A 180,346-nucleotide genomic window follows, 5' to 3' on the forward strand; every position below is an offset into this window, starting at 1 on the left:
GGGTCGATCGCGATGCTGGGGACCCGGGACAGGCGCAGGCTGCGGCCGTCGTTGACGCCGATCTCCAGGTAGTTGCGGTTGGCGCTGACCTTGTGCAGTTCCCGCAGGAACTCGTGGCGTTTCAACTGGACTCCTTGCGGATTCGGGGAAGAGCCTCGTGCAGGGCGGAACGCCAGTCGCGGGGCGCGGGCAGGCCGGTCTCCTGCCAGCGGCCGTGCGCGAGGGCGCTGTACGCGGGGCGGGGCGCGGGCCGGGTGAAGGCCGCGCTGTCGGTGGGGCGGACCCGGTCCGGGTCGGCGCCGAGGAGGGAGAAGATCTCCCGGGCCAGGCCGTACCAGGTCGTCTCGCCGGAACTCGTGGCGTGGTAGACGCCGCTCGCGCCACGGCCGACCAGTGGGCCGAGGTCGGCCGCGCGGGCGGCGACGTCCGCGCTCCAGGTGGGCTGCCCGCGCTGGTCGTCGACGACGTCCACGGTGTCCCGGCGGCCCTCCAGCTCGATCATGGTGCGTACGAAGCTGCGGCCGTGGACGCCGTAGAGCCAGGCGGTGCGCAGCACGGCGCTCGCTTCGGGGAGTTCCTCCAGCACGGCCCGCTCGCCGGCCAGTTTGGTGCGGCCGTAGGCGGTGCGCGGGGCGGGGGGATGGTCCTCCGGGTAGGGGGCGTCGCGGCCGGCGCCGTCGAAGACGTAGTCGGTGGAGATGTGGACCAGGCGGGCGCCGTACGCGGAGCAGGTCCGGGCGAGCAGACGGGGGCCCTCGCCGTTGATCTCCAGGGCGCGGGCCTCGTCGGTCTCGGCGTCGTCGACGGCGGTGTAGGCGGCGCAGTTGACCACCAGGTCGGGGCGGTGCTCGGTGAACGCCTGCTCCAGGGCGGCCGGTTCGGTGATGTCCAGGGCCGTGCGGTCCAGCCCGGTCACGTCGGCGCCGCGCCGGGTGAGTTCGGCGACGACGTCCCGGCCGAGCATGCCGCCCGCGCCGGTGACCAGCCACCTCACGCGGGCCCCCGGGCGGCGCGCCGCTTCAGCGGCTCCCACCAGGCGCGGTTGTCGCGGTACCAGGCGACGGTCTCGGCGAGGCCGGTGGTGAAGTCGTGTTCGGGGCGGTAGCCGAGTTCGTCGCGGGCCTTGCTCCAGTCGACCGAGTAGCGCAGGTCGTGGCCCTTGCGGTCCTCGACGTACTCGACCCGGTCCCAGTCGGCGCCGCAGGCGGTCAGGAGCAGGCCGGTCAGCTCCTTGTTGGTCAGCTCGGTGCCGCCGCCGATGTTGTAGACCTCCCCGGCCCGGCCCCGGGCGCGGACCAGTTCGACGCCGCGGCAGTGGTCGTCGACGTACAGCCAGTCGCGGACGTTGAGGCCCTCGCCGTAGAGCGGCACCCGCTTGCCGTCGAGGAGGTGGGTGACGAACAGCGGGATGACCTTCTCGGGGAACTGGTGCGGGCCGTAGTTGTTGGAGCAGCGGGTGACCCGCACGTCCAGGCCGTGGGTGTGGTGGTAGGCCAGGGCGATCAGGTCGGAGGAGGCCTTGGAGGCGGAGTACGGGGAGCTGGGCCGCAGCGGCCACTCCTCCGCCGCCGACCCCTCGGCGATCGAGCCGTACACCTCGTCGGTGGAGACGTGCACGAACGTCTCCAGGCCGTGCCTGAGGGCGGCGTCGAGCAGGGTCTGGGTGCCGACGACGTTGGTGAGGACGAAGTCGTCGGCGCCGAGGATGGACCGGTCGACGTGCGACTCGGCGGCGAAGTGCACCACCTGGTCGGCCTCGGCGACCAGCTTGCCGACCAGTTCGGCGTCGCGGATGTCGCCCTGGACGAACTCCAGCCGGGGGTGGTCGAGTTCGAGGTTGTCGAGGGTGCCCGCGTAGGTGAGCTTGTCCAGCACCGTGACGTGCGGCGCGTCGGGCGCGTCGTCGGCGAGCAGTCTGCGGACGTAGCGGGAGCCGATGAACCCGGCGGCGCCGGTGACGAGGAGGTTCATGAGTGGATCTGCACCTTGCTGTGGTCTCCGAGGACGAGTCGGTGGGCGCTGGGCACACTGGGTGCCGGTGTCACTTCCACGTGCCGGCCGATGAGCGAGGCCTCGATCCGGCCCACCCCGTGGATCGAGGAGTCGCGCAGCACGATGGAGAACTCCACCTCGCTGTCGGTGATCCGGCAGTTCTCCGCGACGGAGGTGAACGGGCCGACGTAGGAGTCGCTGACCACGGTGCCCGCGCCGATGACGGCGGGGCCGACGATGCGCGAGTTCACTATCCGTGCCCCCTCCTCCACCACGACCCGGCCGATGGTCTCGGACACGTCGTCCACCTCGCCGTCGATGCGGCGCTCCATGCCTTCCAGGACCATCCGGTTGACCTCCAGCATGTCGCCGACGTTGCCGGTGTCCTTCCAGTAGCCCTCGATGACCGTGCAGCGTACGTCGGCCCGGGTGTCGAGGAGGTGCTGGAGGGCGTGGGTGATCTCCAACTCCCCGCGCCAGGACGGCTTGACGGCACGTACCGCCTCATGGATGGCCGGGGTGAAAAGGTACACGCCGACCAGGGCGAGGTCGCTCTTGGGCCGCTCCGGTTTCTCCTCCAGGCCGATCACCCTGCCGTCCGGGCCGAGTTCGGCGACGCCGAAGGAGCGCGGGTCGGCGACCCGGGTGAGGAGGATCTGGGCGTCCGGCCGGTGGGTGCGGAACTCCTCGACGAGGCCGGTGATCCCGCCCACGATGAAGTTGTCCCCGAGGTACATGACGAAGTCGTCGTCGCCCAGGTACTCGCGGGCGATCAGCACCGCGTGGGCCAGCCCCAGCGGGCGTTCCTGCGGGATGTAGGTGACCTGCAGGCCGAATCTCGATCCGTCGCCGACCGCTTCCTCGATCTCCGCGGCGGTGTCGCCGACGATCATGCCGACGTCGGTGATCCCGGCCTCGGCCAGGGACTCCAGTCCGTAGAACAGGACAGCTTTGTTGGCGACCGGGACGAGTTGCTTGGCCGAGGTGTGTGTGATGGGCCTCAGCCGGGTGCCCGCGCCGCCGGACAGCACCAGTGCCTTCATCTGGTTCACCCTACTGTCGATCCGGGTGAACGGAACGTTAGTTGATCGACCTGGTGATGGCGAAGCCGTGATGACGAGGGCGCGGCGACCGGGTCAGGTCGCCGCGCCCTCGTCGTGTCGTTCGGCCGTCGTCGCCGCGCGGGCCGGTCCGGGCGTCAGTCCTCGCCCCGGACGATGTGCGGTTCCGGCTCCCGTCCCGGCGGCGCCGCGCGCGGGGCGCCGGGGTCCTCGACGGCGGGCACCCAGGTGCGCACCGGGCCCGTGCCGCGCCGGCGGCGGGCCTCGGACCAGCCGGTGGCCGGGTGCCGGTCGGCGGGTTTCTCACTGGTCTCCGTGACCACGGAACATCCACTTCCTTCTGCTCTCCATGACCACGGCCGGGTTCCCGGGCTCCGGGACGGCCAAACCCGCTCAGGTGTTGGGCCGGGCCACGCTGATGTCGCCCAGCGCCGACTCCGGGTCGCGTTCCATGGCCAGGTCGCCGAGCGAGACGATGCCGACGGGGTGTCCCTCGTCGACCACCGGGACGCGGCGTACAGCGTGCTCGCGCATCACCTCCACCGCGTGGTCCAGTTCCTCGTCGGGGCGGACGGTCACCAGGTCGTCACTGCACGCGCCGGCCACGGTGGTCCGGTCCGGGTCACCGCCCTCGGCGAGGGTACGGATCACCAGGTCCCGGTCGGTGACCAGGCCGCGCAGGTCGTCGCCGTCGGTGACCAGGACTGCGCCGAGGTCCTGGTCGCGCATGATGCGGGCCACCGCGGTCACCGAGGTCTGCGGTTCGACGGTCACCGGGTCGCCGGTCATGATGTCGCGGACGTACTGGGTCATGACTGCTGCCTCTTCTTCGTCGCGCCTGTGTGCGGTCGTAGGCCGGGTAACCCGATGGCGGGCGCCGTCACCGGCCGACCGGGAGTTCGCTCCAGACCTGTTTGCCGCCGCTGACCGGCAGCGTCCCCCAGGCCGCGGAGACCGCCTCGACGAGGAGGATGCCGCGCCCGCCGGTGGCCTCCCAGCCGACGCCGGTGGGCCTGGCCGGGGTGCGGGGCGAGGAGTCGGCGACCGCGACGCGCAGCCGGCCGCCGACCAGGGTGAGGTCGAGGCGGACCGGTCCTTCGGTGTGCACCAGGGCGTTGGTGACCAGTTCGGAGACGACCAGCAGGACCGCGTCGACGCCGGTGTCCGGTACGTCCCAGGCGCGCAGGGTGCGCCGGGTGAAGCGGCGGGCGTGCCGGACCGCCTCGGGGACCCGCCACACCGTCCAGCTCTCGCGCAGCGGGCGCAGCGCCATCCCGTCGTAGCGGACCAGCAGCAGGGCGACGTCGTCGCTGCGGCGGGCGCCTTCGAGCAGGGCGTCCGCGACGAGGCCGAGGTGGCCGGGGTCGGCCGCGGCGAGCCCGCGGGCCAGCCGGTCCATGCCCTGGTCGAGGTCGGCGTCGGCCGACTCCACCAGGCCGTCGGTGGTCAGGGCGAGCAGGGTGCCGGGGCTCAGGCCGAGCGGGCTCATCGGGAAGTCGGCCCCGGCCACCACGCCGAGCGGCGGGCCGCCCTCCGCCTCGGCGATCTCGGTCCGGCCGTCCGGGTGGCGCAGCACCGGGGGCAGATGACCGGCCCGTACGCACCAGGCGGCGCCCTCCTCCATGTCGAGGTCGACGTAGGCGCAGGTGGCGAAGAGATCGGTCTCCATCTCGGCCAGCAGCCGGTTGGCGCGGGCGACCACCACGTCCGGCGGGTGTCCCTCGACGGCGTAGGCGCGCAGGGCGGTGCGCATCTGGCCCATGAGGGTGGCGGCACCGGCGCTGTGGCCCTGGACGTCGCCGATGACGAGGGCCACGTGGTGGTCGGGCAGCGGGATCACGTCGTACCAGTCGCCGCCCAGTTCGAGGCCGGCGGTGCTGGGCAGGTAGCGGGCGACGGCGACCGCGCCGGGCAGCTTCGGCAGGCGGCGGGGCAGCAGCTGGCGCTGGAGCGTGCCGACGAGTTCGTGCTCGGCGTCGAAGGCGTGGGCTCGGTTCAGGGCCTGGCCGGCGAGGCCGGCGGAGGCGGTGAGCAGGGCGCGTTCGTCGGGGCCGACGTCGTGCGGGCCGTCCCAGCCGATGAGGCAGACGCCCACGGCGCGGTCGCCGGCCGGCAGCGGCAGTACGGCGAGCCCGCCGGGGCCGACATCGGCGAGGGCGGGTTCCAGGGAGCCGGTGCCGGCCGGCCAGACCTGGGCGCGGCGGTCGCGCAGGGCCGCGGCGAGGGTGGGCATGGCGCGCAGCGGGGCGTCGGGCCACTCGGAGCGCCATTCGGTACGCCACACCCCGGGCCACGCCTCGGGGTCGGGCGGGTCGAGGACGGTGACGACGAGGCGGTCGTTCTCCAGTCCGGCGAGGGCGATGCGGTCGGCCCGCAGCGGTCCGCGCAGGGCGGTGACCACGGCCCGGCCGACCTCGCGGACGGTGCCCGCGGTGGCCAGCGCGGCGGCCAGGCGCTGGACGCGGGCGACGTCGGTGACGTCGGAGCGGAGGGTGGCGGCGTCGGCGACGGTGCCGACGAGGCGGGCGGGCCGGCCCGCACCGCCGGGCCGCATGCGTCCGCGCAGTCTGAGCCACCTCGGTGCCCCGCCGGGGCGCAGCACGCGGAACTCCAGTTCCCGCTCGCCCAGGGACATGTGGCCGGCCTCGACCGCCGACATCAGGGAGGGCAGGTCCTCCGGCACGGTCAGCCGGAGCAGCGTCTCGATCCGGCCGTCGAACTCCCGGGGGTCCAGGCCGAACAGGTCCAGGATGTCGTCGCCGACCTCGGCCCGGCCGGTGTCCACGGCGAGGGAGAACATGTCCGGCGGCAGTTCGTCACCCGGGGCGGCCGGGGGCGGGGCGGGCCGGACGACGGCCCCGGCGATCAGCTCCAGGTGGGCGCGCTCGCCGGTGCCGAAACCGGCCGGGCGCTCGGTGACCGCGAGGAGGCAGCCGCCGTTCCCGGGCACGGGCAGCGCCGCCAGCCGGAAGCCGTCCGGCGGTACCCGGCGGGCCGCGGCGTGACCGGCCGGTTCCTCCGGGCCGGGCCACACCGGGCGCCCGCCGCGGTGGGCCTCGGCGACCGGGGAGCCGCCGGACGCGGGGTACGTGTCGCGCAGCCCGTACAGCGTCCGGGGCACCCCGGCCGACTCCGCCAGGCACAGCAGGCCGGGGTCCTCGCCGGGGGTGTAGAGGCCGGCGAAGGAGGCGCCGGCGAAGACGAGGGCCAGTTCCAGGGTGCGGCGCGGCCGGTCGCCCGGACCGGCGGCGGAGGCGAGCGCCGCGAGGGCCCGCGCGGCCCGCGCCGTTCCCGCTCCGCGCTCCACGTCACCCTCACTGGTCACGCCGCTATTACAGCGCTTGTACGGGGCCCGCGCAGCCCCTGTGCGCGGACCGCGCCGACGCCGCCACGGGCCAGGGGGGCGCGGCGCGTACGGGACGTCAGTGGGTCGGGGCCGACGCGGCGGGCTCGTCGGCGGCGGCGCCCTCACCGGCGCCGGGCTCCTCCCCGGCACCGATGCCGTCACTGGAGCCGTCTCCGATACCGTCACCGGCGCCGTCTCCGGCACCCGCGCCCGCGCCCGCGCCCGCACCCGCGCCCGCGCCGTCACCGAGTGTCGCCCCGACCGCCTCCAACGCGGTCGTCACCGGCTGGAAGAACGTCTCGCCGCCCACCGTGCAGTCGCCGCTGCCGCCGGAGGTGAGGCCGACCGCCAGGCCGTCCTGGGTGAACAGCGGGCCGCCGCTGTCCCCGGGTTCGGCGCACACGTCGGTTTGGACGAGCCCGGTGACGGTGCCCTCCGGGTAGTTCACCGTGGCGTCGAGGCCGAGCACCTGTCCGTCGGCCAGTCCGGTCGTGCTGCCCATCCGGAAGACCCGCGCGCCGACGGTGGCCTCCGCGGCCTCGCCGATGGCGACCGTCTGCTCGCCGACGTTCACCTCGCTCGGCGCCCCGGTGCCCGGATCGTCGTAGCGGACGAGCGCGAAGTCGCCGTCGCCGGGGAAGACCGCCTCCTCCACGGTGGCGACCGGCGCCCCGTCCTGCGCGTCGGACCACTGCTCGGCGGCGACCCCGCAGTGCCCGGCGGTCAGGAAGGCGGGCGCGCCGTCGGCGGCGGTGACGTTGAAGCCGAGCGAGCAGCGCGCGCCGCCGCCGAAGATCGCGTCGCCGCCCGAGGCGAACGTCTCGAAGGTGCCGGCGGACTTCCTGAGCGTCGCCATGCCGGCGCCCAGTTCCCGGACGGTGGAGTCGACCTGGTCCCACCGGTCGCCGGTGACGGTGCTGTCGGCGGTGACCAGGATCTTGTTGGTGCGCGGGTCGACGGCCCACGCGGTGCCGGGGACGGCCGCCTCGGACGTCAGGGTCCGGGCCCCGGCCGCCAGTTCGGCGAGGGTGTTGTCGACCTCGCGGACCTCCGCGCCGGCGCTCTTCGCCCGCACGAGCAGGTCGTCGTCGCCGCCCGTGACGACGTTGACGACGAGTCGCTGGTCGTCGGCGTCGTAGTACGCGCCGGCGAAGGCGTCGCCGAGGGTGCCGGCGAGCCGCGAGGCGAGGCCGGAGGCGTCCGTCGCCTTCAGGGTGCGGGGCGCCGCCGCGGTGTCCGGCCCACCGCTCGGCGCGGCGCCCGCCTGCGGCAGCAGGATCGCGGCGGCTCCCAGCGCGACGACGCCGCCCGCGGCCAGCGCGGCCTTGCGCTTCGGCATTCGCTTGTGACTCAACCTTCTCGACCTCCTGGGGACGGGGTTCGGGGCGCCTGGCTGGCAGGAGGTACGGGAGGTCCGTGCGAGCCGTTCAAAATCCGCCGACCGCCACCAGGAGCGATCGGCCGATTACGTTCCGTCGTGACCCCGGAACGGAACCACCGCTTCAGGGAATCTGCACATCGAATGCCCACCCCGGTCACGGCCTTTGGGGGTTCTGCACAAACACGCGCCCCCGCGCACGCCATTGGAGAGGAGTGCCCGGTTCACCGGCGGTGGGACAAGGGGGGCCCGTGGGGCGATGCTGCGCCGCGTGTGAAGAAGTGGCCGCGAAGGCGTGCGGGCGCCTGCACGGTTGCCCCCGCCTGTGACGCAAGTTGCCTGGTGAGACGGGTGATTGAGTGGAAGCGCAGAGGGACGTCGTGCTTTGATCCATCGCACCGCGGGGGCCGCGCAGGGCTCCGGACCCAAGTGCCCGGCGCCCGTGGCCGCGGCCGTCGTCTGTCCCCAGAGGGGGCCGCTCCCCCCTTGTGAAATGGCTATACGAAGGGAAGTTCCATCATGAACTCCACCCCCCAGGTCGAGACCGTCGAGATCTCGGACGCCGAGCTGGACAACGTCTCCGGCGGCCTGAGCGTCAACGCCCTGGGCACCGTCACCGGTGCCGTGGACGAGATCGCCCCGGTCTCCGGCGTGGTCGGCACGGTCGTCGGCACGGTCGAGGGTGTCACCGGTCTGAACACCGCCCCGGTCACCGGCCTGGTCGCCGGTCTCTGACCGCACCCACGTGCCGCTGAGTCCCGGAGCCGCATCCCCGGCTCCGGGACTCTTCGGCGTCCCCTCCCCCCGGAAGCCCTCCCCCGGGAAACCCGGAAACCGGAAACCTGGACATCTCCCGTGCAGTTCCGCCAACAGGCCCTCGCCAAGCTCCAGTCGCCGGAGGAGCTTGACCTCCCCGTGCGCTTCGCCCGTCCCCAGGGCTGGCTGGTGCTGTCCGTCACCGTGCTCGCGATGGCGGCCGCCTCCGTATGGGCCGTGACCGGCTCGGTGGCCTCCACGGTCGACGCGCCGGCCGTCCTCACGCACAACCAGGGCAGTTATCTGCTCCAGAGCCCGGTCGCCGGGCAGGTCACCGCCGTCATGGCGAAGCAGGGGCAGCGGCTGGGCGCCGGCGCGCCCGTCCTCAGGGTCCGTACCGCCCAGGGCGAGACCGTCGTGCGCACCGTGGACGCGGGCCGGGTCAGCGCGCTCGCCGCCACCGTCGGCCAGATCATCCGGACCGGCGCGGACGTGGCCGCCGTGGAGAAGGTCGCGCACGCCGACGACCCTCTCTACGCCACGGTGTACGTGCCCGCCGAGAGCGCCGCCGCCATCCCCGCGCACGCCGCCGTCGACCTGACCGTGCAGTCGGTGCCGACCCAGGAGTACGGCGTCCTGCGCGGGCATGTCACCTCCGTGGACCGGGCCGCCCAGTCCGCGTCGCAGATCGCCGCCTTCCTCGGCGACGGCCAGCTCGGCGAGCAGTTCACCGAGGACGGCAGGCCGGTCGCCGTCACCGTCAGCCTCGACACGTCCTCGGCGACGAAGAGCGGTTACGCCTGGTCGTCCGCCGAGGGGCCGCCGTTTCGCCTGTCCTCGATGACCCTGGCCACCGGTTCGGTGCGGCTGGCCGACCAGCACCCCGTCGACTGGCTGCTGCCATGAGCGCCACCACCGAACGCCGGGGCCGCCGCCGCGCCGCCCCGCCCGGGCGCAAGGTGCCCAGGAGCCGGACGAAGACGGTCCGTACGCCCACGGTGCTCCAGATGGAGGCCGTGGAGTGCGGCGCCGCCTCGCTCGCGATGGTCCTCGGCCACTACGGCCGGTACGTCCCGCTGGAGGAGCTGCGCATCGCCTGCGGCGTCTCCCGCGACGGCTCGCGCGCCAGCAACCTCCTGAAGGCGGCGCGGAGTTACGGCCTGACCGCCAAGGGCATGCAGATGGACCTGGCCGCCCTCGCCGAGGTCGCGGCCCCCGCCGTGCTGTTCTGGGAGTTCAACCACTACGTCGTCTACGACGGCATGGGCCGCCGCTTCGGCCGCCGGGGCGTCTTCGTCAACGACCCCGGCAAGGGACGCCGGTTCGTCACCCTGGAGGAGTTCGACGGCTCCTTCACCGGCGTCGTCCTGACCATGGAGCCCGGCCCCGGCTTCAGCACGGGCGGACGCAGGCCCGGCGTGCTCGGCGCGATGCCGGCCCGGCTGCGCGGCACCGCCGGCACCCTGCCGGCGGCGGTGCTGGCGAGCCTGCTGCTGGTGCTGGTCGGCGCGGCGGTGCCCGCGCTCAGCCGTACCTACATCGACATGTTCCTGATCGGCGGGCAGACCTCGCTGCTGGGCGTGCTGTTCGCCTCCATGGCGGCGTGCGTGCTGCTCACCCTGGTACTGACCTGGTTGCAGCAGGGCAACCTGCTGCGCGGCCGGCTGATCTCCTCCACCCTCTCCAGCGCCCGCTTCCTGCGGCACCTGCTGCGGCTGCCGGTGACGTTCTTCGCGCAGCGCAGCCCGGCCGACCTGGTGCAGCGGCTGCAGTCCAACGACGCGGTGGCCGAGACCCTCTCCCGGGACCTCGCGGCGGCCGGCGTGGACGCGGTGGTCGTCGTCCTGTACGCGCTGCTGCTGTACACCTACGACCCGCAGCTCACCTTCGTCGGCATCGGGGTGGCGCTGCTGAACATCGTGGCGATGCGGGTCGTGGTCAAGCTGCGGGCGACCCGCACGGCGAAGCTGCGCGCGGACTCGGCGCGGCTGACCAACACCGCGTACACCGGCCTCCAGCTCGTCGAGACGATGAAGGCGACCGGCGGCGAGGACGGCTACTTCCGCAAGTGGGCCGGGCAGCACGCCACCACGCTGGAGGAGCAGCAGCGCCTGGGGGTGCCCAGTGCCTGGCTGGGCGTGGTCGCGCCGGCCCTGGCCACCTTCAACAGCGCGCTGATCCTGTGGATCGGCGGTCTGCGCGCGGTGGAGGGCCACCTCTCGGTCGGCCTGCTGGTCGCCTTCCAGGCGCTGGTCACCCGCTTCACCGCGCCACTGACCCGGCTCAACGGCGTCGCCGGCCGCATCCAGGACTTCGCGGCCGACGTGGCCCGGCTGAAGGACGTGGAGAACTTCGACGCCGATCCGCTCCACGGCCGGCCCGGCGCGGACGAGTCGACGCGCCGCCTGCGCGGTCACGTCGAGCTGGAGAACGTCTCCTTCGGCTACAACCCCCTCGACAAGCCGCTGCTCACCGGCTTCGACCTGACCGTCCGCCCGGGGCAGCAGGTGGCGCTGGTCGGCGGCTCGGGCAGCGGCAAGTCCACGGTGTCCCGGCTGATCTCGGGCCTGTACGCCCCGTGGGACGGCGTGATCCGCATCGACGGGCAGCGCCTGGAGGACATCCCGCGCGGGGCGCTGGCGGCCTCCGTCTCCTTCGTCGACCAGGAGGTGTTCCTCTTCGAGGGCACCGTCCGGGACAACGTGGCGCTGTGGGACCCGTCCGTGCCCGACGACGCGGTGGTTCAGGCGCTGAAGGACGCGGCGCTGTACGACGTCGTGATGCGCCGGCCGGGCGGCGTCCGCAGCCGGGTCGAGCAGGACGGCCGGAACTTCTCCGGCGGGCAGCGCCAGCGCCTGGAGATCGCGCGGGCCCTGGTGCGCCGCCCCAGCGTCCTGGTCCTGGACGAGGTGACCAGCGCGCTGGACGCGGAGACCGAGCAGGTCGTCATGGACAACCTGCGCCGGCGGGGCTGCGCCTGCGTGGTGATCGCGCACCGGCTGAGCACGGTGCGCGACAGCGACGAGATCGTCGTCCTGACGCGGGGCACGGTCGTCGAACGCGGACGGCACGAGGAACTGGTGGCGCGCGGCGGCGCCTACGCGGCGCTGGTCAGGGAGCGATGAGATGACCTCCGTACACCCCGGACCGCCCGGACTCCCCGAGGGCGACGTCGTCCTGGGCGCGCTGGGCGCGCTGGGCACACCGGTCGACTGCGCCGGGCTCGGCCGACTGGACCTGGAAGGGCCGCAGGTGCTGTGGCTGGTCGCGGCGGGCGCCGTCGACCTGTTCGCCGTGGACGCGCGGCAGCAGGGCACCTGGCACCACCTGGGCCGCCTCGAGGCGGGCGCGCTGCTGCTCGGCCCGGTCGCGGGCCCCGCGCACACCCTGGTCGCCCGCCCGCTGCGGGACTGCGTGGTGCGCAGGGTCGGACTGCGTGAGCTGTACCAGCCGGCGAGCACCCAGACCTGGTCGTACGACGAGTACGGCAACCCCCAGTACGTACCGCCGACGACGAGCCCGCTGGAGTACGCCCTCGCCCTCGGCGTCGGCCGGGGCCTGTCCGTCCTCTTCCAGGCGCCGGTGGCCGGCGACCAGGCGGGGGCGGTCGGTGACGACGACGTGTTCTGGATGCAGGTCCCGCCGGGCAGCGTCCAGTACGGCGCGGTCTACGGCGACCAGGCGGCGGCCGACCTGCTGATGGACCCGGCGCTGTGGCAGTCCATGGTCGACCAGCAGTACCGGCTGCTGACCACCCTGGACCGCTGGATCGAGCAGCTGGAGCGCACCCACGAGACCCGCGCCGCCGCCGGCATCAAGGCCGGCGAGGCGGTGCGCGCCCGGGCGGACCGCACCCTGCTCGCCTCCCTCGGCAAGCGGGACCACCCGCGTGCCACGGCCGCCGACGCCGACGCCACGTACGCGGCCTGCGAGCTGGTCGCCCGGGCCGCCGGGATCGCGCTCGCCGAGCCCGCGCGCGGCGTCGCCGAGAGCGACCGCCTCGACGAGGTGGAGCGGATCGCGCTGGCCTCGCGGGTACGGACCCGGGCGGTGCGTCTGGAGGGGCGCTGGTGGCGGGAGGACGTCGGGCCGCTGGTGGGGCACCGGGCGCTGTCCGGGGCGCCGGTGGCACTGTTGTGGCGGCGCGGCGGGTATGTGGCCGTGCATCCGGCGACCGGCCGGCGCACGCCGGTGGAGAAGGCGAACGCCGGGGAGTTCGAGCCGCGCGCGGTGATGTTCTACCGTCCGCTGCCGGAGCGCCGGCCCAGTCCGCTGCGGCTGCTGCGGTTCTGCCTCCGGGGCACCCGCGGCGATCTGGCACGTCTCCTGCTCGCCGGCCTGGTCACGGTGGCGATCGGGGCGCTGGTGCCGGTCGCCACCGGCACGGTGCTCGGCGAGTACGTGCCGAAGGCGCGGACCGATCTGATCGCGCAGGTCTGTCTGGCGGTGATGCTGAGCGGTGTCGTGGCGGCGGCCTTCACGCTGCTGCAGAACCTGACCATCCTGCGCCTGGAGGGCCGGATCGAGGCCACCCTCCAGCCCGCTGTCTGGGACCGGCTGCTGCGGCTGCCGACGAAGTTCTTCACCGAGCGCTCCACCGGGGAGCTGGCCAGTGCCGCCATGGGCATCAGCCAGATCCGCCGGCTGCTGGCCGGGGTCGGCCCGACGGTGGCCCAGTCGGTGACCGTCGGGGTGATGAACCTGGCGCTGCTGCTCTGGTACAGCGTGCCGATGGCGCTGGCGGCGGTCGGCATGCTGGCCGTCGTCGCGGCGGTGTTCCTGGGGCTGGGGCTGTGGCAGGTGCGCTGGCAGCGGCGGCTCGTGGTGCTCGGCAACAAGCTGAACAACCAGGCGTTCCAGACCCTGCGCGGCCTGCCCAAGCTGCGGGTGGCGGCGGCCGAGAACTACGCCTACGCGGCGTGGGCCGGGCAGTTCGCGCGCAGCCGGGAACTCCAGCGTGAGGCCGGGCGCATCAAGAACCTCAACGCGGTGCTCGGCGCGGTCTACCTGCCGCTGTGCACACTGCTGATGTTCATGCTGCTGGCGGGCCCGGCGCGCGGCTCGATGTCGGCGGCCCAGTTCCTGACCTTCAACACCTCGGTGACCATGCTGCTGACCTCGGTCACCCAGCTGACCGGCGCGTTCGTGTCGGCGGTGGCCGCGCTGCCGCTGTTCGAGGAGATCAAGCCGGTGCTGGAGGCGACCCCGGAGGTGCGCACCGGAAGCACCCGGCCGGGCCCGCTGACGGGGGCGATCGAGGCGCGGCGGCTGTCGTTCCGGTACACCGACGACGGTCCGCTGGTGCTGGACGACGTGTCCTTCGAGGTGCGGCCGGGCGAGTTCACGGCGATCGTCGGCCCCAGCGGCTGCGGCAAGTCCACGCTGCTCAGACTGCTCATCGGCTTCGACCGCCCGCTCTCCGGCAGCGTCCTCTACGACGGTCAGGACCTGGCCGCCCTCGACCAGTCGGCGGTGCGGCGGCAGTGCGGGGTGGTGCTCCAGCACGCGCAGCCGTTCACCGGGTCGATCCTGGACGTCATCTGCGGCACCCAGCCGTACACGCCCGAGGAGGCGATGGCGGCGGCCGAGATGGCCGGGCTCGCCGACGACATCCGGCGGATGCCGATGGGCCTGCACACCATCGTCTCGGGCGCCGGATCGATCTCCGGGGGCCAGCGGCAGCGGCTGATGATCGCGCAGGCGCTGATCCGCCGGCCGCGGGTGCTCTTCTTCGACGAGGCGACCAGCGCCCTGGACAACGCGACGCAGCGCACCGTGATCGAGTCCACCAAGGCGCTCGACGCCACCCGGATCGTCATCGCGCACCGCCTGTCCACCGTGCTGGACGCCGACCGCGTGATCGTCATGGAGGACGGCAAGGTCGTCCAGCAGGGGCCGCCGGCCGCCCTGCTCGCGGACACCGGCGGCCGGCTGCGCGAACTGGTGCGGCGGCAGTTGGCCTGACCGGCCGTAAAAGGGCCCCGACAGGCCAACTCTCGGTGAACGACGTTGATCCGCCCGGTAAATGGGTACCTGCGGCAGCATGCGAATCAGCGTGGTGGACGTGGGGTCGAAGACGGTCCGGCTGGTGGTGGCCGACGCCGAGGGCGGGATACCGCTGCCGGTGCACACCGCCAAATGGCGGCTGCGGCTGTCGGAGCAGGTCAGACCAGGAGGGCCGGTTCCCGAGGAGGCGGTCGAGCGACTGGTCGAGGCGGTCGCCGCCGCCAGCCGGACCGCGACCCGCTGGGGCGCGTCCGGGCCGCTGGCGTTCGCGACCGCGGTGGTACGGTCCGCGCCCAACCGGCAGGAGGTGCTGCGCGCCGTGCGCGCCCGCACGGGCGTCGCCCTGTGCACCCTGCCGGGCGAGGTGGAGGGCGAGCTGACCTTCCTCGGCGCGCGGCGCTGGATGGGCTGGCGGTCCGGTCCGCTGGCGCTGCTCGACATCGGCGGCGGCTCCCTGGAGGTCGCCTTCGGCCGCGGCCGGCTGCCCGACTTCGTGGCCTCGCTGCCGCTGGGCGCGAACCGGCTGACCCACGAGTTCTTCGGGGACCAGGACCCGCCGGCGCCGGAGGCGGTCCGGGCGCTGCGCCGCCGGGTACGCCACCAGCTGCGGGACGCGGCGGCCCGGATCCGCTGGGAGGGGCCGCGCACCGCCGTGGCCACCTCACGGACCTTCCAGCAGCTGGGGCGGCTGTGCGGTGCCGCGCCCGGCCGCCAGGGTCCGTTCGTGGAGCGGGAGTTGCACTGCGACGACCTGAGGACGGCGATCGACCGGCTGGCCGCGCTGCCCGCCGCCGAACGGGCCCGGCTGCCCGGCATCTCCGCGCCGCGCGCCGCCCAGAGCCTGGCCGGCGCGGTGATCGGGCACACCGCGATGAAACTGACCGGCCTGGACACGGTGACCGTCTGCCCCTGGGCGATCCGCGAGGGGGTGCTGCTGCGCCACATCGAGGACGGCCCCTCCTGGTGGGCGGAGATCATCCGGCAGAACGAGCGGGACGAGCAGAGCGGAGGGAACGACGAGTCCGCCGGTCCGGGCGGCCCGGTGCCGCTGCGGATCGCGGCGGCCCTGCACTGACCACCACCCGCACGTGTCGAGTTTTCGAGGCAAGGAGCTTTCATGACCCAGAACGGCGAGAACGGCGGCGAGAAGCCCGAGACGGCCCTGGAAGAGGTCATGCGCGAGATCGAGGAGGCGGAGACCCGCGACCCCGAGGCGGAACGGGAGCGGCGGCACCGCGGCGAGGCGGGGGACGCGATCTCGCCCAACACGGGGGCGCAGGAGCAGTCCGAGCGCGACTGAGGGGCCCGACCGTGGCGGGGCGGCCGCGAGTCGCCGTGGCCGGTCGCGCGGCTCTCCTTCGCCCCTGAGGCGCTGAACCGGTGAACGCCCGGGCCGCGGTGCCGTACGGGGGCGGGGAACGGCGCGACAAGCCCCCCACCGCGTCCGCAGCCGCCCCACGACGATCAGACCCCCGCCCCCGGCGGGGATGCCGGCCGCCCTCCCGGGTACCCGGCACCCCATGCACACCGACCGCGAAGAACCATTGCTGCCGTCCCCCCGGGGTCCCCTCTCCGCGGCCGTCCGGGATCACCTGCGGGGCACCGGCCCCCTCCCCCGGGCCGAGACCGTGGAGTCCGTCCCGGCCTGGGGCGACGACCTCCAGCTCGCCCTCTACCAGTGCTACGAGCTGCACTACCGCGGCTTCGCCGGAGTGGACGCCGAGAAGGAGTGGGACCCCGCCCTGCTCCGCTTCCGCGCCGCGCTGGAGGGCCGCTTCCTGGCCGCCCTGCGGGCCGGCACCCGCGTCCACGACACCGTCGAGGACGCGATCGGCGACCTGCTGGTCGAGCCGGTGGACGGCACCGGAGTCACCCACTTCCTGCGCGACAAGGGCGAGCTGTGGCACCTGCGCGAGTACGCCGCCCAGCGCTCCCTGTACCACCTGAAGGAGGCCGACCCGCACGCCTGGGTGCTGCCCCGGCTGTGGGGACGAGCCAAGGCGGGGATGGCGGCCGTGGAGTACGACGAGTACGGCGGCGGACGCGCCGACCGCGTGCACGCCCGGCTGTTCGCCGACCTGATGACCGACCTGGGCCTGGACACCGCGTACGGGCGCTATCTGGACGCGGCGTCCGCGGAGACGCTGGCCACCGTGAACATGATGTCCCTGTTCGGACTGCACCGGTCCCTGCGCGGCGCCCTCGTGGGCCACTTCGCGGCCGTCGAGATCACCTCCTCGCCCGGCTCCCGGCGGCTGGCCGAGGCGATGCGCCGCACCGGCGCCGGACCGGCCGCCGAGCACTTCTACGACGAGCACGTCGAGGCCGACGCGGTCCATGAGCAGGTCGTCCGCCACGAGGTGATCGGCGGTCTGCTGGAGCAGGAGCCGCACCTCGCCCCCGACGTGGTGTTCGGCATCGACGCCACCGGACACGTCGAGGACCTCCTCGCCGCCCGGCTGCTCACCGAGTGGCGGGCGGGCCGCTCGTCCCTGCGCACTCCGCTGACGGCGGCCGTGGCCCATACTTCCTGACCCGTGGGGTACCCGGGACGCGTGAGTCCCTTGGTGCTGCCGGGTGTGTACGCCCCGCAAGAAGACACGGCACTGCTGTCCGACGCCCTGAACGACGAGCCGCTCACCGCCGGCGCGGACGTCCTCGACGTGTGCACCGGGAGCGGGGCGCTGGCGCTGGCCGCCGCCCGCCGGGGCGCCCGGGTCACCGCGGTGGACGTGTCCTGGCGGGCGGTGTGCACGGCCCGGCTGAACGCCGCGCGGGCCGGGCTGCCGGTCCGGGTGCGGCACGGCAACCTGTTCACCCCCGTGCTGGGCGAGACCTTCGACCTGATCCTGGCCAACCCGCCGTACGTGCCCTCGCCCGCCGGGCCGCGACGGCCGCGGGGCGCGGCCCGCGCCTGGGAGGCGGGCCACGACGGCCGGCTGCACCTGGACCGGATCTGCCGGCAGGCGCCCGCGCGGCTGCGGCCCGGCGGCGTGCTGCTGCTGGTGCAGTCGGCGTTCAGCGACCCCGACGGCACCGTCGGACACCTGCGGGCCGCCGGCCTCAAGGCCGCGGTCACCCGGCGGCGCCGGATCGCCTTCGGGCCGGTGCTGCGCGGCCGGGAGGCCTGGCTGCGGCGGCGGGGTCTGCTGTCCGCGACCGACAACGAGGAAGAGCTGGTGGTCGTCCGTGCCGAACTCCCCGTCTGACACCCCCCGCCGGATCACGGTCCAGCGCCGGGGTCCCCTGCTGGTGGAGGGCCCGGTGGAGATCGAGCTGGAGGACGGCACGACGGTCTCCTCCGACCGCTTCCGCGTCGCCCTGTGCACCTGCCGCCGCAGCCGCCGCTTTCCGTGGTGCGACACCAGCCACCGCGCCCGCCGGCAGCCCGCCGAGGCCCCGGCCGACGGCGCGGCACGGCGGGACTGAACCGGGAGCGCGGCGGCTCCTCCCGGCCCGCCTCGCACGCCACCGCGTCGGGTCTCCCGGCGTGCCCGCTCCCGGGTCCCGGGAGGCCCCCGCACGACGCGTCACACCAGTACGGCCGGGACGACGGGGGACCGGGTGATCAGCTGCCGGCCAGTCCGACGGAACGCGCCGCCGGGTCCCCCCGCCGGGCGGCCGACGCCGCCCCGGAGCGCGTCGGGGAGGTCGGGGCCGGGTCGGTCCGCCAGCGCTGTCCGGTGGAGTTGTCGCGCACCTTGACCACGAGGTCGGCGCCCGGCTCGGCGGCGGTGACGGCGAGGGCGAGCTGCGGGTCCCGGCGGAGCACCAGTTCGTCGTCCGTGGTCAGGGCGTAGCGCACGTCGTGGCCCCGCGCGGTGCCCTCGTCGGCGCAGGTGCCCAGGACGACGACGCCGGCGTCCGCCCGCGAGTCCAGGCACAGCCCGGGGTCGGCCACCGACCGCAGCAGCCCGTCGTCCTCGTACGTCCACTGCTGGGTCCACCGCGACGAGCAGGCCGTCAGCCGGGCGCCCGCCCCGGCCCTCGGCACGCCGGGGACGTCCAGGCACAGCCCGGCGGCCTCGTTGCGCAGCCGGGTGCCGACCGGTGCGGAGGGCGGTCCGGCGGCCTCGGTGGGCGCGGGCGCGGCGGGCGCCGAGGCGGAGGGCTCGTGGCCGGCGACGCCGGTGGAGGCGGCCGGTCCCGCGCTGCTGCCGTCGTAGCTCCAGGAGTTGATGACCAGCGCGGTCATCAGGACACCGGCCGAGGCGGCGCCGACGCCGCGCAGCACCGACCCGGCCGAGCGCGGGCGGCGCACGGGCATCCGGGCCAGCAGGCCGGTGCGGGCGCCGCGGTGCCGGGCGGTGTCCCCGGGGCGGGGGCCGGAGGCGGCGCGGCCGGGCCGGGAGTCCAGGTAGCGGCGGGCGCCCCAGCCCAGTACGGCTTCGGCGATGAGGGTCGCCGGTCCGGTCTCGGCCAGGGCGAGCTGTTCGGCCGCGTGCCGGCAGTGCCGGCACCGGTCCAGGTGTTCGCGGACGTCCGGGAGCAGTTCGGTGCCCCGGCGGATCGGGACGTCGAGGAGGCGGTTGTGGAACCGGCAGTCCCGGGTGGGCGCGAACTGCTGGTGGGCGCGCACACACGCCTCGCGGAAGTGTTCCCGCGCCTGTGCCAGCGCCGCCGACGCCGTGTCGTGGTCCAGGCCCAGCAGGCCGGCCGGGACGCTGACGGGCTCGGCCTCGACCTCCGTGTGCCACAGCAGACAGCGGGCGGTCGCCGGGAGCGACTCGAAGGCCCGCGCGGCCAGCGTCCGGTTCTCCGGGATCAGCGACCTGGCGGTGCGCATGCCGCGTCCGCCCGCCGGTTTGAGCAGTTCCGGCAGGGTCGCGGATATCCGGTCGTCGGCGGACCACTGCCGGACCGTGTCGCGCACGGCCACCAGGAGCCGGGGGCGCAGGGCCGCGGCGGGGTCGCCCTGGGCGAGCCGGTCCAGGATCTTGCGGAAGGCGGCGGCGGTGACCATGGCGGCGACGTCCGCCGGGGTGGCGAGGCAGATGGCGGCGTAGTCGTGCGCCGGCCGCCAGTGCCGTGCGGTGAGCAGCGCGGCGGCGGAGGCGGCCAGGTTCTCCGGACGCTCCCGCAGTCTGGCGGCGAGGACGTCGTCGGACTCCCCCGGGTCTCCGCCGGACGGGGGCCGGAGCGGACGAGGGGTACGAGGGGTGGGCACTGAGGGGTTTTCCTTCCCACGCGCAGGCGAATGCCGACAGCGGGGGAGCGCGCACCGACGGTGAAGCGGACCCGGTCCATCAGGGCGCGTGCGTCACCCGGCCGTCACCCCCCGCACGGGGGCATCACTCTGGCACGAACACAGAATGCCAACAAGGCACTTGGAAAACCTGCACACTTGAAAGAAAGTCAGCCCCGACGCCGGCCCCGACGCCGTCCGGGATTCAGCCCCGATCCCGGCCCCGGCGTCATATCTGCCAGGAGCGCAGCCGGTCGGCCGCGCGGTAGATGTCGGCCTTGCCGGACATCAGATCGCGGGCCAGGTCGACCAGCGCGCCGTAGGGCGGATCGATGCCGGCGCCGCTGACGAACATGTAGGCCACGGCGGTCGCGCAGGCGAACCGGGCGTTGGCCGAGGGCAGCGGCTTGAGCACGGCGAGGGTGTGCAGCAGGGCGGCGGCCCGCCAGGCCGGGTCGGAGTCCACGCCGAGGCGGGGCGGGTCGACCCGGTGCCGGGCGACGGCGGCGACCAGGGCGGAGAAGTCGTTGACGACGGGCTGGTCCGGGAGCACTTCCTCGTGGCGCTGGAGCAGCCAGGGCACGTCGATGTGGAGAACGGAGGCCATGCGTCAGGCGGCCCGTCCCTCGCCCCGGGCGGGCGGCGGCTCGTCGTCGGGGAAGGCGGCGGCGAACTCCTCGGCGTGCCCCTGGAAGAACCGGCGGAACGCCTCCGCGCCTTCCTGGAGCGCCCGGTGCCGCGCGATGTCGGCGGCGGCGGCTTCTCGGACCAGGGCCTTCATCGACGTACCGCGCTCCTTGGCGATCTGACGCAGGTCCTCGAGTTCGCGGTCACTGAACTCCACGTTCAAGGCTGGCATGCCCCCACGGTACCGCTCGGGTACTGACCCGTAAATACTGCCAGGTCAGAATGGGCTCCGGGCGGTACCGCCGGGGGTGGGAGACCGGTTCAGCCCTGGTCGGCCACGAAGGCCGCCATGCGGGCCAGCGCGGCGTTCCAGTTGATGGTGGTCTCGTTGGTCGACCAGGACTGGATGTCGTCGATGTAGCAGAACTGGCCGACGCAGCCCTGGAGTTTCGCCTGGGCCACGGGGTCCTGGATGCTGGAGTTCGGACCGCCGGAGAGCGTGCCGGCCGGCGGGTCGGGGAGCGCCGGGTCGAGCTGGCGGGCGTACCAGCGGCTGTGCTGGTGGTGTGCGCTGACCTCTCCGTAGCCGGTGACGTAGGAGATGTTCAGCGCGTTGCGGCCCAGGATGTAGTCCATGCTCTGCAGGGCGCCGTCCCGGTACTTCGCGGCGCCGGTGAGGTCGTGGGCCGTGGCGAGCACGACCGCGTTGTTGAGGACCTGGTGGCTGGAGCCCCAGTCGTAGACGTTGTTCCCGGGGGCGTACGGCATCCCGTAGGGGTGGGCGTCCAGGGTGGCCAGATAGCGGTCGGCGCCCTGGACGACGGAGCGGCGGACGGCGTCCCGGCCGGGGAGCCGGCTCGGCACAGTCGCCAGGTCCAGGCGGGCCGCGGCGGCGGTGCGGGCCCAGTCGAAGCCGATCGGGCCGAAGATGTCGGCGGTGTGGACCGGTGAGGCGAGCACGTGGTCCCGGAAGTCCTTCTCGCCGGTGGTGAGGTACAGCTCGGCCGCCGCCCAGTAGAACTCGTCCCGCACGTCCCGGTCGGGGTAGGCGCCGCCGCCGACGCCGTCGTTCTCGTCGGCGTACACCTCGGGGTGGGCGAGCGCCGCCGCCCACGCCGTGCGGGCGGCCGCCAGGGCCCGCGCGGCGAAGGCGCGGTCGTACGGCTTGTAGAGGCGGGCCGCCTGGGCGGCGGTGGCGGCGAGGTTGAGGGTGGCCGCGGTGGTCGGCGGGTGGAGTTCGCGCTGCTGCGGGTCGTCGCTGGGCAGCAGGGGCAGGCCCGTCCACTGCTCGTCGTGGACCTTGTGGTGGGCCATGCCCGCCAGCGGCTGCCCCTCGGGGACCTGCATCCTCAGCAGGAAGTCCAGCTCCCAGCGGACCTCGTCGAGCAGGTCGGGCACGTTGTTGCCGCTCTCCGGAATGGCGAGGGTGCCGTCACGGAAGCGTTCGGCTCCCCGCGTGTGCAGCGCGCGCTCGTAGGTGCTCAGCAGCTCCCACACCGAGATGCCGCCGTTGACGACGTACTTGCCGTGGTCGCCGGCGTCGTACCAGCCGCCGGAGACGTCGAGGCGGTAGTCGCAGACACCCGGCTGGCAGGGCACGTCGGTGTCGCCCTGGTTGGGCGCGACGCCCACGTGCCCGGCGGGGCGGGCGTAGCCGGGACGCAGGTCGTCGCGGATCGCGAGGCCGCTGCGCTGGGTGTAGTAGAACTTCGCGGCGTCGGTGCGCAGCCGCTCGTAGGCGGCCGTGCCGATGTCGAAGGGGCGGCTGGTCTCGCCGTCGGCGACCAGGGTGAGGCCGGTGCCGCGCTTGCCGTAGCGGCCGAAGTCGATGGAGTGGACGTTCTGCCCGGAGGAGGCGTCGGTGCCGCGCGGCACGGTCCGGCCGCGGGCGACCACCGCGCCGCCGGCGTCCGTGAGCCGCCAGGGCAGCGCGCCGGTCGCGTCGGTGACGAGGGTGGCGTTCTTCGGCCCGTCCGGCAGGTAGGCGACCTGGTTGACCCGGACCCGCGGCCCGGTGTCGGGCTCGTACGGCTCCGGGGGCACCCCGCCCAGCAGGGACACGTCGTCCACGCAGAACCGCCACGGCTCGGCGCTCCCGCCGACCTGGAAGGCGACCTGGCCCTGGGCGGTGCCGGCGGGCGCGGTGAAGGTGTAGGAGTAGCTGTCGCCGGAGACGCTCGGCTGCGGGCTGACCTCGTAGTAGGCGTCGTACGGCTCGACCGCGAGCCCGACCAGGGCCCGGACCGCGTGCCCGCCGGGCGTGCCGCTCGCACGGAAGGAGAAACGATACGTCTCCCCCGCCACGAGCGGGATGGCGTTCTGGCCGACGATCGCGTCCCAGCGGTTGGCGGTGCCGCCGGGGACGTCGGCGCACAGCCGCCCGTCGTCCACGGCGGCGGTCAGGTTGCCGGTCGTCCACCAGGGCTCGGTGCCGTCGTCGAACGTGCCGTTCCTGACCTGCTCGGTCTCCTCGGCGCCCGCCGGGCCCGCGGGCAGCGCGGTGAGGGCCGCCGCCAGCAGGGCGGTCAGGGGCACGAGGACGGTGCTGCGTCTTCTCACGTCTGGGCTCCTCGGGGGGAGGTACGGGCGACACTCCCCGCGCGACGGCGTGGGAGCGCTCCCAAGGACGGACGCCGACCATGTTTGTTGGAGCCATGACACCGCGTCAACGGTCCGGACGGAACACGTTCCCTCCGGACCGTCGCCTCCCCCGCCGCAGCGGCCTCAGCGGGGCCGTCCCGGCGGTCCCTCAGCGGATGCGGCGTACGTACGCGTCCGCGCCCGCGCTCCGCGGGCCCCGGGCCAGGCGCTCGGCCTCGGAGGAGAAGGCGACCGTGCGCGCGCGGGCGTCCAGCGGCTGGTCGCCGACGAGCGCCTCGGCCGGCCGGCCCGAGACGTCGGTGACGGCGGGCGTGGTGCGGCCGGTGCGCAGGTCCCGCAGGTACCAGGAGCCGTCCGACCAGTTGGTCGCGGCCCGGAAGAGCAGGTACCGGCCGTCGCGGCTCAGCCTTCCGTCCAGGGTCCACAGGGACGGGTCGGGTGCCTCGACGATCCGCAGCGCACCGGTGCGCAGGTCACGGACGAAGACGTTGTACCCAGCGCCGTTGGCGTCCTCGGGACCGAGGTCGGTGGCGGCCGAACTGAACGAGACGTAACGGCCGTTGCCGCTGACCCGGCCGTCGCTCACGTCGCCGTTGCCGCGGACGCCCTCGGGAGTCAGGTACGCCGACCGGTACTCCCCCGTGCGGGCGTCGGCCACCTTGACGTCGTTGAACGGGCGGTAGTACTGGCCGTTCGTGTACACCAGCACACGCCCGTCGTCGCTGAGGGAGGGCCCGTACGACAGGACCCCGAGGTACGGATGGACCGTCAGCTCCCCGGTGCGCATGTCGCGGACGGCGACGCCCCGGCCCGGTTTGGGCACCGCGTCGCTCGACTCGTAGGCGACGTACCGGCCGTCCGCGCTGACGGAGGCGTCCCGCGCGTGCGCCGTGTTGCCCGTGATCTCGTTGCCGACGTACCTGAGCTTCCCGGTGCGCAGGTCACGCCAGTAGACCGACCGTTTGTCGTGCGTCTCGCCCGGGATCAGGTCGGGCGCGGCCGAGATGAAGACGACGTGCCGGCCACCGGCGCTGATGGCCCCGTAGGTGGCGCCGTGCGCGGACTGCCTGCCCTCGGCGTCCGTGCTGACGCGCTGGGTGCGGCCGGTCCTCAGGTCCCGCAGGAAGACGTCGGCGACGCCGTTGGTGTCCCCGCGGACCAGGTTGGACGCCTCCGACACGAACACGGCGTACCGTCCGTCGGCGCTCAGGGACGGGGCCCCGGACTCGGCGTCCGCGCCCTGGGTGAGTCTGACGTTGTGGGTCTTCGGGTGGTGGCCGTGCTTGCCCTGCCACGGCGCGGTGTGCGCCGTCGCGGGTGCCGGCAGTACCGCGACGGACGCGGCGGCCGCGACGGTCAGGGCTGCGGCGGCCGTTCCCCATCTGCTGCGCATGAGCGGGTTCCCCCTCGCGAGTCGGTGTCCCGGGCCGGTGACGGCCGTGGGCCCGGACCGGGAGCCGCGTGAAGGGATGGTCGGCCCCCTCGTACGACCCGTGCGCCCCGTGCGTCCCCCGGCGCACACCCGCCCTGCCCCCACCGGGCATCCTCCAGTCAAGGCGCACCATCCGCACCGCGGCAATCCGCAGAACGCCGTACAACCCGCCGGCGAGATCGACGGTCCGCGTGGGCCGGGAAGGGCGCGAGGGCCGGGCGTGCGCCCTCCCCGGCGCCGGTCAGGCGGCCGGCGCCGCCAGCCGGCTGATCCGCACCGCGCCCCGGGCCTCACCGGGGTGGCCGCTGGTCAGGGTTAGGCGGATCCGGGAGCCGCGGACCGGGTCGAAGGTGACGACCGTGGGCTGGTCGGACGCGGTGGCCCAGTCGGTACGGGCGCCCTCGACGGCCCGCCACGCCCGGCCGTTCCACACCTCGGCCTCGACGGCGGCGGGCAGGGTGTGCGTGGCGTCGGTGGTGAAGGAGACCTCGATCCGGTCGAAGCGGCGGGCGCGTCCGTAGTCGACGCTCACCCAGTCCTCCGCGCGGGCGCCGTCGAAGGCGGGCAGCAGGGCGGTGGCCGCCTTGACGAAGCCGTTGGACCAGCCGGTCGCCGGGTCGCCGTCGAGCATGGCGGCCGGGAGGGTGTCGGGGCGGCCGGAGTAGCTCGCGTCCGCGTGCGGGGTCTCCACGGGCGCCGGATACGCCGCCCGGAACCCGGGCGCGGGCGTGGTGCCGCGGTCCGCCGCCCGCTCGGTGCGCACGGTGGCCGTGCCCGTGCGCAGACCCTCCGCTCGGGCGGTCACCTTCAGGGTCCCGGCCCGGGTGCCGGAGCGGACGATGGCGAGGGCCTTGCCGTGGAAGGCGGTGCGGGTGGTCGCCTGGTAGGGCTCGGCGCTCTCCTGGCGGCCGTTGTCCAGCCCGGCGAGACTGCCTCCGGCCACGTCGAAGGTGATCAGGTGCTCGGCGCCGGGCACCACCGTGCCGTGCCGGTCGACGACGTCGGCGGTGACGAAGACCAGGGAACGGCCGTCCGCGGCGAGCCGCTTCCGGTCGGGCGTCAGCCGGATCGCGTACGGCGCACCGGCCGTGCGCAGCACGTCGGTGGCGACCGTTTTCCCGTCCCGCCGGGCGACGGCCCTCAGCTCGCCCGGCGCGTAGGGCACCTTCCAGGTCAGGTGCAGCTTGCCCGCGCTGCCGTTGGGGCTGGTGTAACTGCCCGGGAACGGGCCGTCGGTGAAGGTCTTGTCGTCGCCGGTGGCCTCGGTGGTCTCCAGGTAGGTCCGCCCGTCGGCGGTCTTCTTGGTGTCGAACCTCCGCACGCCCAGCGACGCCCCGTCGAGGAACAGTTCCACGGTGTCCACGTTGGAGTAGGCCCACACCTCGACCGTGTCGCCCGCCGCGTGGTTCCAGGTCGTCGGCAGCAGGTGGACCATCGGCTCGTCGGTCCACTGGCTGCGGAAGAGGTGGTACATGTCCTTGGGGAAGCCCGCGGTGTCCACGGCGCCGAAGAAGGAAGCCTTCACCGGGAAGACGTCGTACGGCGTCGGCTCCCCGATGTAGTCGATGCCCGACCACAGGAACTGCCCGGCGAACCACCTGCGGTCGCGGTCCTTCTTGTGGCCGTACTCGCCGCTCATGGTCCAGGAGGCGAGGTTGTTGTCGTAGGAGGAGGTCGCCCGCCTGCCGGGGGTGTGGTTCTCCCCGGTGTTGAGGTGCTCGGGCTCCTGGTACGTGCCACGCGTGGAGGTCTCCGAGGACGACTCCGACTCGAACAGGAACAGGTGGGGATAGGCGGCGTGCAGCGCGTCGACCGACTTGGCGGTGTTGTAGTTGAGGCCGAGTCCGTCGAGCTTGGCCAGCATGAGGTCGGCCGCCGAGCCCTTGGCGGGCATACCGCGGTACTTGTCGGAGCCGATGACCAGGGGGCGGGTGTCGTCGGCGGCCTTGATCGCGCCGATGATCCGGTCGGCCATGGCGAGACCGGCGGTGGAGGTGGAGTCGGGGACCTCGTTGCCGATCGACCACATCACGACGGCGGGCGAGTTGCGGGCGGCCAGGACCATCTCGCCGGCGTCCGTCTCGCACCACTGGTCGAAGAACCGGCCGTAGTCCCAGCGGTTCTTGCCGGTGCGCCAGCAGTCGAACGCCTCGACCAGCATGACGATCCCGAGTTCCTCGCAGACCCGGATCACCGCCGGGTCGGGCGGGTTGTGCGAGGTGCGCAGGGCGTTGACGCCCATCGACTTCATGATCTCCAGTTGCCTGCGGACCGCGTCGGCGCTGACGGCGGCGCCGAGCGCGCCGAGGTCGTGGTGGAGGTCGACGCCCTTGAGCTTGGCGTGGACGCCGTTGAGGTGGAAGCCCTCCTCGGGGTCGATCCGGAAGGTGCGTATGCCGAACACGGTGTCGTACGTGTCCACCGTCCGGCCGCCGACGCGCAGTTCGGTGCGCAGGGTGTACCGGTCGGGGGTGGCGAAGTCCCAGCGGCGGGGCCGGGCGACGGCCAGCTCGTGGGTCTCGCTCCGGTCGTCGGCGCCGACGGTGACCGTGGAGGAGGCGCGGGCCACGGTGCGGCCGTCGGGGTCCCGGACCGTCGAGCGGATCTCGACCTCGCGCGAGGCGCCGGAGGCGTTCACCACCGTGGTCGCCACCCGCACGACGGCCCGCTCGTCGGTCACCTCCGGGGTGGTGACGTACGTGCCCCAGCGCCCCACGTGCACGGGCTCGGTGACGACCAGGCGGGCCTCGCGGTAGATGCCGCTGCCGGAGTACCAGCGGCTGCTCGGCAGCCGGTTGCGGACCCGGACCGCGAGCACGTTCTGGGTCCGGCCGTCGGTGTGCACCAGGTCGGTGAGGTCGAGGGCGAAACCCGTGTAGCCGTAGGGGTGGCGGCCCACCTCGGTGCCGTTGCACCAGACGTAGGCGTCCATGTAGACGCCGTCGAACTCCACCGCGATCCGCTTGCCCGCGAGCGCGGCCGGCAGTGCGAAGGAGAGGCGGTACCAGCCGAGGCCGCCCGGCAGGAAGCCGGTGCCGCTGGTGGTGCCGTGCTCGGTGGTGGGCGCCTGTTCGATGCTCCAGTCGTGCGGGACGGCGACCTCGCGCCAGGCGGAGTCGTCGTACCCGGGGTCAGCGGCGTCCGCGTCGGGTTCGTCGGCACCCACGGGATCGGCGAGAGTGAAGCGCCAGCCGTCCCGCAGGGCGACGGTACGACGGCCGGAGAAACCTTCCTGCTCATCCGCCGCCCACACCCCCGGGGCGACCGGCAGCACCCCGGCCACCGGGGTGGCCGCGGAGGCGATCAGGACGGATCTGCGCGTGACTGTCATGGCTCTCCCTCATCAGGGCCCAGAAGTACTCACAAGTGATCGCGAACAAACAGATTCTGTCGACGCGTCACAGCGGTCCGTCAAGGGGGCGGAGGCGCACTTCTCCCGCACGCGCCACCCCCGTCGCGCCTGTTGAAGACCCCGTGCGCCCACCAAGTGCCGTACAGACCGCGTTCGGGTCCGCGCGACCCCTGTGACGCACTACGCTGTGCCCCAAGTGACACACCGTTCACTGTGAGTGTGCGCGATGGAGTGGCGACGATGAGCCCGGTCAACCCGTACGACGATGCCGCCACGGCCCGGGCTGTCATCGACGACACCGGCGTGGTACTGCACTGGAACGAGGGGGCGAGCAGACTGCTCGGCCACCCCCCGGAAGGAGTCGTGGGCCGGCCCGCCGCCGACCTGCTGGCCGGCGCCGGCCAGGACGAGTTCCCGAAACCCGGCGACGCACGCTGGCACGGCGTGCTGAAGCTGCGGCACCGCGACGGACACGTGGTGTCCGCCCGGGTGCTCGCCCACCGCCGGGGCCCCGACGTCGGCCGCCCGGCCGGCTGGCTGGCGGTCGCGGCGCTGGACAGCGTCCCCGACCCGGCGGACGACCCCCTGGTCAACCTGGCGCTGACCCAGTCGCCCTGCGCCATGCTGATCTTCGACGAACAGCTGCGGCTGTGCGGTGTCAACGACGCCATGGCCCGTCTGACGATGGTGCCGTCCGAGCACCTGCTCGGCCTGCGGCTCACCGACATCGACAGCCACCCGGAGTACGCCAAGTACGAGGAGAACCTCCGGCGGGTCCTCGTCACCGGGAAGACGCACGAGGTGGAGACGTTCCAGCCGGTCCCCGGCGAGACGCACCCCCAGGCGTGGCTGGCCCGCGTCGCGCGGCTGACCGGCCCCGACGGCCGGATCCGCGGTGTCTGCGCGAGCGTCCACGACTTCACCGAGCAGCACCGGGCCCGGGAGCGGCTCCAGCTGGTCAACGAGGCCAGCGTGCGCATCGGCACCACGCTCGACGTCACCCGTACCGCCCAGGAACTGGCCCAGGTCTGCGTTCCGGTCCTCGCCGACTTCGTCAGCGTCGACCTGCTCGACCCGGGGGAGCACGGCGGCGAGCACCCGGACCGGCCCCTGCCCCCGGTGGCCCTGCGCCGGGCCGCCCATACGTCGGTCACCCCGGGCTGCCCCGAGGCGGTGGCCGAACCGGGCCGGCTCGACGACTACCCGGCCGGTTCCCCGCAGGCCGAGTGCCTGGTCACCGGACGCGCGATCGTGACCACGGTGCCCTCCGGGGACGGCGAGGGGTGGCGGAACCGGGACGAGGTCCCCTTCCGGGGGGTGCGGGAGGACGGCGTCCACTCCATGCTGTGCGTCCCGCTCCAGGCCCGGGGCGCCACCCTCGGGGTCGCGGTCTTCGCCCGCTTCCGGCGCCCGGCGCCGTTCACCCACGAGGACGTGCTGCTGGCCGAGGAGGTCACCGCGCGGGCCGCCGTCTGCATCGACAACGCCCGCCGCTACTCCCGGGAGCGGGAGACCACACTGACCCTCCAGCGCAGCCTGCTCCCCCGCCAGCTGCCGCCCACGGCGGCGGTGCAGGCCGCCTCCCGCTACCTCCCGGCGGCCCGCGCCGGAGTGGGCGGCGACTGGTTCGACGTCATCCCGCTGTCCGGGATGCGGGTCGCGATGGTCGTGGGGGACGTGGTCGGCCACGGCATCCAGGCGTCGGCCACGATGGGCCGGCTGCGTACCGCCGTGCGCACCCTCGCCGACATCGACCTGGCCCCCGACGAACTCCTCACCCACCTCGACGACCTGGTCGTCCGGCTCTCCGACGAGTCCGGCGGCGACGGCACCGGCGAGGTCGGCGCCACCTGTCTGTACGCGGTCTACGACCCGGTCTCCCGGCGCTGCACCCTGGCCCGGGCCGGTCATCCGCCGCCCGTCCTGGTTCCGCCGGACGGATCGCCCCACCATGTCGAACTGCCCTCCGGACCGCCGCTGGGCGTGGGCGGGCTGCCGTTCGAGTCGGCCGAACTGGACCTCAGCGAGGGCTCCGTACTGGCGTTCTACACCGACGGGTTGATCGAGAGCCGGGAGCGGGACGGCGACACCGGTATCGCCCTGCTGTGCGAGGCCCTGGCGGCAGCCCCGCCCGGCTCCACATCCGCGGCCCTGGACCAGACCTGCGACCGGGTGCTGCGCACCCTGCTGCCGCCGGGGGGCGCCGCCGACGACGTGGCCCTGCTGCTGTCCCGCGCCCGGGGCCTGCCCCCGTCCCGGGTGGCGACCTGGGACATCCCCGCCGACCCGGCTCTGGTCGCGCCCGTCCGCAAGCAGGTCCTGGACCAGCTGGCCACCTGGTCGCTGACGGAGGCGTCCTTCACCACCGAACTGGTGGTGAGCGAACTGGTCACCAACGCCATCCGCTACGGCGCACCGCCGATCCGGCTGCGGCTGATCCACGACGCGACCACGCTGATCTGCGAGGTGTCCGACACCAGCCACACCGCCCCGCACCTGCGCCGCGCCAAGACCTGGGACGAGGGCGGACGCGGTCTGCTGCTGGTCGCCCAGCTCACCCAGCGCTGGGGCAGCCGGCACACCACCGAGGGCAAGACGATCTGGGCGGAGCTGACGCTGCTGGACCAGGGCTGAACGCCGGTTTCCCGGCCTCGCGACGGGACATCCGGACAGACAGGACGTAGGGAATGAACCCCGGTCCGGTCGTGACGAATCCCCAGGAGGGTAGGCAGCGATGGTGAACACATACCGGCCGGTGCGCCGGACGGCGCTGCTCGCGGGCGCGGTCGCGCTGCTCGGCGCCCTGACCGCCTGCGGCGACGGCGGCGGTACGGCGACGGCACCGGGCCGCTCCCCGACGACCGCGGGGACGGCAACGGACGGGAACACTGACGGGAACACTGACGGGAACACGGCCGGGACCACGGCCGCGCCCGGCTCGGGCTCCCCCAGCGCCCCGGCGTCCAGCGCCGTACCGAGCACCGCCCCGACCGACACGGCCGGGTCCGCGTCGGCCTCGGCCCGCACCGACGGCCGCTGCCGCACCACCGAGCTGCGGGCCTCCGTCGGCCGCGTCGACCCGGGCGCCGGCCAGCGCAACTTCCCCGTGATCCTGACCAACGCCTCGTCCCGTACCTGCACCCTGTACGGCTATCCGGGCGCCGCGTTCGTCGACGCGTCCGGCAGGCAGCTGGGCCCGGACCCGGTGCGCGACCCCGCCTCGCCCCGGACCGTCACCCTCACCCCGGGCAAGAGCGCCTGGTCGGCGCTGTCGTTCGCCAGCCCGGACGTCAGCGGGGCGCGCACCGCCGCCCCGGCGACCCTGCTCGTCACCCCGCCGGACGAGCGGGACGCCCTGGAGGTGACCTGGAAGGCCGGCGAGGTGCCGGTGGGCGGCAACGAGTCCGAGGTCTCGCTCACCGCCCTGACCCCCGGCACGGGCCCCTGAGCCGCCCGGCTCAGTGCCCGGCGACCGGATGCGGCGCGTAGGGCCGCTCCAGTTCCTCGGCCTCCTTGTCGCTCAGCTCCAGTCCGACCGCCGCCACCGCGTCCTCCAGGTGCCCGGACCTGGCCGCTCCGACGATCGGCGCGGTCACCGCGGACCGGCGCAGCAGCCAGGCCAGCGCCACCTGGGCGCGCGGGACGCCGCGCTCGCCGGCGATGCGGGTGACGGCCTCGACGATGGCGCGGTCGCCCTCCTGGTAGAGGGTGCCGCCGAAGCGGTCGGTCTCGCTGCGCCGGGTGGCGGTCCCCCAGTCACGGGTGAGGCGCCCGCGGGCCAGCGGGCTCCACGGCAGCACTCCGACGCCCTGGTCCGCGCAGAGCGGCAGCATCTCCCGCTCCTCCTCGCGGTAGATCAGGTTGTAGTGGTTCTGCATGCTGACGAACTTGGTCCAGCCGTGCCGCTCGGCGGTGTACTGGGCCTTGGAGAACTGCCAGGCGTACATCGAGCTGGCCCCGATGTACCGCACCTTGCCCGCCTTGACCAGGTCGTGCAGGGCTTCCATCGTCTCCTCGACGGGCGTGTGCGGGTCCCAGCGGTGGATCTGGTACAGGTCCACGTAGTCGGTGCCCAGCCGCCGGAGGCTGTGGTCGATCTCGGTCATGATCGCCTTGCGGGACAGGCCGCCGCCGTTGGGGCCGGGCCGCATCCGGCCGTGCACCTTGGTGGCGAGCACGATCTCGTCCCGGCGGGCGAAGTCGGCCAGGGCCCGTCCGACGATCTCCTCGCTGGTGCCGTCGGAGTAGACGTTGGCCGTGTCGAAGAAGGTGATCCCGGCCTCCACCGCCTGCCGGATCAGGGGCCGCGCGGCGTCCTCGTCGAGGGTCCACTCGTGCGGACCCCGCTCGGGCACACCGTAGGTCATGCACCCCAGACAGATCCGCGAGACGTCCAGGCCCGTCGAACCGAGCTTCACGTACTGCATCGTTGCCGCTCCCGCCTTCAGGACGAGTGATCTCCAGGTCGAGTGATCTTTTATGACGAGCCTACGGCCTTGAGGTGACCGTACGGCGTGGGAGCGGCCCGGGGGCGGGCGGGCTCGCGCATCCTCGGCGCAGACGGCGGGCGCCGGGCCGTCCGGTCCGCGCCGTTCCCGTCAGCGTTTCCACCAGCGTTCCCGTCAGCGTTTCCCTCACTGTTTCCGGAGGAAGATGTGCCGATCCGTCCGAGAAGTGTCCCGGTCCTGGCCGGTGCCGCCGTGCTGTGCCTGGCCCTCGTCCCGTCCGCCTGGGGCCGTCCGGGTCCCGTGCCGAAGCCGGCGGAGGGGACGGCGTCGACGCTGTGCGCCCCGGCCGGCACCCTGCGCGGCGCGGCCGGTGAGCGGGCCGCGGTCAGCCTGTGCGCGAGCGGCGGCGCCCGCGGCCTGTCCGTCTCGGCGCCCGCCACCTGTACCACCGGCTCCCGGGCGGCCGTCCGGTACGCCTGTGCGACCTCCGGAAGCTGGACCGCGCGGCGCGACGGCGCGGCCGTCGCCTCCGGGACGCTGCCCGGCGCGGACGCCGCCTACCCGGGCCCGGGGACGTACGAGATCACCGCGACCGTGCGCGCGCGTTCGGAGCCCGGAGGCGTGGACCTGCGCGGCACGGTGCGCGCGACGCTCCGGCTGAGCGCGCCCAGGCCCGTCCCCACCCACCGCGTCGAGGTCGACCGTCGCGTGCTGCGGCCGGACACCGTCACCACCCTCACCTACACCGTCCACCGGGACAGCGACGCGGGGGACGGCAGTGCCCGCTTCGGGCTCATCGGCGAGGAGGGGTCGGGGGTGGAGCTGGCCACGGACGACGCCCGCTGCGTCAATCCGCTGGTGGGCCGTCACCCGTCGACCGACCGGCTCGAGCACTCGCTGGACTGCGCGTTCACCGACCTCCAGCCGGGCCGGCCGGCCACCGTGCGGGTCCGCGTCGCCCTGAAGGCGGCCTGCTCCACGGTGGTGTCGAAGCTGGGGTACTGGATGCCGCGCGGTCAGGAAGTGTTCACCGGCGGCATGCTGGTGGGGCCGACGGTGGGGTGCGACCGGTCCTGACCCGGACGTTCGACGAGGTCCAGCGCGCGCTCCCAGGGGAATGCGGCCGCGTCCGGCGTGCCGAAGCGGACGCCCATCGCGCGCAGCCGGGCGAGACTCTCCCGGTGGGCCGGGTGGGCGGCCAGCGCGTCGCCCACGCAGGGCAGCACACCGATGGGCACACCGAGGCCGTGCGCCTCGCACAGGGTGCCCAGGGCGAGGGTGTCGGCGATGCCGGCGGCCCATTTGTTGAGGGTGTTGAAGGTGGCGGGCGCGACGATCACGGCGTCCGGCGCGGGGAACGGGCGGGGTTCGCCGGGGCGGCGTGAGCGGGCCCGCACCGGGCGGCCGGTCAGCGTCTCGACAGCCACGACGTCGAAGAAGCCGTCGGTCGCGGCGGTCGGGGTGGCGATCACCCCGACCGCCCAGCCGCGCCGCTGCGCCGCTTCGATCAGCTCGCCGACGTCCGCGGCGACGCCGGCGGCGCAGACGACCACGTAGAGGAAGGGTTTCCGGTCCCGTTCGGTCACCCGGGAAGCCTACTCAGCGGGCGGCCGGGGTGACCGGTGCGGGGTGACCGGATGCCGCGCCGGGTGTCAGCCCGCCGGATGGTCCGTCACCAGGACGGCGCCCACCGGGCAGGCCCGGGCCGCCTCCCGGACCAGGGGGCTGCCCCCGCCGTCCTCGCGGCCGGGCAGGACGGCGCCGTAGCCGTCGTCGTCCTGGGTGAACACGTCGGGGGCGGTCAGGGCGCACTGGCCGGCGCCGATGCAGACGTCTTTGTCGATGTCGATGCGCATGGTCCGTCAGCTTCCTACCAGGTCACGGGGAGTTCCAGCACTCCCTGGATCGTGTCGCCGGGTTTGTGGGGGATCCGCTCGGCCGGGACGGCCAGGCGCAGGCCGGGCAGCCGGCGCAGGAGGGCGCCGAGGGCTATCTCCATCTCGGCGCGGGCCAGGTGCTGGCCGAGGCACTGGTGGATGCCGGAGCCGAAGGAGAGGTGGAGGCGGGTCGGGCGGTGCCAGTCGAGGGCGTCCGGCTCCGGGCACAGGGCCTGGTCCCGGTTGATGAGGGAGAGGGCGAAGACGACGCCGTCGCCGGCCCGGATGGTCTCTCCGTCCGTCTCGATGTCCTCGACGGCCACCCGCAGCAGACCGTCGGTGATCGCCAGGGTCCGTGTCAGTTCCTCGACGGCGGCGGGCAGCAGGGCGGGGTCGGCCCGCAGTTCGGCGAGGCGCTCGGGGTGGCGCAGCAGGGTGTAGGTGCCCAGGGAGATCATGTTGGCGGTCGTCTCGTGGCCCGCGACCAGCAGGATGACCGCCAGGGCGACGAGTTCCTCGCGGCCGGGGGTGTCCGGGCCGGGGCGGTGGACCAGGTCGTCCAGCAGGCCGGTGCCGGGGTCCGCGCGCTTGCGGTCGACCAGGTCACCGAGGTACGCGGCGAGGCGGTCGCGGGCGTCCAGGGCGTCGGCGGCGGTGGGGCCGCGCAGCAGCCGGCGGGACTGTTCCTGGAAGAAGGCGTGGTCGGCGTAGGGGACGCCGAGCAGCGCGCAGATCACCCGCGACGGCACCGGGAGCGCGAAGGCGGTCACCAGGTCGGCGGGCGGGCCCTGGGCGATCAGCGCGTCGAGGTGCTCGTCGACGATCTCCTGGATGCGCGGGCGCAGGGCCGTCGCCCGCCGCAGGGTGAACTCGGGGAGCACCAGGTGGCGTTGGGTCCGGTGTTCGGGGTCGTCGACGCCGAGCAGCGCGGCCTTGCGGCCGGCCGTGGCGGCCAGCCGTGGCGAGGTGGCGGGAAATCCGGGGCGGGTGCGGTCGGTGGACAGCCGCTGGTCGGCCAGGAGCCGGCGGGCGGTGGCGTGCCCCGTGACCAGCCAGGCCGGGCGGCCGTCGTAGAGGGTGACGCGGGCCAGTGGCCTGGTGGCGCGCAGCCGGTCGTAGCCGGCGGGCGGCCGGTAGGGGCAGGTCCGGTCCTGGGGGAAGGCGACGGGTTCGGTCGTGTCCGGCATGACAGTCCATTAGATGCCGCTCGCTACCGGGCGGCGACGCGAAGTTCGGCCAGATCGGCGCACCGGGGCAGCAGCCGGGGATCGCGGTCGGGAGGCGGTAGAAATGGAACACGACCGGGTGGTGTTGACCTCGGTGCCAGTGAGCCGTACGACCGACGATGGGACGGATGCAGATGCCTCTTGAGGGCGAGTACGAACCCAGCCCGACGCAGTGGGTGCGGGAGCAGGTGGAGCTGTACGAAAGGTCCGGCGGCACCGAGGGCACGACCCTGCTGGACACCGGTCTGCCGGTGATCCTGCTGACGACCAGGGGCGCGAAGAGCGGGAAGCTGCGCAAGACGCCGCTGATGCGCGTCGAGCACGACGGCCGCTACGCGGTGGTCGCCTCGCTGGGCGGAGCGCCGCAGCACCCGGTGTGGTACTTCAACGTCAAGGCCGACCCGCGGGTGGAGCTCCAGGACGGGCCGGTGAAGCGGGACTTCACGGCCCGTGAGGTCACGGGCGCGGAGAAGGCCGAGTGGTGGGAGCGCGCCGTCGCGGCGTTCCCGGACTACGCCGACTACCAGCAGAAGACGGACCGGGAGATCCCGGTCTTCGTGCTGGAGCCGGCCGGCGGTTCCTGAGCGCGGGCTGGGAGTCCGCTGAGAATTTTTCCCTCCGGCCGTGCATGGACCGGCCGCCGCCGGGCACCTGAAGGTCAGGCCCCGTCGCGTTCCCCCGTCGCGGCGGGGCTTTCGCGTGCCTCCCGGGCGAGCCGGTCCGTCACGTCCAGGAAGATCTGCCCCGCCTCGGGCACGGTGTTGGCGAGGGACCGCTTGATGCGTACGGCCACCTCCTCGACCCGTTCGCTGTCCAGGCCGGGCACCAGGTCGATGCGGGCGGCCACCAGGGTGGAGTCGAGGCCGGTCTTCATCGTGAACAGGGCCTCGACGCTGTCGATCTCCGGCTGGGCCTCCAGCAGGGCCCGGATCCGGCCGGTGGCCTCCGGGTCGGCGGCCTCGCCGATCAGCTGGTCGCGGGCCTCGCGGCCGAGCCGGTAGGCGACGTAGACGAGCAGGGCGCCGATGGCGAGCGAGGCGGACGCCTCCCAGACCACCTGTCCGGTGACCATGTGCAGCGCCATGCCGATCATGGCGAGCGTCACGCCGAGCACCGCGGTGCCGTCCTCGGCGACGACCGTGCGCAGGGCCGGGTCGCTCAGACCGCCGCCCTGCCGGCGCACCTGGTGCAGGGCCCGCAGCAGCGAGGCGCCCTCGGCGAGGAAGGCGACACCGAGCACGACCAGACCGGCGACGTAGCCGCTCAGTTCTTCCTCGGCGCCCGTGCGCAGGGCCTCGACGCCCTGGTAGAAGGAGAAGCAGCCGCCCATCACGAAGATGCCGACGGCCGCCAGCAGTGACCAGAAGTAGCGCTCCTTGCCGTAGCCGAAGGGGTGCCGGCGGTCGGCCGGGCGGCGGCTGCGGCGCAGCGCGGCCAGGAGGAAGACCTCGTTGAGGCTGTCGGCCACGGAGTGCGCCGCCTCCGACAGCAGCGCGGGTGATCCGGCGACGAAGCCGCCGGCCGCCTTGGCGACGGCGATCACCAGGTTGGCGGCCAGCGCCACCAGCACGGTGACGCGGGTACGCCGGTCGGTCGCCCCGTTCTCCGGTGTCTTCGATCCGCTCTCCGGTGTGTCGGGTCCATTGTCCTCGCCCGTCCGGGGCGTCGTCTGCCGCGTAGTCGTTCCGCTCACCTTTCGCCGGATGCCCCCGGCCTGCCCGGATCACACCCTCTTGTGGGTGGCCGCCCCGTGCCGGGGGCCGAAAACTGGGAACGCGTCAACCAGGGCATCCGTGCGGCAGGGAGGAGAGGGCCATGAGCGAGGGCGCCGGGGAGGCCGGCAACAGCGCGTACGGCAGGAAGGCGTTCAAACGGTCCCGGAGCCATTTCGCGGACCGCGTCACCGCCGACGGCCGGGACGGCTGGCCGGTGGCGGCCGGGCGGTACCGGCTGGTGGTCAGCCGGGCCTGCCCGTGGGCGAGCCGGGCACTGGTCTCCCGGCGGCTGCTCGGCCTGGAGCAGGCTCTGTCCCTGGCGGTCGCCGACCCGATCCAGGACGACCGCAGCTGGCGGTTCACCCTCGATCCGGACGGCCGCGACCCGGTGCTCGGCATCCGCTACCTCAGCGAGGCGTACGACCGGCGGGAGACCGGGTATCCGGGCGGGGTGAGCGTGCCGGCGATCGTGGACGTGCCGAGCGGCGCACTGGTCACCAACGACTTCCAGCAGATCACCCTGGACCTGGCGACCGAGTGGACGGCCCTGCACCGGCCGGGAGCGCCCGACCTGTACCCCGAGAAGCTGCGGGACGAGATCGACGAGGTGATGGCGGGCATCTACCACGACGTCAACAACGGGGTGTACCGGGCGGGCTTCGCCACCGGCCAGGAGGAGTACGAGGAGGCGTGCGCGGGCGTGTTCCGGCGGCTGGAGCTGCTGACGCCCCGGCTGGAGCGGCAGCGCTATCTGGTCGGCGACACCATCACGGAGGCGGACATCCGGCTGTTCACCACGCTGGTCCGGTTCGACGCCGTCTACCACGGCCACTTCAAGTGCAACCGCTGGAAGCTGACGGAGAGTCCGGTGCTGTGGGGTTACGTCCGCGATCTGTTCCAGACGCCGGGGTTCGGCGACACCGTCGACTTCGACCACATCAAGCGTCACTACTACCAGGTGCATACGGGCGTGAATCCGACCCGCATCGTGCCGCTGGGCCCCGACCTGTCCGGCTGGCTCACCCCGCACCACCGCGAGGAGCTGGGCGGCCGGCCGTTCGGCGACGGCACCCCACCCGGCCCGGTCCCCGCCGGCGAGGAGGTCCCGGCGCGGGGCAGGCCCTGATCCGGTCCTCTTCGTTCGAGGTACCGGCCCGTTCGGCGTACGGATGCGTTCGGCATACCAATTCGTTCGGCGTGCCGATTCATTCGTACCGATTCATTCGGCGTACCGATTCATTCGCCGTACCAAGGAGGAATTTCGTGGGAAAGAAGAAGAAGCAGAAGCTTCCGATGGCCTACAAGCCGGTCGGTTTCGTGATGGGCTGGGCGGGCGGCGCGCTGGCCGGAATGGCGTTCCAGAAGACGTGGAAGCTGATCCGCCACGAGGACGACGCGCCCGACGCCCTGGACCCGGACCGCGGCTGGGGCGAGATCCTGCTGGCCGCCGCGATCCAGGGTGCCATCTTCGCCGTGGTGCGCAGTGCCGTGGACCGCTCGGGCGCCAAGGTCATCGAGCGTTCCACCGGGGTGTGGCCGGCCGCGGGTTCGGGCGGCCGGGACTGACCACCGCCCCGGCACGCCGCCGACGCCCCGCGAGCGGACCGTCCGCCGCGGGGCTCAGCCCTGTTTGGGCGCGGTCGAGGGATTGCGGCGCAGGGTGAAGGAGTGGCCGGCCGGGTCGGAGAAGCCGCGCTCCTCGTAGGGGCCGGGCGTGTCCTTCGCCTCCACCGGGCGCCCACCGAGCCCCACGATGCCGCGCTCGGCCTCGTCGAGGTCGTCCACCACGAAGTCCAGATGGACCTGGAGGGAGTTCTCGGGGCGGGGCCAGCTCGGCGGGGTGGCGTTGACGTCCCGGCGGAACGCCATGCGGAAGCCGTCGGCTCCCCTGATCTCGATCCGGTTGGCGGCCACGTCGGTCTCCCGCGCGCCGAGCAGTTCCTTGTAGAACTCCGCGAGCATCTCGGGCTCGGCACAGTCGAGCACCACGACGCCCGCATTCACCAGTGCCATCTCTTCTCCTCCGAAGGTCCGGGGCGCGGGGCGGCCTGCCCCGTGCCCTGTACCTAGCTGATATCCGCGCCCGGCGGAATCAGTCGGGTGGCGCGGCGACGCCGGGTTCGTCGGTTCGCGTCGGGGCGGGCGGAGGCGGGCGGCGGTGTGCGCGGCGTCGGCGGGGCGCGCGGCCGGTCAGCGGGGCGCGCGGAACGTGCGGCGGTAGGCCTGGGGGGAGACGCCGATCGCCGCGTGCAGGTGCTGGCGCAGTGAGGCGCCCGTGGCGAAGCCGACCCGGCCGGCGATCTGATCGACCGACAGGTCGCTGGACTCCAGCAGGTGCCGGGCCCGGGCGACGCGCTGCTGGATCAGCCAGCGGCCTGGGCTGAGGCCCACCTCGTCGTCGAAGCGGCGGGCGAAGGTGCGCAGGCTCATCCCGGCGTGCGCCGCGAGGTCCGCGAGGGTCAACGACTCGTCGAGCCGTTCCAGCGCCCAGACCCGGGTGGCGGCGGTGCTCGCCGCTCCCGCCCGCGGAACCGGCTGCTCGATGTACTGCGCCTGGCCGCCGTCCCGGAACGGCGGGACGACGCAGCGCCGGGCGACGGCGTTGGCCAGTGCGCTGCCGTGGTCCTCACGGATCAGATGCAGGCAGACGTCGACACCGGAGGCGGCCCCGGCCGAGGTCAGGAAGCGGCCGTCGTGGACGAAGAGCACGTCCGGGTCGAGGGTGACGCGCGGGAACATCCGGCGGAAGACGTCAGTGAGCTGCCAGTGGGTGGTCGCCCGGCGGCCGTCAAGGAGTCCGGCCGCGGCCAGCACGAAGGCACCGGTGCAGATGGACAGCAGGCGGGCGCCCGGCGGGACACGCCTGAGGGCGGCGGTGGCCTCACCGGTGAGGCTCTCGGTGATCCGGGACGGCGTCACGGCGGCGACCACCACCGTGTCGGCCGTGGCCAGTGCCTCGGGTCCGTGCTCGGCGGTGACGGTGAAGTCCGCCTCGGTGCGCACCGGACGTCCGTCGACGGTGCAGGTCAGCACCTCGTACCGGCCGTCGGCCGCGCCGAGGACACGGCTGGGGATGCCGAGCTCGAAGGGGTAGACGCCGTCGAGGGCGAGGACCACGACCCGTTCCGGGCGTTCCGTGTGCGACATGGCACGATCTTATCGGGTCATGACCATCATGCCATTTCCCGGACGAGCGGGGAGCGGCAGGCTGGGTGACCATGAGTGATGTGAACACCATGCGAGCGATCCGCCAGGACACCCTGGGCGGACCCGAGGTTCTGAAGGAAGTACGGCTGGAGCGCCCGGCGCCCCGCCCCAACGAGGTGCTGGTGCGGGTACGCGCCGCCGGCGTCAATCCCACCGACTGGAAGCACCGCGCGAACGGCGGCTTCCTCGGCGAGCCGCCGTTCGTCCTGGGCTGGGACGTCTCCGGCACGGTCGAGGCGGTGGGCATCGGCGTCGCCGAGTTCCGGCCGGGTGACGAGGTCTTCGGCATGCTGTCGTACCCCTACGGCCACGGCTCCCACGCCGAGTACGTCGCCGCTCCGGCGCGCGGCTTCTGGCACAAGCCGGCCGGGATCGACCATGTACAGGCCGGAGCGCTGCCCCTGGTGTCGCTGACCGCGTGGCAGGCTCTGGTGGAGCGGGCCGACGTCCAGCCGGGGCAGCGGGTGCTGGTGCACGCGGCGGCCGGCGGCGTGGGGCACGTGGCGGTGCAGATCGCCAAGGCCCGGGGCGCCCGTGTGATCGGTACGGCCAGCGCCGCCAAGCACGGTTTCCTGCGGTCGATCGGCGTGGACGAGCCGCTGGACTACCGGGAGACCGACTTCGCCGAGGCGGTGAAGGACGTGGATGTCGTCCTGGACACGATCGGCGGGGACACGCTGACCCGTTCGCTGCGCGTGCTGCGGCCGGGCGGGATCGTGGTCTCGATCCTGCCGACCGGGTCGGACGAGCTGCACCGGGAGGCGGAGCGGCTCGGGGTGCGGGCGGCGCAGATGCTCGTCGACGCCGACCGGGGCGGAATGCGGGAGATCGCCGCGCTGGCCGAGTCGGGCAGGCTGCGGGCCGCCGTGGAGCGGAGCTTCCCGCTGGCCGACGCGGCCGAGGCGCACGCGCTCGGCGAGACCGGCCGCACCACGGGCAAGCTGGTCCTGGTCGTGGACTGAGCGGCGTCCGTCACACCCCCACCCCCCCTGACGCCCCATCGCGCCTCCCGCCCCACCGCGCCTCCACGCCCGACGGGCGATGAGCATGAGAAACCGATGACATATGTCGATCGAACATGCTCAAGTTCCTCCGGCGGGGGAAACTATGGAGGGCAGGCGGGAGGTGATGTGGCCGTGCGGCAGAACCCCGCACCGCTCAGCCGGCATCTGCGTGTCCACGACGACCGGGGACACACGGTGCTGGCGTTCCGCGGCGAGATCGACCTCGCCGTGGCCGAAGAGATCACCCCGCTCCTGGACCGGGCCACCGGCACCCCGGGCCCCCGGGTCGTGCTCGACCTCAGCGGGGTCGAGTTCTTCGACTGCTCGGGGCTGCGGCTGCTGGTCCGGGCCAGGCAGCGGGTGCTCGACCGCGGCGGCGAACTGCACCTGGTGTGCACCCACGCCCTGACGCTGCGCGTCCTGCGGGTCACCGGTCTGGCCCGGCTGCTGCCGCCGCGGCGGACGGTGGACGAGGTGGTGGGCCGGTCTTCCGACCCCCCGTCGAGCCTTGCCCCGCCGCCGCGGTAGCTCCTCCTCCCCCACCCCCACTCCTCCCGACTGCTCCGGACTCCTCCCCGTCCTCCGGACTTCTCCCGACTTCCCCTGGCCCTCCCCACTTCCCCTGATCCTCCGGGCTTCCCCCGATCCTCCGGGCTTCCCCGGACGCCGATCGGCAGGTCGGCCAGGTCGGCGTCCGGCGCGCGCCGCCCATGCCCCCGCTGCTTCCCCCCTGTCCCTCAACTCGCCCGTCTGGCACGGGAACTGGGGGGCATGCGGTGAGTAGGAAGGAGGGCCGCAGCCATGACGACTCCCCACAGGCGCCGCCCCGGACGCGTACCCGGCTGGGCCAAGGCGGTCGGTGCCGTCGCGATGGTGCTCGTCGTGCTGTTCGCCGGGCTCCGGCTGAGCGTGATCCCGGGCCTGAAGGACCTGTTCGGCACGGAGACCCGCGACCGCTCGGGCCCCGCGCTGCTGGAGTCCATCCAGGACATCAGCCGGTACGAGGCCGCCTCCGGGAACTTCCAGGTCGTCGTCGATCTGGAGAAGGACACCAAGTTCCTGCCGGACGCGGTCCGCGGCTCCCGCACCCTGTACGTCGGCGCGGGCTCGGTGGACGCCTACGTCGACCTCGGCAAGGTCGGCCGCGACGATGTCACGGTCGACAAGGACCGCACCTCGGCCACCCTCCGGCTGCCGCACGCCGCCCTCGGCAAGCCGGCCCTCGACCCCGAGCGCTCCTACGCCGTGTCCAAGCAGCGCGGCCTGCTCGACCGCCTCGGCGACCTGTTCTCGGACAACCCCAACAGCGAGCAGGCCGTCCAGAAGCTCGCGGTGCGGCACATCGGTGACGCCGCGAAGGAGAGCGGTCTGACCTCGCGCGCCGAGACCAACACCACGCAGATGCTTCAGAACCTGCTGCGCTCGCTCGGCTTCAAGGAGGTCCGGGTCACCTACCCCGACTGAACGGCCGCACGTCCCCGTCCCCGGCCCCGCTGAGAAACTGGAGGATCCCCCATGTCCCGCGCCGCCACCTCACGGCCGCGTTCCCTGCTCCGCTCCCGAGCCGCTCGGAGCGAGGAACCGGAACCCGCTCCGCGCGAACGGCACGTGGTCCCCTGGCCGTTGCGCCTGCTGGCCACGGCGTGCGCCTTCGTCTTCATGGTGGCGTTCGCCGTCGTACTGGCCCGGCTCACCCTGCATCCCTCGCCCGCCTCGGAGGCGCTGACCCACACCAACCTGCATCCCGGCCGCTCCCTGCGCGAGTATCTCGGCCAGCCCGCGCTGCGCGACGCGGTCAAGCAGGTCGGCGGCAACATTCTGCTCGGTGTGCCGTTCGGGATGCTGGTGCCGGTCGTCGCGCCGCGCACCCGCGGGCTCCTGCGGGTGCTGCTGCTGACCGCCGTCGTCATGCTGCTGGTGGAGTTGGCGCAGGGCTCGATGGTGACCGGCCGGGCCTTCGACATCGACGACGTCATTCTCAACACCGGCGGCGCGCTGCTGGGTTACCTGTTGCTGGGGCGGCGGATGAGCCGCGCGGTGCACGCCCGCCGCTCACAGGCGTGAGGCGAGCGTGAGGCGAGGAGGTGCTCCGCCGACGTCAGCGGGTCGTCCAGGTGAACTTGTCCCCGCCGACCCAGCGGACCACCTCCGGGTCGTCCAGGTCGTGGACCGTGATGCCGTACGCGGCGGCGGCCTCCAGGACGTCGATGACGGTCCTCGCCTCACCGACGACCTGGCCGTCGATCTCCACGATCCGGAACGGGGGAACGGCCGGCTGGACTCCCAGGACCAGGATGCGCGGCCGGGCGATGTGCGGGCTCACGATTTCGGTCATGTATCGAGCCTAGAACGAACGGGCGGCCGGGGCCGTCTCCAGACCTCTCCCCCGCCGTCACCTCAGCCGCCGTTCCCGGTTCGTTCCTGGTCAGGGCCGCCGCCAGTCGTCGTTCCGCAGGTGCGATCCGGCCATCGGGCCCATCCGGAGCATGCCGCCGTCCACGCTCCAGGAGGCGCCGGTGACGTACGAGGCGTCGGGCCCGGCGAGGAAGGCGATCACGGCGGCGGCCTCACGGGCGTCGCCGGGACGTCCCAGGGGTACGCCGGGGCGGCGCTCGGTGTGCGGGTCGGTGTCCTCCTGGCCGGTCATCGGCGTGGCGATCTCGCCGGGGGCGACGGCGTTGACGGTGATGCCGTGCTCGGCGAGTTCCAGGGCCATCACCTGGGTGAGCAGACCGAGGCCGCCCTTGGCCGCGCAGTACGGCGCGGCACCCACCCGCGGCTGGTGTTCGTGCACGGACGTCACGTTGACGATCCGGCCGCCGTCGCCCTGCCGGATCATGCGCCGGGCCGCCCGCTGCCCGCACAGGAACGGCCCGGCGAGATCGACGTCCAGGACGTGCCGCAGGTCGTCCAGGCCCAGGTCGAGGAAGGGCGTGGCCGTTCCCGTGCCCGCGTTGTTGACCAGGACGTCCACCCGGCCGAGGCGTTCGCACAGCCCGTCGACGGTGTCCGCGGCCTCCGGCAGCCGGGTGAGGTCGACCCGGGCGGTCTCGGCCCGCCGCCCCCGTGCCCGTACCTCCTCGGCGGTGCGCTCGGCGCCCCGCTCGTCGGTGTGCCAGGTGATGCCGATGTCCAGTCCGGTCTCGGCCAGACGTACGGCGGTGGCCCGGCCGATGCCGGAGTCGGAGCCGGTGATCACGGCGACGCGGGCGGTGGGGGACATGGCGGCCTCCTCGGTGGCAGCGTGTGACGGGCCGACGCAGTACCCGGGCGCAGGGGGGACAAACCGTCGGCGCCGTCGTGCGGACCGCCCGTCGCTGGGGAACCCTGGTGGGGCGAGGAGGTGGATGGTCCGATGGACCCCGTGGACCCCGTGGACCCCGTGGACCCCGTAGGGGCGCTGGAGCGGATCGCTTTCCTGCTGGAGCGGTCCCAGGCACCTACCTACCGTGTCCGCGCCTTCCGCACGGCGGCCCAGGTGCTGTCCGCCCTGCCCGCGGACGAGGTGCGGCAGCGGGCGGACGCCGGTTCGCTGGAGTCGCTCAAGGGCGTCGGCCCGAAGACGGCACAGGTGGTGCGGGAGGCGCTGGCCGGTCAGGTCCCCGGTTACCTGGAGAAACTGTCCGGCGAGGCGGACGCCCCGCTCGCCGGGGGCGGTGAACGGCTGCGGGCGCGGCTGCGCGGCGACTGTCATCTGCACTCCGACTGGTCGGACGGCGGCAGCCCGATCGAGGAAATGGGCCGGACCGCGGCGGCCCTGGGGCACGAGTGGGCGGCGCTCACCGACCATTCCCCCCGGCTGACGGTGGCGCGCGGCCTGTCCGCGGACCGGCTGCGCGAACAGCTGGACGTGGTGGCTCGGCTCAACGAGACCTGGGCGCCGTTCCGGCTGCTGACCGGCATCGAGTGCGACATCCTGGACGACGGCTCGCTCGACCAGGAGCCGGAACTGCTGGAGCGGCTCGACGTGGTGGTCGTCTCCGTCCACTCCAAGCTGCGGATGGACGCCCGGTCGATGACCCGCCGCATGATCACCGCCGTACGCGATCCGCACGCCGACATCCTGGGCCACTGCACCGGACGGCTGCTGAGCGGGCGGGGACGGCCTGAGTCGCGGTTCGACGCGGACGCGGTGTTCGCGGCCTGCGCCGAGAGCGGCACCGCGGTGGAGATCAACAGCCGGCCCGAGCGGCTCGACCCGCCCAAGCGACTGCTGCGCCGGGCGGTGGCGGCCGGGGTGCTGTTCTCCGTCGACACCGACGCCCATGCCCCCGGTCAGCTGGACTGGCAGATCCACGGGTGCGCGCGGGCCGAGGAGTGCGGTGTGCCGCCGGAGCGCGTGGTGACCACCTGGTCCCTGGACGACCTGCTCGCCTGGACCCGCGAGGGCCGCACACCGTCCGGCGTGACGAGCGGCTGACGTGGTACCCGCCCGCCCGACCCAGACACCCCGACCCAGACACCCCAACCAAGACACCCCAACCAAGACACCTCGATCAAGACACCGATCGAGCACCCGGATCGAGTACATGGATCAAGACACCCCGATCAAGACAGACCTATCGGGACACACCGATCGAGACATACCGATCGAGACACATCGAGACACGAGGAAGGGACCGGTGCATGGAGCGCGCGGCCGTGTTCGACGTGGACGGCACCCTCGCCGACACCAATCACCTGCATGTCGTGACCTGGTGGGAGGCGTTCCGGCAGGCGGGCCACCGGGTTCCCATGCACGCCGTCCACCGCGCCGTGGGCCTGCCCTCCACCGACCTGATCGCCCACCTGCTGGGCGAGGACCGGGACACCGACCAGGACGCCGAGCTGAGCGCCGCGCACAAGGCGCTGTACGGGCAGTACTTCGACCGGCTGCCCGCGCTGCCGGGCGCGGGGGAACTGCTGCGGCGGCTGGCCGGGGACGGCTGGCAGGTGGTGCTGGCCACCTCGGCGGGCGGCGCGGAACTGAGCGCGCTGCGCCGGGCGATCGACGCCGACGAGGCGATCACCGCCACCGCGAGTTCCGACGACGTCGACGCGGGCAAGCCCGCGCCCGAACCCGTGCGGCACGCCCTGGAACTGGCCGGTGTGCCCGCCGAGCGGGCCGTCTTCGTCGGCGACACCGTCTGGGACATGGCCGCGGGCCGCAGGGCCGGGGTCCGCTGCGTCGGTGTGCTCAGCGGCGGCATCCCGCGCGCCGACCTGGTGGAGGCCGGCGCGGACGCGGTCTATGACGACCCCGCCGACCTGCTGGCCGAGCTGGCCGACAGCCCCCTGAGGTGAGCGTGCCGATCACGCGGATACTCGACGGATCATGATGGGGCTGAGCGAGGGGGCCGTACGGCTCGCGGACACGGTACGGCGGGAGGTGTCCACCGCGGGCCGGGCGATCGTGGCCGTGGTGCGCGGACCGGGACGTGAGCGTGACCTGGTCAAACAGTCGCTGAAGGCGGCCGGGGCGGGACTGCTCGCCTGGCTCGTGGCGGGCGTGTGGATGGACGACCCGATGGCGCTGATGGCGCCCTGGGTGGCCGTGGTGCTGGTGCAGGCCACCGTCTACAGCTCGGTACGGCAGGCCGCGCAGCAGTTCGCGGCCATCTGCATCGGCACGCTGCTGGCCTCCGGGGCCCAGGAACTCACCGACAACACCACCGTCGCGCTGGCGGTGTCCCTGCCGCTGCTGATGCTGCTCGCCAACTGGCCGCGCTTCGGGGCGCAGGGCATCTACACCGCCACGACGGCCGTGTTCATCCTGGCCTCCGGGACCGTCTCGGAGTACGCCGTCGCCCACCGGCTGGGGCAGGCGGCGCTCGGCGCGGTCATCGGCGTCGCCGTCAACGCGCTGGTGCTGCCCCCGGTTCATCTGCGGGACGTCCGGGAGAACCTCTCACTGCTCGCCCGGGAGACGGGCGACGTCCTGCGCACCGTCGCGGAGGGTCTGCGGGAGGACTGGGACGAGCAGAGCGCCGCCGACTGGTCGAGCGAGGCGGCGCGGCTGCGGTACCGCGTCGAGGCTCTGCGCTCCGCCCGCGCGTGGAGCCGGGAGAGCCTGCGCCTGACCTACGGGCCGCTGCGGGCCCTGCACCGGGTGCCGCCGGCGTCGACCGTGCCGTCCGAGGAGGAGGACCGGCGGTGGGGCCACATCGCCGACAACGTCACGGCGCTGACCCGGACGCTGGCGGTGACGGCCGACGAGCACCGGACCCCCACTCCGCCCGAGGGGCCGGTACTGCGGCTGTACGCCCGTCTGCTGGAGCTGATCGGCGACGCCTGCCGGGTGGAGGCCGAGCGGCTGCGGGGCGGCGACGGGAGCGGCGGCCCGGAACTTCCGACCCGGGAGGCGATGGAGGACCTGCACCGACGGCTCCAGGAAGGGCTGCGGGAGCACGCCCAGCGGGGGTCGGAGACGGCGGCGGTCCTGGGCACCCTGCTGCTCCAGGCCGAGAACCTCTGGGCCGGGACACTGCCGGACGGTGAACCGGCCCGGGAGGCCGGGACGGCACCGGACGGTGAGACGGCGCAGGGCGCCGGGGCGATCACGGACGGCGAACGGCAGTGACGCACATCACCCCAAAGCGGCGCAGAACGCGGAACACCCGAGGGGCCCGCACCGTTGGAGAAGACGTGGGTACGGATGGGACAGTGTCCCCGGGCCTCACCTATCGCCCACAGGGAAGATCGTTCGGCTGAAGCCCTGTGGAGCCCCTCGCCGAGAGGCGACCGCCATCCGTGCCCACACCTGAGCCGCCCCGACCGTGATCCCCCCGTCCGGTCGGGGCCTTCTTCTGCCCGGCGCCGGTCACGACCGGCCGCGCCGATCGGCGCGGCTTGACTTCGAGAGCGCTCCAATTCGTACCGTTCCGGGCATGAGCACTGCACAGCACAAGATCGGCTCGGGCTTCGGGCGCCGCAGCACCGCCGACGACGTTCTCGCCGGCCTCGACCTGACCGGACGGCTCGCGGTCGTCACCGGCGGCTACTCGGGCATCGGTCTGGAGACGACGCGCGCTCTCGCCGGGGCCGGGGCGCGGGTCGTGGTTCCCGCCCGCCGCCCCGCCGCCGCCCGGGAGTCGCTGGGCGGACTGGCCGGGGCGGAGGTGGACGAGATGGACCTGGGGGACCTGGACAGCGTGCGCGCGTTCGCCGAGCGGTTCCTCGACTCCGGGCGGACGGTCGACATGGTCATCGACAGCGCCGGGATCATGGCGTGCCCCGAGACCCGGGTCGGGCCGGGCTGGGAGGCGCAGTTCGCCACCAACCATCTCGGGCATTTCGCGCTGGTCAACCGTCTGTGGCCGGCCCTCGAACCGGGCGGCGCCCGCGTCGTCTCGGTCTCCTCCCGGGGCCACCACGCCTCGGGGATCCGCTGGGACGACGTGCACTGGCGCACCGGCTACGACAAGTGGCAGGCCTACGGGCAGGCGAAGACCGCCAACGTCCTGTTCGCCGTGCACCTCGACCGGCTCGCCCGGGACCGCGGGGTACGCGCCTTCGCGCTGCACCCCGGCGGCATCCTCACCCCGCTCCAGCGTCATCTCTCCACGGCGGAGATGGTGGACCGCGGCTGGATCGACGAGAGCGGCCGTCTCCTCGATCCGGACGCCTTCAAGACACCGCAGCAGGGCGCGGCGACCCAGGTGTGGGCCGCGACGTCACCGCTGCTGGACGGGATCGGCGGCGTCTACCTGGAGGACTGCGACATCGCCGAACCCGCCCCGGCCGACGGGTCGGGTTCCGGCGTCAAGGACTGGGCCGTGGACCCGGACCAGGCCGCCCGGCTGTGGCGGCTCTCGGCGGAACTGACCGGCGTCGACGCGTTCGCCGCCTGAACCGGCAGCGGGGCCCGGCCCCAGGGCGGGCCCGGCCCCGGGTCCTGTCCGGGTCCTGTCCGGGTCCGGTCCGGGTCCGGGACCCGTCCTCTTCGAGTCCGGCCCGGGGCCGGTCCGGGTCCGGGGCCGGGGCCGGTCCGGGTCCGGGGCCGGGGACGGTCCGGGTCCGATATCGCTCCGGGGTCGGTATCGCGTGCATCCCCCGTGTACGGGTACCCGGTCGCCTCCGTCCGGACATGCGGCCGAGAGGAGCGCGAAGTGAGCGGCGCAACGGGCAGCAGGATCGTGGTCACCGGGGCCACCGGCAACGTGGGCACGAGTGTGGTGCGGCTCCTCTCGGAGGATCCGCAGACCGGTTCGGTGCTGGGCCTGGCCCGGCGGATCCCCGACTGGTCACCGGCGAAGACCGAGTGGGCCGCGGTCGACCTCGCCGCCGAGCGGGCCGACCTGACCGGCTTGTTCGCGGGAGCGGACGCGGTGGTCCATCTGGCCTGGGCGTTCCAGCCGACGCACGACCCGGCCACGACTTGGCGCACGAACGTACTCGGCTCCATCCGGGTGTTCGAGGCGGTGGCCGCGGCCGGGGTGCCGGCCCTGGTGCACGCCTCGTCGGTCGGGGCGTACTCGCCGGGCCCGAAGGACCGGGCGGTGGACGAGTCCTGGCCCACGCACGGCTGGCCCGACGCGGCGTACTGCCGGGAGAAGGCCTACCTGGAGCGCACCCTGGACGTCTTCGAACGCGACCACCCCGGAATCCGGGTCGTCCGGATGCGTCCCGCCTTTCTGTTCAAACGGCAGTCGGCGAGCGAGCAGCGCCGGATCTTCGGCGGCAAGTACCTGCCCGGTCCGCTGGCCCGCCCGGATCTGCTGCCCTTCCTGCCGGACATCCCGGGGCTGCGGATGCAGGCGCTGCACACCGATGACGCCGCCGACGCCTACCGGCTCGCGGTGCGCTCCGCCGACGCCCGGGGCCCGTTCAACCTCGCGGCCGACCCGCCGGTCGACGCGGAACTGCTCGGCGAGCTGGTCGGCACGCCGCGGCGGGTCCGGCTGCCCCGGTCCGCCGCACGCTCGGCGATCGCCGCCGCCTGGGGGCTGCGTCTGCTGCCGGCCTCGCCGCACCTGTTCGACGCGGTACTGCGGCTGCCGCTGCTGGACTGCGGCCGGGCCCATACGGAGCTGGGCTGGCGCCCGGAGCACACGGCCACCGAGGTGCTGGCGGAGTTCCTCCAGGGGTTCCGGGAGGGCGCCGGCGGTCCGACGGAACCGCTGCGGGGACGCAAGGCCGGCTGACCTCGCCCGACGGCCGGACCGACGGACGGGTCGACGGACGGACCGGCCGGCCGCGCGCCTTCGCCGCGCCCCGCCTCAGCCGGACGACTCGTCCGGTACGGGGTGCTCGGGGTGGACCGCTCCCGAGTGCGGCGCTCCCTGCCGCCCCGTCCCCGCCTCGTCGGTGTCCGGTACGTCGGTGACCGCGGCCGGCCCGGTGGCCCCGTCCTCGGCGTCGTCGCCGTTCTCGGTGTCGTCCGCGTCGGTGCCGGTCTCGCGCGCCGCGAGACCGGGGGCGACGTCCCAGGGGTCCTCCCCCGCGTCGGCCTGCTGGTCCGGCATGTCACGAGGCACCGGAGCGCCGTTCTCCCCGGGGCCTTCGGCACGGTGGTCGGTCACGGCGCTCTCCCTCCGGGCCGTCCGTGCTCCCGGACGCCCCATGTCGTGCTGGTACTCGTGGTCACTCGCGCTCGTACGAGCGATGCCGGGGTACCTCCGCGCCGCCCGGCGAAACCTCGACGCGGCGTCCTCGGCTCCGAATCCAGTCCGCTCCGGAATATTCGGTGGCCTCGCCCAGGCAGGGCTGCCTACGGTGGGCCGGTTCCTAGACCTCCTAGGTTTGAGACCCCTGGGCGCAGACCCCAGGTTTTCCGGAGACCTCCATGAGACCACTCGACGAACGGGACATCCGCTCGTCCTTCGTCAACTGCTCGAAGGGCGAGGCCAAGCGGCTGCCCCTGCCCCGCGATCTGGGCGACCGCCCCTGGGACGACCTGGACTTCCTGGGGTGGCGGGACCCGGGCGCGCCCGACCGAAGTTATCTGGTCGCCGAGCGCGAGGACCGCCCCGTCGGCGTGGCGCTGCGCTTCCAGCAGGGCCGGCGCGGCGTCCTGCAGCGCAGCCTGTGCTCGCTGTGCCTGACGACCCATCCGCGCGGCGGGGTCTCGCTGATGACCGCCCGCAAGGCGGGGCCGGCCGGGCGCGAGGGGAACTCGGTCGGGCTGTACATGTGCGCCGACCTCGCCTGTTCCCTGTACCTGCGGGGCAAGAAGGTCCCGGAGAGCGGGACCCGGTTCGAGGAGAGCCTCAGCCTGGAGGAGCAGGTCGCCCGGACGCTGGGCAACCTGGACGCGTTCCTCGGCAAACTGACGGTCTAGCGGTCGCGCAGCCGGGCCGCCTCGACGTCGTGGAGGTGGATCAGCACGTCGTGAGCACGGGCGAGCGCGACGTCGTAGGGGCCGTCCGGGTAGTCGGTGCCTATGCTGCGGGTCGGCCGGGCCTCGCGGAGCCAGGCCGCCGCCGGGGGGCCGAGAGTCCGCAGGTCGACGAGGAAGTCGCGGTGGCGGACCCGGTCCAGGGTGTGCTCGTTGCTGCCGGGGTTCGCCGGTCCGAGCGTCCAGCGGTGAATGGCACCGTCTTGTCCGGTGGCGTTGAACGAGCCCCGGTCGAAGGTGAGGCCGACGCTGACGTAGTCGTCGCCGAGACGGTCGCGCAGGAAGGCGCCCTGCATCCTCGGGTAGTGCTCCGGGTCCATGGTCTCGTAGGAGACGTGGGCGTTGTGCGCGGACAGCAGCACCTTGGTGCCGGTGCGGCGCTGCCACCACAGGACGTTGTCGGCCATCGCCTCGTCCCGGTAGCGCATCGCCGCGGCGGTCTGCGCCGGGTCGTCGAAGTCGAAGGCGTACTGCCGGGCGGTCCGGTCGACGGCGGTGGCCTGCTGGACGGCCCGGTCGTACCCCGCGCGGTCGCCGTCGGGGCCCTGCCGCTCCAGCAGCCGCAGGGCCTCACCGGTGCGGTCGGCGCGCTCGCGGCGCTCGGCGTACGGCTTGCCGAGGTACTCCTCGATGTAGGTCCCCGTCGGCACGGCGGGCCGCAGCCCTCGGTACAGCTCGGTGACACGCGCGCTCAGCTCGGGATGATGTCCGGCGACGTACTCCATGACCTCGTCGTAGACCTCCGGGCCGGTCCAGGCGATGTCGTCGCCCAGGAAGCGCACGGGGTCGTCGGGATGCCGCTCGTTGTACGCCCGCATCCACTCCACGAGTCTCAGGTAGTCGGTGTTGTTCCACCACAGGTAGTCGCGCTGGAACTCGTCCCGCATGATGCGCCGGGGGTCGCCCCTGCCGTGCACCACGTAGTCGTCGAGCCGCAGGCCGGTGCTCCAGCTCGCCTCCAGGGCGAAGGTGCGGAAGCCCCGCTCCGTCACCAGGTGGCGGAAGACGCGGTCCTTGAGGGCGAAGAAGTCGTGGGAGCTGTGCGTGGCCTCGCCCAGTCCGACCACCCGGGCGTCACCGGTCATCTCGCTCAGTGGGCGCAGGTCACGTGTGTCACCGCCTGGTTCCACGGTGCGTAATGGGTGGGCGGCCCGCTCGAGTGCCGTCACGACCGCCGGTCCCGGCTGTGTCGCCGGCCGGGAGAGGGACGGTGGGACCGCTGCCACGGCCGGGGTGCCGAGGGTGAACGTGCCGAGGACGATGGGCAGCGTCAGGGCCCTTGCCAGGTGTCGCGTCATGCCTTGCTTCTTCATGATCCAAGGCTGCCGCGCAGCGGACGGGCGGCGCCATGAGGTCGGCCCCCGTCTTCGACTGCGGAGAACCACGGGCGGGCACTGAGGTTTTCCACAGGTTCCGGCACCTGGATCCGCGCCACACGTCCGGCCCCGCGTGGCGCGTGGGAGCGGGGTGAGTCCTCCGCCTCCGGTTACGGTCCGTTCTGTCCATAGACGTTCGTTGCACCTGGGGAAGGGGAACAGACCCGAGGATGCTGGATGTACGTGAGAGGTCAGTGTCCCTGGCACGGTCGTTGAAGACGGCGCACCGTGATCCCGTGGTGGTGCAGGCGTTCCGCTCGGCCGCCGCGGCGTCGATCGCCTACGTGATCGCGGTGCGGCTGAGTCCCGAACCCGCGCCGCTCACCGCTCCGCTCACCGCGCTGCTGGTCGTGCAGGTCACCCTGTACGCGACGCTGAAGATGAGCATCCGCCGTGTGAACGCCGTGGTGGCGGGCGTCCTGGTGGCCATCGTCTTCAGCTCGGTGGTGGGACTGAGCTGGTGGAGTCTGGCCCTGATCATCGTGGCCGCCCTGGGTGTCGGACATCTGGTGCGGGCGCACGAGTTCACGGCCGAGGTGGCGATCAGCGCCATGCTGGTGCTCGGTGTGACCGCGCACGGGGCGCTGGCGTGGGCCCGGGTGGTGGAGACACTGATCGGGGCGATCGTCGGACTGGCGTTCAACCTGGTCCTCGCTCCCCCGGTGTGGGTGGAACAGGCCGGCGCGTCGATCGAGAACCTGGCGCGGCGGCTGAGGCAGCTGATGCTGCGGGTGGGTGAGGAGGCCGCCGACAACACCCCGTTCCTGCAGGCGGCGGCGCGGCTGCACGAGGCCCGCGCGCTGGACCACGACATCGCCGAGGTGGACGAGGACCTGCGGCAGGCGGAGGACAGCCTGCGGTTCAACCCGCGAGTGCGCGAGGGGCTGCTGCACCGGGTGGTACTGCGCACGGGCCTGGACACGCTGGAGATCTGCACGGTCGTCCTGCGGGTGCTGGCGCGCACGCTGACCGACCTGGCCAAGGAGCGCGAGCCCGAGCCGCTGTTCCCGGCGGAGACGGGCGCCACCGTGGAACAGCTGCTGTCCGAGATCGGGGACGCGGTGGTCAGTTTCGCGGTACTGGTCACCACCAGCGCCAGCGAGAACGCCGAGTCCGCGGAGGAGCGGCTGACCGCCGAACTGCGGCAGGCCGCGGTGACCCGGGACAAGCTCGCCCAACTGCTCCTGGAGGAGGTGCAGCGCGACGCCCGGCTGTGGCAGCTCCAGGGCGCGGTGCTGACCGAGGTCAACCGCATCATCGACGAGATGGACACCGAGCACCGTTCGCGCCGGCTGCTGGAGGAACTGGACCGCCACACCCGGGAGCAGCGCGAACGCCGGCCCCGGCTGGCCCGGCTGCGGGACTGGTTGCGCGGCCTGCGCCCGCTGCGGCGTAAGCGGGGGGCCTCCGGCGGATGATCGGCCTGAGGGGGCGAGGTGCAGGGCGACGCGAGGGAGTACGGCCCCGCTGTCACGCCTGGCGACTCGGTCACGGACCACGGCCGTCAACCCGTACGACCACCGGCCTCGCACGGCCGTCGGTCCCACCCGCCACCGTCCCCGGCCCGCCCCCCGTCGACCACCACTGTGAACCGACCGCCTCACCCGTCGACCACCGCCGGTGAACCGCCCACCTCCCCTGTCGCCCACCGCCGGTAAACCGCCCGTCTCATCCATCGACCACCGTCGGCGAACCGGCCGTCTCACCCATCGCTCTCCGTGCGCTGCCGTTGCAGCGCGCGTGGGCAGGACGCGCCGCTCGCCTGGGTGAGCAGTACGTGCATGCGCTCGGTGAGCTGGGCGAGGTCGTCGGCGGGCCGGTGGAACGGCAGGCGTACGTCACCGTGGGCACCGGCGCGTTCGATGCGCAGCGTCAGTCCGTGCCGGTCGACGGCGAGCGGCCGGACCCGGACGACGCCGTGCACGCTGTCGGGGTCGACGAGCCGGGTGAGCCGCTCCACCGCGTCACTGTGGCAGTCGGCGAGGTGGGTCAGCAGCCGGGCCTCGGCCGTGGCCAGCGGGTCGGGTTTCGCGGCGCTGAACTCGTCCCGGTCGACCACCACGGAACCGGACTGGCGACGCAGCACCACGCGGGTGGGATGGAAGGCCAGGTGCCCCTCCTCGACGGCCATCCAGCCCGCCATCCAGAGCCGGGCCCGGATCCTGCCGCGCACCGGGACGGGCGCGACGTCGGCGAACTCCAGGACGGCGGAAGGCTCCCCTCTGGGCGCGCAGATCGCCGCCCCGAGCAGGGCACTGTCCTCGGGTACGTGCAGCAGCACCCGGCCGTCGTCCGCCACGGAGTGCGCGCCGACGAACTCCTCGCGCCCGCCCTCCGCGGTCACCGCGCAGGACCACGCGGCGGCGAGCACGGACCGGGCACGCTCCGCCGCCGCGGGCGCGGCAGTCCAGGTCTGGCTGTCTGCCATCCCAACCTCCTTAGGTAAGCCTTGCCTAAGCTACCGAAGATCGGAGTGTGCGCCAACCAGGACGCGTGATCTTTACGAGACCTTCAGGGTGCGAGACGCGCCGCGTCAGGGCGCGAGCGCGCCGAACAGCGCGCGGGCGCACAGGTCGCGCACCTCTTCCCGGGCCGGCTCCCCCTCGCGCAGCCACTCCAGACAGATGGCGGTGGCGAAGGCCAGCCAGCCCCGTACCGCCAGCCGGACATCGGCCCGCCCCGCGAACTCCGCGCCGAAGCCGGGGTCGGCGGCCAGCGCGGCCAGGATCTGCCGCTGCTGGGCGGCCAGTGCCTGCCCGTAGACACGGCGCACGGCCGGATCCCCCGCGGTGTCGGCGCGGTGAAAAGCCCGGTAGCCGTGCGCGTGCGCCTCGACGTACCGCAGATACGCGTCCAGGCCGGCGGCGAGCTGTTCGCGCACCGGGACGCCGGGCACGGCCGCCGTCATCCGCAGCATCCGCTCGCTCTCGCGCTCGACGACCGCCGCGAAGAAGTCCCGTTTGGTCGGGAAGTAGTGGTAGAGCAGCCCCCGGGAGACGCCCGCGATCTCGGCGACCCGCTCGATCCACACCTCGTCGTAGGGGCTCTCCGAGAACAGCCGCGCCCCCACCGACAGCAGTTGCTCCCTGCGTTCCCCGGTGCTGAGCCGGCGGCGGACGCGCGCACCCTGGTTGGCGGCCATGCCCGCACCTTACTTGACGTGAATTCAACAATGGACCGAGACTGAGGCGGCGCGCTATTGAACCCACGTACAACATTTCCGCGTGCCACTTTCCCGTGCACCACACCCCCACCCAACCCCCACCTACAGACGGAGACAGCGTCATGGCGGAGACGAGGGACGGACTGCCCAAAGGGTTCCGCAGTGCCGAGCTGGGCTGGCCCGAGCTGGGGCGAATACCCCGTCCGCCGCACCGGCTCCCGCTGCTCGGGGACGTGCTCGGCGCGAGCCGGCGCACTCCCCTCCAGGGCACGATGCGCCAGGCGGAGCGGCTGGGGCCGATCTTCCGGCGGCGGGCCTTCGGCAAGGAGTTCGTGTTCGTGTGGGGCGCGGCCCTCGCGGCCGAGCTGGCGGACGAGGCGCGGTTCGCCAAGCACGTCGGCCTGGGCGTGGCCAATCTGCGTCCGGTCGCCGGGGACGGGCTGTTCACGGCGTACAACCAAGAGCCCAACTGGCAGCTCGCGCACGACGTCCTCGCCCCGGGGTTCAGCCGTGAGGCGATGGCGGGCTACCACCCGATGATGCTGGACGTGGCGGACCGGCTCCTCGCCCACTGGGACCGCGCGGGGGCGGCGGGCCGGGCGGTCGACGTGCCCGGGGACATGACCAAGCTGACGCTGGAGACGATCGCGCGCACCGGGTTCGGGCACGACTTCGGGTCGTTCGAACGGTCCCGGCCGCATCCCTTCGTGACCGCGATGGTCGGCGCGCTCACCTTCGCGCAGCGCCGCAACACCGTGCCCGGTCCGCTCGCCCCGTTGCTGCTGCGCCGCGCGAGCCGCCGCAACGCGGCCGACATCGCCTTCCTGAACCGCGCCGTCGACGACCTGGTCCGCGCCCGCCGCACCGGACAGGGCAACGGGGATCTGCTCGACCGGATGCTGGAGACCGCCCATCCCGGCACCGGGGAGCGGCTGTCCGCTCGGAACGTGCGCCACCAGGTCATCACCTTCCTGGTGGCCGGGCACGAGACGACCTCGGGCGCGCTCTCCTTCGCCCTGCACTACCTCTCCCGCCATCCAGAAGTGGCCGACCGGGCCCGCGCCGAGGTGGACCGGGTGTGGGGCGGCACGGCGGCCCCGGCCTACGAACAGGTGGCCAAGCTGCGGTACGTCCGCCGGGTCCTGGACGAGTCGCTGCGGCTGTGGCCGACCGCGCCCGCCTTCGCCCGGGAGGCCCACGCGGACACGGTGCTCGGCGGCGTCCATCCGATGCGGCGCGGCGCGTGGGCCCTGGTGCTCACGCCGATGCTGCACCGCGACCCCGAGGTGTGGGGGCCGGACGCCGAGCGGTTCGACCCGGACCGGTTCGAGGCGGCGGCCGTACGGGCCCGCGCCCCGCACACCTACAAGCCGTTCGGCACGGGCGCGCGGGCCTGCATCGGGCGGCAGTTCGCGCTGCACGAGGCCACGCTGGTCCTCGGACTGCTGCTGCGCCGCTACGATCTGCGTCCGGACCCGCGGTACCGGCTGCGGGTGACCGAGCGGCTGACGCTGATGCCGGAGGGACTGCGGCTGCGCCCCGAGCGGCGGCGGACCGGCGCGTCCGGCGCGCCCGTCGCATCCCTCGCGGCCGAGGCGCCGAGGGTGCCCGCACCGGGCCGGGAGCCGGAGCCGGAGCCGGAGCCGGAGCCGTCAGAGTCCCGCTGTCCAGTGCACCGGGCGGGTGACTGACCCCGGCAGCCGGGTGCCGGAACTCCCCCGGGCCGCGTTCACCTGGGGCTGGGTCAGGAAGAACGCCCCCGTCAGGTCCGCGTCCGTCAGGTCGGTGTCCCTGAGATCCGCTCCGATGAGGTCCGCGCCGCGCAGGTCGGCGCCGGTCAGGTCGGCCGCGATGAGACAGGCCCCGCGCAGGTCGGCGCCCCGCAGATCGGCCCCGCGCAGCCGGGCGCCCAGCAGGTCGGCACGCCGGCGGCTCTTCCCGCGGCCGCCGGACCGGGCCCGCGCCAGCTCGCTGACGCGCAGCAGGAGTACGTCGACCTGCCGGCGGTGCGCCGCCACGTCGAGCGCGGCCAGTTCCTCCGGGGTGCCGCCCGCCAGCCGCTCGGTCCGCTCCCGCATCCGGCGCAGGTCGCCGTGGACGGGACGGGCGGCCGGCAGGGTCAGCGCCTCGGTGAGGTACCAGAGCAGTTCGTGCAACTGCCGCACCAGCGGGAACACCTCGTTCATGGCGCCGGTGCGCCGGCCCGCCCCGCCGAAGGTGACCCGCGAGACCCGCTGCCCCGCGCCGAAGCAGTCGTAGACCGTGCAGCCGGTGAAGCCGCGCTGCCGCAGCCGGTCGTGGATGCCGCAGCGGTGGTCCTCGCCGAGGTTCGGGCAGGGCCGGCCGGCCTCCTTGTCGATGGCGAAGTCCGCCGAGGCGGCGAACGGCAGGGCGACGCAGCACAGGCCGAAGCACCGGGCGCAGTCGCCTCGCAGGTCCCCGAGGGACGGCCGCTCGGCCGTGTCGTTCCGCATGGCAACCAGCATACGGAACGTCCGTTCGACGCTTGTCGGATTTATGCGTCGGGCAGCTCCAGGCGGTCGAGGCGGTCGGTGTCGGCCAGGATGTACAGCTCGGTGATCCGGCCGTCGACGACGGTGACGGTCAGCACGGACAGGGGCTGCCCGGCGCGCCGGGCCACCACTCCGACCGCGCCGTTGACCAGTACGAACCGTGTCTGGACGGCGTCCTGACGGAAGAGCCTGGCCTGTTCGGCCACCGTGCGGGCGCCGCGCACCAGCCGGGACAGGGCACTGCCGGCGTCCGCCCGCAGCACCACGTCCGGATGGAGGACGGCGACCAGCGCTGCGAGGTCGCCGGCGCGGCTGGCGGCCAGGAACGCCTCCAGTGCCTTGCGCTGCCGGCCCAGGTCGGGGTCGGCGCCCGGGGCCGCGTCCCGTGCCCGGCGCCGGGCACGGCTGGCGAGCTGCCGGGTGGCGGCCGGGGAGCGTTCCACGACCGGGGCGATGTCGTCGAACGGCACGGCGAACATGTCGTGCAGGACGAACGCCAGCCGCTCGGCGGGCTCCAGGGTCTCCAGCACCACCAGCAGGGCCGTGCCCACCGAGTCGGCGTGCAGCGCCTCCTGCTCCGGGTCGCCGGACGGCAACGGCGTGAGCAGCGGGTCCGGGACGAACGTACCGGCGTCCTCGGCCATCGGCTCCTCGCGGCGGGTGGCGCGGGAGCGCAGCATGTCGAGGCAGATCCGGCCGGTGACGGTGGTCAGCCAGCCGCCGAGGTTGTCGATGCCGTCGGCGCCCGTGCGGGCCAGCCGTATCCATGCCTCCTGTACGGCGTCCTCCGCCTCGGTCAGGGAGCCGAGCATGCGGTAGGCCACCGCGCCGAGGCGGCCGCGGTGCTCCTCGAACCGGTCGGCCAGCCGCTCCGCGGCGTCCACGCCGGTCACCGGCCGAACACCTGGAAGGCGACCGCCGGCCGGCCGCCGAACCGCTCACCGGTGGTCCGCGCGTACGGCAGGACGATGTCGCGGACGTACGCTTCCGGGTCCTGGTCGGTCAGCGCCTCGATGTAGGTGCGGTGTTCGAGCAGGGAGCGGACCGCGCGCTCCAGGCCGTCCGTGGCGTCCACGGCGTGGGTGGGTGTGTCGGAACCGGCGACGGCGACCCAGCGGACGCCGTCCCACGGCTGGAGGCCCTGGTCGGTCAGCTCGGGGAAGATCCAGCGGTTGCCGGCGTCCGCCACCGCGTCCAGCGCGGCCCGGCCGACGGCCACGTGGTCCGGGGTGTTCCAGTACGTCCCGCCCCAGACCTCCTCCCGGTGGGTGAGGGTGATGACGAGTTCGGGGCGGTGCCGGCGGATCGCGGCGGCGATGTCCCGGCGCAGCGCGGTGCCGTACTCGACGACGCCGTCCGGGTGGTCGAGGAACTCGACCTCCGTCACGCCGACCACGGCGGCGCTCGCCCGCTGCTCGCGCTCGCGCAGCGGGGCGCACTCGGCGGGCGGGAGGGTGTCGATGCCCGCCTCCCCGCGGGTGGCGAGGACGTAGGCCACCTCATGGCCCGCGTCGGTCCACACGGCGATCGCCGCCGAGCAGCCGTACTCCAGGTCGTCCGGGTGGGCCACGACGGCGAGGGCGCGCCGCCAGTCGTCGGGCATGGGCTCCAGGGGTGAAGCAGACGTCGTCGGCTCGGTCATGCTCCGCAGACTAGCCCGGCCCACTGACAGCGCGCCCCGGGATCACAACGCGGCGGACCAGCACGCCTCCCCCGGATCACGGCACCCGCGCTTCACGCCTCGTCGCGGGCGAGGGCGAGGAGCCGGTCCAGGACGCGGGGGCCGCCGGCCCGGACGCCGTCGTGCTCGAACTCGTCGGTGACCCAGGTGCGCAGGCCACGGACGGCGCGGGCGGTGGCCAGGGCGTGGCCGGTGTCGACGTACATGTCGTCGTGGTAGACGGCGGCGGCGACGGGTACCTCGTTGGCCGCGAGGCGGGCCGGGTCGTACAGGGGCGTCCAGTCGGTGCGGGCGGCGAGCAGGCCGGCGGTCTCGCGCAGCGGGCGCAGGGCCGGGTCGCAGTCGAACATCCAGGGGTGGATGGTCTCGCCGGTGAACAGCAGCGGTTCGTCGCCCGCGAGGGCCTTGGCGGCGTCGAAGCGCGGGAACTCGGCGCGGACGCGCTCGGCCGACCAGTTCGTCGGGCGGGCGTCCTGGGCGTAGATCGCCTCGTGGATCACCGCGTACAGCGGGTTGGCCGCGAACGACAGCAGGCCCTGGACCTGTTCCTGGAAGGCGTCGGACAGTTCGTGGCCGCCGGGGGTGCGGACGAAGGCGTCCTCCAGCACGAAGTGCAGGCGGTGGCTGCCCTCGCCGGCGCCGAGCATGATGCCCAGCGACTGGAACGCCTCCACCGTGAACCGGTAGCCGTTCGGCAGGACCACGTCGTGGGTGAGGAGGTGGTCGGCGATGCGGCGGGCGCGTTCGACGTCCTGGGGGTAGCGGGCGTAGTGGGCGGCGACCTTGCGTTCGATCCGCGGGTAGGCGGCCCGGTAGACGTCGTCGGCGTGGGCGTCGAGGGAGGGCAGGCCGCCGGTGATCAGGGCGGTGGCGAGGCCCTCGGGGGCCAGGGAGAGGTAGGCGACGGTGCAGAAGCCGCCGAAGCTCTGGCCGAGTACGGTCCAGGGGGCGCCGCCGGTGACCTGGGGGCGGATCGCCTCGCAGTCCAGGACGATGGAGTCGGCGCGGAAGCGGGTGAGGTGGTCGGCCTGCCGGGCGGGGCCGCCGCGCAGCGGGAGGGTCTGCCGGTTGGCGGGGGTGGAGGCGCCGGTTCCGCGCTGGTCGAGCAGGAGGACGCGGTACTCCTTGAGGGCGCGGCCCAGCCAGGCCGGCTTGCCGATGAAGCGGTTGGCTCCGAAGCCGGGGCCGCCCTGGAGGTAGAGCAGCCACGGCAGGTCCCGGTCCGCCTTGTCGCCGGCGACGGCCTCGCGGGCGTACAGCTCGATCGTCTCCCCGCCGGGGTCGGCGTGGTCGAGCGGGACGGTGAAGCGGCGGTCGGTGAGGACGACGCCGGGCTGGCGGTAGCTGACGCTCAACGAGGACTCCCGGTCTCCTGGGGCGGACGGTTTTCCGGCCGTGCCCCAGTTCAGCACAGGGTCGTCCGGTCGCCGCCCCCGGGACCGGGAGATCCTGCGCGGCGGGCGGTCAGCGGGCGGCGAGACTGGAGCGCCGCACCACCAGTTCGGGCTGGAGCACGACCTTGCGGTGCTCGTGCGGTGCCCCCGTCGCCTCCGCCTCGGTCTCCTCCAGGAGCAGGTCGGCGGCGAGCGCGCCCATGGTCTGGGCGGGCTGCCGTACGGAGGTGAGGGGGACGGCCGCGGCGGCGGCGAACTCGATGTCGTCGTAGCCGACGATGGCGAGGTCGTCGGGGACGCCGACCCCGGCCGCGTACATGGCCTGCAGGACGCCGAGGGCGAGCAGGTCGTTGGCGCAGAACACGGCGGTGGGCCGGTCGGCGAGGCCGAGGAGGCGGGCGCCGGCGTCCCGGCCCGCGGCGACGTCGAGCCGTTCGGTGGGCAGTTCGCGCAGCGCGTCGGGGCCCAGGCCGGCCTCGGTGAGGGCGCGCAGGGCGCCGGTGCGGCGGTCGTGGACCTGGTTGAGACCGGGCGGGCCGCTGACGTAGGCGATGGAGCGGTGTCCGGCGTCCACGAGGTGGCGCACGGCCAGCGCGCCGCCCGCGATGTCGTCGACGGAGACCGAGCACTCGGTGGTGCCCTCGGCGACCCGGTCGACCAGTACGAAGGGGATGTTGTGCCGCCGGAAGACGTCGATGTTGCGGCCGGTGGCGTCGGCCGGGGTGAGCAGGACGCCGCGCACCCGCTGTTCGGCGAAGAGGGAGAGGTACTCGGCCTCCTCGCCGGGGTTCTGGGCGCTGTTGCAGACCATCACGCCCAGGCCGGCGTCCCGGGCGGCGCGCTCGGCGCCGCGGGCCACGTCGACGAAGAAGGGGTTGCCCATGTCGAGGACGAGCAGGCCCATGATCCGGCTGCGGCCGGCGCGCAGCTGGCGCGCGGACTCGCTGCGGACGTAGCCGAGCCGGTCGATCGCCGAGAGCACCCGCGCCCGGGTCTCGGTGGCGACGGTGTCCGGGCGGTTGATGACGTTCGAGACCGTGCCCACGGAGACTCCGGCGGCACGGGCGACGTCCTTGATACCCACCGACTGGGCCATCGGGGAGGGACCTCCAGGGTCGAGCTAGGGGAATGCCTGGGCGACGCGGGGCGGCGGCCGGGAGACCTTCACACTACCGTCGCCGCCCCGGGAGGGCCGCCGTCACGCGGGCAGCCGGAAGTCCACGACGCGCAGCGGTGAGGGCGTGGTGCCGGTGGACCGCTCCTGGTACAGGACCGAGAGCACCCCGTCCTGGGGCACGCGTGTCTCGTCCACGAGGACCTCGCCGAAGGCGTTCAGGTCCGCGCCGTCGTACAGCAGCCGCCAGTCGGTGTACCCGGACGCCCCCGAGGCGGCGGCGATCCTGCCGTAGGGCAGCACCGCGTAGGCGTTGTCGTACCGGTCCAGGACCAGCCGGGTGCGCTGGCTGGAGTCGAGCGGGACGGGGATCTCGGTCTTCTGCCAGCTTCCGGCGGCGTTCTTGCGCAGGTGGAAGGCGCGGCCGTGCGCGGTGCGGTCGGCGACGTAGTCGGTGGTGCACTGGCCGAAGCGGCCGGGGACGTACGAGATGACCGCGTGCGGGCGGCCGGCGGAGTCGGTGGCCTGGCTCTCCTGGTTCATCAGGGAGTGGTCGGGGCCCAGCGGGTCCACCACCAGGCCGGGGTCGGTGACGGAGACCAGGTCGGAGCCACCGGTGGTGGCCACCGCCGTCCCGGCGTCGTCGCGCCAGGTGCGGCCCCGGTCGTCGGAGTACACGTAGCCGGTGTCGTGGTTGGTGATGCCGCCCGGGGAGCACATCACGGCGGCGTTCTGCTCGCGCCAGGTGAAGAAGGCGTGCAGCCGGCCGCGCCGGTCGTAGTCGATGCCGTGCAGGTACATGTTGCGGGCGGTGGAGCTGCCGTGCTCGCTGGTGTAGGTGCCGGTGGAGGCGCTCCACTCCCCCAGCGCCGTCCAGCGGGTGCCGTCGTACTCGGCCAGCGCGTTGCGGCCGTTGCCGGAGACGCCGGCGCGGTAGCTGAGCTGGAGGCGGCCCTCGGGGGTGGCGACGAACTGCGGGTAGGTGAACCGGGTGGTGAGGGGGAGGCCGTCGAGCGTGGCCTGCGGGGTGCCGAAGCCGGCGGCGGTCCAGCTCTTGCGGGTCGGGCGGTCCAGGAGTCCGGCGGCGGACTTGACGTAGGTGAAGCCGTCGCTGTGGGAGTCCAGGTTGAGATGGAGGCGGCCGTCGGTGCGGGAGACGCCCATGGAGATGACGTTGTGGGAGTCGTCGTAGCGCAGGGTGTGGCCGATGCGGAGGGTCTGCCAGGTGGTGTCCCCCAGCGCGCGGCGGGCGACGACCGCGTTGCGGTCGGCGGTGTACCAGGCGGCGTACTGGTGGCCCTTGTAGGTGAGCAGGCCGTTCTTCTGGAAGGAGTTGTTGTTGACCAGGCCGTCGTAGGACACGAAGTAGATGGCCCGGGTGTCGAGCGTGGTGGTGCCCGTCCGGGTGACGGAGGGGCCGGGGGTGGCGGCGGCGCGGGCGGTGCCGCTGGTGAGGACGGGGGCGGCGAGGGCGCCGGCCAGCAGGGTGCGTCGTCTCATGCGGGGCTCCGTGGGTGTTCAGGCGAGGTGGAACACTTCGGTGAGCGGCTTCATCGCCTCGTCCGGGCGGTCGCCGTCGAGGGACTCGAAGAAGGGGGCCATCTCCGCCTGCCACCGGGCGTTGACCTCGGTGGCCGCCATGCCCGCCTGGGCGGCCTCGAAGTCCTCGGTCTCCAGGTAGCCGACGAGCAGGCCGTCGTCTCTCAGGAAGAGGGAGTAGTTGTGCCAGCCGGTGGCCGAGAGCGCCTGCCGCATCTCCGGCCACACGGCGGCGTGGCGTTCGCGGTACTCGGCGAGCTTGTCCTGGCGGACCTTGAGCAGGAAACAGACGCGCTGCATGAAGTACCGCTCCTCCCTCAGTGGCTGACGGGGCGTCAGAAGTCGTACTGGTCGATGTTCTCGGCGTCGAAGACGGTGGGCTTGCCGAGGTTGATCACGCCGTCCGCGCCGATGGTGTACTCGCCCATGTCACCGGCCTCGAAGGTTTCGCCCTCCTTGCCGGTGATCTGACCGGAGGCCAGGGCGACGGCGGTGCGGGCGGCCAGTTCGCCGAGCTTGGCCGGGTCCCACAGCTCGAACTCGTCGACGGTGCCGTTCTTGACGTACTTGCGCATGTCGTTGGGGGTGCCGAGGCCGGTCAGCTTGACCTTGCCCTTGTACTTGGAGCCCGACAGGTACTGGGCGGCGGCCTTGATGCCGACGGTGGTCGGGGAGATGATCCCCTTCAGGTCCGGGTGCTCCTGGAGCAGGCCCTGGGTCTGCTGGAACGACTTCTGGGCGTCGTCGTCGCCGTAGGCGACCTTGACCAGCTTGATGTCCTTGTACTTCGGGTCCTTCAGCTCGTCCTTCATGATCTCGATCCAGGCGTTCTGGTTCGTCGCGGTCTGCGTGGCGGAGAGGATCGCGATCTCGCCCTTGCCCCCGATCTGCTCGGCGAGCAGCTGGACCTGGGTGCGGCCGAGGTCGTCGGCGGAGGCCTGGGAGATGAAGGCGTTGCGGCACTCGGGGTTGGCGTCCGAGTCGTAGGTGACGACCTTGATGTCGTTCTTCATGGCCTGCTTGAGCGCGGTGCACAGGGCGCCGGGGTCCTGCGCGGAGACGGCCATCGCGTCGACCTGCTGCTGGGTGAGCGTGTTGACGTAGGAGACCTGGCCGGCGGTGTCGGTGCCGCTGGAGGTGCCGACCTCCTTGTAGGTGGAGCCCAGTTCCTTCAGGGCCTTCTCGCCGCCCTTGTCGGCGACGGTGAAGTACGGGTTGTTGACCTGCTTCGGCAGGAAGCCGACGGTCAGGCCCTTCTTGGTCGCGGCGTTCGGGTCGGCCTTGCCGGCCGCGGCGGCGGAGCCGCCCTCGTTCTCGACGTCCTTCTTGGTGGTGCCGCCGCAGGCGGTGACCGCGAGGGCGAGGGAGGTGACGGCGGCCAGGGCCGCACAGGTACGGCGGATCGACGACTTGCGCATGGCGGAGTCCTTAGGGAGACGTTGACGAGGTGGGTGCGGGCGTCTTCGGCAGGGGTGGCGCCGACGCCGCCCGGCGGCCCGCCCTCGCGACGGAGATCTGGCGCGCGACCCTCGGGCCGAGCACGGAGAGGACGAGCAGGACGCCGGTGACGACGATCTGCGACTGGGCGGAGACGTCCTGGAGGCTCATCACGTTCTGCAGCGCGCCGAGCAGGAAGACTCCGGCGATGGCGCCGCCGAGGGTGCCCCTGCCGCCGTCGAAGTCGATGCCGCCGAGCAGGACGGCGGCGACGACGGAGAGTTCGAGGCCGGTGGCGTTGTCGTAGCGGGCGCTGGCGTAGTGCAGGGCCCAGAAGACGCCGGTGAGGGAGGAGAGCAGGCCGGTGAGGACGAACAGCAGCAGTTTCTGCCGCTTGACCCGGATGCCGGCAAACCGGGCGGCCTCCTCGCCGGCGCCGATCGCGAACAGCGCCCGGCCGAACGGGGTGGCGTGCAGCGCGACCACGGCGATGGCCAGCAGGACCAGGAAGGGCAGCAGGGCGTACGGGACGAAGGTGTCCCCGATCCGTCCGGCGGCGAAGTCCAGGTACTGCGAGGGGAAGTCGGTGACCGCGTCGGAGCCGAGCACGATCTGGGCGATGCCCCGGTAGGCGGCCATGGTGCCGATGGTGACGGCGAGCGAGGGCAGGCCGAGCCTTGTCACCAGCAGGCCGTTGACGAGCCCGCAGACGACGCCGAGGACGAGGCAGAGCGGGATGATCGTCTCGATGGTCATGCCCTGGTTCCACAGGGCGCCCATCACCGCGCCGGACAGACCGGCCGTGGAGGCGACGGAGAGGTCGATCTCGCCGGCCACCACGAGCAGCGTCATCGGCAGGGCGATCAGCGCGATCGGCAGGGTGTTGCCGATCAGGAACGACAGGTTCAGGGAGTTGCCGAAGCCGTCGACGAAACCGAAGGACAGCAGTACGACCACGATGAGCAGGGCGCCGACGACGGTGTCCCAGCGGACGGCGCGCGAGAGGCGTGAGGCCGGGGCGTCAGCCATGGCGGGCGTTCCTCTTCTTCAGGGCGGTGGCCACGCGCAGGGCGACGATCCGGTCGACCGCGATGGCGAGGATGAGCAGGATGCCGTTGATCGCCATCACCCAGACCGAGCTGACGCCGAGGGCGGGCAGCACGCTGTTGATGCTGGTCAGCAGCAGTGCGCCGAGGGCGGCGCCGTAGACGCTGCCGGAGCCGCCGGTGAAGACGACGCCGCCGACGACGACCGCGCTGACGACGGTGAGTTCGTAGCCGTTGCCGGTGCCGGAGTCGACGTTGCCGAACCGGGCCAGGTACAGCGCGCCGGCCAGACCCGCGAGGGCGCCGCAGAAGGTGTAGGCGGCCAGGACGCGCTTGCGCACCGGGATGCCGGCGAGGCGGGCGGCCTCGGGGTTGGAGCCGAGCGCGTACAGCTCGCGTCCGCCGCGGAACTGCTTGAGGTAGTACGCCGTCGCCACCACGACCGCCAGGGCGATCAGCGCGAGGTACGGCACCGCCGAGACGCCGCCGGCGCCGAAGTCGACGAAGCCGCCGGGCAGGTCGGCCGCGGTGATCTGGCGGGAGCCGACCCAGATGGAGTCGATGCCGCGGATGATGTACAGCGTGCCGAGGGTGACGACGAGCGCGGGCACCTGGCCGAGGCTGACCAGCAGGCCGTTGAGCAGGCCGAAGCCGACGCCCATGAGGACGGCGAGGGCGATGGCGACGACGGAGCTGCCGCCGCCCTGGAGGTAGGTGCCGGCGGCGAAGGCGCTGATGCCGAGCGTGGAGCCGACCGACAGGTCGACGTTGCGGGTGATGACGACCAGGGACTGGCCGGTGGCGACCAGGACCAGGATGGTCGCGTTGAGCAGCAGGTCCTTGATGCCCTGTTCGGACAGGAACTCGCTGTTGCCCGCCTGGGTGACGGCGATCATCACCAGGAAGACGACCAGGATGGCCAGTTCACGCATCTTGAAGACGCGGTCGGCCAGCCGGGTGGCGCCGGCCTTGGGCAGCTCGGCGACGGGGGCCTTGTCGGGGGCGGTGACCGTCATGCGGCGGCCCTCCCCATGGAACACGGGGACACGGGGGCGGCCCTTCCGGTCGAGGACGTACGGTGAGCCTGCGGGGCGGTCGTCGCGGTCGGGGACGTACGGCGAGCCTCCGGGGCATCCGTCACCATCGGAGACGTACGGCGACCCCCCGGGACAGCCGCCGCGGCAGAGAACGTACGCCGGCCCTCCGGAACGGCCATCACCATCGAAGACGTACGGCGAGCGTCCGGGACAGCCGCCGCGGCAGAGGACACAAGACGGCCGGCCGGCGTGTTCGTTGCGGTCGGGGTCATGCCGCGGCCCTCCCCGTGGCCGCCGCCATCACGGTCTCCTCGGTGGCCTCGTCGCGGGAGATCTCGGCGGTCAGCCGGCCCTCGTGCATCACGAGGACCCGGTCGGCCATGCCGAGCACCTCCGGCAGGTCGGAGGAGATCATCAGGACGGCGACGCCGTCGGCGGCCAACTGGCTCAGCAGCCGGTGCACCTCGGCCTTGGTGCCGACGTCGATGCCGCGGGTGGGCTCGTCGACGATCAGTACCTTGGGGCCGGTGGCGAGCCACTTGGCGAGGACGACCTTCTGCTGGTTGCCGCCGGACAGGGTGCCGACGGCGTCCGCGATCCGGGCGTACTTCACCTGGAGCTTGACGGCCCAGTCGAGGCTGCGGCTGCGCTCGGCGCCGCGGTCCATCAGTCCGGCCCTGACGGTGGTACGGAGACCGGTGAGCCCGATGTTCCGCTCGATGGACATGTCCATCACCAGACCCTGGGCGCGCCGGTCCTCGGGGACCAGGGCGAGCCCCGCGGCCATGGCCGTCGACGGCGCGCCGTTGACCAGCGCGCGGCCGTCCACCTCGACCTCCCCGGCGTCCCAGCGGTCCACGCCGAACACCGCGCGGGCGACCTCGGTGCGCCCGGCGCCGACCAGTCCGGCCAGCCCCACGATCTCGCCGCGCCGCACCTCGAAGGAGACGTCGGTGAAGACGCCCTCGCGGGTCAGCCGGCGCACGCTGAGGGCGACCTCGCCGGGGGTGACCTCCTGCTTCGGGTACAGCTCGTCGAGGTCGCGGCCGACCATGCGGCGCACCAGGTCGTCCTCGGTCATGCCGTCGAGCGGCTCACTGGAGATCCAGGCGCCGTCGCGCAGGGTGGTGACCCGCTTGCAGATCTGGAAGATCTCCTCCAGCCGGTGGGAGATGAACAGCACCGCGGCGCCCTCTTCGCGCAGGGTGCGCACGACGCCGAAGAGGCGGGCCACCTCGCTGCCGGTGAGGGCGGCGGTCGGCTCGTCCATGATCAGGACGCGGGCGTCGAAGGAGAGCGCCTTGGCGATCTCCACGATCTGCTGGTCGGCGATGGACAGACCGCGCGCCGGGCGGTCGGGGTCGAGGTCGACGCCGAGGCGGCGCATCAGGTCGGCGGTGGTGGCGTGGGTGGCCTTGTGGTCGATCCGGCCGAGGGCGCGCCGCGGCTGACGGCCCATGAAGATGTTCTCGGCGATCGACAGGTCGGGGAAGAGGGTCGGCTCCTGGTAGATGACGGCGATGCCGGCGTCGCGGGCGTCGCCGGGGCCGTGGAAGACGACGGGTTCACCGTCGAGCAGCACCTGGCCGGCGTCGGGACGGTGCACTCCGGCGAGCGTCTTGATGAGGGTCGACTTGCCCGCGCCGTTCTCACCGGCGAGGGCGTGCACCTCCCCGGGGAACAGCTCCAGGGAGACGTCCCGCAGGGCACGGACCGCGCCGAAGGACTTGGACACGTCCTTCAACGCGAGAACCGGGGCCGGACCCGTATCGGACGGGTGGGTCATGGGGGCTCCTCGACGACGCCGGCGGGACGGCCCTCACGGCGTCGTGAAAGGTTTCAACTGGGTTGCCGGGACGTTAGGCAGGTGGGGCATGTCACGTCAATGGGTCCGCCTCGAAAAACTTTCGATAGCCGAAGGTCACGACAGGATTACGGCAAGCCCGGCCTCTCACAAGGGTTGACACCCCTTCGGGAGCCTCATAGCTTCGCGTTCTGAATCGTTTCACCCATGGTCGTACGCATCGACGGTGCGACCCGACGTCAGGAGCCGACGTGACCGAGCTCGCCGCGGTGAAGGCCGCGCTGAAGACCCAGGCTGTCGAGACGCCGTCGTGGGCGTACGGGAACTCGGGCACCCGGTTCAAGGTGTTCGCGCAGGCCGGTGTGCCGCGCTCCCCGTTCGAGAAGCTCGACGACGCCGCGAAGGTGCATGAGTTCACGGGCGTGGCACCGACCGTCGCCCTGCACATCCCGTGGGACAAGGTCGACGACTACGCCGCGCTGGCCGAGTACGCCGAGAAGCGGGGCGTGAAGGTCGGGGCGATCAACTCCAACACCTTCCAGGACGACGCCTACAAGCTGGGCAGCGTCTGCCACCCGGACGCGGCGGTGCGCCGCAAGGCGGTGGACCACCTGCTGGAGTGCGTCGACATCATGGACGCCACCGGCTCCAAGGACCTGAAGCTGTGGTTCGCCGACGGGACCAACTACCCTGGACAGGACGACATCCGCGGGCGGCAGGACCGGCTGGCCGAGGCGCTGGCCGAGGTGTACGGGCGGCTCGGGGACGACCAGCGGATGCTGCTTGAGTACAAGTTCTTCGAGCCGGCCTTCTACTCGACGGACGTCCCGGACTGGGGCACGGCGTACGCGCACTGCCTGAAGCTCGGCGAGAAGGCACAGGTCGTCGTGGACACCGGGCACCACGCGCCGGGCACCAACATCGAGTTCATCGTGGCGACGCTGCTGCGGGAGGGGAAGCTCGGCGGGTTCGACTTCAACTCCCGGTTCTACGCGGACGACGACCTGATGGTCGGGGCGGCCGACCCGTTCCAGCTCTTCCGGATCATGTACGAGGTGGTGCGCGGGGGCGGGTTCTCGTCGGACGTGGCGTTCATGCTGGACCAGTGCCACAACATCGAGGCGAAGATCCCGGCGATCATCCGGTCCGTGATGAACGTCCAGGAGGCCACGGCCAAGGCGCTGCTCGTCGACCGGGACGCGCTGGTCGCGGCGCAGGCTTCGGGCGATGTGCTGGAGGCCAACGCGGTGCTGATGGACGCGTACGACACGGATGTGCGGCCGCTGCTTCGTGAGGTGCGCGAGGAGATGGGGCTGGACCCCGAGCCGTTGAAGGCGTACCGGGCGTCCGGGTGGGCGGAGAAGGTTGTCGCTGAGCGGGTCGGCGGGGAGCAGGCGGGGTGGGGGGCGTGAGCGTCTGCCGAGTTCTGTAGTTCGCGGCTGCGGGCCGGACGTGGCTGGTCGCGCCCGCGCGGCGGAGCCGCACATAAATGCAGCCCCGCGCCCCTTCGATACTCATCCCTCGTTTGAAAAGGACTGGAAGACATGGCATCCCACCCCGCAGCCGATGCGCTGATCGCTCGTTCCCATCGGCTCGGTTCCGACCCCCGGAACACCAACTACGCGGGAGGCAACGCATCCGCGAAAGGCACCGAGACCGACCCCGTCACCGGGGGTGATGTGGAGCTGATGTGGGTCAAGGGGTCCGGTGGTGACCTCGGGACGCTGACCGAGGCGGGGCTCGCCGTGCTGCGGCTGGACCGGATGCGGGCGCTCAAGGACGTCTACCCCGGTGTCGAGCGCGAGGACGAGATGGTCGCCGCGTTCGACTACTGCCTGCACGGCAAGGGCGGGGCGGCCCCGTCCATCGACACCGCCATGCACGGGCTCGTCGAGGCCGCGCACGTCGACCATCTGCACCCCGACTCCGGTATCGCGCTGGCCTGCGCGGCCGACGGCGAGAAGCTGACCGCCGAGTGCTTCGGCGACACCGTGGTGTGGGTGCCGTGGCGGCGGCCCGGCTTCCAGCTCGGCCTGGACATCGCGGCGGTGAAGGAGGCCAACCCGCAGGCGATCGGCTGTGTGCTCGGCGGGCACGGCATCACCGCCTGGGGCGACACGTCCGAGGAGTGCGAGCGCAACTCGCTGCACATCATCCGCACCGCCGAGACCTTCTTGGAGGAGCGGGGCGAGGCGGAGCCGTTCGGACCCGTGCTCGACGGGTACGAGCCGCTGCCCGAGGCCGAGCGCCGTCAGCGGGCCGCGGCGCTGGCGCCGTACGTCCGGGCGATCGCCTCCCGGGACCGGCCGCAGGTCGGCCACTTCACCGACTCCGACGTGGTGCTGGACTTCGTCTCCCGCGCCGAGCACCCGCGGCTGGCGGCGCTGGGCACCTCCTGCCCGGACCACTTCCTGCGCACCAAGGTCCGCCCGCTGGTCCTGGACGTCGCGCCGGGGGCGCCGCTGGAGGAGGCGATCGCACGGCTCAAGGAACTGCACACCGCCTACCGCGAGGAGTACGCCGCCTACTACCAGCGGCACGCCGAGCCCGGCTCCCCCGCGATGCGCGGCGCCGACCCGGCGATCGTGCTGGTGCCGGGCGTGGGCATGTTCTCCTTCGGCAAGGACAAGCAGACGGCGCGGGTGGCCGGCGAGTTCTACGTCAACGCGATCAACGTGATGCGGGGGGCCGAGGCGGTGTCGGCGTACGCGCCGATCGAGGAGTCGGAGAAGTTCCGCATCGAGTACTGGGCCCTCGAGGAGGCCAAGCTCCAGCGGATGCCGAAGCCCAAGCCCCTCGCCACGCGCGTCGCGCTGGTGACCGGCGCGGGCAGCGGCATCGGCAAGGCGATCGCGCACCGGCTGGTGGCCGAGGGCGCGTGTGTCGTGGTCGCCGACCTCGACGGGGACAACGCGGCGCAGGTGGCCGAGGAACTGGGCGGTGCGGACAAGGCCGTCGCCGTCACGGTCGACGTGACGGACGAGGAGCAGATCACCGCCGCGTTCCGGGACGCCGTGCTGGCGTTCGGCGGGGTCGACCTGGTGGTCAACAACGCCGGCATCTCCATCTCGAAGCCGCTCCTGGAGACCTCGGTCAAGGACTGGGACCTCCAGCACGACATCATGGCGCGCGGGTCGTTCCTGGTGTCGCGGGAGGCGGCCCGGGTGATGACCGCCCAGGAGCTGGGCGGCGACATCGTCTACATCGCGTCGAAGAACGCCGTCTTCGCCGGCCCGAACAACATCGCCTACTCCGCCACCAAGGCCGACCAGGCCCACCAGGTGCGGCTGCTCGCGGCCGAGCTGGGCGAGCACGGCATCCGCGTCAACGGGGTCAACCCCGACGGTGTGGTGCGCGGTTCGGGCATCTTCGCGGGCGGCTGGGGCGCCCAGCGGGCCGCGGTCTACGGGGTTCCGGAGGAGAAGCTCGGCGAGTTCTACGCCCAGCGCACGCTGCTCAAGCGCGAGGTGCTCCCGGAGCACGTGGCGAACGCCGTGTTCGCGCTGACCGGCGGTGACCTCACGCACACCACCGGCCTGCACGTCCCGGTCGACGCCGGCGTCGCCGCCGCGTTCCTGCGATGAGCACGTCCACGACCTCGTACGCCGCGGTCGACCTCGGCGCGTCCAGTGGGCGCGTCATGGTCGGCCGCGTCGGCCCCGACACCCTGGAGCTGACCGAGGCGCACCGCTTCCCCAACCGGCCGGTGCGGGTGCCCGAGGGGCTGCGCTGGGACGTGCTGGGGCTGTACGCCGGGGTGCTGGACGGGCTGCGGGCGGCCGGGCAGGTCGCCTCCGTCGGCGTGGACAGCTGGGCCGTGGACTACGGTCTGCTGGACGCGGACGGGGCGCTGCTCGGCAACCCGGTGCACTACCGCGACGCCCGCACCGAGGGTGTCGCGGAGAAGGTGTGGGCGAGTGTGCCGGCCGCCGAGCTGTACGCGGCGACCGGGTTGCAGTACGCGCCGTTCAACACGCTGTACCAGCTGACGGCGGCCCGCGCCGGCGGGCACCTGGCGTACGCCGCAAGGTTGTTGCTGATCCCCGATCTGCTGACGTACTGGCTGACCGGTGAGCAGGGCACGGAGCTGACCAACGCCTCCACCACCCAGCTGATCGACCCGCGCACCCGCGACTGGGCGTACGGCCTCGCCGAACGGCTCGGCATCGACCTCGGGCTGTTCCCGCCGCTGCGCCTGCCCGGTGATCCGGCGGGCGTGCTGCGGCCGGAGGTGCTGGAGGAGACCGGGCTGAGCGGGCCGGTGCCGGTGACGGCGGTCGGCTCGCACGACACCGCCTCGGCGGTGGCCGCCGTACCGGCGACGGACGAGCGGTTCGCCTACATCTGCACCGGCACCTGGTCGCTGGCCGGTCTGGAGCTGACCGCGCCGGTGCTGACGGAGGAGAGCCGCGCCGCCAACTTCACCAACGAGCTGGGGCTCGACGGCACGGTCCGCTACCTGCGCAACATCATGGGGCTGTGGCTGCTCCAGGAGTGCCTGCGCTCCTGGGGCGGGACGGACCTGGGCGAGCTGCTGCGGGCGGCGGGCGAGGTGCCCGAGCTGCGGTCGGTGGTGGACGCCGGGGACGCGGCGTTCCTGGCGCCGGGCCGGATGCCGGAGCGGATCGCCGAGGCGTGCCGGGTGTCCGGGCAGCCGGTGCCGGTCACGCCCGCCGAGATCACCCGGTGCATCCTGGACTCCCTCGCCCTGGCCCACCGCAAGGCGGTCGAGGACGCGCAGCGGCTCGCCGGGCACCCGGTGGACGTCGTGCACATCGTCGGGGGCGGGGCGCGCAACGCCCTGCTGTGCCGGCTGACCGCCGACGCCTGCGGGCTGCCGGTGGTGGCCGGTCCGGCGGAGGCCGCCGCGCTCGGCAACGTCCTCGTCCAGGCCCGGGCCGGCGGTCTGGTCGGTGACCTGGCCGGCATGCGCGACCTGCTGGCGCGCACCCAGCGGCCGGTCCGCTACGAGCCGCGCGGGGACGCCGCCCGGTGGCGGGCCGCCGAGGCCCGGCTCGCCGGCCGGTGACCGGGGCCTGTCCCGGGTCCCGGCCCGCGCACTACCCTTTTTCCGTCCGATGATCAACAGCGAGGAGCCGCGATGCGTGTCGCCCTGTTCCTGACCTGCGTCAACGACACGCTCTATCCCGATACCGGGCGCGCGGTGGTGAGACTGCTGACCCGGCTGGGCGTCGACGTCGACTTCCCGGCCGGGCAGACCTGCTGCGGGCAGGCGCACTACAACACCGGTTACCGGCACGAGGCGGAGCCGCTGGCCCGGCACTTCTCCGAGGTCTTCCAGGAGTACGAGGCGATCGTGACGCCCTCGGGGTCCTGCGGGGCGATGGTGCGGGAGCTGTACCCGCGGATGGGCGAGCGGGCGCGGGCCGAGGGGCGCGGGGACACCCTCGCGGCCACGCTGGCGCCGGTGGTGCCGAAGACGTACGAGCTGACGGAGTTCCTGGTGGACGTGCTGGGCGTGACGGACGTCGGGGCGTACTACCCGCACACGGTGACGTACCACCCGACCTGTCACGGGCTGCGCTCCCTCGGGCTCGGCGAGCGGCCGCTGACGCTGCTGCGCGCCGTGAAGGGCCTTGACCTGGTCGAACTGCCGGGCGCGGAGGAGTGCTGCGGGTTCGGCGGCACGTTCGCCGTGAAGAACGCGGACGTGTCGCTGGCGATGGGCACCGACAAGGTGCGCAACGCCGAGTCGACCGGCGCCGAGGTGCTGTGCGCGGCCGACAACTCCTGTCTGATGCACATCGGCGGCACGATGACCCGGCTGCGGACCGGCATGCGGCCGGTGCACATCGCGGAGATCCTGGCGAGCACGGAGGAGGAACCCGCGGCATGAGCGGCACGTTCGTAGGGATGCCGGCCTTCCCGGAGGCCGCGCACGAGGCGGTGCGGAACACGACGCTGCGGGGCAACCTGCGCCACGCCACGCACACCATCCGCGCCAAGCGGGCCAAGGCCGTCGCCGAGGTCGAGGACTGGGCCGAGCTGCGCGAGGCCGGGAAGCGGATCAAGGACCACACGCTGCGCCACCTCGACCGCTACCTGGAGCAGCTGGAGGCGTCGGTGACGGCGGCGGGCGGCACCGTCCACTGGGCCGCCGACGCCGCCGAGGCCAACCGGATCGTCGCCGGTCTGGTCAAGGCGACCGGCGAGACGGAGGTCGTCAAGGTCAAGTCGATGGCCACGCAGGAGATCGGTCTCAACGAGGCCCTCGAAGCGGAGGGCATCCGCGCCTACGAGACCGATCTCGCGGAGCTGATCGTGCAGTTGGGCAAGGACCGCCCCTCGCACATCCTGGTTCCGGCGATCCACCGCAACCGGGGTGAGATCCGGGAGATCTTCGAGCGGGAGATGAGCGAGTGGGGCCGCCCGGCCCCCGAGGGCCTGACCGACACCCCCGCCGAACTGGCGGAGGCGGCCCGGCTGCACCTGCGGGAGAAGTTCCTGCGCGCCAAGGTCGGGATCTCCGGCGCCAACTTCATGATCGCCGAGACCGGCACCCTGGTCGTCGTGGAGTCCGAGGGCAACGGCCGGATGTGCCTGACCCTGCCGGAGACGCTGATCTCGGTGGTCGGCATCGAGAAGATCCTGCCGGCCTGGCAGGACCTGGAGGTCTTCCTCCAGACCCTGCCCCGCTCCTCCACCGCCGAGCGGATGAACCCGTACACCTCGACCTGGACCGGCACCACGGACGGCGACGGCCCGAGCACCTTCCACCTGGTGCTCCTCGACAACGGCCGCACCGACACCCTCGCCGACGAGGTCGGCCGCCAGGCTCTGCGCTGCATCCGCTGCTCGGCCTGCCTGAACGTCTGCCCGGTGTACGAGCGGGCCGGCGGCCACGCCTACGGGTCGGTGTACCCGGGCCCGATCGGCGCCATCCTCAGCCCCCAGCTGCGGGGCACCGGCAGCGAGATCGACGCCTCCCTGCCGTACGCCTCCTCGCTGTGCGGGGCCTGCTACGAGGTGTGCCCGGTCGCCATCGACATCCCCGAGGTGCTGGTGCACCTGCGGGAACGGGTGGTGCGGGGCGGTCCCGCGGTCCGCGAGGGCAACAAGGTCGTCCTGAGACCGGCCAAGGGACACGCCGCCGAGCGGGCGGCGATGCGGGCCGCGCGGTGGGCGTTCAGCCATCCGGGCGCGCTGCGCGCCGGGCAGCGGCTGGCGTCGCGCACCCGCCGTTTCCATCCGCGCGCGCTGCCCGGTCCGGGCCGGGCGTGGACCGGGGGCCGGGATCTGCCGGCGGTGCCGGCGGAGCCGTTCCGGGACTGGTGGCAGCGCACGCACGGCGGCGAGAAGGGCGGGGCCAAGTGAGCAGCAGGGAACGGATCCTGGGCCGGGTGCGGCGCGCACTGGCGGACGTACCGGAGGAGGAGACGGCTTACGCGCGGGGCTATCTGCGCGAGCACGGCGCCCGGAGCGTCGCTCAGACGGTGGAGCTGCTCGCGGAGAACCTGGCGGACTACCGGGCGGTCGTGCACCGGTGCGCGGACGCCGAACTGCCGTCGGTGATCGCCGGGGTGCTGGCCGCGCGCGGATCGGCGTCGGTGGTCGTGCCGCCGGGGCTGGACGGGGCGTGGCTCGCGGACACGGACGTCACCCGGGTCCCGGACCGGGCCGAGGGCAGCGCGCCCGACCTCGACCGGGTCGACAGCGTGGTGACGGGGTGCGCGGTCGCCATCGCCGAGACCGGCACCCTCGTGCTGGACGGCTCGCCCGACCAGGGCCGCCGTCGCATCACCCTCGTGCCGGACCACCACATCTGTGTCGTCCGGGTCCCGGACCAGGTCGTCTCCTCCGTGCCCCAGGGCCTCGAACGACTCGACCCCGCCCGCCCGTTGACCTGGATCTCCGGTCCGTCGGCGACCAGCGACATCGAGCTGGACCGGGTGGAGGGGGTGCACGGGCCGCGCACGCTGGAGGTGGTGCTGGTCACGTCCGCGTGAGCAGCACCGTGGGCAGGACCCGCCGGCTGATCTCCCGCCGGGGCAGCGAGAGACCGAAGCACTTCTCCAGTACCTGGAGGCAGTCCCGGTGCACGGTGCGGGGATCACGCGTGGGGTCGGGCAGCCCGGCGGCGGCCAGCGCCTCCCGCACCCGGGCGACGGTCTCCGGGTCGCCGACGGGCGGCCAGGAGGCCCACGAGCCGTCCAGGTAGAGGTTGAGGGAGCACATGGGCCGGCCGTCGTGCCCGTACGCGAACCCCGGTGCCTTCCGGTAGTTGTCCGGGTCGTGGTCCAGTACGAAGACATGGGCGCCCTCGCGGGAGAGCGCGGCGAGGTCGTCGAACGCGCCGTACCAGCCGCCGTAGGCACAGGCGAAGGACCACTCCCCCGCCTCCCCGTGGCGCAGGGCGAGCCCGTCGCGCGCCTGCCCGTACAGGCCCTCCAGCAGGTCGTGGACCTGGGCGGCGGACAGGCTGCCGATGGCCCGCGCCGTGCGCCCCGGGTCCCGCACCGCGGCGGTGATCCTCGACACCAGTTCGCCGGAGGCGAGTTCGCGGGACATCACGATGCTGTGGCCGCCCGAGCCGGCGGGCTGGGGGACGGCGAGCCAGGCTGTTCCGTCGGTCATGGCCGTCATCCTGTCCGAACCGGTCCACAGGTGTCACTGGGTACACCCCCCGATACGGGCCCCGCCCCCACTGTGTCCGGACCGCCGCGCTCGTAGCGTCGTCGGTGAGGCACAGGGTGTGCCGGCGGGGAGGGGGATGACGATGTCCCGTGAGGCTTTGCGGCTGGTGAAGGTCAGCAAGACGTACGGCACCGGCGACGGTGCGGTGACGGCGCTGGACGGGGTGACGCTGGGCCTGGAGCAGGGCACGTTCACCGCGGTGATGGGGCCGTCCGGGTCGGGCAAGTCGACGCTGTTGCAGTGCGCGGCGGGGCTGGACCGGCCGGACACCGGGATCGTGTGCGTGGACGGCACGGAGCTGACGGGCGGCACGGAGACGGAGCTGACACGGTTCCGGCGCGGGCGGGTGGGGTTCGTGTTCCAGCAGTACAACCTGCTGGAGACGCTGACCGTCGCGCAGAACACGGTGCTGCCGCTGAAGCTGGCCGGGCGGCGCGTGGACCGGCGGCGGGCCCGGGAGGTGCTCACCTCGGTCGGGCTCGGCGACCGGCTCGGGCACCGGCCCCACCAGCTCTCCGGCGGTCAGCGGCAGCGGGTGGCGATCGCGCGGGCGCTGGTCACCGAGCCCCGGGTGATCTTCGCGGACGAGCCGACGGGCGCGCTGGACACGCGCAGCGCGCGGCAGGTGCTGCGGCTGCTCCAGGACGCGGTGCGGGTGCACGGGCGGACGGTGGTGATGGTGACGCACGACCCGGTGGCCGCGTCGTACGCCGACGCGGTGGTGTTCCTCGCCGACGGCCGGGTGGCCGGAGGGATGCGGGCACCGACGCCGGACGCGGTGGCCGAGCGGCTGGCGCACCTGGGCGACGATGTGCCGGCGGGGGTGTGAGCCGTGGGGACACTCACCATGGGCGGCCTGGCGGCGCGGTCGGTCCGGCACCGGCCGGGACGGTTCCTGGCGACACTGCTGTCCGCCTTCCTGGGCGCGGGGGTCGTCATGACGTTCAACTCGCTGCACGACACGGCGGCGGGCGACGGCGTCGACGCGGTGAGCGCCGAGACCCTCGGTCTGTCGGCGGGAGTGGTGGGCGGCTACGGCACGCTCCTGGTGTTCTTCGCCATCGCCTCGACACTGACGGTCAATGCGCGCGGGCGCACCGCCGAACTGGAACTGCTGCGCTGCTCGGGGGCGACCCCGGCGCAGCTGCGCCGGATGGTGGTGGGCGAGGCGGTGGCCGTCGCCCTGGCGGGGGCGGTACTGGCGACCGGGCCGGCGATGCTCGGCGGGCGGGCGCTGCTCGGGGTGTTCCAGGACAGCGGGCAGGTGGCGGAGTCGGTGGAGTACTCCTTCGGCCCGGTCGCCCTGGTGTCCGGGGTGACCGTGACCCCGCTCGCGGCCGCGGGCGCCGCGCTCCTCGCCGTGCGGCGGGTGACCCGGCCGGGCGGGCGGCGGGCCGGGGCACGGCGGTCGCTCGCGTACGGCGCGCTGGTGGCCGGGGCGGCGAGCACCTGCTCGACGCTCGCCTTCTCCGCGACGGACGAGGCGCTGATGGCACCGGCCGCCTACGGGGCGATCCTGCTGTCGGTCGGTTTCGCGCTGCTGGCGGCACGGCTGCTGACGGTGGTGACGGCGCGGCTGCCGCTGGGCGGGGCGAGCGGCTGGCTGGCGGTGCGCAATCTGCGGGAGCGCGCCGGTGACCTGGCCGGCATCCTGATGTCCCTGATCCTGTTCACGGCGGTGTCCACGGCGACGCTCACCCTGCAGGCCGTGGAGAGCGACGCCGTCGCGGCGTCGGGCCGGGTGAAGTCGGTCGACGCCAAGAACCTGGAGACGCTCAACTTCACGGTGGTCGGCATCATCGCGGTGTTCGTCTGCGTGCTGCTGGTCAACTCGCTCTACGCGGCGACGGCCTACCGCTCCCGCGAGTTCGGGCAGCAGCGGCTTGCGGGCGCGGCGCCCGGGCAGGTGCTCGGCACGGTCGCGGTGGAGGGGGCGCTGCTCACCGTGACGGGCGTGGTGTTCGGCACGGCGGCGGCCCTGGCCGGGATCGTCCCGTTCACGGTGGTCCGCACCGACGCGGTGCTGCCGGACGCGTTCTGGGGCACCTGGCCGGCGGTGACGGCGGTGGCGGCGGCCGTGACGCTGGGGACGAGCCTGGCGACGGCCCGCCGGGTGCTGCGCGTCCCGGCGGTGGCGGCGGCCGCCGAGGCGGCGTGAGGTACGGGGCCGCACCGTGCGCGGCAGGCGGTCGGGGTCAGCGCCCGCGCCGACCGCCTGCCGCAGTCCCGTACGCCGCCGGTGTGCGCCCAGGGCCCGTCAGTCCGCCTTGGCGTACTCCTGGGCCATGCCGCCGGCGAAGTCATGGACGACGACCTGCTCGTCCCCCACGACCCAGGCGTCGTGTCCGGGCGGGCAGACGAAGACGTCGCCGGGGCCCACCTCGCTCTCGGCGCCGTCGTCCATGCGCAGGCGCATGCGTCCCTGGAGCACGTAGCCGTTGTGGTGGATCATGCAGCTCTCGGTGCCCGCGAGCGGGGCCACCGACTCCGACCAGCGCCAGCCCGGTTCGAAGGTGGCGACGGCGAAGTCGAGTCCGGTCATGTGGACGGCCTCGATGTGCCCCCGGGGGAAATCGCGTCGTTCATCGGGCTTGTCGAGCGTCTTGATCTCCAGCATGACGCTCCTCCTTTCCGGCCGCGTTCACGCGGCCGGGGCCGGCCTCCGGCTGGCCCGCGCTGCCCACGGATGACACCGGCGGGGACCCGCCCCACTCCTCCATCGTCCGCCCGTCAAGCGGGGTGCGCCATCCGGGTGACGTCCCGCCTCCTCACCGGGGCGGCGGCAGGGTGATCACGGTGGCGGTGCCCAGCGGGCCGCCGGTCGGGATCGTGGTGCGGTGGCCGGGCGGCAGGGCGGCCTGGTCGGGCTGGAGACGCCCGTGGGTGAACCAGAGCAGCCGGACCGTGGTGCCCGGGGGCGGGGTGAGGCGGCGGTACTGGGCGTAGGTGACCGCGTCGCAGCCGGAGTACCAGCCCACCTCGGGTTCGTAGCCGGTGACCAGGAGGCAGGGGCGGCCGGTGCGGGCGGCGGCGAGCCGTTCGGCGACGGGGACCGTGGACCGGGCCTGGGCGGTGGGACCGGGCATCGCGCCGTGTGCCACGACCTGGGTGGTGCCGAGGACGGTCAGCGCGGCGAGCGCGCCGGCCGCCGCGAGCAGCGGGGCGCCCCAGCGGCCGGTGCCGCGCGGGAGCGCCTCGACACCGAGCAGGGTGAGCAGCACGACCGGCAGGTAGACGAAGCGGGGCTCGCCGTCGGTGACCAGGCCGAGGACGACGAGGACCAGCACGGCCGTCGTCCCGAGGAACACCCGGCGCGCGGCCAGGAGGTCCCCCTGGTCACGCCGGCCGCGCAGGGCCGACACCGCGAGCAGCAGGCCGCCCGCCATGACCACGGCGCCCAGGTCACCGGCCAGGCGGTACGGGAGGATCGCCGCGTAGTAGACGAGGCCGTCGCCGACGTAGGAGCGGTTGGCCTGCGAGGTCGCCCACAGGATCAGGCCGAGGGGGGAGCCGGTGACCCGCTCGGCGTGGACGAGGTGCGGGAGCAGGCCCGCGGCGAACACCCCGGCCGCGAGGGCGAGCCCGCGGCCCCGGGCGAGCCAGGCGCGCGGGCCGTACGCGAAGAGCGCGGCCAGGGCGATCGCCAGGAGGTTGCCGAGACTGCCGTAGCGCAGGTAGAACGCGGCGAGCGCGACGAGGGCCGTGGCCGGCGGGGTCCAGCGGGAGCGCGGGCGCTCCTGTACGCGGACCAGCAGGGCGACGACCAGCAGGAGCAGGCCGGTGGCGCCGATGTCGTTGAGGAACTCCGGTGTACGGCGCAGGAATCCGAGCCCGCCGAGGACCAGCAGCGCCACCAGCGCGCCCCGGCGCGGGGTGGTCCAGCGGGCGGCGACCAAGTGGACGACGGCGAGGGTGAACAGGGTCAGCAGCAGCGCGACCGCGCGCAGCGCGCCGACACCGTCGTGGACGGCGAGGGCCAGCCGGCCCAGGGCGGGCAGGCCGACCGGGCGGTAGGGGCCCCAGCCCGCGGCGGGCGTGCCGTCGGCCCAGGAGCGGGCCTTGTTGGCGTACACGGCCTCCTCGTGACCGAGGTAGGGCTCGTGGTCCTGGAGCACGGCCCACACGCCGGCGGCCGTCAGCAGGACACCCGCCGCGTACGCCGGTCCGGGGACGCGGCGCAGCAGGCGGACGGCGAGGGTCCAGGCGCGGGGTGTCTCCGTCCGGCTCCACCGGGCGCGGGCCGCCCACCAGGCCGGGGCCGCGCCCAGCAGGAAGGGCCACGGCTGCCGTCCGGGCAGCAGGCCGCCTCCGCCGGCCACCAGCAGGAGCTGCTGGGCGACGGCCGCGGCGGTCAGGACGACGGCCAGGACGAGTGCCGCTCGTCTCCACGGGCCCGTACCGGCGGCGGTGTTTGACATCCACGTACTCCCCGATCATGCTTGTACTAATGAATTAATGAAAGCATGGAAGGTGACGTGGTCGAGTACCGGATCGACCGGCAGAGCGGCATCCCGGCCTATGTGCAGATCGTTCGGCAGACCGAACAGGCACTGCGGATGGGTGTGCTGCGGGTCGGGGACAAGCTGCCGACGGCCAAAGAGGTCGTCGCCGCCACCGCCATCAACCCGAACACCGTCTTCCGGGCCTACCGCGACCTGGAGCAGGCCGGCCTGGTCCGGTCCCGGCGCGGCCTCGGCACCTTCGTGACACGGTCGCTGGCGCGGCCGGGCGCGGAGGACGACTCGCCCCTGCGCGCGGAACTCGCCGAGTGGGTCGGCCGGGCCAGGGCGGCGGGGCTCGAACGGGACGACGTACTGGCGTTGGTGACGGCGGCTCTGGACACCTACGAGGAACAGCACAACCAGGAGGACACATGACCGGGCCTGACGAGCCCGCCGCACTGCGCGTGACCGGACTCGGTTTCCGGTACCGGGCACGCGGCGGCCGGGCGCTGGCGGACTGCGGGTTCGCGGTGGACCGGGGCCGTATCACCGCGCTGGTGGGGCGCAACGGCGCGGGCAAGAGCACACTGCTGCATCTGGCCGGCAGGCTGCTGCGCCCCACCGAAGGGGAGATACGGGTCCTGGGCACCGCCCCCGGGACGGCCGAGGCACGCGCCCGGGTCGCCCTGGTCACCCAGGACAAGCCGCTCTACCCGCGTTTCACCGTGGCGGACACGCTGCGCCTGGGCGCCCGTCTCAACTCCGTCTGGGACCGGTCCGTCGCCGAACGGGTCGTGCGCGACGGGCACATCGCCGGCGACGCCCGCGTGGGCGAACTGTCGCCGGGTCAGCGCACCCGTGTGGCGCTCGCCCTCGCCCTCGGCAAGCGGCCCGAACTGCTGCTGCTGGACGAGCCCCTCGCCGATCTGGACCCCGTGGTGCGCGGCGAGGTGATGGCCACGCTGATGGCGGAGGCGGCCGAGCGGGAGCTGACCATCGTGCTCTCCTCGCACGTGCTGCCCGAACTGGAGGAGACCTGCGACTGGGTGGTGCTGCTGCGGGACGGGCGGATCGGACTGAGCGAGGACGCGGACACGCTCCGCGAGGACCATCTGCTGGTCACCGGGCACCTCGACGGGGCGCCCGCGCTGGCCGGCCACGACGTGGTGCACCGTCGCGCGCACGGCCGGCAGCTCACCGCCCTGCTGCGGCCGCGCGGCCCGCTCGACGGTGACTGGCACGTCGAGCGGCCGGGCCTGGAGGAGATCCTGCTCGGCCACCTGCGCACCGGCTCCGAGGAGCCGGCCGGCCGGACGGAGGAGGCGGCGTGAAGGGCTCGTTGTGGCTGGCCTGGCGCCAGCAGCGGCTGCTGGTCGCCTGCGGCGGACTCGTCCTGGCCGTCGCCGCCGCGCTCGCCGTCCACTACCGCTCCGGCATGGTGGACGCCCTGGCCGGCGGCGCGTTCGACCACTGCGACCCGGGCCCGCTGTACTGCACCCGCCCCGGCGACGGACTGCCGCTGTTCCTGGACGTCGCACCGCTCCAGTTCCTCGGCGCGCTCAACATCGCGCTGCCGGTGCTGATCGGCATGTTCTGGGGCGCGCCGCTGCTGGGCCGCGACCGCGAACTGGGCACCCACCGCATGGTCCTCGCCCAGGGCGTCGGCCGCGCCCAGTGGTTCACCGCCCGCCTCGCCCTCGCCGCGCTGTCCACGGTGACCCTCTCCGGCGTCCTGGTCTGGCTGTTCCACTGGTGGTGGGAGCCGGCCGCCGACCACAGCTACGGCCTGTTCTGGTACGAGACGACCGCGCTGAGCGGCTCCGGACCGTCCGCCGTCGCCGCCGCCCTGTTCGGCCTGGCCACCGGCACCCTTGCCGGACTGCTGACCCGCCGCGTCCTGTCCGCGATGGCCTGGACCCTGTCGGTGACGGCCGCGGCGACGCTCCTGACGCAGTGGCTGCACCACACCCGCCTCCTCGTCCCGCCGCACACCTACGTCAGCCGGGGCACCGCGCCCAAGCCGCCCATGGGCGAGAAGTGGTCCACCGGGAACTACGGCCTGATCACCGCCTCCGGCCACCGCGACTCCGTGCTCAGCTGCCCCTACCCGTCGGGCGCCGAGCTGAAGGAATGCATGACGCGGCACGGGTACGTCGCCCGCTTCTACGAGGCCAACCCGGCCGGTGACTACTGGGCCTTCCAGTGGTACGACACCGCCCTGTTCGGCGTTCTCGCGCTCGCGCTCACCGCCGTCACGGTGCTGCTGCGCCGCCGCCTCTGACCCGGCGCGCCCCGCCCCTTCCCTTCCCTGCCCTGCCTTCTCCTCCCGCACGTGAAAGGCCCCTCCGTCATGCCCAAGGACGCCAGGAAGCTGCGCAGCAACCGCGCCGCGCTCACCCACAAGGCCGCCTACGCCCTGCGCCACCCCGGCCGCGTCGGCCCCTACCTCCGCCGCGCCGGACGCGACACCTGGCTGCGGCTCAAGCACCCCGACCACATCGGCTACTACCGCGCCGTGATGGCCTCCGACACCCGCCGCGACCCCGAGGCCGCCGTCGGCAGCCGCACCCACGACCGCTGGCTGGCGCTCGGGCAGATGCAGTACGACTACCTGGTCGAACACGGGCTGCGGCCCGGCCACCGGATGCTGGACATAGGCTGCGGCAACCTGCGCGGCGGCTGGCGCTTCATCGACCACCTCGACACCGGTCACTACTACGGCATCGACATCTCCCCCGACATCCTGATCGCCGCCAAGGAGACCCTCGCCGAGCGCGGACTCCAGGACAAGCTGCCGCACCTGACCATCACCGGCGACCTCACCCTGGACTTCCTGCCCGACGGCCACTTCGACGTCGTGCACGCGCACAGCGTCTTCTCGCACTCGCCGCTCGACGTCATCGAGGAATGCCTCGCCCACGTCGGCCGGGTGCTGACCGGCACCGGGTTCTTCGACTTCACCTTCGACCGGACCGAGGGCACCGAGCACCAGGTGCTGCGGGAGGACTTCTACTACCGCACCGACACACTGCTGGAACTGGCCCGGCGGCACGGGCTGCACGCCCGGTTCATGGCGGACTGGGAGACCCGCCCGCACGGCCAGTCGAAGATCCGCGTCAGCCGCGCGCCGCTGCCCGCGTAGGCTCCTTCACGGCCGCGGGTTCGTCCGCCGCCAGCCGGGGCGGGCACCCGCCCCGCGGCGGCCCGCCGCGGCCGCGCAGCGCGGACACACCCGGCGCACCTCGTCGGCCGCGCCACCGGACTCCGGCAGCACGTCGGCCCAGGTGACCGAGGGAAAACGGGACAGCTGCGACCGGTGCAGGGACAGACCGCACACCGTCTGGTTCAGACCCTGTTCCCACGCGTGCACCTCGCCGGCCGGCAGCCAGCGGTTGTCCTCCTCGTCCCACCAGCGGCCCGAGGCCGCCACGTCGTACCGCCTCGCCCTGGGCACCGGCACGCTCACCGCCTTCCTCGTCCCCGTCCGGGTGCCCCCGGCGGACCGCGGACACACGCGCGTACCGCCTCCTGTGTGATCAGCCCCCACACCTCGCCCGTTTACGCCGTTTTCGCGTTTTTTGTCTGCTTAGCATGCAGGGTCCGCCGCTCCCTACGAGAGGACCCCAGATGGCGTTCCCGGGCCGTCCCAGAGCACTGGCCGCGCATGCCTTCTCCCCGCACGACGCCGTGCTGGGCGCCGCCGTCCGCTACCTCGGCCGCCGGCGCTTCCTCACCGTCACCGCGGCCGCCGCGGCGCTCGCCTTCTCCACCAACCTGCCGGCCCGCGGCGCCGCCGCCGCACCCGGACGGGGCGCCGCCCGTCTCACCGACGACCCCTTCACCCTCGGCGTCGCCTCCGGTGACCCGCTGCCCGACTCGGTGCTGCTGTGGACGCGGCTGGCGCCGGAGCCGTTCGCGGCCGACGGCGGACTGGGGGAACAGCGCGTGGCGGTGGAGTGGGAGGTGGCCCTGGACGAGTCCTTCGCCGTCCGCGTACGGACGGGCACGGCGACGGCGTACCCGGAGTACGGCCACAGCCTGCACGTCGAGGTCCAGGGCCTGGACCCCGCCACCGTGTACTACTACCGGTTCCGGACCGGCGGGTTCATCAGCCCCGCCGGCCGCACCCGCACCGCGCCCGCCGCGGACACCGCCGCGGCCTCCCTCCGGCTGGCCGCCGTCGCCTGCCAGGCCTACCAGGACGGTTACTACACGGTGCACAGGCACCTCGCCGAAGACGACGTCGACGTGGTGTTCCACCTCGGCGACTACCTCTACGAGTACGCGGTGAACGCGGCGGGCGGCGAGCGCCGGTACACCGACGTCACCCTGCCCGACGTGTTCGACCGGGAGACGATGACCCTCGCGGACTACCGGCTGCGGTACGCGCTGTACAAGAGCGACAAGGACCTCCAGGCGGCGCACGCCGCCCACCCGTTCGTCGTCGCCTGGGACGACCACGAGACGGAGAACAACTACGCGGGGGCCGTCCCCGAGAACGACGTCCCGCAGTCGGAGTTCCTGGTCCGCCGGGCCGCCGCCTACCGCGCCTACTGGGAGAACCAGCCGCTGCGCTCCGCCCAGCTCCCCCAGGGCCCCGACGCCCAGCTGTACCGGCGGCTGCACTGGGGCACGCTCGCCCAGTTCGACATCCTCGACACCCGCCAGTACCGCTCCGACCAGGCCTACGACGACCGGCCGCACGCGCCCGGCGCCGAGTCCGACGACCCGGCGCGCACCATCACCGGCGCCGCGCAGGAGCGGTGGCTGCTGGACGGCTGGAAGTCCTCCGGCGCGCTGTGGAACGTGATGCCGCAGCAGGTCACGTTCTCCCAGCGCAAGTTCGACCTGACCGCCGAGGCCCGGATGTCCATGGACGCCTGGGACGGCTACCGCGCCTCCCGCAACCGGATCGTCGCCGGCGCCAAGGCGGCCGGGGTCGACAACTGGCTGGTGCTCACCGGCGACGTGCACGTCGCCTACGCCTTCGACATCAAGGAGAACTTCGACGACCCGGACTCCAGGACCCTGGGCACCGAGCTGACCTGCACCTCGATCGCCAGCGGCAAGGACGGCGCGGAGAAGCCCGACAACTGGGACACGTACATGAAGGCCAACCCGCATCTGCGGTTCTACAACGGCAAGCGGGGCTTCGCCCGGGTGGAGCTCGGCCGGCAGGCCGCCCGGGTCGACTTCAAGACCGTCTCCGCCGTCACCCGGCCGGGCGCCGCGCTGACCACCGCCGCGTCCTTCGTCACCGAGGCGGGCGCGCCGGGGCTGGAACCGGCCTGAGCCGCCGGCCGGGCCCGGGTACTGCACTTGGCACCCGTGAGCGTCCCCCAAAGCGCGAACCACGCGCCCGTCGGGCATCACCGGGGGCGAATCCGGCTAGGGCTAGCACCTCCCCACCCCTTCGCTTCCTCCCTTCCACCCCTTCGCTTCCTCGCCCTTTCATTTCCTCACCCTTCTCCGGAACGCTTCAGGAGGCACATCGCATGGTCGGCAGACACGTCACGGGCCGCCGCCGCGCCGCGCTCACCGCGCTCGGCGCCCTCGTCCTGACCGCCGTCCCCTCGGCCGCGTCGGCCGGGCCGCCGCCCGCGCCGGGCCCACTGCCCACCGCCGCCCAGACGCTCGGCGCCGACCGGCCGTCGGCCCAGGTGCTGCGCGCCCTCGAACGCGACCTGGGACTGACGGCGGGCCAGGCGACGGCCCGGCTGGTCAACGAGGCGGAGGCGGGCACCCGCGCCGGCCGGCTCCGCACCACCCTGGGCACGCACTTCGCCGGTGCCTGGGTGAGCGGCACGACCTCGGCCCGGCTCACCGTCGCCACCACCGACGCCTCGCGGGTGGCCGTCATCCGGGCCCAGGGCGCGGAGGCCACGGTGGTCAAGCGGACCCTGGCCGACCTGCGGGCCGTCAAGGAACGGCTGGACACCGCCGCCCGGCGGGTGGGCACCGCCGACACGCCGGTCTGGTACGTCGACGTGCCGGCCAACCGGGTCGTCGTCCAGGCCACCGGCAAGCAGGCCGCCGCGGACTTCGTGCGGGCCGCCGGGGTGAAGGCCCAGGACGTGGGCGTACGGATCTCGGAGAACCGGCCGCGGGTGCTGGCGGACCTGGTGGGCGGCGAGGCGTACTTCATCGACGACAAGGCGCGCTGTTCCATCGCCTTCTCCGTCACCAAGGGCCAGGAGCACGGCTTCACGTCGGCCGGGCACTGCGGCAAGCCGGGCGCGAAGACCACCGGCGCCGACCAGAGCGCGCAGGGCGAGTTCAAGGCGTCCACGTTCCCCGGCAAGGACATGTCCTGGGTCGGCGTCAACGACAACTGGACCCCGACCCCCGATGTGAAGGCCGGCGACGGCCGGACGGTGCAGGTGGCCGGCTCCGTCCAGGCGCTGGTCGGGGCGGCGGTGTGCCGCTCGGGCTCCACCACCGGCTGGCACTGCGGCACCATCGAGCAGCACGACGCCAGCGTCACCTACCCGCAGGGCACCGTCGACGGTCTCACCCAGACCACGGTGTGCGCCGAACCCGGCGACTCCGGCGGACCGTTCGTCGCGGGCGTCCAGGCGCAGGGCATCACCTCGGGCGGCTCGGGCGACTGCGCCAACGGCGGGACGACCTTCTACCAGCCGGTCAACCCCGTCCTCAAGGAGTACGGCCTCACCCTGAAGACGCAGGCGATCCAGACCACCCTGCCCGCGCCGGCGGACGAGGGGGCGGCCGACGGATGGCGGTCCGGCCGGGTCTACGAGGCCGGGGCCACGGTCGCCTACGGGCGGGTGCGGTACACGTGTCTGCAGGACCACCAGGCGCAGGTCGCCTGGTCGCCGGAGGGCACCCCGGCACTGTGGCAGCGGACCTGACGGGCGGACGGCACCGGCGGCGCCCGGCGCGGGGAGCGTTCCCGGGCCGGGCGCCGTCAGCTGTCGGCGAGCAGGGCGTAGGCGGTGGCGACGAACGGGTCGCGGGCGCGGAAGCGGCGGGTGCAGACGGCGGCCAGGGCGGTGCCGGTGTCCGGCCGGAAGCCCAGGAACGCCTGCTGGCCGAGGGTCGCGCCGCTGTGGAAGTACAGGGGCCCGCCGTCTACGGGGTGCCGGAACCACGCCACCGTGTGCACATGGCGGTGGCCCCGGCCGCGGCGCAGTACGGGCACCCGCACCGCCCGCAGCGCCCCGGCGAGCGGGGAGCCGTCCGGGTCGAGGTGGGCCTCCAGGAAGGTGAGCAGGTCGTGCGGGGTGGCGCGGACGGCGCCCGCCGCCCGGAAGCCGCCGGCGTCGAAGGGGGGCAGGGGGGTGCGGCCGTCCTTGGCGCGGCCGACGGCGTCGGTGGCGGGGCCCTCGGGGGCGAGGCCGGTGCCGGCCAGGCCGAGCGGGCGCAGGACGTGTCCGGTGAGCAGGTCGTCCCAGCTTCGGCCGGTGGCCTCGGCGAGGGCGTGGCCCAGTACGGCGACGCCGAAGTTGGAGTAGCGCCAGCGCGTCCCGGGGCGGTGCCGGGGGTGGTGGCGCAGGAAGGCGTCGACGACCCGGTCGGCGGGGTAGCGGCCGTAAGGGTTGGTGCGCCAGGCCGGCAGCGCCCGGGTGCGGAAACCGGGCGGCAGGACGGGCAGTCCCGCGGTGTGCGTGATCAGGTGGGCGAGGGTCACCGGGTCGGGTTCCGCGGGCCGGCCGGGGTCCAGGCAGGCGGCGGCCGGTTCGCCGCCGGTGAGCCGGCCTTCGCGGATCAGGTGGGCCAGCAGCAGCCCGGTGAACGTCTTGGTGGCCGACCCGGTCTCGTAGCGCAGGTCCTCGCGGGGGACGTCGGGGGGCGGTGCGGTGCCGCCGGCGCGGACGGTGCGGCGGCCGTGCCGGGAGAGCGCGAAGACGGCGTCGGGCGCGTCGCACGCCTCGACGGCGGCGGCCAGCCGTTCGGCGAGGCCGCGGTCGCCGGCCGGGGCGGGGGCCGGGGCGGGGTCGTCGAGGGGGGCGTCCGGCCAGAACGCGGCGGGGGCGGTCATGAGGCGCTGTGCGCGAGGGCGGTGAGGGAGCGTGAGGTCGCCAGGGCGGAGGCGAAGGCGGCGACCAGCGTCGGGTGGTAGACGATGTCGAACACCTCGTCCGGGTCGCCCTCGGGCATCTCGCGGATCGCGGGCATGGCGCCGTCGGGCTGCTGGGCGGCGGCGAACGCCTCCCAGGCCCGCTGGTCGAGGGTGGGTTCGGGCAGGCAGGCGTCGACGACGAGGAGTTCGCCGAGCAGGTCCCAGCGCTCCAGGTCGAGCCAGTCGTCGATCCAGACCGGCAGCCAGGCGGTGAGGTAGCCGGCGACGCGGGGCGGCAGCCCGGCGGGGTTCTCGCCCCAGTCGGTGAGGTGGAACACCGCGTGGGTGATGTCGTAGGCGATGTGTCCCTCGACCGTCCAGGGTTCGGGGGTGCGGGCCAGCCAGGTGCCGGTCAGGGCCTCCGCCTCGGGCGGGTGGGGGGTCAGGCCGAAGCGGCGCTGGAAGGCGGCCAGGCCCAGCCTGCGGGTGGGCGTCCGCTCGAAGGACCGCCAGCCGTCCAGGCGGTGGTTGAGGACGACGGCCCGCTCCAGCTCGGGCTGGCTGTAGCCGAGTTCCTTGAAGGGCAGGTACACCTCGAAGGGGATGGAGGAGATCGGTTCGGTGCGCTGGCCGCGCACCAGCATGCGGCCGCCGTCCAGGGTCTCGCGCCAGGCGTGGTCGAGGAGCCGGTGGGCCAGCCGCTCCTGCCGGGAGCCGGCCACGCCCTCGCGGAAGAGCACCTTGCAGATCAGGGCCAGTTCGCCGATGGGCTGGAACCGCTGGAGGAAGCCCACCTCCGGGTCGACGTCGGGCTCCAGCCGGAAGCCGTCCCGGTGGGCCCACAGCCATTCCAGGGCGCGGGCCCCGACGGTGTGCGTCAGGCGCGTGTCGGTCATCCGAGCGCTCCTTGTGCGCCGAGGTGTACGTGGGTGAGGGTCGCGGCGAACGCGGCCATCAGCGTGGAGTGGTAGCAGTGGGCGAAGTCGTCGTCGGGGGCCGCGGCCGTCTCGGGCAGCGCGCCCGAGGGGTGCCGGGCCGCCGCGAGCCGCTGCCACGCCTCCTGGAACCCGGCCGGGTCGAGGAGGCCGGGCACGCTCGCCGCGACGGCGAGGAGTTCGCAGCCGAGGTCCCACAGGCCGGCGTCCAGGCAGGTGTCCAGCCAGGGCGGCAGCCACTGCGTCAGGTACTCCGCGAGGCGGGCGGGGACGCCGTCCGGTCCGGCGCGGCCCCAGTCGGTGAGGTGGAAGACGACGTGGGTGAGCGCGTAGCCGGAGGGTGCCTCGAAGGTCCACGGTTCGGGCAGGCCGCCGAGCCAGGTGGCGTCCCGTACGGCGTCGGCCGGCCCGGGCCGGGTGATGCCGCTGTGCCGTTCGGCCGCGAGGACACCGAGCCGGCGGGTCGGGTCCTGCTCGGTGCGCCGCCAGCCCCGGGTGCGGGCCACCGTGGCGGCGGCCGTCTCGTAGTCCCGGTGGCGCAGCCCGGCCGCGGCGAAGGCGGCGTAGACCTCCAGCGGGTACGTCGCGAAGGGCTCCCGCCGTTGCAGGGCGAGGAAGAGGCCGCCCTGCCCGGTCTGCCGCCAGGCGTGGGCCAGCAGGGCGCGGGCGCGGGTGTGCAGCGGGTCGGCGGGGGCGGTGCGCCGGGTCACGGTGGCGCACACCTGGGCGAGTTCGCCGAGCGGTTTCCAGGTGCGGTTGACCTCGCCGGACGCGGCGAGGGCGTCGTCGCCGAGGGTGAAGGTGTCGCGGTGCGCGGCTGCCCAGTCCAGTGCCGACTCCGCCACGTCCCGTACGCCCCGGGCCGCTTCCCGGACGGCAGCGGCGCTCACACGAGCGCTCCGGCCCGCAGCCGCCGGGCCGCCCGTACCTGGAGGTCGACCTGCGGGTCGCCGTCGGCCATCAGTTCCACGAAGTCCAGCCCGGAGGCCAGGCCGAGGGTGTCGGGGACGCCGTCCAGCAGGGTCAGCCAGCGTCCCGCGCCGGCCGCCTGGAGCCAGTCCCGGCGGCGGACCGCGCGGACGAAGCCGCGGGCGAGGTCGAGGGGGCGCTGCCGGGCCGCACGGGCCACGGCGCACTCCTCGCCGGGCAGCGCGAGCGGGGCGAGGACCGCCAGTTGGTGGGTCAGGGTCCGCCAGTCGGCGACGTCGAGCCAGCCGGTGCCGGGTTCGGGGCCGGCCGGGCCGGAGCCCGTCAGCCGGTGCAGGGTCCGGGTCATCGCCCAGTGGCTCCACACCACGGTGGGCGCGGCGTCGGCGCGCGGCGGGTAGGTGTCCACGGCCTGCCGGAACAGGGCGAGTTCCGGCTCGCCCGGGCGGGTGCCGAAGAGGAGGTGCGGCAGCAGGAAGTCGGCTCCCAGGACCCGGACGGCGGCCGGTGCGAAGCCGTCGGCCCCGGTGGCCGGGGACGGGTCCCCGGAGACCGGGCGGTGGCCCCCGCTGCTCAGAGCGGAGGCCACGCCGGCAGCCAACTCCCGCACCGCGCCCTTCAGGAGGGACGAGGTGCCTGGCTGGTGCATTCACTGCTCCTGTCGGTCAGGTCAGCCCTTCTTCGGGCGCGGGGTCGGGGGCGACAGCAGCAGTCCGTACTTGCCACCGGACAGAGCCAGCGCCGCGCACTCGCGGCTGTCGCGGAATACGCCTTCCGCCTCGGCCGGGTCGAGCGCCGCGTCGATGTCGATGTCCTGGGTGCGGATGACCTCTTCGATCATCTTTTCCTTGGAAGGCATGTCACCATCTCCCTCTGGTTGGCCGTGACCTTCACACCACAAGTGTCCCTCTAGTCACAAAACATGCCTACCTCACAAAAAACACATGAGGTAACTTTTTCAACAAACCGGACACGGCTGGCTCACCTGCCGCGCCGCAGCCGCCACACATGGTCCTCGCGGTGGCCGTCGGCACCGTCGGGGGAGGTGCTCGCGCGCCGGACCGTCTCCCGGGTCTCGACAGTCCACTCGGCGGCCGGCAGGTCCAGGTCGTTCAGGAGGCCGTCCAGGGTGGGGAACTCGGCGTCGAACGGGGGCTCGGTCTGCCAGGACGGCCAGCCGGCGTGCAGGACGAGCAGGAGGGTGCCGCCGGGTGCGACGGCGTCCGCCGCCCGGCGCAGTACGCCCCGCTGGTCGAGGGCGACCGGGGACTGCAGGTAGTGCGCGCTCACCAGGTCGAAGGAACCCTCGGGGAACGACTCGCCCAACTCGTGCCGCTCCCACGCGACACGGTCCCCGACACCGGCCTCGGCGGCGTGCGCGGCGGCACGCTCCAGGGCCGTGGCCGCGATGTCCACGCCGGTGACCCGCCATCCGCGCGAGGCCAGCCACACGGCGTCACCGCCCTCGCCGCAGCCGAGGTCCAGGGCGGTGCCCGGGGTCAGGCCGGACACCTCCCGTACGAGCAGTTCGTTCGGGCGCCCGCTCCAGACGCGGCCGGAGTCACGGTAGCGGGACTCCCAGAACTCGGCGGGCCGGGCAGGCGGGGGGACGCTGGTCATGGGGTGCCTCCAGGGCGCTTCGGCCGGCGCCGCGGAAGTGCGGCGCCTCACCGGCGACCCTGCACCGGACACCGCGCCGACGGCGAACGACTTTGCGGTTTCGGCAAATGGGCGGCGGCGCACCCGCCCACCGACCGGCATACCGGTCTCCGCCATCGGGACCCCGATGGCAGGGGCAGCTACGCTGGCGCCATGAAGCACCGCACGCCGGCCCGGGAGGAACCGCCGGGCACCGGCGGCCGGGGGCTCCCACCGCACGCGGACCTGAATCTGCTGCGCACCTTCCTGGCCGTGTACCGCGCGGGTTCGTTCACGGCGGCGGCACCCGGGCTCGGCCTGTCCCAGCCGACGGTGACCGCCCAGATCCGCACCCTGGAGCAGCAGACCGGACGCGCCCTCTTCACGCGGCTGCCGCGCGGGGTGGAGCCGACCCCGTACGCGCGTGAACTGGCCGGGCAGGTCGCCGCCCCGCTCGACGCGCTGGCCGTGCTGGGGGACGCCGGTGCCACGGCCGCGCCCGTGCACCTGGCCGGGCCGTCCGAGCTGCTGTGCGTGCGCGTGCTGCCCTCGCTCGCCCCGCTGGTCGCCGACGGGGTGCGGCTGCGGGTGGCACAGGGGCTGCCCGAACCGCTGATGGAGGAGATGCGCGCCGGACGCCACGACCTGGTGATCACCACCCGCCGGCCGCGCGGCCGTGCCTTCGCCTCGGTCCCGCTGGCCGACGAGGAGTACGTCCTGGTCGCCGCACCCGCCTGGGCCGACCGGGTCGCCGGCGCCGGCGACCCGGTCGCGGCCCTGCGCGCGGTGCCGATGGTGACGTACGCCGAGGACCTGCCGATCCTGCGCCGCTACTGGCGCACGGTCTTCGGCCGGCAGCTCGCCACCGACGCCGCCGTGACCGTGCCCAACCTCTACGCCGTCCTGGCGGCGGTGAACTCAGGCGCCGGCTACAGCGTGCTGCCCCGCTCGCTGTGCCGGGAGCACCTGGACAGCGGCCGGCTGGTGCCGCTGCACTCCCCCGCGGAGCCGCCGCTGAACACCCTCTTCTTGGTGCAGCGTCCGGGCGCCGACGCCAACCCCGACGTGCGCCGCGTCCGGGACCACCTCAGGCGGGCCGCCGGCACCTGGTAGCCGGTGGGCCACGCGAAGGCCCCGGCCGAGTCCGGGGCCCGAGGGGGTGGCGGAGCGGTCAGTGGTCGGTCGCCAGGTGGAGCTTGAGCAGGTCCACGCCGTAGTCGTTGCCGTTGGGCGTGCGGATGACGGTGTGGATGTGCTGCTGGGTGGGGTCGCCCTGCTGGCCGGGGCCGCCCGCGCCGGGGCCCGTGGAGGCGGAGGCCGAGGCGGACGCGGAGGGGGAGGCCGAGCTGCCGTCCGCGTCCTCGTGGTAGGCGAGCGGGGACTGGGCGTCGTACTCGATCAGCACGACGGGGCTGTGGATCCGGTAGTAGAACGCGGAGTCGTCCTCGTACTCGCCGATCCAGTAGAAGTACGTGTCGTCGAGGTGCTTCTCGATCTCCCGCAGCCTCACCCGCGCGTGGCCCTCGTCCTGGTGGCCGACGTACACCTCGGCCAGGTCGAGCAGGAGCTGCTGCTGGCGGTAGTCCAGGGCGGAGCCCTTGACGCCGGCGTACGGGATCCGGGCGTTGTCCTGGCCGGCGCCGGCGATCAGGTCGGTGCCGGCCTTCTCGTCGGCGGAGAGGGCGGCGGCGCGCTGGGTGGCGTTCAGGGAGCGGAAGAACTTCAGGCCGGCGACGGTCTCCTGACGGAAGAGGTCGTAGTCCACACCGTCGTAGGTGATCTTCGTCGGCTCGGAGCCCATGAAGGTCGGGGTCATCACGACCTGGTCGCCGAGGACGAAGCAGTTGACGACGAGGTGGTGGCCCTCGAACTGGAAGCCCCAGGCGTCGGTGGCCGACGGGGTGCCCATGACGGTGAACCAGTAGGCGTCCTCGTTCAGCGCCTTGGACGTGTCGCCCGAGTACTCGCCGAGGAAGTGGTTGAGCTTGCGGATGCCGTTGGCCTGCTTGAGGCCGCGGGCCGACAGCGCCTGCTTCAGCAGCTTCATGCCGAGCGCGTACTGCTTCTCCGTCAGGTCGCGCAGGGCCACGCCCTCGCGGTCGTCGGAGTCGACGTTGGTCCAGTCGAGCCACTGGTCGGCGTCGATGTCGAAGAGGGTGGCCGACTTCTGGTCGTCGGTCAGCGAGTCGACGAAGGCCGCGGCGGCGCGCACGACCGGGGTGGTGGAGACGCCGGTGGAGTGGATCGCGTAGAGGTCCTCGACGACCGTGCCGTCGGTGGTGACGCCGACGAAGTCGTCGTAGGCGATCGTCTGGCCGAAGCCGCCGCCGGCCGGCGGGCCGGAGGGGCCGGCACTGGCCGTCGCGTCGGCCGTGGCCGTCGTCTCGGCGCCGGCCTGGGTGGCGGCGTACCCGCCCATGGCCGCGACGGCGGAGACGCCGCCCGCGAGCAGGGCCTTGTTCATGAACCATCGGCGGGAGCGGTGCGCCGCCCGCGTGCGGGGCTTGTGCTCGTGCGTTCGATTGACCATGTGCCGAACAATTTCGTCAACAATTAGCGAGACGGTAGCAGGAAGCTGTGCGCGGCTTAGGAATACTTGCCTCATCCGGCGTCAACTGCCCTGTTCTCACCCCGGGTCGGACTCGCGTCCGTCATGCCGCGCGGGCCCACTGCCGGCGGGCGCGGGCGGCGGCGGTGTGGGCGGGGACGGGCCGGACCCGGCAGGTGGTCTTGGCGGGGTCGACGATGGGGTCGTCGAGGGCGATCCGGCCGGCGGAGCGCAGTTCCTCGCAGACGGCGGTGGGCAGGGCGACGTAACAGCCGCCCGTCGGCGCTCCGGGCACCAAGGGCCGCCAGTAGCCGTACCTGCGCCGCCCGCCCGGATGTTCGGTGACGAAGACGGGGGTGCGCGGGTCGGAGACGACACGCAGGACCTGGGCGGCGTCCGGGCTGGACTGGCCGGCGGTGGTGGACGGCATCGACGAGGGCCTTTCTGCGGGGCGGGTCCCGAGACCGCCTACCCGGTCCGGCCGGAGTTGATCTCGCTGACGCGCATTCTGCGGCAAGGCACTGACATCGCCCCGGTGCTCCGGGTCCGGCGGGCACGCACCCTCACAGGTCGTGGAATGTTCAACCACCTCGCGTGGTTGACCGGTGTGAAGGAGGCCACCCGTGAACACGACCCACTCGACGCACCCGACCCGCCCGGCCTACCCGGCGTACTACGACCACGGAACGCCCGCCGAGCGCTGGGAGCGCGCCCGGAGGTTCTTCGACGCCAGGAACTACGCGGCGGCGGCCCTGGTCCTCGGCCGGCTGGTCGAGGAGTGCCGGAGCAGACCGGGCCGCGGCTGCTGCTGGCCCGCGCCTACTACCACTCCGCCCAGCTGAGCCGCGCCGAGGCCGAGTTGCGGGTCATCGTCGAGCGTGACCCGGTGGAGCACTACGCCCGGCTGATGCTGGGCCGGACGCTGGAGCGGCAGGGCCGGCAGGACGAGGCCGACTCCCAGCTGCGGATCGCCGCGGCCCTCGGGGGCGACTTCGCGGAGGCCTGAGCCCGCCGCCCGGTCCGGACGGCCCGGCCGCGGGGCTCAGCGCCTCGCCGCCGGGCCGCTCGCGTACGTCCGGCGGCCCCGGCGGTACGCGATCTCGCCGAGGACGACGTCGGCCGCGAGGAACGCCGCGAGCGGGATGCCGAGCAGCGGCACGAAGTAGCCGAGGACCGCGACGCAGGCCAGCAGCGGCACGAGGAGGTAGGCCGGCACCTGCTGCCAGGCGCCGCGCGGGATCGGGCGGCCGAAGGAGGAGCCGCGTCCGCGCTGCCACCACATGCGGTACCCCCACACGATGAGCAGGACGAGCGCGAGCGCCAGCGCCATCAGGGCGAGCTGGTTGACGAGGCCGAACAGGTTGCCGGTGTGCAGGTCGATGCCCCAGCGGGTGAGCTTGGCCAGCACCGGGTAGTCCGCGAACCGCAGCACGTCGGTGACCTCACCGGTGGCCGGGTCGACGGCGACCGAGTCCTGCTTCTCCGGCCAGCTGCGCTGCACCTGCCGCACGACGTACGCGGTGGACGCGTCGGCGGGCGGGACGATCTCGACCGGGTCACCGAGGCCCTCGGCGCGGGCGGCGGCCAGCACCTTGTCGAGGCCGACCCCGTGGGCCGCGTCCCCGCCGGCGCCCGCCGCAGCGCCGTGGCCCGCGTGCTCGCCGCCCGCCGCGGCCGAGGACACGGTGGGGGTGGTCTGGCCGAGCGAGACGCGCAGCTTCTCGACATTGGCCCCGGCGTACGTGGACCAGGTCAGGCCGGTCGCCGACAGGAAGACGAGCCCGGCCGCGATCCAGGCGCCGGTCGCGCCGTGCAGGCCGAGGGTGCGGCGGCGTCCGCTGGTGCCGCGCACCTTTCTGCGGGCCCGGCGCCGGGAGAACCACAGCACCAGTCCCCCGCCCGCGATCACCCACAGCCAGCTCGCCGCGAACTCGCTGTAGAGCCGGCCGGTCTGACCGAGGTGCAGGTCGCGGTGGAACTCGTCGATCCAGGTGCGCAGCGGGAGCGCCCCGGTGGAGCCGTACTGTTCGAGGGCACCGCGCACCTCGGCGGTGTAGGGGTCGACGAAGACGGCGAGCGTGTGGGCGGGGTCGACGCCCGCGACGCCGGAGAGCATCACCCTGGTGGTGGCGTCGTCGGCGGGCGAGGGGCGCACGGCCGAGACGGTGCCCTCGGGGTGGGCCTCGCGGGCGGCGGCGACCTGCTCGGAGACCGGCAGCTTGGCCCCGCCCGCCTCGGGAACGGTCAGCTCGTCGGCGTAGAGAAGCTCCTCGGCCTGGAAGGAGGCGGCGTACAGCAGGCCGGTGACGGCCGCGACCAGGAGGAAGGGGGCGACGAACACCCCGGCGTAGAAGTGCAGGCGCAGCACGAGGGGGCGCAGCGGGGACCATCTGCCGGGCGCCGGCTGCGCGGTGGCCGGGTGCGGGGCCTCGTCCGTGGTGGTCGAGGAAGCGGTGGTCATGGGCGTCTCTCCGGGGCGTCGGCGTCGTCGGGCGTGACGGTCCAGTGGTCGGCTCCGGGGGGCGTCGAGTTCCCGGCGATTCGTGTGATGTACATCACTCGCGTGCCGGGCGGTGTCAGGGGGCCGTGGCATCCTGGCGTGATGGGAACTTGGGCCGGGCGTACGCCGATCGCCGAGCGTGTCGAGGAACTCCTGGCCCCTGGCGGCCCGTTGCCGATCGTCGAGGCCGGCGATCCGGTGCTGCGGCGCGCGGCCGAGCCGTTCGACGGGCAGTTGGAGCCCGCGCTGCTGGCCCGGTTCGTCGAGGCGCTGCGGGTGACCATGCGGGCGGCGCCGGGGGTCGGCCTGGCGGCCGTGCAGGTGGGGGTGGGGCTGCGGATCGCGGTGATCGAGGACCCGGCCCCGGTGCCGCCTCAGGTGCGCCGGGCGCGCGGGCGGGTGCCGCAGCCGTTCCGGGTCCTGGTCAATCCGGCGTACGAGCCGGCCGGTGACGGCCGGGCCGCGTTCTACGAGGGCTGTCTGAGCGTGCCGGGCTGGCAGGCGGTGGTCGCCCGGCCGGCGGCGGTACGGCTGACGGGGGCGGACGAGCACGGCCGCGCGCTGGACGAGGTGTTCACCGGGTGGCCCGCCCGGATCGTGCAGCACGAGACGGACCACCTGGACGGGACGCTCTATCTGGACCGCGCGCAGCCGCGTTCGCTGGCGTCGGCCCGGGCGATGAGGGAACGCTGGGCACAGCCCACACCGCACGAGGCGGCGGCCGCGCTCGGCTTCGGCCTGGACTGACCGCCGGGCGGGCCGCACCCGTACGACGACGGCGGCGGTCCCGCTGCCCGCCCCCGGGCCGGCCGGACGGGCGGCGGCGCCCCGGGACGGCGGTCAGCTGTCGCGGTAGGACTCCAGCAGCCGCAGCCACACCTCGCTGATCGTCGGGTAGGACGGCACCGCGTGCCAGAGGCGGCCGACCGGGACCTGGCCGGCGACGGCGACGGTCGCCGAGTGGATCATCTCGCCCACCCCGGGGCCGACGAAGGTCACGCCCCGCACGATCTCGTCCTCCAGGTCGACGACCATCCGGGCCCGGCCCCGGTAGCCGTCGGCGTAGAGACCGGCGCCGGCCACCGTGGAGAGGTCGACGTCGACGGCGCGGACACGGTGGCCCGCCTGTTCGGCCTCGGCCAGGGTCAGGCCGACGGAGGCCGCCTCGGGGTCGGTGAAGACCACCTGGGGGACGGCGGCGTGGTCGGCGGTCGCGGCGTGCGCGCCCCACGGTCCGGAGTCGAGGGCGCCCTCGCCCGCGGCGCGGGCGGCGATGGCGGCGCCCGCGATCCGCGCCTGGTACTTGCCCTGGTGGGTGAGGAGGGCCCGGTGGTTGACGTCCCCGACGGCGTACAGCCAGTCGTGGCCGGTGACGCGCAGGCTGTCGTCGGTCTCCAGCCAGGAGCCCGGCTCCAGTCCGACGGTCTCCAGCCCGAGGTCGTCGGTGCGCGGCGCGCGCCCGGTGGCGAAGAGGATCTCGTCGGCCTCGATCCGGTCGCCGGTGTCGGTGACGGCGACGACGGTGCCGTTCTCCCGGCTGACGGACTTCACCGACGTGCCGGTGCGCAGGTCGGCGCCGGCCTCGGTGAGCGCCTCGGCGACCAGTTCCCCGGCGAACGGCTCCATGCGCTCCAGCAGTCCCCCGCCCCGGACCAGCACGGTGACGCGCGAGCCGAGGGCCTGCCAGGCGGTGGCCATCTCCACGGCCACGACTCCGCCGCCGACCACGATCAGCCGCCCCGGCGCCCGCTGGGCGCTGGTCGCCTCGCGGCTGGTCCAGGGGCGGACGTCGGCCAGGCCCGGCAGCGGGGGCAGGGCGGCGCGGCTGCCGGTGCAGACGGCGACGGCGTGCCGGGCGGTGAGGACGCGCCGCTCCCCGCCGGGCCCGGTCACCTCCACGGTGCGCGGTCCGGCGAGGCGCCCCTGTCCGCGGTACAGGTCGGCGCCGATGCCCTCGATCCACTCGACCTGGCCGTCGTCCTTCCAGCCGGAGGTGTAGTAGTCGCGGTGGGCGAGGACCGCGGAGGTGTCGAGGGGGCCCTGGACCGCCTGGCCCAGTCCGGGGGTGCGGCGGGCGTCGGCCCGGGCGATGACCGGGCGCAGCAGGGCCTTGCTGGGCATGCACGCCCAGTAGGAGCATTCGCCGCCGACCAGTTCGCTCTCCACGATCGCGGTGGTCAGTCCGGCCGCCCGGGTGCGGTCGGCGACGTTCTCGCCGACCGGGCCGGCGCCGATCACCACGACGTCGTACACGTTGGATTCCGTTTCCGTCATGGGGTCAGTCTGGTGGGTGGTGTGCGCCGGGGCCACATGGGTACGTGCGCGGAATACCCGCTCGGTCTTCGCTGTTTGCGCCGACGGCACCCGCCCCCGACCAGGAAGAGGCATCAGCCATGAGCAGCACCGTGGAACTCACCAAGGACAACTTCGACCAGACGGTCACGGACAACGAGTTCGTGCTGATCGACTTCTGGGCGTCCTGGTGCGGGCCGTGCCATCGGTTCGCCCCGGTCTACGAGAAGGCGGCGGAGGAGAACCCCGACCTGGTCTTCGGCAAGGTGGACACCGAGGCGCAGCCGGAACTGGCCGCGGCCTTCGGCATCCAGTCCATTCCGACCCTGATGATCGTCCGGGACCAGGTGGCCGTGTTCGCGCAGCCGGGCGCGCTGCCCGAGGCGGCGCTGACGGACGTCATCGGGCAGGCCCGGAAGCTGGACATGGACGAGGTCCGCAGGGCGGTCGCCGAGCAGCAGGCGCAGGAGGTCCGGAACGGGCAGTAGTTCCGCCGCCGGCGCGGTCCTCGCGCGGGGCCGGGCTCAGCTGGAGTCGCGGTGCACCACGCACGCGCCGAGGACCGCGCGGTGCTCGGGGACGGCGCCGGGTTCGCGTACGGCACGGTCGACGAGCGCGGCGAGTTCGCGGCCGGCGGGCAGTTCGAGGCGTACGGTGCTCAGCCGCGGCCTCAGCAGCCGGCCCAGCACGAGGTCGTCGGCGCCGAGCACGGCCGTCCGCCCGGGGATGGGGACACCGGCGTCCTGGAGGGCGCGGCAGAGCAGCATGGCGTACTCGTCGTTGTAGGCGAACACGGCGTCCAGGCCCAGGGTGTCCCAGCGGGCGGCGAGCCGGGCGGCGGCCTCCTCGTCGTAGGGCAGGGGCAGTTCGGTCAGGGTCGCGTCGGTGCCGTGCAGGGCGCGGCGGACGCCCGCCAGGCGGGGTACGGAGAAGAGCCGCAGGCCGGGTTCGGCCGGCATCACCACACCGACGCGGCGGCGCCCGCGCTCGTACAGGTGCCGGCCCGCGGCGTGACCGACGGCCCGGTGGTCCATGATCAGGGCGTGGGCGCCGTCGACGGCCTCGGGTCCCAAGGTCACCACCGCGCGGGCGCCCGAGCGCTTCAGCACCGCCACGCCGCGCGGGCCGAGGCCGGGTCCGGGGACCAGGACGGCGATCGGCCGCAGCTCCGCCCAGGCACGGGCGCTGTCGTCGCCGTACGGGCCGCCGGCGCCGTACTGCACGACGGTGTAGTCGAGGTGGGCGAGGGCTTTCTGGAGTTCGCCGACGAAGCGGATGTAGAGCGGGCCGGCGGGGAACGCGGGCGCCGGCATCACGACCGTGCGGCTGTGGCCGGCGCGCAGGGTGCGGGCCGCCGCGTGCGGGACGTAGCCGAGTTGTTCGGCCGCCTCGTGGACCCGGCGGCGGGTGGGTTCGCTGATGCGGACGGCGTGGGTGTTGTTCAGGACGTAGGAGACGGTCGCGCGGGAGACGCCGGCCAGACGGGCCACATCGGCGCTCGTGGGCACGGGCGGGTTCGGTATCTGCACCATGACGTACGGCATCCTGGCAGAGCCGCGGGGCGGGGCCGCGGCCGGGGGAGGGTAGTCCGGATCGGACCAACTACGGGGCGCCGTACGGTATCTGACGGAGTGTGAGCGGTGCTCCGGTCAGTGGGGCGGCGGCGTCCCGGTCGTCCGGGCCACCAGGTCCACCCAGGCCCGCTCCAGCCGGGCCAGGGGCATCCCGCACTGCACGGTCAGGTGGTGGACCAGCACCGGGTCGAGCGAGGACATCAGGGTGTGCGCGAGCAGCTCGCCGTCGGCGTCCGGGACCACCTGGCGCAGCAGCAGGGCGACGTGGGCGTTGTGGAAGCGGCGGGCCGGTACGGTGTAGCGGCGTCCGGGGCCGGGTTCGGCGGCCAGTTGCAGGTCCAGTTCCTCGCTCGCGCGGCGCAGCAGCGCGCACCCGAAGGCGCGCAGCCGTTCCACGGGCGGTGCCCCGGGTCCCAGCGGCGGCGGGCCGCTGAGCAGCGCGGCCTGGAACTTCCTCTCCGAGTGGTCCATCAGGGCCATCAGCAGTCCGGTGCGGTCGCCGAAGCGGCGGAACACCGTGCCCTTGCCCACCTGGGCCGCCGCGGCCACCGCCTCCATGGTGACCCCGGCCGCGCCGTGCTCCGCGACCAGGCGCGCGGCGGCCTCCAGCAGCCGGGCGCGGTTGCGCGCGGCGTCCGCGCGCAGGCACGGCTCCTTCTCCAGCGGGCCGGCGCCGAGCCGCAGCAGTTCGGGCGGGTCGACGGGAACCGGGGACGCGGGACGGGGCGGAAGGGCGGCGGACATGTCGTCAGCGTAAAGCATCGGGAAGAAAACTGGACCGCGGTCCGCTTAGGGTGCTACAACATTAAACGGACCTCGGTCCGGATTCGTGTCCGCAGTGTTCTGCGGCGTCGTGCAGTGTTCTCAGCGCCTGGAGTCATCACCATGTCTGTTCGTATCCTCGCCCTCGTCGGCAGCCTTCGCGCCGGTTCGCACAACCGCCAGCTCGCCGAGGCGGCCCGCAAGCTCGCCCCGGCCGGCGCCGAGGTGGAGCTCTTCGAGGGGCTGGCCGAGATCCCCTTCTACAACGAGGACATCGACGTCGAGGGCAGCGTCCCGGCCGCCGCCGCCCGGCTGCGTGAGGCCGCCCAGGCGTCCGACGCCTTCCTGATCCTGTCGCCGGAGTACAACGGCACCATGCCGGCCGTGCTGAAGAACGCCATCGACTGGCTGTCCCGCCCGTTCGGCGCCGGCGCCTTCGGCGGCAAGCCCGTGGCCGTGATCGGCACCGCCTTCGGCCAGTACGGCGGTGTGTGGGCGCAGGACGACGCCCGCAAGGCCGTGGGCATCGCGGGCGGCAAGGTGATCGAGGAGCTGAAGCTGTCCATCCCCGGCTCGGTGACCCGTTTCGCCGAGACCCACCCGGCGGACGACTCCGAGGTCGCCGCCCAGCTGACCGAGGTCGTCTCGCGTCTGCACGGCCACGCCGGGGAGATCACCGCCGCCTGAGTGCGCGGCACCGCACGGCGCGGGGCCGGGGTCCTTCGGGACTCCGGCCCCGCGGGCGGTTCAGGAGGTGCGGTGTCAGGCCACCGCCGTCGGCGCCAGGGCGCGCAGTTCCGCCAGCGCCGCGGCGACCGCCGGCCGCCGGTGCCCGCCGCGCCGGGTGCAGGTCAGCAGCGTGCGGTGCGGGCGGTCGGCGCAGCGCAGCCGGGTGACGGGCAGGTGCGGGTCCAGATGGGCCAGGCGCGGGATCAGGGCGACGCCCAGGCCGTGCGCGACGAGGTGGGCGGTCACGTTCCAGTCCCGCGCGTGGTGGACCACGTCGGGGGTGAAACCGGCGGCGCCGCACGCCGACATCACGTGCAGTCGGCAGGGGCTCTCGGGCACCGGTGCGATCCAGGGCTCGTGCGCCGCGTCCGCCAGGCCGACCCGGTCCCGCCCGGCCAGCGGATGCCCCTCGGGGACGACCAGGTCGAACGGGTCGTCCAGCAGGGGCCGCTGGTCGAAGCGGGCGTCGCCCGGCGGCGGGTTGCGCGGGGTCGCCTCCACCACGGCGAGATCGGTCTCCCCCTCGAAGAGCAGGTCGAAGCTCTCGGGTACGTCCGTCTCCCGGATGCGGACGGTGAGGCGGGGATGGCGTTCGCGCAGCCGGGCGGTCATCGGCGCCAGCAGCACCGAGACGGCCACCGGGAACCCGGCCACGTGCAGCGGACCGGCGGGCTCGGCCCGGCCCGCGCGCAGTTCCAGCTCCGCCTCCTCCCAGCGGGCCTGGATGGCGTCGGCGTGCGTGAGCAGGCTCTCGGCGGCGGGCGTGAGCCGTACGCCGCGGCCCTGCGGCTCCAGCAGGTCGACGCCCAGTTCCCGGGCGAGCTGGCGGATCTGCTGCGAGGCGGCGGACGGTGTGAAGTGCAGGGCGCGGGCGGCGGCGGTGACCGTGCCGTAGTGGGCGACCGCCCGCAGGACGTGCAGCCGACGCAGGTCAATCATGAAGTCCACGCTTCACGGTGAGGTCCGGTAAGTCAACCTGGACGTGTACGGACCTCTCGTCGCACCCTTGGCTGTGTCGCGACGATCAGCCGGCCGAGCAGGACACCGACCGCACCCGCACGGACAAGGAGACGCCATGACCAGCACGACCGGCACGACCGGTACCGCCTGCCCGCACTGCGGGTGGCCGGACGCCGCCGAGCCCTGCCAGGTGGTGTCCCGGCACCCCACGGCCACCGGCCACACGGTGTGGTCCCGGTGCGCCTGCGGCTCGCTCCAGATGCGGGTCGTCGACGCGACGGGCGTCCGCGTGGTCTCCCGCAGCCGTCCCGCGCCGGGACGCTGAGGACCCCCGGGCGCCGACCGTGCCGGTCTCCCGGTGGACCGCGCCGCGCGGACGGCTCGGCCGCGCCGCCTCCTGTGCGCCACGGCCGCGTCCGTTCCGGTTCCGGGTCCGGGTTCGCTGCCTGGGACCAGCGGTACCAGGTACGCGGGCGCCCGGCGGTGTTCACTGGAGGCCATGACGACGACCGAGTTCGGACGGACCGTACGCCGGTGGCGCGACCGCGTCTCCCCCGAGTCGGCCGGGCTGCCGGCCCGCGGTCAGCGGCGCGCGGCCGGGCTGCGCCGGGAGGAACTGGCCCTGCTGGCCGGCATCTCGGCCGACTACGTCACCCGGCTGGAACAGGGCCGGGCGGCCAACCCCTCACCGCAGGTCGTCGAGGCGCTCGCCCGCGCGCTGCGCCTGCCGCTTCAGGAGCGGGCCTATCTGTACCGGCAGGCCGGGCTGGCGCCGCCGGGTCCGGACACGGTGCCCACGTACATCCCGCCCAGCGTCCACCGGCTGCTGGACCGGCTGGCCGGCACCCCCGTCGCCGTCTTCGACGCCGCGTGGACGCTGCTGCTGGCCAACCAGCCGTACGCCGCGCTGATGGGCGATCCGTCCGACTGGCGCGGGCACGAGCGCAACAGCGTGTGGCGCGCCTTCGCCGGCCCGCGCGGCCGGGCGCGGCAGAGCCCGTCGGAGCGGCGGGCGTTCGAGGAGGCACTCGTCGCCGATCTGCGCCACACGGTGGGCCGGTACCCCGCCGACCGGCGGCTGCGGCGGCTGGTCGAGGACCTGTGCGCGCACAGCGAGCGGTTCGCCGAGCTGTGGGAGTCGGGGATCGTGGGCCGGCACGAGGTGGCCCGCAAGACGATCGACCACCCCGCGGTGGGGCCGCTGGACCTGGACTGCGACGTGCTCGGTGTGGCGGGCGGCGACCTGCGCGTCCTGGTGTACTCCGCCGAGCCGGGCACCCCGGACGCCGAGCGGCTGGCCCTGGTCACCGTCCTGGGCACCCAGTCGCTGGTGGAGTAGCCCGCGCACCGGCCCCGGGCGGTGCGGCGGGCCGCGGTGCGGGCCGGTGCCGGTGCGGCGGGGGCGTGGGCGTGGGCGGACGAGACGAGGGGTTTCCGGGGAGCGACGCAGGCAACCCGGGTCCCTGCGCAGGCCCCGCCCGCCTGAGCACCACCCCGGCCGGCGGCCCGCCCGGCCCGACCCGACGGGAGTACCCGGATGACCACCGCACCTTCGCATCCGCCCGCCGCCCGGTCCGGCCCGCGCATCGGCGTGCTCGGCTCCTACGGCGGTTTCAACACCGGCGACGAGGCGATCCTCACCTGCGTCCTGGGCTGTCTGCGCGCCCACCGGCCGGACGCCCACCTCGTCGTCCTCAGCCGGAACGCCGAGCACACCCGCGCCCATCACTCCGAGGCCGACGAGGTCGTCGACTGGGAGGGTGTCAGCCGCAATCACGTCCTGGACGTACTGCCCCGCCTGGACCTGCTCGTCCTGGGCGGCGGCGGCCTCCTCTTCGACGGCGAGGCCCGGCGCTACCTGCGGCTGGTGCGCGCCGCGCAGGACCGGGACGTGCCCACCTTCGCCTACGCCATCGGCGCCGGGCCGCTGCGGGAGGCCGAGGACCGGGAAGCGGTACGGACCGTGCTGGCCGACATGGACGACGTGGTGGTACGGGACGAGGAGTCCCGGCTGGTGCTCGAGGAGGTCGGTCTGGAACGCGAGGTCACCGTCACCGCCGACCCGGCCCTGCTGCTGCGCCCGGAGCCCTTCACCGACGCCATGATGCGCGACGAGGGCGTGCCCACCGACGCCCGGCTGGTGGGGATGTCGGTGCGGGAACCGGGCCGGGCGGCCGAGGCGCTGGACGAGAGCGACTACCACGCCCTGCTCGCCACCGTCGCGGACTTCCTGGTGCGGCGCCTGGACGCGCATGTGGTGTTCCTGCCGATGGAGCGGCACGACGTACGGCACGCGCACGCCGTGCTGTCCCACATGACCGCGCCGGACAAGGGCCGCATCCTGCACGGCGCCTACAGTCCGGGCCAGGTCCTCGGCCTGATGCGCCACCTGGACCTGGCCGTCGGCATGCGGCTGCACTTCGTCATCTTCGCGGCGCTGACCGGCGTACCGGTGCTTCCGCTGCCCTACTCCGGCAAGGTGTTCGACTTCGCGCGGCGGCTCGGGGCCCCGGCGCTGGTGGGGGTGGCGCGGGAGCAGGCCGGGCTGCTGCTGGCGGAGGTCGACCGGCTGTGGGACGAGTATCCGCGGCGCGAGGAGGACCTCAGGTCGCGGATGCGGGAGCTGACGACGGCCGCCCGGGAGACCTGTGCGCGCTGCGGCTCGCTGCTGGACGCGGTCGGCGGGCGGGCGGACGGGGCGCTGTCCGGCGCGGCCGAGCCGTGGCCCCTGGAGGTGTGATGCCGGTTCTGCGCGAACCCGCCGAGCCGCGCACGGTCACCCTGCCGCCGCGGTCCGCGCAGCACGGGGGCGGCTGCGACGTACTGGTGGTGGGCGGCGGTCCGGCCGGGTTCGCCGCGGCGCTGGCGGCGGCCGACGCCGGGGCCGACGTGGTGCTGGTGGAGCGGTACGGGTTCCTCGGCGGCAACGCGACGGCGGCGCTGGTGATGCCGCTGATGTCGTTCCACAACGAGCACAAGCAGGCGGCGTTCACCGAGGCCGGGGACGCCTCCCGGCTGCTGCCCACCGACCACGGCGAGGGCGAGCCGGTGGTCGCGGGCGTGCTGTGGCGGCTGCTGGAGCGGCTGATGGAACGCGGCGGCTGTCTGCGCCCTACTCCGAAGACCGGCTACACCGTCCCGTTCGACCCCGAGCTGTTCAAACTGACCCTGCTGGAGATGATGGACGAGTCCGGCGTGCGGATGCTGTTCCACGCGTTCGCGTCGACGGCGCTGAAACTCGACGACGGCTGGCGGGTGGTGTTCGAGACGAAGTCCGGGCCCGTGGTGATCGACGCCGGGGTGGTCGTGGACGGCACCGGGGACGGGGACGTCGCGGCGGCCTGCGGGGCGCCGTACGAGATCGGCCGGCCGGAGGACGGGCTGGTGCAGCCGATGACGCTGATGTTCCGGATGGCGGACTTCTCGCGGCCGGACTTCGCGGAGTACGTGCGCGAGCACCCGGACCAGTGGCGCGGGGTGCACGGGCTGTGGGACCTGGTGGAGCAGGCGCGGGCCGACGGGGACCTGCGGCTGGCGCGCGAGGACATCCTGTTCTTCGCGACGCCGCACCCGCACGAGGTGAGCGTCAACTGCACCCGGGTGACCCGGGTGCTCGGCACCAGCGTGTGGGACCTGACCCGGGCCGAGTACACCGCCCGCCGCCAGCTCGCCCAGATCGACCGGTTCCTGCGCGCGAGGGTCCCCGGCTTCGAGGACGCCTACGCCGTGCAGAGCGGTGTGCAGGTCGGCGTCCGGGAGAGCCGGCGCGTCCTCGGCGACTACCAGCTGACGGGCCACGACATCCTGGCCGCCCGCCCCTTCGCGGACGTCGTCGCGCACGGCGCGTACCCGGTCGACATCCACAACCCGCGCGGCTCCGGAACGGTATTGAAGCGGGTGCCCAGGGGCAGCTTCTACGACATCCCGCTGCGCTGCCTGCTGCCGCGCGGCACCGACCGGCTGCTGGTCGCCGGGCGCTGCATCTCGGGGACGCACGTCGCCCACTCGTCGTACCGGGTCATGCCGATCGCCATGGCCACCGGCCAGGCGGCCGGGGTGTGCGCCGCGCTGACCGTCCGGCACGGGCAGGGCCCGCGGGGGCTGCCGTACCGGCTGGTCCAGCGGGAGCTGCTGCGGCAGGGGGCGCGGCTGCGGATCGGCCAGGCGGAGGGCGACTGATACGGATCGGCCAGGTGAACGGCGTCGAGGCTGGCGGGCGCCCGGGGCCGGTCCGCGCGTCAGTGGCCGGGGGCCGCCGTGCTGATGCCGCCCAGGGCCGAGCGGGGGTCCTCGGCGGCGGCGAGGTCACCGAGGCTGACGATGCCGACCAGGTCGCCGCCGTGCTCGACGACCGGGAGGCGGCGCACGGCGTACCGGCGCATCAGCTCGGCCGCCCGGTCGGTGGTGTCCTCCGGGGTCAGCGTCACCACGGGCGGCGGCGTGCACACGGAGCCGACCCGGGTGTCGTCGGGGTCGCGGCCGTCGGCGACGGCCCGCAGGACGATGTCGCGGTCGGTCAGCACGCCGAACAGGTCGCGGTCGTAGGCGACGAGGACGTCCCCGACGTTCCGTTCGCGCATCAGCTCGGCGGCGTGGGTCACGGTGGTCATGGGCTCGACGGTCGCCGTGGCGGGCGACATCACGTCCCGGACGCGGTGGGTCATGGCGGGCGCCTCCCGGGCGCTGTGGCGGTGCCTGTCTCCGACCGCGTTGCCGAGATCGGCCCGGTCAAACCGCCCGGCCGGCGGGGAAACGGCTGGAACGGCTCCAGGACCCGCCCGTCAGGGCCGGCCGAGCGCCCGGCCGAGGGCGGTGAGCCAGTCGTCGACCGGACCGAACGTGAGCACCCCGCTGCCCGCGCCGGCCAGTTCGCCGGACGCGGGCAGCAGCCTGTCGTACGTCCGCCGCAGCGCCGCCCGGTCACCGAGGGCGAGGGCGAGCGCGGCCTCGGCGCAGCACAGGGCCTCGTAGAGGAGGTCGGGCGGTGGTTCGGGCAGGTTCCGCAGGGCGCTTGCGGCGGCCGTCCGTTCGCCCTCGGCCAGCAGGGCGAACGGCTGTGCCCAGGGGCGGTAGGGGCCCCAGTCCGCCCGCCGGTCGACCCGGGGCGGCAGGCCCCGGGACAGGCGCAGGCCGAGCAGGGCGAGGGGCAGCAGGCCGCGTTCCAGGCCCGGCATCCCGGCGCCGTCCAGGCGCGCGGCGGCGGCCCGGTATCCGGCCTCGGCGCGGTCGTACGGGGCTGTGCGGGCGGCCTGGCGCAGGGCGCGGTACCAGTCGGTGAAGACGGCCACCAGCGGCCGTTCGTGCCGGGCGGCCAGCCGGTCCGCGGCGGCGGCGTGCTCGTCGGCGCCCGTGAAGTCGGCCAGGGCGGAACGCGCCTGAAGGCGGATCAGGTGGCCGAGGACCTCGTAGGTGACCAGGGCGTGGCGGGCGGCGAGGGCGACGAGTTCGGCGCCGATCGCGTCGCGGCGCCGGGCCGTCCCGGCGGTGGTGCAGGACTGCATGTAGGTGCCGTTGAGGGCGAACGCCAGCAGCGCGGGGTCGTCCAGCTTCCGGGCGATCTCCTCGGCCTCGCGTGCCGCCCGGGGGCCGCGCGCCGAGCGTACGCCGCGGCTCTCCAGGGCGACGGTGGCGAGCAGGCGGCAGCGGGCGGGGGCGGCCGACGGGGTGTCCGGGAGGGCGGCGAGGGTGCGTTCGGCGGCCTCGACGATCCGGCGGGCCGCCTCGGGGTCGTCGCTGCGGGTCCAGTTGGCGGGGACGTCGTAGGCGCCGATGACCCGGGCGGTCAGTTCGGCGTCGCCGGTCTCCTCGGCCGCGGCGACGGCCGCCGGACGCTGGAGCCGGGCGGCCTCCAGACCGCCGCCGCCGGTGACGGCGAGGGCGCGCAGCAGGCCGACGGTGGATTCCAGGCGGGCCCCGGAGCCGGCGGCGACCGCGCGGTCGTACGCCCGCGTCGCGCGGGTCCACAGCCGGGCCGCCGCCTCGGCCGGTTCGCCGGACGGGTCCAGGGCCGGGTCCTGGGCGAGAACAGCGGCCTCCAGGCGGCGCAGCCGCGGCCCCGGCTCGATGCCCAGTTCCCCGGCGAGCCGGGCCCGGGCCCGGCGCAGTACCGCGAGGGCGTCCGCCTGCCGTCCGGTGCGGTACAGGGCGAGGGCGAGCAGCCGCCACGCCTCCTCGCGCCAGGGGTGGCCGTCCAGGTGGGCGTCGAGGTCGGGGACGGCCTCGGCGGCGCGGCCCAGCTCCACCAGGAGTTCCGCCCGGCGTTCGACGGCGCCGAGGCGCAGTTCGGTCAGCCGGGAGCGCTCGCCCCGCGTCCACTCCTCCCCGGCGAACTCCGCGTACGCCGGCCCCCGCCACTCCCCCAGGGCCGCCGCGAGCCGGTCCGGCGCCTGCGCGGCGGGCAGCCGGCCGGCCGCCGTGACGGCCTCCTCGAAGCGCCAGGCGTCCACCGCGTCCGCCGCCGCGCGCAGCGCGTATCCCGGGCCCTCGGTGACCAGCAGCCGGGCCGGGGCGCGGCGCGGCCGGTCCGGTTCCAGGGCCCGGCGCAGATCACCGACGAAGGTGCGCACCGCTCCCACGGCCCGCGCGGGCGGTACGTCCCACAGGTCCTCGACCAGCCGGGCCACCGGGACGACCCGCCGCCGGGCCAGCACCAGCCGGGCCAGCACGGCGCGGTGCCGGGGTCCCCGCAGGGCGAGCGCCCGGCCGTCGCGCTCGGCCGTGACGGGCCCGAGCACCCCGAAGGTGACCGTCTCCATATTCCGTCCGACCTGTTCCGTTCGCTTCCGACCAGATCACCACGGTACGCGCGCTGATCGGTTGCTGATTCGCGCCCGGCAGGGTCAGGGGTGCGCGAAGGACCGATGAAAGGAACGCACCCCTCATGACACCGACCCTCCCCGGCTTCTCCTACGACCGGGTCACCGTCGCCGACGGCGTGGCGCTGAACGTCGCCGTCGGCGGCTCCGGCAGCCCCGTCGTCCTGCTGCACGGCTTCCCGCAGACCCACCTGATGTGGCGGCACGTCGCCGCCGACCTGGCGGACGGGCACACCGTCATCTGCCCCGATCTGCGCGGCTACGGCGCCAGCGACAAGCCGGCCGACCCGGACGGCACCGCGTACGCCAAGCGGACGATGGCCGCCGACATCGTCGCCCTGGCCCGGGCACTGGGGCACGAGCGGTTCGCGCTGGCCGGGCACGACCGGGGCGCGCTGGTCGCCGTCCGGGCCGGGCTGGACCACCCGGACGCGGTGACCCACCTGGCCGCGCTGGACGTGCTGCCGACCCTGGACATGTGGGACGTGCTGCACGGCACCACCGCCGCCGTCGGCTTCCACCTGTACCTGATGGCCCAGCCGCCCGGACTGCCGGAAGCGCTGATCGCGGGCGCGCCGGACGCGTTCTTCGGTCACTTCCTCGACGTCTGGACCCGCGACCCGGACGCCCTCCCGGCCGACGTGCGCGCCGCGTACCTCACGGCGTCCCGGGAGGCGGTGCCGTCCATCGTGGCCGACTACCGGGCCTCGGCCGGCATCGACGTCGACCACGACCGGGCCGACCGGGAGCGCGGCAACCGGCTGCGGATGCCGGTGACCGTGCTCCAGCAGGACTGGGGCGCGGCCCTCGGCTACGACGCCGCCGCGCTGTGGCGGGCCTGGGCCCCGGATCTGCGGCACCTCACCGTGGACTGCGGGCACTTCATGGCGGAGGAGGCGCCAGCGGAGGTGTCGGGGGCGCTGCGGGAGCTGCTGTCCCGGTAGGCCCCGCGGGCACCGCCGCCGCTGGGCCGGCCGGCCCGCCGGTCACACCGCCCCGGGCACCTGTTCCGTGACCCCGTTCAGGGGCGAGGCGGGGTCGCTGCCGTAGGGGCGGGTGAAGATCTCCAGCGCGTGGCCCGCAGGGTCGGTGAAGTACACGCCGCGCCCGCCGTCGTTGCGGTTGATCCGGCGCGGGTGCCGGCCGTGCGGGTCGGCCTGGATCGGCACCCGGTCGGCGACCAGCCGGGCCAGGGCGGCGTCGAACTCCTCCTCGGAGACGAGGAACGCGTAGTGCTGCACGGGGATCTCGGTGTCGACGGTGGCGAAGTCCAGGGTGACCCCGTTGGCGGTGGTCACGGGCAGGAAGGGTTCGGCCGGTGCGCCGACCTCCAGGTCCAGGACGTGGGCGAGGAAACGGGCGGACTTCTCCCGGTCGCGGGTGAGAACGATGGTGTGGTTGAACTCGACCGACATGGGTCAGTGCCTCCACGGGCATCTCCGCGGCGCCTCCATGCCTCACCCGGCCGGTGACCGGCACGCGACACCGCGGCCAGGATGGTAGGCGGCTCCGCGCCGCGGTGTCGAGCGCTTTTCCGGCGTGGTGACCAGGGCCCGCCCGGGCCGGGGCGGCGGCTCAGGAGGACGCCTGGTCGCTGTCCTTGTGGGCGCCCCAGCCGTGCCAGCGCTCGACCTCGATGAGCGCGCTGACCCGGGACCGGACCCGGTCGGGGTAGGCGCCGCCGGTGTAGTGGGTGGAGATGCGGTCGATGTCGGCCAGGCCCTCGTCGTCGCGGAACTCGGCGACCCGGCCGATGAGGGTGACGTGGGTGTACCAGTCCTCCCCGTCGAGGACGGTGAGGGTGACCCGCGGGTCGCGGCGCAGGTGTCCCAGGCGTACGCGTCCCTCGTCGAGGCTGATCAGGACGCGGCCGTCGTCCTCCCAGACGTACCAGGTCGGGGTGGAGACGGGGGTGCCGTCGGAGCGGAGGGTCGCCATGACGCAGGGGTTGGCGCGGCGCAGCATCTCGACGGCGTCGGCGGGCAGCGGCGGCTTGGACATACGGACTCCTTGGTCGTTCCGGTTCTCGGTCGTGCTGGTGCTGGGTCGTTCCGGTGCTGGGTCGTTCCGGTGCTGGGTCGTTCCGGTTCTCCGTGGTTACGGCTCTCGGTCGTTCCGGTTCTCCGTGGTTACGGTCGTTCCGGTTCTCCGTCGTTCCGGTTCTCGGTCGTTCCGGCTCTGATCGTTCCCGTTCGCCGGGGCGGCACGCCCCGCTGCCGGTCAGCCGGACGGCTCCTCGGTGAAGCTGGCGTAGTACGCGGCGGCCATGTCCTCGTCGCCGTGTCCCTGCGCGGCGGCCCGGGCCAGGCGCGCGGCGCCCGCGGCGGCCACGTCGAGGCGGACGCCGCCCCGTTCGCCGGCCTCGACGATCAGCCGGGCGTCCTTGGCGGCCGTGTGCACGGCGAACTGCGCGGGGGTCAGCCTGCCCTCACGGATCAGCGCGGCCTTGGCCCGCAGATAGCCCATGTCGAGCCCGCCGCCGGCGATGGCGTCGAAGAAGTGGTCGGGGTCGACACCCAGCGCCCCGGCCAGCGCCAGGACTTCGCCGGCCGCGTTGGTGGCGGCGATGACCCAGCTGTTGGCGACCAGCTTGAGCCGGGTGGCGCTGCCGGCGGCGCCGTCCTCGCCGGTCCACACCGTGCGGTTGCCCACCGCGTCGAAGACGGGCGTCACCGCGTCCCGCGCGTCGGCCGGTCCGGCGGCCAGGACCAGCAGCTGACCGGCCTCGGCGGGCTGCCGGGTGCCGAGCACCGGGGCGTCGAAGAAGACGAGGCCGTGCTCGCGGGCGAAGCCGGCCAGGCCGTCGAGGGCGTCGACGCCCGCGGTGGTCGACTGCGCCCAGGCGGCGCCGGGGCGCAGACCGGGCGCGGCCTGGCGCATGACGTCGAGGGCGGCGGGCCCGTCGTGCAGCATGGTCAGGACGACGTCCGCGCCCCGCACCGCCTCCTCGGGCGTCCCGGCGACGTGCGCGCCGTCGGCGGCGAGCGGCTCGGCCTTGGCGCGGGTGCGGTTCCAGACGCGGACGGTGTGTCCGGCGCGGGCCAGGTTGCGGGCCATCGCGGCGCCCATGATGCCGGTGCCCAGGACGCTCACGGTGAGCTGGTCGGTCATGAGGTCGGCTTCCTCCTCCAGGGGATCACGCGTACGGGGATCAGCCTGCCACCTGGCCGCGGGCGGCCCGGACCAGCCCGTCCAGCCAGGCCTGGTGGCCGTTGAGCATCGGGTTCGGGGTCTGCCGCGCCAGGTCGGCGGCGGGCTTGCCGAACTGCGACTCCTGGGTGAGGATCCGCAGCCGGCCGCCGGGCAGGTCCTCCACCAGCCAGGCGTGCAGCACGTCGAGCCGCTCGTCGGGTCCGCCCTCCTGGAGCGCCGTCCACGACAGGCGGCCCGGCACGCCCTCGCCGGGCGCCTGGAACCCGATGACGCGGGCGTCCAGCGGCGGGAACCCGAAGGTGCCGAAGGCGAAGCGGACGCCGTCGGCCAGCTCGGGGCCGTCGCCGTCGGGGAAGGAGATGCCGGCGACGTTGTCGTAGTACGACTCCCAGGTGGAAGTGTCGACGAGGAACCGCCAGGCCCGGGACGCGGTGACGCCCTGGACGATCACCTCGTTGGAGACGAAGTTGTCGCCGGTGCCGGGCAGGTACCTCTCCGGCCAGTCGATCGCGTGCTGGGTGGTCATGGGGCCTCTCTCGGTGTTCCTGGCTGCATGCTGGCCGCTCGGGCGGCGTGCTGCCACTCGGCGACGCCTTCGACCGTAGGCCGGGCGCCATCGGCGTACCAATAGGAGCCCCGATGGCCGTTATCGGTCCTCCGATGCCCCCGCGGCCGGCGGCACGCCCGCGTCCCGTACGGTACGGCCGTGACTGCCTTCACCGATCAGAGCCACGGGACCGGGGGGAACGCCCCCGGCCGCCACGGCCCGCACGCCACCACCGAGGCCGACGTCCGGGCGGTGGGCCCGGTGCGCACCGAGTACTCCCCCGCCTACGACGGTGACCCCGACCCGGGCGAGATCGTCTGGACCTGGGTGCCCTACGAGGAGAACGACGGCCGGGGCAAGGACCGTCCCGTGCTGGTGGTCGCCCGCGAGGCGGCCGGTACCGTGCTCGCCGTGCAGCTGTCCAGCAAGCGGCACGACGCCGACCGGGACTGGGTGCCCATCGGCAGCGGCCCGTGGGACCGTTCGGGCCGGGACTCCTGGGTGGACACCGACCGGGTGCTGCGGCTGCACGAGGCGGGCATGCGGCGGGAGGCGTGCGCGCTGGACCGGATGCGGTTCAACCTCGTACGCCACCGGCTGCGGGAGCGCTACGGCTGGAGCTGAGCCTCGCCGAACGCCCGCTCGAAGGCGGCGCGGACCGTGGCGCCCCTGGTGCGGTCCAGGACGCCGAAGACCACGTGCGAGAACGCGGACGCGAACCGGCCGCCGGGTCCGAGCAGCGCCTGGAACGCGCCCGCGACCCGCGCCGGTTCGTTGCGGAAGACTCCGCATCCCCACGCGCCGAGGACGAGGCGGCGGTGCCCGTGGGCCACGGCCGTCTCCAGCACCCGCTCGGCCCGGACGGCCAGGGCGCGCGGCAGATCGGCGGCGCGGTCCGGCGCCGTGCGCAGCACCACGCCCGCGTTGGGCGCGGCGGCGGTGAGGAAGGCGGCGGTGTACGGCTCGTCGAGCAGCCGGCCGCGGTCGTCCCGGAAGACGGGGACCGCCGGCGAGTACACGACGCGGTCGGTGTAGAACGGGTCGCGGTGCGCCCGGTGGTGGTCGTAGAAGTCGCGGGCCCGCAGCAGGCAGGTGTGGAGCGCGGAGGCCCGGCACAGGGCCTCCTCCTGGGCCTGGGCGCCGTTGAGGTAGCCGCCGCCGGGATTGCGCGCCGAGGCGAAGTTGAGGACCGCGACATCGCCGCCGAGGCGGCGCGCGGCCTCCAGGCTGCTCTCGCCGGTGACCTCGACGCGTGTCGGTACGGAGGGGGCGTCCGGGACGGGGACGGGCTCCGGCCCGTGCATACGGGTGCCCGACCGGGCCGCCGCCACGGCCGCCGCGATCACCATCTCGCGTCCGTCGGACGCGCGGTAGGCCCCCGCCGCGACGATCTGCTCCGTCCGCTGGGCGATCTCGCGCAGGCGCGCGCTCACGGCGCCACCCCCGTGGACGCCGTGACCGCGTACCGCGCGGTCTCCCCCGTCGTGCTCATGAACGCATCGTGAGCGATGCTGGTCGTGCGGTGCAACGGAGTTTTCGCACTCTTGTGCCGTGCCGCGGGAAGGTCTTGGGTGGGACGAGTGTGCGGCCCGGCCGTCCGGCCGGTCCCCGTCGACATGGTGGAATCTCAGGAGGATCCCGACATGTCAGAACCGTTCAGTGGCTGTGAGAGGCCACGCACCGCCATCAGCGAGGCCGAGGTCGAGGCACTGGTCCGCGGCATCGCCTTCAAGACCGGTCCGCCCCGCCGTCTCGGGGTCGAAGTGGAATGGCTCGTCCACGAGCTGCGCGACCCACGGCTCCCCGTCACCCCCGGACGGCTCGACGCGGCGTACGCCGCACTGCGGTCCGTCCCCCTGAAGTCGGCGCTCACCGTGGAGCCCGGCGGTCAGCTGGAGCTCAGCTCGCCGCCCGCCGCCTCCCTGACGGACGTCGTCGACACCGTCTCCGCCGACCTGGCCGCCGTCCGCGCGGTACTGCGCGAGGACGGTCTGGTCCTGGCCGGCCTCGGCCACGACCCGTGGCACCTCCCTCCCCGCTTCCTGCGTCAGCCGCGCTACGACGCCATGGAGGCGTGCCTGGACCGCACCGGTCCGGCCGGCCGCCGCATGATGCGGGCTTCGGCCTCCGTGCAGGTGTGCGTGGACGCCGGGCACGAGGAGCCCGGACCGCTCGGGCAGGTGCGGCGCTGGTGGCTGGCCCACCAGCTGGGCCCGGTCCTGGTGGCCGCGTTCGCCAACTCCCCGTTGGCCGCCGGACGCCCCACCGGCTGGCGGTCCACGCGGCAGCTGTACTGGGAGCGGATCGGCCCGGGCCGGGCGGGCGGCCCCCCGCTGGACACCGACCCGGCCGGCGCCTGGGCCCGGCACGCGCTGGACGCCCCGGTGATGTGCGTACGGAAGGACACCGGTCCGTGGGAGGTCCCGGACGGGCTCACCTTCCGCGAGTGGACCCGGTCCCGCTCCCCCAGGCCGCCCACCGCGGACGACCTCGACTACCACCTCACCACGCTGTTCCCGCCGGTCAGACCGCACGGCCACCTGGAGCTGCGCATGATCGACGCGCAGCCCGGGGACGACGGCTGGCTCGTGCCGCTCGCTGTCACGGCGGCGTTGTTCGACGACCCGGAGGCCACCGAGACCGCCTACCGGGCGGTGAAGCCGCTGGCCGAGCGCACCGGCGGCCGGCCCGCCCCGCACAACCCGCTGTGGCGGGACGCGGCCCGGCTGGGGCTCACCGACCCGGAGCTGCGCGAGGCCGCCGCCGTGTGCTTCGCGGCGGCGCTGCGCGCGCTGCCCCGGCTCGGCGCCGGCGCCCGGGTGACGGACGCCGTCGCCGCGTACCTGGACCGCCATGTCGCGCGGGGCCGGTGCCCCGCCGACGACCTGCTGGACGAGCACCGGAAGGACCGCTCTCGATGACCGACCCCGCCCACGACGCCGAGACCCTGCGCGAGCGGGCCCTGACCACGCTCGTCACCGCCCGCGACCGCACCACGCTGCTGACCAGCTGCGTGGCGGAGCCGGACCTGACCGCGCAGCACTCGCCGCTGATGTCGCCGCTGGTGTGGGACCTCGCCCACATCGGCAGCCAGGAGGAGCTGTGGCTGCTGCGGGCGGTCGGCGGACAGGAGGCGATACGGCCCGAGATAGACAGCCTCTACGACGCCTTCGAGCACCCGCGCGCCGAGCGCCCCAAGCTGCCGCTGCTGTCGCCCGAGGAGGCCCGCCGGTACGCGGCCGAGGTGCGCGGCCGGGCCCTGGACGTGCTGGCGGACGCCGCCTTCCACGGGACGCGGCTGACGGAGGCGGGCTTCGCCTTCGGGATGATCGCGCAGCACGAGCAGCAGCACGACGAGACGATGCTGATCACTCATCAGCTCCGCCGGGGCCCGCAGGCCCTCACCGCCCCCGATCCGGACCCGGTGCCGCTGTTCACCGGTCCCGCCGAAGTCCTGGTCCCCGGCGGCCCGTTCACGATGGGCACCTCCACCGAGCCGTGGGCGCTGGACAACGAACGGCCCGCGCACCGCCGCGAGGTGGCGCCGTTCCACATCGACACCACGCCGGTCACCAACGCGGCGTACCAGGCGTTCATCGAGGACGGCGGCTACTCCGACCCGCGCTGGTGGACCGCCGAGGGCTGGGACCACATCCGCCGCGGCACGATCACCGCCCCGCTGTTCTGGCGCCGGGACGGCGGGCAGTGGCTGCGCCGCCGGTTCGGGGTGACGGAGGTGGTGCCGCCCGACGAACCGGTGGTGCACGTGTGCTGGTACGAGGCCGACGCCTACGCCCGCTGGGCCGGGCGGCGGCTGCCCACCGAGGCCGAGTGGGAGAAGGCGGCCCGCCACGACCCGGCGACCGGCGGCTCGACGCGCTACCCGTGGGGCGACGCCGACCCCGGCCCCGAGCACGCCAACCTCGGCCAGCGGCACCTGCGCCCGGCGCCCGCCGGCAGCTATCCGGCCGGTGCGTCGCCGCTCGGGGTACGGCAGTTGATCGGCGACGTGTGGGAGTGGACGGCGAGCGACTTCCTGCCGTACCCGGGGTTCCGGGCGTTCCCGTACAAGGAGTACTCGGAGGTGTTCTTCGGCCCCGCGCACAAGGTGCTGCGCGGCGGTTCGTTCGCGGTGGACGCGGTGGCCTGCCGGGGCACGTTCCGCAACTGGGACTACCCGATCCGGCGGCAGATCTTCGCCGGGTTCCGCACGGCCCGGTCCGCGGAGGGCGTCTGATGTGCCGTCACCTCGCCTACGTGGGGCCCGCGCTGCCGCTCGGCGGGCTCCTCGTGACGCCCCCGCACGCCCTGTACCGCCAGTCCTGGGCGCCGCGCCGGCAGCGGTACGGGACGGTCAACGCCGACGGGTTCGGCGTCGGCTGGTACGCCGACGACGACCCGGTGCCGGCCCGGTACCGGCGGGCCGGGCCGGTCTGGGCGGACCGGTCCTTCGCCGACCTGGCCCGGGTGGTGCGCAGTACGGCGGTGCTCGGCGCGGTGCGCGACGCCACCCTGTCCGGGGCGGACGCGGAAGCCGCGGCGGCGCCGTTCGCCGCGGACACCTGGCTGTTCAGCCACAACGGGGCGGTGCCCGGCTGGCCCGGCTCGCTGGCAGGGCTGGTGCCGTCGCTGCCGGCCGAGGAGCTGCTGTCGCTGGAGGCCCGCAACGACTCGGCGTTCGTGTGGGCGCTGGTCCTCGACCGGTTGCGGGCCGGCGTCCCCCGGTCCCGGGCGCTGGCCGGCACGGTCCTGGAGGTCGCCGCGGCGGCCCCCACCGCCCGCCTCAACCTCCTCCTCACCGACGGGGACACGATCGCCGCCACCGCCTGGGGCGACACCCTGTGGTACCTGGCCCGGCCCGGCGGCGGCACCGTCGTGGCCTCCGAGCCCTACGACGACGACCCGCGCTGGCGGGAGGTGCCCGACCGCACCCTGCTGACGGCGAGCAGCGCGGACGTACTGCTGACGCCGATCGAGGAACCGAGCGACGGCCGTGCCCCCGCTCCCGCCGAGGAACCGAGCGACGGCCGTGCCCCCGCTCCCGCCGAGGAACCGAGCGACGCCCGTACCCCCGCACCCGCCGAGGAGTCCCGTACGTGAGCACGTTCCGCATCACCCGCATCCTGCCCGAGGACGCCACGGACGCCGCCCTGCGCGCCGACGTCCTGGCCGGCCTGACGAGCAGCCCCCGCACGCTGCCGCCCAAGTGGTTCTACGACGCGCGCGGCAGCGAGCTGTTCGAGGAGATCACCGCACTGCCCGAGTACTACCCGACGCGCGCCGAACGCGAGATCCTCGCCGTCCGGGCCGGTGAGATCGCGGCGGCGTCCGGCGCCCGCACCCTGGTGGAGCTGGGCTCCGGCTCCTCCGAGAAGACCCGGTACCTGCTGGACGCGCTGACCGGTCTGCGCGCCTACGTCCCGGTCGACGTCAGCGAGAGCGCCCTCGACCGGGCCGGACGGGCGATCGCCGCCGAACGGCCGGGGCTCGACGTGCACGCGCTGATCGCCGACTTCACCGCCCTGGAACTGCCGGACACGCCGGGCCCCCGGCTGCTGGCGTTCCTCGGCGGCACCATCGGCAACCTGCTGCCCGCCGAACGGTCCGCGTTCCTCGCCTCGGTCCGCTCCGCGCTGGCCCCGGGCGACACGCTGCTGCTCGGCACCGACCTGGTCAAGGACGAGGCGGTGCTGGTCCGGGCGTACGACGACGCGGCCGGGGTGACGGCCGCGTTCGACAAGAACGTGCTGTCCGTGATCAACCGCGAGCTGGACGCCGACTTCGACCTCACCGCCTTCGACCACGTGGCGCGCTGGGACGCGGAACGGGAGTGGATCGAGATGCGGCTGCGCTCGCGCACCGCGCAGACGGTGAAGGTGCAGGCGCTCGACCTGGCCGTGGAGTTCGCGGCCGGGGAGGAACTGCGCACCGAGGTGTCGGCGAAGTTCCGCGAGGCGGGCGTACGCGCCGAACTGGCGGCGGCGGGCCTGGAGCCGGTCCACTGGTGGACGGACCGGGAGGGCCGCTTCGCGCTGTCCCTGAGCACGGTGCGCTGACGACGGTACGGGACGTCACCGGGCATCACCGGGCATCACCGGGTGCCCGGGTCGAGGAGTTCGGTGACCCGGTCGGCGGCCCTGCGGGCCTCGGCGACCGGGTCGGCGCCGGTGAGCACGTTCGTCATGTACTCCTTGACCGGGTTGTCCGCCTCGACCGCGCCCCACTGGGGCGTGGTCGGGGTGGCCCGCCCGTGCGCGGCCCCGGCGGCCATGGCGGCGACGCCCTCCTCGCCCGCGACGGCGCCGGCCAGGGACTTCTTGTTCGGTACGTAGTTCATGGTCCGGGCCAGTTCGGTGTTCCACTTCTTCCCGGTCAGCGCCTCGACCACGGCGACGGCGGCGTCCCGGTCGCCGGTGTTCCCGGCCACGACCAGGTCGGAGCCGCCGGTGAACACGGCGCCGGGGGTACCGGCCTTCCTGCCCGGGACGGGGAAGAAGCCCAGCTCGTCCTGGAGCCCGGGGTTCTCCTGGAGGACGGCCTGGGCCGCTCCGGGCACCGCCACGATCTGCGCGACCTCTTCGCGGGCGAACACGCCCGCCTGCGGCGGGTGTTCCTCGTCGGCGCCGACGGGGCCGTCGCCGAGCGCCTGGAGCCGGCGGTAGAACTCCATGCCGCGCAGGGCCGCCGGACTGTCCAGGGTGCCCTCCCAGGAGCCGCCGCCGCGCTGCCGGGCCAGTTCGCCGCCCTCCTCCCAGATGAAGCCGGAGAGCGTGTACCAGTCCTGTCCGGCCAGATAGATGCCCTGGCCGCCGTTCTCGTCGAGCCGTTCGGTGACGTCGAGCCACTCGTCCTGGGTGCGCGGCGGCCGGCTGACGCCCGCCCGCTCGAAGAGGTCCTTGCGGTAGACGACGACGCGGTTGGCGGCGTACCAGGGGATGCCGTACTGCCGGGACTGCCAGGCGCCCGGTTCGGCGAGGCCCGGCAGCCAGTCGCGGATGCCCCAGTCCCGCATCGACTCCAGCGTCAGGTCGAGCAGCCCACCGCCCTCGGCGTAGGTGGGGACCTGGGTGTTGCCGACCTCGATGACGTCCGGCCCGTCCGCGCCGTCCGCCGCCAGCGCGTCCCGCACCTTGTCGACGACGCCGGTCCACTCCTGGAGGCGGAGGTCCAGGGTGATGCCGGGGTGGGTGCGGGAGAAGTCCTCGGTGAAGCGGTCCAGGTACTCCCGCGAGGCGCTGCCCTTCATCAGCCACACGGTGACGGTGCGCCCGCCGGAGTCGTCGTCCCCGGCCAGGCCGCAGCCGCCGAGCAGGAGGGCGGCGGCGGGAACGAGGGCGAGCAGGCGGCGACGTCTCACGAGGGGTCCTGTTCTGTCCGGAACACGGCGAAGGGACACCCGACATGGGGGGACGAGCCCGTGGCTCGTACGGGTGCCTGGATTTTGGTCCGTACCAATGTCGGGGTCAAGGGCCTCCGGCGCATCGCCCGACATGTCGCGCTCCGGCACGGCGTGGGGCACCGTGGAGTGATGACGAACCACACGTATCGCGTCACGGAGATCGTCGGCACCTCGCCCGACGGCGTCGACCAGGCCGTCCGCAACGGCCTCTCCCGCGCCTCGGAGACCCTGCGCCATCTGGACTGGTTCGAGGTGACCCAGGTCCGCGGCCAGATCGAGAACGGCCAGGTGGCCCACTGGCAGGTCGGGCTGAAGGTGGGCTTCCGCCTGGACGAGTGAGCGCCACCCGGGGATCAGCCCCGAGGGGGCCACTTTGTAAATGGCATCCATTTTCATATAGCGTCCTCGGTGACCTTGCCACGCCCCGACCACCGAGGAGCACGTTCCCATGGCCGTCCCCAAGCGGAAGATGTCCCGCAGCAACACCCGCCACCGCCGCGCCCAGTGGAAGGCGGCCACCCCGGCCCTCGTCCCGGTCACGGTCGACGGTGTCCGCCACCTCGTCCCGCAGCACCTGCGCAAGGCGTACGAGCGCGGCCTGCTGCACCCCGAGGGCTGACCGCGCGGGAATGCCGCCGCCCGCGGGACGTTGAACCACGTGTGAGCGCACTGACCGCCCGGACCCCGTTCTCCGTCCTCGACCGTTCCCGCACCCGCGAGGGGCACCCGCCCGGCGAGGCGCTGCGCGACACCGTGCGGTTCGCGCGGGAGGCCGAGCGGCTCGGCTACCACCGGTTCTGGGTGTCCGAGCACCACGGGGTGCCCGGGGTGGCCGGTTCGGCGCCGACCGTGCTGGCCGCCGCCGCGGCCGGCGCCACCCGGACGATCCGGATCGGGACCGGCGGCGTGATGCTCCCCAACCACCGGTCCCTCGTCGTCGCCGAGCAGTTCGGCGTACTGGAGTCGCTGTTCCCGGGCCGGATCGACATGGGGCTGGGCCGCTCGGTGGGCTTCACCGACGGGGTGCGCCGGGCGCTGGGCCGCGACAAGGACGACGCCGACCGCTTCGAGGAGCAACTGGCGGAGCTGCTCGGCTGGTTCGAGGGCACCTCCGCCACCGGCGCGCACGCCCGCCCCGCCGAGGGCCTGACCGTGCCGCCGTTCGTGCTGGCGATGGGCGAGGGCGCGGCCGTCGCCGCCCGCGCGGGCCTGCCGATGGTCATCGGCGACCTGCGCGACCGCGACCGGATGCGGCGCGGCATCGACCGCTACCGCGACACCTTCCGCCCCTCCCGGTGGGCCCGGGAGCCGTACGTCGTCGTCTCCGGCACGATCGCCGTGGGGGCCACCCCCGAGGCGGCCCGACGGCTGCTGCTCCCCGAGGCGTGGTCCATGGCGCACTCCCGCACCCACGGCACCTTCCCGCCCCTGCCGCCCGCCGAGCGGGTCGAGGCCCGGACGATGACCGCGAAGGAGCGCGGCTTCTACGAGGCAGGTCTCACCGGCCACCTCGCCGGCACGGAGGAGCAGGTCGCCGGCGAACTGGAGACCCTGCTGCGGGAGACGGGCGCCCAGGAGGTGCTGGTCACCACCAGCACCTACGACCGCGCGGCCCTGTACGACTCCTTCCGGCGGCTCGCGCGGATCGTCGGGCAGCCGGTCCGGGACGGCGCGGAGCACGTCCCCGGCCTTCCGGAGACGGCCGTCGGCGGCGCGGCGCTCCGCTGAGGGACACACCACGCCGCCGGAGCGGCCGGGTCACTCGCGGCCCGGCCGCCGGATGTCGTCGACCGTGCCCTCGGTCTCGATCCGCTCCTTGCGGACCCGGCCCCGGACGGTCTCGTCCTCGACGTGTTCCTCGGTGGTCAGCCGCACGCGTTCCACCGGTACCGTCTCGGTCTCGACCACGGGGTGCTCCTCGTACAGGGTGACCTCGTGCTCGGCCTCGCTGATCTCCGGACCGGAGAGCGCGGCGTCACGGTTGGCCTCCGTGATCGGCTCCCGTTCCAGACGGACCTCCTCGTGCCGTACGGGGACGGTCTGCTGCACGTCCTCGGTGACCACGTACTTGCGCAGCCGGGCCCGTCCGGCCTCGCGCCGCTCGACGCCGATGTGCAGCCGCTCCTCGGAGAGCGTCATCGCGTCGTCCTCGCGCATGCCCGTACGGTCCGTGCGGCCCCGGCCGGCGGTGCCCGCCATGCCCGCCGTACCGGCCACGCCCGCCGTGCCGGCCGCCGCGGCGGTACCCGTGCCCGTGCCCGTGGCGGTGCCGGTGCCCGGACCACCGGACGCCTCGGCCTCGGACAGCACGCTGTCCCAGTTGACGCCGTAGTAGTCGTAGAGACGGTGCTCCTCGCTCGCCGACAGGTGCCCGCCCGCGTCGATGTCGACGCTGGGCGCGCCCTTGACCTGGTCCTTGGGGTAGGGAACCTCAAGGTGGTCCTCGACCAGGGTCGCGTTGTGGATGGGGATGAACGACTCCTTGGAGCCGAACGTGCCGGTCCTGACACTGACCCACTCGGGGTGCCCGGTCATGTCGTCGAAGAAGACGTGCTTGGCGTCGCCGATCTTGTTGCCGTCGCCGTCGTAGACGGGATGGTCCAACAGCATCGTGATCTCTTCGCGGGTGATCATCTTGGCCTCACCCTCCTTCTGGAGTGACGCTTATCTGGTTTTCCGCATCAAGAGACAGAAAACGGCACACACGTCACAAATTGCACAAACTTTTCGAGTGTGCTTCCCCCTGGTGACCGGTGCGGGCGGCCTCCTCCGCCCCTTCGGCGGCCCGGGCGAGGTCACGGCGGTCGGGACAGGCCCCGGCGGGAACGACCGGCCGCACCCGCACCTCGGCCACCAGACCGCGCGCCGACGCCACCCGCCACAGCGAGGCGAGCAGGGTGTCCTCGCCGACGAAGGCGGGCGTCGTGCTCACCGTCCGCCCGTCCGCCAGGTAGCGGATGCGCACCGGCTGGACCGGTACGCCCGCGTCCAGCGCGGCCTGGAACACGGCCCGGCGGAACGGCCCCCGGGCCCGCCCGCACCAGGTGCTGCCCTCGGGGAAGGCGGCGACCGCGGCGCCGCCGCGCAGTTCGGCGGCGATACGGGCGACGGTCCCGGGCAGCGCCCGCAGCCGGTCCCGCTCGATGAACAGCACTCCCCCGCGGGCGGCCAGCCACCCGGCCACCGGCCAGCCCCGGATCTCCGTCTTGGCCACCATCCGCGCCGGGCGGACGGCGGCGAGCAGCGGGACGTCCAGCCAGGACACGTGGTTGGCGACGAGCAGCAGCCCTCCGGCGGGCTGAGCGCTCCCGGTGATCCGGACCCGGACGCCCGAGGCCCGTACGATCCACCGGGACCACCGGCGCACCAGGGCCGCGGGCACGCGGTGTCCCACCGGCGTCAGCGCGATCCCGGCCAGCAGCAGGACCACGACGGCCGTCAGCCGCAGCACGGCACGCGGTACGGCCGCCGCGGTCCGCGCCCGATCCACGCACGCCTGCGGGGTGCAGGGCGCGGCGGGCAGCCAGACGCTCACCGGGCGGCGGGCACGAGCGAGAGGAAGTGCCGCAGGTAGCGCGGGTTGACCCGGCTCATGGGCAGCAGCACGTACAGGTCGGCGACGCCGAAGTCGGGGTCGTGCGCGGGTTCCCCGCAGACCCAGGCGCCGAGCCGGAGGTAGCCGCGCAGCAGGGCCGGCACGTCGGTGGGTCCGGCCGGCGTCCCGGCCTGCGGGACCCACGGCAGCAGCGGCCGCACCCGGTACTCCTCGGGGGCGAGGTTGCGCTCCCGCACCCGGTCCCAGGTGGCCGACGCGAGGGCGCCGCCGTCGGCGAGCGGGACGGAGCAGCAGCCGGCCAGCCACTCGTGGCCGCGGTCGGTCATGTAGCGGGCGATGCCGGCCCAGATGAGCCCGATGACGGCGCCGTCGCGGTGGTCGGGGTGGACACAGGAGCGGCCCACCTCGACCAGGTCCGGACGGATCGGGTCCAGCGCGGCCAGCTCGAACTCGCTCTCCGCGTAGAGCCGTCCGGCGACCGAGGCGCGCTCGGGCGGCAGCAGCCGGTAGGTGCCGACGACCTGTCCGCTGACCTCCTCGCGGACCAGCAGGTGGTCGCAGTACGCGTCGAAGGAGTCGATGTCGAGGCCCGGCTGCGGGCCGGACAGCAGCGCCCCCATCTCGCCGGCGAAGACCTCGTGCCGCAGCCGCTGCGCGGCCCGGACCTCGTCCTCGTCGCGGGCGAGGGAGACGGTATAACGGACGGGTGCCGCGGGCTGCGGGGGACGGTCGACGGTCAGTACACCGCTCATGACTGCTCTCCTGGTCGAGGGGCCGGGCTCGCCACAGTTCTTCCGAGCCCGGCTGTCCTGCGCATGACCAGCGCCGGGAGAGCGGATGTGCGCTTGCTGAATGCCGGGGGCGCGACAGGCGAGACGGGACCGGGAGGAGCACCTCTCCCGGTCCCGCCCGTCCACCCTTTTCGGCGAACGTTCACTCCCGCAGGGGCGCGGGGCTGTGTCGATTCGCGGCTCCGCCGCGTGGGCGCGACCAGCCACAACGACGCCGCGCCCCGCAACGGAGAACTACCGCTTCCCGGCCTTCCGGGCCGCCCGCAACCACTCCTTGTTCATGCTCGTGATGGACATCAGAGGAATGCCCTTCGGGCACGCGGTGGCGCACTCACCCGCCAGCGTGCACCCGCCGAACCCCTCCGCGTCCATCTGCCCCACCATGTCCAGCACCCGGGACTCCCGCTCCGGCGCTCCCTGCGGCAGCACGTTCAGGTGATTGACCTTCGCGGACGTGAACAGCATCGCCGCCCCGTTGGGACACGCGGCCACACACGCGCCGCAGCCGATGCACTCCGCGTGCTCGAACGCGAAGTCGGCGTCCGGCTTCGGCACCGGCGTGGCGTGGGCCTCCGGCGCGGCGCCGGTCGGCGCGGTGATGTAGCCGCCGGCCTGGATGATCCGGTCGAACGCGGACCGGTCCACGACCAGGTCCTTCACCACCGGGAAGGCCGACGCCCGCCACGGCTCGATGTCGATCGTGTCGCCGTCCTGGAAGGACCGCATGTGCAGCTGGCAGGTGGTGGTGCGCTCGGGCCCGTGCGCGTCACCGTTGATGACGAGCGAGCAGGCGCCGCAGATGCCCTCGCGGCAGTCGTGGTCGAAGGCGACGGGGTCCTCGCCCTGGAGGATCAGCTCCTCGTTGAGGGTGTCGAGCATCTCCAGGAACGACATGTCCCGTGAGATCCCGTCCACCTCGTACGTGGACATGGCGCCTTCGGCGTCGGCGTTCTTCTGGCGCCAGACGCGCAGGGTGAGCCTCATGCGTAGCTCCGCTGGGTGGGGTGGACGTACTCGAAGACCAGGTCTTCCTTGTGCAGGACGGGAGCCTCGCCGGTGCCGGAGAACTCCCAGGCGGCGGCGTAGGAGAACTCCTCGTCCCTGCGGGCGGCCTCGCCGTCCGGGGTCTGGGACTCCTCGCGGAAGTGGCCGCCGCAGGACTCGGCGCGGTGCAGCGCGTCGAGGCACATCAGCTCGGCCAGTTCCAGGTAGTCGACGATGCGGTTGGCCTTCTCCAGCGACTGGTTGAACTCCTCGCCGGTGCCGGGCACCTTGATCCGGCGCCAGAACTCCTCGCGGATCTGCGGGATGCGCTCAAGGGCCTTGCGCAGCCCGGAGTCGGTGCGGGCCATGCCGCAGAACTCCCACATCAGCTCGCCGAGTTCACGGTGGAAGGAGTCGGGGGTGCGGTCGCCGTCGACGGACAGCAGCAGGTTCAGCCGGTCCTGGGTCTCGGCCAGCACCTCCTGCACCACCGGATGGTCGTCGCCGACCTCGTCCTGGTGGGGGTTGCGGGCGAGGTAGTCGTTGATGGTGGCCGGCAGCACGAAGTAGCCGTCGGCCAGGCCCTGCATCAGCGCGGAGGCGCCGAGCCGGTTGGCGCCGTGGTCGGAGAAGTTGGCCTCGCCGACCGCGAACAGACCGGGGACCGTGGTCTGGAGGTCGTAGTCGACCCACAGGCCGCCCATCGTGTAGTGCACGGCGGGGTAGATCCGCATCGGGACCTCGTAGGGGTCCTCGTCGGTGATCCGCTGGTACATGTCGAAGAGGTTGCCGTACTTGGCCTCGACCGCCTTGCGCCCCATGCGCTTGATCGCGTCCGCGAAGTCCAGGTAGACGCCCTGCCCGCCGGGGCCGACGCCCCGTCCCTCGTCGCAGACGTTCTTCGCGGCGCGGGAGGCGATGTCGCGGGGGACGAGGTTGCCGAAGGACGGGTAGATGCGCTCCAGGTAGTAGTCGCGCTCGTCCTCGGGGATCTTGTTCGGCGGGCGGTCGTCGCCCTTGGCCCTGGGCACCCAGATCCGGCCGTCGTTGCGCAGCGACTCGCTCATCAGCGTCAGCTTGGACTGGTGGTCGCCGGTGCGCGGGATGCAGGTGGGGTGGATCTGCGTGAAGCAGGGGTTGGCGAAGTACGCGCCGCGCCGGTGCGCCCGCCACACGGCGGTCGCGTTGGAGTTCATGGCGTTGGTCGACAGGTAGAAGACGTTGCCGTAGCCGCCGGAGGCCAGCACCACCGCGTCCGCGAAGTACGTGTCGATCTTCCCGGTGATCAGGTCGCGGGCGACGATCCCGCGGGCCCGCCCGTCGACGACGATCACGTCCAGCATCTCGGTACGGGGGTGCAGCTCGATGTTCCCGGCCGCGACCTGCCGGCTGAGCGCCTGGTAGGCGCCGAGGAGGAGCTGCTGGCCCGTCTGGCCGCGGGCGTAGAAGGTACGGGAGACCTGGACGCCGCCGAAGGAGCGGGTGTCGAGCAGACCGCCGTACTCGCGGGCGAAGGGCACGCCCTGCGCCACGCACTGGTCGATGATCTCGACGGAGATCTGCGCGAGGCGGTGGACGTTGGACTCGCGGGCCCGGAAGTCGCCGCCCTTGACGGTGTCGTAGAACAGGCGGTGCACGGAGTCGCCGTCGTTGCGGTAGTTCTTCGCCGCGTTGATACCGCCCTGCGCGGCGATGGAGTGGGCGCGGCGCGGGGAGTCCTGGTAGCAGAACTGGACGACGTGGTAGCCCTGTTCGGCGAGGGTCGCGCCGGCCGAGCCGCCCGCGAGGCCGGTGCCCACCACGATCACCGTGTGCTTGCGGCGGTTGGCGGGGTTGACCAGCTTGGCCTCGAACCGGCGCTTGTCCCAGCGCTCGTTGATCGGGCCCCGGGGGGCCTTGGTCTCGACGACCGGCGCACCGGTCGTGTAGTCGGCGTAGGAAGTCATGTTCAGCTCACCACTCCGGTCATGACGCCCACGGGGACGGCGATGAAACCGGCCGTGAGCAGCAGCGCGAGGACGTTGGCGACGGTCTTCAGGGCGCGGTCGCGGGTGCGGCTGCCGGCGCCGAGGGTCTGGGCGGCGCTCCAGAAGCCGTGCTGGATGTGCAGGCCGAGGGCGAGCATGGCGACGATGTAGACGACGTTGCCGTACCAGGTGGAGAAGGTGTCCACGACGTTCTGGTAGGGCTTGCCCGACTCGAAGCCGCCGGAGTGCACGGTGCCGGTGGTCAGGTCCAGGATGTGCCAGACGATGAACAGGGCGAGGATGATCCCGCCGTACCGCATGGTGTTCGTCGCGTAACTGGCCCGCTTCCGCTTGTGCGCGTACTGGGTGGGCCGTGCCTTGATGTCGCGGCGGCTGAGCTGGTACGCGGAGGTGGCGTGGGCGACGACGGCGACGACCAGCACGACGCGGACCAGCCACAGCGTCCACTCGTAGTGCATGAACGGCTCACCGACCGTGCGCAGCCAGTGGGCGTAGTGGTTGAACTCCTCCGTACCGAAGAAGATCTTCAGGTTGCCGATCATGTGGACGACCAGGTACAGCAGCATGATCAGCCCGCTGACCGCCATCACGGTCTTCTTGCCGACGGTCGAGTCCCACACGGTGCGTGCCATGGACGGCCGTCGGTCCGTCCGCGTTGCCAGAGCCATGTCACAAGACGCTAGGGCCGGACGGCCCCATCGGTCCAAGACATGGTCCGGCTCGTTCCGATAGGCGATGCCTATGATGGGCGGATGCAGTTCCAGCAGCTCCAGTACTTCGTGGCGGTGGCCGAGACCCGGCACTTCACCCGGGCCGCCGACCTGGTCCACGTCTCCCAGCCGTCGCTGTCGCAGCAGGTCAAGGCGTTGGAGCGGGAGCTGGGCGCCGATCTGTTCCAGCGGGCGCGGGGCAACATCACGCTGACCGACGCCGGGGAGGCGCTGCTGCCGCTGGCCCGGCGCATCCTGGCCGACGCGGACACCGCCCGGCACGAGGTGCAGGAGCTGGCGCAGTTGCGCGGCGGCCGGGTCCGGCTGGGCGCCACGCCGAGCGTGTGCACCGGTCTGCTGCCGGACGTGCTGCGCGCCTTCCACGACCGCTACCCCGGCATCCGGCTGCTGATCGAGGAGGGCGGCAGTCACGACCTGGTACGGGAGCTGGCGCGCGGCGCGCTCGATCTCGCGCTGGTCGTCCTGCCGCTGCCCACGCCCTCGCCGGCGCTGACCACGGTGGAGCTGCTGCGCGAGGACCTGGTGGTGGTGTCGTCACCGGAGGAGCCGAGGCCCGGGGGCGGGCGGCGGGCGGTGGACATCGGCGATCTGGAGGGCGAGCGCCTGGTGATGTTCCGGCACGGCTACGACCTGCGGGAACTGACGGTCGCGGCATGCCGCTCCGCGGGGTTCGAGCCGACGTTCGCGGTCGAGGGCGGTGAGATGGACGCCGTGCTCGGTTTCGTGCGGGCGGGGCTCGGGATCGCGGTCGTGCCCCGGATGGTGGCGGCGCGGTCGGGGCGGGGGCTGCGGGTCACTCCGCTGACCCGGCCCGGACTGCACCGGACGATCGCGCTGGCCCACCGCAGCGACGTGGCTCCGCCGAGGGCGGCGCGGGAACTCCAGCGGATGTTGCTGGAACGGTGACGTCTCGACGCCGGGCGCGGAGATGCCCCCCCGGGGGCGCGGGGAACTGCGCGCTCAGCCACGGCGGAGCCCGCACGTGTCGTCTTCGGGTGCGGGTTCCGTTGTGGCTGGTCGCGCGGTTCCCCGCGCCCCTGGCGGCATCAGCCCACCCTGCGCCGAGAAGTCACCCCGTGGCGTCCACCAGCGCCAGCTGGTGGAGCCGTTCCGGCGGGCCCGGACGGGCGTAGTACCAGCCCTGGGCCGTGTCGCAGCCGAGGACGCGGAGCTGCTCGGCCTGCGCGCCGGTCTCCACGCCCTCCACGGTGACCGCGAGGTCGAGGCCGTGGGCGAGGGAGACGATGCCCTCGACGATCCTGAGGTCGACCGGGTCGGCCGGGAACTGCTGCATGCTCTGGGTGAAGGAGCGGTCCAGTTTCAGGACGCTCACCGGCAGCCGGCGCAGGTTGGCCAGGTTGGAGTAGCCGGTGCCGAAGTCGTCCAGGGCGATGTCGACGCCCATCTCGGCCAGCCGGCGCAGCGGTTTGAGCAGGTCGTCGTCGGCGCCGATCAGCGCCGACTCGGTCACCTCCAGGCAGAGCGCGTCCGGCGTGACGCCGGCCCGCTCCAGGATGTCGACGGTGTCCTGGACCAGCCCGGGGTGGGTGAGCTGGCAGGGCGAGAGGTTGACGTTGATGCGCAGCGGGTCCGCGCCGCCGTCGCCGTACAGCTCCCGCCAGGCGCGGGCCTGGCGCACCGACTGCTCCAGGACCCAGCGGCCCAGCGGCACGATCAGGCCGGTGTGCTCGGCGAGCGGAATGAACCGGTCCGGGCCGAGCACGCCGTGCTGCGGGTGCAGCCAGCGCACCAGGGCCTCCGCGCCGCGCACGCTGCCGTCGCCGAGGTGGACCAGCGGCTGGTACTCGATGAAGAACTCGCCGCGCTCCAGCGCCGCCGGCAGCGCGGTGGTCAGCCCGTGCCGGGTGATGGCGCGGGCGTCGGCCTCCGGGTCGGCCAGCTCGTAGCGGTTGCCGCCCGCCGACTTGGCCCGGTACATGGTGATGTCGGCGCTGCGCAGCACCTCGGCCGCGCTGCGCTCCCCCGCCGGTCCCTCGACGATGCCGATGGAGCCGCGCACGGTGATCTCCCGGCCGTCGATGCCGATCGGCGCGAGCAGCGCGTTCATGATCCGGCCGGCCAGTTCGTCGACCTCGTACGCGGTGTCCGTACCGGTGGTGAGTGCCACGAACTCGTCGCCGCCGAGCCGGGCGACCATCTCGCCGGGCGCGGTGGCGCAGGCCTGGAGCCGGTCGGCGACCTCGACCAGGAGCCGGTCGCCGGCCGCGTGCCCGAGGCTGTCGTTGACGGTCTTGAAGCCGTCGAGGTCGAGGTAGCACAGGCCGAAGCGCTGGCCCGCGCCGGCGTTCAGGGCCTTCTCCAGGCGCTCGAAGAAGAAGCTGCGGTTGGGCAGGCCGGTGAGCGCGTCGTGGGTGGCCTCGTAGCGCAGCCGCAGATTGAGCAGCCGGCGCTCGGTGGTGTCCTCCATCAGCGCGAGCTGGTACTGCGGGACGCCGTCGGCGTCGCGCAGCAGGGAGACGGTCAGGTTGGTCCACAGCACGGTGCCGTCGGGCCGGTAGAACGCCTTCTCCAAGTGGTAGTGCTCGCGCTCGCCACGCACCAGTTCGTCGTAGAGCCGCCAGGTCTGCGGGGCGTCGTCGGGGTGCGTCCAGTCCCGGACCCTGCCCTGGCGCAGCTTCTGGTCGGTCAGGCCGAACATGCGCGTCAGCGCCTCGTTGACCTGGAGGATGTTGCCGTCGAGGTCGGCGATGCCGATGCCTATGGCGGCCCCCTCGAAGACCGCGCGGAAGCGGGCCTCGCTGGCGTGCAGCGCGGCGGCCACCACGCCCTGCGCCTTCAGCGCGGCCTGGGCGATGGACTCCTGCTCGGCCAGGGTGCGGGCGCGCAGCGCCTGCGCGAAACCGGCCGCCATCGCGTGCTGCATCCGCGAGGAGCGGGCCCGCAGGTCCTCCTGGTCGCCGCCCTCACCGCAGTACAGCACCAGATAGGCGTCGACGCAGTCCAGCGTGCGGCTGAGCGCCTCGGGGTCGGTGCAGTGGGCGTCGACGAGCGCGGCGCCGACCGCCTTGGCCTCCTCCGCGTCGAAGGCCCGCTCGCGCAGCACCTCGCTCAGCCGCCGGGCCAGCGGCAGCAGTTCGGCCTCGAACTCCGGCCGGGTCGACGACGTCGTGGTGACCGGGAACACCGCCCGGCTCCAGATCGTGGCGAATCTGCGCAGTCTGTCCTCCGGCCCGTCCGGCTGCGCGGTCACGCGGTACGCCCCACGCCCGCGAAACCGGAGAACGCATAGGGGTCCTCGTCCTCCGGCGCGCCCTCGGGGCGCCAGCGCGCCATCGGCACCAGTCCGGGTTCCACCATGTCGTACCCCTCGAAGAACCGCGCGATCTCCTCGCGCGTGCGCATGATCAGCGGATTGCGGATGTCCTTGTACACGTCCACCGCGCCGGTGGCCCGCTCCGGCGGCAGCGGGATGCCCTCGTACGCGGCGTGCGTGAGGACCAGCATGCTGCCGGGCGCGAGCGCGGAGCTCAACTCGGCCACCGCCGCGTACGGGTCGTCCTCGTCTGCCACGAAGTGCAGTATGGCAACGAGGAGCAGGGCCACCGGCCGATTCAGGTCGATCAACCGCTCCACCTGCTCACTGGCGAGGATCTCGCCCGGCTTGAGCAGGTCGGCGGCAACGATGTCGGCGTCCTCGTCGCCGGCCAGGACGGCCTCGCTGTGCGCGACGGCCACCGGGTCGTGGTCGACGTAGACGACGCGGGCGCCCGGGCAGGCCCGCCGGGCCACCTCGTGGACGTTGCCGAAGGTGGGGATGCCGGAGCCGATGTCCAGGAACTGGGTGACGCCCTCGCCCGCGGCGAAGCGCACCGCGCGGCGCATGAACGCCCGGTTGGCCTGCATGACCTTGGGGAGTCCCGGCATGAACTCCATGGCTCTGCGGGCCGCTTCCCGGTCGACCTCGAAATTGTGCGAACCGCCCAGGTAGAAATCGTAGATCCGGGACACGCTGGGCACCGTGATGTCGATGCTCCGCGGGGCCCAGGCGGGACGCTCCATCTGGCTCTCCAAGGCTGAAGGCGATCCGGTGTTCGAGCAGAGGCTACTGATCGTCCGCCAGAGGAGCGAGTCCAAACGGAAATTGACCATCCGTTCCCGGTCACTGCCTCCGGCACGTGCCAGCCGCGGACGGTACGCGCGGCGGCCCCCGGACGCGCACGCCGGGCCGCCCCCTGCGTCCGGTACGGAGGGGGCGGCCCGGCCTCGGGGAGGGTCGGTTACTTCTGGGGCGCGCCCACCGCCTTTCCGTCGGGGGCGACGGCGTACCAGGTGCCGCCGACGCCCTGACCGTTGATGTCGCCGGGCTCCTCGTCGCCGGCGAAGGTGTACAGGGGCCAGCAGTCGAGGGTCTGCTGGGCGGCGCCGTCGGGCCGGGTGAAGCTCATCAGGCCCTTCCTCTCGACGTCCTCGGTGTCGTTGGTCTCGACCGGGGCGACGACCGGCCATTTCTTCAGGCAGTCGCCGGTGCAGGCGGACACCGGATCGGGCCAGGCCTCGTCCTTCAGGAAGCGGTAGACGGTCATCCCGTCCTTGTCGACGACGATCTCGCCCAGCTCCGGGTCCTCACGGGTGGAGAGCCCGGGCCGGGCCGCCTTCGTGCCGTCGGCGGCCAGCGCGAACCACTTGCCGTTCACGCCCTGGCCCTTGACGTCCCCGGCGGCCGTGTCCTTGGCGTAGCGGTACGCCGGCCAGCCGCCGATGGTGAGCTGCTCGGTCCCGTCGGGGCGGGTGACCTCGCCGAGCAGGGACTCGTCGATGCCCTCGCCGGCGATCGCGTCGTCGGCGGCCACCGGCGGCCAGGCCGTGGCGCAGTCCGCCTCGCAGGTGGTCCTGGGCGGCTCGGCGGTGTCCGCGTCGAAGCGGTACAGGGTGCGGCCGTCGCCGTCGGTCACCAGCTCGCCGAGTGCCGCGTCGGTGGCGACGGACAGCTTGCCGGCCGTGACCGGGCTCGCCGACCGCGCGTTGCCGGCGCCCGCTTCGAGCCCCTGGCCGGCGCCGACGTTGCCGATCTCGCCGGGCTGGGCCGAGGCGCCCACGTTCTGGCCGGCGCCGGTGGTGCCGCCGTCCTGACCGCACGCCGTCGTCAGTGCCAGCACCACCGCGGCGCTCGCCACGAGTGAGGCGTTCCGCCACGAGGTCCTCATCGTCAACTCCCCCTTCTTGTATGGGTGGTGCGGAGGAGTTCCGCTCCTCCGCACGGCATGGGGTACGCACCGGCGGCCCGTCGGCGTTCAACGGAGGCACGAGTTTCTTCAACGGCCCCTCGCCACGCGGCACTTGGCCAGACACCCGTACGAGCCGACGGACACCCGATCGGCCACCGTCCCTCCTTTGAGCCAATCCGGTGACATTTCGGCGTGTCTCGTCCCCGCACCCTCGATGATTCGCCACGTGCATGGACCCCTACCGATCCGATCCGCCCCTGCCGGACGGACGTTGGCCCTGGTGACGCTGGCGTTCGCACTCGTCGGCGCCCCAGTGGGACCCGCGGCGGCGGACGCGTGCGCGTACGTGTCGAGCGGCCCGGGGGACAACCGGGCCGCGGCGGTCGCCGGGAGCGGCGCCACCTGGCCCACGTTCCCGCCGTGCCCGCCGCCCACGCCGAGCCCCACGCCCACGCCGCCCGCTCCGCCGGAGCCGCCGTCCCCGGAGCCGCCGTCCCCGGAGCCGCCGTCCCCGGAGCCGCCGTCCCCCGATCCCCCTCCCCCTCCCTCTCGAACCCCGTCCCCGCCGGCCCGTCCCACGCCCGAGCCCGAACCTCCCGCGCCACCGCGTCCGGCGCCCCCGCCGCCCGTCCGGCCGCCGTCCCCCAGCGCCACCCCGGCGCCCGCGCCCCCGCGCCCGTCGGCTCCGCCGGCCTCGGCCACGCCCACGCCCACGCCGTCCCTGTCCCCGGTGCACTACCCGCGCCACCGCTCCGCCCCGCAGCAGCCGCGCTCCACGCACGGCGCCATGTCCCCGCTCGTCTTCGTCCTGCTCATCCTGATCCCCGCGCTGGCCGCCGTCGTCGCCCTGCGCCCGCGCTGATCCCTGGAGGCTTCTCTTGCCGGAATGGCTTGTTCTCACCCTCGCGATGCTGGCCGCCTGTGCGGTCGTGGTCGTCATCACCGTCGTACGGCACCGCAGGGCCGCGGACGACGAGGACATCACCGAGACCCCGGACGTCATCGAGTACATGACCATGTGGATCGGCGTGGTGTACGCCATCGTCCTGGGTCTGGCCATCGCGGGCGTCTGGGAGGCCCGCAGCGCCGCCCAGGACCACGTCCAGGCGGAGGCGGTGGCGCTGCACGAGATCTCGGAGCGGGTCCGGGTCTATCCGCCCGAGGTCCGCGACCGGATTCGGGACGATGTCAATGCCTATGTCGGACACGTCGTCAGCGTCGAGTGGCCGGCCATGGCCGACACCGGGGACGTCACCGAGCGCGGCACCGCGCTCCTGGACCGGATCCGCGCGGACGTGACGGACTACGAGCCCCGGTCCGACTTCGAGGCCCAGGCCTACCAGCCGCTCCTGGACCAGGTGAGCGCCGCCGACCAGGCCCGTGTCTCGCGGGCGGAGTCGACCGGGTCGACCATGCCGGGCGTGGTGTGGTTCGGGCTCATCACCGGGGGTGTCGTCACCATCGGCATGATCTTCGCCCTGCAGATCCGGCGCACCGCGCGCGAACTGGTGCTGGCCGGGCTGTTCTCGGCGCTGATCGCCTTCCTGCTCTTCCTGATCTGGGACTTCGACGACCCCTACGGCCGGGGCTTCGGCGCCTCGACCGACCCGTACCTGGGGCTCTTCCCGGGCGTCAAGAGCTGAGGGCGTCCTGGGGTCCTGGGGCGGTCCCTGGGGGCGTCCCCCTGACGGCGTCCCCCTGACGGCGTCCCTGAGTGCGTCTCCGAGTGCGTCCGTCCGGGCGGAGGGGGGCGGCGGCCGACGGGTGCCGTCCGTCCGGCCCTTCCCCTGGGCGGCCCAGCCCGTTGCCCCATTCGCGCGACTGCGATCGCGCCCCTCCGCGCGCCTTCCTAGCGTTTCGGACATCGAGGTGCATGTCCGTCGCGAGCGGAACAGGTCCGCAACTGCTCCTCGGGACCCGGAGGATCCTTCATGCGCGCGATACCCGTCGCTGCGGCCGCACTGCTGGGCGCCTGCGCCCTCACGTCCTGTGTCCCGGTCGCCGGCGCGGCCGGCGACAGCACCGTCACCCCGTTCGGTTTCCGCGTCCTGCCCTCCACCATCGCGGCGGGCGGCGAGGTCACCCTGATCGTCGACCGCGCCGACGGCCGCTGCAAGGGTCCCGCGACGGTCTCCGCCCCGGTGTTCGACCCGGTGACCATTCCCCCCAGGCACACGTCGGCCACCGCGGTGGTCGACCGGGACGCCAGACCGGGCTCGGTCCACCAGGTGGCGTTCCGCTGCGACGGGGCGACCGGGACGACCGGCCTGACCATCGCCGGCGGGTCGAGCCCCACACCCACGTCGCCGCCCCCTCCCACCAGCGCCCCACCGCCGCCGCCGGAACACCCCGGGCACGGCCGTCACGAGCACCCGGAGAAGGGCGTACACGCCGGCGAGGGCGGCACCGTGGCGGGCTTCGACCTCAAGAACCTCGGGCTCGGCGCGCTGCTCGTCGCCGGCTCGGTGGGCGCGGCGTACCACCTCTCCCGCCGCCGCACGGGCGAGGACGGCGGCTGACGGACCCCTCCCCGCGCCCGCGCACCACACTTCACCCCGGCTCCCCGAGGAAGGGAGCCGGGGTGAAGTCCCGTGCGGGTTCCGTTCGGCGCCCGGGAGCCCGCCCCCCCGAAGGCGGGGCCCGGCCGGGCGCCGGGCACACCGGTCAGGCGCGCCGCTCGGCCCGGCGGCGCATCCAGAACAGCCCGCCGCCCGCCACCGCCGCGGCGACCAGACCGCCACCGATCGCCATGTCGGCCGGCGTCGCGCCGCTGGAGTTGCTGCCGCCGATGCCGCCCCGGACCCCGCCGATGACGGTGAACGCGGCCGGCCGGGTCAGTGTCCGGCCCGAGCAGTTGACCTTGATCTCGTAGGAGCCGGGGCGGGCGTCGCTCTTGATGGTGGCGACGCCCTTGGAGGTCTCGTTGGCACCCCGCACCGGTGTCAGGTGGGTGGTCGGGAAGGCGCGCGAGGTCATCGTGCCGCCGTGCGGGCAGCCGTCGACGGTGACGGTCATCTGGCCACCGCGGGCGATGACGCTGGGCAGGGCCACGATGTTGCTCGGCGTGTCCCACGCGACGGCCGTGGGAGCGGCGAGCCCGAGAACCCCGGAAACAACGACGGCGGCGCCTGCGGCCGCCAGGGCACGGGAGTTACGCATGTGATCCTCCGCGGAAGACGCCCCGGGACCCGTCCCCGGTCGATCGGCGAGAAAGCGCCTCCCGGAAAAACCCTCAGTTGGTGCGGCCCCAGGCGCATTTCGGCGATGGTCCGTCCTGGTGAGCGGCGCTGCCGCGGCGGAACCTCGGCAGTGGATATCACCGCAGGTCACGGACCGTCAGAAATTTCCCGTGCCCGGCGCCTCGGATGGCTCACCGGCCGTATGCGGATCCACCCGTTCGCATCCGCCCCGTCGCCGCCGCGCCGGACGGCACCTAGCGTTTCCGGTATGCGCGACTGACACGGCGACGGCTGTGTCGAGAGGGGATGTCGAATGTCTGCGTCCGAGCTGGCCGAAGAGGAGGAGCGGCACAGGAAGCGCGCTCCGTGGGGTGTCATAGCTCTTGTCCTGCTGACCGGCCTCGCGCTCATTCGCAACGGTTCGGGGGAATTCGACGCGGGCCCGCCGCAGCCCGCGTCGGCCGCGGCCGCCGAGGCCCGCCGCGCGGAGGGCGGCACCGTCCCGAAGAGCCTCGCGCCACTGCCGTACGCGGTACCCGACCGGGTGCGGATCCCCGCCATCCAGGTGGACGCGCCGATGATGCCGGTGGGCCTCGACGCGGACGGCTGGGTCGGCGCGCCGCCGCCCGAGGACCCGAATCTGGCCGGCTGGTTCACGGGCGCGGTCTCGCCCGGGGAGAAGGGCACCGCGGTCGTGGTCGGGCATGTCGACAACAAACAGGGCCCGGCCGTCTTCTACGGACTCGGTGCCCTGAAGAAGGGGAACAAGGTCGAGGTCGACCGCGCGGACGGAAAGACCGCCGAGTTCGAGATCTACGGCATCGAGGTCTTCGAGAAGGACGATTTCCCCGGCGACCGGGTGTACGCCTCCAAGGGAAGTCCGGAATTGCGCGTCATCACCTGCGGCGGCGGATTCTCCAAGCAGAACGGATACGCCGGGAACGTGGTCGCCTTCGCCCGCCTGACCGGAATCCGCTGACCGGAACCCGCCGAGAGGAATCCACCGAGAGGAATCCGTCGAGAGGAATCGCGGGAATCCTCCGGGCGGAGTCCCGGCCCGGCGGGCGCACGGGCGTCAGACGCGGGGCCGCCGGGGCACGGTGAGGTGGTACCCGGAGTCCAGCAGGCTCGGAAGGTAGGAACGCAGGGCGCGCACACTCTGCGAACGGTCGCCCCCGGCGTCGTGCGAGAGCACCACGACGCCGGGGGCGGCTCCGTCCTCGACCCGGTCGACGATGGCGCGGGTGCCGGGGGTGGTCCAGTCCAGGGTGTCGACGGTCCAGGCGAGCGGTTCCATGCCGAGTTCGGCGCCGAGCTGGAAGGCGGCGCGGTTCCACGCCCCGTAGGGCGCCCGGAACCAGCGGGGCGGCTCGCCGAAGGCCGCGTCGATGACCTCGGCGGTGCGCTCCATCTCGAAGCGGATGTCGTCGCGGCCGAGCCGGGTGAGCAGCGGGTGGGACCAGGTGTGGTTGCCGACGACGTGTCCGTCGTCGGCCATCCGGGCCAGCAGGTCCTTGTTGTCCACGGCCATCTCGCCGCACACGAAGAACATCGCGCGCACCCCGTACTCGGCCAGGGTGTCCAGGATGTCGGGGGTGTAGCGGGGGTCGGGGCCGTCGTCGAAGGTCAGCACCATGACGCGGCCGCCCCCGGGGACGCTCAGGAGCGGCTCGCGCCGGACCGGGACGGGGGCGAGGGCGGTGCGCGGCGGGCCGTGACCGGTCAGGGGCCGCAGGCGGTAGGCGGAGGGCTTGGACGCGCGGCGAGCCGGAGGGCCGGGGGCGGCCGGACGGGCCGCGACCGGCTCCTTCCCGGTCAGGGCCCCGAGCACACCGGCGGTCCCGGCCGCCCCCACCGCGGCGGCGCCGGCGAGCAACGCCCCGCGCCGGGTGAGCAACTGATCCGTCTTCATGACTCATCAGTCGCCCGGCCACCGGCCGACGCACCAGTGCGACACCGGGGCGGCGGCACGAATCCACCCGCCCGGACCAGCGCCGGACCGGCGCCGGCCTGCCGGGCCTCCCCCGCCGGCGGCGTCCGCCCGTTCCGATAACCTCGCCGCGTGACGGAACCGGAACAGCAGCATTCCCATCAGTTCGAGCGGGGCACGGACGGGCCCAAGGTCATCGTCGTCGGCGTGGACGGGTCGGCCTCCTCGCTCCGGGCGGCGGCCTACGCCGGTGGTCTGGCCCGGCGGCAGCACGCGCTGCTCGCCGTGGTGTACGTGCAGCCGATGCTGGCGGCGGGGGTGTCGCTCGGGGCGCCGGTCGCGGAGACGACCGACGAGATCGCGGAGGACCTGGTCGCCCACATCCGGGAGGCGGCCGAGCGGGCCAAGGGGATATTCGAGGTCCGCTGGGAGTTCCACACGTTCCGTGGCGATCCGTTCAACGGCCTCCGGCAGGCGGCCGACGACCTGAAGGCGGACGCCGTGGTGGTGGGCGCCTCCGAACAGGCGGGACACCGCATCGTCGGTTCCGTGGCGATCCGGCTGGTGAAGGCGGGCCGCTGGCCGGTGACGGTCGTGCCGTGACGCCGCCTCCGCCTCTGCTTCTGCCTCTGTCTCACGGGCAGCTCACCGACGTCCGCCTTCCGGGGCCGGGAGTCCGTCGGGCTACTCCCCCATCACCAGCCCGTCCTTCGCCGCGCCGCGCCCCAGCACCACGTCCCGGATGCGGTCGCGCACGGCGCGTACCTCGGCGCCCTGCGCGAGCGCCCGGTTGAGGTTCACCACCCGCCCCGCGTCGATGTCGAAGAGCTGGGGCACGAACTCCGCCTTGGTCACCTCCCAGCGCCCGCCCGGCCGGGCGGGCGGCGCGAAGGTGAAGCGGCCGATCGTCGACTGGTTGCCGCGCGGATCGGGCGCCCCCGCGTCGTTGGTCATCTCGCCGGCGATCTGGTCGCCCATCCCGTAGACCACCCAGGTGCCGTTGACCTTCTCGTACGCCTGCGGGACATGGGCGTGGGTGCCGATGATCAGGTCGATGTCGGGGCGCCCCGCGGTGCGGGCCGCGGTGAGCGAGCGGGCGAGCGACCGCTGCCGCTCGTCGGGGGCCTCCCGCCACTCGGTGCCCCAGTGCAGGGAGACCACGACCACGTCGGCGCCCGCCTGGCGCGCGGCCGCGGCGTCGGCGAGGACGCGCTGCTCGTCGATCAGGTTCACCGCCCAGGGCTGCCCGGCGGGCAGCGGGCGGCCGTTGGTGCCGTAGGTGTAGGCGAGGTGGGCGACGCGGGCATGGCCGGCCCGCAGGACGGTGACGGTGCGGGCCTCCTGCTCGGTGCGCGCGGACCCGGCGTGCCGTACGCCGGCCCGGTCGAGGGCGTCGAGGGTGCGGCGGATGCCGTCCGCGCCGTCGTCGAGGGTGTGGTTGGAGGCGGTGGAGCAGCCGTCGTAGCCGGTGGCCGCGAGGCCCGCCGCCACCTCGGGCGGGGACTTGAAGAGGGGATAGCCGGAGTAGTCGCCGTCCGCGCCGTACACGGTCTCCATGTGGCACAGGGCGAGGTCGGCCCGGGAGACGACGGGGGCGACGCCGGCCAGCATCGGGCCGAAGTCGTAGCCGCTGCCGCCCGCGTCGAAGCGGGCGCGCTCGATGACCGAGTCGTGCGGCAGGACGTCGCCGGAGGCGACCAGGGTGAAGGCTCCGGCGCTCCGGCCCGGAGCGGTCCCCGAGGCTCCCGAGGCCGCTGAGGGGGACGGGGCCGGCCGGTCCGGCGGTGGCTCGTGGTCGCGGGCCTGGCAGGCCGCGCCCGCCGTGAGGAGGGCGGTCAGCGCCAGGGCCACCTGTCGGCTGCGTGTGATCATCCGTTCACCCCGGGTGTGGTCACGCACGGATAAAAATCAGATTTACACACAAACAGGTAAGGAGTCCCGGCTCTTTTCGGGCGGCTCCGACACGCCCATTAGCCCGTCCGGCGTGCGGGCACGGCGGTGACCGACCGTTCGTCGAACCGTTCGTCGACGCGATCGACCGTCCGCCGCACACCCGTGTGCCCGCCCTGTCCCCCGGCCGCCCCCTGCGATGCCATACGGCCATGACGGCCGGAACCACCCTCACCCACGGGACGACGACCGCCGAGCACGAGCTCGCCGCGCTCCAGCGCGAGCACGGCCGGCCGCTGTTCGGGCTGCTGCTGCGGCTGTGCGACGGCGACCGGCAGCGCGCCGAGGACCTCCTCCAGGAGACCCTCGTCCGCGCCTGGCAGCATCCCGAGGCGCTGCGCGCCGACGACTTCGCCTCCGTACGGCCCTGGCTGCTCACCGTCGCCCGGCGCCTGGCGATCGACGCGCGGCGGGCCCGGCAGGCCCGGCCGGCCGAGGTCGGTGACGCGGCCCTGGAGCACACGCCCGTCTGCGCGGACCACGCCGAGCGGGCCGCCGCCGCCCTCGATGTGCGCGAGGCTGTGAAGACACTCACTCCGGAACACCGTGAAGTCCTGGTGCTGGTGTATTTCCAGGGGGCGAGTGTGGCGGAAGCGGCGACGACCCTGGGCATACCGGCGGGTACCGTGAAGTCCCGGGCGTTCTACGCGCTGCGCGCCCTGCGCCGGGTGCTGCCGGGATACGCCACCGACCTGCGATGAAACCGGACGCTGGGTCAAGCCTCCGTAAAGCGCCTTGCCGTGGACCCCGGTTGGGTAATCGGCTGTCCTCATCCGTGTTCCGGACGGGGCCCTCGGCAGGGTCCGGGTGGGGCGACGCACACGCACCGGAGGAAGGGCAGGAAGGGATGCTGCACAGAGATCACGAGGACACGGACGGCGGCGGGGACGAACTGACCGTCCCCATGGCGTGGTTGTACGCCGAGTACGTCGCCGACCAGTTGCTGCGCGGCGGCGATCTGATGCCGCCCACGTCCTTCGAGTTCCGCGCCGGGCGCTACGCGCTGGCGCTGACCGTCTTCCTGTCCGACACCGACGGCGAGCTGTGCGGCGCCGAGGTCGTCTCCCGGCTGGAGACCTGGCTCTCCCTGACGGCGTACGACCAGCCGTGGCGGGAGTGGGTGCGCGAGCGGCTGGCCGAGACCGCGGCCGGCGGCGGTCCGGACGGCGACCTGGTCCTGGCGCGGGCGGCCTGGCGCTGGCTCCAGGACACCGAACTGCTCGCGCCGGACCTGAACGCGGTGCCGGGCGGCGCCCCCGCCACCGGCGAGGACGAGGGCCCGAAGGTGTGGACCCCGGCGTGGCAGCTGGGACTGCCGCTCGGCCACCTCGCCATCCACCTCTTCTAGGTCCGTTCCTCCGGGCACCTCGCGCGCTCCAGGGCCCGGCGGATCCGCTCGGCCGGCCGGCGTCACGGTGCCGGCCGGGTTGAGTGATTCGGCGGTGGGCCGCGTACGGGTGGGGGCAGGAAGTCACCCCGCCCGACGGCACGAGGAATGCGGCATGAGGTCCCTGGAGAGGCATCACGACGCCGGCGCCTACGCGCTCGGTGTCCTCGACGAGCGGGACGCGTTCCGCTTCGAGGACCACCTCATGGGGTGCCCCCGCTGCACCGCGACGGTGACCGGGCTGCGGCCGGTGGCCCGGCAGTTGCTGCTGTACCGCAGGGCCGCCCCGCGCGCCGTGCACCCGTTCGCCGGGCCCGGCCCCCGGCTCCTTGACCGGCTGCTGTCCGAGGTGGCCGCGGGGCAGCGCGCCGCCCGCCGCAGGCTGTGGTGCGCCACGGCCGCGGCGCTGGTGTGCGCGGTGGCCGCGCCCGGCGCCGCGCTGCTCGCGACGCGGGGCGAGGACGCGGTGCGGGTGGCCGCCACCGACCGGCGGTCGGGGGTGTGGGCCCGGGTGACCGCCGAGTACCGGCCCTGGGGCAGCGGCGTCGAGATCGAGGTCAGGGATGGGGCGGGCCCTCGGCCCTGCCGGCTCGTCGCCGTCGGCCGGGACGGCTCCGAGACGACCGTCGCGGGCTGGCACGTGCCCGGGCACGACACCCGGGCCACCACCGTGCGCGGTGGCGCCGCGCTGCGTCCGGACCAGATCGCCCGGTACGAGGTACGGACGTCGGGCGGGGAGCGGTTGGTCACCCTGTCCACCCGGTAGGCCGTCGGCGGGGTCACTTCAGCAGCCGGGACAGCCTCCGGTCCGCCAGCGGCCTGCCGCCCGTCTGGCAGGTCGGGCAGTACTGGAGCGAGGAGTCGCTGAAGGAGACCTCGCGGACGGTGTCGCCGCAGACCGGGCAGGGCTCGCCGGTACGGCCGTGCACCCGCAGGCCGCTCTTCTTCTCGGCCTTCAGCCGCCCGGCCGCCACGCCCCGGGAGCGCTCGACCGCCTCGGTGAGCGTCTCCCGCAAGGCCGCGTAGAGCCCGCTCAGCTCCTCCGGGGTGAGGGACGCGGCCAGTTTGAAGGGGGACATCCGCGCCGCGTGCAGGATCTCGTCGCTGTAGGCGTTGCCGACTCCGGCGATCAGGCTCTGGTCGCGCAGCGCCCCCTTGAGCTGCCGCCGCTCGCCGTGCAGCAGGGCGGCCAGGCGGGCCTCGTCGAAGTCGTCGGCGAGCGGGTCCGGGCCGAGCCGGGCCACCCCGGGCACCTCGGCCGGGTCCCGGACGACGTACACGGCGAGGCGCTTCTGCGTGCCCGCCTCCGTCAGGTCGAACCCGGCGCCGGTCTCCAGGGCGACGCGCAGGGCGAGGGGCCCCTTGCCGGGGCGGGGGACGCCGTCGGGGAGGCGGTCCTTCCAGTGCAGCCAGCCGGCCCGGGCCAGGTGGGTCACCAGCCGGGGGCCGCCCTCCGTCTCCAGGTCGAGGAACTTGCCGTGCCGGTGCACGGCGGCCACGGCGTGCCCTTCCAGGGCCGTGAGCGGCGGGTCGTAGGTCTTCAGGACGCTGATCGCCACGGGCAGGGCGCGGACGATCTCGTGACCGGTGAGGTGCTCGGTCAGGAACTGCCGGAGCGCCTCGACCTCGGGGAGTTCGGGCATGTGTCCAGAGTGCCACCGGGGACCGACAGCGCCACCTCGCGCCTCAGGCCCGCGGCCCCCGCACCAGGAACTCCGACCACACGCACTTGCCGCCGCCCCGCGCCTCCACGCCCCACCCGTTCGCCAGCGTCTCCACCAGCAGCAGCCCCCGCCCGGAGACGCCGGACTCGCCCGCGTCGCGGCGGCGCGGCAGGGCACTGGAGGAGTCCTCGACCTCGATCCGCAGCCGGCGGTCGACGCCGGTGAGGAACCGCAGGGTGAGGACCGCGGCACCCTCGGTGTGCATCAGCGCGTTGGTGATCAGCTCGTCGGCGACGAGTTCGATCTCGTCGCCGTGCTCACCCGCGCCCCAGGCCCGCACCGCGGCCCGGATCAGATGACGGGCCTCGGCGAGCGCCTCGGGGTCCCCGGGGGCCACGTGCTGCTGGAGCCGGCCGTGCGAACGCGGGGCCTCCAGGCCGCGGCGGCGCAGCAGGAGCAGGGCCACGTCGTCCTCACCGCCGCGCTCCTCGGCCTCGCGGATGAGCAGGTCGGCCAGTTCCCTGACGTCGGACGGCCCCGAGGCGACCGTCGCGGCCAGCGCCCGTACGCCGTCGCCGAGGTCGGTGCCGGGCTGCTCGACCAGGCCGTCGGTGCACAGCACCAGGGTGGAGCCGGGGTCGAGTTCGAGGGTGGAGACGGGGCAGTCGAGCCGTCCGAACTCGGCGGACAGGCCGAGCGGCAGCCCGCCGGCGACGGGGACCCGGCGGCAGGTCCCGTCCGGGCCCCGTACCAGCGGGTCGATGTGCCCGGCGCGCACCACCTGGACGACGCCGGTGGCCAGGTCGGCCTCGGCGTACAGGCAGGTGGCGAAGCGGTCGGTGTCGAGTTCGTGGAGGAAGACGGAGGCCCGGGCCATCACGGTGGCGGGGGTGTGCCCCTCGGCGGCGTAGGCGCGCAGCACGATCCGCATCTGGCCCATGACGGCCGCGGCGTGGGTGTCGTGGCCCTGGACGTCGCCGATGACGGCGCCGACCCGGCCGCCCGGCAGCGGGATCAGGTCGTACCAGTCGCCGCCGATGTCGCGGCCGAGTGTCCCGCCGATGGTGGCGGCGCGGTAGCGGACGGCGACGTCGCAGCCGGGGACGGAGGGGATGGTGCGCGGCAGCATGGCCTGCTGGAGACCGGCGGCGAGGTCCATCTCCTGCTCGTAGAGCATGGCCCGCTGCAGGCTCTGGGCGATGCTGCTGCCGAGGGCGACCAGCACGTTGCGGTCCTCGGGCGAGAAGCCGTACCGGTCGCTGTAGAGCAGGCCGATGGCGCCGACCGGGCGGGCCTGCGCGATCAGTGGCAGATAGGCGGCCGAGGTGATGTCCAGGTGGGTGATGTGCGGCCACAGCGCGGGGTAGCGCTCGGCGAACTCCTCCGGTGACTCGATGAACCGCGGCCCCAGGGTCCGCACCACCTCGCTCATCGGGTAGGGCTCGTCGATCCGGGTGACGCGGGTGCCGGGGACGAAGCTGTTGTCGGGGCCGTCGGCGACCAGCCGGATGCGGCCGGCCTCCACCAGGCCCATGACCAGGCTGGTGGCGCCCAGCCGGGTGAGGCCGTTGGTGTCCCTGAGGACCTCGATGACGTCGTCCACGGTGCGGGCGTGGGCCAGGGCGGCGGTGGCGGTCTCCACGACGTCGGTCTGCCGGCGGCGTGCCTCGTCCCGGATCGCCCGTTCGCGGTGCGACTCGATCTCGCTCAGTTCCTGGGTGGCGTCCCGCACGATGCCGATGACCCGGTACGGCCGGCCGGCCTCGTCGCGCCGGATGTAGCCCTGGGTGTGGGTCCAGCGCAGCCGGCCGTCGCGCAGGCGCAGCCGGAAGTAGGTGCCGTAGTTCTCGCTGCCGTCCTTGATGGCCTGGGCGACCAGGGCGTCCAGGCGGGTGCTCTCCGGCCGGGGGACGCGCACGGCAAGCGACTCCGCGCGTCCGTCGTACTCCTCCGGGCGCAGGTCGAAGACCTCGTGGGCCCGGGCGTCCATGTGGAACAGGCCGCTGACCAGGTCCCAGTCGAAGCTGCCCATGCGGTTGAGCGCCAGGATCGGGTCCGGATGGGCGGGCCAGTCGTCCGGGAGGGACAGCTCGCTCGCTCCCCGTTCAGCCATAAACCCACTTTGTCAGCATGTGACCGATTCTTCGACTCGTTCGGTCCGCCCGGGGCGGGTGACCCGGGGACGGAGACCTGAGGGAGGGTAACCGTGACCCCGCGCGGAACGAACGAACGAAGGAGCGTACGGCCGTGGAATGGTTCACCGCACCTGACTACTGGGCCGGCCGGCTGGTCTTCCAGAAGGCGCTGGCCGCCGTGTACCTGGTGGCGTTCCTGACGGCGGCCCTCCAGTTCCGGGCGCTGATCGGCGAGCGCGGCATGCTGCCGGTGCCCCGGTTCACCGAGCGGGTGCCGTTCAGGCGGGCGCCGAGCCTGTTCCAGTGGCGCTACTCGGACCGGCTCTTCGCCGGCTGCGCCTGGACGGGCTGCGCGGTGGCGGTGGCGCTGCTGGCGGGGGTGGACGGACTGGTGCCGCTGTGGGCGGCGATGCTGCTGTGGCTGGTGCCCTGGGCGCTGTACCTGTCGATCGTGAACGTCGGGCAGACCTGGTACGGCTTCGGCTGGGAGTCTCTGCTGCTGGAGACCGGCTTCGTCGCCGTGTTCCTCGGCAACGACGAGGTGGCCCCGCCGGTCGTGGTGCTGTTCCTGCTGCGCTGGCTGCTGTTCCGGGTCGAGTTCGGGGCGGGGCTGATCAAGATGCGCGGCGACGAGTGCTGGCGCAAGCTGACCTGTCTGGACCACCACCACGAGACCCAGCCGATGCCGGGCCCGCTGAGCTGGTTCTTCCACCACCTGCCCAAGCCCCTGCACCGCGTCGAGGTGGCCGCCAACCACGTCACCCAGCTCGTCGTCCCCTTCCTGCTGTTCACCCCGCAGCCGGTGGCCGGCGTCGCCGCCGCGCTGATGATCGTCACGCAGCTGTGGCTGGTGCTCTCGGGCAACTTCTCCTGGCTGAACTGGATCACGATCGTGCTGGCCCTGCCGGCGGTCCGCTTCCCGTCCGATCCCCCGGCCCTCCCCGCGACACCCCTCTGGTACGAGGCCGTGGTCCTGGCGGTGGCCGCGCTGCTGCTGGCGCTCAGCTACCGTCCGGTCGCCAACATGCTCTCCCGGCGCCAGGTGATGAACCGCTCCTTCGATCCGTTGCACCTGGTCAACACCTACGGCGCGTTCGGCAGCGTCAGCCGGGTGCGGTACGAGGTAGTGGTCGAGGGCACCGCCGACGAGGTGCCGCGCCAGGACGGGGACTGGCGGGAGTACGAGTTCAAGGGCAAGCCCGGCGACCCGCGGCGCTGGCCGCGCCAGTTCGCCCCCTACCATCTGCGCCTGGACTGGATGATGTGGTTCGCCGCGCTGTCGCCCGCGTACGCCGGGACGTGGTTCTCCGCGCTGGTGGAGCGGCTGCTGGAGAACGACCGGGACACCCTGCGGCTGCTGCGCCGCTCACCGTTCCCGCCGGACGCGCCACCGCGCCACGTCCGCGCCCGCCTCTTCCGCTACCGGTACACGACCTGGCGGGAGCTGCGGGAGACGGGCGCCTGCTGGGAGCGGACGTACGTACGCGAGTACCTGCCGCCGACCCGGCTGACGGGCACCGCTCACCGGTCGTAGTCCGGCACGGGGGCGGCCTCGGGGAGCAGCCCGGCCCGCTTCAGCTCCCGCCAGAACGCGGCGGGTACGGGCTCGGCGAACCGGTCGGCGCAGTCGTGGACCTCGGCGGCCGAGCGGGCACCCGCCAGGACGCTCGCGACGGCCGGGTGGGCGGCGCTGAAGGCGAGGGCCGCGGCCCGCAGGGAGGTGCCGTGCCGTTCGGCGAGCGACTTCAGCCGCAGCGCGCGCTCCAGCACACCGGCCGGCGCCCGGGCGTAGTCGTACGACGCCCCGGGCCTGGGATCGGCCAGGAGGCCGGAGTTGAAGACGCCGCCGACGACGACGGAGGTGCCGCGTGCCGCGGCGGCCGGGAGCAGGTCGTCCAGCGCGCTCTGGTCGAGCAGCGTGTAGCGGCCGGCGCACAGCACCACGTCGACGTCGGTGTCGCGGACGAACCGGGTCAGCGGCCCGGTGCGGTTCATGCCCGCGCCGATCGCCCCGACCGTCCCCTCGGCCCGCATCCGTTCCAGGGCCGGGTACGCCTCCCGGAACGCCTGCTCGGCGTGGTCGTCGGGGTCGTGCAGGTAGACGACGTCGGCCCGGTCCAGGCCGAGCCGTTCCAGACTGGCCTCCAGGGTGCGGCGTACGCCGTCGGCGGTGAAGTCCCAGACCCGGCGGTGCGTGGCGGGCACGGCGAAACCGTGCGCCAGGTCGTCGCCGTCCGCCTCGACCGCCTCCAGCCGGCGGCCCACTTTGGTGGAGAGCGTGTACGCGTCGCGGGGGCATGCGCGCAGGGCCGCGCCCAGGCGCCGTTCGGAGAGGCCGAGGCCGTAGTGCGGGGCGGTGTCGAAGTGGCGGACGCCCCGCTGCCAGGCGGCCCGGACGGTCTGCGCCGCCTGCTCCTCGCCGACCTCGGTGTAGAGGTTGCCGAGGGCGGCGCAGCCGAGGGCGAGGGGGCTGACGGGGACGCCGCTGGCGCCCAGGGTGTTCACGCCCCCGCCGGGCGGAGTCGCAGGCCCTGCATGCCGCCGTCCACGGCGAGCGCGGTGCCGGTGGTGGCGCCGGACAACGGGCTCGCCAGGTAGGCGATGGCGCCGGCGACCTCGTCGGCGCCGACCAGGCGGCCGGTGGGCTGGCGGGCCTCCAGCGCGGCCCGCTCGGCGGCCGGGTCGGGGGCCCGCTCCAGCAGGCGGCCGATCCACGGGGTGTCGGCCGTGCCGGGGTTGACGCAGTTGACGCGGATGCCCTCGCGGACGTGGTCGGCCGCCATGGCGAGGGTGAGGGACTGGACCGCGCCCTTGGTCGCGCTGTACAGCACCCGCTGCGGCAGGCCCGCGGTGGCGGCGATGGACGACGTGTTGACGATCGCCGCGCCCGCGGACCGGCGCAGGTGCGGCAGCGCGGCGCGGGCGACCCGGACCATGCCGATCACATTGACGTCCAGGACGTGGTGCCACTCGGCGTCGCCGTTGTCCTCGACGGTGCCCTGGGCGCCGATGCCCGCGTTGTTGACGAGGACGTCCAGGCCGCCGAGCGCGCCGGCGGCGGCGGTGACCGCGGCGCGTACGGAGGCGTCGTCGGTGACGTCGGCCCGGAGGGCGAGGAACGGCTCGCCCACCGTCGATGTGTCGCGGTCGAGGACGGCTACGGCCGCGCCGCGCCGGGCGAGCAGCTCGGCGGTGGCCCGGCCGATGCCGGAGCCCCCGCCCGTCACCAGGGCCCTGAGCCCCGCGAAGTCGTTCGTGCCGGTCATGCCGTCCGCCCTTCGGTCCGCTCGGCGTCGGCGGCCCAGAAGGTGCCGCCGGGGTAGGTGTACCGGGCGATCGACTCGGGCCGCAGGGCAGCCGAGAAGCCCGGTGCGGTGGGTGCCGCGTAGTGACCCTCGCGGATCACCACCGGGTCGAGGAAGTGGTCGTGCAGGTGGTCGACGTACTCGACGACCCGGTCCTCGGTGGTGCCGGACAGCGCCACGTAGTCGAACATCGCCAGGTGCTGGACGAGTTCGCACAGGCCCACACCGCCGGCGTGCGGGCAGACCGGGACGCCGTACTTCGCCGCGAGCAGCAGGATCGCGAGGTTCTCGTTGACGCCGGCGACCCGGGCGGCGTCGATCTGCACGATGTCGAGGGCGCCGGCCTGGAGGAACTGTTTGAACACCACCCGGTTCTGGGCGTGTTCGCCGGTGGCCACCTTGACCGGGGCGACGGCCCGGCGGACGGCGGCATGGCCCAGCACGTCGTCGGGGCTGGTGGGTTCCTCGATCCAGTAGGGGGCGAACGCGGCGAGCGCGTTGGTCCAGCGGACGGCCTCGGGGACGTCCCAGCGCTGGTTGGCGTCGAGGGCGAGGCGCACGTCCGGGCCGATGACCGCGCGGGCGACCCGGCAGCGCCGGATGTCGTCGTCGAGGTCGGCGCCGACCTTGAGCTTGATCTGCCGGAAGCCGTCGGCGACGGCCCGGGCGGCGAGCCGGGTGAGCTTGGCGTCGTCGTAGCCGAGCCAGCCCGGGGAGGTGGTGTAGGCGGGGTAGCCGGCGGCCAGCAGGTGCCCGGTGCGCTCGGCGGCGCCCTTGCGGCCCCGGCGCAGCAGGTCCAGGGCCTCGTCGGGGGTGAGCGCGTCGGTGAGGTACCGGAAGTCGATCTGGCCGGTCAGCCACTCGGGGTCGGCGTCGGCGAGCAGCCGCCACAGGGGCTTGCCGGCCCGTCTGGCCGCCAGGTCCCAGACGGCGTTGGCGACCGCGCCGATCGCCATGTGCATCACGCCCTTCTCCGGTCCCAGCCAGCGCAGTTGGCTGTCCGAGGTCAGGTCGCGGCAGAGCGTGCCGGGGTCGGCGCACAGCTCGGCGACGGACCGGCCCACCACGTGGTGGCGCAGTGCGTGGATCGCGGCGACCTGGACGTCGTTGCCCCGCCCGATGGTGAACGCGAAGCCGTGTCCCTCCGGTTCGTCCGCCCCGTCGGTACGCAGGACGACGTAGGCGGCCGAGTAGTCGGGGTCCGGGTTCATCGCGTCGGAGCCGTCCAGCTCGCGGGAGGTGGGGAACCGGATGTCGTAGGTGTCGACGGCGGTGATGCGGGCGTCGGTGGCGGGCACGCGGCTCCTCGGGGTGAGCGACCAGGTTCCGCATATTTATCAGACGTATTGATCCCGCGAACACCCCTCGAACCACCGAAATGCACGCTATTTTCCCAATCGGGCAGCAAAGTCATCGGACCACTGGCTCGGCTCACCCGACGAACCGGGCCAGTGGCACGCGCGCTACGCCCGCCGCAGCCGCAGCGTCACCAGCTGGAAGGGCCGCAGCCGTACGGTGATCCGCTCACCGTACGTCTCCGGCGCGGCCTCCCCGGCGAGCGGCCGCTCCAGCAGGTCGGTCACCGTGACGCCGGCGACCGCGAAGGAGGCCGTCAGCGTGGCCCGGGCCCGGCCGCCGTGCGCCTCGTGGAAGCGGACCACCACGTCCCCGCCGCCGTCGTCGGCGAGCTTGACGGCGGTGATCACCACCGCGTCCCGGTCGACCGTGACCAGCGGGGCGACCTCCCCGGCGCCGGTGAGGTGCCGTTCGGGCAGGTTGATCCGCCAGCCCTCACGGACCGCGTCGCCGACGGCCGCGCCCGGCACCAGGGCGTGCCGGAAGCGGTGGACGCCCTGGTCGGTCTCGGGGTCGGGGAAGCGCGGGGCGCGCAGCAGCGACACCCGGACCGTGGTGGTCGTGCCCCCGTCGGCGCGGACGGTGCGGGTGACGTCGTGGCCGTAGGTGGAGTCGTTGACGAGTGCGACGCCCCACCCCGGTTCCTCCAGCTGGACGAACCGGTGGTTGCACGCCTCGAACTTGGCCGCCTCCCAGGAGGTGTTGGTGTGGGTGGGGCGGTGGACGTGCCCGAACTGGGTCTCGGAGGCGTACCGTTCGGCGTGCACGTCGAGCGGGAAGGCCAGTTTCAGGAACTTCTCCGTCTCGTGCCAGTCGACCTCGGTGTCCACCTCCAGCCGCCGCTGTCCCGGCGGGAGCGTCAGCACCTGGGTGACCGTCGACGACCCGAAGGACCGCACCACCCGTACCGAGGCGCCGTCCTCGCCGGCCGTCACCGAGTCGGCGCCGGTCAGGTCGGTGACCGTGTTGCGGTAGAAGGCGTCGACGTCCCAGGCGTCCCACTTGTTCGGGAGGTCGGGGTGGAGCTGGAGGAGGTTGGCCGCCGCGCCGGGGGCGACGGTCTCGCGGTCGGCCTCGACGTCGTACACGGAGACGACCAGGCCCCGGTCGTCGATCCCGGCCCGGAGCAGCCCGTTGTCCAGGACGTGACCGCCGCCGGGGCGCGGACCGAGGCGGGTGCTCCCCTCGGTGACGGGGGTGCCCGCGCCGCCGGCCGGGACGCCGTGGCGGGGGTGCGGTGCGGCGTTGAAGTGGAGGGGTGTGCCGCCGTCGCCGGCCAGGGCGCGCTGGGCGGCGTCGATGATGCCGTTCAGCTCCCCGGCGACGCGGTCGTAGGTGGCGCGGGCCTCGCGGTGCACCCAGGCGATGGAGGAGCCGGGCAGGATGTCGTGGAACTGGTGGAGCAGGACCGTCTTCCACAGGCGGTCCAGGTCCTCGTACGGGTAGGGGGAACCGGTGCGTACGGCGGCCGTCGCCGCCCACAGCTCGGCCTCGCGCAGCAGGTGTTCGCTGCGGCGGTTGCCCTGCTTGGTCTTCGCCTGGCTGGTGAGGGTGGCGCGGTGCAGTTCGAGGTACAGCTCGCCCACCCACACGGGTGGTTCGGGGTACTCGGCGGCGGCCTTCTCGAAGAAGGCGCGCGGGGTGTCCCAGGTGACCGTGGCGGAGCCTTCGAGGTCGCGCAGGCGGGCGGCCCGGGCGACCATCTCGCGGGTGGTGCCGCCGCCGCCGTCGCCGAAACCGGTCGGCGCGAGGGAGTGACGGGCGGTGCCCTTGTCCTTGAAGTTGCGTGCCGCGTGGGCGAGTTCGGCACCCGTCATGGCGCAGTTGTAGGTGTCGACGGGCGGGAAGTGGGTGAAGATCCGGGTGCCGTCGATGCCTTCCCAGCGGAAGGTGTGGTGCGGGAACCGGTTGGTCTGGGACCAGGAGATCTTCTGTGTCAGCAGGTACCTGGAGCCGGCCGCCTTGATGATCTGCGGCAGTCCGGCGGCGAAGCCGAAGGTGTCCGGCAGCCACGCCTCGTCGTTCTCGATGCCGAACTCGTCCAGGAAGAACCGCTTGCCGTGCACGAACTGCCGGGCCATCGCCTCGGAGCCGGGCATGTTGGTGTCCGACTCCACCCACATGCCGCCGGCCGGCACGAACCGGCCGTCCGCCACCGCCTTCTTCACCCGCGCCCACACCTCGGGCCGGTGGTCGCGCACCCACGCCCACTGCTGGGCCTGCGACATGGCGAAGACGAAATCCGGCTCGTCCTCCAGCAGCGCGGTCATGTTGGCGGTGGTGCGGGCGACCTTGCGGACGGTCTCGCGCAGCGGCCACAGCCACGCCGAGTCGATGTGGGCGTGGCCGACCGCGCTGATCCGGTGGGCGGAGGGGGCGGCGGGGGCGGCGAGGACGCCGGCGAGCTGTTCGCGGGCGCGGGCGGCGGTGCCGTTGACGTCCTGGAGGTCGAGGAGGTCAAGGGCCCGGCCGACCGCCCGCAGGATCTCGTACCGGCGCTGGGAGTCGACGGGCAGCTCGGCCATCAGCTCGCCCAGCACCTCCAGGTCGAGCGCGAGGTTCCAGACCGTCTCGTCCAGGACGGCGAGGTCCATGCGGGCCAGGGTGTACAGCGGTTCGGTGCCGGCGGTCTCCTTCTCGCCCAGCGGGGTCGGCAGGAAGCCGCGAGGGCCGAGGACGACAGGGTTGGAGGCGGCCTCGATGTGCAGGCGGACCTGTTCACCGCCCTCGGCGGGGGCGCCGATCCGGACCCACTGGTTGCGGGGGTTGAGGCCCTTCACCGGGGTGCCGTCGGGCCGGTACACCAGGCCCTCGCACTGGAAGCCGGGCATGTTCCCGTCGAAGCCGAGGTCGAGCAGGGCCTCGACGGTCTTCCCGGCCCAGCGCTCGGGGACGGTACCGGTGACGCGGAACCAGCTCGTCCCCCAGGGGGCGCCCCAGCGGGCGCCCGGCGCGACGGGTTCCCCCGCGGCGGCCAGGCCCTCGGCGACCGGGACGGGCTCGCCGGGGGCGTGCCAGACGGCCACGTCCAGCGGTACGGACTCGGGGTGGACGGCGGGGCGGACGCGTTCGTCGAGGACGCGCTGGAGGCGGGCTTCGACCAGGCTGCGGTCGTCATGCATGCGGGTCTCCGTGGTTCGGGAGCGGGCGGTGGCCGGGAAGTGGGTCACGGTGACGGACGGACGAGGGTTCAGCTCCCCCACCGCGCCCGGTCCGAACCGCGCGATCCGCGTGTCCCGGCGTCCGGCCCGCGGCTCCCGGACGGAAACTTTGCCGGAACATATTGTCAACAATTTCGTCGGCCGTTACGTTGAACCTGGTCCGCGCCCCGTCACAGACGCCGGGGCGACTCCTCACAGCAGTCAGGAACAGCCATGATCATCGATTGCCACGGCCACTACACCACCGCTCCCGGGGCGCTGGCGGCCTGGCGCGACCGGCAGATCGCCGGACTCGACGACCCCGCGTCCGCGCCGTCGCGCGCCGACCTGGAGATCGGTGACGACGAACTGCGCGAGAGCATCGAGTCGAACCAGCTGCGCCTGATGGACGAGCGCGGCATCGACCTGACGGTCTTCTCCCCGCGGGCGTCCTTCATGGCACATCACGTCGGCGACTTCAAGACCTCGGCCGAGTGGGCGTCGATCTGCAACGAGCTGTGCTTCCGGGTCAGCCGCCTCTACCCGGAGCGGTTCGCCCTGGCGGCCATGCTGCCGCAGTCCCCGGGCGTCGACCCCGCCACCTGCGTCCCGGAGCTGACCCGCTGCGTCGAGGAGTACGGCGCCGTCGCGCTCAACCTGAACCCGGACCCCTCGGGCGGGCACTGGACGGCTCCCCCGCTCACCGACCGCTCGTGGTACCCCGTCTACGAGAAGATGGCGGAGTACGACATTCCGGCGATGGTGCACGTCAGCACCAGCGTGAACCCCGCCTTCCACACCACCGGCGCGCACTACCTCAACGCCGACACCACGGCGTTCATGCAGCTCGTCCAGGGCGACCTGTTCAAGGACTTCCCCACCCTGAAGCTGGTCATCCCGCACGGCGGCGGCGCGGTGCCCTACCACTGGGGCCGGTTCCGCGGCCTGGCGATGGCACTGGGCAAGCCGGAGCTGGGGGAGCACGTCCTGGACAACGTCTTCTTCGACACCTGCGTCTACCACCAGCCCGGCATCGACCTGCTGCTGGAGGTCGTACCGCCGAAGAACGTCCTGTTCGCCTCCGAGATGATCGGCGCGGTCCGCGACATCGACCCGTGCACCGGCTTCCACTTCGACGACACCCGGCGCTACGTCGAGGCGGCGAAGCTGCCCGCCGAGCACCGGTCGGCGATCCAGGAGCACAACGCGCGCACCGTCTACCCTCGACTCGACGCCCTGCTGAAGAGCCAGAGCCGCTGACCCCCGGGCGGCGGGACGCGCCCCACCCCCGCCGCCCGACCGCCTGTCCCCGCCCGTCCCCTCAGCTCCTCCCCGTTCCCCTTCGCGTCGCCGCCCCGCCGCCCGTCCCGCGCGCCGGCCGGCCCGCGGACCCCTCCCCGGCCGTCGTTGCCCGGGGCCGGCGCACAGGACCGCCCGGCGGCCCCGCGACTCCTCGCCCCCGCAAGCCGGCCCCGCCCCGCCCGAACGCTCCCCGGCACCTCCGTACCGGCCCGGCAGCTTCGCACCGAGCACCCCGCACCGGCCGCACCGGCCCGGACCCCGGGACCGCTCGTGAAAGGAACGACCGACATGCCCGATCTCGCCCCCGAGACCCCCGGCTGGCTCGACTGGTACGCCGATCCGTCCGAGCCGGAGTTCCGGCTCCCGGACGGGGCCGTCGACGCGCACTGCCACGTCTTCGGACCGCAGGCCGAGTTCCCCTTCGCGCCGGAGCGGAAGTACACGCCCTGCGACGGCGGCAAGGATGACCTGTTCGCGCTCCGTGACCACCTGGGCCTCTCCCGTAACGTCATCGTGCAGGCCACCTGCCACGGCGCGGACAACTCGGCGATGGTGGACGCCGTGCGCGCCGCCGGCGGCCGGGCCCGCGGCATCGCCACCGTCCGCCCGGACGTCACCGACGCCGAGCTGCGGAAGCTGGACGAGGCCGGGGTGCGGGGCGTGCGCTTCAACTTCGTGCGCCGTCTGGTCGACACCTCGCCCGAGGAGGACCTGCGCGCCATCGCGGCGAAGACCGCCCCGCTGGGCTGGCACATCGTCCTCTACTTCGAAGCCGTCGACCTGCCCGACCTGGAGGACTTCTTCGCCTCGCTGCCGGCCCCGCTGGTCGTGGACCACATGGGCCGCCCGGACGTGACGAAGCCGGTGGACGGCCCGGAGTTCTCCCGCTTCCTGCGCTTCGTCGACCGTAACGACGTGTGGGTCAAGGTGACCTGCCCCGAGCGCCTCACCGTCACCGGCCCGGCCGCCCTGGACGGCGAGCGCCACGCGTACACCGACGTGGTGCCGTTCGGCCGGCGCACGGTCGAGGAGTTCCCGGACCGCGTCCTGTGGGGCACCGACTGGCCGCACCCCAACCTCAAGGACCACATGCCCGACGACGGGCTGCTGGTCGACCACATCCCGCACATCGCCCCCACCGCCGAACAGCGGCACAAGCTCCTGGTCGCCAATCCGATGAGCCTGTACTGGCCCGAAGAGACCGTCTGAGCATTTCGTCCCCTCTCACCGCAAGGGTCATCGCATGCACCGCGTCAACGCTCTCAACCGGCTGGACAGGCTGCCGGTCTCCCGGTTCCACAAGACGACCCTGCTGGCGGTGTCGTTCGCGTACTTCTTCGAGTTCGCCGACATCAACAGCTTCTCGGTCACCGCGCCGAAGCTGATCAAGCTGTGGGGCGTCACGGTCGACCAGGTCGCCTACGTGACCTCCCTGTCGTTCGTCGGCATGTTCATCGGCTCGATCGTCGCCTCCAACATCGCCGACCGCTGGGGCCGCAAACGCGCCCTGATGCAGACGACGGTCTTCTTCGGCCTCTTCTCCTTCCTCTCGGTCTTCGCCTGGGACCTGGTCTCGCTCGGTGTCTTCCGCGTCCTGACCTCGGCGGGCCTGTCCGCGATGACCGTCGTGGCGGTGATCTACGTCGCCGAGATGTACCCGGCGGCCGTCCGCGGCCGGTACCAGGCGTACGCCATCGTCATCGGCATCTGCGGCACCCCCGTCACCAGCCTGATCGCCAGTTTCGTCGTCCCGCTCAGCGACTGGTCCTGGCGCCTGGTGTTCCTGTGGGGCTCGCTGGGCATGCTGCTGGTCCTGTTCACCCGCCACCTCAAGGAGTCGCCGCGCTGGCTGGAGAGCCGGGGCAAGCACGAGGAGGCGGAGCGGGTCCTGGGCGAGATCGAGGCCATGGTCGCCGCCGAGACCGGCCCGCTGCCCGAGCCGGCCCCGCCGGTGGAGGAGGCCCCGGTCACCAAGGCCCCGCTCAAGCTGCTGCTGCAGCGGAAGTACCTGCTGCCGACCCTGCTGCTCACGGTCGTCTGGGTCACCCAGACCATCGGCTTCTTCGGCTACTCCAGCTGGGCCCCGACCCTGCTGGCCAAGGAGGGCTTCAGCGTCGAGGACTCGGTCTTCTACGTCGCCCTGACCACGGTCGGCGCCCCGCTCGGCTCGTACCTGGCGGCGCTGGTCACCGACCGGTTCGAGCGCAAGTGGTGCCTGGTCGCCTTCGGCACGGTGATCGCGGTGTGCGGCCTGTTCTACGGACTCACCTTCAACCCGGTGCTCATCATCGTCTTCGGCTTCCTGGTGAACCTGTTCGAGCGCGGCTACACCGCCCTCGGTTACGCCTACTCGCCGGAGCTGTTCGACACCCGCAGCCGCTCGCTGGGCACGGGCGTCTCCTACGGCCTCGGCCGGCTCTCCAACGCCGCCGGCCCCCTGGTCGTCGCGGCGCTCTACAACAGCCAGGGCTACCAGAGCGTGTTCTGCTTCATCGCCGGTTCCTGGCTGCTGGGCGCGATCGTGCTCGCGGTCTTCGGTCCGCGCACCCGGGCCGCCCGACAGGCGGCGGCCGCGGCGGCCACGGCGCAGAAGACGCCCGCCTAGAGGGCGCGGTACATCACGTGCAGGCCCACCGGGCCGTGCCGGGGGTGTTCGAATGCCTCCGGCACGGTGCCCAGGACGGTGAAGCCGAGGGAACTCCACAGTTGCACGGCCGGGTTGGTCTCCACGACCGCGTTGAAGACCATGCCCCGGTAGCCGTGGGCCTTCGCCTCGGCCAGCACGTGCTCGGCGAGGGCCCGGCCCGTGCCCCGGCCCGCACGGTCCGGGTCGACCATGAAGCCCGCGTTGGCGATACGGGCGGCGGGGCCGCCGTAGTTGGGGGTGAGGTAGGCGGAGGCGACGACGGTGCCGGTCTCGTCCTCGGTGACGTACACGCGCTTGGCGGGGTTCATCCACAGGCTCCGGGCGTCCTGTTCGGAGGTCGCCGGGTCCCAGGCGTAGGTCTCGCCGGCGGCGACGATGCGGTGCCAGAACGGCCAGATGCGTGGCCAGTCGTCCGTGGTCGCTTCCCTGATCGGCATGGACGCGAGTCTCGCACGCCCATGCCGACCGTGATCATCCGGGTTCGGGTTCAGTCCACGCTGGGCAGGATGTGCGGCTCGGCGAGGTCGTCCTCGTAGCCCGCCAGGCGGATCGGGGCGGACCGGGCCCATACGTCGAGGCTGCCCAGTTGGCCGGGCCGGCGGCCCGCGCCCCCGGTGCGTTCCGCGCCTTCGACGGTTCGTTCCTCGGTCTTCGTCTTCTCCGGTGTCACCGCGCACTCCTTATGTGTCGGGTCACCCTCGGGCCTCGCCGGTCAGTCTGCTGTCCGGTGCCTGACGCCCGCGCGGGTGTCGGTCTAGAGCAGTTCGGACGCGGTGGCGCCGGTCACTCGGACGGACGATGGGTGTGGGTAGGGCCCGTACTGCGGTCCGTCCGCTCCACATTAACCAAATGAGCGGGGGTCCGCTCTATGGGGCTGCAAACTCCTGGTAATCATCATGCTTCAGCCCGCGCACAGTTGGGTCCGGTGCGCACCGTTTTGTCACATGTCGTTCACATGCGCGGGTCACCCGTTCGGCCCATGCGGCCCAGGGGCTCGGGGCAGTTCAGACGGCGTTGGCCGCGCCGCAAGGTCGTCATGGTCTGCTGCGGTGCGCAAGGGGCCGTGTCGCGGGAGATCGCGGGAGGACGGACGCGTGGAGCTGCGCAGCGTCGAGGAGCTGATGGACCTGCTGTACGCCTGCCGGGAGGCCGCCGGTCCCGGCGGCGGCCCGGCCGCCGACGCGCACGGCCACGCGCTGCGGACCGCCGCGCTGCTGCGCCGGGGCCGCCCCGCCGACAAGGAGTTGCAGATCGCCGGTCTGGTGCTCGCCGTGGGCGGGCTGCTGTGGCCCGGCGACCCGGCCGGCCGCGCCGGGCGCACCGCCGACGCGGTCCGCGGGCTGCTCGGTGACCGCGTCGCCCGTCTCGTCGCCGGCCGCCTCCGCCCGGACGCCGTGGCCGACGACGACCTGCGCCGGCTGCGCGAGGCGGAGGAGGAGGGCCGCACCGCCGTCTTCGACGCCGGGGTGCTGGAGGACTGGCGCACGGTGCTGGAACTGGTGGCGGCCCGCAACTCGCGTCTCGGCGCGGGCGGCTGACCACCACCGAGGCGTTCGCTCACCACGCGCCGGGGGCCGGCTCCTCACCACTTGCCGGGCGCGTAGTCCTTCAGGAAGACGCCGTACAGGTCCTCGCCCGCCTCGCCGCGCACGACGGGGTCGTACACCCGGGCCGCGCCGTCGACCAGGTCGAGCGGGGCGTGGAAGCCCTCCTCGGCCAGGCGCAGTTTGTCGTAGTGGGGGCGTTCGTCGGTGATCCAGCCGGTGTCCACCGAGGTCATCAGGATGCCGTCGCTCTCGAACATCTCCTGGGCGCTGGTCCGCGTCACCATGTTCATCGCGGCCTTGGCGGCGTTGGTGTTCGGGTGGCCCGCGCCCTTGTAGCCGCGGGCGAAGACGCCTTCCATCGCCGAGACGTTGACGACGTAGGCCCGCCTGGAGGGCGCCTTGCGGGCGGCCTCGGCCATCGCGGACCGGAGTTTGCTGATGAGGATGAACGGCGCCGTGTAGTTGCACAGCTGGGTCTCCAGCAGTTCCACCGGGGAGATCTGCTCGATGCTCTGCACCCAGGTGTTGCTGTCGACGACGTCGGGGACCAGGCCGCCGGCGTCGATGGCGGTGCCGTCGCGGTGCCGGACCACGCTGGCGTTGCCGGCCACCAGGGCGAGGTCGGCGACCTGCTGCGCGTCGAGGCCGCTGACCCCGGCGGGCAGCGCGGCCAGCCCGTCGACCGAGCCGGAGCCGAAGGCGCCGATGACGTGCCGCGCGGGCAGCTCACCGGCGGGCAGCGGCGCGCTCTCGCCCTCGACCAGGGCGGCGTACGCGGAGGGCAGGCGCCGTACGGTCTGCGTCGCGTTGTTGATCAGGATGTCGAGCGGGCCCTGCTCGGCCACCCGGTCGGCCAGGGCGACCGCCTGGGCGGGGTCGCGCAGGTCGATGCCGACGACTTCCAGGCGGTGGATCCAGTCGGCGGAGTCGTCCATGGCCTTGAAGCGGCGGACGGCGTCCTTGGGGAAGCGGGTGGTGATGGTGGTGTGCGCGCCGTCGCGCAGCAGCCTGAGCGCGATGTACATGCCGATCTTGGCCCGGCCGCCGGTGAGCAGCGCGCGCTTGCCGGTGAGGTCGGCGCGGGCGTCGCGCCGCATCCGGTTCTCGGCGGCGCACGGCGGGCAGAGCTGGTGGTAGAAGTAGTCGACCTCGACGTACCGCTGCTTGCAGACGTAGCAGGAGCGGGGGCGCTGGAGTATCCCCGCGATCGTGCCCTCCTCGGTGCGGGAGGAGGGCAGGATGCCCTCGGTCTCGTCGTCGATGCGCTCCGCCGAGCCGGTGGCGGTGGCCTCGGTGACCGCCTTGTCGTGGGCGGTCTTGGCGGCCCGGCGCTCCTGGCGGCGGCGCTGCTTGACCGTGCGGTAGATGTGCGAGGTGGCCCGGCGGACCGCGATCGCGTCGGGGTGGTCGACCTCGATGCCGTCGAGTTCCTTGAGCACGCTGAGGCAGACGGCGAGCCGCTCGGGGTCGATGCCGGGGCCGTACCCGGACGCGCCCACCTCGTCCGTGGCCGCCGAACCGTCCTGTGTCACCGTCATCGCCGCTGCCGTTTCCCTGGTCACCCGCGCGGCGCTCTGTCTCGCGTCCGCTGTCGAACGCCGGATTTTACGCGAGTGACGGGCCCGGCCGCCAAACCGCCCGGATCGGCACCACGGGCGACCTGCGGAACCGTCGGCCCACCTCGGCGCGGAGGCCGCGAGTGACCGGCCGGGGCCCCGACGCCTCACCGGGGAGGCCGCGGGCGAACCGGCCGGGCCGCCCCGCCCCGGATCACGCGCCCCCGCACGAGTCCACCGCCCCCCAAGGACCAGAACCCGCGGGTGGTGCGCCAGGCCGCACCCCTCCGGGTGGCGAACCGGCCGGGCCGCCCCGCCCCGGATCACGCGCCCCCGCACGAGTCCACCGCCCCCAAGGACCAGAACCCGCGGGTGGTGCGCCAGGCCGCACCCCTCCGGGTCAGGGCCGAGAGGCGTCGGCCCTGACCGCCACCGCCCCGGATCACGCCCCCGGCCAAGCCCACCGCCTCCCCCCTCGGGCCAGAACCCGCAGGTCATACGGCAGGGCTCGCCGGATCAAGGGCCGCAGGCCCTCAGCAGGGCCGTCACCTCCTCGGTCACCGCGTGGGCGAGGAGGTCGAGGTCCGGCACGGCCTCGGCGTCCGCGATCAGCCCGTAGTGGACCCGCCCCCGGTACGTCGAGACGGCGACGGCCAGTGAGTGGCCCCGGGCCAGCGGCGCGAAGGGGCAGACCTCGGTGAGCGGGTGCCCGCCGAGCTTCAGGCCGAGGCTGGGCAGGGGCACGCTGGTGACCAGGATGTCGAACCAGAGCCGGGCCGCCTGGCTGACCAGGGGGCCGCCGAGCCGGTGGCCGAGGGCCGGGACGTGATCGGCGAGCAGCGCCACGGCCCCGGCGCCGCGGGCCGGCCCGGCGTCCTTGTTGCGGTCCATGGCGGCGCGGACGGCGCCGAGGCGGGAGAGCGGGTCGGGGTCGCCGACCGGGAGCCGTATCAGGTAGCCGGAGAGCCGGTTGCCCTGGGGGTGGGCGGTGCGCGGGCGGCGCTGGGAGACGGGGATCAGGGCGCGCGGCGCCACCCCCTCGCTGCCGTCGCCGCGCTCGTCCAGCCAGCGGCGCAGGGCGCCCGCGACGACCGCGATCAGCACGTCGTTGACGGTGCCGCCCTCGGCCTTGCGGACGCGGTGCACGTCGTCGAGGTCCAGGCTGACGCCGGTCGTGCGGCGGGTGCCGGAGGACTCGGCGGTGAGCGCCGACGACGAGCGCACGTCGAGGGTGGACAGGGCGACGGAGGTGCCGATGTCCAGGGCGCGCCCGGCGTCCGAGAGGGCTCCGCGCACCAGCCCCGGCAGTTTGCGCACGTCCGGCAGCAGGGCCCGCCGGGGCGGCGCGGGCCGGGGCCGGGGCGCGGGCAGGTCCATCGGGTCGAGGACGGCCGCGGCCAGTCCCAGCGCCCTCAGCCCGTCGGCCAGGGCGTGGTGGAACTTGAACAGCACGGCGAAGGAGAATCCGTCCTCGCCCGGCAGTACGTGTGCCTCCCACGGCGGCCGGTCCCGGACCAGCGGGCGCTGCATGAGGCGGCCCGCCACGGCGTGGAAGTCATCGGTGGGGGCGTGCAGCCGGACGTGGTCGAGCGGGTCGAAGTCCGGGGCCGGCTCCCGGGCGGCGCCGCCGAACGAGAACGGCTGCCGCAGGGCGAGCGGCGGCTGCCACACGTCCCGGATGCGCATCCGCAGCCCGGGCACGCCCGCCGCGCGCAGGGCGAGCAGGTCCGCCGCGTGGGCCCCCGCGGTGGGCGAGTGCGCCGAGAAGACGCCGAGCGCCCCCAGGTGCATGGGGTGCTCGGCGGACTCGATGTTCCAGAACGCCAGATCGAGGGGAGCGAGCAGATCGGAAGTCAATGGCTTGCCTCGCGTCGATGACGGATGTCGCTGACGGATGTCGCTGACGGGTCGAGACAAGCAGTCAAACTCTCCTCACCGATTACGGTCAAGTACGATCAAGCTACACACAGTTAACAAAGGATTAAGTCCCGCCCCTCGGGGAGGGGCGGGACTCATGGGGCGTCTGAGGTCACGTCAGCGCAGGTGGCGCCGCCTGGGGTGACGTTCCCCACCCGGACGGCTGCGGGCCGACCGTGAACCCGAGCGACCGCGTCGAGCGCAGCGCGTCGGTCGTCAGATAGGTCCGGTCATAGCTCTTCCGGTCCGTCCGGGCCGACTGGACGTAGCGGTCGGTGTCCGAGGTGCCGGGGGCGGTGATCGTCAGGGCGCCGCGCGGGTAGTAGTGGCGGTCCAGGGTCAGGTCGACCCGGTCGAAGACCGGTGTGGACAGCCCCCAGGTGTCGTAACCGGGCTGGATCGGGAAGATCCCGATCGAGGACAGCACGTTCCAGGCGGACATGGTCCCGAGATCGTCGTTCCCGGTCATGCCGGTCGGGGTGTCCGTGAACAGGGTCAGCGCGGCGTGCACCACGTCGGTGGTCTTCCAGGGCTGCCCGGTGGAGAGGTAGGTGTACGGGGCGATGAGGTCGGGCTCGTTCTGCGGGTTGTACTTGTCGGCGTTGTAGTAGTCGTACGGCCCGTTGACCCAGACGTCACGGGCGGTGCCCGCCGGGTCGGCGAGGAGCCGGTCGTAGGCGAAGAAGGAGTCCAGCCGCGTGTTCGCGGCGTCGGTGCCGCCGATCAGGTCGATCATGCCCGGCAGGTCCTGCGGGACGAGCCACTGGTACTGCCAGCTGGTCCCCTCGTGGAAGCCCTCGCTCTGCGCCGGGTCGGCCGGGCCGGTGAAGGCGCCCGCGGCGTCGCGGGCGCGGAAGAAGCCGGTCGAGGGGTCGAAGACGGTCCGGTAGTTCTGGGCGCGGGCGGCGTACCGGGCGGCGTCCTCGTGGTGGCCGAGGTCGCCGGCCATCCGCGCGAGCATCGCGTCCGACAGGGCGTACTCCAGGGTGGCGGAGGCGCCGTGGTCGTAGTCGGAGTCACCGGGCTTGGCGTGCGGGCGGCCCTTGACGTACGGGGCGAAGCCGTCGGCGAGGTACTCCCGGTTGGCCTCCCGGCCCACCGCCGGGGACTCGGCGGGCGGCACCCCGTCGGCGTTCTTCTTCAGCGCCCGGTACGCCTGCTCCTCGTAGCCCTTCAGCAGGCCCTGCTGGTAGGCGTTGGTGAGGAACGGGGTGACCGGGTCGCCGGTCATGATGTTGGTCTCGACGGTGCCGTAGCCCCACTTGGGCAGCCAGCCGCTCTGCTCGTCGATCTTGAGGACGGAGATCGCCATGTCCCGCGCCTGGCGCGGCGCCAGCAGGGACAGCAGCTGGGACTGGGTGCGGTAGGTGTCCCACAGCGACCAGTTCTGGTAGTACGTGAAGCCCTTCGCCCGGTGCTTGCCCTGGTCCCAGCCGGTGTAGCGGCCGTCGACGTCGCTGCCGATGTTCGGCGCGAGGAAGGACCGGTACAGGGACGAGTAGAAGGTACGGCGCAGGGTGTCGTCGCCGCCCCGGACGCGCACGTCGTCCAGGCGCTCCTCCCAGGTGCGGTCGGCCGCCTCGCGCACGGCGTCGAAGGAACGGCCGCCCTCGGCGCGGAGGTTGAGGGCGGCGCCGCGCGCGTCGACGTAGGACAGGGCGGTGGTCGCCTCGACGGTGCGGTCCTTCGTCGTGTCGAAGCGCAGGTAGGCGCCGTCGCGGCCGGTCTTGGCCCCGGCGGTGACGGTGGCGCCCTCCCAGGTGCCGTAGGCGGTGAAGGGGCGGTCGAAGCGGGTGACCGTGTAGACGGTGTACGGCTCGGTGTCCTGGCAGAAGCCGCTGCCGGTGATGGCGGTGCGCACGGTACGGCTGTCCAGGATCTCCACCTCGGTGGCGACCGTGCGGTGCAGCGACTGGCCCGCGTTGAGCAGCACGTTGGCCTTGTCGGTGGCCGGGAAGGTGTAGCGCTGCACTCCGGTGCGCTCGGTCGCGGTCAGCTCGGCCTCGATGCCGGAGTCCAGGCCGACCCGGTAGTAGCCGGGGCTCGCCGCCTCGTCGTCGTGGCTGAAGCCGGCGGCGTACTGGGTGTAGTCCGTCTCGGTGACGTCGCCGGTGGTGGGCAGCACCGGCAGGTCGCCGCCGAGGCCGCAGCCCACGCCGGAGAGGTGGACCAGGGAGAAGCCCCGGACGCGGTCGTTCGAGTAGTCGTAGCCGACGTTGTGGCCGGTGTCCGGGGAGAGCTGCACCATGCCGAAGGGCACGGCGGCACCGGGGTAGGTGTTGCCCTCGTTCTCGGTGCCGATGAAGGGGTTGACCAGGGCGGTCAGCGGGCCGTCGGGGGCGGTGGCCGCCTGTGCGGTGGGAGCGGCGAGGGCGGTGCCGAGCAGTGCGGCGGCCGCGAAGCCGCGGATGCGGTGGGTCCATCTCATGCGGTTGCCTCCAGGCAGGGGGACGTCGCGTGGATGCCGGGTGCGGGTCCGTTGTGGCTGGGCGCGCCCACGCGGCGGAGCCGCATGTCGACACGGCCCCGCGCCCCTGGGGCGGGGCCCGCACCCGGCGTCCTGTCGCTCGGTCAGACGCAGCCCGCCGGAGTCGGGCGGGAGACGTCGGTGATCAGTTGCTCGTGCGCCGCCTTCAGGCGCGGTACGTCGGGCTTGACCACCTTGCGGTCGTAGGTCAGCAGCCCGTTCAGCTCACCTTCGACGTCCGTGATCTGCGTGTAGACGGCACCGTTGCCGCCCTTGCAGGCCAGGGCGCGCACCTCGTCGAGCTTGGTGAGGTAGTCGTCGGTGTACGTCGCCGGGTCGACGTCGACGTACGACTGCTGGACGGACCAGGCGTGACCGGGCACCGCGAGGCCGAGGCCGCCGTACTCGCCGCTCACCAGGGCGCGTTCGCCGTCCGGGGACGGTGGCAGGGCCGGGCTCGGATAGCCGTGCTCGTCCATGATGTCGCCGGCGCCGCCGTCGGCCCCGAGGTTCAGGCCGGACTGGTTGTTGACCAGCCGGGTCGGGTCCCATGCCTTGGCCTGCTCGGCGATCCGGCCGATGTCGTACTGGCCCCAGCCCTCGTTGAAGGTGACCCACATGATCACCGACGGGCTGCTGATGTGCTCGTCGATGATCTCCTTCATCTCGCGCTCGAACTCGGCGCGGGCGGCGGTGGACGGGCTGACGCCCGCCGTCATGGCCGGGATGTCCTGCCAGACCAGCAGGCCCAGCTTGTCCGCCCAGTAGAACCAGCGGTCCGGCTCCACCTTGATGTGCTTGCGGACCGAGTTGAAGCCCATCTCCTTGTGCATCTTCAGGTCGTGGGCGAGGGCCTCGTCGGTCGGCGCGGTGTGCAGGCCGTCGGGCCAGAAACCCTGGTCGAGGGTGGCCATCAGGAAGACCGGTTCGCCGTTGAGCAGGGTGCGCGGGGTGCCGTTCACCTTCTCCACGGAGACCGAGCGCATGCCGAAGTAGCTGCCGACGCGGTCCTTGCCGACGGTGACCTCCAGGTCGTAGAGGAACGGGTCGTCCGGGGACCACAGCCGCGGGTTCCTGATCTTCAGGGTGAGGGGCTCGCCGGTGCGGCCGGTGACCGTGGCGACCCTGCGCTTGCCCTCGTAGGCGGTGGCCGTGACCCGTACGCCGTCGCGGACGCCCTGCGGCTCGACGGCGACGGTGGACGCGTCGACGTCGGGGGTGATCTTGAGCGAGTCGGTGTGGTCGGCGGCGACCGGCTCCATCCACACCGTCTGCCAGATGCCGGAGGACGGCGTGTACCAGATGCCGCTCGGGTCCAGGCGCTGCTTGCCCAGCGGCGGGTTCTCGCCGTCGGCGGCGTCGGTCGGGTCGTAGACGCCGACGATCAGCTCCTGCGTGCGGCCGGGCTTGAGCGCGTCGGTGACGTCGACGCTGAACTTGTCGTAGCCGCCCTTGTGGTCGGCGACCTCGACGCCGTTGACGTAGACCTCGGACTGCCAGTCCACGGCGCCGAAGTTGAGCTGGAGGCGCTGCTGGGAGCCGACCTTCCAGTCCTTGGGGACGGTGAAGGTGCGGCGGTACCACATGCGGTCCTCGTGCCGCTCGATGCCGGAGAGCTGTGACTCCACCGGGTACGGGACGAGGATGCGCTCCTTCAGCTTCTTGCCGACCGGCGGCCGCTCACCGGCCTCGGCGGCGGCGAACTGCCAGCTGCCGTTGAGGTTGCGCCAGTCGTCGCGGGTCAGCTGCGGGCGCGGGTACTCGGGCAGCGCGTTGTCCGGCCCGACCTCGTCGGCCCAGTCGGTGCGCAGCTCGTAGGTGGAGCGGTTGGAGCCGCTCGTCCAGAACGCGCTGACAACGTTGCCGTCGGCGGTCGTCAGGCCGCCTTCGCCGTCGTAGCGGATGTCGGCGGTGCCGGGGGCGGTGCCGCTCTTGTTGCCGACGACGGGTTCGTCGAGGGCGACGAGGAGGGAGTGGGGGTCCTCGGGGTCGGCCTTCGCCTCGCCCAGGGGCCAGGTGGCGCCGCCGATGACCGCCGTGAGGTGGTCGGCGAAGCCGGCCGGGGGCGTGGCGACGGGGTGGGCGAAGCCGAGCTTCAGGGTGCGCCCGGTGGCCAGGACGGTGGCCGAGGTGGCGCCGTCGTAGTCGTAGCCCTCGGGCAGTCGGAACGCCGACTGCGGGACCGCTTCCTTGGCGCCGCCGGGCTCGGTCCAGCGCAGGTGGAGGTTGGAGCCGCCGTAGTGCTCGAAGTACTCCAGCTTGATGTCGTAGGACTGGCCCGCGGTCAGCTCGATCGGCTGGGCGGTCTGTTCGCGGTCCCAGTCGTCGACCCAGTGGTCGATGGCGAGCTGTCCGCCGATCCAGAGGCGGAAGCCGTTGTCGCCGATGATCGAGAAGGTGTGCGGGCCGGTCTCCTCGGGGACCAGCCGGCCGGTCCAGCGGACGCTGACGTCGTCCGACTGCCCGGTGGCGAACTTGAGGCGCGACTCCAGGTTGCCGAAGTCGACCTGCGGGTCGAAGCCGGTGGCCTTCAGCTCGTCGAAGTCGAAGGCGCCGGGGGCGGAGTGGGTGTAGTACTCGCCCTTGAGGCCGTGGACCTCCACGGCCGGGCCGTCGTCGGGGGCGGTAGCCGCGCCGGCGGCGGGCACGGCGGCGAGGGTGCCGATGCCGAGCGCCGTGGCCAGCAACAGGGCCACGCGGTCTCTGAGTCGTCTGATGCGCACGAATCCTCTCCTTCGAGGGTCCTTCGAGGAGGACGGGGGCGGTCGTCACACCGACACTGCATTACATCGATGTAACGGCAGATGCATGACAACACGGATTCCGATTGGCGTCCAGGGACATGACAACGTCGACCGGTGGTACCCGCCTCTGAGCCCGCCCGTCGGCCCGACCGCTCCGGGCCGACGGGCGGCGCACCGGCCGGGCGGCGCGCGGGACCGCCCGGCCGGAGTCGGGAACCGGGTGCGCTACGGCACCCGTTGGCCCTTGCCGAGGGCGATCACCCCGCCCCTGGAGACCGTGTACAGCTCGGCGTCCCGCTCCGGGTTGACCCCGATCGTCGCGCCCGGCGGCACCTGGACGTTCTTGTCCAGCACCGCCCCGCGCACCACCGCGCCCCGCCCGACGTGCACGTTGTCGTGCAGCACCGAGCCCTGCACCACCGCCCCCGGGTCGACCACGACCCCCGGTGACAGCACGGACCGCGTGACCTGGCCCCGGATCAGGCATCCCGCGCTGACGATCGACTCGCTGGCGATGCCGCCCGCGTTGAACCGGGCGGGCGAGAGCTGCCCGGAGGAGGTGTAGACCGGCCACTGGCGGTTGTAGAGGTTGAAGGCGGGGCGCTCGGCGATCAGGTCCATGTGGGCGTCGTAGTAGGCGTCGAGGGTGCCCACGTCCCGCCAGTAGCCCTGGTCGCGGCTGGTCTCGCCGGGCACGTGGTTGTCGCTGAAGTCGTACAGCCCGGCCTCGCCCCGGTCGGTGAGCTGGGGCAGGATCGAACCGCCCATGTCGTGCGCGGAGCCGTCGTCCTCCGCGTCCCGGTGCAGTGCGTCGATCAGGGCCTTGGTGGTGAAGACGTAGTTGCCCATCGAGGCGAAGACGCACGCCGGGTCGTCGGCCAGACCGGGAGGGTCGGCGGGCTTCTCCAGGAAGCGCTCGACCGTCAGGCCGTCGGAGGCGGGGGTGATCACGCCGAAGGACGCCGACTCGGTGCGCGGCACCCGTATGCCGGCCACGGTGACGCCCGCGCCGGACTCGATGTGCTGGGCGAGCATCTGGCGCGGGTCCATGCGGTAGACGTGATCGGCGCCGAACACCGCGACGTACTCGGGCTGTTCGTCGTACACGAGGTTCAGCGACTGGAGGATCGCGTCGGCGCTGCCCAGGTACCAGCGGGGACCGAGGCGCTGCTGGGCGGGGACCGGGGTGACGTAGTTGCCCAGCAGGCTGGACATCCGCCAGGTGGTGGTGACGTGCCGGTCCAGGGAGTGCGACTTGTACTGCGTGAGCACGCAGATGCGCAGGATGTCGCCGTTGACCAGGTTGGAGAGGACGAAGTCGACGAGGCGGTACGTGCCGCCGAACGTCACCGCGGGTTTGGCCCGGTCCGCGGTCAGGGGCATCAGCCGCTTGCCCTCACCGCCCGCCAGGACGACACCGAGCACCGAAGGACCTCCACGACGCATGGCCGCTCCCCTCCCACCCTCTACGCCAGTTGCTCCGTCACGCCTGATCACATCTGTTTCAGGACGTCCTCGTAGAGCCGGACCGTACGGCGGGCCACCGCGTCCCACCCGAACTCGGCCACCGCCCGTTCCCGTCCCGCCTCGCCCATCCGGCGGGCGCCCTCGGGGTCGCCGATGACCGCGTCCAGGGCCCGCGCGAGCCCCGCCTCGAAACCGTCGTCCACATCGACGAGTACCCCGGTTTCACCGTCCGCCACGACCTCGGGGATGCCACCGGTGCGCGAGGCCACGACGGGGGTGCCGCAGGCCATCGCCTCCAGGTTGACGATGCCGAGCGGCTCGTACACCGACGGGCAGACGAACACGGCGGCGTGGGTGAGGAGTTGCACCACCTCGGGCCGGGGCAGCATCCGCGGGATCCAGCGCACGCCGTCACGCGCCCGGCTCAGCTCGTCGTACAGATCGCGGAACTCCCGGTCGATCTCGGGCGTGTCGGGGGCACCGGCGCACAGCAAGACCTGCGCGGCGGGGTCGATGTCCCGTACCGCGCGCAGCAGATGGGGCACGCCCTTCTGACGGGTGATGCGGCCGACGAAGAGCACGTACGGGCGGGCACGGTCCAGGCCGACGCGGTCCAGGACGTCGGTGGCCGGGTCGGGCCGGTACAGCCGGGTGTCGATGCCGTTGTGCACGACGTGCACCCGGTCGGCGGGGAGCGCCGGGTAGCAGGTGAGGATGTCGTCGCGCATCGCGCCGGAGACGGCGATCACCGCGTCGGCCGACTCCACGGCGGTGCGTTCCGCCCAGCTCGACAGCGCGTAGCCGCCGCCGAGCTGCTCGGCCTTCCAGGGGCGCAGCGGCTCCAGGGAGTGGGCGGTCACCACGTGCGGGACGCCGTGCAGCAGCTTGGCGAGGTGGCCGCCGAGGTTGGCGTACCAGGTGTGGGAGTGGACCAGCTCGCGGCCGGCCAGCGCGTCGGTCATGGCGAGGTCCACGGAGAGGGTGCGCAGCGCGTCGTTGGCGCCGTCCAGGGCGGACCAGGGGCGGTGGCGCCGCACCCCGGCGCCGTCGGCGCCCGACGGCTCGCCCCAGCAGTGCACGTCCAGGTCGACCAGGGCGGCCAGTTCCCGTGCGAGGAACTCCACATGGACGCCCGCGCCGCCGTACACGTCCGGCGGGTACTCCCGGGTCAGCAGTCCCACACGCACCCGGAACCTCCCGTCTCGGCGGCTGGTCCCCTCATGGTCACCCAGCGGGGGCGCCGGGGGAAGAGCGCGACGTGTGCGGCTGGGGCGGTGGAGGGACCGGCTCGGGGGCGCGGGCAGGGTGCGGGGACCGGCTCGGCGACGCGAGCCGGGTACGGGACCGGCGCGTACTGTGCGGCCGGTGCCGTCGGTGCGGGCAGTGCTCGTGCGGCCGGGCAGGTGCCGTTGTCCGCTTCCGGGGCGCGGGCCGGGCGGCGGGATCGCCCACCCTGGGGAGGACCGGGAGGCGACCGTACTCCATCGGCAGTATGACCCAAAGAGTGCTCAGGGCTGACGACGGGACGGGCCGCGCGCGGCAAGGTGGCTGGTATGAAAGCCGACTGTTCGCCGCGCCGGGCCGGGCCGACCGGGCCGGGCCGTCGCCTCACGCAGAGGAGCGGCCGATGAGCGCCCTCGCGTTGTCCGTGGTGCTGTCGCTCGTGTCCGCCGTCGCCTACGCGGGCGGCGCCATCGTCCAGGAGCAGGTCGCGCTGTCCTCCCCCGGCCGGCAGTACGCGCCGATGCGCCGGCCCACCTGGTGGGCGGCGGTCGCGCTGAACGGCCTGGGCGGGCTGCTGCACGTGGCGGCCCTCGCCTACGGCCCGCTCAGCCTGGTGCAGCCGCTGGGCGCGCTGACCATCGTCTTCGCCCTGCCCATGGCGGCGCTGTTCGTGCGGCGCCCGGCCGGTGCGACGGCCTGGCGCGGCGCGGTGATGGCGACGGTGGGTCTGGCGGGCCTGCTGTCGCTGGTCGGCTCGGCGGACTCGCGGTCGCTGGACACCGCCCAGCGGACGGTGGTGGCCCTGGTGACCGCCGGGGCGGTCGTGGCGCTGATGGCCGCCGCGCGGGCCGCCCGCCGGCACCCGATGGCGCGCAGCATGCTGCTGGCGACCGCGTCCGGCGTCGCCTTCGGCATGTCGTCGGTGTTCACCAAGACGGTCGCGGTCGACTGGACCGGTGGCGTGTCCGCGGCCGATCTGCCGTCCCTGGCGGTGATCGGCGTACTGGCCACGGCCGGCATGCTGCTGTCCCAGGCGTCCTACCGGGGCGCGGGCCTGGCCGCCCCGCTGGCCGCGCTGACGGTGGTGAACCCGGTGGCGGCCGCGGCGGTCGGCATCACGATGTTCGGCGAGACCTTCCGGTACGGCGCGACCGGCACCGTGCTCGCCCTGGGCTGCGGGGTGGTGGCCGCGGGCGGCCTGATCCTGCTGACGACGGAGCGGATCGCGGTCACGGAACGGCGGGCGCAAGCAGCCGGCGGGGCGGCGCCGTCCACCGGTGAGGTGCCGGCGCAGGGCACGCCGCCGTCCGGCCGCGCGGCGCGCGAGGGTACCGCCCTGACGGGTGCGGCACCGTCGACGGCCCAGGACCAGGACCACGCGAAGGGCCGTGCGCCGGACCAGGCGCAGGAGCGGGTACGGGAACAGGACCGGCAGCGGGGACCGGCGCGGGACCGGAAGCAGGGACAGGACCGCGGGCAGGGCCAGGACCGCGGGCAGATCGCCCTGCCCGCCCCGGCGCCGTCACCGGCCGCGGAGACCGCGCCGGCGGAGGAGACGTACTCGGACGACGGGATACGTGAGGCGGCCGGAACCGCAGCCGCGGTTCCGGCCCTGGCCCACTCCTGCGGCTACGGCGTCTTCACCGACCTGCCCTGCGCCCTGTCGGCCGTACCGGGCCGGCACGGAGTCAGATCCTGACCCCGCCGGCCCTCAGATAGGCGACCGGGTCGACGTCCGTGCCGAAGCCGGGCCCGGTCCGCACCTCGAAGTGGAGGTGCGGGCCCGTGCTGTTGCCGGTGGACCCGGAACGGCCGATGCGCTGGCCGGCGCCCACGCTCTGCCCGTCCTTCACGGAGATCGCGGACAGATGCGCGTACTGGCTGTACCGGCCGTCGGCGTGCCGGACGACCACCTGGTAGCCGAAGGAGCCCTCCCAGCCGGCGCTGACCACCTGGCCCGCGGCGACCGACTTGACCGACGTGCCGGTGGGCACGGGGAAGTCGACGCCCGTGTGGTAGCCCTGCGACCAGGAGGAACCCGTCTGGTGGTACGGCGTGCCGGTGGCGGCGTCGACAGGGGCCATCAGGGAGCGCCCGGTGGTCGCCTTGTTCGCGCCGCGCTCCGAGGAGGACTTCTGCTTCGGCTCGACCGACGTGGTTGTGCGCTCGGGCTTGGTCTTCTTCTCGGCCTTGGTCTTCTTTTCGGTCTTGCTTTCGGCCTTGCTCTCGGACGTCTTGCCGGTCAGCGTCAGCCGCTGGCCCGGCAGTATCATGTCGGGATCTTCTCCGACCTCGCTGCGATTGGCGTCGTAGAGCTTCTGCCAGCCGCCCCGCACCCGCTGGGCGTCCGCGATGCCTGACAGCGTGTCGCCGGAGATGACGGTGTACATCTGGGACCGCCCGGCACGGGACTGGGGAGTGCTCTGCGGCCGCACGTCCACCGCGGCGCTCTTCTCGCCGCTCTTCTTGCCGCCGCTCTTCTGCTTCTGCTGCTTGTGCCGCTCGCTCTTGGCGTCCTTCTCGGCGCCCCCGGCCGGGTGGATGTCGGGTGCGTCGCCGCCACGGGTCAGCCCGGCCCGGGTCGAGCAGACCGGCCAGGCACCAGGGCCCTGCCCGTCCAGCACCTTCTCCGCCACGGCGATCTGCTCGTCCCGGGTGGCCAGATCCGCTCGCGGCGCGTACCGCGTGCCGCCGAACGCCTCCCACGTGGACTGGGTGAACTGCAGCCCGCCGTAGAAGCCGTTGCCGGTGTTGATGTCCCAGTTCCCGGTGGACTCGCAGGCGGCCACCTTCTCCCAGGTGTCCAGGTCGGCCGCGTGCGCGGTGCCGGTGCCGATGAGCGGGAGCGCTATCCCGGCCCCGCCCGCGGTGACGGTCAGTGAGGCACGGTTGATCCTGTTCGGCTGGTACCGGCGGTGCCGACCGCGTACGGCCATGGAGATCCCCCTCGACACGGAGTCAGGAGCAACGAAGACGAGCATTGAGAACCGGCCATGACGATACGGCCCCCGGTTGCCCCGCGAGGCGGAATGGCGTGGAACCGGCGGTTGTTGGCCGGATGAGGCACGTGTCCGATGAGCCGTCGGCACCCTCCCGTGCGTACCGGTGTGTGCGTCGGCCGTGGAGGTGCGGCCGGCATACCGGCACGTCAGGATGGTCCGACAGCGGCCGTAGGCTGACGGGCACGACCGGCACCACCGACACTCGGGTCACTAGGAGCCAAGGTAATGAGCACTACAGCGCAGATCGGCGTCACGGGTCTCGCGGTCATGGGCCGCAACCTCGCCCGTAACTTCGCCCGCAACGGTTACACCGTCGCCCTGCACAACCGGACGGCGTCGAAGACGCACGCGCTGGTCGAGGAGTTCGGGAGCGAGGGAGACTTCGTCGCCACCGAGACCGCCAAGGAGTTCGTGGCGGCGCTGGAACGGCCGCGGCGTCTGGTGATCATGGTGAAGGCGGGTGACCCGACCGACGCGGTGATCCAGGAGTTCGCCCCGCTCCTGGAGCCGGGCGACATGATCATCGACGGCGGCAACGCGCACTTCGCGGACACCCGGCGCCGCGAGCGCGAGCTGCGCGAGCAGGGCATCCACTTCGTCGGCATGGGCGTCTCGGGCGGGGAGGAGGGCGCGCTCAACGGCCCGAGCATCATGCCCGGGGGCCCCTCCGAGTCCTATGACTCCCTGGGCCCGATGCTGGAGAAGATCTCGGCGAAGGCGGCGGACGGCGCCCCCTGTGTGACGCACGTCGGTCCGGACGGCGCCGGGCACTTCGTGAAGATGGTGCACAACGGTATCGAGTACGCCGACATGCAGCTCATCGGCGAGGCGTACCAGCTGCTGCGCGACGTCGCCGGCTACTCCCCCGCGCGGATCGCGGAGATCTTCCGCACCTGGAACACCGGCCGGCTCGACTCGTACCTGATCGAGATCACCGCCGAGGTGCTCTCGCACGTGGACGCGGCGACGGGCGAGCCGTTCGTGGACGTGGTGGTCGACCAGGCGGAGCAGAAGGGCACCGGCCGCTGGACGGTCCAGATCGCCCTGGACCTCGGCGTTCCGGTCTCGGGCATCGCGGAGGCGGTCTTCGCCCGCTCGCTGTCCGGTCACGCGGCGCTGCGGGAGGCGTCCCGCGGGCTGGCGGGCCCGAAGCCGTCGCCGCTGCCGGAGTCGGAGGCGGCGGCCTTCGCCGACCGGGTGGAGCAGGCCCTGTACGCGTCGAAGATCGTGTCGTACACGCAGGGCTTCCACGAGATCTCCGCGGGCAGCGAGGAGTACGGCTGGGACATCGACCTGGGCGCGGTCTCGGCGCTGTGGCGGGGCGGCTGCATCATCCGCGCGGCCTTCCTGGACCGTATCCGCGCCGCGTACGACGCCCGGCCGGACCTGCCGAGCCTGCTGTCGGACGAGACGTTCGCACGGGAGATCGCCGAGGCGCAGGACGACTGGCGGGAGGTGCTGGTCGCCGCGACCCGGCAGGGAGTGCCGACCCCCGGCTTCGCCGCCGCCCTCGCCTACTACGACGCCCTGCGCGCCGAGCGCCTGCCCGCCGCCCTCACCCAGGGCCAGCGGGACTTCTTCGGCGCGCACACCTACCGGCGCACCGACCGGGAGGGCTCGTTCCACACGCTGTGGGGCGGGGACCGGTCGGAGGTGGCCGGCCAGTAGGGCCTGTCACCGGGGCCGCGGGCCGTCGGCGTGCCGCCCGTGGGCGGCGTCAGCTCAGCGGCGGTCCCGGCTCCGGGTTCGGCACGGGTTCCGGTCCCGGCGGGATCGGCGACGGTGAGGGCTCCGGCGGGCCGGGGTGCGGAGGCGGCGGGGTGGGCTGCGGTCCCGGGCCCGGAGGCGGGGGTGTCGGCTGCGGGCCCGGGCCCGGGGGTGTAGGCCCTGGGCCCGGGCCGGGACCTGGGCCGGGGGCCGGACCGGGCGGCGGCTCGGGTGGCGGGACCGGGTCCGGATACGGCTGCGGCGGCTCGGGGTCCGGGCCCGGCGTCGGCCCCGGCGGGACGGGGTCCGGATACGGGTTCGTCATGGCGGGTGTCCTCCGGCCAGTAGGTCTGCGTCGGCTCTGGACTACTCCCCCGCCTACCCGGGTGCCGCTCCGCCACTCACTCCCCCGTATGAACGGGAAGACCCAGGTGGGCCCGGTGCGCGCGAAGACGCGGCCGGGCCCCCTCAGAACCGTCCGGGGTGCGCCTTCAGCCAGTCCTTCGCCGCGCGCAGCAGCTCCGGGTCGGCCGCCGGGGCCTCGTCGGGGTGCCGCTCGGCCCACTTGACGACGTACGGGCACAGCGGGGCGACGGTGACGCCCTCGCGCTGTGCGATCGCGTACAGCTCATGGGCGAGCGAGCCCGCGATGCCCTTCCCCTCGTGGGCCGGCTCGACGATGGTGTGCACCGGGACCAGGGCGCGGCCGGGAGCGTCGAGCACGAAGTACTCGATCCGGCCGACGACGTCGTCGCCGGCCACCGCCTCCAGGCGGCCCGCCGCCCGGTCGTCACGGATCTCGATGTCGCTCACGGCCACGCTCCCTGTTCCTCGGTCCTCGCCGCGCTCGCCGCGTCAGGCCGACACGGCCTGCGGGCTGCGCTCCTGGTCCGAGCCCGGTACCGGCTCGGACGGGTCCGCGCCCAGGGCGACGACGCGGTTGTCGCGGTCCACGTGCACGACCTGCGGCTTCAGCGCCCGCGCCTCGGCGTCGGTCACCTGAGCGTAACTGATGATGATCACGAGATCGCCGGGGTGGACGAGATGAGCGGCGGCCCCGTTGATCCCGACGACGCCGGAGCCGCGCTCGCCCTCGATGACGTAGGTCTCCAGCCGGGCGCCGTTGGTGATGTCGACGATGTGCACCAGCTCACCGGGCAGCAGATCGGCGGCGTCCAGCAGGTCGGCGTCGATGGTGACCGATCCCACGTAGTGCAGGTCGGCCTGGGTGACGGTGGCGCGGTGGATCTTGGACTTGATCAAAGTTCGCAGCACTTTGGACTCCTAGAAGACGGCTCCCCGCCAGCTTTCTGCAGGTCAGGGGCGTCCTTCACTGTACATCGGCATGTCTTCGACTCGAAGACTTTCCAGAACATCGTGCGTCATGGCGAGCAGGCTTCTCACCTGCGCGATCTGCACGAAGCAGCCTGCCGCGAAGCCATCAACCGGGAGCATGTACGGAAGACTGCCCCGGTCCAATGCTGATTGGATGCTGACTTACCTGATGAGTCGTCAGGTAAGTTGAGAGGTCCAGAACAAAGTGCGAACTGGGGTCAGTGGCGGTGAGGTAAAGGACCAGGGCCGGCCAGCACGCTCCTCCACCACACGACTGAGCGCTTCCGCGAGTACAGATGACAGATCTCAGCCGCCTGGTCGACGATCCGGCCGCATGGGCCCCGATCCACAAGATCGCGGGAACACTGGACAAAGCGCTCCCTGGAATCTTCGCCGCCGACTACGCCGAACGTCTGGAAGCGGCCCGGCACCGTCTCCGGACGGCCACGGGCAGCCTTGCCGAAGAGCGAGACGGCTGAGCTGTCCTTGCCCACCACCAGCGCGCTTCCGTGAAAGCCATGTCGTGTGTTAAAGCCGCCCCCCCGCGGTGTCAAAACACAAAGGCCACCCCCAACCCCCCCGCCCCCCCGAAGTAAGCGGCGCAGCGGCCCGGCACCA

166 protein-coding genes and 2 pseudogenes (1 of these 168 only partly in view) are annotated in these 180,346 nt (G+C 73.5%); 76 read left to right on the forward strand and 92 right to left on the reverse strand.

The features are described 5' to 3' along the window. From ACZ3IG_RS06850 to ACZ3IG_RS06885, 8 genes are all read right to left on the reverse strand, one after another. Positions 1-125, reverse strand: partial view of a class I SAM-dependent methyltransferase gene (locus tag ACZ3IG_RS06850; protein ID WP_467429688.1) — the 5' end (the start) only. It extends 679 nt beyond the left edge of the window; only the first 125 of its 804 coding nucleotides appear in the window; it begins with the start codon at positions 123-125; its stop codon lies beyond the left edge, outside the window. Then, entirely contained in the window at positions 122-994 is an 873-nt protein-coding gene (gene rfbD / locus ACZ3IG_RS06855) for a dTDP-4-dehydrorhamnose reductase (protein ID WP_467429689.1), read from the reverse strand. Before rfbD ends, ACZ3IG_RS06850 begins: the two co-directional genes overlap by 4 nt. Next, positions 991-1,971, reverse strand: a complete 981-nt coding sequence (gene rfbB / locus ACZ3IG_RS06860; RefSeq protein ID WP_467429690.1) for a dTDP-glucose 4,6-dehydratase — start codon at positions 1,969-1,971, stop codon at positions 991-993. Before rfbB ends, rfbD begins: the two co-directional genes overlap by 4 nt. Next, on the reverse strand, positions 1,968-3,035 hold the full coding sequence (locus tag ACZ3IG_RS06865) for a glucose-1-phosphate thymidylyltransferase (RefSeq protein ID WP_467429693.1): 1,068 nt from the start codon (positions 3,033-3,035) through the stop codon (positions 1,968-1,970). The genes rfbB and ACZ3IG_RS06865 overlap by 4 nt, the downstream gene beginning before the upstream one ends. Before the next feature lie 155 nt (positions 3,036-3,190). Further along, positions 3,191-3,376 (reverse strand): hypothetical protein, encoded by a 186-nt coding sequence (locus tag ACZ3IG_RS06870; protein ID WP_467429694.1) that lies wholly within the window; start codon positions 3,374-3,376, stop codon positions 3,191-3,193. Between the two features lie 70 nt (positions 3,377-3,446). Then, the gene (locus ACZ3IG_RS06875; RefSeq protein WP_467429695.1) at positions 3,447-3,866 is read right to left on the reverse strand and encodes a CBS domain-containing protein; all 420 of its coding nucleotides are present in this window, start codon (positions 3,864-3,866) and stop codon (positions 3,447-3,449) included. Positions 3,867-3,933: 67 nt separating this feature from the next. Then, the gene (locus ACZ3IG_RS06880) at positions 3,934-6,378 is read right to left on the reverse strand and encodes a SpoIIE family protein phosphatase (RefSeq protein WP_467429696.1); all 2,445 of its coding nucleotides are present in this window, start codon (positions 6,376-6,378) and stop codon (positions 3,934-3,936) included. Between the two features lie 97 nt (positions 6,379-6,475). After that, positions 6,476-7,753, reverse strand: coding sequence for a S1 family peptidase (locus ACZ3IG_RS06885; RefSeq protein ID WP_467429698.1), 1,278 nt, complete (start codon positions 7,751-7,753; stop codon positions 6,476-6,478). 543 nt (positions 7,754-8,296) lie between these two features. Between ACZ3IG_RS06885 and ACZ3IG_RS06890 the strand changes: the two genes are divergently transcribed. The 9 genes from ACZ3IG_RS06890 (at position 8,297) to ACZ3IG_RS06930 (ending at position 17,968) form a co-directional block, all read left to right on the forward strand. Further along, on the forward strand, positions 8,297-8,512 hold the full coding sequence (locus ACZ3IG_RS06890; RefSeq protein ID WP_467429699.1) for a type A2 lantipeptide: 216 nt from the start codon (positions 8,297-8,299) through the stop codon (positions 8,510-8,512). A gap of 120 nt (positions 8,513-8,632) precedes the next feature. Then, positions 8,633-9,439: a hypothetical protein gene (locus tag ACZ3IG_RS06895; protein WP_467429700.1), complete on the forward strand. Its 807-nt coding sequence runs from the start codon at positions 8,633-8,635 to the stop codon at positions 9,437-9,439. Then, positions 9,436-11,658 (forward strand): NHLP family bacteriocin export ABC transporter peptidase/permease/ATPase subunit, encoded by a 2,223-nt coding sequence (locus ACZ3IG_RS06900; RefSeq protein ID WP_467429702.1) that lies wholly within the window; start codon positions 9,436-9,438, stop codon positions 11,656-11,658. The genes ACZ3IG_RS06895 and ACZ3IG_RS06900 overlap by 4 nt, the downstream gene beginning before the upstream one ends. Before the next feature lies 1 nt (position 11,659). After that, positions 11,660-14,497, forward strand: a complete 2,838-nt coding sequence (locus ACZ3IG_RS06905; RefSeq protein ID WP_467429703.1) for an NHLP bacteriocin export ABC transporter permease/ATPase subunit — start codon at positions 11,660-11,662, stop codon at positions 14,495-14,497. Positions 14,498-14,576: 79 nt separating this feature from the next. Beyond that, complete coding sequence (locus ACZ3IG_RS06910) at positions 14,577-15,614, forward strand: Ppx/GppA family phosphatase (protein WP_467429704.1); 1,038 nt, start codon at positions 14,577-14,579, stop codon at positions 15,612-15,614. Positions 15,615-15,656: 42 nt separating this feature from the next. Continuing rightward, on the forward strand, positions 15,657-15,839 hold the full coding sequence (locus tag ACZ3IG_RS06915) for a hypothetical protein (protein ID WP_467429706.1): 183 nt from the start codon (positions 15,657-15,659) through the stop codon (positions 15,837-15,839). Between the two features lie 220 nt (positions 15,840-16,059). After that, complete coding sequence (locus tag ACZ3IG_RS06920; protein ID WP_467429707.1) at positions 16,060-17,073, forward strand: iron-containing redox enzyme family protein; 1,014 nt, start codon at positions 16,060-16,062, stop codon at positions 17,071-17,073. A gap of 21 nt (positions 17,074-17,094) precedes the next feature. Beyond that, complete coding sequence (locus ACZ3IG_RS06925; protein ID WP_467429708.1) at positions 17,095-17,748, forward strand: HemK2/MTQ2 family protein methyltransferase; 654 nt, start codon at positions 17,095-17,097, stop codon at positions 17,746-17,748. Beyond that, entirely contained in the window at positions 17,729-17,968 is a 240-nt protein-coding gene (locus ACZ3IG_RS06930) for a CDGSH iron-sulfur domain-containing protein (protein WP_467429710.1), read from the forward strand. Before ACZ3IG_RS06925 ends, ACZ3IG_RS06930 begins: the two co-directional genes overlap by 20 nt. Before the next feature lie 139 nt (positions 17,969-18,107). Here ACZ3IG_RS06930 and ACZ3IG_RS06935 read toward each other — a convergent pair whose 3' ends face one another. The 6 genes from ACZ3IG_RS06935 to ACZ3IG_RS06960 form a co-directional block, all read right to left on the reverse strand. Continuing rightward, positions 18,108-19,706 carry an RICIN domain-containing protein gene (locus ACZ3IG_RS06935; protein WP_467429711.1) on the reverse strand — a complete coding sequence of 533 codons (1,599 nt, stop codon included), beginning with the start codon at positions 19,704-19,706 and terminating at the stop codon, positions 18,108-18,110. Between the two features lie 247 nt (positions 19,707-19,953). Beyond that, positions 19,954-20,331: a toxin Doc gene (locus ACZ3IG_RS06940; RefSeq protein ID WP_215166919.1), complete on the reverse strand. Its 378-nt coding sequence runs from the start codon at positions 20,329-20,331 to the stop codon at positions 19,954-19,956. Between the two features lie 3 nt (positions 20,332-20,334). Continuing rightward, positions 20,335-20,583 carry a hypothetical protein gene (locus ACZ3IG_RS06945; RefSeq protein ID WP_215166918.1) on the reverse strand — a complete coding sequence of 83 codons (249 nt, stop codon included), beginning with the start codon at positions 20,581-20,583 and terminating at the stop codon, positions 20,335-20,337. A gap of 89 nt (positions 20,584-20,672) precedes the next feature. After that, entirely contained in the window at positions 20,673-22,910 is a 2,238-nt protein-coding gene (locus ACZ3IG_RS06950) for a glycoside hydrolase family 9 protein (RefSeq protein ID WP_467429714.1), read from the reverse strand. Positions 22,911-23,100: 190 nt separating this feature from the next. Then, positions 23,101-24,345, reverse strand: coding sequence for a hypothetical protein (locus tag ACZ3IG_RS06955; RefSeq protein WP_467429716.1), 1,245 nt, complete (start codon positions 24,343-24,345; stop codon positions 23,101-23,103). A 280-nt stretch (positions 24,346-24,625) separates the two neighbouring features. After that, positions 24,626-27,715 (reverse strand): glycoside hydrolase family 2 TIM barrel-domain containing protein, encoded by a 3,090-nt coding sequence (locus ACZ3IG_RS06960; protein WP_467429717.1) that lies wholly within the window; start codon positions 27,713-27,715, stop codon positions 24,626-24,628. A gap of 261 nt (positions 27,716-27,976) precedes the next feature. Here ACZ3IG_RS06960 and ACZ3IG_RS06965 point away from each other — a divergent pair, with 261 nt between their 5' ends. Both ACZ3IG_RS06965 and ACZ3IG_RS06970 read left to right on the forward strand, forming a co-directional pair. Then, entirely contained in the window at positions 27,977-30,370 is a 2,394-nt protein-coding gene (locus tag ACZ3IG_RS06965) for a SpoIIE family protein phosphatase (protein WP_467429719.1), read from the forward strand. Between the two features lie 100 nt (positions 30,371-30,470). Next, positions 30,471-31,184, forward strand: coding sequence for a DUF4232 domain-containing protein (locus ACZ3IG_RS06970; protein ID WP_467429721.1), 714 nt, complete (start codon positions 30,471-30,473; stop codon positions 31,182-31,184). Positions 31,185-31,194: 10 nt separating this feature from the next. Here ACZ3IG_RS06970 and ACZ3IG_RS06975 read toward each other — a convergent pair whose 3' ends face one another. Then, positions 31,195-32,163, reverse strand: a complete 969-nt coding sequence (locus ACZ3IG_RS06975; RefSeq protein ID WP_467429722.1) for an aldo/keto reductase — start codon at positions 32,161-32,163, stop codon at positions 31,195-31,197. A gap of 228 nt (positions 32,164-32,391) precedes the next feature. Here ACZ3IG_RS06975 and ACZ3IG_RS06980 point away from each other — a divergent pair, with 228 nt between their 5' ends. Further along, positions 32,392-33,261 carry a hypothetical protein gene (locus tag ACZ3IG_RS06980; protein ID WP_467429724.1) on the forward strand — a complete coding sequence of 290 codons (870 nt, stop codon included), beginning with the start codon at positions 32,392-32,394 and terminating at the stop codon, positions 33,259-33,261. On the opposite strand, the gene ACZ3IG_RS06985 is transcribed toward ACZ3IG_RS06980, so the two are convergent. From ACZ3IG_RS06985 to ACZ3IG_RS06995, 3 genes are all read right to left on the reverse strand, one after another. Then, positions 33,201-33,770 carry a flavoprotein gene (locus tag ACZ3IG_RS06985; protein WP_467429725.1) on the reverse strand — a complete coding sequence of 190 codons (570 nt, stop codon included), beginning with the start codon at positions 33,768-33,770 and terminating at the stop codon, positions 33,201-33,203. The genes ACZ3IG_RS06980 and ACZ3IG_RS06985 overlap by 61 nt on opposite strands. Before the next feature lie 66 nt (positions 33,771-33,836). Further along, positions 33,837-34,040, reverse strand: a complete 204-nt coding sequence (locus tag ACZ3IG_RS06990) for a ferredoxin (protein ID WP_215166910.1) — start codon at positions 34,038-34,040, stop codon at positions 33,837-33,839. 14 nt (positions 34,041-34,054) lie between these two features. After that, the gene (locus ACZ3IG_RS06995) at positions 34,055-35,248 is read right to left on the reverse strand and encodes a cytochrome P450 (RefSeq protein WP_467429726.1); all 1,194 of its coding nucleotides are present in this window, start codon (positions 35,246-35,248) and stop codon (positions 34,055-34,057) included. A gap of 173 nt (positions 35,249-35,421) precedes the next feature. Between ACZ3IG_RS06995 and ACZ3IG_RS07000 the strand changes: the two genes are divergently transcribed. Continuing rightward, on the forward strand, positions 35,422-35,871 hold the full coding sequence (locus ACZ3IG_RS07000; protein WP_467430531.1) for a nitroreductase family deazaflavin-dependent oxidoreductase: 450 nt from the start codon (positions 35,422-35,424) through the stop codon (positions 35,869-35,871). A 74-nt stretch (positions 35,872-35,945) separates the two neighbouring features. On the opposite strand, the gene ACZ3IG_RS07005 is transcribed toward ACZ3IG_RS07000, so the two are convergent. Next, positions 35,946-36,857, reverse strand: a complete 912-nt coding sequence (locus ACZ3IG_RS07005; protein WP_467430534.1) for a cation diffusion facilitator family transporter — start codon at positions 36,855-36,857, stop codon at positions 35,946-35,948. 245 nt (positions 36,858-37,102) lie between these two features. Here ACZ3IG_RS07005 and ACZ3IG_RS07010 point away from each other — a divergent pair, with 245 nt between their 5' ends. Both ACZ3IG_RS07010 and ACZ3IG_RS07015 read left to right on the forward strand, forming a co-directional pair. After that, positions 37,103-38,128 carry a glutathione S-transferase family protein gene (locus tag ACZ3IG_RS07010; protein ID WP_467429728.1) on the forward strand — a complete coding sequence of 342 codons (1,026 nt, stop codon included), beginning with the start codon at positions 37,103-37,105 and terminating at the stop codon, positions 38,126-38,128. Positions 38,129-38,295: 167 nt separating this feature from the next. Next, positions 38,296-38,568, forward strand: a complete 273-nt coding sequence (locus ACZ3IG_RS07015) for a DUF4235 domain-containing protein (protein ID WP_467430535.1) — start codon at positions 38,296-38,298, stop codon at positions 38,566-38,568. A gap of 54 nt (positions 38,569-38,622) precedes the next feature. On the opposite strand, the gene ACZ3IG_RS07020 is transcribed toward ACZ3IG_RS07015, so the two are convergent. Both ACZ3IG_RS07020 and ACZ3IG_RS07025 read right to left on the reverse strand, forming a co-directional pair. Further along, on the reverse strand, positions 38,623-39,015 hold the full coding sequence (locus ACZ3IG_RS07020) for a VOC family protein (RefSeq protein WP_467429729.1): 393 nt from the start codon (positions 39,013-39,015) through the stop codon (positions 38,623-38,625). 177 nt (positions 39,016-39,192) lie between these two features. Beyond that, the gene (locus ACZ3IG_RS07025) at positions 39,193-40,149 is read right to left on the reverse strand and encodes a GlxA family transcriptional regulator (RefSeq protein WP_467429731.1); all 957 of its coding nucleotides are present in this window, start codon (positions 40,147-40,149) and stop codon (positions 39,193-39,195) included. A 71-nt stretch (positions 40,150-40,220) separates the two neighbouring features. Here ACZ3IG_RS07025 and ACZ3IG_RS07030 point away from each other — a divergent pair, with 71 nt between their 5' ends. The 4 genes from ACZ3IG_RS07030 to ACZ3IG_RS07045 all read left to right on the forward strand — a co-directional run bounded on the left by ACZ3IG_RS07030 (position 40,221) and on the right by ACZ3IG_RS07045 (position 43,277). Further along, positions 40,221-41,171 carry an NADP-dependent oxidoreductase gene (locus tag ACZ3IG_RS07030; protein ID WP_467429732.1) on the forward strand — a complete coding sequence of 317 codons (951 nt, stop codon included), beginning with the start codon at positions 40,221-40,223 and terminating at the stop codon, positions 41,169-41,171. A 168-nt stretch (positions 41,172-41,339) separates the two neighbouring features. Further along, entirely contained in the window at positions 41,340-41,741 is a 402-nt protein-coding gene (locus ACZ3IG_RS07035; protein WP_467429734.1) for an anti-sigma factor antagonist, read from the forward strand. 273 nt (positions 41,742-42,014) lie between these two features. Beyond that, positions 42,015-42,677 (forward strand): DUF4230 domain-containing protein, encoded by a 663-nt coding sequence (locus ACZ3IG_RS07040; protein WP_467429736.1) that lies wholly within the window; start codon positions 42,015-42,017, stop codon positions 42,675-42,677. Positions 42,678-42,728: 51 nt separating this feature from the next. After that, positions 42,729-43,277, forward strand: coding sequence for a VanZ family protein (locus tag ACZ3IG_RS07045; protein WP_467429737.1), 549 nt, complete (start codon positions 42,729-42,731; stop codon positions 43,275-43,277). Between the two features lie 34 nt (positions 43,278-43,311). Here the strand turns inward: ACZ3IG_RS07045 and ACZ3IG_RS07050 are convergent, their stop codons facing one another. Together ACZ3IG_RS07050 and ACZ3IG_RS07055 are read right to left on the reverse strand one after the other, a co-directional pair. Further along, complete coding sequence (locus ACZ3IG_RS07050; RefSeq protein WP_403535085.1) at positions 43,312-43,548, reverse strand: hypothetical protein; 237 nt, start codon at positions 43,546-43,548, stop codon at positions 43,312-43,314. A gap of 90 nt (positions 43,549-43,638) precedes the next feature. After that, entirely contained in the window at positions 43,639-44,436 is a 798-nt protein-coding gene (locus tag ACZ3IG_RS07055; protein ID WP_467429740.1) for an SDR family oxidoreductase, read from the reverse strand. Positions 44,437-44,595: 159 nt separating this feature from the next. On the opposite strand from ACZ3IG_RS07055, the gene ACZ3IG_RS07060 reads away from it, so the two are divergent. The 5 genes from ACZ3IG_RS07060 (at position 44,596) to ACZ3IG_RS07080 (ending at position 50,335) form a co-directional block, all read left to right on the forward strand. Continuing rightward, on the forward strand, positions 44,596-45,633 hold the full coding sequence (locus ACZ3IG_RS07060) for a PHP domain-containing protein (RefSeq protein WP_467430536.1): 1,038 nt from the start codon (positions 44,596-44,598) through the stop codon (positions 45,631-45,633). Between the two features lie 206 nt (positions 45,634-45,839). Then, a complete protein-coding gene (locus ACZ3IG_RS07065) occupies positions 45,840-46,496 on the forward strand; it encodes an HAD family hydrolase (protein ID WP_467429741.1) in 657 nt (218 codons plus the stop codon). A 31-nt stretch (positions 46,497-46,527) separates the two neighbouring features. Continuing rightward, a complete protein-coding gene (locus tag ACZ3IG_RS07070; RefSeq protein ID WP_467429743.1) occupies positions 46,528-47,772 on the forward strand; it encodes an FUSC family protein in 1,245 nt (414 codons plus the stop codon). A gap of 307 nt (positions 47,773-48,079) precedes the next feature. Then, positions 48,080-49,042, forward strand: a complete 963-nt coding sequence (locus tag ACZ3IG_RS07075) for an SDR family NAD(P)-dependent oxidoreductase (protein WP_467429745.1) — start codon at positions 48,080-48,082, stop codon at positions 49,040-49,042. Positions 49,043-49,300: 258 nt separating this feature from the next. Further along, positions 49,301-50,335 carry an SDR family oxidoreductase gene (locus tag ACZ3IG_RS07080; protein ID WP_467429747.1) on the forward strand — a complete coding sequence of 345 codons (1,035 nt, stop codon included), beginning with the start codon at positions 49,301-49,303 and terminating at the stop codon, positions 50,333-50,335. Positions 50,336-50,410: 75 nt separating this feature from the next. On the opposite strand, the gene ACZ3IG_RS07085 is transcribed toward ACZ3IG_RS07080, so the two are convergent. Further along, a complete protein-coding gene (locus ACZ3IG_RS07085; RefSeq protein WP_467429749.1) occupies positions 50,411-50,713 on the reverse strand; it encodes a hypothetical protein in 303 nt (100 codons plus the stop codon). A 263-nt stretch (positions 50,714-50,976) separates the two neighbouring features. Between ACZ3IG_RS07085 and ACZ3IG_RS07090 the strand changes: the two genes are divergently transcribed. After that, complete coding sequence (locus ACZ3IG_RS07090; RefSeq protein WP_467429751.1) at positions 50,977-51,471, forward strand: FBP domain-containing protein; 495 nt, start codon at positions 50,977-50,979, stop codon at positions 51,469-51,471. Here ACZ3IG_RS07090 and ACZ3IG_RS07095 read toward each other — a convergent pair. Beyond that, on the reverse strand, positions 51,468-52,826 hold the full coding sequence (locus ACZ3IG_RS07095) for an erythromycin esterase family protein (RefSeq protein ID WP_467429752.1): 1,359 nt from the start codon (positions 52,824-52,826) through the stop codon (positions 51,468-51,470). The two genes, ACZ3IG_RS07090 and ACZ3IG_RS07095, sit on opposite strands and share 4 nt — an antisense overlap. A gap of 248 nt (positions 52,827-53,074) precedes the next feature. Between ACZ3IG_RS07095 and ACZ3IG_RS07100 the strand changes: the two genes are divergently transcribed. Further along, the gene (locus ACZ3IG_RS07100) at positions 53,075-54,322 is read left to right on the forward strand and encodes an FUSC family protein (RefSeq protein ID WP_467429755.1); all 1,248 of its coding nucleotides are present in this window, start codon (positions 53,075-53,077) and stop codon (positions 54,320-54,322) included. 284 nt (positions 54,323-54,606) lie between these two features. Here ACZ3IG_RS07100 and ACZ3IG_RS07105 read toward each other — a convergent pair whose 3' ends face one another. Together ACZ3IG_RS07105 and ACZ3IG_RS07110 are read right to left on the reverse strand one after the other, a co-directional pair. Beyond that, a complete protein-coding gene (locus tag ACZ3IG_RS07105; protein ID WP_467429757.1) occupies positions 54,607-55,332 on the reverse strand; it encodes a DUF2470 domain-containing protein in 726 nt (241 codons plus the stop codon). Positions 55,333-55,437: 105 nt separating this feature from the next. Then, entirely contained in the window at positions 55,438-56,046 is a 609-nt protein-coding gene (locus ACZ3IG_RS07110; protein WP_467429758.1) for a TetR/AcrR family transcriptional regulator, read from the reverse strand. A gap of 143 nt (positions 56,047-56,189) precedes the next feature. Between ACZ3IG_RS07110 and ACZ3IG_RS07115 the strand changes: the two genes are divergently transcribed. Then, the gene (locus ACZ3IG_RS07115; protein ID WP_467429760.1) at positions 56,190-57,758 is read left to right on the forward strand and encodes a cytochrome P450; all 1,569 of its coding nucleotides are present in this window, start codon (positions 56,190-56,192) and stop codon (positions 57,756-57,758) included. On the opposite strand, the gene ACZ3IG_RS07120 is transcribed toward ACZ3IG_RS07115, so the two are convergent. The 11 genes from ACZ3IG_RS07120 to ACZ3IG_RS07170 all read right to left on the reverse strand — a co-directional run bounded on the left by ACZ3IG_RS07120 (position 57,720) and on the right by ACZ3IG_RS07170 (position 69,614). Next, on the reverse strand, positions 57,720-58,541 hold the full coding sequence (locus ACZ3IG_RS07120) for a pentapeptide repeat-containing protein (protein ID WP_467429762.1): 822 nt from the start codon (positions 58,539-58,541) through the stop codon (positions 57,720-57,722). The genes ACZ3IG_RS07115 and ACZ3IG_RS07120 overlap by 39 nt on opposite strands. 41 nt (positions 58,542-58,582) lie before the next feature. Further along, on the reverse strand, positions 58,583-59,464 hold the full coding sequence (locus tag ACZ3IG_RS07125) for a sigma-70 family RNA polymerase sigma factor (RefSeq protein WP_467430537.1): 882 nt from the start codon (positions 59,462-59,464) through the stop codon (positions 58,583-58,585). A gap of 5 nt (positions 59,465-59,469) precedes the next feature. Beyond that, a complete protein-coding gene (locus ACZ3IG_RS07130) occupies positions 59,470-60,222 on the reverse strand; it encodes a PIG-L deacetylase family protein (protein ID WP_467429764.1) in 753 nt (250 codons plus the stop codon). Between the two features lie 92 nt (positions 60,223-60,314). Continuing rightward, positions 60,315-61,616, reverse strand: coding sequence for an alpha/beta fold hydrolase (locus tag ACZ3IG_RS07135; protein ID WP_467429765.1), 1,302 nt, complete (start codon positions 61,614-61,616; stop codon positions 60,315-60,317). 109 nt (positions 61,617-61,725) lie between these two features. Then, a complete protein-coding gene (locus tag ACZ3IG_RS07140; protein ID WP_467429767.1) occupies positions 61,726-62,751 on the reverse strand; it encodes a LacI family DNA-binding transcriptional regulator in 1,026 nt (341 codons plus the stop codon). 102 nt (positions 62,752-62,853) lie between these two features. Further along, positions 62,854-64,269 carry a BNR repeat-containing protein gene (locus tag ACZ3IG_RS07145; protein ID WP_467429769.1) on the reverse strand — a complete coding sequence of 472 codons (1,416 nt, stop codon included), beginning with the start codon at positions 64,267-64,269 and terminating at the stop codon, positions 62,854-62,856. An 18-nt stretch (positions 64,270-64,287) separates the two neighbouring features. Continuing rightward, positions 64,288-64,608 carry an L-rhamnose mutarotase gene (locus tag ACZ3IG_RS07150; RefSeq protein WP_437082486.1) on the reverse strand — a complete coding sequence of 107 codons (321 nt, stop codon included), beginning with the start codon at positions 64,606-64,608 and terminating at the stop codon, positions 64,288-64,290. A gap of 35 nt (positions 64,609-64,643) precedes the next feature. After that, on the reverse strand, positions 64,644-65,726 hold the full coding sequence (gene rhaS, locus ACZ3IG_RS07155; protein WP_467429771.1) for a rhamnose ABC transporter substrate-binding protein: 1,083 nt from the start codon (positions 65,724-65,726) through the stop codon (positions 64,644-64,646). Between the two features lie 10 nt (positions 65,727-65,736). Continuing rightward, the gene (locus ACZ3IG_RS07160) at positions 65,737-66,774 is read right to left on the reverse strand and encodes an ABC transporter permease (protein WP_467429772.1); all 1,038 of its coding nucleotides are present in this window, start codon (positions 66,772-66,774) and stop codon (positions 65,737-65,739) included. Then, complete coding sequence (locus tag ACZ3IG_RS07165) at positions 66,767-67,807, reverse strand: ABC transporter permease (protein WP_467429775.1); 1,041 nt, start codon at positions 67,805-67,807, stop codon at positions 66,767-66,769. Before ACZ3IG_RS07165 ends, ACZ3IG_RS07160 begins: the two co-directional genes overlap by 8 nt. A gap of 289 nt (positions 67,808-68,096) precedes the next feature. Then, complete coding sequence (locus ACZ3IG_RS07170; protein ID WP_467429776.1) at positions 68,097-69,614, reverse strand: sugar ABC transporter ATP-binding protein; 1,518 nt, start codon at positions 69,612-69,614, stop codon at positions 68,097-68,099. 269 nt (positions 69,615-69,883) lie between these two features. On the opposite strand from ACZ3IG_RS07170, the gene rhaI reads away from it, so the two are divergent. The 6 genes from rhaI to ACZ3IG_RS07200 all read left to right on the forward strand — a co-directional run bounded on the left by rhaI (position 69,884) and on the right by ACZ3IG_RS07200 (position 77,599). Further along, a complete protein-coding gene (gene rhaI / locus ACZ3IG_RS07175; protein WP_467429778.1) occupies positions 69,884-71,044 on the forward strand; it encodes an L-rhamnose isomerase in 1,161 nt (386 codons plus the stop codon). Positions 71,045-71,176: 132 nt separating this feature from the next. Further along, positions 71,177-73,216 carry a bifunctional aldolase/short-chain dehydrogenase gene (locus ACZ3IG_RS07180; RefSeq protein ID WP_467429780.1) on the forward strand — a complete coding sequence of 680 codons (2,040 nt, stop codon included), beginning with the start codon at positions 71,177-71,179 and terminating at the stop codon, positions 73,214-73,216. Then, positions 73,213-74,661, forward strand: a complete 1,449-nt coding sequence (locus ACZ3IG_RS07185; protein ID WP_467429781.1) for a rhamnulokinase — start codon at positions 73,213-73,215, stop codon at positions 74,659-74,661. The genes ACZ3IG_RS07180 and ACZ3IG_RS07185 overlap by 4 nt, the downstream gene beginning before the upstream one ends. Positions 74,662-74,733: 72 nt before the next feature. Further along, entirely contained in the window at positions 74,734-75,489 is a 756-nt protein-coding gene (locus ACZ3IG_RS07190; RefSeq protein ID WP_467429782.1) for a (Fe-S)-binding protein, read from the forward strand. Next, on the forward strand, positions 75,486-76,967 hold the full coding sequence (locus ACZ3IG_RS07195) for a lactate utilization protein B (protein WP_467429784.1): 1,482 nt from the start codon (positions 75,486-75,488) through the stop codon (positions 76,965-76,967). The genes ACZ3IG_RS07190 and ACZ3IG_RS07195 overlap by 4 nt, the downstream gene beginning before the upstream one ends. Next, the gene (locus tag ACZ3IG_RS07200; RefSeq protein ID WP_467429786.1) at positions 76,964-77,599 is read left to right on the forward strand and encodes a LutC/YkgG family protein; all 636 of its coding nucleotides are present in this window, start codon (positions 76,964-76,966) and stop codon (positions 77,597-77,599) included. The genes ACZ3IG_RS07195 and ACZ3IG_RS07200 overlap by 4 nt, the downstream gene beginning before the upstream one ends. Here ACZ3IG_RS07200 and ACZ3IG_RS07205 read toward each other — a convergent pair. Continuing rightward, a complete protein-coding gene (locus ACZ3IG_RS07205) occupies positions 77,586-78,227 on the reverse strand; it encodes a hypothetical protein (RefSeq protein WP_467429789.1) in 642 nt (213 codons plus the stop codon). The two genes, ACZ3IG_RS07200 and ACZ3IG_RS07205, sit on opposite strands and share 14 nt — an antisense overlap. 142 nt (positions 78,228-78,369) lie before the next feature. Between ACZ3IG_RS07205 and ACZ3IG_RS07210 the strand changes: the two genes are divergently transcribed. Then, a complete protein-coding gene (locus ACZ3IG_RS07210; protein ID WP_467429791.1) occupies positions 78,370-79,116 on the forward strand; it encodes an ABC transporter ATP-binding protein in 747 nt (248 codons plus the stop codon). 18 nt (positions 79,117-79,134) lie between these two features. Further along, positions 79,135-80,445 (forward strand): FtsX-like permease family protein, encoded by a 1,311-nt coding sequence (locus ACZ3IG_RS07215; protein WP_467430539.1) that lies wholly within the window; start codon positions 79,135-79,137, stop codon positions 80,443-80,445. Positions 80,446-80,544: 99 nt separating this feature from the next. Here ACZ3IG_RS07215 and ACZ3IG_RS07220 read toward each other — a convergent pair whose 3' ends face one another. Both ACZ3IG_RS07220 and ACZ3IG_RS07225 read right to left on the reverse strand, forming a co-directional pair. Next, positions 80,545-80,904 carry a cupin domain-containing protein gene (locus tag ACZ3IG_RS07220; RefSeq protein ID WP_467429793.1) on the reverse strand — a complete coding sequence of 120 codons (360 nt, stop codon included), beginning with the start codon at positions 80,902-80,904 and terminating at the stop codon, positions 80,545-80,547. Between the two features lie 151 nt (positions 80,905-81,055). Next, complete coding sequence (locus ACZ3IG_RS07225; protein ID WP_467429794.1) at positions 81,056-82,705, reverse strand: glycosyltransferase; 1,650 nt, start codon at positions 82,703-82,705, stop codon at positions 81,056-81,058. A gap of 45 nt (positions 82,706-82,750) precedes the next feature. On the opposite strand from ACZ3IG_RS07225, the gene ACZ3IG_RS07230 reads away from it, so the two are divergent. The 4 genes and pseudogenes from ACZ3IG_RS07230 to ACZ3IG_RS07245 all read left to right on the forward strand — a co-directional run bounded on the left by ACZ3IG_RS07230 (position 82,751) and on the right by ACZ3IG_RS07245 (position 85,871). After that, positions 82,751-83,164: a GntR family transcriptional regulator gene (locus tag ACZ3IG_RS07230; protein ID WP_215166100.1), complete on the forward strand. Its 414-nt coding sequence runs from the start codon at positions 82,751-82,753 to the stop codon at positions 83,162-83,164. After that, positions 83,161-83,661 (forward strand): annotated as a pseudogene (locus tag ACZ3IG_RS07235) (ATP-binding cassette domain-containing protein); the annotation flags it as partial. The gene ACZ3IG_RS07230 and the pseudogene ACZ3IG_RS07235, both read left to right, overlap by 4 nt. 395 nt (positions 83,662-84,056) lie before the next feature. Further along, positions 84,057-85,010 carry a transporter gene (locus ACZ3IG_RS07240; protein ID WP_467429796.1) on the forward strand — a complete coding sequence of 318 codons (954 nt, stop codon included), beginning with the start codon at positions 84,057-84,059 and terminating at the stop codon, positions 85,008-85,010. A gap of 69 nt (positions 85,011-85,079) precedes the next feature. Beyond that, entirely contained in the window at positions 85,080-85,871 is a 792-nt protein-coding gene (locus ACZ3IG_RS07245) for a class I SAM-dependent methyltransferase (RefSeq protein ID WP_467430541.1), read from the forward strand. Between the two features lie 6 nt (positions 85,872-85,877). Here the strand turns inward: ACZ3IG_RS07245 and ACZ3IG_RS07250 are convergent, their stop codons facing one another. Beyond that, a complete protein-coding gene (locus tag ACZ3IG_RS07250; protein ID WP_403535475.1) occupies positions 85,878-86,183 on the reverse strand; it encodes a hypothetical protein in 306 nt (101 codons plus the stop codon). A gap of 173 nt (positions 86,184-86,356) precedes the next feature. Between ACZ3IG_RS07250 and ACZ3IG_RS07255 the strand changes: the two genes are divergently transcribed. After that, complete coding sequence (locus ACZ3IG_RS07255) at positions 86,357-88,021, forward strand: alkaline phosphatase D family protein (protein ID WP_467429797.1); 1,665 nt, start codon at positions 86,357-86,359, stop codon at positions 88,019-88,021. 203 nt (positions 88,022-88,224) lie between these two features. After that, positions 88,225-89,601, forward strand: coding sequence for an alpha-lytic protease prodomain-containing protein (locus ACZ3IG_RS07260; RefSeq protein WP_467429798.1), 1,377 nt, complete (start codon positions 88,225-88,227; stop codon positions 89,599-89,601). A 56-nt stretch (positions 89,602-89,657) separates the two neighbouring features. On the opposite strand, the gene ACZ3IG_RS07265 is transcribed toward ACZ3IG_RS07260, so the two are convergent. From ACZ3IG_RS07265 to ACZ3IG_RS07290, 6 genes are all read right to left on the reverse strand, one after another. After that, positions 89,658-90,731 (reverse strand): serine hydrolase domain-containing protein, encoded by a 1,074-nt coding sequence (locus tag ACZ3IG_RS07265; RefSeq protein WP_467429800.1) that lies wholly within the window; start codon positions 90,729-90,731, stop codon positions 89,658-89,660. Further along, positions 90,728-91,648 (reverse strand): DUF6895 family protein, encoded by a 921-nt coding sequence (locus ACZ3IG_RS07270; RefSeq protein WP_467429801.1) that lies wholly within the window; start codon positions 91,646-91,648, stop codon positions 90,728-90,730. Before ACZ3IG_RS07270 ends, ACZ3IG_RS07265 begins: the two co-directional genes overlap by 4 nt. Further along, positions 91,645-92,577, reverse strand: coding sequence for a DUF6895 family protein (locus tag ACZ3IG_RS07275; RefSeq protein WP_467429804.1), 933 nt, complete (start codon positions 92,575-92,577; stop codon positions 91,645-91,647). Before ACZ3IG_RS07275 ends, ACZ3IG_RS07270 begins: the two co-directional genes overlap by 4 nt. Beyond that, positions 92,574-93,263 carry a hypothetical protein gene (locus ACZ3IG_RS07280; protein WP_467429805.1) on the reverse strand — a complete coding sequence of 230 codons (690 nt, stop codon included), beginning with the start codon at positions 93,261-93,263 and terminating at the stop codon, positions 92,574-92,576. The genes ACZ3IG_RS07275 and ACZ3IG_RS07280 overlap by 4 nt, the downstream gene beginning before the upstream one ends. Before the next feature lie 21 nt (positions 93,264-93,284). Next, positions 93,285-93,473, reverse strand: coding sequence for a hypothetical protein (locus tag ACZ3IG_RS07285; RefSeq protein ID WP_215166086.1), 189 nt, complete (start codon positions 93,471-93,473; stop codon positions 93,285-93,287). A gap of 122 nt (positions 93,474-93,595) precedes the next feature. Further along, positions 93,596-94,234, reverse strand: coding sequence for a class I SAM-dependent methyltransferase (locus ACZ3IG_RS07290; protein ID WP_467429808.1), 639 nt, complete (start codon positions 94,232-94,234; stop codon positions 93,596-93,598). A gap of 192 nt (positions 94,235-94,426) precedes the next feature. Between ACZ3IG_RS07290 and ACZ3IG_RS07295 the strand changes: the two genes are divergently transcribed. Then, the gene (locus ACZ3IG_RS07295) at positions 94,427-95,365 is read left to right on the forward strand and encodes a LysR family transcriptional regulator (RefSeq protein ID WP_467429809.1); all 939 of its coding nucleotides are present in this window, start codon (positions 94,427-94,429) and stop codon (positions 95,363-95,365) included. A gap of 58 nt (positions 95,366-95,423) precedes the next feature. Here ACZ3IG_RS07295 and ACZ3IG_RS07300 read toward each other — a convergent pair whose 3' ends face one another. Both ACZ3IG_RS07300 and ACZ3IG_RS07305 read right to left on the reverse strand, forming a co-directional pair. Continuing rightward, positions 95,424-96,782 (reverse strand): DUF3500 domain-containing protein, encoded by a 1,359-nt coding sequence (locus ACZ3IG_RS07300; protein WP_467429810.1) that lies wholly within the window; start codon positions 96,780-96,782, stop codon positions 95,424-95,426. A gap of 121 nt (positions 96,783-96,903) precedes the next feature. Next, on the reverse strand, positions 96,904-97,230 hold the full coding sequence (locus tag ACZ3IG_RS07305) for a hypothetical protein (RefSeq protein ID WP_467429811.1): 327 nt from the start codon (positions 97,228-97,230) through the stop codon (positions 96,904-96,906). 193 nt (positions 97,231-97,423) lie between these two features. Between ACZ3IG_RS07305 and ACZ3IG_RS07310 the strand changes: the two are divergent. After that, positions 97,424-97,806: pseudogene (locus ACZ3IG_RS07310) on the forward strand (tetratricopeptide repeat protein). Between the two features lie 36 nt (positions 97,807-97,842). On the opposite strand, the gene ACZ3IG_RS07315 reads toward ACZ3IG_RS07310, so the two are convergent. Continuing rightward, entirely contained in the window at positions 97,843-99,261 is a 1,419-nt protein-coding gene (locus tag ACZ3IG_RS07315) for a PepSY-associated TM helix domain-containing protein (RefSeq protein ID WP_467429813.1), read from the reverse strand. A gap of 141 nt (positions 99,262-99,402) precedes the next feature. Between ACZ3IG_RS07315 and ACZ3IG_RS07320 the strand changes: the two genes are divergently transcribed. Continuing rightward, complete coding sequence (locus ACZ3IG_RS07320) at positions 99,403-100,047, forward strand: peptide deformylase (RefSeq protein ID WP_467429814.1); 645 nt, start codon at positions 99,403-99,405, stop codon at positions 100,045-100,047. Positions 100,048-100,140: 93 nt separating this feature from the next. On the opposite strand, the gene ACZ3IG_RS07325 is transcribed toward ACZ3IG_RS07320, so the two are convergent. Beyond that, positions 100,141-101,574: a dihydrolipoyl dehydrogenase family protein gene (locus tag ACZ3IG_RS07325; RefSeq protein WP_467429815.1), complete on the reverse strand. Its 1,434-nt coding sequence runs from the start codon at positions 101,572-101,574 to the stop codon at positions 100,141-100,143. Between the two features lie 119 nt (positions 101,575-101,693). Between ACZ3IG_RS07325 and trxA the strand changes: the two genes are divergently transcribed. Next, positions 101,694-102,080 carry a thioredoxin gene (trxA, locus tag ACZ3IG_RS07330; protein WP_467429817.1) on the forward strand — a complete coding sequence of 129 codons (387 nt, stop codon included), beginning with the start codon at positions 101,694-101,696 and terminating at the stop codon, positions 102,078-102,080. Positions 102,081-102,116: 36 nt separating this feature from the next. On the opposite strand, the gene ACZ3IG_RS07335 is transcribed toward trxA, so the two are convergent. After that, positions 102,117-103,124 (reverse strand): LacI family DNA-binding transcriptional regulator, encoded by a 1,008-nt coding sequence (locus ACZ3IG_RS07335; protein WP_467429818.1) that lies wholly within the window; start codon positions 103,122-103,124, stop codon positions 102,117-102,119. 117 nt (positions 103,125-103,241) lie between these two features. Next, on the reverse strand, positions 103,242-103,910 hold the full coding sequence (locus ACZ3IG_RS07340; RefSeq protein WP_467429819.1) for a TetR/AcrR family transcriptional regulator: 669 nt from the start codon (positions 103,908-103,910) through the stop codon (positions 103,242-103,244). 141 nt (positions 103,911-104,051) lie between these two features. On the opposite strand from ACZ3IG_RS07340, the gene ACZ3IG_RS07345 reads away from it, so the two are divergent. Continuing rightward, positions 104,052-104,615 (forward strand): NAD(P)H-dependent oxidoreductase, encoded by a 564-nt coding sequence (locus tag ACZ3IG_RS07345; RefSeq protein ID WP_467429821.1) that lies wholly within the window; start codon positions 104,052-104,054, stop codon positions 104,613-104,615. 75 nt (positions 104,616-104,690) lie between these two features. Here the strand turns inward: ACZ3IG_RS07345 and ACZ3IG_RS07350 are convergent, their stop codons facing one another. Then, positions 104,691-105,596, reverse strand: a complete 906-nt coding sequence (locus tag ACZ3IG_RS07350; RefSeq protein ID WP_467429823.1) for a LysR family transcriptional regulator — start codon at positions 105,594-105,596, stop codon at positions 104,691-104,693. A 136-nt stretch (positions 105,597-105,732) separates the two neighbouring features. Between ACZ3IG_RS07350 and ACZ3IG_RS07355 the strand changes: the two genes are divergently transcribed. The 4 genes from ACZ3IG_RS07355 (at position 105,733) to ACZ3IG_RS07370 (ending at position 109,796) form a co-directional block, all read left to right on the forward strand. Then, positions 105,733-105,942, forward strand: a complete 210-nt coding sequence (locus ACZ3IG_RS07355) for a hypothetical protein (RefSeq protein WP_467429824.1) — start codon at positions 105,733-105,735, stop codon at positions 105,940-105,942. Between the two features lie 174 nt (positions 105,943-106,116). Beyond that, entirely contained in the window at positions 106,117-106,956 is an 840-nt protein-coding gene (locus ACZ3IG_RS07360; RefSeq protein ID WP_467429826.1) for a helix-turn-helix domain-containing protein, read from the forward strand. A gap of 198 nt (positions 106,957-107,154) precedes the next feature. Next, a complete protein-coding gene (locus ACZ3IG_RS07365; RefSeq protein WP_467429827.1) occupies positions 107,155-108,357 on the forward strand; it encodes a polysaccharide pyruvyl transferase family protein in 1,203 nt (400 codons plus the stop codon). After that, complete coding sequence (locus tag ACZ3IG_RS07370; protein WP_467429829.1) at positions 108,357-109,796, forward strand: FAD-dependent oxidoreductase; 1,440 nt, start codon at positions 108,357-108,359, stop codon at positions 109,794-109,796. The genes ACZ3IG_RS07365 and ACZ3IG_RS07370 overlap by 1 nt, the downstream gene beginning before the upstream one ends. Positions 109,797-109,855: 59 nt before the next feature. On the opposite strand, the gene ACZ3IG_RS07375 is transcribed toward ACZ3IG_RS07370, so the two are convergent. Together ACZ3IG_RS07375 and ACZ3IG_RS07380 are read right to left on the reverse strand one after the other, a co-directional pair. Further along, the gene (locus ACZ3IG_RS07375; RefSeq protein WP_467429832.1) at positions 109,856-110,281 is read right to left on the reverse strand and encodes a CBS domain-containing protein; all 426 of its coding nucleotides are present in this window, start codon (positions 110,279-110,281) and stop codon (positions 109,856-109,858) included. A 117-nt stretch (positions 110,282-110,398) separates the two neighbouring features. Beyond that, a complete protein-coding gene (locus ACZ3IG_RS07380) occupies positions 110,399-112,372 on the reverse strand; it encodes a BTAD domain-containing putative transcriptional regulator (RefSeq protein ID WP_467429833.1) in 1,974 nt (657 codons plus the stop codon). A gap of 125 nt (positions 112,373-112,497) precedes the next feature. Between ACZ3IG_RS07380 and ACZ3IG_RS07385 the strand changes: the two genes are divergently transcribed. After that, positions 112,498-113,376, forward strand: a complete 879-nt coding sequence (locus tag ACZ3IG_RS07385) for an alpha/beta fold hydrolase (RefSeq protein WP_467429834.1) — start codon at positions 112,498-112,500, stop codon at positions 113,374-113,376. Positions 113,377-113,418: 42 nt separating this feature from the next. Here ACZ3IG_RS07385 and ACZ3IG_RS07390 read toward each other — a convergent pair whose 3' ends face one another. The 4 genes from ACZ3IG_RS07390 to ACZ3IG_RS07405 form a co-directional block, all read right to left on the reverse strand. Then, positions 113,419-113,847 carry a VOC family protein gene (locus ACZ3IG_RS07390; RefSeq protein ID WP_467429836.1) on the reverse strand — a complete coding sequence of 143 codons (429 nt, stop codon included), beginning with the start codon at positions 113,845-113,847 and terminating at the stop codon, positions 113,419-113,421. Positions 113,848-114,007: 160 nt separating this feature from the next. Beyond that, positions 114,008-114,433, reverse strand: coding sequence for a PPOX class F420-dependent oxidoreductase (locus ACZ3IG_RS07395; protein WP_215166054.1), 426 nt, complete (start codon positions 114,431-114,433; stop codon positions 114,008-114,010). Between the two features lie 219 nt (positions 114,434-114,652). Next, entirely contained in the window at positions 114,653-115,543 is an 891-nt protein-coding gene (locus ACZ3IG_RS07400; RefSeq protein WP_467429837.1) for an NAD(P)-dependent oxidoreductase, read from the reverse strand. A 40-nt stretch (positions 115,544-115,583) separates the two neighbouring features. Further along, positions 115,584-116,111 (reverse strand): SRPBCC family protein, encoded by a 528-nt coding sequence (locus tag ACZ3IG_RS07405; protein ID WP_467429840.1) that lies wholly within the window; start codon positions 116,109-116,111, stop codon positions 115,584-115,586. Between the two features lie 180 nt (positions 116,112-116,291). On the opposite strand from ACZ3IG_RS07405, the gene ACZ3IG_RS07410 reads away from it, so the two are divergent. Next, positions 116,292-116,756, forward strand: a complete 465-nt coding sequence (locus tag ACZ3IG_RS07410; RefSeq protein ID WP_467429841.1) for a type II toxin-antitoxin system PemK/MazF family toxin — start codon at positions 116,292-116,294, stop codon at positions 116,754-116,756. On the opposite strand, the gene ACZ3IG_RS07415 is transcribed toward ACZ3IG_RS07410, so the two are convergent. Further along, entirely contained in the window at positions 116,741-117,565 is an 825-nt protein-coding gene (locus ACZ3IG_RS07415) for a TIGR02452 family protein (RefSeq protein WP_467429842.1), read from the reverse strand. The two genes, ACZ3IG_RS07410 and ACZ3IG_RS07415, sit on opposite strands and share 16 nt — an antisense overlap. Positions 117,566-117,775: 210 nt before the next feature. On the opposite strand from ACZ3IG_RS07415, the gene egtA reads away from it, so the two are divergent. The 4 genes from egtA to egtD are packed head-to-tail and all read left to right on the forward strand — an operon-like array spanning position 117,776 to position 122,188. After that, positions 117,776-119,053 (forward strand): ergothioneine biosynthesis glutamate--cysteine ligase EgtA, encoded by a 1,278-nt coding sequence (gene egtA / locus ACZ3IG_RS07420; RefSeq protein ID WP_467429843.1) that lies wholly within the window; start codon positions 117,776-117,778, stop codon positions 119,051-119,053. Next, the gene (egtB, locus tag ACZ3IG_RS07425; RefSeq protein WP_467429844.1) at positions 119,050-120,369 is read left to right on the forward strand and encodes an ergothioneine biosynthesis protein EgtB; all 1,320 of its coding nucleotides are present in this window, start codon (positions 119,050-119,052) and stop codon (positions 120,367-120,369) included. The genes egtA and egtB overlap by 4 nt, the downstream gene beginning before the upstream one ends. Then, positions 120,369-121,232 (forward strand): ergothioneine biosynthesis protein EgtC, encoded by an 864-nt coding sequence (egtC, locus tag ACZ3IG_RS07430; RefSeq protein ID WP_467429846.1) that lies wholly within the window; start codon positions 120,369-120,371, stop codon positions 121,230-121,232. Before egtB ends, egtC begins: the two co-directional genes overlap by 1 nt. Continuing rightward, entirely contained in the window at positions 121,229-122,188 is a 960-nt protein-coding gene (gene egtD / locus ACZ3IG_RS07435; RefSeq protein WP_467429849.1) for an L-histidine N(alpha)-methyltransferase, read from the forward strand. The genes egtC and egtD overlap by 4 nt, the downstream gene beginning before the upstream one ends. Before the next feature lie 35 nt (positions 122,189-122,223). Here egtD and ACZ3IG_RS07440 read toward each other — a convergent pair whose 3' ends face one another. Next, complete coding sequence (locus tag ACZ3IG_RS07440) at positions 122,224-123,489, reverse strand: extracellular solute-binding protein (protein WP_467429850.1); 1,266 nt, start codon at positions 123,487-123,489, stop codon at positions 122,224-122,226. Between the two features lie 171 nt (positions 123,490-123,660). Between ACZ3IG_RS07440 and ACZ3IG_RS07445 the strand changes: the two genes are divergently transcribed. The 3 genes from ACZ3IG_RS07445 to ACZ3IG_RS07455 all read left to right on the forward strand — a co-directional run bounded on the left by ACZ3IG_RS07445 (position 123,661) and on the right by ACZ3IG_RS07455 (position 125,259). Continuing rightward, entirely contained in the window at positions 123,661-123,870 is a 210-nt protein-coding gene (locus ACZ3IG_RS07445) for a dodecin (RefSeq protein ID WP_215166045.1), read from the forward strand. A 109-nt stretch (positions 123,871-123,979) separates the two neighbouring features. Then, complete coding sequence (gene rpmF, locus ACZ3IG_RS07450; RefSeq protein ID WP_215166043.1) at positions 123,980-124,150, forward strand: 50S ribosomal protein L32; 171 nt, start codon at positions 123,980-123,982, stop codon at positions 124,148-124,150. A 41-nt stretch (positions 124,151-124,191) separates the two neighbouring features. Next, a complete protein-coding gene (locus tag ACZ3IG_RS07455; protein ID WP_467429852.1) occupies positions 124,192-125,259 on the forward strand; it encodes an LLM class flavin-dependent oxidoreductase in 1,068 nt (355 codons plus the stop codon). Positions 125,260-125,289: 30 nt separating this feature from the next. On the opposite strand, the gene ACZ3IG_RS07460 is transcribed toward ACZ3IG_RS07455, so the two are convergent. From ACZ3IG_RS07460 to ACZ3IG_RS07485, 6 genes are all read right to left on the reverse strand, one after another. After that, on the reverse strand, positions 125,290-126,165 hold the full coding sequence (locus ACZ3IG_RS07460; protein ID WP_467429853.1) for a DUF2382 domain-containing protein: 876 nt from the start codon (positions 126,163-126,165) through the stop codon (positions 125,290-125,292). 73 nt (positions 126,166-126,238) lie between these two features. Further along, entirely contained in the window at positions 126,239-127,066 is an 828-nt protein-coding gene (locus ACZ3IG_RS07465; protein ID WP_467429854.1) for a lysophospholipid acyltransferase family protein, read from the reverse strand. Further along, positions 127,063-127,839, reverse strand: coding sequence for a GNAT family N-acetyltransferase (locus ACZ3IG_RS07470; protein ID WP_467429856.1), 777 nt, complete (start codon positions 127,837-127,839; stop codon positions 127,063-127,065). The genes ACZ3IG_RS07465 and ACZ3IG_RS07470 overlap by 4 nt, the downstream gene beginning before the upstream one ends. 273 nt (positions 127,840-128,112) lie before the next feature. Further along, positions 128,113-128,862 carry a succinate dehydrogenase/fumarate reductase iron-sulfur subunit gene (locus ACZ3IG_RS07475; RefSeq protein ID WP_467429857.1) on the reverse strand — a complete coding sequence of 250 codons (750 nt, stop codon included), beginning with the start codon at positions 128,860-128,862 and terminating at the stop codon, positions 128,113-128,115. After that, complete coding sequence (locus tag ACZ3IG_RS07480) at positions 128,859-130,808, reverse strand: fumarate reductase/succinate dehydrogenase flavoprotein subunit (RefSeq protein WP_467429858.1); 1,950 nt, start codon at positions 130,806-130,808, stop codon at positions 128,859-128,861. Before ACZ3IG_RS07480 ends, ACZ3IG_RS07475 begins: the two co-directional genes overlap by 4 nt. A gap of 2 nt (positions 130,809-130,810) precedes the next feature. Then, the gene (locus ACZ3IG_RS07485) at positions 130,811-131,482 is read right to left on the reverse strand and encodes a succinate dehydrogenase (protein ID WP_467429860.1); all 672 of its coding nucleotides are present in this window, start codon (positions 131,480-131,482) and stop codon (positions 130,811-130,813) included. Between the two features lie 120 nt (positions 131,483-131,602). Here ACZ3IG_RS07485 and ACZ3IG_RS07490 point away from each other — a divergent pair, with 120 nt between their 5' ends. Next, positions 131,603-132,487, forward strand: a complete 885-nt coding sequence (locus tag ACZ3IG_RS07490; protein WP_467429861.1) for a LysR family transcriptional regulator — start codon at positions 131,603-131,605, stop codon at positions 132,485-132,487. A 163-nt stretch (positions 132,488-132,650) separates the two neighbouring features. Here the strand turns inward: ACZ3IG_RS07490 and ACZ3IG_RS07495 are convergent, their stop codons facing one another. From ACZ3IG_RS07495 to ACZ3IG_RS07505, 3 genes are all read right to left on the reverse strand, one after another. Beyond that, positions 132,651-134,792, reverse strand: coding sequence for a putative bifunctional diguanylate cyclase/phosphodiesterase (locus ACZ3IG_RS07495; RefSeq protein ID WP_467429862.1), 2,142 nt, complete (start codon positions 134,790-134,792; stop codon positions 132,651-132,653). Beyond that, the gene (locus ACZ3IG_RS07500) at positions 134,789-135,601 is read right to left on the reverse strand and encodes an SAM-dependent methyltransferase (RefSeq protein ID WP_467429864.1); all 813 of its coding nucleotides are present in this window, start codon (positions 135,599-135,601) and stop codon (positions 134,789-134,791) included. Before ACZ3IG_RS07500 ends, ACZ3IG_RS07495 begins: the two co-directional genes overlap by 4 nt. A 218-nt stretch (positions 135,602-135,819) precedes the next feature. Then, positions 135,820-136,746, reverse strand: a complete 927-nt coding sequence (locus tag ACZ3IG_RS07505) for an SCO0930 family lipoprotein (protein WP_467429865.1) — start codon at positions 136,744-136,746, stop codon at positions 135,820-135,822. A 751-nt stretch (positions 136,747-137,497) separates the two neighbouring features. Here ACZ3IG_RS07505 and ACZ3IG_RS07510 point away from each other — a divergent pair. The 3 genes from ACZ3IG_RS07510 to ACZ3IG_RS07520 all read left to right on the forward strand — a co-directional run bounded on the left by ACZ3IG_RS07510 (position 137,498) and on the right by ACZ3IG_RS07520 (position 139,286). After that, positions 137,498-137,629, forward strand: coding sequence for a hypothetical protein (locus ACZ3IG_RS07510; protein ID WP_467429866.1), 132 nt, complete (start codon positions 137,498-137,500; stop codon positions 137,627-137,629). A 16-nt stretch (positions 137,630-137,645) separates the two neighbouring features. Then, positions 137,646-138,410 (forward strand): bestrophin-like domain, encoded by a 765-nt coding sequence (locus ACZ3IG_RS07515; RefSeq protein ID WP_467429868.1) that lies wholly within the window; start codon positions 137,646-137,648, stop codon positions 138,408-138,410. Positions 138,411-138,698: 288 nt separating this feature from the next. Beyond that, on the forward strand, positions 138,699-139,286 hold the full coding sequence (locus tag ACZ3IG_RS07520; RefSeq protein ID WP_467429869.1) for a hypothetical protein: 588 nt from the start codon (positions 138,699-138,701) through the stop codon (positions 139,284-139,286). A gap of 145 nt (positions 139,287-139,431) precedes the next feature. Here the strand turns inward: ACZ3IG_RS07520 and ACZ3IG_RS07525 are convergent, their stop codons facing one another. Further along, positions 139,432-139,926: a hypothetical protein gene (locus tag ACZ3IG_RS07525; RefSeq protein WP_467429871.1), complete on the reverse strand. Its 495-nt coding sequence runs from the start codon at positions 139,924-139,926 to the stop codon at positions 139,432-139,434. 333 nt (positions 139,927-140,259) lie between these two features. Between ACZ3IG_RS07525 and ACZ3IG_RS07530 the strand changes: the two genes are divergently transcribed. Then, a complete protein-coding gene (locus tag ACZ3IG_RS07530) occupies positions 140,260-140,925 on the forward strand; it encodes a class F sortase (protein WP_467429872.1) in 666 nt (221 codons plus the stop codon). A gap of 96 nt (positions 140,926-141,021) precedes the next feature. Here ACZ3IG_RS07530 and ACZ3IG_RS07535 read toward each other — a convergent pair whose 3' ends face one another. After that, entirely contained in the window at positions 141,022-141,858 is an 837-nt protein-coding gene (locus ACZ3IG_RS07535) for a polysaccharide deacetylase family protein (protein ID WP_467429873.1), read from the reverse strand. A gap of 150 nt (positions 141,859-142,008) precedes the next feature. Here ACZ3IG_RS07535 and ACZ3IG_RS07540 point away from each other — a divergent pair, with 150 nt between their 5' ends. Beyond that, entirely contained in the window at positions 142,009-142,479 is a 471-nt protein-coding gene (locus ACZ3IG_RS07540; RefSeq protein ID WP_467429876.1) for a universal stress protein, read from the forward strand. A gap of 81 nt (positions 142,480-142,560) precedes the next feature. Here the strand turns inward: ACZ3IG_RS07540 and ACZ3IG_RS07545 are convergent, their stop codons facing one another. Continuing rightward, positions 142,561-143,748: a CapA family protein gene (locus ACZ3IG_RS07545; protein WP_467429878.1), complete on the reverse strand. Its 1,188-nt coding sequence runs from the start codon at positions 143,746-143,748 to the stop codon at positions 142,561-142,563. A 230-nt stretch (positions 143,749-143,978) separates the two neighbouring features. On the opposite strand from ACZ3IG_RS07545, the gene ACZ3IG_RS07550 reads away from it, so the two are divergent. The 3 genes from ACZ3IG_RS07550 (at position 143,979) to ACZ3IG_RS07560 (ending at position 145,979) form a co-directional block, all read left to right on the forward strand. Continuing rightward, positions 143,979-144,527, forward strand: coding sequence for a sigma-70 family RNA polymerase sigma factor (locus ACZ3IG_RS07550; RefSeq protein WP_467429879.1), 549 nt, complete (start codon positions 143,979-143,981; stop codon positions 144,525-144,527). A gap of 146 nt (positions 144,528-144,673) precedes the next feature. Further along, positions 144,674-145,174 (forward strand): hypothetical protein, encoded by a 501-nt coding sequence (locus tag ACZ3IG_RS07555; protein ID WP_467429881.1) that lies wholly within the window; start codon positions 144,674-144,676, stop codon positions 145,172-145,174. Between the two features lie 154 nt (positions 145,175-145,328). Next, complete coding sequence (locus ACZ3IG_RS07560; protein ID WP_467429882.1) at positions 145,329-145,979, forward strand: zf-HC2 domain-containing protein; 651 nt, start codon at positions 145,329-145,331, stop codon at positions 145,977-145,979. Positions 145,980-145,992: 13 nt separating this feature from the next. Here the strand turns inward: ACZ3IG_RS07560 and ACZ3IG_RS07565 are convergent, their stop codons facing one another. Further along, entirely contained in the window at positions 145,993-146,856 is an 864-nt protein-coding gene (locus ACZ3IG_RS07565; protein ID WP_467429883.1) for an Fpg/Nei family DNA glycosylase, read from the reverse strand. Between the two features lie 43 nt (positions 146,857-146,899). Next, positions 146,900-148,990, reverse strand: a complete 2,091-nt coding sequence (locus ACZ3IG_RS07570; RefSeq protein WP_467429884.1) for a SpoIIE family protein phosphatase — start codon at positions 148,988-148,990, stop codon at positions 146,900-146,902. Between the two features lie 134 nt (positions 148,991-149,124). Here ACZ3IG_RS07570 and ACZ3IG_RS07575 point away from each other — a divergent pair, with 134 nt between their 5' ends. After that, on the forward strand, positions 149,125-150,546 hold the full coding sequence (locus tag ACZ3IG_RS07575) for a lipase maturation factor family protein (RefSeq protein ID WP_467429886.1): 1,422 nt from the start codon (positions 149,125-149,127) through the stop codon (positions 150,544-150,546). Here ACZ3IG_RS07575 and ACZ3IG_RS07580 read toward each other — a convergent pair. From ACZ3IG_RS07580 to ACZ3IG_RS07595, 4 genes are all read right to left on the reverse strand, one after another. After that, on the reverse strand, positions 150,534-151,517 hold the full coding sequence (locus ACZ3IG_RS07580; RefSeq protein WP_467429888.1) for an aldo/keto reductase: 984 nt from the start codon (positions 151,515-151,517) through the stop codon (positions 150,534-150,536). The genes ACZ3IG_RS07575 and ACZ3IG_RS07580 overlap by 13 nt on opposite strands. Then, positions 151,514-152,278: an SDR family NAD(P)-dependent oxidoreductase gene (locus ACZ3IG_RS07585; RefSeq protein ID WP_467429889.1), complete on the reverse strand. Its 765-nt coding sequence runs from the start codon at positions 152,276-152,278 to the stop codon at positions 151,514-151,516. The genes ACZ3IG_RS07580 and ACZ3IG_RS07585 overlap by 4 nt, the downstream gene beginning before the upstream one ends. After that, complete coding sequence (locus ACZ3IG_RS07590; protein WP_467429891.1) at positions 152,275-153,615, reverse strand: L-fuconate dehydratase; 1,341 nt, start codon at positions 153,613-153,615, stop codon at positions 152,275-152,277. The genes ACZ3IG_RS07585 and ACZ3IG_RS07590 overlap by 4 nt, the downstream gene beginning before the upstream one ends. 165 nt (positions 153,616-153,780) lie before the next feature. Beyond that, positions 153,781-156,795, reverse strand: coding sequence for an alpha-mannosidase (locus ACZ3IG_RS07595; protein WP_467429893.1), 3,015 nt, complete (start codon positions 156,793-156,795; stop codon positions 153,781-153,783). Between the two features lie 252 nt (positions 156,796-157,047). On the opposite strand from ACZ3IG_RS07595, the gene ACZ3IG_RS07600 reads away from it, so the two are divergent. The 3 genes from ACZ3IG_RS07600 (at position 157,048) to ACZ3IG_RS07610 (ending at position 160,720) form a co-directional block, all read left to right on the forward strand. Next, the gene (locus tag ACZ3IG_RS07600) at positions 157,048-158,073 is read left to right on the forward strand and encodes an amidohydrolase family protein (RefSeq protein WP_467429894.1); all 1,026 of its coding nucleotides are present in this window, start codon (positions 157,048-157,050) and stop codon (positions 158,071-158,073) included. A gap of 330 nt (positions 158,074-158,403) precedes the next feature. Continuing rightward, entirely contained in the window at positions 158,404-159,324 is a 921-nt protein-coding gene (locus ACZ3IG_RS07605) for an amidohydrolase family protein (RefSeq protein WP_467429896.1), read from the forward strand. A gap of 34 nt (positions 159,325-159,358) precedes the next feature. Beyond that, complete coding sequence (locus tag ACZ3IG_RS07610) at positions 159,359-160,720, forward strand: MFS transporter (RefSeq protein ID WP_467429898.1); 1,362 nt, start codon at positions 159,359-159,361, stop codon at positions 160,718-160,720. Here the strand turns inward: ACZ3IG_RS07610 and ACZ3IG_RS07615 are convergent. Next, positions 160,717-161,199, reverse strand: coding sequence for a GNAT family N-acetyltransferase (locus ACZ3IG_RS07615; protein WP_467429899.1), 483 nt, complete (start codon positions 161,197-161,199; stop codon positions 160,717-160,719). The two genes, ACZ3IG_RS07610 and ACZ3IG_RS07615, sit on opposite strands and share 4 nt — an antisense overlap. Positions 161,200-161,249: 50 nt before the next feature. Then, complete coding sequence (locus ACZ3IG_RS07620; RefSeq protein WP_467429901.1) at positions 161,250-161,432, reverse strand: hypothetical protein; 183 nt, start codon at positions 161,430-161,432, stop codon at positions 161,250-161,252. 424 nt (positions 161,433-161,856) lie between these two features. On the opposite strand from ACZ3IG_RS07620, the gene ACZ3IG_RS07625 reads away from it, so the two are divergent. Further along, positions 161,857-162,300: a hypothetical protein gene (locus ACZ3IG_RS07625; protein ID WP_467429902.1), complete on the forward strand. Its 444-nt coding sequence runs from the start codon at positions 161,857-161,859 to the stop codon at positions 162,298-162,300. Positions 162,301-162,344: 44 nt separating this feature from the next. Here the strand turns inward: ACZ3IG_RS07625 and ACZ3IG_RS07630 are convergent, their stop codons facing one another. From ACZ3IG_RS07630 to glgA, 6 genes are all read right to left on the reverse strand, one after another. After that, complete coding sequence (locus ACZ3IG_RS07630) at positions 162,345-163,847, reverse strand: SDR family NAD(P)-dependent oxidoreductase (protein WP_467429903.1); 1,503 nt, start codon at positions 163,845-163,847, stop codon at positions 162,345-162,347. A 534-nt stretch (positions 163,848-164,381) separates the two neighbouring features. Next, complete coding sequence (locus tag ACZ3IG_RS07635) at positions 164,382-165,722, reverse strand: wax ester/triacylglycerol synthase family O-acyltransferase (protein WP_467429905.1); 1,341 nt, start codon at positions 165,720-165,722, stop codon at positions 164,382-164,384. 172 nt (positions 165,723-165,894) lie between these two features. After that, complete coding sequence (locus ACZ3IG_RS07640; RefSeq protein WP_467429907.1) at positions 165,895-168,210, reverse strand: GH92 family glycosyl hydrolase; 2,316 nt, start codon at positions 168,208-168,210, stop codon at positions 165,895-165,897. Positions 168,211-168,353: 143 nt separating this feature from the next. Next, a complete protein-coding gene (locus ACZ3IG_RS07645; protein ID WP_467429908.1) occupies positions 168,354-170,972 on the reverse strand; it encodes a PA14 domain-containing protein in 2,619 nt (872 codons plus the stop codon). Between the two features lie 246 nt (positions 170,973-171,218). Continuing rightward, complete coding sequence (gene glgC / locus ACZ3IG_RS07650; protein ID WP_467429910.1) at positions 171,219-172,439, reverse strand: glucose-1-phosphate adenylyltransferase; 1,221 nt, start codon at positions 172,437-172,439, stop codon at positions 171,219-171,221. 47 nt (positions 172,440-172,486) lie between these two features. After that, the gene (glgA, locus tag ACZ3IG_RS07655) at positions 172,487-173,647 is read right to left on the reverse strand and encodes a glycogen synthase (protein ID WP_467429912.1); all 1,161 of its coding nucleotides are present in this window, start codon (positions 173,645-173,647) and stop codon (positions 172,487-172,489) included. Between the two features lie 440 nt (positions 173,648-174,087). Here glgA and ACZ3IG_RS07660 point away from each other — a divergent pair, with 440 nt between their 5' ends. Next, positions 174,088-175,383 carry a DMT family transporter gene (locus ACZ3IG_RS07660; protein ID WP_467429914.1) on the forward strand — a complete coding sequence of 432 codons (1,296 nt, stop codon included), beginning with the start codon at positions 174,088-174,090 and terminating at the stop codon, positions 175,381-175,383. Here the strand turns inward: ACZ3IG_RS07660 and ACZ3IG_RS07665 are convergent. Then, positions 175,373-176,620 carry a transglycosylase family protein gene (locus ACZ3IG_RS07665; protein ID WP_467429917.1) on the reverse strand — a complete coding sequence of 416 codons (1,248 nt, stop codon included), beginning with the start codon at positions 176,618-176,620 and terminating at the stop codon, positions 175,373-175,375. The two genes, ACZ3IG_RS07660 and ACZ3IG_RS07665, sit on opposite strands and share 11 nt — an antisense overlap. Positions 176,621-176,911: 291 nt before the next feature. Here ACZ3IG_RS07665 and gndA point away from each other — a divergent pair, with 291 nt between their 5' ends. Then, entirely contained in the window at positions 176,912-178,354 is a 1,443-nt protein-coding gene (gene gndA, locus ACZ3IG_RS07670) for an NADP-dependent phosphogluconate dehydrogenase (protein WP_467429918.1), read from the forward strand. Between the two features lie 507 nt (positions 178,355-178,861). On the opposite strand, the gene ACZ3IG_RS07675 is transcribed toward gndA, so the two are convergent. Together ACZ3IG_RS07675 and panD are read right to left on the reverse strand one after the other, a co-directional pair. Further along, positions 178,862-179,206 (reverse strand): GNAT family N-acetyltransferase, encoded by a 345-nt coding sequence (locus ACZ3IG_RS07675; RefSeq protein ID WP_467429919.1) that lies wholly within the window; start codon positions 179,204-179,206, stop codon positions 178,862-178,864. Positions 179,207-179,248: 42 nt separating this feature from the next. Beyond that, the gene (gene panD, locus ACZ3IG_RS07680) at positions 179,249-179,668 is read right to left on the reverse strand and encodes an aspartate 1-decarboxylase (RefSeq protein ID WP_467429920.1); all 420 of its coding nucleotides are present in this window, start codon (positions 179,666-179,668) and stop codon (positions 179,249-179,251) included. A gap of 356 nt (positions 179,669-180,024) precedes the next feature. On the opposite strand from panD, the gene ACZ3IG_RS07685 reads away from it, so the two are divergent. Beyond that, complete coding sequence (locus ACZ3IG_RS07685) at positions 180,025-180,207, forward strand: hypothetical protein (RefSeq protein ID WP_391995112.1); 183 nt, start codon at positions 180,025-180,027, stop codon at positions 180,205-180,207. Positions 180,208-180,346: the final 139 nt, after the last annotated feature.

The organism is Streptomyces sp. NPDC016677 (assembly GCF_055562815.1).

Bases quoted from the DNA above. Each gene is read 5' to 3' on its own strand.
- rfbB (WP_467429690.1), bottom strand. From the start codon at position 1,971: ATGAACCTCCTCGTCACCGGCGCCGCCGGGTTCATCGGCTCCCGCTAC.
- ACZ3IG_RS06865 (WP_467429693.1), bottom strand. From the start codon at position 3,035: ATGAAGGCACTGGTGCTGTCCGGCGGCGCGGGCACCCGGCTGAGGCCC.
- ACZ3IG_RS06875 (WP_467429695.1), bottom strand. From the start codon at position 3,866: ATGACCCAGTACGTCCGCGACATCATGACCGGCGACCCGGTGACCGTC.
- ACZ3IG_RS06890 (WP_467429699.1), top strand. From the start codon at position 8,297: ATGAACTCCACCCCCCAGGTCGAGACCGTCGAGATCTCGGACGCCGAG.
- ACZ3IG_RS06900 (WP_467429702.1), top strand. From the start codon at position 9,436: ATGAGCGCCACCACCGAACGCCGGGGCCGCCGCCGCGCCGCCCCGCCC.
- ACZ3IG_RS06905 (WP_467429703.1), top strand. From the start codon at position 11,660: ATGACCTCCGTACACCCCGGACCGCCCGGACTCCCCGAGGGCGACGTC.
- ACZ3IG_RS06910 (WP_467429704.1), top strand. From the start codon at position 14,577: ATGCGAATCAGCGTGGTGGACGTGGGGTCGAAGACGGTCCGGCTGGTG.
- ACZ3IG_RS06915 (WP_467429706.1), top strand. From the start codon at position 15,657: ATGACCCAGAACGGCGAGAACGGCGGCGAGAAGCCCGAGACGGCCCTG.
- ACZ3IG_RS06920 (WP_467429707.1), top strand. From the start codon at position 16,060: ATGCACACCGACCGCGAAGAACCATTGCTGCCGTCCCCCCGGGGTCCC.
- ACZ3IG_RS06940 (WP_215166919.1), bottom strand. From the start codon at position 20,331: ATGGCCTCCGTTCTCCACATCGACGTGCCCTGGCTGCTCCAGCGCCAC.
- ACZ3IG_RS06945 (WP_215166918.1), bottom strand. From the start codon at position 20,583: ATGCCAGCCTTGAACGTGGAGTTCAGTGACCGCGAACTCGAGGACCTG.
- ACZ3IG_RS06955 (WP_467429716.1), bottom strand. From the start codon at position 24,345: ATGCGCAGCAGATGGGGAACGGCCGCCGCAGCCCTGACCGTCGCGGCC.
- ACZ3IG_RS06960 (WP_467429717.1), bottom strand. From the start codon at position 27,715: ATGACAGTCACGCGCAGATCCGTCCTGATCGCCTCCGCGGCCACCCCG.
- ACZ3IG_RS06965 (WP_467429719.1), top strand. From the start codon at position 27,977: ATGAGCCCGGTCAACCCGTACGACGATGCCGCCACGGCCCGGGCTGTC.
- ACZ3IG_RS06970 (WP_467429721.1), top strand. From the start codon at position 30,471: ATGGTGAACACATACCGGCCGGTGCGCCGGACGGCGCTGCTCGCGGGC.
- ACZ3IG_RS06975 (WP_467429722.1), bottom strand. From the start codon at position 32,163: ATGCAGTACGTGAAGCTCGGTTCGACGGGCCTGGACGTCTCGCGGATC.
- ACZ3IG_RS06990 (WP_215166910.1), bottom strand. From the start codon at position 34,040: ATGCGCATCGACATCGACAAAGACGTCTGCATCGGCGCCGGCCAGTGC.
- ACZ3IG_RS06995 (WP_467429726.1), bottom strand. From the start codon at position 35,248: ATGCCGGACACGACCGAACCCGTCGCCTTCCCCCAGGACCGGACCTGC.
- ACZ3IG_RS07000 (WP_467430531.1), top strand. From the start codon at position 35,422: ATGCCTCTTGAGGGCGAGTACGAACCCAGCCCGACGCAGTGGGTGCGG.
- ACZ3IG_RS07010 (WP_467429728.1), top strand. From the start codon at position 37,103: ATGAGCGAGGGCGCCGGGGAGGCCGGCAACAGCGCGTACGGCAGGAAG.
- ACZ3IG_RS07015 (WP_467430535.1), top strand. From the start codon at position 38,296: ATGGCCTACAAGCCGGTCGGTTTCGTGATGGGCTGGGCGGGCGGCGCG.
- ACZ3IG_RS07020 (WP_467429729.1), bottom strand. From the start codon at position 39,015: ATGGCACTGGTGAATGCGGGCGTCGTGGTGCTCGACTGTGCCGAGCCC.
- ACZ3IG_RS07025 (WP_467429731.1), bottom strand. From the start codon at position 40,149: ATGTCGCACACGGAACGCCCGGAACGGGTCGTGGTCCTCGCCCTCGAC.
- ACZ3IG_RS07030 (WP_467429732.1), top strand. From the start codon at position 40,221: ATGAGTGATGTGAACACCATGCGAGCGATCCGCCAGGACACCCTGGGC.
- ACZ3IG_RS07040 (WP_467429736.1), top strand. From the start codon at position 42,015: ATGACGACTCCCCACAGGCGCCGCCCCGGACGCGTACCCGGCTGGGCC.
- ACZ3IG_RS07045 (WP_467429737.1), top strand. From the start codon at position 42,729: ATGTCCCGCGCCGCCACCTCACGGCCGCGTTCCCTGCTCCGCTCCCGA.
- ACZ3IG_RS07050 (WP_403535085.1), bottom strand. From the start codon at position 43,548: ATGACCGAAATCGTGAGCCCGCACATCGCCCGGCCGCGCATCCTGGTC.
- ACZ3IG_RS07055 (WP_467429740.1), bottom strand. From the start codon at position 44,436: ATGTCCCCCACCGCCCGCGTCGCCGTGATCACCGGCTCCGACTCCGGC.
- ACZ3IG_RS07065 (WP_467429741.1), top strand. From the start codon at position 45,840: ATGGAGCGCGCGGCCGTGTTCGACGTGGACGGCACCCTCGCCGACACC.
- ACZ3IG_RS07070 (WP_467429743.1), top strand. From the start codon at position 46,528: ATGATGGGGCTGAGCGAGGGGGCCGTACGGCTCGCGGACACGGTACGG.
- ACZ3IG_RS07075 (WP_467429745.1), top strand. From the start codon at position 48,080: ATGAGCACTGCACAGCACAAGATCGGCTCGGGCTTCGGGCGCCGCAGC.
- ACZ3IG_RS07090 (WP_467429751.1), top strand. From the start codon at position 50,977: ATGAGACCACTCGACGAACGGGACATCCGCTCGTCCTTCGTCAACTGC.
- ACZ3IG_RS07095 (WP_467429752.1), bottom strand. From the start codon at position 52,826: ATGACGCGACACCTGGCAAGGGCCCTGACGCTGCCCATCGTCCTCGGC.
- ACZ3IG_RS07100 (WP_467429755.1), top strand. From the start codon at position 53,075: ATGCTGGATGTACGTGAGAGGTCAGTGTCCCTGGCACGGTCGTTGAAG.
- ACZ3IG_RS07105 (WP_467429757.1), bottom strand. From the start codon at position 55,332: ATGGCAGACAGCCAGACCTGGACTGCCGCGCCCGCGGCGGCGGAGCGT.
- ACZ3IG_RS07110 (WP_467429758.1), bottom strand. From the start codon at position 56,046: ATGGCCGCCAACCAGGGTGCGCGCGTCCGCCGCCGGCTCAGCACCGGG.
- ACZ3IG_RS07115 (WP_467429760.1), top strand. From the start codon at position 56,190: ATGGCGGAGACGAGGGACGGACTGCCCAAAGGGTTCCGCAGTGCCGAG.
- ACZ3IG_RS07120 (WP_467429762.1), bottom strand. From the start codon at position 58,541: ATGCGGAACGACACGGCCGAGCGGCCGTCCCTCGGGGACCTGCGAGGC.
- ACZ3IG_RS07130 (WP_467429764.1), bottom strand. From the start codon at position 60,222: ATGACCGAGCCGACGACGTCTGCTTCACCCCTGGAGCCCATGCCCGAC.
- ACZ3IG_RS07140 (WP_467429767.1), bottom strand. From the start codon at position 62,751: ATGGCCCAGTCGGTGGGTATCAAGGACGTCGCCCGTGCCGCCGGAGTC.
- ACZ3IG_RS07145 (WP_467429769.1), bottom strand. From the start codon at position 64,269: ATGAGACGACGCACCCTGCTGGCCGGCGCCCTCGCCGCCCCCGTCCTC.
- ACZ3IG_RS07150 (WP_437082486.1), bottom strand. From the start codon at position 64,608: ATGCAGCGCGTCTGTTTCCTGCTCAAGGTCCGCCAGGACAAGCTCGCC.
- rhaS (WP_467429771.1), bottom strand. From the start codon at position 65,726: ATGCGCAAGTCGTCGATCCGCCGTACCTGTGCGGCCCTGGCCGCCGTC.
- ACZ3IG_RS07160 (WP_467429772.1), bottom strand. From the start codon at position 66,774: ATGGCTGACGCCCCGGCCTCACGCCTCTCGCGCGCCGTCCGCTGGGAC.
- ACZ3IG_RS07165 (WP_467429775.1), bottom strand. From the start codon at position 67,807: ATGACGGTCACCGCCCCCGACAAGGCCCCCGTCGCCGAGCTGCCCAAG.
- ACZ3IG_RS07170 (WP_467429776.1), bottom strand. From the start codon at position 69,614: ATGACCCACCCGTCCGATACGGGTCCGGCCCCGGTTCTCGCGTTGAAG.
- ACZ3IG_RS07180 (WP_467429780.1), top strand. From the start codon at position 71,177: ATGGCATCCCACCCCGCAGCCGATGCGCTGATCGCTCGTTCCCATCGG.
- ACZ3IG_RS07185 (WP_467429781.1), top strand. From the start codon at position 73,213: ATGAGCACGTCCACGACCTCGTACGCCGCGGTCGACCTCGGCGCGTCC.
- ACZ3IG_RS07190 (WP_467429782.1), top strand. From the start codon at position 74,734: ATGCGTGTCGCCCTGTTCCTGACCTGCGTCAACGACACGCTCTATCCC.
- ACZ3IG_RS07195 (WP_467429784.1), top strand. From the start codon at position 75,486: ATGAGCGGCACGTTCGTAGGGATGCCGGCCTTCCCGGAGGCCGCGCAC.
- ACZ3IG_RS07205 (WP_467429789.1), bottom strand. From the start codon at position 78,227: ATGACCGACGGAACAGCCTGGCTCGCCGTCCCCCAGCCCGCCGGCTCG.
- ACZ3IG_RS07210 (WP_467429791.1), top strand. From the start codon at position 78,370: ATGTCCCGTGAGGCTTTGCGGCTGGTGAAGGTCAGCAAGACGTACGGC.
- ACZ3IG_RS07215 (WP_467430539.1), top strand. From the start codon at position 79,135: ATGGGCGGCCTGGCGGCGCGGTCGGTCCGGCACCGGCCGGGACGGTTC.
- ACZ3IG_RS07220 (WP_467429793.1), bottom strand. From the start codon at position 80,904: ATGCTGGAGATCAAGACGCTCGACAAGCCCGATGAACGACGCGATTTC.
- ACZ3IG_RS07225 (WP_467429794.1), bottom strand. From the start codon at position 82,705: ATGTCAAACACCGCCGCCGGTACGGGCCCGTGGAGACGAGCGGCACTC.
- ACZ3IG_RS07230 (WP_215166100.1), top strand. From the start codon at position 82,751: ATGGAAGGTGACGTGGTCGAGTACCGGATCGACCGGCAGAGCGGCATC.
- ACZ3IG_RS07245 (WP_467430541.1), top strand. From the start codon at position 85,080: ATGCCCAAGGACGCCAGGAAGCTGCGCAGCAACCGCGCCGCGCTCACC.
- ACZ3IG_RS07255 (WP_467429797.1), top strand. From the start codon at position 86,357: ATGGCGTTCCCGGGCCGTCCCAGAGCACTGGCCGCGCATGCCTTCTCC.
- ACZ3IG_RS07260 (WP_467429798.1), top strand. From the start codon at position 88,225: ATGGTCGGCAGACACGTCACGGGCCGCCGCCGCGCCGCGCTCACCGCG.
- ACZ3IG_RS07265 (WP_467429800.1), bottom strand. From the start codon at position 90,731: ATGACCGCCCCCGCCGCGTTCTGGCCGGACGCCCCCCTCGACGACCCC.
- ACZ3IG_RS07270 (WP_467429801.1), bottom strand. From the start codon at position 91,648: ATGACCGACACGCGCCTGACGCACACCGTCGGGGCCCGCGCCCTGGAA.
- ACZ3IG_RS07280 (WP_467429805.1), bottom strand. From the start codon at position 93,263: ATGCACCAGCCAGGCACCTCGTCCCTCCTGAAGGGCGCGGTGCGGGAG.
- ACZ3IG_RS07285 (WP_215166086.1), bottom strand. From the start codon at position 93,473: ATGCCTTCCAAGGAAAAGATGATCGAAGAGGTCATCCGCACCCAGGAC.
- ACZ3IG_RS07290 (WP_467429808.1), bottom strand. From the start codon at position 94,234: ATGACCAGCGTCCCCCCGCCTGCCCGGCCCGCCGAGTTCTGGGAGTCC.
- ACZ3IG_RS07295 (WP_467429809.1), top strand. From the start codon at position 94,427: ATGAAGCACCGCACGCCGGCCCGGGAGGAACCGCCGGGCACCGGCGGC.
- ACZ3IG_RS07300 (WP_467429810.1), bottom strand. From the start codon at position 96,782: ATGGTCAATCGAACGCACGAGCACAAGCCCCGCACGCGGGCGGCGCAC.
- ACZ3IG_RS07305 (WP_467429811.1), bottom strand. From the start codon at position 97,230: ATGCCGTCCACCACCGCCGGCCAGTCCAGCCCGGACGCCGCCCAGGTC.
- ACZ3IG_RS07315 (WP_467429813.1), bottom strand. From the start codon at position 99,261: ATGACCACCGCTTCCTCGACCACCACGGACGAGGCCCCGCACCCGGCC.
- ACZ3IG_RS07320 (WP_467429814.1), top strand. From the start codon at position 99,403: ATGGGAACTTGGGCCGGGCGTACGCCGATCGCCGAGCGTGTCGAGGAA.
- ACZ3IG_RS07325 (WP_467429815.1), bottom strand. From the start codon at position 101,574: ATGACGGAAACGGAATCCAACGTGTACGACGTCGTGGTGATCGGCGCC.
- trxA (WP_467429817.1), top strand. From the start codon at position 101,694: ATGAGCAGCACCGTGGAACTCACCAAGGACAACTTCGACCAGACGGTC.
- ACZ3IG_RS07335 (WP_467429818.1), bottom strand. From the start codon at position 103,124: ATGGTGCAGATACCGAACCCGCCCGTGCCCACGAGCGCCGATGTGGCC.
- ACZ3IG_RS07340 (WP_467429819.1), bottom strand. From the start codon at position 103,910: ATGTCCGCCGCCCTTCCGCCCCGTCCCGCGTCCCCGGTTCCCGTCGAC.
- ACZ3IG_RS07345 (WP_467429821.1), top strand. From the start codon at position 104,052: ATGTCTGTTCGTATCCTCGCCCTCGTCGGCAGCCTTCGCGCCGGTTCG.
- ACZ3IG_RS07350 (WP_467429823.1), bottom strand. From the start codon at position 105,596: ATGATTGACCTGCGTCGGCTGCACGTCCTGCGGGCGGTCGCCCACTAC.
- ACZ3IG_RS07355 (WP_467429824.1), top strand. From the start codon at position 105,733: ATGACCAGCACGACCGGCACGACCGGTACCGCCTGCCCGCACTGCGGG.
- ACZ3IG_RS07360 (WP_467429826.1), top strand. From the start codon at position 106,117: ATGACGACGACCGAGTTCGGACGGACCGTACGCCGGTGGCGCGACCGC.
- ACZ3IG_RS07365 (WP_467429827.1), top strand. From the start codon at position 107,155: ATGACCACCGCACCTTCGCATCCGCCCGCCGCCCGGTCCGGCCCGCGC.
- ACZ3IG_RS07370 (WP_467429829.1), top strand. From the start codon at position 108,357: ATGCCGGTTCTGCGCGAACCCGCCGAGCCGCGCACGGTCACCCTGCCG.
- ACZ3IG_RS07375 (WP_467429832.1), bottom strand. From the start codon at position 110,281: ATGACCCACCGCGTCCGGGACGTGATGTCGCCCGCCACGGCGACCGTC.
- ACZ3IG_RS07380 (WP_467429833.1), bottom strand. From the start codon at position 112,372: ATGGAGACGGTCACCTTCGGGGTGCTCGGGCCCGTCACGGCCGAGCGC.
- ACZ3IG_RS07385 (WP_467429834.1), top strand. From the start codon at position 112,498: ATGACACCGACCCTCCCCGGCTTCTCCTACGACCGGGTCACCGTCGCC.
- ACZ3IG_RS07390 (WP_467429836.1), bottom strand. From the start codon at position 113,847: ATGTCGGTCGAGTTCAACCACACCATCGTTCTCACCCGCGACCGGGAG.
- ACZ3IG_RS07395 (WP_215166054.1), bottom strand. From the start codon at position 114,433: ATGTCCAAGCCGCCGCTGCCCGCCGACGCCGTCGAGATGCTGCGCCGC.
- ACZ3IG_RS07400 (WP_467429837.1), bottom strand. From the start codon at position 115,543: ATGACCGACCAGCTCACCGTGAGCGTCCTGGGCACCGGCATCATGGGC.
- ACZ3IG_RS07405 (WP_467429840.1), bottom strand. From the start codon at position 116,111: ATGACCACCCAGCACGCGATCGACTGGCCGGAGAGGTACCTGCCCGGC.
- egtA (WP_467429843.1), top strand. From the start codon at position 117,776: ATGTCAGAACCGTTCAGTGGCTGTGAGAGGCCACGCACCGCCATCAGC.
- egtB (WP_467429844.1), top strand. From the start codon at position 119,050: ATGACCGACCCCGCCCACGACGCCGAGACCCTGCGCGAGCGGGCCCTG.
- egtC (WP_467429846.1), top strand. From the start codon at position 120,369: ATGTGCCGTCACCTCGCCTACGTGGGGCCCGCGCTGCCGCTCGGCGGG.
- ACZ3IG_RS07445 (WP_215166045.1), top strand. From the start codon at position 123,661: ATGACGAACCACACGTATCGCGTCACGGAGATCGTCGGCACCTCGCCC.
- rpmF (WP_215166043.1), top strand. From the start codon at position 123,980: ATGGCCGTCCCCAAGCGGAAGATGTCCCGCAGCAACACCCGCCACCGC.
- ACZ3IG_RS07460 (WP_467429853.1), bottom strand. From the start codon at position 126,165: ATGATCACCCGCGAAGAGATCACGATGCTGTTGGACCATCCCGTCTAC.
- ACZ3IG_RS07470 (WP_467429856.1), bottom strand. From the start codon at position 127,839: ATGAGCGGTGTACTGACCGTCGACCGTCCCCCGCAGCCCGCGGCACCC.
- ACZ3IG_RS07475 (WP_467429857.1), bottom strand. From the start codon at position 128,862: ATGAGGCTCACCCTGCGCGTCTGGCGCCAGAAGAACGCCGACGCCGAA.
- ACZ3IG_RS07480 (WP_467429858.1), bottom strand. From the start codon at position 130,808: ATGACTTCCTACGCCGACTACACGACCGGTGCGCCGGTCGTCGAGACC.
- ACZ3IG_RS07485 (WP_467429860.1), bottom strand. From the start codon at position 131,482: ATGGCACGCACCGTGTGGGACTCGACCGTCGGCAAGAAGACCGTGATG.
- ACZ3IG_RS07490 (WP_467429861.1), top strand. From the start codon at position 131,603: ATGCAGTTCCAGCAGCTCCAGTACTTCGTGGCGGTGGCCGAGACCCGG.
- ACZ3IG_RS07500 (WP_467429864.1), bottom strand. From the start codon at position 135,601: ATGGAGCGTCCCGCCTGGGCCCCGCGGAGCATCGACATCACGGTGCCC.
- ACZ3IG_RS07505 (WP_467429865.1), bottom strand. From the start codon at position 136,746: ATGAGGACCTCGTGGCGGAACGCCTCACTCGTGGCGAGCGCCGCGGTG.
- ACZ3IG_RS07520 (WP_467429869.1), top strand. From the start codon at position 138,699: ATGCGCGCGATACCCGTCGCTGCGGCCGCACTGCTGGGCGCCTGCGCC.
- ACZ3IG_RS07525 (WP_467429871.1), bottom strand. From the start codon at position 139,926: ATGCGTAACTCCCGTGCCCTGGCGGCCGCAGGCGCCGCCGTCGTTGTT.
- ACZ3IG_RS07530 (WP_467429872.1), top strand. From the start codon at position 140,260: ATGTCTGCGTCCGAGCTGGCCGAAGAGGAGGAGCGGCACAGGAAGCGC.
- ACZ3IG_RS07535 (WP_467429873.1), bottom strand. From the start codon at position 141,858: ATGAAGACGGATCAGTTGCTCACCCGGCGCGGGGCGTTGCTCGCCGGC.
- ACZ3IG_RS07545 (WP_467429878.1), bottom strand. From the start codon at position 143,748: ATGATCACACGCAGCCGACAGGTGGCCCTGGCGCTGACCGCCCTCCTC.
- ACZ3IG_RS07550 (WP_467429879.1), top strand. From the start codon at position 143,979: ATGACGGCCGGAACCACCCTCACCCACGGGACGACGACCGCCGAGCAC.
- ACZ3IG_RS07555 (WP_467429881.1), top strand. From the start codon at position 144,674: ATGCTGCACAGAGATCACGAGGACACGGACGGCGGCGGGGACGAACTG.
- ACZ3IG_RS07560 (WP_467429882.1), top strand. From the start codon at position 145,329: ATGAGGTCCCTGGAGAGGCATCACGACGCCGGCGCCTACGCGCTCGGT.
- ACZ3IG_RS07565 (WP_467429883.1), bottom strand. From the start codon at position 146,856: ATGCCCGAACTCCCCGAGGTCGAGGCGCTCCGGCAGTTCCTGACCGAG.
- ACZ3IG_RS07570 (WP_467429884.1), bottom strand. From the start codon at position 148,990: ATGGCTGAACGGGGAGCGAGCGAGCTGTCCCTCCCGGACGACTGGCCC.
- ACZ3IG_RS07585 (WP_467429889.1), bottom strand. From the start codon at position 152,278: ATGACCGGCACGAACGACTTCGCGGGGCTCAGGGCCCTGGTGACGGGC.
- ACZ3IG_RS07595 (WP_467429893.1), bottom strand. From the start codon at position 156,795: ATGCATGACGACCGCAGCCTGGTCGAAGCCCGCCTCCAGCGCGTCCTC.
- ACZ3IG_RS07600 (WP_467429894.1), top strand. From the start codon at position 157,048: ATGATCATCGATTGCCACGGCCACTACACCACCGCTCCCGGGGCGCTG.
- ACZ3IG_RS07605 (WP_467429896.1), top strand. From the start codon at position 158,404: ATGCCCGATCTCGCCCCCGAGACCCCCGGCTGGCTCGACTGGTACGCC.
- ACZ3IG_RS07610 (WP_467429898.1), top strand. From the start codon at position 159,359: ATGCACCGCGTCAACGCTCTCAACCGGCTGGACAGGCTGCCGGTCTCC.
- ACZ3IG_RS07615 (WP_467429899.1), bottom strand. From the start codon at position 161,199: ATGCCGATCAGGGAAGCGACCACGGACGACTGGCCACGCATCTGGCCG.
- ACZ3IG_RS07630 (WP_467429903.1), bottom strand. From the start codon at position 163,847: ATGACGGTGACACAGGACGGTTCGGCGGCCACGGACGAGGTGGGCGCG.
- ACZ3IG_RS07640 (WP_467429907.1), bottom strand. From the start codon at position 168,210: ATGAGATGGACCCACCGCATCCGCGGCTTCGCGGCCGCCGCACTGCTC.
- glgC (WP_467429910.1), bottom strand. From the start codon at position 172,439: ATGCGTCGTGGAGGTCCTTCGGTGCTCGGTGTCGTCCTGGCGGGCGGT.
- ACZ3IG_RS07660 (WP_467429914.1), top strand. From the start codon at position 174,088: ATGAGCGCCCTCGCGTTGTCCGTGGTGCTGTCGCTCGTGTCCGCCGTC.
- ACZ3IG_RS07665 (WP_467429917.1), bottom strand. From the start codon at position 176,620: ATGGCCGTACGCGGTCGGCACCGCCGGTACCAGCCGAACAGGATCAAC.
- gndA (WP_467429918.1), top strand. From the start codon at position 176,912: ATGAGCACTACAGCGCAGATCGGCGTCACGGGTCTCGCGGTCATGGGC.
- ACZ3IG_RS07685 (WP_391995112.1), top strand. From the start codon at position 180,025: ATGACAGATCTCAGCCGCCTGGTCGACGATCCGGCCGCATGGGCCCCG.